The sequence below is a fragment of the Hyphobacterium sp. genome, assembly GCF_965228115.1.
Classification (GTDB): Bacteria; Pseudomonadota; Alphaproteobacteria; order Caulobacterales; family Maricaulaceae; genus Hyphobacterium.
The window spans coordinates 1,131,827-1,358,220 of record NZ_OZ245794.1; the positions used below are offsets into that span (position 1 = coordinate 1,131,827).

Annotated in this window: 231 protein-coding genes, 2 tRNA genes and 1 other RNA gene (2 of these 234 running past the window's edge); 84 read left to right on the forward strand and 150 right to left on the reverse strand. The window is 60.4% G+C overall.

Annotated features, from left to right (window positions below; all coding sequences use genetic code 11):
- Positions 1 to 836: the 3' end of a S9 family peptidase gene (locus ACO079_RS06170; protein ID WP_421792580.1), read on the forward strand. 1,132 nt of this gene lie to the left of the window's left edge; the window shows 836 of its 1,968 coding nt (coding positions 1,133-1,968); its start codon lies off the left edge, out of view; the stop codon is at positions 834 to 836.
- A 63-nt stretch (positions 837 to 899) separates the two neighbouring features.
- On the opposite strand, the gene ACO079_RS06175 is transcribed toward ACO079_RS06170, so the two are convergent.
- Both ACO079_RS06175 and ACO079_RS06180 read right to left on the reverse strand, forming a co-directional pair.
- Entirely contained in the window at positions 900 to 1,586 is a 687-nt protein-coding gene (locus tag ACO079_RS06175) for a hypothetical protein (RefSeq protein WP_421792581.1), read from the reverse strand.
- 92 nt (positions 1,587 to 1,678) lie between these two features.
- Complete coding sequence (locus tag ACO079_RS06180) at positions 1,679 to 2,767, reverse strand: glycoside hydrolase family 3 N-terminal domain-containing protein (protein ID WP_421792583.1); 1,089 nt, start codon at positions 2,765 to 2,767, stop codon at positions 1,679 to 1,681.
- A gap of 296 nt (positions 2,768 to 3,063) precedes the next feature.
- Between ACO079_RS06180 and ACO079_RS06185 the strand changes: the two genes are divergently transcribed.
- Together ACO079_RS06185 and ACO079_RS06190 are read left to right on the forward strand one after the other, a co-directional pair.
- On the forward strand, positions 3,064 to 4,020 hold the full coding sequence (locus tag ACO079_RS06185) for a hypothetical protein (protein WP_421792585.1): 957 nt from the start codon (positions 3,064 to 3,066) through the stop codon (positions 4,018 to 4,020).
- A gap of 97 nt (positions 4,021 to 4,117) precedes the next feature.
- Positions 4,118 to 4,252 (forward strand): hypothetical protein, encoded by a 135-nt coding sequence (locus ACO079_RS06190; protein WP_421792586.1) that lies wholly within the window; start codon positions 4,118 to 4,120, stop codon positions 4,250 to 4,252.
- A 143-nt stretch (positions 4,253 to 4,395) separates the two neighbouring features.
- On the opposite strand, the gene pgi is transcribed toward ACO079_RS06190, so the two are convergent.
- Positions 4,396 to 6,021: a glucose-6-phosphate isomerase gene (gene pgi / locus ACO079_RS06195; protein WP_421792588.1), complete on the reverse strand. Its 1,626-nt coding sequence runs from the start codon at positions 6,019 to 6,021 to the stop codon at positions 4,396 to 4,398.
- A 31-nt stretch (positions 6,022 to 6,052) separates the two neighbouring features.
- Between pgi and ACO079_RS06200 the strand changes: the two genes are divergently transcribed.
- Positions 6,053 to 6,514, forward strand: coding sequence for a hypothetical protein (locus ACO079_RS06200; protein WP_421792589.1), 462 nt, complete (start codon positions 6,053 to 6,055; stop codon positions 6,512 to 6,514).
- A 9-nt stretch (positions 6,515 to 6,523) separates the two neighbouring features.
- On the opposite strand, the gene ACO079_RS06205 is transcribed toward ACO079_RS06200, so the two are convergent.
- From ACO079_RS06205 to ACO079_RS06215, 3 genes are all read right to left on the reverse strand, one after another.
- Positions 6,524 to 8,614 carry a protein-disulfide reductase DsbD family protein gene (locus ACO079_RS06205; protein WP_421792590.1) on the reverse strand — a complete coding sequence of 697 codons (2,091 nt, stop codon included), beginning with the start codon at positions 8,612 to 8,614 and terminating at the stop codon, positions 6,524 to 6,526.
- Positions 8,615 to 8,711: 97 nt separating this feature from the next.
- A complete protein-coding gene (locus ACO079_RS06210) occupies positions 8,712 to 9,494 on the reverse strand; it encodes a SapC family protein (RefSeq protein ID WP_421792591.1) in 783 nt (260 codons plus the stop codon).
- A gap of 138 nt (positions 9,495 to 9,632) precedes the next feature.
- Entirely contained in the window at positions 9,633 to 11,825 is a 2,193-nt protein-coding gene (locus ACO079_RS06215; RefSeq protein WP_421792593.1) for a TonB-dependent receptor domain-containing protein, read from the reverse strand.
- A gap of 106 nt (positions 11,826 to 11,931) precedes the next feature.
- On the opposite strand from ACO079_RS06215, the gene ACO079_RS06220 reads away from it, so the two are divergent.
- On the forward strand, positions 11,932 to 12,369 hold the full coding sequence (locus tag ACO079_RS06220) for a transcriptional repressor (RefSeq protein WP_421792595.1): 438 nt from the start codon (positions 11,932 to 11,934) through the stop codon (positions 12,367 to 12,369).
- Positions 12,370 to 12,397: 28 nt separating this feature from the next.
- Positions 12,398 to 13,315, forward strand: coding sequence for a thioesterase family protein (locus ACO079_RS06225; RefSeq protein ID WP_421792597.1), 918 nt, complete (start codon positions 12,398 to 12,400; stop codon positions 13,313 to 13,315).
- Here ACO079_RS06225 and ACO079_RS06230 read toward each other — a convergent pair.
- Together ACO079_RS06230 and ACO079_RS06235 are read right to left on the reverse strand one after the other, a co-directional pair.
- A complete protein-coding gene (locus ACO079_RS06230) occupies positions 13,312 to 14,121 on the reverse strand; it encodes a tetratricopeptide repeat protein (protein ID WP_421792598.1) in 810 nt (269 codons plus the stop codon). The genes ACO079_RS06225 and ACO079_RS06230 overlap by 4 nt on opposite strands.
- Positions 14,122 to 14,157: 36 nt before the next feature.
- The gene (locus ACO079_RS06235; RefSeq protein WP_421792600.1) at positions 14,158 to 14,967 is read right to left on the reverse strand and encodes a hypothetical protein; all 810 of its coding nucleotides are present in this window, start codon (positions 14,965 to 14,967) and stop codon (positions 14,158 to 14,160) included.
- A 94-nt stretch (positions 14,968 to 15,061) separates the two neighbouring features.
- On the opposite strand from ACO079_RS06235, the gene ACO079_RS06240 reads away from it, so the two are divergent.
- Positions 15,062 to 16,243 (forward strand): FAD-dependent oxidoreductase, encoded by a 1,182-nt coding sequence (locus ACO079_RS06240; RefSeq protein WP_421792602.1) that lies wholly within the window; start codon positions 15,062 to 15,064, stop codon positions 16,241 to 16,243.
- On the opposite strand, the gene ACO079_RS06245 is transcribed toward ACO079_RS06240, so the two are convergent.
- The 5 genes from ACO079_RS06245 to ACO079_RS06265 all read right to left on the reverse strand — a co-directional run bounded on the left by ACO079_RS06245 (position 16,244) and on the right by ACO079_RS06265 (position 20,550).
- Positions 16,244 to 17,134, reverse strand: a complete 891-nt coding sequence (locus ACO079_RS06245; protein WP_421792604.1) for a LysR family transcriptional regulator — start codon at positions 17,132 to 17,134, stop codon at positions 16,244 to 16,246.
- Positions 17,135 to 17,143: 9 nt separating this feature from the next.
- Positions 17,144 to 17,980 (reverse strand): class I SAM-dependent methyltransferase, encoded by an 837-nt coding sequence (locus ACO079_RS06250; RefSeq protein ID WP_421792606.1) that lies wholly within the window; start codon positions 17,978 to 17,980, stop codon positions 17,144 to 17,146.
- 219 nt (positions 17,981 to 18,199) lie between these two features.
- The gene (locus ACO079_RS06255) at positions 18,200 to 19,135 is read right to left on the reverse strand and encodes a hypothetical protein (protein WP_421792608.1); all 936 of its coding nucleotides are present in this window, start codon (positions 19,133 to 19,135) and stop codon (positions 18,200 to 18,202) included.
- A 2-nt stretch (positions 19,136 to 19,137) separates the two neighbouring features.
- Complete coding sequence (locus ACO079_RS06260) at positions 19,138 to 19,908, reverse strand: LCCL domain-containing protein (protein ID WP_421792609.1); 771 nt, start codon at positions 19,906 to 19,908, stop codon at positions 19,138 to 19,140.
- 12 nt (positions 19,909 to 19,920) lie between these two features.
- A complete protein-coding gene (locus ACO079_RS06265; RefSeq protein WP_421792611.1) occupies positions 19,921 to 20,550 on the reverse strand; it encodes a hypothetical protein in 630 nt (209 codons plus the stop codon).
- 430 nt (positions 20,551 to 20,980) lie between these two features.
- Here ACO079_RS06265 and ACO079_RS06270 point away from each other — a divergent pair, with 430 nt between their 5' ends.
- Together ACO079_RS06270 and ACO079_RS06275 are read left to right on the forward strand one after the other, a co-directional pair.
- Complete coding sequence (locus ACO079_RS06270) at positions 20,981 to 21,724, forward strand: DUF4328 domain-containing protein (RefSeq protein WP_421792613.1); 744 nt, start codon at positions 20,981 to 20,983, stop codon at positions 21,722 to 21,724.
- A 671-nt stretch (positions 21,725 to 22,395) separates the two neighbouring features.
- The gene (locus ACO079_RS06275) at positions 22,396 to 22,842 is read left to right on the forward strand and encodes a DUF2141 domain-containing protein (protein WP_421792615.1); all 447 of its coding nucleotides are present in this window, start codon (positions 22,396 to 22,398) and stop codon (positions 22,840 to 22,842) included.
- A gap of 71 nt (positions 22,843 to 22,913) precedes the next feature.
- On the opposite strand, the gene ACO079_RS06280 is transcribed toward ACO079_RS06275, so the two are convergent.
- From ACO079_RS06280 to ACO079_RS06315, 8 genes are read right to left on the reverse strand one after another with little or no spacing between them, the layout of a single operon-like run.
- Positions 22,914 to 25,103, reverse strand: a complete 2,190-nt coding sequence (locus ACO079_RS06280) for a 3-hydroxyacyl-CoA dehydrogenase NAD-binding domain-containing protein (protein WP_421792616.1) — start codon at positions 25,101 to 25,103, stop codon at positions 22,914 to 22,916.
- Positions 25,104 to 25,106: 3 nt separating this feature from the next.
- The gene (locus tag ACO079_RS06285; RefSeq protein ID WP_421792618.1) at positions 25,107 to 25,382 is read right to left on the reverse strand and encodes a hypothetical protein; all 276 of its coding nucleotides are present in this window, start codon (positions 25,380 to 25,382) and stop codon (positions 25,107 to 25,109) included.
- Between the two features lie 6 nt (positions 25,383 to 25,388).
- Entirely contained in the window at positions 25,389 to 26,597 is a 1,209-nt protein-coding gene (locus ACO079_RS06290; RefSeq protein ID WP_421792619.1) for an acetyl-CoA C-acetyltransferase, read from the reverse strand.
- An 11-nt stretch (positions 26,598 to 26,608) separates the two neighbouring features.
- On the reverse strand, positions 26,609 to 27,073 hold the full coding sequence (locus tag ACO079_RS06295) for a PaaI family thioesterase (protein WP_421792621.1): 465 nt from the start codon (positions 27,071 to 27,073) through the stop codon (positions 26,609 to 26,611).
- Positions 27,073 to 27,441, reverse strand: a complete 369-nt coding sequence (locus ACO079_RS06300) for a hypothetical protein (protein ID WP_421792623.1) — start codon at positions 27,439 to 27,441, stop codon at positions 27,073 to 27,075. The genes ACO079_RS06295 and ACO079_RS06300 overlap by 1 nt, the downstream gene beginning before the upstream one ends.
- The gene (locus tag ACO079_RS06305; RefSeq protein ID WP_421792625.1) at positions 27,441 to 28,607 is read right to left on the reverse strand and encodes an acyl-CoA dehydrogenase family protein; all 1,167 of its coding nucleotides are present in this window, start codon (positions 28,605 to 28,607) and stop codon (positions 27,441 to 27,443) included. Before ACO079_RS06305 ends, ACO079_RS06300 begins: the two co-directional genes overlap by 1 nt.
- A complete protein-coding gene (locus ACO079_RS06310; protein WP_421792627.1) occupies positions 28,607 to 30,394 on the reverse strand; it encodes an acyl-CoA dehydrogenase C-terminal domain-containing protein in 1,788 nt (595 codons plus the stop codon). The genes ACO079_RS06305 and ACO079_RS06310 overlap by 1 nt, the downstream gene beginning before the upstream one ends.
- A 19-nt stretch (positions 30,395 to 30,413) precedes the next feature.
- Positions 30,414 to 30,902, reverse strand: coding sequence for a MerR family transcriptional regulator (locus ACO079_RS06315; protein WP_421792629.1), 489 nt, complete (start codon positions 30,900 to 30,902; stop codon positions 30,414 to 30,416).
- Positions 30,903 to 31,054: 152 nt separating this feature from the next.
- Between ACO079_RS06315 and ACO079_RS06320 the strand changes: the two genes are divergently transcribed.
- From ACO079_RS06320 to ACO079_RS06340, 5 genes are all read left to right on the forward strand, one after another.
- On the forward strand, positions 31,055 to 32,992 hold the full coding sequence (locus ACO079_RS06320; RefSeq protein ID WP_421792630.1) for a hypothetical protein: 1,938 nt from the start codon (positions 31,055 to 31,057) through the stop codon (positions 32,990 to 32,992).
- Positions 32,993 to 33,173: 181 nt separating this feature from the next.
- A complete protein-coding gene (locus tag ACO079_RS06325; RefSeq protein WP_421792632.1) occupies positions 33,174 to 36,377 on the forward strand; it encodes a peptidoglycan-binding protein in 3,204 nt (1,067 codons plus the stop codon).
- Positions 36,378 to 36,389: 12 nt separating this feature from the next.
- Positions 36,390 to 37,325: a sulfite exporter TauE/SafE family protein gene (locus ACO079_RS06330; RefSeq protein WP_421792633.1), complete on the forward strand. Its 936-nt coding sequence runs from the start codon at positions 36,390 to 36,392 to the stop codon at positions 37,323 to 37,325.
- The gene (locus ACO079_RS06335) at positions 37,322 to 38,119 is read left to right on the forward strand and encodes a TIGR02186 family protein (RefSeq protein WP_421792634.1); all 798 of its coding nucleotides are present in this window, start codon (positions 37,322 to 37,324) and stop codon (positions 38,117 to 38,119) included. Before ACO079_RS06330 ends, ACO079_RS06335 begins: the two co-directional genes overlap by 4 nt.
- Positions 38,120 to 38,125: 6 nt before the next feature.
- Positions 38,126 to 38,647 carry a DUF3429 domain-containing protein gene (locus ACO079_RS06340; RefSeq protein WP_421792635.1) on the forward strand — a complete coding sequence of 174 codons (522 nt, stop codon included), beginning with the start codon at positions 38,126 to 38,128 and terminating at the stop codon, positions 38,645 to 38,647.
- Here the strand turns inward: ACO079_RS06340 and pdeM are convergent, their stop codons facing one another.
- Both pdeM and ACO079_RS06350 read right to left on the reverse strand, forming a co-directional pair.
- Positions 38,648 to 39,343: a ligase-associated DNA damage response endonuclease PdeM gene (gene pdeM / locus ACO079_RS06345; RefSeq protein ID WP_421792637.1), complete on the reverse strand. Its 696-nt coding sequence runs from the start codon at positions 39,341 to 39,343 to the stop codon at positions 38,648 to 38,650.
- A complete protein-coding gene (locus ACO079_RS06350) occupies positions 39,336 to 41,888 on the reverse strand; it encodes a ligase-associated DNA damage response DEXH box helicase (protein ID WP_421792639.1) in 2,553 nt (850 codons plus the stop codon). Before ACO079_RS06350 ends, pdeM begins: the two co-directional genes overlap by 8 nt.
- A gap of 144 nt (positions 41,889 to 42,032) precedes the next feature.
- Here ACO079_RS06350 and ACO079_RS06355 point away from each other — a divergent pair, with 144 nt between their 5' ends.
- Complete coding sequence (locus ACO079_RS06355) at positions 42,033 to 42,983, forward strand: hypothetical protein (protein ID WP_421792641.1); 951 nt, start codon at positions 42,033 to 42,035, stop codon at positions 42,981 to 42,983.
- Here the strand turns inward: ACO079_RS06355 and ACO079_RS06360 are convergent.
- The gene (locus ACO079_RS06360) at positions 42,980 to 44,890 is read right to left on the reverse strand and encodes a peptidoglycan DD-metalloendopeptidase family protein (RefSeq protein ID WP_421792643.1); all 1,911 of its coding nucleotides are present in this window, start codon (positions 44,888 to 44,890) and stop codon (positions 42,980 to 42,982) included. The genes ACO079_RS06355 and ACO079_RS06360 overlap by 4 nt on opposite strands.
- Positions 44,891 to 45,062: 172 nt before the next feature.
- Between ACO079_RS06360 and ACO079_RS06365 the strand changes: the two genes are divergently transcribed.
- Complete coding sequence (locus ACO079_RS06365; RefSeq protein WP_421792645.1) at positions 45,063 to 46,337, forward strand: amidohydrolase family protein; 1,275 nt, start codon at positions 45,063 to 45,065, stop codon at positions 46,335 to 46,337.
- Here the strand turns inward: ACO079_RS06365 and ACO079_RS06370 are convergent.
- Positions 46,334 to 47,962: an AbgT family transporter gene (locus tag ACO079_RS06370; protein ID WP_421792647.1), complete on the reverse strand. Its 1,629-nt coding sequence runs from the start codon at positions 47,960 to 47,962 to the stop codon at positions 46,334 to 46,336. The two genes, ACO079_RS06365 and ACO079_RS06370, sit on opposite strands and share 4 nt — an antisense overlap.
- Before the next feature lie 137 nt (positions 47,963 to 48,099).
- On the opposite strand from ACO079_RS06370, the gene ACO079_RS06375 reads away from it, so the two are divergent.
- From ACO079_RS06375 to ACO079_RS06395, 5 genes are all read left to right on the forward strand, one after another.
- Complete coding sequence (locus tag ACO079_RS06375) at positions 48,100 to 48,930, forward strand: mechanosensitive ion channel family protein (RefSeq protein ID WP_421792648.1); 831 nt, start codon at positions 48,100 to 48,102, stop codon at positions 48,928 to 48,930.
- 39 nt (positions 48,931 to 48,969) lie between these two features.
- Positions 48,970 to 49,314, forward strand: coding sequence for a DUF6460 domain-containing protein (locus ACO079_RS06380; RefSeq protein WP_421792650.1), 345 nt, complete (start codon positions 48,970 to 48,972; stop codon positions 49,312 to 49,314).
- A 63-nt stretch (positions 49,315 to 49,377) separates the two neighbouring features.
- Positions 49,378 to 50,211, forward strand: coding sequence for a response regulator (locus ACO079_RS06385; protein WP_421792652.1), 834 nt, complete (start codon positions 49,378 to 49,380; stop codon positions 50,209 to 50,211).
- 52 nt (positions 50,212 to 50,263) lie between these two features.
- Complete coding sequence (locus tag ACO079_RS06390) at positions 50,264 to 50,758, forward strand: PaaI family thioesterase (RefSeq protein ID WP_421792654.1); 495 nt, start codon at positions 50,264 to 50,266, stop codon at positions 50,756 to 50,758.
- Positions 50,751 to 51,170 carry a PaaI family thioesterase gene (locus ACO079_RS06395; RefSeq protein WP_421792656.1) on the forward strand — a complete coding sequence of 140 codons (420 nt, stop codon included), beginning with the start codon at positions 50,751 to 50,753 and terminating at the stop codon, positions 51,168 to 51,170. Before ACO079_RS06390 ends, ACO079_RS06395 begins: the two co-directional genes overlap by 8 nt.
- A gap of 43 nt (positions 51,171 to 51,213) precedes the next feature.
- Here the strand turns inward: ACO079_RS06395 and ACO079_RS06400 are convergent, their stop codons facing one another.
- Positions 51,214 to 51,588, reverse strand: a complete 375-nt coding sequence (locus ACO079_RS06400) for an endonuclease domain-containing protein (RefSeq protein ID WP_421792658.1) — start codon at positions 51,586 to 51,588, stop codon at positions 51,214 to 51,216.
- 57 nt (positions 51,589 to 51,645) lie between these two features.
- Here ACO079_RS06400 and ACO079_RS06405 point away from each other — a divergent pair, with 57 nt between their 5' ends.
- On the forward strand, positions 51,646 to 52,074 hold the full coding sequence (locus ACO079_RS06405) for a thiol-disulfide oxidoreductase DCC family protein (RefSeq protein ID WP_421792660.1): 429 nt from the start codon (positions 51,646 to 51,648) through the stop codon (positions 52,072 to 52,074).
- Positions 52,055 to 52,195, forward strand: coding sequence for a DUF2256 domain-containing protein (locus tag ACO079_RS06410; RefSeq protein WP_421792662.1), 141 nt, complete (start codon positions 52,055 to 52,057; stop codon positions 52,193 to 52,195). Before ACO079_RS06405 ends, ACO079_RS06410 begins: the two co-directional genes overlap by 20 nt.
- On the opposite strand, the gene ACO079_RS06415 is transcribed toward ACO079_RS06410, so the two are convergent.
- Positions 52,192 to 53,097, reverse strand: coding sequence for a histone deacetylase (locus ACO079_RS06415; protein ID WP_421792664.1), 906 nt, complete (start codon positions 53,095 to 53,097; stop codon positions 52,192 to 52,194). The two genes, ACO079_RS06410 and ACO079_RS06415, sit on opposite strands and share 4 nt — an antisense overlap.
- Positions 53,098 to 53,100: 3 nt before the next feature.
- The gene (gene ahr / locus ACO079_RS06420; RefSeq protein ID WP_421792666.1) at positions 53,101 to 54,117 is read right to left on the reverse strand and encodes an NADPH-dependent aldehyde reductase Ahr; all 1,017 of its coding nucleotides are present in this window, start codon (positions 54,115 to 54,117) and stop codon (positions 53,101 to 53,103) included.
- 85 nt (positions 54,118 to 54,202) lie between these two features.
- On the opposite strand from ahr, the gene ACO079_RS06425 reads away from it, so the two are divergent.
- The 4 genes from ACO079_RS06425 (at position 54,203) to ACO079_RS06440 (ending at position 57,955) form a co-directional block, all read left to right on the forward strand.
- Positions 54,203 to 55,531, forward strand: a complete 1,329-nt coding sequence (locus tag ACO079_RS06425) for an MATE family efflux transporter (RefSeq protein WP_421792668.1) — start codon at positions 54,203 to 54,205, stop codon at positions 55,529 to 55,531.
- A 95-nt stretch (positions 55,532 to 55,626) separates the two neighbouring features.
- Entirely contained in the window at positions 55,627 to 57,210 is a 1,584-nt protein-coding gene (locus tag ACO079_RS06430; protein ID WP_421792670.1) for a lysine--tRNA ligase, read from the forward strand.
- A gap of 101 nt (positions 57,211 to 57,311) precedes the next feature.
- On the forward strand, positions 57,312 to 57,731 hold the full coding sequence (locus ACO079_RS06435; RefSeq protein WP_421792672.1) for a hypothetical protein: 420 nt from the start codon (positions 57,312 to 57,314) through the stop codon (positions 57,729 to 57,731).
- 2 nt (positions 57,732 to 57,733) lie between these two features.
- The gene (locus ACO079_RS06440; protein WP_421792674.1) at positions 57,734 to 57,955 is read left to right on the forward strand and encodes a helix-turn-helix transcriptional regulator; all 222 of its coding nucleotides are present in this window, start codon (positions 57,734 to 57,736) and stop codon (positions 57,953 to 57,955) included.
- Here the strand turns inward: ACO079_RS06440 and ACO079_RS06445 are convergent, their stop codons facing one another.
- Positions 57,956 to 58,315: a PRC-barrel domain-containing protein gene (locus ACO079_RS06445; protein ID WP_421792676.1), complete on the reverse strand. Its 360-nt coding sequence runs from the start codon at positions 58,313 to 58,315 to the stop codon at positions 57,956 to 57,958.
- A 192-nt stretch (positions 58,316 to 58,507) separates the two neighbouring features.
- On the reverse strand, positions 58,508 to 59,134 hold the full coding sequence (locus ACO079_RS06450; protein ID WP_421792921.1) for a S24 family peptidase: 627 nt from the start codon (positions 59,132 to 59,134) through the stop codon (positions 58,508 to 58,510).
- 121 nt (positions 59,135 to 59,255) lie between these two features.
- Here ACO079_RS06450 and ACO079_RS06455 point away from each other — a divergent pair, with 121 nt between their 5' ends.
- From ACO079_RS06455 to ACO079_RS06465, 3 genes are all read left to right on the forward strand, one after another.
- Positions 59,256 to 59,606: a DUF952 domain-containing protein gene (locus ACO079_RS06455; RefSeq protein ID WP_421792677.1), complete on the forward strand. Its 351-nt coding sequence runs from the start codon at positions 59,256 to 59,258 to the stop codon at positions 59,604 to 59,606.
- A complete protein-coding gene (locus ACO079_RS06460; protein WP_421792679.1) occupies positions 59,603 to 60,643 on the forward strand; it encodes a quinone-dependent dihydroorotate dehydrogenase in 1,041 nt (346 codons plus the stop codon). The genes ACO079_RS06455 and ACO079_RS06460 overlap by 4 nt, the downstream gene beginning before the upstream one ends.
- A gap of 161 nt (positions 60,644 to 60,804) precedes the next feature.
- A complete protein-coding gene (locus ACO079_RS06465; RefSeq protein WP_421792680.1) occupies positions 60,805 to 61,440 on the forward strand; it encodes a TetR/AcrR family transcriptional regulator in 636 nt (211 codons plus the stop codon).
- On the opposite strand, the gene ACO079_RS06470 is transcribed toward ACO079_RS06465, so the two are convergent.
- From ACO079_RS06470 to ACO079_RS06485, 4 genes are read right to left on the reverse strand one after another with little or no spacing between them, the layout of a single operon-like run.
- On the reverse strand, positions 61,437 to 61,631 hold the full coding sequence (locus ACO079_RS06470) for a helix-turn-helix transcriptional regulator (RefSeq protein WP_421792682.1): 195 nt from the start codon (positions 61,629 to 61,631) through the stop codon (positions 61,437 to 61,439). The genes ACO079_RS06465 and ACO079_RS06470 overlap by 4 nt on opposite strands.
- A complete protein-coding gene (locus ACO079_RS06475) occupies positions 61,628 to 62,062 on the reverse strand; it encodes a hypothetical protein (protein ID WP_421792684.1) in 435 nt (144 codons plus the stop codon). Before ACO079_RS06475 ends, ACO079_RS06470 begins: the two co-directional genes overlap by 4 nt.
- 3 nt (positions 62,063 to 62,065) lie before the next feature.
- Complete coding sequence (locus ACO079_RS06480) at positions 62,066 to 62,317, reverse strand: hypothetical protein (protein ID WP_421792685.1); 252 nt, start codon at positions 62,315 to 62,317, stop codon at positions 62,066 to 62,068.
- The gene (locus ACO079_RS06485) at positions 62,314 to 62,568 is read right to left on the reverse strand and encodes a hypothetical protein (RefSeq protein WP_421792686.1); all 255 of its coding nucleotides are present in this window, start codon (positions 62,566 to 62,568) and stop codon (positions 62,314 to 62,316) included. The genes ACO079_RS06480 and ACO079_RS06485 overlap by 4 nt, the downstream gene beginning before the upstream one ends.
- Before the next feature lie 211 nt (positions 62,569 to 62,779).
- Here ACO079_RS06485 and ACO079_RS06490 point away from each other — a divergent pair, with 211 nt between their 5' ends.
- The 8 genes from ACO079_RS06490 (at position 62,780) to ACO079_RS06525 (ending at position 70,930) form a co-directional block, all read left to right on the forward strand.
- A complete protein-coding gene (locus ACO079_RS06490) occupies positions 62,780 to 63,262 on the forward strand; it encodes a SixA phosphatase family protein (RefSeq protein WP_421792687.1) in 483 nt (160 codons plus the stop codon).
- A gap of 69 nt (positions 63,263 to 63,331) precedes the next feature.
- A complete protein-coding gene (locus ACO079_RS06495; protein ID WP_421792689.1) occupies positions 63,332 to 64,873 on the forward strand; it encodes a glycosyltransferase in 1,542 nt (513 codons plus the stop codon).
- Between the two features lie 227 nt (positions 64,874 to 65,100).
- The gene (locus ACO079_RS06500; protein ID WP_421792691.1) at positions 65,101 to 66,570 is read left to right on the forward strand and encodes an efflux RND transporter periplasmic adaptor subunit; all 1,470 of its coding nucleotides are present in this window, start codon (positions 65,101 to 65,103) and stop codon (positions 66,568 to 66,570) included.
- Positions 66,567 to 67,250, forward strand: a complete 684-nt coding sequence (locus tag ACO079_RS06505; protein WP_421792693.1) for an ABC transporter ATP-binding protein — start codon at positions 66,567 to 66,569, stop codon at positions 67,248 to 67,250. Before ACO079_RS06500 ends, ACO079_RS06505 begins: the two co-directional genes overlap by 4 nt.
- Positions 67,247 to 68,479 carry an ABC transporter permease gene (locus ACO079_RS06510; protein WP_421792694.1) on the forward strand — a complete coding sequence of 411 codons (1,233 nt, stop codon included), beginning with the start codon at positions 67,247 to 67,249 and terminating at the stop codon, positions 68,477 to 68,479. The genes ACO079_RS06505 and ACO079_RS06510 overlap by 4 nt, the downstream gene beginning before the upstream one ends.
- Positions 68,480 to 68,498: 19 nt before the next feature.
- Positions 68,499 to 69,203 (forward strand): DUF4197 domain-containing protein, encoded by a 705-nt coding sequence (locus tag ACO079_RS06515; RefSeq protein ID WP_421792695.1) that lies wholly within the window; start codon positions 68,499 to 68,501, stop codon positions 69,201 to 69,203.
- Between the two features lie 33 nt (positions 69,204 to 69,236).
- The gene (locus ACO079_RS06520) at positions 69,237 to 70,268 is read left to right on the forward strand and encodes an NAD-dependent epimerase/dehydratase family protein (RefSeq protein WP_421792696.1); all 1,032 of its coding nucleotides are present in this window, start codon (positions 69,237 to 69,239) and stop codon (positions 70,266 to 70,268) included.
- Between the two features lie 2 nt (positions 70,269 to 70,270).
- Positions 70,271 to 70,930 carry a 3'-5' exonuclease gene (locus tag ACO079_RS06525; RefSeq protein WP_421792697.1) on the forward strand — a complete coding sequence of 220 codons (660 nt, stop codon included), beginning with the start codon at positions 70,271 to 70,273 and terminating at the stop codon, positions 70,928 to 70,930.
- On the opposite strand, the gene ACO079_RS06530 is transcribed toward ACO079_RS06525, so the two are convergent.
- From ACO079_RS06530 to ACO079_RS06570, 9 genes are all read right to left on the reverse strand, one after another.
- A complete protein-coding gene (locus ACO079_RS06530; RefSeq protein ID WP_421792698.1) occupies positions 70,927 to 71,715 on the reverse strand; it encodes a sulfite exporter TauE/SafE family protein in 789 nt (262 codons plus the stop codon). The genes ACO079_RS06525 and ACO079_RS06530 overlap by 4 nt on opposite strands.
- A 28-nt stretch (positions 71,716 to 71,743) precedes the next feature.
- Entirely contained in the window at positions 71,744 to 72,628 is an 885-nt protein-coding gene (gene rfbA / locus ACO079_RS06535; protein ID WP_421792699.1) for a glucose-1-phosphate thymidylyltransferase RfbA, read from the reverse strand.
- Entirely contained in the window at positions 72,628 to 73,683 is a 1,056-nt protein-coding gene (rfbB, locus tag ACO079_RS06540; protein ID WP_421792701.1) for a dTDP-glucose 4,6-dehydratase, read from the reverse strand. The genes rfbA and rfbB overlap by 1 nt, the downstream gene beginning before the upstream one ends.
- A 138-nt stretch (positions 73,684 to 73,821) precedes the next feature.
- Entirely contained in the window at positions 73,822 to 75,921 is a 2,100-nt protein-coding gene (locus tag ACO079_RS06545) for a M13 family metallopeptidase (protein ID WP_421792703.1), read from the reverse strand.
- Positions 75,922 to 76,031: 110 nt separating this feature from the next.
- The gene (locus tag ACO079_RS06550) at positions 76,032 to 79,490 is read right to left on the reverse strand and encodes a S8 family peptidase (RefSeq protein ID WP_421792705.1); all 3,459 of its coding nucleotides are present in this window, start codon (positions 79,488 to 79,490) and stop codon (positions 76,032 to 76,034) included.
- 117 nt (positions 79,491 to 79,607) lie between these two features.
- A complete protein-coding gene (locus ACO079_RS06555; RefSeq protein ID WP_421792707.1) occupies positions 79,608 to 81,692 on the reverse strand; it encodes a M13 family metallopeptidase in 2,085 nt (694 codons plus the stop codon).
- 114 nt (positions 81,693 to 81,806) lie between these two features.
- A complete protein-coding gene (locus ACO079_RS06560) occupies positions 81,807 to 85,016 on the reverse strand; it encodes an efflux RND transporter permease subunit (protein ID WP_421792709.1) in 3,210 nt (1,069 codons plus the stop codon).
- Between the two features lie 27 nt (positions 85,017 to 85,043).
- Complete coding sequence (locus ACO079_RS06565) at positions 85,044 to 86,327, reverse strand: efflux RND transporter periplasmic adaptor subunit (protein WP_421792710.1); 1,284 nt, start codon at positions 86,325 to 86,327, stop codon at positions 85,044 to 85,046.
- A gap of 9 nt (positions 86,328 to 86,336) precedes the next feature.
- Entirely contained in the window at positions 86,337 to 87,725 is a 1,389-nt protein-coding gene (locus ACO079_RS06570) for an efflux transporter outer membrane subunit (RefSeq protein ID WP_421792711.1), read from the reverse strand.
- 245 nt (positions 87,726 to 87,970) lie between these two features.
- Here ACO079_RS06570 and ACO079_RS06575 point away from each other — a divergent pair, with 245 nt between their 5' ends.
- From ACO079_RS06575 to phoB, 6 genes are all read left to right on the forward strand, one after another.
- The gene (locus ACO079_RS06575; RefSeq protein ID WP_421792713.1) at positions 87,971 to 89,365 is read left to right on the forward strand and encodes an ATP-binding protein; all 1,395 of its coding nucleotides are present in this window, start codon (positions 87,971 to 87,973) and stop codon (positions 89,363 to 89,365) included.
- Between the two features lie 154 nt (positions 89,366 to 89,519).
- On the forward strand, positions 89,520 to 91,121 hold the full coding sequence (gene pstC / locus ACO079_RS06580; RefSeq protein ID WP_421792715.1) for a phosphate ABC transporter permease subunit PstC: 1,602 nt from the start codon (positions 89,520 to 89,522) through the stop codon (positions 91,119 to 91,121).
- On the forward strand, positions 91,114 to 92,850 hold the full coding sequence (pstA, locus tag ACO079_RS06585; RefSeq protein WP_421792717.1) for a phosphate ABC transporter permease PstA: 1,737 nt from the start codon (positions 91,114 to 91,116) through the stop codon (positions 92,848 to 92,850). The genes pstC and pstA overlap by 8 nt, the downstream gene beginning before the upstream one ends.
- Positions 92,844 to 93,665 carry a phosphate ABC transporter ATP-binding protein PstB gene (pstB, locus tag ACO079_RS06590; protein ID WP_421792718.1) on the forward strand — a complete coding sequence of 274 codons (822 nt, stop codon included), beginning with the start codon at positions 92,844 to 92,846 and terminating at the stop codon, positions 93,663 to 93,665. The genes pstA and pstB overlap by 7 nt, the downstream gene beginning before the upstream one ends.
- A 23-nt stretch (positions 93,666 to 93,688) precedes the next feature.
- Positions 93,689 to 94,390: a phosphate signaling complex protein PhoU gene (gene phoU, locus ACO079_RS06595; RefSeq protein WP_421792719.1), complete on the forward strand. Its 702-nt coding sequence runs from the start codon at positions 93,689 to 93,691 to the stop codon at positions 94,388 to 94,390.
- Positions 94,391 to 94,419: 29 nt separating this feature from the next.
- Positions 94,420 to 95,106, forward strand: coding sequence for a phosphate regulon transcriptional regulator PhoB (phoB, locus tag ACO079_RS06600; protein ID WP_421792721.1), 687 nt, complete (start codon positions 94,420 to 94,422; stop codon positions 95,104 to 95,106).
- 17 nt (positions 95,107 to 95,123) lie between these two features.
- On the opposite strand, the gene ACO079_RS06605 is transcribed toward phoB, so the two are convergent.
- The gene (locus tag ACO079_RS06605; protein ID WP_421792722.1) at positions 95,124 to 95,639 is read right to left on the reverse strand and encodes a GcrA family cell cycle regulator; all 516 of its coding nucleotides are present in this window, start codon (positions 95,637 to 95,639) and stop codon (positions 95,124 to 95,126) included.
- 211 nt (positions 95,640 to 95,850) lie between these two features.
- Between ACO079_RS06605 and ACO079_RS06610 the strand changes: the two genes are divergently transcribed.
- The 3 genes from ACO079_RS06610 to ACO079_RS06620 are packed head-to-tail and all read left to right on the forward strand — an operon-like array spanning position 95,851 to position 98,797.
- On the forward strand, positions 95,851 to 96,666 hold the full coding sequence (locus ACO079_RS06610; RefSeq protein ID WP_421792723.1) for an ABC transporter permease: 816 nt from the start codon (positions 95,851 to 95,853) through the stop codon (positions 96,664 to 96,666).
- A gap of 52 nt (positions 96,667 to 96,718) precedes the next feature.
- Positions 96,719 to 97,900: an aspartate aminotransferase family protein gene (locus ACO079_RS06615; RefSeq protein ID WP_421792724.1), complete on the forward strand. Its 1,182-nt coding sequence runs from the start codon at positions 96,719 to 96,721 to the stop codon at positions 97,898 to 97,900.
- A gap of 3 nt (positions 97,901 to 97,903) precedes the next feature.
- On the forward strand, positions 97,904 to 98,797 hold the full coding sequence (locus ACO079_RS06620) for an Hsp33 family molecular chaperone (RefSeq protein WP_421792725.1): 894 nt from the start codon (positions 97,904 to 97,906) through the stop codon (positions 98,795 to 98,797).
- A gap of 10 nt (positions 98,798 to 98,807) precedes the next feature.
- Here ACO079_RS06620 and ACO079_RS06625 read toward each other — a convergent pair whose 3' ends face one another.
- Both ACO079_RS06625 and apaG read right to left on the reverse strand, forming a co-directional pair.
- The gene (locus ACO079_RS06625) at positions 98,808 to 100,265 is read right to left on the reverse strand and encodes a TrkH family potassium uptake protein (protein ID WP_421792727.1); all 1,458 of its coding nucleotides are present in this window, start codon (positions 100,263 to 100,265) and stop codon (positions 98,808 to 98,810) included.
- An 18-nt stretch (positions 100,266 to 100,283) separates the two neighbouring features.
- Complete coding sequence (gene apaG / locus ACO079_RS06630) at positions 100,284 to 100,676, reverse strand: Co2+/Mg2+ efflux protein ApaG (RefSeq protein WP_421792922.1); 393 nt, start codon at positions 100,674 to 100,676, stop codon at positions 100,284 to 100,286.
- 130 nt (positions 100,677 to 100,806) lie between these two features.
- Between apaG and ACO079_RS06635 the strand changes: the two genes are divergently transcribed.
- Positions 100,807 to 101,814, forward strand: a complete 1,008-nt coding sequence (locus ACO079_RS06635) for a 2'-deoxycytidine 5'-triphosphate deaminase (protein WP_421792728.1) — start codon at positions 100,807 to 100,809, stop codon at positions 101,812 to 101,814.
- Between the two features lie 40 nt (positions 101,815 to 101,854).
- Positions 101,855 to 101,928: transfer RNA gene (locus tag ACO079_RS06640), tRNA-Gly, on the forward strand.
- Positions 101,929 to 101,945: 17 nt separating this feature from the next.
- Here the strand turns inward: ACO079_RS06640 and ACO079_RS06645 are convergent.
- Positions 101,946 to 102,932 (reverse strand): hypothetical protein, encoded by a 987-nt coding sequence (locus ACO079_RS06645; RefSeq protein WP_421792730.1) that lies wholly within the window; start codon positions 102,930 to 102,932, stop codon positions 101,946 to 101,948.
- Positions 102,933 to 103,105: 173 nt separating this feature from the next.
- On the opposite strand from ACO079_RS06645, the gene ACO079_RS06650 reads away from it, so the two are divergent.
- From ACO079_RS06650 to ACO079_RS06660, 3 genes are all read left to right on the forward strand, one after another.
- Positions 103,106 to 103,981, forward strand: coding sequence for a DUF1295 domain-containing protein (locus ACO079_RS06650; RefSeq protein ID WP_421792731.1), 876 nt, complete (start codon positions 103,106 to 103,108; stop codon positions 103,979 to 103,981).
- A 30-nt stretch (positions 103,982 to 104,011) separates the two neighbouring features.
- Positions 104,012 to 105,718 carry a solute:sodium symporter family transporter gene (locus ACO079_RS06655; RefSeq protein WP_421792732.1) on the forward strand — a complete coding sequence of 569 codons (1,707 nt, stop codon included), beginning with the start codon at positions 104,012 to 104,014 and terminating at the stop codon, positions 105,716 to 105,718.
- A 266-nt stretch (positions 105,719 to 105,984) separates the two neighbouring features.
- Positions 105,985 to 107,472 carry a WG repeat-containing protein gene (locus tag ACO079_RS06660; RefSeq protein ID WP_421792733.1) on the forward strand — a complete coding sequence of 496 codons (1,488 nt, stop codon included), beginning with the start codon at positions 105,985 to 105,987 and terminating at the stop codon, positions 107,470 to 107,472.
- Positions 107,473 to 107,712: 240 nt separating this feature from the next.
- Here the strand turns inward: ACO079_RS06660 and ACO079_RS06665 are convergent, their stop codons facing one another.
- Complete coding sequence (locus ACO079_RS06665; protein WP_421792734.1) at positions 107,713 to 108,066, reverse strand: hypothetical protein; 354 nt, start codon at positions 108,064 to 108,066, stop codon at positions 107,713 to 107,715.
- Between the two features lie 21 nt (positions 108,067 to 108,087).
- Between ACO079_RS06665 and ACO079_RS06670 the strand changes: the two genes are divergently transcribed.
- Positions 108,088 to 108,480: a thermonuclease family protein gene (locus ACO079_RS06670; protein ID WP_421792735.1), complete on the forward strand. Its 393-nt coding sequence runs from the start codon at positions 108,088 to 108,090 to the stop codon at positions 108,478 to 108,480.
- A gap of 2 nt (positions 108,481 to 108,482) precedes the next feature.
- Here ACO079_RS06670 and ACO079_RS06675 read toward each other — a convergent pair whose 3' ends face one another.
- From ACO079_RS06675 to ACO079_RS06900, 46 genes are all read right to left on the reverse strand, one after another.
- Positions 108,483 to 108,653 (reverse strand): hypothetical protein, encoded by a 171-nt coding sequence (locus tag ACO079_RS06675; protein WP_421792736.1) that lies wholly within the window; start codon positions 108,651 to 108,653, stop codon positions 108,483 to 108,485.
- A 61-nt stretch (positions 108,654 to 108,714) separates the two neighbouring features.
- Complete coding sequence (locus ACO079_RS06680; RefSeq protein WP_421792737.1) at positions 108,715 to 109,203, reverse strand: hypothetical protein; 489 nt, start codon at positions 109,201 to 109,203, stop codon at positions 108,715 to 108,717.
- A complete protein-coding gene (locus tag ACO079_RS06685) occupies positions 109,203 to 109,772 on the reverse strand; it encodes a TIGR02594 family protein (protein ID WP_421792738.1) in 570 nt (189 codons plus the stop codon). The genes ACO079_RS06680 and ACO079_RS06685 overlap by 1 nt, the downstream gene beginning before the upstream one ends.
- A 67-nt stretch (positions 109,773 to 109,839) precedes the next feature.
- Positions 109,840 to 110,259 carry a hypothetical protein gene (locus tag ACO079_RS06690; protein WP_421792739.1) on the reverse strand — a complete coding sequence of 140 codons (420 nt, stop codon included), beginning with the start codon at positions 110,257 to 110,259 and terminating at the stop codon, positions 109,840 to 109,842.
- The gene (locus tag ACO079_RS06695) at positions 110,256 to 110,654 is read right to left on the reverse strand and encodes a hypothetical protein (RefSeq protein WP_421792740.1); all 399 of its coding nucleotides are present in this window, start codon (positions 110,652 to 110,654) and stop codon (positions 110,256 to 110,258) included. Before ACO079_RS06695 ends, ACO079_RS06690 begins: the two co-directional genes overlap by 4 nt.
- Before the next feature lie 3 nt (positions 110,655 to 110,657).
- Positions 110,658 to 111,002, reverse strand: coding sequence for a hypothetical protein (locus ACO079_RS06700; protein ID WP_421792741.1), 345 nt, complete (start codon positions 111,000 to 111,002; stop codon positions 110,658 to 110,660).
- A 40-nt stretch (positions 111,003 to 111,042) separates the two neighbouring features.
- Complete coding sequence (locus ACO079_RS06705; protein WP_421792742.1) at positions 111,043 to 111,348, reverse strand: hypothetical protein; 306 nt, start codon at positions 111,346 to 111,348, stop codon at positions 111,043 to 111,045.
- A 21-nt stretch (positions 111,349 to 111,369) separates the two neighbouring features.
- The gene (gene gpJ / locus ACO079_RS06710) at positions 111,370 to 119,673 is read right to left on the reverse strand and encodes a TipJ family phage tail tip protein (RefSeq protein ID WP_421792743.1); all 8,304 of its coding nucleotides are present in this window, start codon (positions 119,671 to 119,673) and stop codon (positions 111,370 to 111,372) included.
- On the reverse strand, positions 119,660 to 120,100 hold the full coding sequence (locus tag ACO079_RS06715; protein ID WP_421792744.1) for an NlpC/P60 family protein: 441 nt from the start codon (positions 120,098 to 120,100) through the stop codon (positions 119,660 to 119,662). Before ACO079_RS06715 ends, gpJ begins: the two co-directional genes overlap by 14 nt.
- A gap of 3 nt (positions 120,101 to 120,103) precedes the next feature.
- A complete protein-coding gene (locus ACO079_RS06720; protein WP_421792745.1) occupies positions 120,104 to 120,604 on the reverse strand; it encodes a DUF1833 family protein in 501 nt (166 codons plus the stop codon).
- The gene (locus tag ACO079_RS06725; RefSeq protein WP_421792747.1) at positions 120,604 to 120,966 is read right to left on the reverse strand and encodes a hypothetical protein; all 363 of its coding nucleotides are present in this window, start codon (positions 120,964 to 120,966) and stop codon (positions 120,604 to 120,606) included. Before ACO079_RS06725 ends, ACO079_RS06720 begins: the two co-directional genes overlap by 1 nt.
- A gap of 3 nt (positions 120,967 to 120,969) precedes the next feature.
- Positions 120,970 to 123,468, reverse strand: a complete 2,499-nt coding sequence (locus tag ACO079_RS06730; RefSeq protein WP_421792749.1) for a hypothetical protein — start codon at positions 123,466 to 123,468, stop codon at positions 120,970 to 120,972.
- Positions 123,468 to 123,638 (reverse strand): hypothetical protein, encoded by a 171-nt coding sequence (locus ACO079_RS06735; RefSeq protein WP_421792751.1) that lies wholly within the window; start codon positions 123,636 to 123,638, stop codon positions 123,468 to 123,470. Before ACO079_RS06735 ends, ACO079_RS06730 begins: the two co-directional genes overlap by 1 nt.
- A 26-nt stretch (positions 123,639 to 123,664) precedes the next feature.
- Positions 123,665 to 124,303 (reverse strand): hypothetical protein, encoded by a 639-nt coding sequence (locus tag ACO079_RS06740; RefSeq protein WP_421792752.1) that lies wholly within the window; start codon positions 124,301 to 124,303, stop codon positions 123,665 to 123,667.
- A gap of 2 nt (positions 124,304 to 124,305) precedes the next feature.
- Complete coding sequence (locus tag ACO079_RS06745) at positions 124,306 to 125,292, reverse strand: phage tail tube protein (RefSeq protein WP_421792754.1); 987 nt, start codon at positions 125,290 to 125,292, stop codon at positions 124,306 to 124,308.
- Positions 125,293 to 125,323: 31 nt separating this feature from the next.
- On the reverse strand, positions 125,324 to 125,575 hold the full coding sequence (locus ACO079_RS06750; protein WP_421792755.1) for a hypothetical protein: 252 nt from the start codon (positions 125,573 to 125,575) through the stop codon (positions 125,324 to 125,326).
- Between the two features lie 11 nt (positions 125,576 to 125,586).
- Positions 125,587 to 126,063, reverse strand: a complete 477-nt coding sequence (locus tag ACO079_RS06755; RefSeq protein ID WP_421792756.1) for a hypothetical protein — start codon at positions 126,061 to 126,063, stop codon at positions 125,587 to 125,589.
- Positions 126,056 to 126,745 carry a DUF6441 family protein gene (locus ACO079_RS06760; protein WP_421792758.1) on the reverse strand — a complete coding sequence of 230 codons (690 nt, stop codon included), beginning with the start codon at positions 126,743 to 126,745 and terminating at the stop codon, positions 126,056 to 126,058. The genes ACO079_RS06755 and ACO079_RS06760 overlap by 8 nt, the downstream gene beginning before the upstream one ends.
- Positions 126,746 to 127,135 (reverse strand): head-tail joining protein, encoded by a 390-nt coding sequence (locus ACO079_RS06765; RefSeq protein WP_421792759.1) that lies wholly within the window; start codon positions 127,133 to 127,135, stop codon positions 126,746 to 126,748.
- Between the two features lie 35 nt (positions 127,136 to 127,170).
- Positions 127,171 to 127,572, reverse strand: a complete 402-nt coding sequence (locus tag ACO079_RS06770) for a hypothetical protein (protein ID WP_421792760.1) — start codon at positions 127,570 to 127,572, stop codon at positions 127,171 to 127,173.
- A gap of 82 nt (positions 127,573 to 127,654) precedes the next feature.
- Positions 127,655 to 128,677, reverse strand: a complete 1,023-nt coding sequence (locus ACO079_RS06775) for a major capsid protein (protein WP_421792761.1) — start codon at positions 128,675 to 128,677, stop codon at positions 127,655 to 127,657.
- Between the two features lie 42 nt (positions 128,678 to 128,719).
- Positions 128,720 to 129,100 (reverse strand): head decoration protein, encoded by a 381-nt coding sequence (locus tag ACO079_RS06780; protein ID WP_421792763.1) that lies wholly within the window; start codon positions 129,098 to 129,100, stop codon positions 128,720 to 128,722.
- Positions 129,101 to 129,139: 39 nt separating this feature from the next.
- Entirely contained in the window at positions 129,140 to 130,732 is a 1,593-nt protein-coding gene (locus tag ACO079_RS06785) for a S49 family peptidase (RefSeq protein WP_421792765.1), read from the reverse strand.
- 14 nt (positions 130,733 to 130,746) lie between these two features.
- Positions 130,747 to 132,366: a phage portal protein gene (locus tag ACO079_RS06790; RefSeq protein ID WP_421792767.1), complete on the reverse strand. Its 1,620-nt coding sequence runs from the start codon at positions 132,364 to 132,366 to the stop codon at positions 130,747 to 130,749.
- A 3-nt stretch (positions 132,367 to 132,369) separates the two neighbouring features.
- On the reverse strand, positions 132,370 to 132,570 hold the full coding sequence (gene gpW / locus ACO079_RS06795; protein WP_421792768.1) for a gpW family head-tail joining protein: 201 nt from the start codon (positions 132,568 to 132,570) through the stop codon (positions 132,370 to 132,372).
- Entirely contained in the window at positions 132,570 to 134,765 is a 2,196-nt protein-coding gene (locus ACO079_RS06800; RefSeq protein WP_421792770.1) for a terminase gpA endonuclease subunit, read from the reverse strand. Before ACO079_RS06800 ends, gpW begins: the two co-directional genes overlap by 1 nt.
- On the reverse strand, positions 134,765 to 135,454 hold the full coding sequence (locus ACO079_RS06805) for a hypothetical protein (RefSeq protein ID WP_421792771.1): 690 nt from the start codon (positions 135,452 to 135,454) through the stop codon (positions 134,765 to 134,767). Before ACO079_RS06805 ends, ACO079_RS06800 begins: the two co-directional genes overlap by 1 nt.
- A gap of 225 nt (positions 135,455 to 135,679) precedes the next feature.
- Entirely contained in the window at positions 135,680 to 136,687 is a 1,008-nt protein-coding gene (locus ACO079_RS06810) for a hypothetical protein (RefSeq protein ID WP_421792772.1), read from the reverse strand.
- On the reverse strand, positions 136,684 to 137,454 hold the full coding sequence (locus tag ACO079_RS06815; RefSeq protein WP_421792774.1) for a hypothetical protein: 771 nt from the start codon (positions 137,452 to 137,454) through the stop codon (positions 136,684 to 136,686). Before ACO079_RS06815 ends, ACO079_RS06810 begins: the two co-directional genes overlap by 4 nt.
- Complete coding sequence (locus tag ACO079_RS06820; protein ID WP_421792776.1) at positions 137,451 to 137,738, reverse strand: SANT/Myb-like DNA-binding domain-containing protein; 288 nt, start codon at positions 137,736 to 137,738, stop codon at positions 137,451 to 137,453. The genes ACO079_RS06815 and ACO079_RS06820 overlap by 4 nt, the downstream gene beginning before the upstream one ends.
- On the reverse strand, positions 137,731 to 138,045 hold the full coding sequence (locus tag ACO079_RS06825) for an SANT/Myb-like DNA-binding domain-containing protein (RefSeq protein ID WP_421792778.1): 315 nt from the start codon (positions 138,043 to 138,045) through the stop codon (positions 137,731 to 137,733). Before ACO079_RS06825 ends, ACO079_RS06820 begins: the two co-directional genes overlap by 8 nt.
- Positions 138,038 to 138,424, reverse strand: a complete 387-nt coding sequence (locus ACO079_RS06830; protein ID WP_421792780.1) for a hypothetical protein — start codon at positions 138,422 to 138,424, stop codon at positions 138,038 to 138,040. The genes ACO079_RS06825 and ACO079_RS06830 overlap by 8 nt, the downstream gene beginning before the upstream one ends.
- Positions 138,421 to 139,020 carry an MT-A70 family methyltransferase gene (locus tag ACO079_RS06835; RefSeq protein ID WP_421792781.1) on the reverse strand — a complete coding sequence of 200 codons (600 nt, stop codon included), beginning with the start codon at positions 139,018 to 139,020 and terminating at the stop codon, positions 138,421 to 138,423. Before ACO079_RS06835 ends, ACO079_RS06830 begins: the two co-directional genes overlap by 4 nt.
- On the reverse strand, positions 139,017 to 139,655 hold the full coding sequence (locus ACO079_RS06840) for a hypothetical protein (protein ID WP_421792782.1): 639 nt from the start codon (positions 139,653 to 139,655) through the stop codon (positions 139,017 to 139,019). Before ACO079_RS06840 ends, ACO079_RS06835 begins: the two co-directional genes overlap by 4 nt.
- On the reverse strand, positions 139,652 to 139,930 hold the full coding sequence (locus ACO079_RS06845; RefSeq protein WP_421792783.1) for a hypothetical protein: 279 nt from the start codon (positions 139,928 to 139,930) through the stop codon (positions 139,652 to 139,654). Before ACO079_RS06845 ends, ACO079_RS06840 begins: the two co-directional genes overlap by 4 nt.
- Positions 139,927 to 140,430, reverse strand: coding sequence for a hypothetical protein (locus tag ACO079_RS06850; protein WP_421792784.1), 504 nt, complete (start codon positions 140,428 to 140,430; stop codon positions 139,927 to 139,929). The genes ACO079_RS06845 and ACO079_RS06850 overlap by 4 nt, the downstream gene beginning before the upstream one ends.
- Entirely contained in the window at positions 140,427 to 140,624 is a 198-nt protein-coding gene (locus ACO079_RS06855; protein WP_421792785.1) for a hypothetical protein, read from the reverse strand. Before ACO079_RS06855 ends, ACO079_RS06850 begins: the two co-directional genes overlap by 4 nt.
- Positions 140,621 to 140,962 (reverse strand): hypothetical protein, encoded by a 342-nt coding sequence (locus ACO079_RS06860; protein WP_421792787.1) that lies wholly within the window; start codon positions 140,960 to 140,962, stop codon positions 140,621 to 140,623. The genes ACO079_RS06855 and ACO079_RS06860 overlap by 4 nt, the downstream gene beginning before the upstream one ends.
- Positions 140,959 to 141,135, reverse strand: a complete 177-nt coding sequence (locus ACO079_RS06865; RefSeq protein ID WP_421792788.1) for a hypothetical protein — start codon at positions 141,133 to 141,135, stop codon at positions 140,959 to 140,961. Before ACO079_RS06865 ends, ACO079_RS06860 begins: the two co-directional genes overlap by 4 nt.
- Before the next feature lies 1 nt (position 141,136).
- Positions 141,137 to 141,394 (reverse strand): hypothetical protein, encoded by a 258-nt coding sequence (locus ACO079_RS06870; RefSeq protein WP_421792790.1) that lies wholly within the window; start codon positions 141,392 to 141,394, stop codon positions 141,137 to 141,139.
- A 16-nt stretch (positions 141,395 to 141,410) separates the two neighbouring features.
- Positions 141,411 to 142,262, reverse strand: coding sequence for a DUF2303 family protein (locus tag ACO079_RS06875; RefSeq protein WP_421792792.1), 852 nt, complete (start codon positions 142,260 to 142,262; stop codon positions 141,411 to 141,413).
- 30 nt (positions 142,263 to 142,292) lie between these two features.
- Positions 142,293 to 142,637, reverse strand: a complete 345-nt coding sequence (locus tag ACO079_RS06880; RefSeq protein ID WP_421792793.1) for a hypothetical protein — start codon at positions 142,635 to 142,637, stop codon at positions 142,293 to 142,295.
- Entirely contained in the window at positions 142,624 to 143,013 is a 390-nt protein-coding gene (locus tag ACO079_RS06885; protein ID WP_421792795.1) for a hypothetical protein, read from the reverse strand. Before ACO079_RS06885 ends, ACO079_RS06880 begins: the two co-directional genes overlap by 14 nt.
- Positions 143,010 to 143,333 carry a hypothetical protein gene (locus ACO079_RS06890; RefSeq protein WP_421792797.1) on the reverse strand — a complete coding sequence of 108 codons (324 nt, stop codon included), beginning with the start codon at positions 143,331 to 143,333 and terminating at the stop codon, positions 143,010 to 143,012. Before ACO079_RS06890 ends, ACO079_RS06885 begins: the two co-directional genes overlap by 4 nt.
- Positions 143,334 to 143,337: 4 nt before the next feature.
- Complete coding sequence (locus ACO079_RS06895) at positions 143,338 to 143,697, reverse strand: hypothetical protein (protein WP_421792798.1); 360 nt, start codon at positions 143,695 to 143,697, stop codon at positions 143,338 to 143,340.
- A complete protein-coding gene (locus ACO079_RS06900) occupies positions 143,694 to 144,059 on the reverse strand; it encodes a hypothetical protein (RefSeq protein WP_421792800.1) in 366 nt (121 codons plus the stop codon). The genes ACO079_RS06895 and ACO079_RS06900 overlap by 4 nt, the downstream gene beginning before the upstream one ends.
- Before the next feature lie 218 nt (positions 144,060 to 144,277).
- On the opposite strand from ACO079_RS06900, the gene ACO079_RS06905 reads away from it, so the two are divergent.
- The 10 genes from ACO079_RS06905 (at position 144,278) to ACO079_RS06950 (ending at position 150,519) form a co-directional block, all read left to right on the forward strand.
- Positions 144,278 to 144,688, forward strand: coding sequence for a hypothetical protein (locus ACO079_RS06905; RefSeq protein ID WP_421792801.1), 411 nt, complete (start codon positions 144,278 to 144,280; stop codon positions 144,686 to 144,688).
- A gap of 173 nt (positions 144,689 to 144,861) precedes the next feature.
- Positions 144,862 to 145,089 (forward strand): hypothetical protein, encoded by a 228-nt coding sequence (locus ACO079_RS06910; protein ID WP_421792803.1) that lies wholly within the window; start codon positions 144,862 to 144,864, stop codon positions 145,087 to 145,089.
- A gap of 137 nt (positions 145,090 to 145,226) precedes the next feature.
- Entirely contained in the window at positions 145,227 to 145,541 is a 315-nt protein-coding gene (locus ACO079_RS06915) for a hypothetical protein (RefSeq protein WP_421792805.1), read from the forward strand.
- Complete coding sequence (locus ACO079_RS06920) at positions 145,538 to 147,517, forward strand: ParB/RepB/Spo0J family partition protein (protein ID WP_421792806.1); 1,980 nt, start codon at positions 145,538 to 145,540, stop codon at positions 147,515 to 147,517. Before ACO079_RS06915 ends, ACO079_RS06920 begins: the two co-directional genes overlap by 4 nt.
- Entirely contained in the window at positions 147,517 to 147,807 is a 291-nt protein-coding gene (locus ACO079_RS06925; protein ID WP_421792807.1) for a hypothetical protein, read from the forward strand. Before ACO079_RS06920 ends, ACO079_RS06925 begins: the two co-directional genes overlap by 1 nt.
- Entirely contained in the window at positions 147,804 to 148,172 is a 369-nt protein-coding gene (locus ACO079_RS06930) for a hypothetical protein (RefSeq protein WP_421792808.1), read from the forward strand. The genes ACO079_RS06925 and ACO079_RS06930 overlap by 4 nt, the downstream gene beginning before the upstream one ends.
- Entirely contained in the window at positions 148,172 to 148,558 is a 387-nt protein-coding gene (locus ACO079_RS06935; RefSeq protein WP_421792809.1) for a hypothetical protein, read from the forward strand. The genes ACO079_RS06930 and ACO079_RS06935 overlap by 1 nt, the downstream gene beginning before the upstream one ends.
- Positions 148,555 to 148,791: a hypothetical protein gene (locus ACO079_RS06940; protein ID WP_421792810.1), complete on the forward strand. Its 237-nt coding sequence runs from the start codon at positions 148,555 to 148,557 to the stop codon at positions 148,789 to 148,791. The genes ACO079_RS06935 and ACO079_RS06940 overlap by 4 nt, the downstream gene beginning before the upstream one ends.
- A complete protein-coding gene (locus ACO079_RS06945) occupies positions 148,792 to 149,250 on the forward strand; it encodes a hypothetical protein (protein ID WP_421792811.1) in 459 nt (152 codons plus the stop codon).
- A gap of 54 nt (positions 149,251 to 149,304) precedes the next feature.
- Positions 149,305 to 150,519 (forward strand): tyrosine-type recombinase/integrase, encoded by a 1,215-nt coding sequence (locus tag ACO079_RS06950; protein WP_421792812.1) that lies wholly within the window; start codon positions 149,305 to 149,307, stop codon positions 150,517 to 150,519.
- Between the two features lie 274 nt (positions 150,520 to 150,793).
- Here the strand turns inward: ACO079_RS06950 and ACO079_RS06955 are convergent.
- The 3 genes from ACO079_RS06955 to ACO079_RS06965 all read right to left on the reverse strand — a co-directional run bounded on the left by ACO079_RS06955 (position 150,794) and on the right by ACO079_RS06965 (position 154,308).
- Positions 150,794 to 150,870, reverse strand: a tRNA-Arg gene (locus ACO079_RS06955).
- Positions 150,871 to 151,069: 199 nt separating this feature from the next.
- Entirely contained in the window at positions 151,070 to 153,259 is a 2,190-nt protein-coding gene (locus tag ACO079_RS06960; protein ID WP_421792813.1) for a M12 family metallo-peptidase, read from the reverse strand.
- 65 nt (positions 153,260 to 153,324) lie between these two features.
- On the reverse strand, positions 153,325 to 154,308 hold the full coding sequence (locus ACO079_RS06965) for a P1 family peptidase (RefSeq protein WP_421792814.1): 984 nt from the start codon (positions 154,306 to 154,308) through the stop codon (positions 153,325 to 153,327).
- 65 nt (positions 154,309 to 154,373) lie between these two features.
- Between ACO079_RS06965 and ggt the strand changes: the two genes are divergently transcribed.
- On the forward strand, positions 154,374 to 156,119 hold the full coding sequence (ggt, locus tag ACO079_RS06970) for a gamma-glutamyltransferase (protein WP_421792815.1): 1,746 nt from the start codon (positions 154,374 to 154,376) through the stop codon (positions 156,117 to 156,119).
- A complete protein-coding gene (locus tag ACO079_RS06975; protein WP_421792816.1) occupies positions 156,116 to 156,559 on the forward strand; it encodes a hypothetical protein in 444 nt (147 codons plus the stop codon). The genes ggt and ACO079_RS06975 overlap by 4 nt, the downstream gene beginning before the upstream one ends.
- Here ACO079_RS06975 and ACO079_RS06980 read toward each other — a convergent pair.
- Entirely contained in the window at positions 156,537 to 157,991 is a 1,455-nt protein-coding gene (locus ACO079_RS06980; protein WP_421792817.1) for a sensor histidine kinase, read from the reverse strand. The genes ACO079_RS06975 and ACO079_RS06980 overlap by 23 nt on opposite strands.
- 131 nt (positions 157,992 to 158,122) lie before the next feature.
- Here ACO079_RS06980 and rpmH point away from each other — a divergent pair, with 131 nt between their 5' ends.
- Genes rpmH through ACO079_RS07025 form a run of 9 tightly spaced genes read left to right on the forward strand, consistent with a single transcriptional unit; the run spans position 158,123 to position 165,338 of the window.
- On the forward strand, positions 158,123 to 158,257 hold the full coding sequence (gene rpmH / locus ACO079_RS06985) for a 50S ribosomal protein L34 (protein ID WP_421792818.1): 135 nt from the start codon (positions 158,123 to 158,125) through the stop codon (positions 158,255 to 158,257).
- 26 nt (positions 158,258 to 158,283) lie between these two features.
- The gene (rnpA, locus tag ACO079_RS06990; protein ID WP_421792923.1) at positions 158,284 to 158,634 is read left to right on the forward strand and encodes a ribonuclease P protein component; all 351 of its coding nucleotides are present in this window, start codon (positions 158,284 to 158,286) and stop codon (positions 158,632 to 158,634) included.
- Between the two features lie 20 nt (positions 158,635 to 158,654).
- Positions 158,655 to 160,424 carry a membrane protein insertase YidC gene (gene yidC, locus ACO079_RS06995; protein ID WP_421792819.1) on the forward strand — a complete coding sequence of 590 codons (1,770 nt, stop codon included), beginning with the start codon at positions 158,655 to 158,657 and terminating at the stop codon, positions 160,422 to 160,424.
- A gap of 31 nt (positions 160,425 to 160,455) precedes the next feature.
- Complete coding sequence (gene yihA / locus ACO079_RS07000) at positions 160,456 to 161,058, forward strand: ribosome biogenesis GTP-binding protein YihA/YsxC (RefSeq protein ID WP_421792924.1); 603 nt, start codon at positions 160,456 to 160,458, stop codon at positions 161,056 to 161,058.
- Positions 161,059 to 161,067: 9 nt separating this feature from the next.
- Positions 161,068 to 162,096, forward strand: a complete 1,029-nt coding sequence (locus tag ACO079_RS07005; RefSeq protein ID WP_421792820.1) for a DUF1036 domain-containing protein — start codon at positions 161,068 to 161,070, stop codon at positions 162,094 to 162,096.
- Complete coding sequence (locus tag ACO079_RS07010; protein ID WP_421792821.1) at positions 162,093 to 162,803, forward strand: pyrimidine 5'-nucleotidase; 711 nt, start codon at positions 162,093 to 162,095, stop codon at positions 162,801 to 162,803. Before ACO079_RS07005 ends, ACO079_RS07010 begins: the two co-directional genes overlap by 4 nt.
- The gene (gene dapD, locus ACO079_RS07015) at positions 162,800 to 163,624 is read left to right on the forward strand and encodes a 2,3,4,5-tetrahydropyridine-2,6-dicarboxylate N-succinyltransferase (RefSeq protein WP_421792822.1); all 825 of its coding nucleotides are present in this window, start codon (positions 162,800 to 162,802) and stop codon (positions 163,622 to 163,624) included. Before ACO079_RS07010 ends, dapD begins: the two co-directional genes overlap by 4 nt.
- A 2-nt stretch (positions 163,625 to 163,626) precedes the next feature.
- Positions 163,627 to 164,769, forward strand: coding sequence for a succinyl-diaminopimelate desuccinylase (gene dapE, locus ACO079_RS07020; RefSeq protein WP_421792823.1), 1,143 nt, complete (start codon positions 163,627 to 163,629; stop codon positions 164,767 to 164,769).
- On the forward strand, positions 164,766 to 165,338 hold the full coding sequence (locus ACO079_RS07025) for a hypothetical protein (RefSeq protein WP_421792824.1): 573 nt from the start codon (positions 164,766 to 164,768) through the stop codon (positions 165,336 to 165,338). Before dapE ends, ACO079_RS07025 begins: the two co-directional genes overlap by 4 nt.
- On the opposite strand, the gene truA is transcribed toward ACO079_RS07025, so the two are convergent.
- From truA to def, 5 genes are all read right to left on the reverse strand, one after another.
- Positions 165,332 to 166,078 (reverse strand): tRNA pseudouridine(38-40) synthase TruA, encoded by a 747-nt coding sequence (gene truA / locus ACO079_RS07030; RefSeq protein ID WP_421792825.1) that lies wholly within the window; start codon positions 166,076 to 166,078, stop codon positions 165,332 to 165,334. The two genes, ACO079_RS07025 and truA, sit on opposite strands and share 7 nt — an antisense overlap.
- Entirely contained in the window at positions 166,078 to 167,010 is a 933-nt protein-coding gene (gene fmt / locus ACO079_RS07035) for a methionyl-tRNA formyltransferase (RefSeq protein WP_421792826.1), read from the reverse strand. Before fmt ends, truA begins: the two co-directional genes overlap by 1 nt.
- Before the next feature lie 57 nt (positions 167,011 to 167,067).
- Positions 167,068 to 167,658, reverse strand: a complete 591-nt coding sequence (locus ACO079_RS07040; protein WP_421792827.1) for a hypothetical protein — start codon at positions 167,656 to 167,658, stop codon at positions 167,068 to 167,070.
- Positions 167,659 to 167,929: 271 nt separating this feature from the next.
- Positions 167,930 to 168,460 (reverse strand): GNAT family N-acetyltransferase, encoded by a 531-nt coding sequence (locus ACO079_RS07045; protein WP_421792828.1) that lies wholly within the window; start codon positions 168,458 to 168,460, stop codon positions 167,930 to 167,932.
- On the reverse strand, positions 168,457 to 168,990 hold the full coding sequence (gene def / locus ACO079_RS07050) for a peptide deformylase (protein ID WP_421792829.1): 534 nt from the start codon (positions 168,988 to 168,990) through the stop codon (positions 168,457 to 168,459). The genes ACO079_RS07045 and def overlap by 4 nt, the downstream gene beginning before the upstream one ends.
- Positions 168,991 to 169,095: 105 nt before the next feature.
- Between def and ACO079_RS07055 the strand changes: the two genes are divergently transcribed.
- Together ACO079_RS07055 and ACO079_RS07060 are read left to right on the forward strand one after the other, a co-directional pair.
- Positions 169,096 to 170,199, forward strand: coding sequence for a DNA recombination protein RmuC (locus ACO079_RS07055; RefSeq protein WP_421792830.1), 1,104 nt, complete (start codon positions 169,096 to 169,098; stop codon positions 170,197 to 170,199).
- A gap of 54 nt (positions 170,200 to 170,253) precedes the next feature.
- Positions 170,254 to 171,375: a GNAT family N-acetyltransferase gene (locus ACO079_RS07060; RefSeq protein ID WP_421792831.1), complete on the forward strand. Its 1,122-nt coding sequence runs from the start codon at positions 170,254 to 170,256 to the stop codon at positions 171,373 to 171,375.
- On the opposite strand, the gene recR is transcribed toward ACO079_RS07060, so the two are convergent.
- The 9 genes from recR to ACO079_RS07105 form a co-directional block, all read right to left on the reverse strand.
- Positions 171,372 to 171,977 (reverse strand): recombination mediator RecR, encoded by a 606-nt coding sequence (gene recR / locus ACO079_RS07065; RefSeq protein WP_421792832.1) that lies wholly within the window; start codon positions 171,975 to 171,977, stop codon positions 171,372 to 171,374. The genes ACO079_RS07060 and recR overlap by 4 nt on opposite strands.
- Positions 171,978 to 171,983: 6 nt before the next feature.
- The gene (locus ACO079_RS07070; RefSeq protein ID WP_421792833.1) at positions 171,984 to 172,307 is read right to left on the reverse strand and encodes a YbaB/EbfC family nucleoid-associated protein; all 324 of its coding nucleotides are present in this window, start codon (positions 172,305 to 172,307) and stop codon (positions 171,984 to 171,986) included.
- Entirely contained in the window at positions 172,304 to 174,067 is a 1,764-nt protein-coding gene (locus ACO079_RS07075; RefSeq protein WP_421792834.1) for a DNA polymerase III subunit gamma/tau, read from the reverse strand. The genes ACO079_RS07070 and ACO079_RS07075 overlap by 4 nt, the downstream gene beginning before the upstream one ends.
- 30 nt (positions 174,068 to 174,097) lie before the next feature.
- Positions 174,098 to 174,195: signal recognition particle sRNA small type (gene ffs / locus ACO079_RS07080), an RNA gene on the reverse strand.
- A gap of 76 nt (positions 174,196 to 174,271) precedes the next feature.
- Positions 174,272 to 175,252: a D-Ala-D-Ala carboxypeptidase family metallohydrolase gene (locus ACO079_RS07085; RefSeq protein WP_421792835.1), complete on the reverse strand. Its 981-nt coding sequence runs from the start codon at positions 175,250 to 175,252 to the stop codon at positions 174,272 to 174,274.
- Positions 175,173 to 176,657 (reverse strand): L,D-transpeptidase family protein, encoded by a 1,485-nt coding sequence (locus ACO079_RS07090; RefSeq protein WP_421792836.1) that lies wholly within the window; start codon positions 176,655 to 176,657, stop codon positions 175,173 to 175,175. The genes ACO079_RS07085 and ACO079_RS07090 overlap by 80 nt, the downstream gene beginning before the upstream one ends.
- Before the next feature lie 172 nt (positions 176,658 to 176,829).
- Entirely contained in the window at positions 176,830 to 177,039 is a 210-nt protein-coding gene (locus tag ACO079_RS07095; RefSeq protein WP_421792837.1) for a hypothetical protein, read from the reverse strand.
- A gap of 45 nt (positions 177,040 to 177,084) precedes the next feature.
- Positions 177,085 to 177,864, reverse strand: coding sequence for a metallophosphoesterase family protein (locus ACO079_RS07100; RefSeq protein ID WP_421792838.1), 780 nt, complete (start codon positions 177,862 to 177,864; stop codon positions 177,085 to 177,087).
- The gene (locus tag ACO079_RS07105) at positions 177,861 to 178,715 is read right to left on the reverse strand and encodes a diacylglycerol/lipid kinase family protein (RefSeq protein WP_421792839.1); all 855 of its coding nucleotides are present in this window, start codon (positions 178,713 to 178,715) and stop codon (positions 177,861 to 177,863) included. The genes ACO079_RS07100 and ACO079_RS07105 overlap by 4 nt, the downstream gene beginning before the upstream one ends.
- An 89-nt stretch (positions 178,716 to 178,804) precedes the next feature.
- Here ACO079_RS07105 and nudC point away from each other — a divergent pair, with 89 nt between their 5' ends.
- Positions 178,805 to 179,695: an NAD(+) diphosphatase gene (gene nudC / locus ACO079_RS07110; protein WP_421792840.1), complete on the forward strand. Its 891-nt coding sequence runs from the start codon at positions 178,805 to 178,807 to the stop codon at positions 179,693 to 179,695.
- A 9-nt stretch (positions 179,696 to 179,704) separates the two neighbouring features.
- Here the strand turns inward: nudC and ACO079_RS07115 are convergent, their stop codons facing one another.
- On the reverse strand, positions 179,705 to 180,229 hold the full coding sequence (locus tag ACO079_RS07115) for a porin family protein (RefSeq protein ID WP_421792841.1): 525 nt from the start codon (positions 180,227 to 180,229) through the stop codon (positions 179,705 to 179,707).
- Between the two features lie 312 nt (positions 180,230 to 180,541).
- Here ACO079_RS07115 and ACO079_RS07120 point away from each other — a divergent pair, with 312 nt between their 5' ends.
- Positions 180,542 to 181,300 carry a c-type cytochrome gene (locus tag ACO079_RS07120; protein ID WP_421792842.1) on the forward strand — a complete coding sequence of 253 codons (759 nt, stop codon included), beginning with the start codon at positions 180,542 to 180,544 and terminating at the stop codon, positions 181,298 to 181,300.
- Here ACO079_RS07120 and ACO079_RS07125 read toward each other — a convergent pair.
- Together ACO079_RS07125 and ACO079_RS07130 are read right to left on the reverse strand one after the other, a co-directional pair.
- On the reverse strand, positions 181,297 to 182,169 hold the full coding sequence (locus ACO079_RS07125) for an NlpC/P60 family protein (RefSeq protein WP_421792843.1): 873 nt from the start codon (positions 182,167 to 182,169) through the stop codon (positions 181,297 to 181,299). The two genes, ACO079_RS07120 and ACO079_RS07125, sit on opposite strands and share 4 nt — an antisense overlap.
- Complete coding sequence (locus tag ACO079_RS07130) at positions 182,162 to 183,526, reverse strand: leucyl aminopeptidase family protein (RefSeq protein WP_421792925.1); 1,365 nt, start codon at positions 183,524 to 183,526, stop codon at positions 182,162 to 182,164. Before ACO079_RS07130 ends, ACO079_RS07125 begins: the two co-directional genes overlap by 8 nt.
- A 117-nt stretch (positions 183,527 to 183,643) precedes the next feature.
- Here ACO079_RS07130 and ACO079_RS07135 point away from each other — a divergent pair, with 117 nt between their 5' ends.
- A complete protein-coding gene (locus tag ACO079_RS07135; RefSeq protein ID WP_421792844.1) occupies positions 183,644 to 184,456 on the forward strand; it encodes a tetratricopeptide repeat protein in 813 nt (270 codons plus the stop codon).
- Here ACO079_RS07135 and ACO079_RS07140 read toward each other — a convergent pair.
- From ACO079_RS07140 to ACO079_RS07185, 10 genes are all read right to left on the reverse strand, one after another.
- On the reverse strand, positions 184,453 to 184,929 hold the full coding sequence (locus ACO079_RS07140) for a hypothetical protein (RefSeq protein WP_421792845.1): 477 nt from the start codon (positions 184,927 to 184,929) through the stop codon (positions 184,453 to 184,455). The two genes, ACO079_RS07135 and ACO079_RS07140, sit on opposite strands and share 4 nt — an antisense overlap.
- A gap of 90 nt (positions 184,930 to 185,019) precedes the next feature.
- Positions 185,020 to 185,997, reverse strand: coding sequence for a type II secretion system F family protein (locus ACO079_RS07145; protein ID WP_421792846.1), 978 nt, complete (start codon positions 185,995 to 185,997; stop codon positions 185,020 to 185,022).
- A gap of 9 nt (positions 185,998 to 186,006) precedes the next feature.
- Complete coding sequence (locus ACO079_RS07150; RefSeq protein ID WP_421792847.1) at positions 186,007 to 186,996, reverse strand: type II secretion system F family protein; 990 nt, start codon at positions 186,994 to 186,996, stop codon at positions 186,007 to 186,009.
- Between the two features lie 3 nt (positions 186,997 to 186,999).
- Positions 187,000 to 188,466: a CpaF family protein gene (locus ACO079_RS07155; protein WP_421792848.1), complete on the reverse strand. Its 1,467-nt coding sequence runs from the start codon at positions 188,464 to 188,466 to the stop codon at positions 187,000 to 187,002.
- Positions 188,467 to 188,475: 9 nt separating this feature from the next.
- Complete coding sequence (locus ACO079_RS07160) at positions 188,476 to 190,008, reverse strand: AAA family ATPase (protein WP_421792849.1); 1,533 nt, start codon at positions 190,006 to 190,008, stop codon at positions 188,476 to 188,478.
- Positions 190,009 to 190,018: 10 nt separating this feature from the next.
- On the reverse strand, positions 190,019 to 190,693 hold the full coding sequence (locus ACO079_RS07165) for a CpaD family pilus assembly protein (RefSeq protein ID WP_421792850.1): 675 nt from the start codon (positions 190,691 to 190,693) through the stop codon (positions 190,019 to 190,021).
- Between the two features lie 15 nt (positions 190,694 to 190,708).
- Entirely contained in the window at positions 190,709 to 192,160 is a 1,452-nt protein-coding gene (locus ACO079_RS07170; protein ID WP_421792851.1) for a type II and III secretion system protein family protein, read from the reverse strand.
- Positions 192,161 to 192,170: 10 nt separating this feature from the next.
- Entirely contained in the window at positions 192,171 to 193,019 is an 849-nt protein-coding gene (gene cpaB, locus ACO079_RS07175) for a Flp pilus assembly protein CpaB (protein WP_421792852.1), read from the reverse strand.
- A gap of 126 nt (positions 193,020 to 193,145) precedes the next feature.
- Entirely contained in the window at positions 193,146 to 193,649 is a 504-nt protein-coding gene (locus ACO079_RS07180; RefSeq protein WP_421792853.1) for an A24 family peptidase, read from the reverse strand.
- A gap of 138 nt (positions 193,650 to 193,787) precedes the next feature.
- Positions 193,788 to 193,946, reverse strand: coding sequence for a Flp family type IVb pilin (locus ACO079_RS07185; protein ID WP_421792854.1), 159 nt, complete (start codon positions 193,944 to 193,946; stop codon positions 193,788 to 193,790).
- A gap of 280 nt (positions 193,947 to 194,226) precedes the next feature.
- Between ACO079_RS07185 and ACO079_RS07190 the strand changes: the two genes are divergently transcribed.
- From ACO079_RS07190 to ACO079_RS07200, 3 genes are all read left to right on the forward strand, one after another.
- Positions 194,227 to 194,709 (forward strand): pilus assembly protein N-terminal domain-containing protein, encoded by a 483-nt coding sequence (locus ACO079_RS07190; protein ID WP_421792855.1) that lies wholly within the window; start codon positions 194,227 to 194,229, stop codon positions 194,707 to 194,709.
- 77 nt (positions 194,710 to 194,786) lie between these two features.
- Positions 194,787 to 195,314 (forward strand): TadE/TadG family type IV pilus assembly protein, encoded by a 528-nt coding sequence (locus tag ACO079_RS07195; protein WP_421792856.1) that lies wholly within the window; start codon positions 194,787 to 194,789, stop codon positions 195,312 to 195,314.
- On the forward strand, positions 195,307 to 195,843 hold the full coding sequence (locus ACO079_RS07200) for a TadE/TadG family type IV pilus assembly protein (RefSeq protein WP_421792857.1): 537 nt from the start codon (positions 195,307 to 195,309) through the stop codon (positions 195,841 to 195,843). The genes ACO079_RS07195 and ACO079_RS07200 overlap by 8 nt, the downstream gene beginning before the upstream one ends.
- On the opposite strand, the gene ACO079_RS07205 is transcribed toward ACO079_RS07200, so the two are convergent.
- From ACO079_RS07205 to putA, 8 genes are all read right to left on the reverse strand, one after another.
- Entirely contained in the window at positions 195,830 to 196,624 is a 795-nt protein-coding gene (locus ACO079_RS07205) for an aminotransferase class IV (RefSeq protein ID WP_421792858.1), read from the reverse strand. The two genes, ACO079_RS07200 and ACO079_RS07205, sit on opposite strands and share 14 nt — an antisense overlap.
- The gene (locus ACO079_RS07210) at positions 196,621 to 197,892 is read right to left on the reverse strand and encodes an anthranilate synthase component I family protein (protein ID WP_421792859.1); all 1,272 of its coding nucleotides are present in this window, start codon (positions 197,890 to 197,892) and stop codon (positions 196,621 to 196,623) included. Before ACO079_RS07210 ends, ACO079_RS07205 begins: the two co-directional genes overlap by 4 nt.
- Positions 197,889 to 198,653: a tyrosine-protein phosphatase gene (locus ACO079_RS07215; protein ID WP_421792860.1), complete on the reverse strand. Its 765-nt coding sequence runs from the start codon at positions 198,651 to 198,653 to the stop codon at positions 197,889 to 197,891. Before ACO079_RS07215 ends, ACO079_RS07210 begins: the two co-directional genes overlap by 4 nt.
- Before the next feature lie 39 nt (positions 198,654 to 198,692).
- A complete protein-coding gene (locus ACO079_RS07220) occupies positions 198,693 to 200,156 on the reverse strand; it encodes an AMP nucleosidase (protein WP_421792861.1) in 1,464 nt (487 codons plus the stop codon).
- A 44-nt stretch (positions 200,157 to 200,200) separates the two neighbouring features.
- Positions 200,201 to 201,238, reverse strand: coding sequence for a ribonucleotide-diphosphate reductase subunit beta (locus ACO079_RS07225; protein WP_421792862.1), 1,038 nt, complete (start codon positions 201,236 to 201,238; stop codon positions 200,201 to 200,203).
- A 135-nt stretch (positions 201,239 to 201,373) separates the two neighbouring features.
- Entirely contained in the window at positions 201,374 to 202,195 is an 822-nt protein-coding gene (locus tag ACO079_RS07230) for a lipid A-modifier LpxR family protein (protein ID WP_421792863.1), read from the reverse strand.
- A 205-nt stretch (positions 202,196 to 202,400) separates the two neighbouring features.
- Complete coding sequence (locus ACO079_RS07235) at positions 202,401 to 204,293, reverse strand: ribonucleoside-diphosphate reductase subunit alpha (RefSeq protein ID WP_421792864.1); 1,893 nt, start codon at positions 204,291 to 204,293, stop codon at positions 202,401 to 202,403.
- A 265-nt stretch (positions 204,294 to 204,558) separates the two neighbouring features.
- Entirely contained in the window at positions 204,559 to 207,678 is a 3,120-nt protein-coding gene (gene putA, locus ACO079_RS07240; protein WP_421792865.1) for a bifunctional proline dehydrogenase/L-glutamate gamma-semialdehyde dehydrogenase PutA, read from the reverse strand.
- Positions 207,679 to 207,868: 190 nt separating this feature from the next.
- On the opposite strand from putA, the gene ACO079_RS07245 reads away from it, so the two are divergent.
- The gene (locus ACO079_RS07245; protein WP_421792926.1) at positions 207,869 to 208,948 is read left to right on the forward strand and encodes a glycosyltransferase family 4 protein; all 1,080 of its coding nucleotides are present in this window, start codon (positions 207,869 to 207,871) and stop codon (positions 208,946 to 208,948) included.
- A gap of 56 nt (positions 208,949 to 209,004) precedes the next feature.
- The gene (locus ACO079_RS07250; protein WP_421792866.1) at positions 209,005 to 209,475 is read left to right on the forward strand and encodes a hypothetical protein; all 471 of its coding nucleotides are present in this window, start codon (positions 209,005 to 209,007) and stop codon (positions 209,473 to 209,475) included.
- Here the strand turns inward: ACO079_RS07250 and ACO079_RS07255 are convergent.
- The 17 genes from ACO079_RS07255 to ACO079_RS07335 all read right to left on the reverse strand — a co-directional run.
- Positions 209,472 to 210,509, reverse strand: coding sequence for a substrate-binding domain-containing protein (locus tag ACO079_RS07255; RefSeq protein ID WP_421792867.1), 1,038 nt, complete (start codon positions 210,507 to 210,509; stop codon positions 209,472 to 209,474). The genes ACO079_RS07250 and ACO079_RS07255 overlap by 4 nt on opposite strands.
- 34 nt (positions 210,510 to 210,543) lie before the next feature.
- Positions 210,544 to 212,601, reverse strand: coding sequence for a phosphonate ABC transporter, permease protein PhnE (gene phnE / locus ACO079_RS07260; RefSeq protein ID WP_421792868.1), 2,058 nt, complete (start codon positions 212,599 to 212,601; stop codon positions 210,544 to 210,546).
- The gene (phnC, locus tag ACO079_RS07265; RefSeq protein WP_421792869.1) at positions 212,598 to 213,398 is read right to left on the reverse strand and encodes a phosphonate ABC transporter ATP-binding protein; all 801 of its coding nucleotides are present in this window, start codon (positions 213,396 to 213,398) and stop codon (positions 212,598 to 212,600) included. Before phnC ends, phnE begins: the two co-directional genes overlap by 4 nt.
- Before the next feature lie 73 nt (positions 213,399 to 213,471).
- Positions 213,472 to 214,011, reverse strand: coding sequence for a hypothetical protein (locus ACO079_RS07270; protein ID WP_421792870.1), 540 nt, complete (start codon positions 214,009 to 214,011; stop codon positions 213,472 to 213,474).
- A complete protein-coding gene (gspN, locus tag ACO079_RS07275) occupies positions 214,011 to 214,736 on the reverse strand; it encodes a type II secretion system protein N (protein WP_421792871.1) in 726 nt (241 codons plus the stop codon). The genes ACO079_RS07270 and gspN overlap by 1 nt, the downstream gene beginning before the upstream one ends.
- Complete coding sequence (gene gspM, locus ACO079_RS07280) at positions 214,733 to 215,233, reverse strand: type II secretion system protein GspM (protein ID WP_421792872.1); 501 nt, start codon at positions 215,231 to 215,233, stop codon at positions 214,733 to 214,735. Before gspM ends, gspN begins: the two co-directional genes overlap by 4 nt.
- Positions 215,230 to 216,423: a type II secretion system protein GspL gene (gene gspL / locus ACO079_RS07285; RefSeq protein ID WP_421792873.1), complete on the reverse strand. Its 1,194-nt coding sequence runs from the start codon at positions 216,421 to 216,423 to the stop codon at positions 215,230 to 215,232. Before gspL ends, gspM begins: the two co-directional genes overlap by 4 nt.
- A complete protein-coding gene (gene gspK / locus ACO079_RS07290) occupies positions 216,420 to 217,403 on the reverse strand; it encodes a type II secretion system minor pseudopilin GspK (protein WP_421792874.1) in 984 nt (327 codons plus the stop codon). The genes gspL and gspK overlap by 4 nt, the downstream gene beginning before the upstream one ends.
- On the reverse strand, positions 217,400 to 218,053 hold the full coding sequence (gene gspJ / locus ACO079_RS07295; protein WP_421792875.1) for a type II secretion system minor pseudopilin GspJ: 654 nt from the start codon (positions 218,051 to 218,053) through the stop codon (positions 217,400 to 217,402). Before gspJ ends, gspK begins: the two co-directional genes overlap by 4 nt.
- Positions 218,053 to 218,412, reverse strand: a complete 360-nt coding sequence (gene gspI, locus ACO079_RS07300) for a type II secretion system minor pseudopilin GspI (protein ID WP_421792876.1) — start codon at positions 218,410 to 218,412, stop codon at positions 218,053 to 218,055. Before gspI ends, gspJ begins: the two co-directional genes overlap by 1 nt.
- Position 218,413: 1 nt before the next feature.
- Positions 218,414 to 218,908, reverse strand: a complete 495-nt coding sequence (locus tag ACO079_RS07305) for a pilus assembly FimT family protein (protein WP_421792877.1) — start codon at positions 218,906 to 218,908, stop codon at positions 218,414 to 218,416.
- A complete protein-coding gene (gspG, locus tag ACO079_RS07310; RefSeq protein WP_421792878.1) occupies positions 218,905 to 219,348 on the reverse strand; it encodes a type II secretion system major pseudopilin GspG in 444 nt (147 codons plus the stop codon). Before gspG ends, ACO079_RS07305 begins: the two co-directional genes overlap by 4 nt.
- A gap of 11 nt (positions 219,349 to 219,359) precedes the next feature.
- Entirely contained in the window at positions 219,360 to 220,586 is a 1,227-nt protein-coding gene (gspF, locus tag ACO079_RS07315; RefSeq protein ID WP_421792879.1) for a type II secretion system inner membrane protein GspF, read from the reverse strand.
- The gene (gene gspE / locus ACO079_RS07320) at positions 220,573 to 222,057 is read right to left on the reverse strand and encodes a type II secretion system ATPase GspE (RefSeq protein WP_421792880.1); all 1,485 of its coding nucleotides are present in this window, start codon (positions 222,055 to 222,057) and stop codon (positions 220,573 to 220,575) included. The genes gspF and gspE overlap by 14 nt, the downstream gene beginning before the upstream one ends.
- Positions 222,054 to 223,994 carry a type II secretion system secretin GspD gene (gene gspD / locus ACO079_RS07325; protein ID WP_421792881.1) on the reverse strand — a complete coding sequence of 647 codons (1,941 nt, stop codon included), beginning with the start codon at positions 223,992 to 223,994 and terminating at the stop codon, positions 222,054 to 222,056. The genes gspE and gspD overlap by 4 nt, the downstream gene beginning before the upstream one ends.
- Positions 223,991 to 224,749 (reverse strand): type II secretion system protein N, encoded by a 759-nt coding sequence (locus tag ACO079_RS07330; RefSeq protein WP_421792882.1) that lies wholly within the window; start codon positions 224,747 to 224,749, stop codon positions 223,991 to 223,993. Before ACO079_RS07330 ends, gspD begins: the two co-directional genes overlap by 4 nt.
- Before the next feature lie 197 nt (positions 224,750 to 224,946).
- A protein-coding gene (locus tag ACO079_RS07335; RefSeq protein ID WP_421792883.1) for a TonB-dependent receptor domain-containing protein crosses the window boundary here: on the reverse strand, positions 224,947 to 226,394 show its 3' portion. It continues 1,150 nt past the right edge of the window; 1,448 of the gene's 2,598 nt are visible here — the last part of the coding sequence; its start codon lies beyond the right edge, outside the window — the gene reads right to left on this strand; the stop codon is at positions 224,947 to 224,949.

Genomic DNA, 226,394 nt, shown 5'->3' on the forward strand with positions numbered 1-226,394 from the left:
ACACGCTGAATCCGGCGATTGATGAAAGCCATCTGGTGGCCGCCACCGTTGAACGGTTTGAGAGCTTCGACGGGCTGGAAATTCCAGGCATCATGTACCGCCCGCTACAGGCCAGCGCGGACAATCCTGTGCCTGCGCTTGTCTGGGTGCATGGCGGTCCCGGCGGGCAAAGCCGGATCGGGTATTCCGCCACCATTCAGCACCTGGTGAACCATGGTTATGCCGTCTACGCCGTGAATAATCGCGGCTCTTCGGGCTATGGCAAAACCTTCTTCCACATGGATGACCGCCAGCATGGCGAAGGCGATCTGAGTGACGTGGTTGCCGCAGGCGATTGGCTACGCTCGCTGGACTGGGTCAATGAAGATCAGGTCGGCGTGATTGGCGGTTCCTATGGCGGCTATATCACGGCGGCTGCCCTCACCTTCCATCCGGAAGCCTTTGAGGTCGGCATCAACATCTTTGGTGTCACCAACTGGGTCCGCACGCTGGAATCCATTCCGCCCTGGTGGGGAGCCTTCCGCGATGCGCTCTATGATGAGATGGGCGACCCGGCCACGGATGCCGAACGCCACCGCGCCATCTCCCCGCTCTTCCATGCCGAAAACATCATCCGGCCTATGCTCGTCGTGCAAGGCGCAAATGATCCGCGCGTTCTGCAGGTGGAAAGCGATGAGCTGGTTGAAGCCATCCGCGCCAATGGTGTGCCCGTGGAATACGTCCTCTTCCCCGATGAAGGTCATGGCTTTGCCCGCAAGGAAAACCGCATCACAGCGTCCAACGCCTATGTGACTTTCCTTGAAGAGCACCTTCGCGGAAACGCACCGGCAGAATAGCCGGGCGTCACCTAGCCCAACAAGAAGGGCGGCTCAAACGAGCCGCCCTTTTTCTTTGCGCAGTCAGCTGTCGGAGTCTGGCCGCTGGACGCGATCCGCGTAGGCTTCCACCCGGATCGAAAGCCCATCCACCGGCTCTACCCGTATGCGGGTAGAGCCGCCATAGCGCGTCAGCAGGCGGGGTTGGGCGATCACGCTTGCACCGCTTTCGTCATTTCTGACGATGTTGACGTCAATCTGGACATTATCGCTGGCGCAATGCGTTTCGCCATTGATTTCACAGGGCCGGGCCGCCACCGAAACCTCATAGAAAAACGACCCGCTTTCATCCTCTGAAGGGGCCAGGCGGAAAGCCTCCGGCCGGCCAAAATCCAGGTTGATCAGGGAGCCGACTTCCTGCTCGTTGTCCGGCGTTTCAATATTGATCTCGAACATCAGTTCAACATCGTCCGCGACCACCTCGGATGTTCCGAACAGCAAATAAGTGGAAGACAGCGCTGCGATAACGAGCGCACTCATACCGACAGCCGGTTTGCGAGCCATTTGAAGACCTTTCTGTATCAGGAAAGACACCGGTGCGCGCGAATGGCGCGCCGTGTAGGCCGACATGAACTCGCGCAAGGTTGCACTGGCGGAAACACTCCGAGACCGGCAAGCCGATAAAAAGGCTTGCTTGTCCTCATGCGACAAGCGGATTTCGATCGTCGTGGTTTTCTTCGGTTCGCGCTCGGGCATTGTCTCTTGCGCCATCTTGGCCTCCCGCAATTGTCACAGCTTTCCGGGACTATACCAAAGACAATCGTGTGGGGACTCCGCCCTTTCGTGCGGGGACGCAACCTGCCCTACCGCACATACCCTTCCAGCTGATCCAGGCGTGCCATGGACAGGTCAATCTGGGCTTCGGTGAGCTCACCGGCGGCGACCGCCTCCTCTACCCAGTCGGCGAAGCGTTGCGGAAGCTCAGGATCGGGCGCTGCGGAATTGGACATCATGACGATGTCATTGCCGGCCTGGATGGAGCGGATCACCGCGGTGCGTTGATCATAATTTTCGCGGATCGCCCCCATATCGAGATCATCGGTGATCAGCGCGCCCGTATAGCCCATGCGCCACCGCAAGAGATCGCCCAGAATTGGCGTGGAGAATGTGACCGGATCTCCTGCCGGATCGAGCCCTTCATGGGTGAGGTGTCCGCCCATGATGAGATGGGCATGATCGGTTTCAATCAGGCGTTCAAACGGGGCCAGCTCGGCCTCACTCCAGGTCTGGGTGATATCAACAAAGCCATAATGACTGTCGCCTGAGGAGGTGCCATGGCCGGGGAAATGCTTGATGGAACAGGCCGCGCCCGCCGCTTCAAACGCTTCGATAAACGCGCCTGCATAATCAGCAATGCGGACCCCGTCGGCACCATAGCCCCGTCCCCAGCGTCCAATGACGCCATTCTCGTCGTCCTGAAAATCCGCCACGGGGGCGAGGTTCAGGTTAAATCCGGCGGCCCGGAATTCCGCCGCAGCCGCAGCGTAAAGCGCGCGGGCCTCCTCAATCGTATTTTCTTCGGAGACCACAAAGGCGCGTGGAATGGCTGTATAGCCCAGATCGCTGGACAAGCGCTGAACCGCCCCGCCCTCCTGATCCACAGCCATCCAGGCATTGGGCGAGATTGACGAGAACAGCGAGGTCATGCCTTCCACGCCTTCGCGCGAGCGCACATTATGGCGAAGAAAGAGCACGCCGCCGATCCGGCTTTCGCGCAGATGGTCGGCCACAATCTGCGCGCCATCCGTATCAGTATTGTCGCCGATAAAGCCGAGCATCAGCATGCGGGCCGCTTTTTCGCGCAAGGTGTGCGGCGTTTGTGAAAAGCCCGGCGTAGCCTGAGCCGCCAGCCCGGTTGCCATCATGCCTTGAAGGAAAGTCCGCCGCTTCATCACCGTCTCCAGATAACGTGCCGCCATTAAACGGCACGTATTTCATCCTGCAAGCTTCACACCGGCATCATGAACAGTGCCTGTCCAATTCGTCACATGGCGGCGATTTGCCGGTAAGGCGGCGTTCGCCACGTTAGCCACGCCTTCATGAAAGGCCCCTTCCCGCGGCGGCGCGTGCTTCCCGAATTCCCCATGCGCCGCCGCATCCCCTCCATGATGACGAAAAATTCAGCTTGCGGCACAACTCGCGGTAAGGCGCGCCCTGCCAACTTCAGGTTACCAATTTGGAGGGACGCATGAAAAAACTACTCAGCCTTTCGGTCGCGGGCACCGCCCTGCTTGCCGCCGCCTGCTCCACCGCAGCCATGGCCAGCCAGGATGATGATGTCCGGATTGTGGTTCAGCAGGACGGTGAACAGACCCGGAATATTTTCATCCGCGGTATCGATGTTGATGTGAGCGACGGTGAAATCATCATCGATGGTGACTCCGTTGAAACCCTCGCGGACGGGCGCGTGATTATCCGCGGCGGCGACGTCGAGGTGTTCGCCTGGCACGGCGATAGCGACCAGAATTCCTATGTTTTCACTGATGACGGGCATCATTCCTTTGTGTTCACCGATGCGGATCACACGCTGCACCTGGCTGAAGTCGAAGCACAGATTGAACTCGAGCTCGACCGGCTCGAAGACATGCACATCATCATGGAAGAAATGCATGTTGATGGGCTGAGCGAAGCTATGGCGAGCCTTGAAAATGAACTCAGCGACCTGGAAAACCGGCGCGTTGTGATCGTCAATGGCGAACGCCGCGAGCTGACCGAGGAAGAACGCGAGGAGCTTCGCCGCGAGCTAGCCGAGGCGCGCGAAGACATGCGCTCTGCGATGATCGAAGTGCGCCGTGAGATGGCCGAAGGTAATGAAGATCGCAGTGAAGCGCGCCGCATCATGCGGATCGAGCTCCAGAATGCACGCGACGAAGTCCGGCGGGCCCATCGCGAAGCACGTGAAGCCCGGCGCGACGCGCGTGCCAACATCATCAATGAGGATGTGATGCAAGAATTACGATCCTCGGGTGTTAACCGCATCCGGATCGAAACCCGTGATGGCGAAGATCGCGTCTGGATTGATGGTGAGGAGCTGGAGGGCGATGCCCGGACAGAATGGCTCAACCGTCTTGAAATCGAACGATTGGAAGGCGGGCGCAGCAATCGCACGCTGGACCTCCATTTCGGCGAAGACCGCGAGGACTAGGCATATCAACCGGCGGCCGGTGGGAGGGCCGCCATCACGCAATCCGGGAAGGGGCACACCGAAGGCGTTCAGACGTCAATGAGAGGGAGCCCCAAAGATGCGATTGAAAACATTAATCACACTTGTGTTCATCAGCTTGTCAGCAGCCAGCGTGATCGCCTGCGCAAGCGTTCCGGAAGACCAGACCGCGACAACACAGCGCGACGGGAATGAACCACCGGAATTCTATTGAGCAAAAAAAGCGGGCCGGCGAAGCACCGGCCCGTAATTGTTTGGTCGATTGAGGCGTCTCCTCCCCGAAACGCCGAAGGACAAAACGGTCAGGTCCCGTCCTGTTCATTAATCTGCCGTCATATTCGGGGGACGTCAAGCACCTCAATCCCCCTGCCCACGGATCAGGCGTTTCGTGCGGGCGAGCAGCGCTGTGGTCGACGGGTCATGAGCACTGGTGCGGTCTGACGTCAGCTCGTCCTCGATACGCGCCGCCAGCTGCTTGCCCAGCTCAACACCAAACTGATCAAACGCATTGATTCCAAACAGTTTTGCCAGCGCATAGGTCTGGTGCTCATAATGCGCCAGCAAGGCCCCAAGACTGCGCGCGTCCAGCCGGTCTACCAGGATGAAAGTCGATCCACGCCCACCTTGCATCTCCATATGCGGAGCCAATGTATCTGCCTTATCGTCTGGCATGCCGCGGTCCGCGAGTTCCGCGCGCGCTTGGGCCGCAGAGCGTCCGGTCAGCAGTGCCTCGGCCTGCGCAATTGCGTTCGACATCAAGGCTGCGCGATGATCCGGCTGACCTCCTGAGGTAAAAGCGATCAGGTCGACGGGTATCGATTCGCGTCCCTGATGCAGCAATTGAAAATAGGCATGCTGCCCGTCCGGCCCCTCACCGCCCCAGACAACCGGCCCGGCGGCATCATCGATAGCGCGGCCTGTTTCATCGACGGATTTGCCAAGCGATTCCATCGACAATTGTTGCATCCAGGCCGGCAATAAGCGTAGATCCCGCGCGTAAGGCACGACGGCCCAGCTGGACCGGCACTTGATCCGCCGGTGCCAGAATTGCACGAGCGCCGCCAGCATGGGTGAATTCTTCCCGATCGGGGCTGAAAGCGCGTGATTATCCATCTCGCGGGCGCCGTCCAGCAGGGCCTGGAACGCGTCTTTCCCGATCGCGGCGACGACGCTCAGACTCACGCTGGACCAGAGCGAATATCGTCCACCAACCCAGTCCCACATTTCAAAAACCCGGTCAGCTGCGATGCCCTTTTGTGCGGCAAGTTCCGGGCGCGACGTTGCTGCCGCCAAATGCCCTGATGCCGCTTCACCCAGCGCTTCGTTTAGCCAGCCCATCGCGGCATTGAGATTCAGTGACGTTTCCGGTGTGCTGAACGACTTGGACACCACAAAGACAAGCGTTGTCGACGGGTTCAAGTCCAGAACGGCGCGTTGGAAGGCTGTGGGGTCTACGCTGGACAGAAAGCGGACTTCCGGCCCCCCGCCGAGCCCGGACAACGCATCATAGATCAGGCGCGGCCCGAGATCCGATCCGCCAATCCCGATATGAAGAATATGCGTGAACGTCTTTCCGCCGGGCGTTCTAACCTCACCGCTGCGAATACCCTCCGCAAAAGCATAAACCTTCTCCAGCTCGGCCGCCGCAGCCGCCCGGGCGACGCCGTCATTACCGGCCTGACGAAGCGCTATGTGCTGAGCGGCCCGTTCTTCTGTCTGGTTGACAATTTCACCGTTCGACAGGCGGTCAAACGCGCCCGGCAGATCAACAACCCTCGCCAGCTCCACTAGGGCGCCGAGCGAATGCTTTGAGATGTCCTGCTTCGCAAAGTCGAAATACAATCCGGCCGCCTCAAAAGACAGGGTGGCGACACGATCCGCTTCTTCGCTCAGAAATTGCCGTGCATCCTGGCCTTTGTCGGCCTTTTCCGCGGCGAGCACCGCTTCAACGGCTTGTTCATGCGTCATTGTCATGGTGTTCATTCCAGCAATCTTGAAGCCGCTCGGGCCTGCCATGTTGTCTGTTTCCGCCGCATTGCTGCTCTTGTCCAGCCTGCAGCCCTTCCACGGGGCCGCGCTAGCGGATCAGGCCGAACGTGTGAACACGCTCCTCGCTCCTCGGATCGCTGACGCGCAGAACCAGCCGGCGAGCACAGCCATGCAAGCAGACGCGGACGACCCCTTGCTGACAGGGCTTGGCGAGTTTTCGCGGCTGGCGATGCGGCTCTCCTTGCAAATGGAAGCCGAAGACGGCCCGGAAGATCTGCGCTGCATCTATCGCGGGATGGCGCAAGATGCGCTCAACCATCGCACAACCCTTGAGACGGCAACCTTTCAGGCAGAACAACTGACGGCCTATTCAGACATTCGCTATCTGATGGATCATGCCCGCCAGATCGGCCCGATCGCCGATCAGCCCGACATCGAACCCTTCACCGGCGTGGCCCCGGACTGCCCGCGTGGCCCTCTCCGTTAAGCCGCGGGATCAGCGCCGGCTCACCGTCTCGACTACCAGATTTGTACTCAAGAGTGGTGGCAGAATTTCTGGCTCGCTCGCGCCCGGCGCATAATAGACGTAGAGCGGAATTCCTGCCGCTCCATAGCCCTGAATAGCCGAGGCAATCCGGTCATCCCGATTGGTCCAGTCGGCAATCAGAACCACAACATCGTTTTCTTCAAAAGCGGTCAGAACTTGCTGCGAACCCAGCGTCATCTGCTTGTTGAACTGGCAGCTAACGCACCAGGCAGCGGTAAAATCGATAAAGACCGGGCGGCCTTCTGCAATCAGCATCTCGACGCGCTCCTGTGACCAGGGCTCCCCGGTATATTCGCCTGCCACCGTGCTGCGGGAGACGCCATAAACCGACACCACCAGCACCAGCGCGCCGGCGATTGCCGAAATCCGGGCCAGCAGCGCCGGATATTTGAGGGTCCAGACCAGGAAACCGAAGGCCAGGAAGGCGATCAGCAACATCAGGACAGCTTGCGGCCCGCCCTGAATGGCGAGCACCCAGGCCAGCCAGATCGCGGCACCAAACATCGGAAAAGCGAGGAATTGCTTGAACCGTTCCATCCAAGCACCGGGTTTGGGCAACCATCTCAGAAGACCGGGGAAGAAAGACAAGATCAGATAGGGCAGTGCCAGGCCGATCCCCAACATCAGGGAGACGAGCACCAGGACATAGCCGGGCTGGGAGAAAGCCAGTCCCAACGCTCCGGCGGCAAATGGTCCAATACATGGTGCGGCCACGACAACGGCGAGCAGTCCGGTCATGAAGGCCCCGGCTTCACCGCCGAGGTTTGACCATTGAGAACCAACCCCTTGCAGGCTGGTTCCAACTTCAAACAGGCCGACGAGATTCAGGCCGATCGCAAACATGATGAGCGCGAGGATCGCCACCGCAACCGGGTTTTGAAGCTGGAAACCCCAACCGATCGGATCTCCGAGGGCCTTGAAAAGCAACAAGACGCCAGCAAGCGCCAGAAAAGTGATCAATACGCCTGCGAGGAACAGCAAGCCATGACGGCGCAGTTCGCCGGGGTGAGAATGCGCCCGCTCGACAAATCCAAGCGCTTTGATCGACAGGACAGGGAAAACACAAGGCATCAGGTTGAGGATCAGCCCGCCAATGAGAGACAGGAAGAGCGTCACGGCAAGGCCGGAAAGCGTGACCGGCACGGAAGGTTCGGAGAAGGCGTCGGCGGGCACCTCGATCACCCTCTGTCCGGGCTCCGGAGTGATTTCGATTGCCCGCGTACGCCATGCTTCACCCGGATTGCGGATTTCATAGGTCAGGATCCCCTGCGGTGCCCAGGTCAGGCCCGATCGGGTTTCCGCCGTGGGCGTCAGCTTCAGCGCCAGCCCGTCTGTCCCGACAAATTCCGGCTGCACAGCGGCATGATCAATCACAGTGCTCGAGTAAGGGAAGAAAGCCGGATTGCGGATTTCACCGGCTTCCGGCTGAGCGACCGTCAACAGTAAGGCTTGCGCAAAGCGCGCAATGCCCGCTTGCACGTCGCTGGCGTCTGGAACGGCTTGCAAGCCCGTCGCAATGAGCGTGGCGCCGGCATCATCGGCGAAAGCTTCGCCGCTAACCGTCAGGAAAATATCCAGCTCGGCCGACTCCGGGATACAGACTTCCTCGCAAACCAGCCAGGTAACGTCCGCATCCAGCTCCAGAAAACGATCAGTGAAACCCTCTGATACTGTGATCGGAACCGGCAGAACCACCTGATCGCTATAGCCATAGTTCATCAACGGCCCAAAGGCATAAGCCGTCGGGGCAGGCCAGATGATGTCGCCCGCCGTCACGCCCTCAGGCAGTGTCCAGTCGATCTGGGTGGGTTCACCACTATCGCCGGGATTGCGCCAATAGGTGTGCCAGCCCGGCTCAATCTCCATGGCAAGGCCCACATAGAAGGTTTGGCCAGCCGTGACGGTGACATGGTCAGAAACCAGACGGGTATCGACCATCGCCTCCTGACCAAAGGCCGACATCCCCCCTGGCGTGGTTTGGGCGGACGCAGCAGATTGCGCGGCAATAAACGCGATGAGGCTCAATAAAAGACGGATCATGTCCCGGCACCTGTAGCAGACTTTCAGGGACATATATAAAAAGTGCGAGAGGGGGGTAGCCCTCTCGCACCTTTGTGAACAGCGTTTGACGCGGTCGTTACTGAGCTTTTTGGTTGTTTGCGGCTTGTTGGCGCAAGAAAGCCCGGTTCAAAATCCGATCCCAGCGGTTCAGTGAGATCAGGTGGCAATAGATCGCCGGAAGGTAACCGTCAGTCCGCAACTGCATGTAGGTTTCATCCGGCAGCGCATTCAGCTTTTGCTCCGAAATGCCCGAGTAATCGGCCACTTTTTGCGTTTGGCCGGTGTTCGGATCATTCAGCGTGACGTCTTTGTCTTCAAAGAGGTCCAGCTCGATCAGGCGATTGACAAAAGTTTCAGTCGTGCGAGCGTCCGCTTCGAAAGCGCTGACGAAATCAATCGATTGCTGCAGGGCTTCGGTCGGTTCGCCATTGGCGTCGAAAAACGGCATGTCGGCATTCTCGCCAATGCCGTCTGCTTCCATATCAATGCAAACCGTCGCCGGTTGATCGGGACCATTGGCGGCCGAAACAAACGGGTAGCGGCGCACGAAAGCCGGCAGCATGGCGTCTTTATCAAACTGGCCATCTTCGGTCACGAACAGGTTTTCACCGTTGCGCAGGCCCATCACCACGACCGGCATTTTTTTCTCGCCCAGGAAAATAACCGGGAAATGCCCGGCATAGAGCGGAAATTCGCCAACAATCGCGGGCACGAAATGCGTATCCGCCAGAAAGCCGAACGGCCGGGCGGGAGCGGACATGCCGTAATTGCGGTGTTTTTCCTTGTTCAGCGGTTCAGGCCGCTTGTACATCGGCACCTGACCGGTCAGTTGAGGGGGGGTGGCAGAAGCATCAGCCATGACTTCGTCCTCTAGATTGCAAGTTGCCGCGGTAAATAGCGAATAGATGCCGGTATCACAACGCGTGACCGCACAGGGAAAGTGAAAGACCGCCCGGCGAGCTGCCGGACGGTCTCAAGTGTGGCATTTGGAAGACGCCTAGAAGCCCACGCTGAGTGCGGCGCGGAAGTTCCGGCCAGGCAAAGGCAGCAGGTCCTTCAGGAAGCTGGTGTGAAGCCGGGCTTCTTCATCGGTGATGTTACGGGCTTCCAGGATCAAGCGGACATCGCGGCCCTCAACCGGGCGCACAACAAGCCGTGTATTCACCAGCGTGAAGCTGTCGGTCGGCAATTCGAAATTGGCGACCTCGTCCTGCTCGGCGGTCCAGGCGACTTCAAGATTGGCTGTGAACATGCCGCGTTCCGCTTCTACCAAGGCGCTGACACCCAGCGGCGGAATGCGCGGCAGATTACCACCGGAATCCAGCTCTCCGCGGACATATTCCGCGGTAAGTTCGCCGCGGAAAATCCAGTCTTCCACAGCGCCCAGCTCGCGGCCAACGCGTCCTTCAAAGCCCCACAGATTGGCGTCGGACTGAGCGTAGTTGAAGACCGGCAGCTCATCTTGTTCTCCACCGGTCGGGAACAGGCCAATGAAGCCGTCATAAGCGGCAAAGAAGACCGCGCCTTCTGCCGACCAGACGGAATCTTCCCACCGGGCCGTAAAGTCGAGCGAGGCCGCCCGCTCGGCATCCAGGTTGGCATTACCGACCTCGAATGCCTGAGTGGCCAGGTGCGGACCATTTGCGAACAGTTCAATATCTGTTGGCGCGCGCTCGGTCAGGGCACCGGTCACCGCCAGGAACAGTCCGTCCTGCGGGCGGGTGAACACTGCGCCTGAAAGGCTGAACGTGTCGAAGGAACGCGATTGCGTTGCCGTTTCGACTTCACGCGATTCAAACCGTGCGCCCCCTTCGACACCCCAATCGCCATTATCCAAGCGCTGGACGGTAAACAAGCCGACATCCCGGGTTTCGACTGGCTGGATATAGGCCTCGGCGCCTATGGCTGCGAAATCGCGGTTTGATGTCTGCAGGCCGAAAGCGCCTTCGACATCGCCGATGGGCCGGTGACGCAGCTCGACACGGCCTTCCCAGCTATCATTGGTAAACTCGGTGCCAACGCTACCGCCTTCCAATTCAACGTGGCGATAGTCACCGATCCCCAGGGAGAACCGGACCTGCTCGATGGGCGCACCGGCGAATTCGGCATTGCCCCGAACATCCCAGCGGTTCTGGGTCACCACCAGACGCGCGCTCTCTTCCTCGCCATGCTCGTCACCATGGTCATCATCGTCATGGTCGTCATCATCAAAGCCGATTGAAACGCCGAGATCATCATGGTCGTCATGATCATCATCGTCGTGATCTTCGTCTTCATGGCCATGCCCGTGTGAATGACCCGGCAGACCATACTCGCCGTCACTGGTCCGGTAGGCTACGCCGATAAAGCCCCAGTCACTGATAAAGGAGACGCCGGCTGAACCGCTCGAAAACTCGAGGTCGGAATCCGGAACGAAGCCGAAGGCCTCTTCCTCTTCCTCGTGATCATGATCGTCATCATCATGATCATCATCGTCAAAGGCGATGCTGACGCCGAGATCATCATGATCGTCATCGTCGTGATGGTCTTCTTCCATTGCGCGCTGCAGAGCGGACTCGGCATAGCCGGGAATTTCATAAACCTCGGAGGCCCGCTGAAGGCCTTCGACGTGGAAAACAAAATTACCCACCGAGAACCGCGAGCGGGCTGCAAACTGATGGCCGTCATCCACGCTTGTTGCGCCGACATAAAAACGGCTTTCAACACCATTTTCCGGGTGCGAGTCCGGGACACGTCCATCAATGATATTGACGACGCCGCCAACAGCCCCGCCACCATAGGCGATCGCTGCCGGTCCGCGTAGGATTTCGACTTGCTGGGCTTCCAGGGCTTCGGATGATACGGCGTGGTCCGGACTGGAAGAAGACGCATCCAGCGAGCCTATACCGTTGACCAGAATACGAACCCGTTCAGCTCCCTGGCCACGAATAACCGGTCGGCTGGAGGCCGGGCCGAAGAATGTGGTCGTGACGCCGGGCTCATGCGCGATGGTGTCGGCAATGGTTCCGGCAAGATTTTCCTCGATATGATCGGCATCGACCACATCGACAGAACCAACAACTTCATCAGCATATACGCCGATCGGCGAAGAAGTGACGACGATAGTATCGGCCACCTCATTTTGCTGTTGAGCAGCCGCAACTCCAGATGTCAGGGCGACCAGGCAAACGCCGTAACGCAAAGCACGCATTTTCATAAACTCCCGCTGGGTTGCGGACGTGATATTATAACATAACTAACATGATCAACCCTCGGGGCTCGCTTTTCTCAGTCTTTCTGGATTAATTAGTCGTCACATGACCCAACGTGATTCTGTTTCTTCCGCCCTCAGGCACGCCGATCAGCACTGCGCAGAGCGCGGTGCCCGCATGACGCCGCTTCGTCAAAATGTGCTGGCGCTTCTGGTAGAGGCCGGCGAGCCGGTGAAAGCCTATGACCTGCTCGACAAGATGCGGGCTTCGGACAAGTCGGCAAAACCGCCGACCGTCTACCGCTCGCTGGACTTCCTGATGGAGGTGGGTCTGGCGCACAAGGTGGAGGCGCTCAACGCCTATATTGCTTGCGCCCATTGTCATGATGATGGCGGCGCGGAACTGTATATTTGCCGCGACTGTGGCAACGTCACTGAAAAACACGGGGCACCTCAGCCGCAAAATGCCCCTGAAGGCTTTACGACAAGCCGGTCGGTGGTGGAGCATTATGGCGTTTGCAAAGATTGCCAGCCTGCTTCCTAGATTTCGGGCTGATTGACCGGGGGGCGGCATGATTGAGCTCTGGCGCGGATGCGCAAATGCCTGGGAATGTGACGAGCTGGGTCACCTCAATGTTCGTTTTTATCTGGCAAAATCGTGGGAGGCGGTTGCAGATCTGGCCGACCGCATCGGTATGCCACAGGCCTTTCAGCCTGGCACAACATCGACCCTCCGGCCCAAGGATATCCGGATCCGCTATCTGGCCGAGGCCCACCCCGGTGCGCCGCTCTATATTTCCGGAGGCGTGACCGCGATTGCGCGTCAGTCTGCGGAGATTGCGCTGCTCGTTCAACATTCAGCCAGCGGACGTATGGCGGCGGCCTTCACGCTTCGCCTCATGCATGCCGTCCCGGGAGAAGGCGGCGCATTCGACTGGCCTATCCGCATTCGCGAAGCCCTTGAACGCTACCGCATCGACCCTCCGGCAGAAGGCCAGCCACGCAGTATCGATATCGGCGCTCCGGCCAAACGCATCCACATCCAGAAAGCCGATGCCCTGGGCCTGACAGAAATCGGACGAGGCCGCATCCTGCCAGAAGATTGCGATGCGTTCGGGATGATGATGCCCGAGCATTTTCAGGGCAAGATATCCAATTCGGCGGCAAATTTTTCGGAAGCTTTTCCCGAACAGACCGCAGATCACGCAGACGGCGGCGGCCGGGTCGGCGGGGTGCTTCTGGAAGGCCGGATCTGCGCGCGCCGCTGGCCGCGAGTGGGCCAGGGCTATGTGGTGAGATCAGGGGTTCAGGATTTTAATGCCAATATTCGCCGCATCGTCCATTGGGTCTTCCGGGCGGATGGCAAACTGATGTGGTCCATGCAAGGCGTTGCAGCCATTATGGATTTGGAGGCCCGCAAAATCCTGAAGGCGGATGATGAAGCCCGGAAAAAGCTGACCGCGTCGGTAAAACCGGGACTGGTGATCTAGTTCGTCAGCCGCCGCGCGCGTGCCCTGGCGGCAACCGCTTCCCCATCGGTAGCCGCAATGCTGGCCGCCTGCTCGTAAAGCGCAATTGCAGCGGTGGTTTCGCCCAGCTGCTCTCGCGCCTGCGCCAAAGCCATAACGGCTGAAAACCGGCCCGGTTCAAAGGCGACAACGCGTTCAAGATGAATGATTGCCTGGTCGGCAGACCCGTTTTCCAGAAGGCAACCGCCATGTGCTGTGAGGGCTTCAAGGTCCCACGGATCGGCCTCAACAGCTTGGGCAGCCCGGGAGCATTCCCCACCCGCGGCAGAATTGGCAGTCACCAGTGCCGCCGGTACCGGCGCGGTTTCTGTATCAGACGCTCCCGCCTGGCTACGGGCCGGCTGCGCAGGCGTCGTTGCCGCGATGACGGGCTCGGCGGGATCAGATTCAGGCATAGCTGGGTTCAGCGCCCCGGCCTGCCATGTCAATAAAAGCCCGGTCTGCGTGGGTGTAATCTCGATTTCGCTGGCAGGTCCGGTCAGGCCGATGCGGATGCGGTAACCCATCTCCGTCATCTCGGCCGCCACAGAAGACACCACGTCATTTGGAACCGGTTCAATCCGCCGGGCAGGCCCGGTCGGCGCGTCCATATACAGCGTTAATTCCTGCCCGGATAATTCCATCTCGCGAAAATCCGGTGCCCGGTCGAACCCGACAAAGACCGCTGGCTGGCCCGGCGCAGACAGGTCCCTGACATCGCGGATATCCGCGAAGCCCGGTCCACACAGGACCGCTGCAATTCCCAAGGACAAGAGGCGCTGGCGCATACGTCAGAGAGGTGCGCCGCGCCGGTTAATGAATGCCTAACTGACAGGTGCGCGCGGCCCGGCGCAGGAATCATATCCAAAGGCACCGATCAACGTCCCTTCGGCCGTTCTTACGCTCTCATAAATGTAACAGGCATCACCCTGAGCCGGCATCTCCGAGCGAATAAAGATCGGGTCAGCTTCGCCCAGAATGACATCGACCGCGCTCAGGCTGCGAACCGCGTTGATCCGCCGGTCTTCAATCGTAACGCATTCCCAGCGATTTCCGTTATGGTCAGCCAGCCGGACCGCCGTTCCGCTTGCCGTTGAGTAGGCATAGGTCACATGCTCCGCCTGACTGCGCAGCTCTGTCACACAAAGATCGATCGCCGGCATCCAATCGTCCAGATAATTCGTCCACCGGTCGTTTGCCGCATTCTCTGAAGCGCATCCCCGGTATTGAACATCACCAATGACCATGGTCGCAAAATAGGTGTGATCCCCTGCAGCGCACGGCCCGGCCTGCAACATCACAAAGATATCCGCGCCGGCCTCGGTTGATCCGGTAAAGCGGCGGACACCGCCGTTCAGATACGGCTCTTCCATCGCGAGTTCGGCCGTTTGCTGGTCCCCACCCGCGTTTGACACAAAGTCCACGGCCACCTCGCCGCCTGAATTCGCATAGGTCATCTGGCCCGCCCAGCCGGCTTCGCCGACCAGCTCATAGCCAAAATGACTGTCAGGCAGATCGCTCGATCGCGCCGGTTCATAGTCAAATGTGGAGATCGCCAGGCTGTTTTCAGCACTGGTCGTTGCACAGGCCGCAAGACTGGCCGCTGCGGTCAGAACGATTAGTAAGCGGATCATTTTCATCCCCCGACATTTCCCCTTGGTTGGGCATATTGCCATGTCGTGCCAGAAAGTGCACGCGGTTTGAGGAATCGCGCGCGAGGGGTCCGGAATGAAAATCGCGATTGTCGGTTGCGGAATGGGCGGGATGAGCAGCGCGATCCAGCTGGCGCGCGATCGTCATCAGGTCACGATCTTCGAAGCTTTCGCCCAACCCAAGCCGCTGGGTGCCGGTCTCCTGTTACAGCCCACCGGGCTGGAAGCGCTGCAGAAACTGGGGCTGAGATCAAGAATAGAGGAAAAAGGCGCCGAGATTGACGGTCTTGTCGGCCGCCGCCCGGATGGCCGGCTGATCATGGATCTCCGCTATGCGTATGGCCGCACCGGCGATACCGGGATCGGAATTCACCGGGGCAGCCTGTTCAATGCGCTGTATGAGGCCGTACTCAAGGCTGGTGTCCACGTTGAAACCGGGCGCGAAGTCGAGGCGATCACCGATTTCGAGACCCCAGTGCTACAGTTCGCTGATGGCGACACATCGGACTCCTTCGACCTTGTCATCGTGTCCGACGGCGCGCACTCCCGGCTCAGGGCCCAGATTGATCCGGACGCTCATGCTCCGGAATATCCCTGGGGGGCCGTCTGGACGATCCTGCCGGACACAGATGGCCAATGGCATGAGGAGCGGTGGCTGGCCCAGGTCTATTCCGGCACCCGGATCATGATCGGTGTTCTGCCCGCCGGAGAAAATCCGCAACATCCCGAGGGGCCGCGCTGCATCAGTTTTTTCTGGTCGCTGGAAACCCGGAATGTCGAAACATGGCAGAACTCCGGACTGACGGCATTCCTCGATGAGGTCGAAACATTCTGGCCAGAGGCGCGAAACCTCTTGAACGATGTTTCATCGCTCGAGAATTTCGCACCGGCCGCCTATCGCGATGTTCGCTGCCGCCGATGGTCCAGGGGGCGGGTGATGCTGATCGGGGATGCGGCCCATGGCGCCAGCCCGCAACTGGGCCAGGGGGCGAATATGGCCATCTGCGATGGCGTGGAAATTGCCGCTGCTTTGAAAGATGAAACACCCAGCCAGGCTTTTGTCCGGTATGAGAAAGTCCGCCGCCCGGTTCTGCGATATTACACCTGGATGTCCTGGGCCCTGACGCCGGTTTTTCAGGGACATGCTGACTGGATTGGCGTGATCCGGGATTTGGTGTTCGGCTTTATGTGCCGGATGCCGGGGGTCCGAAATCTGATGGCCTGGACGCTGGTCGGCAGGGGCAGATGGTTCTGGTAGTTAGATCCCGTCCTTGAAGTGCGCTGCCAGATGATCGACGAAAAGACGCACCCGGTGAGCAAGATAGCGATTGGACGGAAACACAGCCCATAAATCCCGGTGGTCCGGTGACCAGTCGGGCAAGACCGGTACGACGCGTTTCGCCGCCAGCGCCTCTCGCGCCGCCCAGGCCGGGCCGCAGGTAATGCCTAATCCTTGCGCCGCCGCCTCAACTGCCGCGATAGCCCCGTTCAAGGTCACCCGCCCTGTAACTTTGACTTCCTCGGTTTGACCGTCCCGCTCGAATTTCCAGAGCTGGGGCGCGGGCTTGTTGCGGTCGATGATGCAGTCATGCTGGGTCAGATTACCCGGTGTTTCAGGCCGTCCGGCCGCAGCCAGATAGTCCGGCGATGCCACAACCGACATACAGGCGGGCGCCAACCGTTTGGCAATCAGACTGGAATCCGCCAGATGCCCGATCCGCACCGCCAGATCATAGCCTTCATCGACCAGATCCACCATGCGATCGGCAAGCGAAAGACGGACGTCCAGACCCGGCCACTGGCGCATGAAATCGGCGATCACGGGCATGAGAATATTGCCACCAAAATCGACTGGTGCAGACACACGTAAGGTACCAGCCGGCGCCGCGTTTTCCTCGGCAAAGCCTTCTTCAATGACCTCGAACTCAGCCAGCCAGGGTCGGATACGTTCCAGCAAGGCTTCCCCGGCATCGGTCAGCCTGACAGAACGCGTGGTGCGCTCCAGCAGCCGCGCCTGCAGGCGGGTTTCCAGCGCCGTAATCTGCTTGGAGGCCGCCCCCGGCGTAATGCCTTCACGGTCGGCGGCCCTGGTAAAGCTGCCCAGCTCGGCGACGGAAACAAAGAGGCGGAGAGTATCGATGCGGTCCATGGGTAAGCGTTAATCCCTTGGTTTCTGGCAGATGACTTCGACTACCATGGGCGTGGTCAGCAGGCTGGCAGGGTCTTTGGCGCGGTCATCGACCATGGCATGAAATTTCGCGGAGTCTTCAGCCGACAGAAAGCCAAGTTCAACCAGCCGGTCAATCCCGTCGGATTTTAGCCAGCCGACCGGCCATTCCCAGATCAATTCGCCGGGGCGTGTCGTGAAAACGTGCGGTGTCAGACCTGTGACTTTCCAACCCATATCAGCCGCGATTTCCGGAATCTGTTTTGCAATATTCGGTTCACCACCAAAAGCGCGCCAGCTGTTCTGGACCGCCGCGATAAAGCGATCCTGCACCGGATCGCCGGGATAAAAACCGAAAGTTTCATAATGGCCATATTCATGCGCGATGAAGACGCCGCCGGGTTTCAGAACTGCATCAAGCCGTTTCAACAGCTCTGCGGTGTTTGCCAGGAAGGACAGCACCCAGCGGGACCAGACAAAATCGACGCTGCCCGCCACCAGATTCAGATTGGCAAGATCAGTCTTCAGCGTTTCGATATTGGTCAGGCCGCGCGCTGCTGCGCCTTCATTCACGGCGTCAAGAAACAGGCCCGACTGATCAACCGCGATCACATGCCCCGTCGGGCCGACCAGCTGCGCGAGGTCAAAGCTGGCATGGCCAGGCCCACACCCCATATCCAGCACTGTCATGCCGGGAGCCAATCCCGCTCGGCGCCACCCGGCCAGAGCCGTTTCGCGCCAGATGGAATGCTGCTGGCCGAGCCGGCGGATTTCAGCTTCGCTGGCCCCGATAATGTAATCATCGTCTGGCAGCTGTGTCTGGCTCATGCCTGCTCCTTCCGAATGCCCGAAATAGCTCTAAAGTCAGCGCGGTTTGGATTGCCTGCACGGCGCCAATTAACAGTTTTGCTAATTCATCTTGCCGGGTATGGAGCCGTTGATTCCATAAATAAAGCAGCTTTGAAAGTCCGCAGACCGGCATATCCAGCAGGCGGGCAGCATGCGTAGCGTGATATCGGGACGCCCGGCTTCGGCGTAACGGATCAGCTAGCGCCGCCGGCGTTGATCGGGCCGCCGTCCATAACCGGCAGGATCGGCACCAGGACCGGTATCGGAGTTTGTGATCCCGGTTCGAATCCGCAGGCCATTATTGCCTCGTCCTTGGCCGGGCGGATCCCCGTAATAGCCTGCATCATTGTCTGTTGATCCACCGATACGGCCACGCACGCCGCGACCGGACGGGTCGTAAGGATCCGTATCGGAATAACCGGATCGGGGATTGGTTTGTGGGCTGCCAGGCGGCCGGGATCCGTCTGAATAATCGGAATCTGTAACCGGGAATGTACTGCCATATCCGCGCCGGTCACGCGTGTCGTGATCCGTCACGCCTGTATAGACTTGCCGCCCGCCGGGCGTTGTTCCCCGCCCTCTGCCAGCCGGGTCTGCATTCACGCCCTGATCAGCGTCTGTAATCCCTGTGCCACCGCCTCTTCCGTATCCAACCGGGTCGGCGGCCTGGCCGCCATCAGAATCCGTAACACCCGTATAGCGCTGACCACCTGGTCCCTGTCCGCCGCCACGGCCATTCCCGACAGGGTCCGCATTCGACCCTAAATCGCTATCGGTAATTCCTGTCGTGCCGCCGCCGCGCATGCCGTATCCGGCGGGGTCGGCAAAACTTCCGGAATCCGAATCCGTCAGGCCGGTCCGGTTTCGCCCCGGCGCCTGGCTTCGACCGCGTCCGGCTCCAACCGGGTCGGCATTTGGACCTCCATCAGCATCCGTTACGCCAGTATATGCCCGGCTGCCGGGCCCACCACGGCCGCCGCCTACAGGATCCGCATTGGCGCCCAAGTCAGAGTCTGTATAGCGGGTTTGCCAGGCCGACGCTCTGCCCTGAATGACCAGGACAGCACCGCCAGAGGCAAAACCGCCAGTGACGCGCCCCAGAAAAGATCGTCTGGATAACTTTCGCTTCGACATGATCAACGCTCCACAAATACGAAACGGTAGCTGCCGCCCCAACCGCCGTAATTGCTTGTTGTGACGCCGTTTCGCGGCGATCCGGTATAGCGTTCCTGACGGCCGAGGATCTGGATCCAAACAGACCCCCCAGCATCGGTCAGGAAACCGGCATGAACCGCTGCAGAGCAAATTCCGGAATCGTCCGTATAGATATCCGTGCCCCAAACGACGGCATGGCGGGTTGATCCGCGCGGAGGGCAGAAATAGGCGAAAACCTCATTGTTTCGTCCGCGGTGATTGCTGGCGCTCGCGCGCCAATTGATGTCCGTCGCATTGGGGTCACGCGTCGGCGGACGATCATTGCCGCCGCCATTATTTCCATTTGCCTGGCCGGGACAGGTACCGGTGTGCATGCACTCGCGAAGAAAATTTCTCACATTTCCGGGCAACCCGCCTTGCGTGGCTTCGACATTGATGACGATCAAGACACGCGGTGCGGCAGGGTTGGCGATGCGGTTGGTTTCATCATCGCCCAGACACGCGATCTGCACGTGAAGCGGTTGATTGGAGCTGCCCACGAGCCAGCCATCAAATTCACCGACTGTGATTGGAAGATTGAACTGTGCAACTGCGGCCGGTCCGGCCATCTGGGCGCGGCGAAAGCACTCCCCTTGCGAGATATTCACCCAGTTGAACTGGCCAGCCGGGAAAATATTCTGTGCGTGGGCTGCCGGCAGAGCGGCCATGGTAACCAGCCCGATTACTCCCATGATAAGACGTTGCAAATTCATATTGTCCCCCTCTCAGCAAAAGACTTCGGCGGTTTCGAGCAAGCCGGTCAGTCCCGCTTCTGTCGCAGTCATCCCGTTGAACGCCGTCCGCAATTCGACCGCCGCTGGTTGTAGTCCTGCAAGCGCTTGGGAATACGCCGGACGATCTTGCGCTGCGAAAGCCTGGCGCGCGAGGTTCAGGTAGTAATTGAACTGTTGGTTGGCGTTCGAGAACCGATAGACATATCCCGCATACCGCTCTGTTAGCGTATCCATCTGAACCCGCATGGCCTGGCATTCTGCAGACTGGGAAGGCCCTACGGGTTGTTGAGGGTTGGTACCCCGGCCGCATCCGACCGGATCATATTGCGCACCGGTATCGGCATCCGTGGCACCCGAACAGGTACGCCCTTGTGCCTGTCGGCCGCAACCGATCGGGTCGTAATTCGCCCCGGTATCGGAGTCGGTATACCCGGAACATGCCTGGTTTGTTTGCCGGCCAGCGCTCCGTCCGTAGCCGGGATAATCATAGCCAGCCCCGGTATCAGCGTCGGTAACGCCGGTATAGGTCTGCGCGCCCGCTCGGGAGGTTCCGAATGCGAGCGCTGTTCCACCTGTCACACTGGTAAAAAAGGAACGTCGGGTAATCCTGCTTTTGACCATGCCTTCCCCCCTGTAAACTGACCCAAAGGTTAAGCATATCACGAACAAGTACATATTTGCGAATACTCGATAAGTCACATAAAAATAAGATATTTTTCGAAATATACATGAATACCTTTAATTGTATGTGGTGTTGTCACGCAAACAATTCATGCAAATGAATGCCGGTATAGAAGAGTATGGCCAAACACACCAACCACTCGCCTTTTATTTGTACGAAGTAAGCGGCGAGCGGTGGCGCGGGGGATTTGCCGGTGAAGGCCGTTACCCGATTGTCTTTTTCATCCCGTCGCTGCTTCGGCTTGCCGGGTATGCACAGGCGACAGAGACAAAGGCCAGGATAATTGTTTGGTGGACGCAGCGAAGAATCTTCCTAGGTCTGGGAATTGAGCAGGTTCTATTCGCGCATTTTTTGCTTTCGGGGGGCGGCATGGATCGAGATCAATCAAGCCCAGTCGAGGCGGGTGCTGCGCCGGCGCCGGAAAATGATCTCCGCCCGATCAAAAAAATCTGGGCATTTTTTAAATGGATGCTGCTGGGATATGCGGTGTTCAGCGCCTTGTTGACGCTGTCGCAGATTCACCTCCACGTCTACATTCTGCGCCTGTTCGAAGGCGATGCCAGTCAGCTTTCTGAAGCTGAAGGTATTTTCATCGGCCTGCATCAGGGCATCCTTGCTCTTTTGATGCTGCTCTTCCTTTTGCTGTGCATTGTCGGCTATGCGCGTTTCTTTCAGCGTTCCATGCACAATGCCCGGCAGATCGAGCCCGGGACTAACACCGTCGCGCCGGTCGGGATGTGGCTGTGGTTTGCTGTGCCGATTGCCAATCTCTGGTTCCCATTCCAGGGCGTCCGAAAGGTCTGGGAAATATTGCGGTCAAATGCCGGAGAGCCGACCAGCCATCCGCCAACATTCGCGCTTTGGTGGATTTTCTGGATCCTCTCCAATCTCGTGTCGAATATTGCCTTGCGGCTGCCGGGCGGAGCCTGGGACTTCGAGCTGACGGCGTTCAATTATCAGGACTTGTTGACGGTCAACTGGCTCGATATCGCCAGCGGGATTATGGCGGTCATTTCGTCCATCGCGCTTTACCGGATTGCCTCAACGCTGGCGCGCCTTCAGATAGAGTTCGAGCACGGCGGATCGAAGAAGCTGGAAGAGATATTCGAATAGGTAGGCCGTTGAAAGGCACGCCAGAAAGCCAACGCTAAAAAAAGAGCGCCCCAAATGCACCAACCGCCCGTCTCTTTCTTCGCACGAAGAAAGCGGCGAGCGGCGGCGCGGGGGGATCTGCCGGTGAAGGCCTTTCCCCTTTGCAAACTTCAGTCCGTTCTTTCTCCGGATTGCTCCGTTTCCAGCGGTGCTGAAGCTGTCTTTTTGAAGCGTTTGACCGCCTCTCAAGACCCATCCAGTTGCTTCGACACGGCTTGCGCCGGCGCTGCTTCTGGTGGACCGGTTTCCGTTGGCTCTCCGTTTCCGGCGGGCCCCGGTGTGTCCCGATGACTGAAGTAAAGCAAAGGCCTCTTTTGCGGTCAACGAATCACCGGACGGTTTTTGTGGATAAAAAGCTGCTTTTTGGGGATAAGTCGCATAAGCGCTATTTTTCAATTATTTAAAATTGGACCTATTGATCATTTTTGTTTCAACGGCGGTTTGCGGCGGTCGGCCTGCCTCCAGGAAGCGGTTTCCATTCGCGATGCGCGAGCGGTCAAGTGAAACGGTTCACGGATAATCGAGCGCGTCTTGCGAATTCGCGCTAGCATGCTTTTCAAACCTTGCGCATCCAGATCGAGCCAGCTTGATGCCTGGTGACGTTGAAATCTGATCTGAAGAAGGAACCCGCCATGTCCCCGCTTGCCATCGTTATGTCCATTCTTTCCGGCCTCTTTATGTCGCCATCTGATTCCGAGGGAGGCGCCATTATCCGGGACGTAAGCAGTCTGGAAATCGTCTTTACCGGTTTGCGCGCAGAAGAAGGTCAAGTCCGCGTCGGCCTTTATGGCGATCAATCCAGCTGGGATGGCAGAGACGCCATTGATGGAGGCCTCATCAATGTCGACGGATTGGAGGTACGCATTCGTTTCGACGATCTTGCGCCCGGAACCTATGGCGTCATGGCCTATCACGACCGCGATGGAAATGGGGAGCTGAACACCGGCCTGTTTGGTATTCCCAGCGAACCGTTTGCCTTCTCGAATGACGCCCGCGGGCGTATGGGCCCGGCCAGCTGGGAGGATGCTGCTTTTGAAATCACAAGCGGCGAGAACCAGCACGCTATTCGGTTGCGCTAGGTATCGTCTGCTGGAAGAAAAAGGCCGGACGCGTACGCCCGGCCTTTCCAATTTCAAGGAAGCGAGGAAGTCTAGGCCGCCTGCTTTTCCCCGCCGAAACGGCCGTAGAATGTCTCACCCTTGGCGGCCATATCACGCAGGAGGTCAGGCACTTTGAACGGATCGCCGAAGGCTTCAGCCATCTGATCGGCCTTCTCGACGAACGCCTTGGCGCCAATCGTATCGATGAAGGACAGAACCCCGCCGGTATAGGGCGCAAAGCCCCAGGCCAGGATGGAGCCCACATCGGCTTCACGCGGATCTTTCACCACGCCCTCTTCCATGCAGCGGGCCGCTTCAATGGCCTGCGCATAGAGGATGCGGTCTTTCACTTCTTGAACATCCGGCTGGATGGATTTCAGACCGTCGACCGCGAACTGGCCCAGCTCCGGCCACAGGCTCTTAGAGCGATCCTCGCCATAATCATAAAAGCCCTTGCCGGTTTTCCGGCCATAACGGCCGGCCTCATACATGGCGGTGATGATCGGATCGGACTTGCCCGCGACATAGGCATCGCCGAGGTCTTTCTTGGTCTGCTCCTGGATTTTCCAGGCCAGATCAATGGCCGTCATGTCCATCAATTCCATCGCGCCCATCGGCATGCCCGCCATGCGGGTGCCGTTTTCGATCAGCGCCGGAGCATAGCCTTCCGACAACATGGCCAGACCCTGCTCGCCAAAGCGCATCACACAGCGATTGCAATAGAAACCGCGCGTATCGGACACCACAATCGGCGTCTTCTTGATCTTGGTGACGAAATCAACGGCGCGGGAGATGGACCGGTCACCGGAATTATCGCCGACGATGACTTCCACCAGCATCATCTTCTCAACCGGTGAGAAGAAGTGGATGCCGCAGAAATTCTCCGGCCGCGAAGAGGCTTCTGACAGAGAGGTGATCGGAATGGTCGAGGTATTCGAGCCGAAGATGGCGTCTTCCGGCATGTGTTCCTCGGCCATTTTTGTAATTTTATGCTTCAGCTCGGAATTTTCGAACACGGCTTCGACCACTAGTTCGACATCTTTCAGCATCGAATAATCGGTCGTCGGCGTGATCAGAGCAGCCAGCGCATCGGCCTTTTCCTGAGAAAGCTTGCCGCGCGATACACCCTTGGCGAAATGATCGACCGCGTGCTGCTTGCCCTTGTCGGCACCTTCTTGATTAACATCGATGAGCACGACTTCCAGACCGGCCTGAGCCGAAACAGTCGCGATGCCCGCGCCCATAAAGCCTGCGCCAATGACCGCGATCTTTTTCAGGTCTTCGCGCTGGGTCCCCGCCGGGCGCGCGCCGCCCTTGTCTAGTGCCTGTTTGGACAGGAAAATGGAGCGGATCATGTTGCGGCTTTCCGGGCGCATCAACAGCTTGGTAAAATACCGGCTTTCAATGCGCAGACCGGCATCAATCGGGACCTGCAGGCCTTCATAGACGCACGACAGGATGTAACGCTGGGCCGGATAATTACCGTAGGTTTCCTTGCGCAGCATCGGGCTGGCCGCGCCAAACACCTGCATGCCGCCCGGCGTGTAAACCGCGCCACCCGGAATTTTAAACTTGTCCTGATCCCAGGGCTGTTTTGCGCTCATCGGATCGGCCTTCACCAGCTCTTTGGCCTTGGCGACAATCTCGGCCACCGGCGCAATCTCGTGCACCACGCCCTGCTCCTTGGCTTTGTTGGCGTCGAATTGCTTGCCCTGCAACATGATTGGCGCGGCATTCATCACACCGACCAGACGCGGCAGGCGCTGCGTGCCGCCACCGCCCGGCAGAACGCCGACCATGGCTTCCGGCAGGCCCAGCTTGGCGCCGGTATCCGTTGCCATGACGCGGTAATGGCAGGCCAAAGTGACTTCAAATCCGCCGCCCAGCGCCAGGCCATTGATAGCCGCCGCAATCGGCTTGCCGCAGGTTTCCAGCTGGCGCAGCTGGTCATTCAGGCGGAAGGCAATGTCGAACAGTTTCTGCTTGGCTTCGTCTTCCGGCAGGCCTTCAAGGTCCGCCATGCCGCCACCCAGCTCGGTCAGGTCCGCCCCGGCGCAAAACGCCTTCTTGCCGGATGTGATGACCGCGCCCTTGATGGCGTCGTCGCTCGAGATTTTCTCGACCAGCTCGCCCAGCTCGGCCATCACGCCAGCGGATAAGACATTCATCGAGACATTGGGGCTGTCGAACGTGATCAGCGCAATGCCGTCAGCGTCGAGGTCAAATTTGAAATGGTTCATGGATCAGTCTCCATTGTCGGACGTCTCATCGTCCGAATTCTGTGATTTCTTTTTCTTTTCGTCCGCGAGCATGGCGGTGCCGAAGGCGAGCGAGAACGAGATGCCAAGCGCAATGCCGATAGGCAGCCAGATCGCCAGCTGGTCGAGCGCGACGCCAAGCGCTACGCCCATCCCCATGCCGACGGCCAGACCCAGTGGCAGCCCTTTGACCAGGGCGCTTTCTTCCTTAGCGCCCCCGGTCTTGGGTTCGCTTTCGGTGTCGCGTTCGTCGTCCGCCATCTGGGATTACACCCGCTCGATAATGGTCGCCGTGCCCATGCCGCCGCCAACACACAGCGTGGCAAGGCCGGTAGATTGACCGGTGCGCTCCAACTCATCCAGTAGCGTGCCGAGGATCATCGCGCCGGTTGCGCCCAGCGGGTGGCCCATGGCAATCGCGCCGCCATTGACGTTCGTCTTGTCGTGCGGAATGCCCATATCGTCCATGAAGCGCAGAACGACCGAAGCAAAGGCCTCATTCATCTCGTAGAGATCAATGTCGCTGGCATTCATTCCGGCCTTGGCCAGCGCCTTCTTGGCGGACGGCGCCGGGCCGGTCAGCATGATGGTTGGTTCAGAGCCGATTGACGCCATGGCCTTGATCCGCGCGCGCGGCTTCAGGCCCAGCTTCTCGCCCATCTCTTTGGACCCCACCAAGATGGCGGCTGCACCATCGACGATGCCGGAGGAATTGCCCGCATGGTGGACGAAGTTGATCTTCTCCACTTGCGGATATTTCTGGATTGCGACCGCATCAAAACCGACAAAAGCCGACAGGTCTTTAAAGGCCGGGTTCAGGGACGCGAGCGATTGCATATCCGTTTGCGGACGCATCAGCTCGTCATGGTCCAGCTGGGTCAGGCCGAGCTGGTTTTTCACCGGCACGACAGAGTTTTTAAAGCGGCCCTCTTCCCAGGCCTTGCCCGCGCGTTTCTGGCTTTCCACGGCATAGGCATCAACATCATCGCGCGAATATCCGCCCAGCGTGGCGATCAGGTCTGCGCCCACACCCTGCGGGACGAAATAATTATCGAACGCCATTTCCGGGTCGGCGACCATGGCGCCCCCATCCGAGCCCATCGGCACGCGGCTCATGGCTTCCACGCCGCCGCCAATCGCCATGTCGGCTTCACCGGACATGACTTTCGCGGCTGCCATATTGGTAGCTTCAAGCCCCGACGCGCAGAAGCGGTTGATCTGAACGCCAGCGGTTTCTTGCGAATACCCGGCATTGATGACGGCCGCACGAGCAATATCCGCGCCCTGCTCACCCACCGGGGAAACACAGCCCAGCACCACATCATCGACATTATCGGTGTCGAGATTGTTGCGGTCGCGCACCGCTTCCAGCGCCTGTGTAGCCAGCTGCAGAGCGGTGATCTCGTGCAGGGAACCGTTTTTCTTGCCCTTGCCGCGCGGGGTGCGCACAGCGTCGTAAATATATGCGTCTGCCATCTAGGATCTCCTTAGGCGTCAGTCTGGGAAGACGGTTGATCCGCCTTCTCCGCAAAGGGGTTGGAAACAATCATCGAACTGCAGGTCGCGCGGGCGCAAAGCCGTCCCCGCGCGTCAAAAAGCTTGCCTTCAACATAGGCCACCTGCCGGCCCAGCTGGGTCACAATCGCCTCCACCTCGATCCGCCCCGGACGCACCGGGCGCAGATAATGCGTGTGAAGGTCGATTGTGGTTGCGTATTTCTTGCCGCGACTCTTCACCAGAATGGCCGGGCCCATCACATCATCCAGCATAGCCGCCAGAAACCCGCCCTGAACCAGACCGGCCGGATTGGTAAACTCCAGCTTGCCGTCAAAGGCGACGCGAAGGCGGCCCGCTTCCGAATCGGCCTCCACCAGCGTCCATCCAAGCGTCCTGGCGGCCTCGGGCGCATTCTTCGCTGTGAAGAAGGCCTTGGGATCAAAGGCAACGCTCATCAGTCAGCCTCGCAGCGCCAAGCGATAGGGCTGTGCCCTTCCGGTGAACCCATTATTCCGTCCTGAACGCGCAGTACGGTTACAACGCGCTCATCTCCCGCGCACTGAAATCCAACCCGGAAGCCGCCCGTGTGCGGATCGCGGGTCAGATAGTCGATAGGACAGAAATCGCCATCGGCCTCAGTGAAGCCTTCATGCGTCACCGTCGCGGTCTGTTCACACGCAACGGCATAACCCCACTCACCCGCCATACAGCGATCGAATTGCTCTTCGATCGTGCCTTCGTCCGACCAGCCACACCCATCGTCGAAGGTGGCCGGCTCATCAGCGGCGAATAGCGCCAGCGAAGTGAGGAGAACTGCCAGCATTAAAGCGTCCGTGCGATCAGGAGCTTCATAATCTCATTCGTGCCGCCATAGATGCGCTGCACGCGGCTGTCCCGCCACATCCGGGCGACCGGATATTCATTCATGAAGCCATAGCCGCCATGCAGCTGCACGCATTCGTCGATCAATTTGCACTGAAGGTCGGAGACCCAGTATTTCGCCATCGAAGCTGTGGCCGCATCCAGCTGGCCCTTGATCAAAAGGTCCGAGCAATGCTGGGTGAAGACCTCGGCGATGGTCGCCTCGGTTTTCATCTCGGCCAGCTTGAACTGGGTGTTCTGGAATTTCAGGATCGGGCGGCCGAACGCTTCGCGCTCTTTGACGTAGCGGATGGTCTCATCCAGCGCGCGCTTCATCATGCCCACGCCCTGCACCGCAATCTGCAAGCGTTCCTGCGGCAGCTGCTCCATCAGCTGGATGAAACCCTTGCCCTCTTCCGGGCCAATCAGTGCATCGGCTGGCACCCACATATCGTCAAAGAAAAGCTCGGCGGTGTCCTGACCTTTCAGGCCCACCTTGTCGAGCAAACGCCCGCGGCGGAAGCCTTCCAGGCCATCGGTTTCAACCATGAACAGCGAGGTGCCATGCGCGCCAGCGTCCGGGTCGGTTTTGGCCACTACGATGATGAAATTAGCCGTGCCGCCATTGGTGATGAAGGTCTTGGATCCGTTGATGCGGTATCCATTGCCATCCTTCTTGGCGGTCGTCTTGATGCCCTGAAGGTCAGAACCGGCCGCCGGTTCGGACATGGCAATCGCGCCGACATATTCGCCCGAGAGCATTTTCGGCAGAATGCGCTTCTTCTGATCCTCGCTGGAATAATGCCAGACATAAGGCGCCACGATGGAATTGTGCAGCGACGCGCCCCAACCATCAACGCCGAGCTCGGACACCGCCATGTGGAAGACATAATCATGGCGCCAGTCACCGCCCGCGCCACCATATTCTTCCGGACAGGCCGGACAGAGAATTCCCGCTTCACCGGCCTTGTTCCAGACCTCGCGGTCGACCATGCCCTCTTTTTCCCAGCGCTCGCCATGCGGCAGGCATTCCTTCTCCACAAAACCGCGCACGGCTTCATAGAAAATATTGACGTCTTCCTGATCCAGCCATTCCGGCTTTTTGACGTTGAGGGGATCCGCGAGCATTAAAAGGCCTCCGCTTCGAGCGCCATCATCGAAGCCGCACCGGCTTTGACTTTGGCAAGGTGCATACCGCCTTCCGGGACCCAACGATCCAGGAAATAGCGGCCGGTTTTCAACTTGTTGGAATAGAAGGGATCGCTCTCACCCTCGGTGATCGCAGCATCCGCGCTCAGCGCCATCAGCCCCCACATATAAGTGAGGCAGGTCAGGCCGAAGAGCTGTAGATAGTCATGGCTGGACGCGCCGGCATTGTTGAAGTCTTTCAGACCATTCTCGACCAGCCAGTCGGTTGCTTCTTTCAGCTGCGCCTTGGTGTGCGCCACTGCGTCGATGAAGGGCTGGGTGTTTTCATTGCCGGCGGTTGCGGCGAATGCATCCAGCTCGGCCATGAAGGTGTTGATCGGGCGCATGCCATTCATGGCCAGCTTGCGGCCGACCAGATCGAGCGCCTGAATGCCGTTCGTGCCTTCATAGATCAGTGTGATCCGCGCATCGCGCAGGAACTGGCTCATCCCCCACTCTTCGGTATAGCCGGATCCGCCAAAGACCTGCAGACCGGTCGAGACAGAATCAAAGCCTTTGTCCGTCAGATAGGCTTTCACGATCGGGGTAAGCAGCGACATGTAATCGCCGGACTTTTCCCGCTGGCCGGCATCGTCGGATTTTTCTTCCAGATCGCCGTGCAAGGCCGTCCAGGAGACCAGGCAGCGCGAAGCTTCAACGAAAGCCTTCTGGTCCATCAGCATGCGCCGGACATCCGGGTGCACAATGATGGGATCCGCCGGGCCATCCGGGTTCTGCGGCCCGGTCAGCGAGCGGCCCTGCAGGCGATCTTTCGCAAACGCTAGCGAGTTCTGATACGCCACCTCGCCCAGCGCCAGACCTTGCAGGCCCACGCCCAGGCGCGCCTCATTCATCATGACGAACATGATTTTAAGGCCTTTGTTTTCTTCACCGACAAGCCAGCCCTTCGCCTCGTCATAATTCATGACGCAGGTCGAATTGCCATGAATGCCCATCTTCTCTTCCAGGCCACCGCATTCCAGCGAGTTACGCTCACCCGGATTGCCGTTTTCATCGAGAATGAATTTCGGCACGACGAAGAGGGAGATGCCCTTCACGCCTTCCGGTGCGCCTTCAATGCGCGCCAGCACGAGGTGGATGATGTTATCCGCCATGTCGTGCTCACCGGAAGAAATCCAGATTTTCTGACCGGAAATCTTGTAGCTGCCATCACCATTCGGAACGGCCTTGGTGCGCAACAGACCCAGATCCGTTCCGCAATGCGGCTCGGTGAGGTTCATCGTGCCAGTCCATTCACCGGAGATCATTTTCGGCAGATAGGTTTGCTTTTGCTCTTCCGAGCCCCCGGCCAGCAACGCGCGGACATTGCCGCCGGTCAGCCCCGGATACATGCCAAACGCCATGTTGGCGGCTGACGTCATTTCCGCTGTGGCGAGACCCAGTATTTGCGGCAAGCCCTGCCCGCCATATTCCTGCGGCTGAGACAGGCCCATCCACCCGGCTTCAGCAAACTGCTTGTAGGCGTCCTTGAAACCCGTTGGCGTCGTCACTGACCCATCGTCATTGCGGACGCAGCCTTCGGTATCGCCCACACGGTTCAGCGGTGCGAGCACTTGTTCGGATACCTTGGCGGCTTCTTCCAGAATGGCATCCGTGGTTTCCGCATCGGCATCGGAAAATCCCGGCAGGTTACCGTATTTGGCGACGTTCAGGACTTTGTGCAGAACGAATTGATAATCCCGTGTCGGGGCAGTGTAGACGGGCATGGGTAGAGCTCCCTCTAGGTCAGGCTTGGGTTTCGTGTGAATCCGGTTCCGGCGACGCGCCGGTCCAGACATTCATGCGGGCGGTTGCCAGCGCTTCAAACGCGCGGGCCCGATGTTTAATCTCTTCGGAAGGTTCGCGATTAGCGAGACGGTCCTCGAGCCAGGTCCGGCCTGCGTTCAATTCTTCAATTGCAGCGTCGATATCCTCGCGCTGATCATGCAGCGCTTCGATGCGCGCGCTAAATCGGCTGAGCACGGCGTTGATAGAAGCCGGCGTTTGCGCGGTGATCGCTTCCAGATCGAGCATCTCGCGGATCTCATCCAGGGAAAACCCGACGCGCTTGCCGCGCAGGATCACAACCAGGCGCGCACGATCCGCCTCGGCATAGACGCGGCTGGCACCGCGGCGTCCGGGGTTGAGCAGGCCTTTTTGTTCGTAAAAACGCAGCGTGCGGGCGGTTACGCCGAATTCTGCCGCCAGATCGCGGATGGAATATTCTGCCGTCATCACGCGCACCTCCCCAATGCAGGCGTGAATGTGACTCACTCTTACGCGAACGTCAACGTCAACTATGTGACATTTTCTAACCGTTTGAGACTGTTGACCGATTGCGCGGTCCGGGTTTGTGTCTTCCGCAACAACGTCAATCTGGATGTGCCATGAACCGCGCCCTCGCCGCCCTTCTTCTTGTTTCGATCTCGCTGCCTGCCTGGGCGCAAGAGGCCGAGGAGACACCGCCCCAAACGCCGGACGATGAATTGTCTGATTTCCTGGATTCGCTGCGGCTCGATTGCGAGGGCGAGGAATGCGACAGAGACAACGCACCGCCGCCTTCTGACGAAGAGGCTGAAGCGGAGGATGCAGCTGAAACGGTCGAGCAGGCTGAAACGCAGGCAACCGCGCAAGCCGAGCCCGACGAAACACCCGCTCTTGAAGATGACGCATCTCCCGCACCAGCGGCCCCGGCGGATACCGCGGCGTCCACCCTGTCTCCCGCGACCCCTCTGCTAGACAGCACAGCGTATCTCGAGGCGCGCGGCGACAATCTCAGCGAGGTGCTCGAGCTGGTCTGGTCCATCGACGTCATCAGCCCATCCGGTGAACCCCTAGGGGAAAGCCGGACGAGGCGGTTATTCATGGCGCCGGATTTCGTACGCGATGAAAGCAGCGCTGAAACCCATCTCTATGACTTCTTCGCAGGCCGTCATCTGCAAATCGACGCAGAGGCCGGTACTTACCGGAATCTGGCGTTCGAAGCGGATGTCCGCCGGCGGCTCGACACCTATCTCGGCCTTTCACGCCAGGGCACGCTGGATATTATTCCGCTTGGACCGGACACAGGATTTGAGCGTTTCTGGCTGGAAGCTGCCATGGGATTGCGCCGCGCTCCCGTTGACCTGGACTATACCTACGCAGATGCCACGCTGAGTGTGCACCGCGACGGTGACGGAGAAATTCTGAGTGCGCGCTTTGAAGTGCCAGACCTGCCGGAAGCAAATGAAAGCGATCCGCAGGACAACCCTCTGGAAGACAGCTCTGAAACCACTCCGGACGTGGACGGGATTACGCTTGCGGATGCGGCCAGCCCGGTCGATCTCGAGAATGGCGAGTCGGTCGTTTTTGATCCGACAAGAGGGGCCGCACCCATAACGCTGGATTTCGATTCCGGCGCCAATCCCGTCGATTATCCCGACAGCTTGCCCGCCACACAGGCGCAGGCGGAATTGTTCCGCCGCTGGATGCGCCATGCGCTCCCCATCCATCCCGACGCCCTTTCGCGATTGCGCGGCGCGCCGTCCATTCCCGTAGAGTTTTCGTATTTTGTAGTAAGCCCTGAAAGCCCGGAAGGTCGGCTGGAAGTCTGGACGCTGGTGTCCAGCGATGTGCGTGAGCCCGGCTTCCGTCTGGAACCGGATCTGGCCGTGACACCGCCCGGGCCCGACCTTCTGAGTGACATCATTTTGCCAGCCGCCGTTGAAGCCAGCACTGCTCGCCCGCCAACAGAGGGCGTGATGATGGACATCATTGCGGATTTCCGCGCGCGCCGCGATTTCGCCCGCGCCTACCTCACGGCGTTCCAGGAGATCAGCCATAAGGGTCCCTGCCCGCCGCCCGGCCCGAACAGCCAGCGGCCCATTTGCGACGAAACCGCCGCGATCATTGCGTCCGGTTTGGGCAATTCAGCGTTTGAGACCGTATTTGGCGCCGTCAATCTGATTGGTGGCGGATCCGGCGAGCGCATACTTGAGGCGCTGGAACCCTATCTGGCGGAAGAAACGCTGGCCGGGGCCGCAGCGCGGACGATTGTTGCAAACGAGCTACTGGCCTGGGCATCCCGGGACCCGGAGGGCGCACCTGAAGATGTGGACCCCTACCGGTTGATAGCAGAAGCCATCGCGATCGACCCCTATGCGCTGGCCAATTATCGCTACTTTGGGAATGCGATGCTGACCTTGAGGAACCCGGTATCGGCCTGGGCTGCGTTTGATGCCGCACGTTCGGTTCCCCACTCCGCGCCGTCGCCCTTTATTGCGCAACTTGATGATCTCGACCGCCGGCTGCGAACTCTTGCGCCTGAATTCTTCCTGCCCCGTTAACACGTCTTTACCGGGGATTAACCGAAACCGCCGTCATTAACGAAATGAAGTGATCTGATGGCGGACGCGGGTTCAGACGGCGATTGGCTGTGGAAATACCACATCTAGTAGGCTGTCATCCGGTTTACACAATATTAACTGGCGAGCTAGCGTTGGGCATCGAACAGGAGTGCGATTCGTCATGCCCTCGGGGGGACCCTGGAGCGTCAAAGGAATAGATCCTCGCGCCCGCGCTCGTGCCAAAACGGCAGCGCGCGCTGAAGGTATGACGCTGGGCGAATGGTTGAACCGCGTCATTCTGGATGACGGCCCCGATGACGACGGCAACCTGAATTGGGAGAATCATCTCTCTAATTATCCCGGCTTTTCCCGGCGCGACACAGAAGGCGATGCCTTGCTGCGGGGCATGGTCGAACGCCTGACACAGCGGGTCGAAACCACCGAACGCCAATCCGCTGACGTTCTCAATGATGTGGATCGCTCTTTGACCGAGCTGGCTGAGCGGTTCGAAAACACCGACACGAATGTGCGACAGGAACAGGCGCGCACCCAGCAGGTCGCCGAAGCCGCCCGAAAGGCCGCCGAAGCGCTCGCCCTGCGCGTGAAGCGGATTGAGGACGCAGGCGGCAACGCCGATCAGACGACACTGCAAGCTTTCGAAAATGCTTTTGGAAAGCTGGCCGCACGGGTCTACCGCAATGAGACCGATGGCAACCGGGCAAGCGAGGTCATGCAGTCGGCACTGGATGAATTCGGCCAGGCCACGGAACAAGCCACGCTTTCACTTCAAAAGCGCATCGAGGCGATCGAAGCCGGGCAGTCGCAGCTTGGCGACGCGTTACGGCAATCCGGTCATCGCAATCAGACCGCCGGGCGCGCGCTTACCGGTCTGCATGATGCCGCCGATCGCTTGCGCCGCCGGGTGGAAGAATCCGAGCGCCTGACCCACGATGTCGCCAACACGTTCGAACAATCCGTTGCCCGGATCGACAGCCGGTTGCGCTCGCTGGAATCGCGCCCGCTCTCAGCGGGCAATGCCGATATCGACCGCCGCTTCGACACCCTGTCAAACGAGTTGGCCAGCGTGGTGGCGGACACCCGCTCCAAGATCGCCCGCGAACTGGAAGGGGTGGCCTCCGAAAGCCGCGTGGATCGGCTGGAACGCTCTTTAAAATCAGCCGAGCAACGCATCGCTGCCGCGGAAAGCGCGCATTCAGAAAGCCTCAGCCGGATCGGGCTTGAAATCACCCAGCTCGCCCGGGCGCTTGATGATCGCATCACCAAAAGCGAACAGAAAGCCGAAGCGCTGCACATTGGCGACAAGGCGGAGCGCGAAATGGAGCGCCGCTTTGATAGCCTGCGGACCGAACAGCGCGAGGCGGTCGAGCGATTGGGTCAATCCCTCGGCGAGCGCGTAGAGCAATCTGAAGCCCGTGCCGCAAGCGCGATTGAAACTGCGACCCAGTCCATGTCCGAAGCGGTCGGGCGTCTGGAAGAACAACAGGCGGCCAAAACGCAGGAAAGCGATCTGGAAGCGCGTTTGCGTCAATCAGAAGAACGCACCGCCAAGCGTATCGAAGACGCCATTGCCGGAATTTCCGAGCGGCTGGAAGAAGCCCGTTCGGAAACCACCGAAAGCCTGACACCCGTCCAGCGGGCCATGAATGCGCTCGCCGACCGGTTGGAGGCCATCGAGAAGCGCGCCGAGCCGAGCCCGGAGCCCGCCGCTCCGCAACGGTCAGCGCCAGGCTTTACCGAGCCGGATTTCGACACACCCTTGGCACCGCCTCCAGATGCGGAAACGCCGCCGGGTTTTGATGATGACGAAGTGGATGATCCCTTCATCATCTCCGAGGCTCCGCGCGCGCCTGCCCCGGCACCGGCAGAGATAGAAGATGACTTTCTCGCCGATCCGCAAGCGGATCCTGTGGGGCGTGCGGATCCCGGCATGATCCTGCAGCCCATGGATCCCGTCGACGAGCCGGCTCCGCGTCCTCGGCCACAACAGCGGGCCCGGCCCGAACAACCGGCGCGCAAAGCGCCATTAGGCGCGACCGCAGACGCTGATTTCCTTGCGGCGGCCCGCAGCCGGACGCGCGGCGATCGCGCCGTCAGCTTTGATCCTTATGCCGAGGAAACCAGCTCCAACTCATCGAATGGCCGGACGATCATGATCGCCGCCAGCGTGCTCGGTTTCATCGCTATCGCGTCGGCCGCAACCATGCTGCTGTTCGATAGCTTTAACCGCGAGCCGGCAAGCGCCGCCGAAGCGCTATCCGCCGATGTGCTGGGAGAGCCGTCGAGCCGGCCGGCCTCTGCTGCGACCACGCAGGCGGTCGAGGAAACCCCGCCACCGGTGCAAAGCGAACCGGAAAACGGCAGCACCGAAGCGGGCGCAACCGGTGAACAGGCCGCCGTATCCGACGCACCTTTGCAGACCAGTGAACCGCCGGCGGCTGAACCGGAAACCGCGGCTGCGGCCACACCGCCTCCTGATGCGGCACGCGAGATTGATCTCAATTCGGGTGCATCCCCCCAAACCGTCAGCGCGGCGGATGTCCCGCAAACGGTGACGCTTTCTACGCCAACCTTGCAGGAAGCGGCCTCCGATGGCGATCCCGTAGCCCGCTATCTTCTGGGTGAAGAGCGGTTGAGCGCGGGCAATGTCCCGGCTGCGGCAGCCCTCATACGCCGGGCCGCAGAACAGAATGTGCCCGCCGCGCAATTCCGCTATGCCCGCATGCTGGATCGCGGCATGGGGATGGACGCCGATCCGGCCACGGCGCGCCAATGGTATCTTCGTGCCGCCCAGGCAGGACATCGCCGGGCGATGCACAATCTGGCCTCGATGTATGCGACCGGTCATGGCGGCGAAGCGAATATCGAGGAGGCCGCCCGCTGGTTTGAAGAAGCCGCGCTGCGCGGTCTGACAGATTCACAATTCAATCTGGCCATTCTTTTCCAGCAGGGCCAGGGACGTCCGCAAAGCCCGGGTGATGCCTATGCCTGGTTCTCTATTGCTGCAGGCAATGGCGATCGCGGCGCGGCCCAGCAAGCAGCGGCTTTGTCATCGACGCTGGATGCAGGCGTGCGCGCCCAGGCTGATGCGATTATTGCCAGCTTCCAGCCGCGCAACTTTGATCCTGAGGTCAATGGGGAGTATGAACGCGCCTGGGGCCAATCCGTAACGCTCGAAACCGCCATGATCGCGTCTGCTCAAAGTTCACTCAACCGCCTCGGCTATGATGCCGGACCGGCGGATGGTCAGTGGGGGCCGCGCACCGAGGCAGCCGTGCGCGCGTATCAATCGGAGATTGGGGTTCCAGCAACGGGCGTGCTTGATGCCGCCCTGGCCGGGCGCCTGGAAAACGCCCGCGCCGGCTAGGGGCGCGGGGCGATGCAGATCTACCTGCCGATCGCCGAAATTTCGGTCAACATTTTCCTCCTGCTCGGGCTCGGCCTGGGCGTTGGCTTCCTGTCCGGCATGTTCGGCGTGGGCGGCGGCTTTCTGATGACGCCGCTTTTGATCTTTATCGGCATTCCGCCCGCCGTGGCTGTGTCAACCGAAGCCAATCAGATCGTCGCTTCTTCGGCGTCCGGCGCGCTGGCGCACTGGCGGCGCAAAACGCTCGACATCAAGATGGGGCTATACCTCCTGCTGGGAGGGGCCTCGGGCTCTGTCTTCGGGGTCCAGCTTTTCGCCTTCTTGCGAAGTCTCGGTCAGATCGATCTCATCATCTCGCTCTGCTATGTCGGGTTTCTCGGCATTATTGGCGGGCTGATGTTTATCGAAAGCGTCGGTGCCGTCCGCCGCCGCAATCGCTCTGCTCACTCCGCCCAACCGGTCACGCGCCGCCGCAAGCGGCGCATGATCGACCGCCTGCCCTTCAAGACGCGCTTTCCGGCATCGGGCCTTTATCTGTCAGTCATTCCGCCCATTGTGATCGGCTTTTTCGTTGGCACGCTGGCGGCCATCATGGGTGTGGGCGGTGGTTTCATCATGGTCCCGGCCATGATTTACATTCTGCGCATGCCGACCAATGTCGTCGTTGGCACCTCGCTCTTCCAAATCCTGTTCGTCACCGCGCTGACCACCTTCCTTCAAGCCGCCCAGAACCAGACGGTTGATATCGTCCTCGCCTTGCTGCTGATCGTCGGCGGCGTAATCGGCGCCCAGCTGGGGGTGCGCGCTGGCCGCCGGGTGAAGGCCGAGGAATTGCGCATCGCGCTCGCGCTCATGGTGCTGGCCGTTTGTGCCAAGCTGGGCTGGGATCTGGTGGCGACCCCCTCTGACTTCTTCGCCATTCTGCCCGCCAGAGGAGAAGGCCATTGATCGCCGCCCTCCTCGCCAGCTTCGCCCTGCAGGGCCAACCGGCACTGGATACCCAGCCGGAACAGCAGCCGCGGGTCGTCGCTGCGCTCAGCACCGAAGTGGTGGAAATCCGTTCTGATTTTGCCGGGGCGGAGATCATCCTCTTTGGCGCGGTCACCAACATGGCCGAGGACGATGATCTGGTCGTCGTGGTGCGGGGGCCGGAAACCGATCTGCGCGTTATGCGCAAGGAGCGCACCTTTGGCATCTGGATCAATCGTGCGCCGGTACGGTTTGAAGATGTGCCGAGCTATTATTCCGTCGCCTCAACCCGGCCCTTGCAAGATGTTGGGGCATTCTCGGCCTTGAGACGCGATGGCATCGGCCTTGAACATTTGCGCCTGACCGCGCCTGAAACCGAGCGCACGGAAATTCGCCTCGGCGTGGAAGTCACAGTCAGCGAGATCGGCGAAAGCATCATCGAGTATCGCGAAGCAATAGGCCGCAACCGCGCCCGCGATGGCCTGTTCGCGGAAACCGCGAGTGGCGTTCAGATGCTCGAAGGCGGGCTCTTCCGCGCCAATGTCGCCTTGCCACCCGCCACGCCGGTGGGCGACTACACGGCGGACGTTTATCTCTTCCGGGATGGCGTGCCGGTGGCCTCGGGCGCCGTGGCACTGGATGTACGCAAGGCCGGTATGGAGCGCGTCATTTATAACTTTGCTCACGACTATGGCTGGCTATATGGGCTGGTATCAGTAGCGCTCGCCCTCCTCTTTGGATGGGGCGCAGCGGCCATCTTCAACAGGAGATAGTCCGACATGAGCCAGCGCCCGATCCTGCCTTACGTGCTTGGCATCGCCGGGCTGATTCCGTTTGTGTTTTTGGGTGGAACAATTCTTTTCGCAAATATCATGTGCGATCCCTATGAGGGTCGACGCTATTTCAGTGTTCCTGGCGGGCTAGCTCCGTTTCTTATTGGATATGCAGTCGTGATTTTATCCTTCCTAGGAGGGACACGCTGGGGTGCAGAAATCCAAAGAGCGCCGCAAAAACCGGATGCGGCAATCCTTTGCCTGTCAATGCTTCCCCCACTTATCGGGTGGGCCACATTGCCCATAACGATGATTCAGTTGCGGTTGGATTATATACTGTTCACACTCGCCTGCGCCTTGTTGGTTCAAGGCGCTTGGGATGTCTTTGCGGTGCGCAAGGGTCGGCTGCCGTCCTGGTATGCGAACTTGCGAATTATCCTGACTCTGGTGGCTGTTATCAGCCTGCTGGTGCCAGGCCACGTTCATCTCATTATCAATGATTTTGTGTATTGCGCCGCTCGTCGCTAATTAACCACCGACCCGCTTTGCCGGGATGGGATAGACCGCTTCGCGGCCCAGCACCCAGGCATCGGGGCATCGCCCAAAGACGCTTTTGATCGCGTCATCCCGCACCGATAACCCGCCCGCATAAGCGCCGAAGGCGGGCAGGATCATGCGCGCGCCATTGGTGGCAAAACAGCGCAAGCGCCGTCCCCTTCCCAGCACTTTCGCGGCAGGGTGAAGGTGGCCACAAATCTCCCCCGGCGCCTCGCCCTTGGCAGGTTCATGGCGCAGCGCCAGACCGCCAATCATCATTTCAGGTCGGGTCACACCGCCAAACCGCGCAGGCGGTTCCGGATCGTGATTGCCTTCAATCCAGATCCATTCCGAAACCGACTTCACGAGGCCGGATAAAAGGTCGGCATCATCCTCATGTATGCGATTGTCCGCCCCCAGATCATGGAAGCTGTCGCCCAGCGCGATCACGGTTTCGGGCTGATGCGCCTCAATCGCCTGCGCCAACCGCGACAGAGTCTTGCGGGTGTCATAGGGCGGCAGAAGCTGCCCGCCTGCGGCATAGGCCGAACCTTTCTCAAAATGGAGGTCCGCTACCAGCAGAGCCGAAAACTCCGGCACGAACAGCGCACCGGTCAGGTGCGGCACGACGGCAACGCCATTGACAGTGCAGGCCAGTTCTTCGGTTTTTCGCGCGGGCTCAGCCATCGCCCATCATCTCCGCAATCAGTTCTTCGGAGGCATCCGCGAGGATGCTTTCCTGCGCTTCGCCGTAAACCGGTTCGCGCCCGATTTCGAGCATAACCGGCACAGCCAGCGGCGATACCCGCGGCAGATCAATGCTGTGGATATGTCCTTTCACGCGCTTCAGCGCTTCACCCAGCCGCCGGATATCCAACAAGCCCGTCGCCGCATCACGCCAGGCAGCCTGCAACAGAATATGATCGGGCTGGTGTTCGCGCAAAACGTCGTAAATCAGATCGGCCGAGAAAGTGACCTGACGGCTGGTCTTCTCATGACCCGGAAGGCGCCGTTCGATCAAACCGGAAATAATCGCGCAATTCTTGAAGGTCCGCTTCATCAGCGGGCTTTCGGCCAGCCACGCATCCAGATCATCGCCCAGCATGTCTTCAGAAAACAGTGCGTCCATATCCACGCCAGCTAGATCGCGCAGCCCCCAGACCGCCAACGCATACTCATTCGCCACAAAGCCGGTGGGCCGCATACGCAGGCGCTCCAAGCGCCGTGTCAGCAACATGCCCAGCGATTGGTGCGCCAGCCGCCCTTCGAACGGATAACAGACGAGGTAGAACTTCCCATGCTTGGGAAAGGTCTCGACCAGTAAATCATCCGGCTGTGGCAGGCGCGATTTTTCCTTTTGCAGGCTCAGCCAGTCCTGCACCTGTTCCGGTAGGACTGACCACTGCGACGGATCATGCGCGATCTCTCGCACCCGCTTGGCGAGATAAGTCGATAAGGGGAATTTCCCGCCCTGATAGGACGGCACTTTCGGTTCCGGATCGGCGGATCGCGTGACCAGCGCGGCATTCTCGGCGATGCCCTGAAATTCCAGAATTTGCCCGGCAAAAACGAAGGTATCGCCGGGTGTGAGTTGTTCGATGAACCACTCTTCCACTTCGCCTAAAGGACGTCCCCGGCGGCGCATGGTTTGTCTCCCCCTGCTTGCGGAGGGAGTGTCCCGGAGGGACGAGGGGGGCTGGCCCCCTCCGCCCGCTTCGCGGCCACCTCCCCCGTGAACGGGGGAGGACAAAACGATTGGCAACATCTCGGCCTCAATGATCGTGCCGACATTCATGCGGTGTCGCTGCGCCACACGCGGATTGCGCGCCTGCCAGAGGCCGTCGCGATTTTTGATAAGCCGCCGGAAGCGCTCATAATTATCCAGCGCATAGCCGCCCGTGGAACAGAACTGAAGGACCTGATCGAACTCATTGCGGGTCAGCGTTGAATAGGGCGCCGCGGCCGTCACTTCCGCATAAAGATCATCCGCCTTCACCGCCTCGCCACAGGCCCGGCCGGTCATGTGCTGGGCCAGCACATCCAGCGCGCCAGCCCGCAATGGCTCACCATCCAACACGCCCTCAGCGACAGCCGCCCGTGCCGCTTCACATTCCAGATGTTCAAACCGGTTGGTCGGCGCCAGCAGTGCCCGCGAGGGTTCATCCAGCCGGTGATTGGATCGGCCCAGGCGCTGGATCAGCCGCGCCGAGCCTTTCGGAGCCCCCATCTGGATCACCAGATCGACATCCCCCCAGTCGATGCCGAGATCGAGGGTAGAGGTGCAGACAACCGCTTTCAGCTTGCCCGCCGCCATTGCGGCTTCCACCTTGCGGCGCTGTTCCACCGCCAGCGAGCCATGATGGAGGGCAATCGCCAGCGCGTCATCATTGAAGCGCCAGAGCTCCTGAAAAGTGTGTTCGGCCTGGCTACGCGTGTTCACAAAGATCAGCGAGAGACGCGCCTGTTTGATCGCCTCATAAACCTCGGCCATGGCATGGCGGCCGGAATGGCCGGACCAGGGAATGCGCTCCTTGCTGGCCAGAATATCGATCTGCGGCTTGGGGCCTTCACTGCCGCGGACAATCCGGGCGAACCGCCCCTCACCGCTTTGCGGGGTCAGCCAGCGCGCCAACCCGCCTTCGTCCGACACCGTCGCGGAGAGGCCCGCCCGCCGAGCGTCCGGGGCCCATTCGGCCAGGGTCGCCAGTCCGAGGGATAACAGATCACCCCGCTTTTGTGTGGCCATGGCGTGGATTTCATCAATGATGATGCGTTTGAGATCAGCAAACCAGGCGCGCGCATTCGGTGAGGCGCAGAACAGCGCCAGCTGTTCCGGTGTCGTCAGCAGAATGTCCGGCGGCTTGTCGCGCTGTCGCTGACGCCTGGCAGGCGGCGTATCGCCGGTTCGGGTTTCGATCCGGATATCCAGTCCCATCTCGTCGACCGGCATCATCAGATTGCGCGCGACATCTACGGAAAGCGCCTTTAGCGGCGAGATATAAAGCGTGTGCAACTTGTGAGCCCGGTTCGGACCCTTTTCGCCCACATCCGCCAGATCGATCAGGCTGGGTAAAAACCCGCCCAGCGTCTTTCCGCCCCCGGTCGGAGCGATCAGCAAAGCATCCTCTCCCGCCTGGGCAGCCTCGATCATCTCCAGCTGATGCGCGCGCGCCTGCCAGCCCCGGTTGGCAAACCAGTTTGCAAATCGCTCGGGCAACAAGGCATCGCTCATGGCGATAAATCTAGCGCCCACCAATCAAAGCAACAGGCCGCACATCAGATGGGGGACGCGGGAAAAGCTGTTCCCCCTGCGTTTCAGCGTCCTGTCTGCTAGAAAGACCGGGCTCGGGGGAGCGCAGATGTGTGAGGGACAGTCATGGCACATGCGGCCATCGAGCGCTTTGAAGCGCTGCAATCCGCTTTTTTTGCGGCCACCAAACGATCCGAACGGGCTCAGGCCCGGTTCGCAGCTATGGCCGGGCTCTCGGTCGAGGATGATCCAGAAACACTTGTGAGACGCACTCTGCGGGAGCGCGAGGCGATCAACGCCGCACGCTCGAAAATGCGCGCGCCGTCATCCTCGCTGCGTCTGGTCTATGGTGCCGCTCTGGCAGCGGCGAGACGCGATGGCGGCGGACTGGTCAAACTCATGGAAGCGCTCGAAACCGAGCGCAAACGCCGGGGTGGCCGCCGTCTTTATGCCGCCGGTTCCCGAGCGGCCCTGGTTATGCTGTGTGCGGGAGGTAATTTCTCCCAAACGGGCATGTATTTCGACATTCTCGAAGCGATTGCTGCGCCCTGGTGGCGGCGCAAAGCGGCAGATGAGGAAACCTTCGCGGCGCTGATGGCCGCCACAGGCGAAACGCCTGAGACGGCGCTCGAACGGCTGGAACGCGCGGATGCCGCGCTGAACGCCGCAGGTGCCCCCAAACGCATCTGCAACGACGCCCGCTTCCTCGTGGCGGTCACGGACCCGCAGATCGATGATTTCACATCGGCCTGGACCGCCCTCAACATAGCTGTGCAACAGCGCCGCGGCCTGCGCCAGAGGGCGGGATGGACCAGCCTCGCCATGCTGGCGGCCCAGGTGGAAGACGGTTCCGATGCGGGCGATGCCTTGCTGATGGCCGATGAGTTCATCGGCAATATGCGGCCGCGCGTTCACGGCATGACAAGAGGCCGTTTGGCCGTGCGGCTGGCCGCGACCATGACCGGCTTGAAAACGCCGGGGGCAGCAGCCGCCGATTATGCGGCTATCCTGGCCACGCAAGCCGCCGTCATCGCCGCCACGTCCGCGTCGGCAGCGGCTGTTGTGGCAGCGACCTAATCTGTCCGCACTGCCACACTGGTTGAACCGCGTGTCACACCCTCGCTATCGGTCGCTGTCAGCCGAATCCGGTTGGCAGCAGGCGAAAACGCAACCGCCTCGCCCAGCCCGCGGGCAAAAACCGCAAAACTGGCGGTTTCATTCGACGCGAAGGTCCGCGTGAGACTTTCGGCAGGCGCAGCCAGACAGGCTCCCGTCGCCGGATCCGTTTCGCAAAGGCGTAAACGCAGCGAGTTCGCCAGACCTGTCCCGGACGGCCTTACGGTCAACTCACCTTCCGCACCAACATTGGACACCGCGGTCGCAAATGCCGAACCCGCGCTGGAATCGGCCAGCCGCAAAATGCCATCAGAGCTTGGCGTGACCGCAATCGCGATCAGATCAGGTGTCGGCGTTGGTTCGAAAGACAAGACCAGCGTATTGATACCCGAGCGGATATCTGCTGCATCGATAAAGTCGCATTTGAAGCGGAAACCGAGATCCAGCGCGGTAGAGACGGCCTCGGCGCGCGGCGTGACTTCAAGAATAAAACTTCGCGATGAGCCCGGCGCGATGTCGAAAACAGCGTTTCGATCGCCCGTCACGGCGTTGGTAGCCGGATCTGTCTCACGATAGTTAAACCCGGCTGCCAGTGGCGCAGCTGGCGCTATCCAGCACCCGCGCGCCGCTGCACTGCTTGGGTTCAGCACGGTTGCGAAAACGGTGGCCGGTTGTCCGGAAGTCACGGATCTGCTGGAAGGAAGGACAGCCGTTACAATCCGCCCGGTATCATCCGGTAATTCGCCGACATAAAAGGCACTTTCACGAACCTCGTTGCCATGTTCCGCCCGGATCACCCAGCCGCCTGTCTGTGCATCCTCAGGCATTTGATAGACGGCCAGATATTCCTCGCGGACAGCGAAGGCCGGTTGAGGCTCGAAATCCTGACTTGAGACCTCATTTCCGGAAGGGTCGCGCAGCGACAGGCGTGCCGTGGTCCCGGCCTGGGTATCGCTTGCATAGAGCCCCATATACATGCGCGCGCCCGGCAGGATGACGTCACGAATGTTGGGGATTTCGGAGTCGCAAAACGAGGGCGGAATCACCGGCGCCGCATCATGCGCAAAAACCGCCGTGATCCGCGTATCAATGTAGTCGGGCTGATGCTGCCAAAGGGTTGTCGCTTCGCCGCAAGTGCCGGCATAGGCATCAACAACGAAATCAGGAATATCCGGATGGCGCAGTTCGAAATGAAGATGCGGCGCTCCGGAAAGGCCCGAACTTCCGACCTCACCCAGATATTCGCCCGCTTCGACCCGCTGGCCAATCGGTTTCTCTGTCAGCGTTCCTCTGGAAAGATGCCAGTAATAAGCGGTGACGCCATCATCCTGAAGGACCGTAACAAAATTAGCCGCTGGACTGGCATGCAGGCCCAGGCAATTCCGGTCGGCCGCCCCATCGCCGCGATTGATGATCACTCCCGGCGCAGCTGCGATCACTTCGCCCCAGCCTTCTGTCATCGAATGACCGCGAAACGCTGCGAGCGAGATATCGATACCGGCATGATTATAGCCGGTGATCGTATCGTAGGTTCGCGTGCCGCAGGACCAGTCTTGCAATTGTCCAGCAGTGGCCAGATTCCGATCAACGAAGTTCGACATCAGGTGGACCTGGTATATTTCGGCATTCGCCGAAGCCCGCACAGGAAAAACCAGTCGATCAAAACTCGCTCGAAGCTGTTCGGGGTCCTGCAATTGCGGGCGCTCCAGGCCCAGTTTTTCCATGTTGATGGCGATCTGCCGGTCAATTTCTGCGTAATTGATGGGGGGATGAAGAGCCCCCGGCCTTGGCCGTGGATCCAGGGTCTGACTGTAAGCCGGTGCCATGACCGCCAGCAGGCCGGCGCAGACAAGACTGCGAAAAAACATGATCAATCTCCCCCTCATACCGTGACCCGTTCCATCAGCTGCGACAAGGGCCGTGACGTTAAAAATCCCGTGATCCCGAACATCGTCCCTCGGGATTGAATCGTGTTTATTCCCCCTCGCCGCTTGGGGTTTTTGCCCCAGTTTTAATCGTTTCAACGAAAAGGAAAAAACCATGCGGTCGATTGTTTCAAGTTTGCTGGCGGCCACCGCGATTGCGGGAGCAGCGGGCGCCGAGATCACCCATTATGTCAACGGTCATGTCTGGAACGGGTCAGGTTTCGAGACACGTACCCTCGCCGTGGAGGACGGACATTTCATTGATGTGTCCGGCACCCCTGACAGCGTGATTGATCTGGAAGGCGGATATGTCGTTCCAGCCTATGCAAATGCGCATCATCATATCACAAATCCAAACGATGCTGGCGGCTGGCAGTTTCTGGAACAGGGCGTGTTTTATGTCTGGAATCCCAATCTTCTGGGACGCGCCAGTTCTGATGGCGCACGCGAATACTATGCCCGCCGCGACACCTATGATGTGCGCACATCCTATGGCGGGATTACCGAGCCTGGGGGTCACCCGGAACCGCTCTACACGGTGACACTCCGGGAGTTTGTCTATCCGAACATCCCGATCGAGGACTTTCTTGGTGACGCGTTTCACTATGGCCGGACGCCAGCACAAATTGATGCCGCACTGGATTTGCTGGCCGAACAACAGGCCGACTTTGTCAAAACCTACCTCTTGTATTCGCAGGAATATGAAACCCGGCGCGATGATGACAGCTATGGCGCCGAGCGTGGCCTGAACCCGGACAACTATGCCTATCTGATCGAAGCGGCCCATGCGCGCGGCCTTCCTGTCGCGGTCCATGTTGAGACGGGGCATGATTTTGAAGTGGCGGCCCGCGCCGGCGTTGACATGTTCGCGCATATACCGGGTCATGCCGCTCAGACAGAAGTCGAGGAGATCGAAATCCGCCGCATCAGCCCGGAAGCCGCGGCCCTTGCCGCAGAAGCCGGCAGTCTGGCGGTTCCGACATTCTGGCTGGCGCGGTCGGTTTACTCCTACAACCAGGTTCAAAACCCGGACGAAGCGGCCCCGGAAGAAATCCGCCAGCAAATGTACCAGCTACAAGCTGACAATCTGCGAACTTTGCAGGATGCCGGCGTGCCAATCCTCACGGGCACGGATGCCGGATACGGCATTTTCGATGAAATCGAACACATGTACGGCACCGGCGGCATGACCAATGCCGAGGCCCTGACCGCTGTGTTCCAGACCGGCGCCTATCTGTTCCCGGACCGGCGGATCGGCTGTTTCGAAACCGGATGCGAAGCCGATTTTCTGTCGCTGAACGCGGATCCGTCGCAGGACCTCACGGCCCTGCGCCAGATCAGCCTCCGCATCAAGGCGGGTGAGCGCCTGGAAGCGCCCGCCGCAGACTAGCTGCCGGCCAGGGGTGCCACGTATTCAACGCTGGCACCCGGCCCCAGCGGCCAACCCAGATAGACCCAGCCCAGCATCATCAGGAAGCCGACGATCATCATCAACACCGAATACGGCACCATGATCGCTGTCAGGCTGCCTAGACCGAAGCCAGACACCCAGCGGCGCGCAAAGACAAGGATCAGCGGGAAATAGACCATCAGCGGCGTGATGATATTGGTCGCAGAATCGCCAACCCGGTAGGCTGCCGTTGTCGCTTCAGGCGACACGCCCAGAAGCATGAACATGGGCACGAAGACCGGTGCCAACAGCGCCCATTTCGCACTGGCTGATCCCACGAACAAATTGATGAACCCGGTCAATAGCACCAACAACGCCAGCACGAGCGGCAAGGGCAGGCCGGAGGATTCAATCACGCCCGCGCCTGTGACAGCGGTGATCAGGCCCAGATTCGACCAGCCGAACATCGCCACGAAATGTGCTGCGGCGAACGCCAGAACCAGATAGTAGGCCATATCGCCCATCGCCTTGGACATCATGTCGACAAGGTCTCGATGGTTTTTAATGGTCCCGGCAGCGGCTCCATAAGCCGTGCCTGCTGCGAGGAACAGAATGAAAAATCCCGCGACCAGCGAATTGAAGAACGGCGATAATCCTGTCACCGCATCGGCAGCCCCTTCATTAAACAGCGGAGTGCCCGGCCCCAATGTCAGGAAGGCCCAAACCACCGCAACCGCCAGAACGGCAAGGCCAGCCCAGAGTAAGCCCTTCTTCTGCCCATCGGTTAGCGGTGCGTTTGGATCATCGTCCTCTCCCGCTGCGCCAGGCGCTGCGCCGCCCGTCCAGGGGCCAAGCCGCGGCTCGATAACGCGGTCGGTCACATACCAGATGATCGGAAGATAAAGGACCAGAAGACCGATGATGAAATAGGTGTTCCCGGCAATATTCACCTCATAGCCGGGGTTGATGAGGTCCACACCGGCCTGGGTAATCCCGAACAGAAGTGCATCCAGCTGGCCCGGCGCGATATTGGCCGAGAAGCCACCAGACACCCCGGCAAAGCCGGCGGCGATACCGGCAATCGGGTGACGGCCCGCCGCAGCAAACAGGACACCCGCCAGCGGAATCAACACCACATATCCCGCGTCGGCAGCGTGGTTGCCGATCATGGCGATCAGCGCCACCACCGGCGTCAGCAGAAATTTCGGCGCGTTGCGGACACCGGCCCGCATGGCGGTTCCGAACAGTCCGGCACGTTCCGCCACACCCGCTCCCAGCATCACAACCAGCACATAACCTAGCGGGTGGAAGTGTGTGAAGGTCGTGGGCATTTGCGTCAGGAGCTGTTGAAGATTGGCCGGGTTCAACAAGCTGGCTACTGAAATGATCCCGTCTTCCCCGATCCCGAACCGGGCACGGCCAGATTCGCCCAGGCCGGCTAGCACCTCGGCATTAAGCTGAACCGATGTGCCGACAAAAGCCAACACAACGCTGATTACGATCAGCGCGAGGATCAGATAAAAGAAGATGAAAACCGGATCGGGCAGCGCATTTCCCGTCCGTTCTATCCAGCCGAGAATCCCCTTTTGGGCTTCCGGGTGTTCGGGTGTTGTATCCGCCGCCATGTCTCTCCCCTGATTTTCAGACGGTTAAGGGTTAACAGGGCTTTCGGGAATCGCAAGCGGGGCTGGAACTGGCTTGCACCTTCGAAAAGTCATGATAATCAGACCTGCAACAGGGGTAATAACGGGGAGGCTTGGCCATGGACCAGTTGCTCGGCGACAATCAGGAATTCATCAATCAGATTACGGAAATCGTCATGAATGGTGGCGTCAACGTGCTGTTGGCTCTGCTGATCCTGATCATCGGTTACATGGTGGCAGGTGCCGTCAAACGCACGGTCATCCGGATTTCCCAACAAAACCCCCGGATCGACGATACGCTGGCGAATTTTTTCGCCTCTATCGCGCGCTATGCCATCCTGTTGGTGGTTTTCATCGCGGTTCTGAACCGCTTCGGCGTTGAAACGACCTCACTGGTCGCGGCCATCGGTGCGGCGGCCTTTGCGGTCGGCCTCGCCCTGCAAGGCACGCTGTCGAATGTCGCCTCCGGCGTCATGCTGGTTTTCTTCCGGCCCTATTCCCTGGGTGATTTCGTCGAGGTCGCAGGCGTGTCCGGCACGGTGAAGGACATCAACCTCTTCACAACCGAGCTTGCCACGCCGGACAACAAAACCATCATTGTTCCAAATGGTCAGGCCTGGGGCGATGTCATCACCAACTACACCGTCAAGCCGACCCGGCGTGTCGATTTCACCTTCTCGATTTCCTATGACGACGACATCGACAAGGCGATGGATGTTGTCCGCGCCCATTTCGACGCCGATGATCGTGTCCATAAGGAACCGGAATTTTTTATTGGCGTGAAAGCCCATGGCGAATCCTCAATCGATCTGACCGCCCGGGCCTGGGCCGATACGTCCGATTATTGGGGGGTCTATTTTGATGCCATGAAAGGCGTGAAGGAAGCCTTCGACAAGAATGATATCGAAATCCCCTACCCACACGCTGTGGAAATTTCAAAGGACGCTTAGCGCCACATTCGCGCCCTATTCGCTTGCGAGTTTCACCGCATGACACAGTCACAGAATACCTCGTCAAAGACGACCGACGCCGGGCCGCCGCCTGAACGGAAAACGCGGATTCAGCGTCTGTTATCGATAACGCCGGGCGATCTTTTGCGCGTGGCATTGATTTCCGTAATCGTCGGTCTTGTGCTGGCGGCCTTCCGCGTTGATCCACGCCGCTTATGGGTCGATTTTTTCGGAACGATCGGCGAGGCTTGGTCTGAATTCCTCAGTATATCTGTAGATTTGGTCCGCTGGTCCTTTGAGTACCTCTTGCTCGGCGCAGTGCTCGTCGTGCCGATCTGGATCGTCATCCACATCGTTCGCTCATTAGGGAAGCGTTCACCCTAATCCCTGGTTTTGCTCGATAGTTCCGGAGCGCTGTCTTAAGGATAACGCGCTTTGGAGGGGTGTATGGGCGCAGCCACAGCCATCGATACATTTGCTCACTGGTCGTCGACCGGTGACACGTGGCGTGACCGCCCGGTGCTGGTCTATGAAACGGGGGCGCTGATGCGCCGCCTCATCGCCGGCTCACTCAAAAACGCCGGAGCCCGGAACATTATCATCGCGACAAATCGCAAAGAGGCCCATGCGGCGATCGAAGCCGATCTACCGGGCATGGTGCTGGCCGACTGGGAAGGCGGTCAAACCGATCACCGCAGCGGGCTATCCCTGGTGCGCGATATTCGCGGCAGCGATAACCCGGCTTACAGGGATGTGCCCATCGTCCTGACCAGCCAGCACGCTACCCGGACCGATGTCGAACGCGCCCGCGATAGCGGGATCAGCGAATTTCTTCGCAAACCATTGTCGGTCAAAAACCTTCTGACGCGGGTTGAAACTGCGGCCATGCCGCGCCGTTTTGTCAAAGAAACACGCTTTTCCGGACCGGACCGCCGCCGTCGTCCGCGCAATGAAAACGCCCACCGCCAACCCAATTTCAAACGCCAGCGTGATGTCGAGGACGGGTTGATTGATGCCCTCTCGGCGGCCCGCAATGCGTGCTATGCGCTGGCTGTTGAAGTCGCCCGTGATGGCTGCCCGCATGCGCGCCGGGTGTCGGTGTCACTCAAACGCTATCTGACAGCGGTCAATGAATTCGGCCCGTCAGAAAACGAGATCGTGGAAATGCACCGCGCGGCTCTGGTTCAGTTGGAACAGTCCCGTTCGGCGAATGCGCAAGTCCAGCTTGCCGTGGTCAACGGGCTGGAAGAAGTGGTGCGTATGCGGCTTTTGAAAGCCTAGCGTCCCGCGCCTTTCCCGCCTATGTCTGGGATCCGTATTTTAGGACACAGGCATGTCTGAATCCCTTCAGGAACTCCTCAACCGGCTTGCGCCGCTGATTGTGGATGGGTCACCCCATGCTCAGGCCCTGGGCCTTGCGCTGGATGGCCTCGGCCCGGGCCGGGCGACAATGCGCGCGCCCTATCGCGAAGATCTGATCGGTGATCCGGAAACCGGCGTCCTGCATGGGGGTGTGGTCACTGCCCTGCTCGATCATGCCTGCGGCGTGGCCGCTTTCTCCGGCCTCGGCGCCAAGGAAACACCCGCCACGCTGGATCTTCGGATCGACTACATGCGACCGGCGGAACCGGGCAATGACATTATCGCGGAAGCGGAATGTATCCGCGCGCATGGCCTCATCGCCTTTGTCCGGGCCACCGCTCATGACGGCGATGAAAGCGATCCGGTGGCGATGGCGTCTGCCGCTTTCATGGTGACGCGTCCGTCCAAGGAAGCCGCCGAAAAAGCACGGAAAATCATTGAGACCGGGGAGATGATCCGTGAGTGAGCAATTGATCCAGGACCTCCTGGAAGTGCCCTATGTGGCCAAATTCGGTATCAAATTCGAACGCAAGGGCGATGAGTTGACCGGTGTCCTCCCGTATGAAGAACACCTCGTCGGAAACCCGCTCGTGCCGGCCCTGCATGGCGGCGCCGTTGGTGCGTTTATGGAAGTCGTCGGCTCCGGCGCGCTTTTAGCGCAACAAAAGCTCATCCGCCTTCCCAAACCGATTGATGTGGCGGTGGATTACCTTCGCCCGGCGCGTCCCGTCGATGTTTATGCCCGTGCCCTGATTGGCCGGTCAGGCTCGCGAGTGGCGAATGTGCGTGTCGAGGCCTGGCAAGGCCGCCGCGAAGCGCCGGTTGCGACGCTTCATGGCCACTTCCTGATCAAGCCGGAACCGGTAACAACTAGTTAGCATTCCCTCGCCCCTTTTAAGGGGAGAGGGAAGAGAAAGCGGATCATTGATCCGGTTTCGAGGGTGAGGGGTTCATTTCCAGAAAGCGGATGGCCTCAAGAATGCTCTCTGCTACGCCGTCCAAATTGGTCAGAATGTCGTGGTTCCAGAACCGCAAAACACGCCAGCCTTTACTTTCCAACCAAGCCGTGCGTTCATCATCATAACTTTTCTGATCGGCGTGTTGGCCGCCATCAGCTTCGATGATCAGTTTTAATTCCAGACAGGCGAAGTCAGCGATAAAGGGGCCGACCGGAAGCTGCCGCTTGAATTTCCGACCGGCCAGATTTCGATTGCGCAGCAAGTACCAGAGCTTGCCTTCAGCATCTGTCTGATCGCGCCTTAATTTGCGGGCCTTATCGCGGTGGGGATGTCTCACCCCCTCACCCTACCCTCTCCCCCTCAAGAGGGGAGAGGGAAATTTGATGGATGCCGCATGAGCCAGCTCGCCGCAGGTCATCCTGCCGCATTTGCCGGAGCGACCGCGCGCCCTAACTTTCGGGTCATGAAAAACGATCCAGTCACCGCCTATTATGACGGGCTTTGCCCTTTTTGCGTTCATGAGATGAAAGTCTATGAGCGCCGGGGCCAGGGCAATGTCATCCTGCACGATGTGAATGGCGATATCCCGGAAGATGTCGACCGCAAGGCGGCATTGGATGCGCTCTGGGTCCGCAAGGCGGATGGCACACTGGTGACCGGTTGGGATGCTTTCATTGCCATCTGGGAACGCAGCCCCGGTTTTGAATGGCTGGCGGCGATCAGCCGCCCGCCGGTCATCAAGTGGCCGCTGGATAAAATTTATCGCTTGCTGGCCCCTTACCGGCCGCGCCGGAAATGTGCCGATGGCGCGTGCGAAATCTAAAGCCGATCTGCCCAGCAAAGTCTGCGTAACCTGTGGCCGCCCATTTACCTGGCGCAAGAAATGGGAACGCGATTGGGAGAATGTGAAATACTGCTCAAAGCGGTGTGCGGGCGCGCGCTAAACTGCCTTTACCACTTCACCAAACGCCAGCGCATGGCGCTTCGCCAGCGCCGTAACATCCCGCGAATAGCCACCGCCCATGACGACGCAAAGCGGCACGCCCGCGCTTTTGACGGTGTCGATCACATAGGCTTCGCGTTTGGCGAGACCTTCATCAGACAAGTCTAAGAGCCCCAGCCGGTCCTCGCGATGCGGGTCCACCCCCGCATTGAAGAAAACGAGATCCGGTTTTTCCTGCTCCAATAGTCCCGGCAGGGTGTCGGCCAGCGTGCGCAGATAAGCCTCGTCGCCCGTGCCTTCTTCCAGACCGATATCAAGATCGCTCGGCACTTTGCGGCGCGGCCAGTTTTTCTCGCAATGCAGGGAGAAGGTGAACGCACGCGGCTCGTTCGCGAAAATCTTTGCCGTGCCATCGCCCTGATGCACATCCAGATCCACGATCAGAATTTTCGAAACCGAGCCTTCATCCAGCAAAAGCCGCCCGGCCACGCCGACATCATTGAACACGCAGAAACCCGCCCCGCCTTCGGGCATGGCATGGTGAGAGCCACCCGCCAGATTGCCCGCCACGCCATGTTCCAGCGCGAGGCGCGCGGCCAGCACGGTGCCGGCCACAGACGATCGCGTGCGGTGTTCTATAAATTTGGTGACTTTAAAGCCGATCTTGCGCTGTGTCGCCTCATCCAGCGTCTGGCTTAAAACGCCCGCCACATAGGCGGGATTATGCGCCAGCGTCAGCCAGTTTTCCGGCGCCATCATGGGCTGGTGATAATCTTCCATCGAGGTCACCACGCCCTCGCGCACCAGCGCCTCGGCGACGGCGCGATACTTTCCCATGGGAAAGCGATGCGTCGCGGGCACGTCTGCCGCGACGTAAAGCGGATGAAACACAAGCGGCGTCAAAGCCTAGAAATCGTTTTCCAGAACAAAGCGATAGCGCACATCGCCTTTCTTCAACCGGTCGATGGCTTCGTTGATCCTGGACATGGGCAGATGCTCGGTCTGGGCGGTAATGTCATGACGCGCGCAGAATTCCAGCATGGTCGCAATCGTGGCGGGCGCCCCGACAGACGAGCCCGTTACGCTGCGCTGATTATCCATCAACATGCCGGCCGCGACGGGCATTGGCTCCATCACCGCGCCCACCATGTGCAGCTTTCCACGCGGCGCGAGGGCCGAGATATAGCGCGACCATTTCAGCGGCACATTCACGGTTGAGAGCACCATGTCATAGCGGCCTTTTTCAGCCTTCAGCGCGTCTTCATCGCGGCTGTTGACGATGCGGTGTGCACCCATGGCACGGGCTTCTTCGGCCTTGGCTCCGGTGGAGGTAAAGGCGGTGACTTCACAGCCCCAGGCTTTCAAGAATTTCACTGCCAAGTGGCCCAGCCCGCCAATGCCGATCACGCCCACCTTGTCGGTCGGCTTGATATTGTTCTGAACAATCGGATTGAACACGGTAATGCCGCCACAAAACAACGGCCCGGCTTTGTCCGCATCCACACCGTCCGGCAGCTTGACGGCCCAGGCGGCTTGGGCGCGCACCTTGTCGGCAAATCCGCCATACCGGCCTTGATGGGCCGCCGCCACGCCCTTGGCATCCCCGCACATATTGTGATCGCCACTCATGCAGGGATGGCAGGTCAGGCAGGAATGCGCATACCAGCCCACGCCCACCCGGTCGCCCGCTTTCAGATGCGTAACCGCAGACCCAACGCTTTCCACCACGCCGACCACTTCATGGCCGGGCACCAGCGGGTATTGCGAAACGAACCACTCATTATCGATCAGCGACACGTCGGAATGACACAGCCCACAGCTTTCCACGGCGATTTCGACCTCATCCGCCGGAAGCGGACCGGGATCATACTCATACCGCTCCAGCGCTGCGCCCTGTTCTTTTGCCGCCCATGCCTGGATCATCTGGGTCACTCCCCGCAAACTATTGTGATCAGCATATAGGCAAGTCGCGATTGCGTCCCACCTTTCGCGCGGCTAACCCGCAGCGATGGATCCTGCCACCCTCTCCCGCAAGGATGTCTTGCTGCGCGCCTGGCCGTTGGTTTTCGCCAATGCAGCGATACCACTGGCCGGCGTGGTTGATACCTTCGTCCTGGGTATTGCCGGGGATGAAACCGATCTCGGCGGGGTGGCGCTGGGGGCGGCCCTCTTCTCCATCGTCTATTGGAGTTTCTATTTCCTGCGCATGGGCACAACCGGCCTGACCTCCCAGGCCGATGGCGCGGGCGATGAAGACGAGGTGCAGCGCTCGCTGGTGCGCGCCATGGTGCTGGGGCTGGCGATCGGCGCGGTGATCATGGTCGCGCAATATCCGATTGGTGCGTTCGGCTTTTTCATCCTGCAGGGCGGAGAGGCCGTCGAGACCAATGGCGCGCATTACTTCTATGCACGCTCCTGGGGGGCGATCGGGGCGTTTGGGGTGTTTGCCATTACCGGCTGGCTGATCGGGCTGGGCCGGTCGACCGAAACCCTGATCATTCATGGCGTCATCAGCGCGGTGAATATCATCCTGGATATCTGGTTTGTCATGGGATTGGGCTTTGCTGCTGGCGGCGTTGGCGCGGCCACCGCGATTGCGGAATGGTCCGGCTTCGCGCTCGGGCTGTTCTTCGTGGTGCGCGTCATCGCAGGCCGGGGCGGTTGGCGGCCAAACGTCATGAACCGCACCGCCCTTCTGGAACCCGCCGCCTTGCGCAAAATGGTGGACATCAATCTCAACCTGATGATCCGCACCTGGGCGATGAATATCGGTTTCACCTGGTTTGCCAATGCAGGCGCTCGCCAGAGCGATGCTGTACTGGCGGGCAATCATGTCCTCTTGCAGGTGATCACCATCACCGCCTTCGTGCTCGACGCGTTTGCCTTTGTGTCGGAAACCGAAGCCGGGCGCGCGGTGGGACAGAACTCCGTGCCGCGCTTGCGGCGGGCTCTGATCCTTACCTCCGAACAGGCGCTGGTCGCAGGAGCGATCTTTGCGGCCGTGCTGCTGGCCTGGGGGGATGAAGCGCTGACCCTGGTCATTGGCGATGAAGATGCGCGGCAAGCCGCCATCGACTTTTTGCCCTATTGCGCCTTTGCACCGCTGATTGGCGCTATGGCGTGGATTTTCGACGGCATTTTCATTGGCGCGACCAGAGGCGCCATGCTGCGCAATTCCGCGATTGCCGCCGTCATAATCTACCTGGCCGCCGATTTTCTCCTCTCGCCCTGGCTGGGCAATCAGGGCGTCTGGATCGCCTTCCTGATTTATTATGCCGCTCGCGCCCTGACCCTCGCCGTCCAATATCCGGCGCTCGAACGGCGTCTGGCGGAATAATAGGCAACGCGGCGTTCGAACCGTCCCCTTGCCGGAACGGCCCATCAGCGCTAAGTCGCGCGGTCTATTTTTCCTTGTCTAAGAAAGCCTGCTCCATGTCCCTGTCTGCCCAAGCCGCCAACGCCAAAGCCTGGCCGTTCGAGCTCGCGCGGCAGATCCTCAAAAGGGTGGAAAAGTCCGGCAAGGATGAGGTGATTTTTGAGACCGGTTATGGCCCGTCCGGCCTGCCGCATATGGGCACGTTCGGAGAGGTCGCCCGCACCTCGATGGTGCGCCATGCCTTCCGCGTGCTGACCGATGATAAAATCCCGACGCGGCTGATCTGTTTTTCCGACGATATGGACGGGATGCGCAAGGTTCCCGCCAACGTGCCGCAACAGGACTTGCTGCAGCAATACTTACAAAAGCCGCTGACCGATGTGCCGGACCCGTTCGGCACGCATGAAGGCTTTGCCCAGCACAATAATGCGCGCCTGCGCGCCTTCCTCGACGGATTCGGGTTCGACTACGATTTTTATTCCGCGACCGAACAATACCGGTCCGGCGCGTTTGACGAGGTGCTCCTTCGCGCTCTGGAAAAATACGATGACATCATGAAAGTCATGCTGCCCACCCTGGGCGCAGAACGGCAGGCGACCTATTCGCCCTTCCTGCCGATCTCGCCCAAGACGGGCCATGTACTTTATGTGCCGATGAAAGCGACCAATCCTGCCGACGGCACCATCACCTTCACCGATGAGGATGGCGAGGATGTCACGCTTCCCGTGACTGGCGGGAATGTGAAACTGCAATGGAAGCCGGATTTCGGCATGCGGTGGGCGGCGCTGGGCGTGGATTTTGAAATGTTCGGCAAGGACCATCAGGCCAATGCGCCGATCTATTCGCGCATCTGCCGGATCCTGGGCGTCGAGCCGCCGGTGCAGTTTGTCTATGAGCTTTTCCTGGATGAGCAGGGCGAGAAAATCTCCAAGTCGAAGGGCAATGGCCTGTCGGTGGAAGAGTGGCTGCGTTATGGCACGCAGGAAAGCCTGTCGCTTTATAATTTCACCAAGCCCCGCACCGCCAAACGGCTTTATTTCGATGTCATCCCCAAGGCGGTGGATGAATATTATCAACATCTGGCGGCCTATCAGACGCAGGACGAAGCCAAGCGGCTGGAGAACCCGGTCTGGCATATTCATGACGGCCAACCGCCAGCGGAAGGCACGCCGGTCAGCTTTGCGATGTTGTTGAATCTGGCGTCGGTCGCCGGGGCGCATGACAAGGCAACACTGTGGGCCTTCCTTTCGAATTATGCGCCGGAAGCGACACCGGAAACTGACCCCGCGCTGGACGGTCTGGCAGAGCGCGCTGTGGCTTATTACGAGGACTTCGTGGCGCCCTCGAAAGTCTATCGCGAGGCCAGTGAGGTCGAGCGCGCCGCCATGCTGGATCTGATTGCGCGTTTGAAAGCTCTGGACCCGGCGGAAAAGGACGCCGAACTGATCCAGACCGAGGTCTATGCCGCCGGCAAGGAACAGCCCTTTGACAATCTGCGTGACTGGTTCAAAGGCCTCTATGAAGTCCTTCTGGGCCAGAGCCAGGGGCCGCGCTTTGGCGGTTTTGTGGCCATCTATGGCATCCCGGAAACCATTGCCCTGATTGAGAAGGGGCTGGCTGGGGAAATGGTGGCAGAATAGCCCTGCCTCTCACTTGTGTTTATAATGTTTGACATTCGGTCGATGATTTTTTACATCCTGTCATGTCAATAATTACTAACATGAGGTCGATGAGGTTTGACATGAGTTTCAGAGAGAAGAGCACCTGGGTGCTGCTGGCCGTAACGGTCATCGTCTACGGTCTTTACTTCGCCAACACGATAGGTGGAGCGCTGGCCAATGGTGTGCCGGAGGTGGCGGACAATGTACGCCTGTTCGGGGCTGTCGTGTTGATGGTCATCCTGTCCATCATCGCGCATATCGTGATCGCAATCCTGTCTCCCAAGGATGCTGATACGGCTGATGAACGCGACCGTCTGATTGAACTGCGCGGCGATCAGTACGGCGGATTCGTTATGGCGGTTGCCCTGTTTTCTACGCTGGGTCTGGCATTGGCAGGCGCGTCGGTATTCTGGATTGCCCATGCTGCGCTGGCCGGTCTTGTTGTCTCAGAGCTGGTGAAGTCGGTGTCCAAGCTGATCGATTACCGCCGGGGGGTGTAGTCATGGGTAAACCCACACGCATCACCAACCGGCTGCGCGAATTGCGCTTTCACTCAAAGGAGATGACGCAAGCCGAACTGGCCAAACGGGTCGGCGTGACCCGTCAGACCATTATCGCGATTGAGCAGGGGAAATATTCCCCGTCTCTGGAAGTGGCCTTCCAGATTGCAAATGTGTTCAAAGTGCCACTGGAAGAGGCCTTCCAGTATCCAGAGTCTGATTGATCAGGCGGCTGCCGGGCGATAATCGCCAAAATGCTCGTTCAGCATGCGTCGCAAGCGCGGGTCGGCATCGTTGACCGCATCCGGGGTCGGGAAAGCCGGAGCGGTGCGCAGCGTTTCGATCGGAACATTCAGCACACAGCGGTCATAGGCCGGATCAAAGGTCAGCGCTTCCCACGGCACAGCGTAGTAGCGTTCGCCCAGCTCGCTGGGTTGGTCCAGCACGACAACGGCGTGCATGACGCGGCCGGTGGCAACGCCGACGACAACATCGTCCATCATACCCAGCTTGCGGCCGGACGGGCTGACAACGGGAATCCCATGCAGGGCAGTGGCGGAAGAGATACGGGGGAGGATAGACATGGCCGAACTCCTTTCTAGAGTGGCAAATCAATCAAGCGCCACGGCCAGACCCAAACGCCGGGGACCTGATTTGAGCCTTGGCGCAAGTCTCTAACGCCAGTGATTCGACGACTTTTCAGTGACAGCGACGTGTCCCGAATGTGACGATTTGGCCGTGATCGTTAATGCATACGCCACACTAGATGTGGTGGATCACTGGCTGGCCCATACAATTCTTGCCATCCAGGCAATGTCGGAGGCCTTAAGCGTCCGGCCCGGATAGTCCGGGTTCAATGAGGCCAATTCGATGCCATCGCCGGAGATCCTGACCAATTCTTTGGCCAGAACCTCTCCGGCCGTCGTGCGCACGACTACCCGGTCGCCCTTGCGCGGTGTTTCACCGGGAGCCACCACAACGCGATCGCCATCGCGATAGACCGGCGCCATGGAGTCACCGGAGATTTGCAGCGCATAGGCATGGGCATCAGAGACGCCGGGGAAAGTCACTTCCTCCCACCCTTGACCGACAGGGAAGCCTGCATCGTCGAAAAACCCGGCATCGCCCGCCTGCGCGAGGCCAATCAGCGGGACCGACCGGGTTTGCGCGCTACCGGCTGCCAGGGCTGCAAACTCCTCAAAGCCAATCCGCGTCGCGGTCAGCGCCTTGGCGATGCTTTCGGTCGAGGGCCAGCGGGGACGTGAGCCATCCGCGCTGGTGCGCTTGGAGAGGTTGAATGTGGTCGGGTCCATACCGGCTTTTTTTGCCAATCCAGAAGCCGTCAAGCCGGACCTGGCCGCCAGAAGGTCAACACCCTTCCAGATTTGATTATGGGTCAGCATGGTGTTTATTCCGCTCAAGCTGAGTCGCTCCTTACTACAGGAATATATTCCTTGACCACAACTATAAATAGAATACCAGCCGGAATATTTTCCGCAAGCCGCCAAACACCGGGAGTCTGCGATGAATGATCCGATCTACAAATTGATTGACCCCCGCGACTGGGCGAAAGCGATGGCCGCGGGTGTTTTCAAGGGCGCAGGCGTTGATCTGGAAGATGGCTACATCCATTTCTCCACCGCCGTTCAACTGCCGGAAACGCTGGAAAAATGGTTTGCAGATTTTGACCGGCTGGCCTTGATCGAAATCGACGCCGATCATTTTGGATCCGAGCTGAAATGGGAAAAATCGCGGGGCGGCGATCTCTTTCCGCACCTCTATGATGAATTGCCCATGGTGGCCGTTCGAACCGTGCGCCTGTTGCGCAAGGGCGATGAAGGTGGCTGGCTTTTGCCGGAGGATTTATCGACGTGAGCGACCTCGGCAAGCTTGGCACCAAGGCGCTGCACGCCTTCCCGCCGGAATTGGCACATACGCTGAGCTTGAAAGCGTTGAAGTCCGGCCTGGTGCCTGTGCCAACAATCGTGCCTGATCCAATCCTTCAGACCTCACTGGCAGGGCTGGGCCTGCCCAACCCGGTAGGGCTGGCGGCAGGCTATGACAAGAATGGCGAGGTGATTGATCCGCTGTTGAAGCTCGGTTTCGGCTTTGTCGAATGCGGGGCAGTCACACCGCGGCCCCAGGCGGGCAATCCCAAGCCGCGGGTTTTCCGCCTGTCGCAAGACGAGGCCGTCATCAACCGGATGGGATTCAACAATGCGGGCTTGGTGGCGTTGAAAGAGCGCTTGTCATCGCGCCTGGGAAAACCCGGCGTGGTCGGTGTCAATCTGGGGGCCAACAAGGATTCCACCGACCGCACTGAAGATTACGTCACCTCGTTGACCGCGCTGGACGGGCTCGCGGATTTCTTCACCATCAATATTTCCTCGCCGAACACGCCGGGCCTACGCGCCCTGCAATCCAAGGAAGCGCTCGATGATCTGTTGGCGCGGGTGATGGCGGCCAAGGGCGCAGCCCCGGTCTTCCTGAAAGTCGCGCCGGATTTGAAGGATGAAGATCTGGCCGACATCGCCGCCAGCGCGGTCGAAAACAAAATTGATGCCTTGATCGTGTCCAACACGACCATCGAGCGCCCGGAAAGCCTCAAAAGTGCGGATCGCGCCGAAGCCGGTGGATTATCAGGCCGACCCCTGTTTGACGCCTCCACCTCGGTTCTGCGCGCATTTGCGAAAACACTGAACGGCGCGGTTCCGCTTATCGGGGTCGGCGGTATCGAAAATGCCGAAACGGCCTACGCGAAAATACGCGCCGGGGCGTCTGTCGTTCAGCTTTATTCAGCGCTGGTCTATGAAGGCCCTGGCCTGATTTCGCGGATCAATCAGGGTCTGGCTCTGTGCCTCAAGACGGATGGGTTCAGCAAGCTGGGCGATGCCGTTGGCGCAGATCTCTAGGGCGCCTGCCTCGCTGGGCTAAATGGTGCCTGACCACCTCGCCAGCCCTGCCCTGGCCAGTCATCCGTCCGTTAAACCAACTCCCGTGTGTTGATAGATTTTCACAGCCTATGTATTCAACTCACTTGTAACTGACTGACTGGTCAGTTATATGTAGAGCCATGAACACACATGCCAACCTTCCCCCCGCCCGCCGCCGACCGGAAGACCGTCCGGACGAGATTCTCACCGCCGCGATGGAGGTCTTCACCGAAAAAGGCTTTGCCGCTGCCCGCGTGGAAGACATCGCCAAGCGTGCCGGCCTCTCCAAAGGCGCGGTCTATCTCTATTTCGAGAGCAAGGATGCCATGCTGAAGGCGCTGGTGGAACAATCCGCCGGCGCCATCGTCAATGCCGCCACCGCCTTTACCGAGATCAGCGCCGGCGATGACCCCGAGAAAGCCTATCGCGCTATTTTGAAAATGGCGTTGGTCTCACTCACCGATCGGGAAGTTTCGGCAGCCACGCGCCTTGTGATGACGGAAGCCGGGCGGTCGCCCGAAATCGCCGCTTACTATCGCCAACGCGTGATCGAGACAGGCCGTAGCGCGGTGACCGCTCTCATCGACGCGGGTGTGAAAGCCGGCGTATTCCGCGATGTCGATCGCGACTCCGCCGTGCTCACCTTTATTGGTCCAGCCATTAAGCAGATGATGTTGAATTCAATCTTTCAGCGCGAAACCGATCCTGATTTCGATGCGGAGAAGATGGCGGATGCCATCGCGGACATTATCCTGAACGGGCTGAAGCCGCGCTAGCCTTCACCATCGAATATCTCTTCGATCTTCAGTTCAAACAGGCGCGCGATTTTAAACGCCAGCGGCAGAGACGGATCATACTTGCCATTCTCGATCGAGATGATCGTCTGGCGCGAGACACCCAGCGCATCGCCCAGCGCCTGCTGGCTCAATCCGCGTTCGCCGCGAAGCTCTCGGACCCGGTTCTTCATTCGTAGCGCCGTTTCACAATGTGCAAGGCGATGTAATAGAAGACCAAGCCCAGCGGCACGGCCATCGTGGTGACCAACGCCGTCAGATCGCCTGGAAGCGCGTCGGCGCTCCATAATTGCAGATTCATACCGAGGATCGTCATCAGCGTGACGACGGCGCCAAAGCCAAGCGCCAGTGCAGTGACATGAATGCGCTGTTGCAACTCGTCCAGTTGGCGCATCAGCACGTAAAATTCGTACAAAAGGAATAAAAGCGCGAAGAGGCCCGCATAGCCTGCGATGAGGGCAATCGTCGGGTTTCCACCCGCTTCCGCGTAAATCTGCGAACCCAGATAGAGCGGCAAAAACAGAAATCCGCTGATCAGCGAGCGCCAGACATAACGGCGGCGCGCCTGCGGCGGGGCCGAGCTGGCTTCCGGCATCAGATCCATGGATCAAACTCCTTCGATTTTTGGTGCGGGCCGCCGACGGTAAAGCCCCAACAGGGTGATACCTGCTGCGATAGCCGCGAGCGTGATCACAAGGCGGACCGGAAAGTTTAACAAGGCGGGCAGTTCCATCAGAAGATGAACCAGCCCGTTGACGGCGTAGGCAGATCCGCCGGCAGCCAGAATCGTCACGATCAACCCCATAAGTGTCGCCTTTCTCTGGCTACCGGCGGGCGGACAGGTCGTGCCGCCACTCATGCCTGGTCCTCTGTGGCGGCCTGACCGGTCAGGCGGCGCCATAGCCGCTTGCGGTTGGCAAACGCTGTCCAACCGCCAATCACTGCCAGCGACCAGAACAGGACTTCCGTTGCGATCGCAGCAATTGTGACCGCCACCGTGAAGGCAGCAATCGAGTCCGTAGACATGTAGGTGATGACCACACCGGCCCAGGCCCCAACGGTGGCCAGACCGGCCAGCACGAGAACGAGTTTGCGGATAAATGACGTCATGAGGAGATTCCTTCTTCGTTTATTTTCAATCGACCTTCAGGGGTTTGAGCCCCCGTTTTGTTAAGTGACCTTTACAGGTATAATGATAGGGACCCTTTACGTCAAGCACCCTTTACCATCGAACAGGTTTTTGCTGACCAGCCGCGCCGGAGGCTGGCGTTTTTGTCGGTCAGGCGGCAAACTCGCCGTCCGTAAATTACCGGGAAATGCCATGCCGAGATTAGTCCTTGTCCGCCACGCCAAAGCCGTTGACCGGATGGATGCGGATGATGACTTTGAACGCGGCCTGACACCACGCGGGCGCGAGGACGCCCGGACATCCGGCGACACATTGAAAGCAGCGGGTATCACCGTTGATCTGGCGCTGGTCTCGCCCTCGCAACGTACGCTTCAAACCTGGATGGCGATGCGCGAGGCTGTTGGAAATCCGGCGTTTGAGGACCCGATGGCGCTTTACCATGCCTCCCCTGACATGCTCATCCGCGCCGCTCGCGAAGCGCTTCGCCGGTCTGATGCCGTCATGCTGGTGGGACATAATCCCGGAATTGGCGCCCTTGCGCACAATCTGGCCGATCGGGCGGGACGGCTGCACAAGATGCCGGATGGCTACCCGACCTCTGCGGTAACGGTCTTTACCTGTGATCCCGAATTCGACGATGTCTCGCTGGATTTGATCATAAATCCAAAAGATTGAGTGGCGCCCCGATTCGCCACGTCAGGTTTTAACTGCTAAAGTTATCCACAACGAACATCGGGGTGGACGATGGATGGGCAGGGCTGGCCGCGCAGTGCGCAGGCCGGGCGAGATATGCGCGCGGTTGAGCGGTTGGCACCGCACCGCATCGCCGAGGTCTGGACAGATCAGGCCGCCAATGGGCTTTTTCGGAAACATCCGGAATTTTCAGCGAGGACGGGCATTACGCCCGGGCAGAAACTGGCCGCCATGACGCTGACTTTGCTCGCCTTCAGCACGATTGCCTTGTTCCCGGCGTCTGGCTGGACGGGACTGCAGCTCGCATTTGCGCTCGGTTTTTCAGCGCTGATCGCCTTGCGACTGACAGCGGCGGCATGCCCTCCCCGCTGGAATGAGGGGCCAAAACTCGATGATGATGAATTGCCGATCATCACAATCCTCGCCCCGGTCTATCAGGAAGCCAGCGTGCTGGACCAGCTGACGCAGGCGCTTGCCGCAATCGACTATCCGGTTTCGCGCCTCGACATCAAAATCATCATGGAAGCCGATGACCGCGAGACGATCAAGGCAGCCCGCCATTGCGTGTTCGACAGCCGGTTTGAACTGGTCATCGTTCCACCCGGTCTGCCGCGCACCAAGCCCCGTGCGCTGAATTATGGCCTTCATTTTGCTCGCGGCGATATCGTTACCGTTTACGATGCCGAGGATGTCCCTCATCCCGGACAATTACGGGCGGCGGCGGCGGCGTTTGCAGCGGGCGATACGGCCTTGGGCTGCGTTCAGGCACCTCTCAATTGGTATAACCACGACCGGAACTGGCTGACCCGGCAATTTGCACTGGAATATGCCATCCAGTTTCACGCCATTTTACCCCTTCTGGCACGGCTGGGCTTGCCCTTGCCGCTCGGCGGCACGAGCAATCACTTCCGGCGTGAGGCGCTTGAGGCCGCCGGCGGGTGGGACGCCTATAACGTCACCGAAGATGCTGATCTCGGATTTCGACTGGCCCGGCTGGGCTATCGCAGCGATGTTATAAGCCTGCCGACCATGGAGGAGGCCCCGGAAAATCTGGGGCCCTGGATCCGCCAGCGATCCCGTTGGCTGAAGGGCTATCTGCAATCCCTCGCCGTTCAATTGCGCCAACCCCGACACCTGCCATTGCGGGCAATGATCAGCCTGTCCCTTACACTCGGCGCAGCCGTGATCTCCGCTTTCCTGCACGGACCCGCCATCATGTTGTTTCTGGGCCTGTTAATCATGGGGAACACAGCCAGCCTGCCGGCGGCCGGGCTTCTGGCTTGTGGCTATGCCGCATCAGCCCTGTGCGCCGCTGTTGCCATCCGGCGGGCTGGTCTTGAAACGCGTGCGGCAGATCTGGCCCGTATGCCGCTTTATTGGCCGCTCCAGGCGGTTGCGATGTTAAGAGCACTTCGCGAATTGCGCGACCGCCCCTATTTCTGGGCCAAGACCGAACACGGATTTACAAAGGCGCCGCAACCGGCATGTCCCTTACCCTCACCCTCATCCTGCAAACCGTCTCTCTCGCAGCTTTTGCCCTCTGCGCCTGGCGGTCAAGCAAGGATCCGGACCCGGCAAAAGGTCCGCGCCTGATCCCCTGGACGCTGCTGGCGATTACGCTGGGATTCTGGAACCTGCTGGTGCTGGCTCATCTGGTTTCATTCATCGGGATCGAGACCGGCGGCCGGTTCAACAGCCGGCTAGGCCTGTAAAGACCGGTCCGGCTTACCATCTCGTCACTTGATTTGCCGCTCAACTGCGTCACTTTCGACGGCGGAAGGCGCACGGCACGTTAGCCATGTGAGATCGGGGCTTATCGCATGAATAGATACTGGATCGCAGGTGGCGTCGGAGCCGTCATTCTGGCGGCGGCTGCCTGGTATTTCATGGGCGCTGCAGAACCTGAAGGCGAGTTGGTCATTGAGAGCGAGGCCGCCGAGATCGCGGATATCCGCCGCTCGGTTGCCGCGACCGGCTCTGTGCGCGCGCGCGTTACCGTCGAAGTCGGCTCCCAGCTCTCCGGACAGATTGCCGAGTTGAATGTCGACTTCAACTCGCCCGTGTCCGAAGGCGATGTGATCGCCCGCATTGATCCGCAAAGCTTCGAGACCCGCGTGCGGGAAGCGGAAGCTGCTGTTGCCACGGCACAGGCGCAGGTCTCCCTGCAACAAGCCGGCCTGCAGCGCGTAAATGCCAATCTGCGCGTGTCCGAAGAAGAATTTGAACGGGTGGAGAACCTGCTGGAACGCGGCATTGCCAGCACCGCGGCCTTCGAAGCGGCTGAGGCGGCACTGGAATCCGCACGGTCAGAACGCGCCGTGGCGCAAGCGCAAATTCAAAATGCCCGCGCCACCTTGCAACAACGCGAAGCCACCTTGTCCGGAGCCCGCATTGATCTGGAGCGCACCATCATTCGCGCGCCCATCGACGGGGTCGTGATTAATCGCGAAGTCGATATCGGCCAGACTGTGGCCGCCAGCCTGTCGGCCCCCGTGCTGTTCACCATCGCGCAGGACCTCTCCGTCATTCAGATCGACGCCCAGGTCGACGAAAGCGATATTGGTCAGATCCGCGAAGGCCAGCAGGCGACCTTCTCGGTCGATGCCTTTCCAGGCCGTAATTACGAAGGCCGCGTCGATCAGGTGCGTCTGGCCGCCACAAATGAAGCCAATGTGGTGACCTATACGGTGGTCATCACCGCCGAAAATCCGGGCCAGCGGCTGTTGCCCGGCATGACCGCCAACCTGGATATCGTCACCGGCGAACGTGAAGGCGTGCTGTCCGTGCCCAATTCCGCACTTCGTTTCCGCCCGTCAGGCACGCTGGAAGCGCGCGCGCGTCCGGCAGAAGCGCCAGAGCAGGGCCGCCGGGGTGGCGGACAACGCGGCGGTGGTGGAGGAGGCGGCATGCTCGACCGGCTCGCTGAACAGCTGGAGATGACCGACAGCCAGCGCGAAGATGCCCAACGGGCCATCCGCTCGGCTTTCATGGAAATGCGTCAGCAGATGCAGGCCGGGGGCGGCCGGCCGGATCGCTCGGCCATGAACCAGCTCTTTGCCAATGCGTTGCGCGATGTGCTGACGCCCGAACAAATGGCCCGCTTCCGCGAAATTCAGGCCGAAAACGCCGAAACCCGCACCGCCAGCGTCTGGGTGGAGGACGCGGACGGCTATCTGGAAGAGCGCCGCCTGCGCGTGGGCGTCGATGATGGCCGGCGTACCGAAGTGGTTGGCGGCCAGCTGGAAGAAGGCGAAGCGGTGATCACGCGTGCGCGGATGTCTGGCGGATGAGCCAACCGCTCATTCACTGCCGGGATGTCGCCCGCATCTATGAGATGGGGGACAACAAGGTCCACGCCTTGAAGGGTGTGTCGACCGACATTCACGCCGGTGAATATGTCGCCATTATGGGGCCGTCCGGGTCTGGCAAGTCGACCTTCATGAATTTGATCGGAGCGCTCGACCGGCCCACTTCGGGCACGCTTGAAATCGATGGCGAGCAACTGGATCGCATGCGGGCCGACCAGCTCGCGGCTTTCCGCGGTCGCCGCGTCGGGTTTGTGTTTCAGCAGTTCAACCTGTTGCCGCGCACCAGCGCGACGGAAAATGCGGCTCTGCCCCTGGTCTATTCCGGTATTCCGGCCAGAGAACGCATGGAACGCGCCGAGCGCCGTTTGACCCAGGTGGGCCTCGGCGAACGCATGGACCATCATCCCAGCCAGCTTTCCGGCGGTCAGCAACAGCGTGTCGCAATCGCAAGGGCGCTTGTGAATGACCCCGCCATTTTGTTGGCAGATGAACCCACAGGGGCGCTCGACAGCCAGACATCCGAAGAAATTCTGGCGATTTTCGATCAGTTGAACCGCGAGGGTATGACCGTCATTCTGGTGACGCACGAATTGGAAGTCGCCGAACACGCCAAACGGCAGATCATTTTCCGGGATGGCGAGATTGTAGAGGACCGCTCATGAACTTGCTCGCTGCAATCCGCGTTGCGCTCACCGCGCTGCGGGTAAATCTCTTGCGGTCCGCGCTGGCCATGCTCGGTGTCATCATCGGCGTGGCTGCTGTCATCGTCATGGTCTCGGTCACCGATGGCGCCAAGCAGGCGATGGAAGAGCGCATTGCGTCTTTCGGAGCCAACTTGCTGATCATCCGGCCCGGCTCGTCGGCCTTCGGTGGACGCCGGGGCGGTGCCGGTACCGCGACGTTCATGAACGATGCGGACGTAGCCGCAATCCGGGACGAGATTGACGGTATCGCGGCTGTTTCCGGTGAAATGAGCGGGAATGCCACCTTTGTGGTTGAGGGCAATAACTGGTCAACCCGGATCCAGGGCGTTCATGCGGAATATTTTGAAACGCGTGACTGGTTCGCCGAAACCGGACGCGAATTCTATCCCGACGAAGTCCGCTCGGGTGCCCGTGTGCTGATCATTGGTCAAACACTGGCCCGCGAACTGTTTGGCGCATCCGACCCGATCGGTCAGATCGTGCGCGTTGGAACCACGCAGATGGAAGTCATCGGCGTGATGTCCGCCAAGGGCCAGTCCAGTTGGGGACAGGATCAGGATGACACGGCGTTCGCGCCCATCTCCACGGTTCGTGACCGTATTCTGGGCTGGAATCTGGGTGTCCGTGACCCGGTTTTCACCATCTATGCTGAAATCGACGGGTCGGCAGACGCAGAGCTCGTCACGGCTGATATCGAAGATCTCATGCGCATCCGCCGCGAAATTCAGCCTGGCGCGGAAGATGATTTCAACGTCCGAAATCTGGGTGAATTCATTCGCGCCCGAAACGAAACGGAAGACCAGCTCGGCCTGTTACTGGCGGCGGCAGCCGCGATCTCACTCCTGGTCGGCGGCATAGGGATCATGAACATCATGCTGGTCTCGACGACAGAGCGCACGCGGGAAATTGGCTTGCGGCTGGCCGTCGGTGCCAAGCGCGGCGACATCCGAAATCAGTTCCTGATCGAAAGCGTTGTGCTCTGTTTTGCGGGTGGGCTGATCGGTCTCGGTATCGGAATCGGGGCCGCCGCCTACATGGATTCGCTGGATGAATTTCCGATCTCTATCGAACCGGTCGTGGCCCTGATTGCTATAGGGGCCTCTGCTTTTGTCGGCATTTTCTTCGGGTTTTACCCCGCCCATCGCGCTTCCAGACTTGATCCCATCGAGGCGTTGCGCTTCGAATAGGGCCTCTAGGGAGGCAAACATGATCCATAGACGGGCTTTTCTGGCTTCCGCACTCGCGGTTTTCGCAGTGCCAGGGGCCGCTCATACGCAAGGTACGAACAGCACCATTCGCCACATGCTAGTCACCGCAACCCGCGCCGCGACCCAACGCCTGGGCCGGTTCGACGGGTTTTTCGGGGACGGGCTGGTTCGTATCCCGCTTCCTGGCCTGCTGGGTTCGACGCAACAAAGGCTGGAGCCATTGGGATTGGCAGGTCCGCTGGACGATCTGCAGCTGCGCATGAACCGGTCGGCTGAAAGCGTCATGCCGGCGGCGCGTGACCTGGTGATTTCCGCCATCCGGTCTTTGACCATCTCGGACGGGCTTTCGATTTTGCGCGGCGGGGATACCGCTGCCACCGCCTATCTCCGATCCCGGACAGAGACCTCGCTTGGCGGACTTTTGCGGCCTCCCATGGAAGAGACGCTCACAGACTCCGGGGCCTATGGCGTGCTGGATCAAGCCGCGGGCTTGATAGATCAGCGCAGCGGCATTGGCCGCTTCTTCGGTGGCAACCGGACCGCGCGGTCATCCGCTTCGGACTATCGCGAGCAGGTGACCGATTTTGCCGTTGAAAAGGCGCTGGATGGCGTCTTTTACTATGTCGGCGAAGAAGAACGCAGCTTCCGGGCCAACCCGACGCGGCGGGCTGAGGACGTGCTGCGCGGACTATTCGGACAATAACAGCCTGCCTGACAGGCCTAGAGGGGGAGTGAAATGGCGAAAGTTTTGGTCACCGGAATTAGCGGGTTCATCGCCAAACATGTGGCTTTGCAACTATTGCAGGGCGGGCATGAAGTTGTTGGAACGGTCCGTGATACGGCCAAGTCCGATCCTGTAAAGGAAACGCTCGTCCGCCATGGCGCGGATCACAACAAGATCAGCTTTGTCGAAGCCGATCTGACGGGTGATGATGGTTGGGCGGAAGCTGTCGCGGGTTGCGATTATGTCCAGCACCTCGCCTCGCCCTTTCCGATGGAGCAACCCCGCGACCGGGAGGCTCTGGTTCCGGCAGCGAAAGAGGGCGTTCTGCGCGTCACAAATGCAGCTCTGGACGCGGGCGTGAAGCGGATTGTCGTGACCTCTTCACTCGCAGCCGTGATGTATCACCCAAAGTTCAAGGGGAATTTCACCGCCGGGCCGGAAGACTGGACGGACCCGGAATGGAAAGCCATCTCCCCCTATATCGTCTCGAAGACACGCGCAGAGCTTGCGCTGTGGGAGCTGCTCGATCAACGCGAGGCCCGTGACAAGGCAACGGTGATCAATCCGGGTCTGGTGCTGGGACCTGCGCTGGATGAGCGGATTGGCACCTCCTTGTCGGTCGTCGAGCTTTTGTTGAAGGCGGCCTATCCAGCTTCCCCGCCGATCTGTTTCCCAACGGTCGATGTGCGCGATCTGGCCGCATTACATGTGGCCGCCATGGAGTCGCCCAACACAGCAGGGCTGCGTCTGCTGGCGGCGGCTGACACGTTATCCATGCAAGAAACCGCATTGGTATTGCGCGACGCCTTTCCGGCCTTTGCCAAGAAAATCCCGACTGGCGAATTGCCGGCATGGCTGGTGCGCTTCATGGCCAATTTCGACCGCTCGCTCCGGTCGGTGACCTCTGACCTCGGCCGCCGCCGGAACGCGAACACCGCCTATGTGACCGAGAAAACCGGAATTGCTTTCCGGCCTGCTCGGGAAGCGGTGATTGCGGCCGCCGAATCGCTTATTGAGTTTGGCGTAGTCGAACCACCGAGCTGACCATGATCCAACGCTTTGCCCTGTCTTTTCTTGTTTTTATTGGCCTTGCGGCGCCCGCCGCGGCGCAATTCGCCTGGCCGACAGAAGCCCCGGAAAACTGGGCCCTGGCCATTGTGGATGTTGAGACCACGGGCCTGGATCCCGCCTATAATGAAATGATCGATCTGGGCGCGATCTATACCGATCTGGACGGGAATGAGATCGGCCGGTTCTTCATCCGCATGAACCCGGATCACCCTGACCGCGCCAGCGAAGGCGCACGCGGCGTCAACGGCTATGACGAAGCACGCTGGCAGGAGCTGGGCGCGGTTTCCGAAGAAGAGGCAGTTGCAGCCTTCCTCGCCTTCCATGAAGACATGTCGGGCGAGCGAACAATTATTTTCACGGCCTACAACGCCTATTTCGATCGCAGCTTCCTGGACGCACTGTTGCAGGAACACGGCTCCAGCTTCCGTGATCTTTACACCTATTATGTGCTGGACCTTCCCTCTGTCGCCTGGGGCCATGGTCTCCGTCATTTGCGCAGTTCCGGCAATGCGGTAGCCATAGGGCTGGAACCGGAAACGGACGACCCCCTATTGCACACGGGCGAGACCGGGTCACAGTTTAATCTGGAGCTTTATCGCGCCATTCTGGCGGCGCAGGCCGAGACCGCGAACTAACCGGCCTGAGCCGCATTGAACAGCGTCCGCAATCCATCAATGGCGACCATCACGCCAACCGAAATCACGATGCCAGAAAAAACATAGTTCAGGGCCCGCTTGCGCTTCGCTAGCGCTTTGGACGCCCAGGTCCCGCATATACCGCCAATGGCGCCGCCGAGAATAAAGAGAATCGCGACACGCCAGACGACCAGGTCTGACAGGGCGTAGCTGGCTGCAGTCGCCGATCCGAAAGCGGTCACAGACACAAGCGACGAGCCAATCGCATTCAAGAGCGGCATCGCCGTTGCCACGATCAGACCGGGGACGATCAGAAACCCGCCACCTATACCGAAAAACCCGGACAGTCCGCCGACCATCAGGCCTGACCCCGCCAGCTTCGGGGCCAGCCGCCATGTCAGCCGGACATCACCATCTCCGCCCGAGCGGGGCCGCAACATCAATAGCCCCACCACAATCATCAAAAGGCCGAACAGGCCCAGCAGCAATTCCCCGTCGACGCGCTTTCCGGCGGCCGCGCCGACGAATGCGCCCGCCACGCCGGCCGCTGCAAACACCAGCGCACACTGCCATTTCACATTCCCGGCGCGGGCATGCGTCATGAGGTTGAAGAGTGCACTGACAGCGACCGCCAGCGCGCCGGTTCCGATCGCCAGATGCGGGCTGCCAATCCGCACCACATAAACCAGCAGCGGTACAGCAAGGATGGACCCACCCCCACCGATCAATCCGAGAATGAAGCCCACAAGGCTGCCCGAAAATACCGAGAGCAGGTCTTGCAGCATGATTGGCGCTCCTGTCCCCGGCCCGCGATTATCCCGCGCGGTCCAGCAAGTCTTTCAGATATTTCTGATATTCGGTTTTCGGACTGTCATCGACGAGGTCTTCCAACCCCGCCCGGTCAATAAAGCCCATGCGGAAGGCAATCTCTTCCGGGCAAGCCACTTTCAGCCCGGTCCGTTCTTCAACCACTTTGATGAACTGGCCAGCTTCAAACAGGTCGGCATGGGTCCCGCCATCCAGCCAGGCCACGCCCCGGCCAATCGTTTTCACATGAAGATCGCCCCGCTCCATATAGGCGCGGTTGACGTCCGTGATTTCCAATTCGCCACGCGCCGAGGGTTTGAGGTTCCAGGCAATGTCCAACACGTCGGGATCATAAAAATAAATTCCGGGCACCGCGAAATTCGACTTCGGTTTCTGCGGCTTTTCTTCCAGGGAAATGGCTTTGCCATCCGGGCCAAGCTCGACCACACCGAAGGCGCTGGGGTCTGCGACTTCATAACCGAATATCGTCGCGCCCTTGTCCAGCCTTGCCGCCTCCTGGATACGATGAGACAGGCCGTCACCATAAAAAATATTGTCCCCGAGTATGAGGGCGACATGCCGGTTTTGAAGCTCGTTCGCCGCAACACGAAATCCTTCGGCGATGCCGCCCGGCTTGTCTTGCGCCACATAGGTAAAATCGAGACCCCAACGCTTGCCGTCGCCCAAAAGCGCCTGGATTTGCGGTATCGAGTCCGGATTTGAAACAATCACGAACTCCCGGATCCCACCCAGCATCAGGGTTGTTAGCGGATAATAGATCATCGGCTTGTCGAACACCGGCAGGAGGTGCTTGTTGACCGAATGCGTCAGCGGATAAAGGCGGCTGCCCGTGCCGCCGGCCAGAATGAGGCCCTTCCATTTTGCCGGCATCAGGCGTCTCCTTCGCTGCGGCTCAGACCCAGCCGCGCGATTTCAGCCGGATCGCGCGATAACCATTCCGGATGGGTCAAATACCAATCGAGTGTCTGCGACAAGCCTTCATCCAAGGTTACCGCCGCCGCCCAGCTCAGCTCCGACTTTGCGCGGGCCGCATTCACCGCATAGCGCAGATCATGACCCGGCCGGTCTGTCACGAAACGGATCTGGTCCGCATAAGGCGCTGTGCCGGGACGTTTCTGATCCAGCAATCCACAAATATCCCGGACCAGATCAATATTGGTACGTTCCGCATCGCCGCCGAAATTGTATTTCCGGCCCGCGCGTCCTGTGGCCATAGCGGCAATCAAGCCCGCAACATGGTCTTCGACATAAAGCCAGTCCCGGATGTTCTCGCCCGTGCCATAGACAGGGATGTCCGCGCCCGACAAAGCCGTCCGGATGACCGTCGGGATCAGTTTCTCCGGATGCTGGAACGGTCCGTAATTGTTGGAGCAATTCGTGATAACCGCCGGCAGACCATAGGTTTCGGCCCAGGCGCGCACCAGATGGTCGGCACCGGCTTTTGAGGCCGCATACGGGCTGTTCGGCGCATACGGCGTATCCTCACGGAAAGCGACATCCGTCATTGCGAGCGTGCCATAAACTTCGTCTGTGGAAACGTGAAGGAAGCGAAACGCATCTGCCGCCTCACCCGGCAAACTCCGCCAGTATTCCAGCGCACAATCCAGCAGGATGGACGTTCCAACCAGATTTGTCTGGATAAACACGCCCGGCCCGTCAATTGACCGGTCGACATGGCTCTCGGCTGCCAGGTGAAAAACCTGTTGAGGTTTGAAGGTCTTGAACGCGTCGCTAATGGCCGCTCGGTCCGTGATATCGGCCTTGAGAAAGGAATAGTTATTCGCCCGGCTGACTTCGGCAACGGTGCGGGCGTCGCCCGCATAGGTCATGGCGTCCAGATTGACGACTTCATGACCGTCAGCAACCAGCCGGCGCACCAACGCCGAACCGATAAATCCGCACCCGCCTGTGACCAATACCCGCATAAATCCCCGCTTTCATCCCGCCCCCTCGCAGAAAACAGCGCAGCGCCAGAAAGGCAACCGGAAACATCAGGTTAGCGCCAAAGAAAAAGGCCCGGCACTGGGCCGGGCCTGTTCCATTATTATTTGCAGCTCTGAAGCCTACCAGATGCTCACACGGCGTTCCGGCGGCAGGTAGAGCGCATCGTCCTCGGTCACGCTAAAGGCATCATACCAGGCGTCCATGTTCCGGACGACGCCATTGGTGCGGTACTGGTTCGGGCTGTGCACACCTGACAGCAGGCGGTTGCGCATCGAGTCCTCGGTGCGGATCCCGCGCCAGACCTGTGCCCAGGCCATGAAGAAGCGCTGCTCGGGCGTGAAGCCGTCAATCACTTCGCCACCGCCATGATCCTCGAGATACATGCGATAGGCGTGAAGCGCGATGGACAGGCCACCGAGATCACCGATGTTTTCACCCATGGTCTGATTGCCGCGCACGCACTCGCCCTCGATCGGACAGAACGCATTGTATTGCTCTTCCAGAACCGAGGTCCGGGATTCAAATTCACCACGGGCGAACTCGGTCCACCAGTTGCGTTGCAGGCCGGTGCCATCAGAACGGCTGCCCTGGTCGTCAAATCCATGGCCCATTTCATGACCAATGACGCCGCCAATGGCGCCAAAGTTCACCGCCGCATCTGCATACGGATCGAAGAAGGGGGCCTGAAGGATGGCCGCCGGGAAAACGATTTCGTTACGCTGCGGGCTGTAATAGGCATTCACCGTTTGCGGGCTCATGAACCAGGCCCAGGACCGGATCGGACCGCCAAGGCGGGACCGGCTGTCGTTGCGGCCCCAATCGCGCACGGCATTGGCATTCGCGATCAGCTGACCCGGCTCCATGTCAATCGTGGAATAGTCGCGCCACTGGGTTGGATAACCAATTTTCGGAATGAACGCTTCGAGCTTGGCGAAGGCTTCAACCCGGGTCTCGTCATCCATCCAGGGTAAAGTATCCAGACGATCAGCGAACGCCCGGCGCAGATATTCCACAAGCTCGGTCATCTGGTCGCGATAATCCGGCGGGAAGTATTGCTCTACATAAACCTGACCGATCAACTCGCCCAACCGGCCATTGACGAATTGCACGGCGCGCAGCTGGCGCTCGCGCTGTTCTTCCGTGCCATTCAACCGGGTGCCATAGAAGGCGAAGGACGCTTCATCATAAGCCGCCGGCAGCATGGAGGTGTGGTTGTCGATGAAATGGAAGGCCAGATAGGAGCGCAGGGTCTCAACCGGCGTTTCCGAGAAGAGCTGAGCCAGCCCCTGCACCGCCGTATTGGTGTTGACGATGATCTCTTCCTGACCGGCAACATCCTCCTCTTCGAGGAAGGCGCGCCAGTTAAAGCCCGGCGCATAATCAATCAGCTCGTCGACGGTCTGAAGATCATAATTGGCGATCCGGTCACGCCGCTGTGCGCGCGTCCAGTGAATCTCGGCGATCGCCGTTTCCAGAGCCAGAATGTCTTCGGCGCGTGGGCGGCCATTCTCGATGCCCGCGCGGTCAAACACGCCGGTAATGTAGTCGACATAAGCAGCCCGATGGCCCGGGAAGGGCTCGTCATCGCGCAGGTAAAAATCACGGGTCGGCAGGCCCAGACCGGTCTGGCCGGTCGAGATGACATAGCGTGTCGGGTCACCCGGATCGATGGTCACGCCAAGCGAGAACATGGTCATATGCGACGGGCGGCCAAACCAGCGTGCGATATCATCATGCGTCGTCGAGGCCAGAATACCGTCAATTTCGGCTTGAAGCGGCGACAGGCCGAGCTCCTCGATCCGGTCGGTATTCATATAGTCATTATACAGGGTGCCGATCTGGTATTCGGCAGTGCCCGGCTCGGCCTCCATGGCGGCCGCTGTGAGAATGATGTCCTCAATCCGCTCTTCGGTTTGCAGGAACAGCTCGGTAAACGCATTCATGCTGGAAAAACCAGCCGGCAGCTCTGCCGTCTCGAGCCAGCCTTCATTCACATAACGGAAAAAGTCGTCGCCCGGATCAATATCTGCGGCAACGTGTTGCGTCTCGACGCCCCAGCTGCCAAGCGCTGGCTCTCCGCCTTCAGCGGCTTCCGAGGCCACATCAGTGGACGCGGTTTCGGTCTCGGCCGGTGTTTCCGCCTCTTCTGCCGCGTCACGCGGGCTACACGCGGCGACAAGCGCAACACAGGTCGATGCCAGAAGGATTTTTCTGATCACAATAAAGCTCCCCACAGTGGTTCTGCCCCGTTAACTAGCGGTAACTTGGCCAAGCACAACTGAAATAACTGTCATATTATCCGGGCTGCGGCGTTCCGGGCTCGCATTGATTATTGAACAGTCCGGACCGCAACGCTGGTCCCGCCGAGGATATTGCCGTCCAATGCGGGAGCAACAGATGGTGCGCTTGTATCTGCCGGACCGAACAGGACATTGACCCGGTTTTGCCTCGCAGCGAGTGGAATCGGCTCCGTGCCAACCCCGACAATCACGGTGAAGGTTCGCACCTCGTTTGCGCCAAACGGTACGAACGCCGTGGTGGCAGGCTGGGACAGGCACGCGCCTGTCGCAGGGTTGGATTGACAGATCGCGGCTTCCAGCGCTGTGCCCGGTATGGTCGGGCTGCCGGCTGTTGCCGCTATCAAGCGCGCAGGACCAAGATTGATCACGGCCACACTAAAGCGTTGAATGCCGCTTTGCGGCACCGAGACAATCCCGTCATTGCTGATCGTGCTGGAAATCGCGAGCAGATCATTGTTCGGAAAATTATCTGCGGTGATCAGCAGGCTTCCGACATTCAGCGCAGTCCGTTCGCTTCCGGGGGCATCTGCACGAGGCCGCAGATTGTCACAGACAAAGACCGGGCGAACCGTGAAGTCGGCGATAGGCGTTGAAGGCCGCACCCCGAAAACGAAAGATTGCGAGCCACCCGGCGCGATGTCGACCGGCGTATTGGGCTGGCCTGTGGCGGCATTGGTCGCCGGATTCGTGGTTTGATAGGTGAAGGATCCGGCAAATCCCGGTGGCGATTCAAGCCGGCAGTTCCGGGCGGTTTCACTCGCGCTTGCTGGAATAATGATCGTTGCAAAGGCTGTCACCAGCTCGCCAATCCGTCCGGTTCGGACCGAAGGCAGGACCGCCGAATTGGGCCGGATATTCACTGCAGAGTCCATTGACCAGTTCAGCCGGAAACTGCCCCGTGCATCGGAGACACCATCCACGACAATCCGGTAAGTCTGACCCGCGCTGGCATCGAAACTAATGGGTCCGCCAACGGCACTGGCGACGGCATCCTCGTCCGAATTATAGGCCGCCACGATAGTTGCGAAACTGGCAGCCGCGGCGTCGAACCAGACCGTCCCGTCGGCAGGCGCAGTCCAGCTGAACCAGAGCGAAGCCCCGCCGGCCGTCCCGGCGTGTGGCGGTTCCCCGTCTTCAAAAGACGCAAGATTATTGGCCCCTGATACCATTCCGGACCGGCCGGAAATCACCTGGGCCGACTCAAAATCATCATTCGGTGGGGGCGCGATCGAAGAGAAGGTCAACTGCGCAGCGCCTGTGCTGCCATCTGCGCCCGCGATTGCGACGTAATAGGTCGTCCCGGCAACCGCCTGCACCTGGACCGCCGCGAAGCTATCCATGGCCTCGAAATCATCATTCGACGCGATTTCGGTCAGGCTGCCCACCGAGCTGCCGGTATAAACCCCCACCACAGGATCAATCCCTGCGATACTATTGACCTGAAACACGACAGCCCCGGTCCAGGGCGCTGTCCAGCGGTACCAGACAGACCCCGATGCCCCGTTCCCCGCATGAGCAGGCTCGCCTGCCTCCCGCGTGGCGCCTACTGTCTGGGTGCGGGCAATGGATGGAAAATTGAGCGCCAGGGCGTTGGCGAAATTGTCATTCGGCGGTGTTGGAATAACATCCATCGAGACCGCCATGGAGGGCGTGGAGACACCCGCGTCAGATGTGATCGAGTACACGGTTCGATAAACACCCGCTTGCAGGCCGGTGGCGTCGGTTCTGACGATGAGATCGCTGGTCTGGCCCACGCCGGTCGTTCCGCCAATTGAATTGGCCGGGCCACTGACGCCGCCATCAGATGACAGCCCCGCACCAAATTGCAGCCAGCCATCCTCGGCATTCGCATTCCAGTTCACGGGTGCCGCGCCGGTATTCAGCAGATTGTGAATCGAAATGAGCCCGCTCAGGGGCTCGGTCAGCGACACCGTTGAATCCGAAGACGCAACCGGAGTGATGCTGAAAGTTTCCGGATTGTTCGACAAGAGAGGCTGCAAAGCAGCATTCGCCGCGTCGACCCGGATACTGGGAGCCTGAAACCCTGATCTCTGCGAAGTGATGGTCACGCCGGTCGCCTCAAGCGCGTTTTCAAGCTGGTCAACGGATAGCGTTGGGTAGGCAGCGCGCAACAGGGCAAACGCTCCCGCGACATGCGGCGTCGCCATAGACGTGCCATCATAGGAAATGGTCCGGCCCGGGCCGGAATCGTTCAGGGTTGGATAGGCAGAGGTAATCGCTGTGCCCGGTGCCAGCATATCGACCTGATAACCGGAATTGGAAAACAGTGAGAGCGTTTCAAACGCCGGGCTCGTCGGATTGGCGGACGGCTGAGCCACCGATCCTACTGTAATGGCATCCGTGATGCAGGACGGCGACCCGATTTCGTCAGGATAGGCGTTATTCCCGCTGGCGATAATCGTCGCGATACCGGCCGCCCGGAGTTGCCGGATGATCGCCGTCTGGGGTTCGTTATCACAAGCGAACTGATAACGCCCGCCGCCCAGACTCATATTGATCGCAGCCAGATTCAATTCATTACGATTGGTATAAAGCCACTCAAGCGCACGAACCTGATCCCCATCAAAAGAGGTCAGGCATAATTCCGACTGCCCGCCACAGGCTTCTGCATTCACACCCAGGTGGAAGACCTGAACCGCGACCAGTCCCGCAGCAGGAGCGACTCCCCGCAAAGTGGTGCCGGGTTGGTTCGGATCCTGGAAATCGCCACCGAGCACGATCCCGGCGACATGCGTGCCATGGGCACAGTCATCCGATCCGATAAACGGGTTTTCTTCTGCGAGCAGGCAATTGTCGCCCGCTGACGGCGTGGTCGTATCAACCAGCTCGCCATTGGGGCAAAGCCCCAGATTTCCTGCGGGCGGCATCGTCCCGTGATTGGTATCGCGGTATCCCGAAAAACAGGCTGAGCCCACAATCCGGTTGGCAAACATGGGGTGTTCGAGATCAACACCGCTATCAAGCACCGCGACCGACACGCCCGCGCCTGTCAGGCCGGAGGTGTGCAGATTTGTGGCGCCAATATAGTCGACAGATGTGCCCAGATAGGGCCGGCTCAGCCGGTCCGGCTGAATGCGGTGGACAGCGGGGTCTGCGGCCAGCGCTCTGATTTCGGCCGGCGTCAGATACATCGCGGCCATCGGCGAGTAATCATACTCATGGATCAAGGCCGAGGCCTCGATCACCAAAGGGTCTTCTGCCAGCGTGGCAGCGGAAACGCCAAGCGCCCGCGCAATGATATTGTCCCGCGCGCTATCCATGGCTGCAATTGAGTCCACGGACTCCAGATTACCGGCGCTATCAAACGCCAGAGGTGGAATATCGAAAAACACAATGACCCGTTGGCGGGCATCGCCGTCCAATAAGGGTTGGAGATCAGCCGCGATCGTACCGCTTTGTGCCTTGGCAGACGGCGTACTCACCCAAATGCCGACCAAAATCAGCGCCATAACAAAACGCATAATCATTTAAGTCCCCCCGGATCTGTCGGGCAAACCCTAGCCTCGTTGCGCCACTTAAGACAATAAAAACAAAGGCCGGCCCCCCGAAGAGACCGGCCTTTTTTCTACACGAGGTGCGTCAGGCTACCAGATACGCACGCGTTCTTCCGGCGGCAGGTAGAGGAGATCATCCTCCTGCACGTCAAACGCGGTATACCAGGCGTCCAGATTGCGGACGACACCATTGGTCCGGTATTGCGAGGGGCTATGAGGGCCGGTCACAAGACGCTGCCGCAGATTGTCTTCGCGATATAGCCGGCGCCAGACCTGAGCCCAGGCCAGGAAGAAGCGCTGATCGCCGGTAAAGCCGTCTATAACCGGCGCACCTTCTTCGCCATAGGTGGCGGCGACATAGCGCTGATAGGCCGAATAGGCCATCTGAACGCCGCCCAGATCGCCAATGTTCTCACCCATCGACAGCGCGCCATTCACGCAGGCATCTTCCAGCGGGCAATATGTGTCATACTGCGCACCCAGAACGCTGGAGCGCTCCAGGAAGGCGTTATTTGTGTCTTCCGACCACCAGTTGCGGATACGGCCGACTTCATCGAACTCGCGGCCTTGATCGTCAAAACCATGACCGATTTCATGACCGATCACCGCGCCGATCGCCCCGTAATTGATGGCGGCATCGGCCTCAGGATCAAAGAACGGAGCCTGCAGGATGCCCGCTGGGAAAGTGATCTGGTTCATCAGCGGATTGTAGGATGCATTGACCGTTTGCGGCGGATATGGCCAGGCGCCGCGATCAACCGGACCGGCCAGATCTTCGACCTGCTGGTTCCAGTTGAATTCGGTGATCCGTTGCAGATTGCCGTACAGATCATCGCTATCGATTTCCAGCGCACTGTAATCGGTCCACTCATCGGGATAACCGATCCGCGGTTCGAACGTGGAGAGCTTAAGCAAGGCCTGCTCGCGCGTCTCTTCATCCATCCAGGCAAGGTTTTGAAGACGCTCTTCAAAAGCGGCCGTCAGATTGCCAACCAGCGCCTCCATCTGATCGCGGGATTCCGGCGGGAAGTGACGGTCAACATAGACCTGACCCACAGCCTCACCCAACACGCCGCCAACCAGATTCACGCCGCGCAGATCACGCGGACGCTGCTCTTCGGTGCCGTTCAGTGTTTGACCGAAAAAGGCGAAACTGGCCTCGTCAAATTCCAGCGGCAAGGCATTGGTGTTGCTGTTCAGCGCGTGAAACGTCATGTAGTCACGCAGCGTTTCAACCGGCGTTTCGGCAAAAATCGTCCCACTGCCTTCGATCGCGCTGGGTTGAGCGACCAGATAGGTCGCAACACCGTCAATCCCTAGCGCGGCCATGCCGGATTCGAAATTGAACTGAGGCGCGAGCGCGGACATTTCCGCCAGCGGCATGGGGTTATAGATCGCCTGGATGTTCCGGCTTTGCGCATTGGTCCAGTGAACCTCTGCCAGCCGTGTTTCCAATGCCATGATGTCGGCAGCCGCCGTCGCGCCGCCTTCCAGGCCTGCGAGCTCAAAAATCTGCTCGATATAGGCCACATAGGCCTCCCGGTATTCATCATACCGTTCGCCTTCATTCAGATAGAAGTCCCGGTTGGGCATGCCCAGACCGCCCTGCCCGACAAATACGGTGTAGCGCGTCGTGTCCGCCGGATCAGGAATGATGCCAACGCCGAACATCGCTTGATGATGCAAGGTGGCAAACAGCTCGGCAAAACCATCATGGCTTTCGACCGCGTTGATTTCATCCAGCAGGGGCTGAACCGGGGCCAGGCCGCGCTCGTTTAGAAGGTCGGTGTTCATCCAGCTGGCATAAAGATCTCCAACCTGTTGTTCGACCGAGCCATCTTCACCGCCGGCCTCGGCTAGGTCGGTGATAATGTTCTGGACGTCCTGTTCGGCTTCCAGCGCCAGTTCGGTGAACATGCCATAATTGGACAGGTCAGACGGGATCTCGGTGATATCCAGCCAGGTCCCATTGGCATAACGGAAGAAATCATCGCCCGGTTCGAAGCTGGTATCCATCCCCTCGAGGTCAAAGCCCCAGGCGCCGATATCCGCAGAGGCCATTTCGGTCTCGCTGGTGACAGCGGCATCCGCCTCTTCATTGGCAGTTTCTTCTGCGGGCTGACCGCAGGCTGCCAGAAGCGCAAGGCAGGCGCCGCTCAAAAGCAGTTTTTTCATCATCTTCCCCATTAAGGCCGGCCCTCCGCCGGCGAATTGAATGTAGCTGTGTTCTAGCCGTTAGACCGGCAGCTGGCCAAGCGGTCTTAGCCGCTCGGCCAGCCAGTCCGGTGCTTATTCGGCCGGCTGGATGGTGCCGACATCGGTTTCCGGCGCCCCATCCTTGGTCTCGTGATAGGTCGAGCCAATGCCGGGCTGTTTCTCGCCGGTCCACAGACCTTTGACACCGCGTTTGATGTCCACACCGATGGCATACATGGCCGGTACCAGCAGCAAGGTGAGGAACAAGGCAAAGGTGATCGCAAAGCCCAGCGACACGACCATCGGCTTCAGGAACTGGGCCTGGGTCGAGGTCTCCGCCATCATCGGCAAAATACCGAGGAAGGTGGTCACCGAGGTCAGGATGATCGGCCGGAAGCGTTGCACACCGGAGTCCACCAGCGCCTGGAAGGCCCCGACCCCGTTTTTCCGCAACCGGTTCACAAAGTCCACGAGGACGAGGTTGTCGTTAATCACAACGCCCGCAGCTGCACCCACCCCGAACCAGGAGAAGAGAGCAAACGGCATCCCGAAGATCATATGACCGAACACCGCACCGGCAAAGGCAAACGGAATGGCGATCAGGATCAGCAGGGGCTGAGCATAGGAGCGGAACGCAACGGCCAGCAGGATGTAGATGCCTCCAAGCACCAGGATCACCAGACGGGTCAGTTCCGCCATGAATTCACGCTGGCCTTCAGCCTGACCGAATTCCTCGCGGCTGACACCCGGGTGACGGGATTCCCATTCCTCCCAGAAGCCGGCATTCATGCTGTCTTCGATTTCTCCGCGCGCGGTCGGATCCGTCAGCTCGGCGCTGACCGTAATGGTCCGCATGCGGTCGCGGCGGTTGATCCGGTTCAGACCCGGTGCAAACTCGACCTCGGCCACCGCAGAGAGCGGCACTTCACGGCCATCAGACGTCCGGATCCGCAGATTTTGCAGCGTATCCAGCGAGCGGCGGGCTTCTTCCGGCAGGCGGACCATGACGCGCACATCCTGGCCATCCCGCGGAAGACGCATTACCTCTTCGCCGAAGAAGGCCTGACGCACCTGGCGTGTCACATCGGCCAACGTCACACCCAGGGCCTGAGCATCCGGCCGCAGCGTGAACTGCAGCTCTTCTGCCGAGGACTGGAGATTGTCGACGACATCATAAAGCGTGTCATAGGACCGCAGCTGATCTTTCAGATCGGTTGCTGCAGCGCGCAGCGCGTCCAGATCCTGGCCGGAAATCGCGAAGCGGAGGCCGGCACCGCCATCATTGATGGTGGTATCCAGGCGTACCTCTTCGGCATCCGGGATCGGACCCAGATAGTCACGGATCGTCTGCGCCACATCCCGTGTGGAGATCCCACCGGGACGCTCTTCAGGTTGTGCAAGTGTAATCCAGGCGCGCACCCGGCCGTCAGTGGCCAGCGTTGAGCGGCTCTCGATCATATCGATCTCACCCGGGAATTCCTCTCGATAGTGAAGCAGCGCCTCTTCTTCAGCGTGCTCCAGCTGCAGGCGGACCTGTTCGGTACGCTGCCAGGCCGTGCCTTCGGCCAGCTGGATATTGACCTGGATTGTGTCGTTCTCGATCTCCGGCATGAAGACAGTTCCGACGCGGTTTGTGGCCTGCAAGGTGATGGCCAGGGCAAACAGGCCGATGAAGAAAAGCAGGGTGGAATAACGGCGCTGGATCGCGAATACGACCACATGCCGGTATATGTGGCGCGCAAACCAGATCATCGAGTCTGCAATCGCCCGCTGGAACTTCAGCAGTCCACCAAACGGACCATCCATCTTTTGAGGTTTCAGATGCGACAGGTGAGCTGGAAGGATCAGAAGCGATTCAATCAGCGAGAAGGTCAGTGCGGCAATCACGACCAGCGAGATCTGCCGGGTAAACTGCACTTCCGGACCCGAGAGCATCATCCACGGGGCAAACATGAGGATGGTGGTGATAACGGCGAAGACCACCGGTTTGACTACCATCTGCGTGCCCATCACAGCCGCCGTCAGACCGGTCTCCCCTCGTTCCACCCTGTTGTGGATATTCTCACCGACAATAATGGCGTCATCCACCACGATCCCGATCACAATCAGGAAGGCAAATAGCGAGAGCATGTTCAGCGTCACGCCGAACATGGGCAGCATCAGGAAGGCGCCGAGGAAGGCTGTGCCGATGCCGATGGTCACCCAGAAGGCCACTATCGGACGCAGGAACAGGATCAGCGTCAAAAGCACCAGCGCCATACCGAAGGTCGCGCTGTTGAAGATGGTCGACATCCGGCCCTCATAGAGCTCGGAAGAATCCCACCACAGTGACAGCGTTACGCCCTCAGGCAGGGTCGCCTGGCGGCGCGCGATATAGTCTTCCACACCGTCAGAAACATCGACCACATCCATGCCTGGACTCGTCAAGACGACCACCAGTGCCATGGGCTCGCCATTATACGTGCCAACCAGGTTGAAATCGACGAACCCGTCCGTGACGTCCGCAATATCGCTGATCCGGATGGTTCCACCGTCCGACGTCTGGCGGACAATGATATTGTTGAAGTCTTCAGCTGAATCACCCAGCTGACGGGCTGTCAGGCTGACATCACCGATTTCGGTCCGGACCTGACCCGCCGAGGCGTTCAGAGACGAGCTGCGCAGCGCGCGTGCCACTTCGTCGAAAGACAGATTGTACTGGCGCAGTGCGCGTTCGTCGACCTCAATGGCGACTTCCTCGCCGAGCGTGGCCCAGACATTCACCAATGACACGCCTGGCACCTGGGCGGCGACTTCGTCCCGCACCTCGCGGGCAATGCGTTGTAAATCCCGCCGCGGCACATCGCCATGCACCGCGAAGCCGACAACCTGATCCTCATTTCGCCATTGGCTGATGATGGGCCGGAACGCCGAGGGCGGCAGGTTGTTGACCGAATTGACCTGCTGTTCGATCTCATTGATGAAGGTGCGCATATCAACGGTGCGCGTACCTTCGATATTGATCCAGGCATTGCCTTCGCGGGCCGTTGAGGTGATGCGTTCGATCCCGTCAACCGAAGAAACGGCCTCTTCGATCCTGACGACGATCTGTTCTTCCATCTCTTGTGGCGAAGCACCCGGCCAGGCGATCGAAACCGTCGCGCCCGAGAAACTGGCGGTGGGGAACACCTCGCGGGTCATCGATAGATATCCTAGGATACCGCCAACAATCGCGACCAGCATCAACAGGTTGGCCGCCACACCATTGGCCGCCCACCAGGCAATGATACCATTGTGTTCGTTTTCGTTCATCGGGTCTGTCATGACCGTCTCCTCGCCTTTTGACCGCGATTAACCCGCGGAGCTTGCCAGCCGGGCTTCCTCGCCCTGACCTTCCGCGTCGTCTTCATCGGCTTCGTCATCGTCCGAGTTCAGGACCGCGGACCGGGCATCAATGATCTCACCATCCGGACCGATCGTACGGATACGCATGCCATTGCTTGCGGCCCGTACCGGGCTGGTGATCGCCATATCGTCGGCTGACACACCTCCGGAAACTATCAATTGTTCGGGATTGGATGTGATCACACTTACGTTACGGATGCTCAGCGTGCCGCCCAGTTCCGCCACATAGACGGTATCCTCGCCGCGCAGCGCCGAACGGGGCATCACATAGGCGCCGTCCACGACGCGGCCTTCGATTGCCGCATCAACAAACAGGCCCACCGGAAGCGGCGAACCACCTGCTTCAGCCGCAGCACCATAGGGGTCGTCGATTTCGGCGATCCCGTAGAGCACACGCGTCTGGCTATCGATCGCACTGTCGGTGCGGACCAGCTCGGCCTCCCATTCGCGATACTGGCCAGCCAGCGTCGCTGACACACGGACCCGCGGACCCGGATTGTCTTCCGTTGCCTGGAATGCGACAGGAATATTGAGCATGGAAAGCTCATTATCCGTCAGGGGCAGACGGATCTGCACGGCATCCGTTGAAAACACCTGACCCAGCTGGGTGCCCGGCGAAACGAATTGACCCAGATCAGCGAGACGCGACCGGACCCGTCCTGCAAATGGCGCGGACACGCGCGTACGTGCCAGATTGAGTTGTGCTTCCTGCAACTGGGCATTCGCGGCAGCCAGGGAGGCCCGGGCCTGCGCCAGTTGCGGTTCGCGCAAGGTCAGGGACGACGCTTCGCCCTGTCCCAGCTCTTGCCACTCGCTGGCAGCAAGATCAGATTCTGCTTGCTCGCGAACGAGAGCCTGTTGGGCCTGCGCGACCTGCGCCTGGGCCCGCGTCACAGCGAGCCGGTAATCCGCGTCTTCAATCTGGATCAGGGTTTCACCGGCATCAAAGAACCCGCCCTCGATGAAGTTCGGATTTACATAGACAATGCGCCCGGAAACCTGCGGCACCAGATTGATCTGGGTGATGGGCCGAACCTCGCCTTGCGTGGACACGCTCAGCTGAACATTGGTGTTCTCGACCTGCGCGGCAAACACGGCAACAGGCGCCGGCTCAGCGCTTACCCGTTCGGGTCGTGGCGCTGTCATCACCATCACGGTGATCAACGCAATAAAACCGAGAATAACGAATATCGGCAGGAACAGCAGAATGCGGCCAGTGGTCTTACTCATAACAGTCTCCTATCCCTCCAGGGTCCGCAGATCGGGTGCGTCAAATGCACCACCGATTGCGAGGTAAATATCCACACGATTGGTTGCCCGCTCCCGGCGGGCGCTGATGAACTGGCCTTCTGCAGCTATTCTACGGGCCTGTGCGTCTAGCAGTTCAAAAACAGTTGCAAGCCCGGACCCGTATTGGCGGATCACAAGCTCCTCAGCGGCGGCGGCCTGTTCAAAAGCGTCTTGCAGCGCCTCGACTCGCAGCGCGAGAATTTGATCGGCGTAAATGGCATCTTCGGCCTCCCGCCAGGCGGCCAGAACCGTCCCGGCATAGGTCCGGAGCTGGGCTTCTGCCGCGGCTGCAGCGCGATCACGCTCCGCACGCAGCGCGCCACCATTGAAGATCGGCGCGGTCAGCGAACCGACCAGGGTCGCCACATAGGTATCCAGATCAAAGATATCGCCGGCATCCGGTCCACCCGTGCCCAGCGATCCGGAAAGCGAGAGCCCCGGCAACAGCGCATCACGTGCGATCTCCGCTTGCAGACCAGCTGCTTGAAGGCGCGCTTCTGCTGCGCGCAAATCCGGACGGCGGGTTAGCAATTCAGCGGGCGCACCGATACCGGCCAGCTCCCCGAATTCCGGCAGATCAGCTTCATGATTGACCTGTCCGGCAGGATAGCGGCCCAGAAGGATTTCAAGCGTTCGCGCCGCGGCCGCTTCGGCCTGCAGACGCGATGCCAGAACCGCTTCGCTCGACGCCAAAGCTGACCGGAAGGTACGCACATCCGAGGAGCGCGATACGCCGGCTTCAAACCGGCGTTCGATCAGGCCCAGGGAACGCTCCTTGGTTTCCACATCCCGTTCCGCCAGCTCTCTTTGAAGCCGCGACTCGATCAGACGGAACCATGCGCGCGAAACCTGACCAGCGATCGAAAGGCGGGCCGACTCATAATCAGCGTCAGTCGCTTCGAGCTCCAGAAGGCCGGCATTGGCGCGATTGGCCAGACGGCCCCACAGATCGGCCTCCCAGGAAACGCCAAGGCCAGCGGAGTAGCTCGTAGAGCCACCGGCATCCGTTTCGCGTTGCGTCACACCCAGATCGGCATTCACATTCGGCAGACGGCCCGCATTGGCGGCGCGGGCGCTTGCGCGCGCGGCGCGGATGCGCGCCTCAGCCGCCAGAAGGCTCGGATTTTCGATAACCGCTTCGTCGATCAGCTGCACCAGCCGTTGATCGCCGAAAGTGGAAACCCAGTCATTTATCGCGCTTGGGTCAATGCCTTCACCAGACGCCCAAATCACGGGCGAAGCGGGCGCTGCTTCCTGTGCAGAAAGGACCTGACCGGTTGATGCACAGGACGCGAGGACCATGGCCGTTGCGCTGAGGAGGAGTGTTCTTTTGATCATCTTGCACTCTTGATGCCAGCAGGGGCGGGATTGGATGCACCCTATTCTGCGCTTTTCGAATGTCAACAAATTTTTATCGAAAAACGCTAAATGTTTACTGACGATCATGAAAAACCTCACGAATATCAGTATACTGCTACGGTGAAAAAGGGCATTCCACGCCCGGTCCATCCCTTCCCGAGGCAGTTGATTGACAGCGGAATTCGGGCCTTATGAGCCTCAATGCAGCTCAGGGCGAGTGAATTTTGAGCAATGATTGGCCCAGCGAACAGGACCGGCGCCGCTTGCGGCGGCGGGATACCTTTGCCCTGACGCTGATTGCCGTGGTTGTTTTGGTCATCCTGTCGATGACCGGCGTGATTACGCTTTGGGTCATGCTGTCCACAGCGATGGCGATCGCAGCGCTATCCTTCATTTATTATCTCGTCATCAGCACAGGCGAGCCGCCGCTGCCTGCCGCCGAACCGGTTGGCGACACCTCACAAGAACCGGAGGAGCGGCCGCTTTCACCGGCGAGACAAATCCTCGAACACCTTCCTTTTCCGGTTCTTCTGGTGGGACCGGGCGGGCGTATAGAACGTGCCAACCCGGCCGCACATGAGTTTCTGGGCCTGGGGACAGAGTCAGGCCTGCTCTCGGCCTCTCTTCGCCAGCCACGCGTTCTGGAGGCCGTCAGCAGTGCTCTTCAGGGCGAGCGCGGCCGCGTCGTAGAATATTCGACCTTCGCCCCAATAGAGAGTCATGTCCGGGTCCATGTCATTCCGCTGAAGGCGGAGGAAGACCCCGCCTTTCCCTGGCGGGCCTTACTGATTCTTGCCGATGAGACATCCAGCAAGCGGGCCGAACGGATGCGCGGTGATTTCCTGGCCAATGCCAGCCACGAATTGCGGACACCGCTCGCATCGCTCGCCGGCTTTATCGAAACGCTCAAGGGACATGCCCGCGAGGACATCGAGGCCCGCGACCGCTTTCTGACCATCATGCAGGATCAAACCGAGCGCATGCGCCGCCTGATCAATGACCTGCTCTCGCTCAGCCGGGTCGAGATGGACGAGCATGTCCCGCCCAGCGATACGGCGGATTTCTCGGCCATGGTCCAGGACACGATCGATTCCATGACGCCGCAGGCGCATGACAAGGGCATCCAGGTCGAGTTTGAAGGCGATCCCGCAGCGCCCGTGATCGGCCAGCGCGACCAATTGTTCGAAATCGCGCAAAACCTGATTGAAAACGCGTTGAAATACTCCCCGACGGGCACCCGCATTCTCTGTCAGATCAATGCCGATGTCAGCCGCGATGAAATCGAGCGGCTGACCAACACGATGGGCGAAAGCGCTGGCCGCCTTTCGATCTCAAACCCGCCAGGCTCGACAGGACAACGGTTTGCCCTGCTGCGGGTGCGGGATGCCGGTAAGGGCATTGAGCGGCGGCAACTGCCCCGCCTGTCAGAACGTTTTTATCGCGTCGACGGACAGAAAAGTGGTCCCAAGGAAGGCACCGGTCTGGGGCTGGCCATCGTAAAGCATATTGTTAGCCGCCACCGCGGCGGCTTCTATGTTGAAAGCCAGCCGGGTGAGGGTTCGGTCTTTTCCGTCTCCATCCCGGTGAGCCTCGCTGACGCCCCCGCTGCAGAGGCTTGAGCGTTCCAAATCCCGGGACGCGGCGACACCACGCCGCCGGCGTCATCAAACTGTTATGAAATTGACATAACCGCGCCGTGAACCGGCTGCTAAGGGACGCGGAATCGTTGCCGGAGATTCCGGCATTACCTGTTTTCTTGCGCGCAAGGTCCCAATGCCGGTCAATGCCCTCCTTTTGTTGATGATGCTGGTGCTGATCTCACTAGCCTTCTATCTCGGGCGAACCCGCGCTTTCAGCCTTCTGAACGGAACGGCAAAACCGCTTCATTCATTGCCGAATTATCACGGCTATTATGTGGCTTTGTGGACCGGCATTCCGGCCCTGCTGCTAATGACGGCGCTCGCCGTCTTTGGTCCGGGATTAACCAAGGGCATTGTCGAAAACCGGCTGCAACAAGAAGCCGCGCCGCTGATCGCTGAATACGAGACAAGGTTAAGCGAAGATACCGCTGCGCAGAACGCGCGGCAGACACTCGCAACATCTGATAGTCCAGACGCGCTGAGCCAGGCCCGTGCAGCACTGGATGATCGTAGAGCGGCGCAAACCGCTGGCGTTCTTGAGGACGCACGCGAGAACGGTGCGGATGCGTTAGAGCTGGCCGGTTTCACCTTCAGCCGCCTGCCGCCGGAACGCCGGGGCCTGTTTATCAACGATGCGCGCGCCCTCGCCTTCAACGGCCAGGCCAGCCAGATCACACCGGAGCTGGAGGCCGCCGCAGCCGCCTTCCGGCCCGTGGATCGAACCATCAGGTTTGGCGGTGCGCTCGCGGCGTTATTACTGGCACTTGGCGGGCTGATCTACGCCCGCCGCAGAGTGCGAGCCGAATTCCGGGCCCGCAATCAGGTCGAGACCGCCATTCTAGGTTTCCTCGTGGTCTGTTCCGGTATCGCCATCCTGACCACGATTGGCATCATCGGTTCGCTATTGTTCGAATCCTTGCGCTTTTTCGAGGCCATCAATTGGCGGCTGGACCAGTTTCTGTTCGGCACGCAATGGAGTCCGCAAATCGCGATCCGCGCCGAGCAGATCGGTCAATCCGGTGCCTTCGGTGCGGTGCCGCTTTTTGCCGGCACCTTCATGATTACGATCATCGCCATGCTGGTGGCCGGCCCGATTGGCCTGTTTGCCGCCATCTACCTGTCTGAATATGCCAGCATCCGGACGCGCCGGATCGTCAAACCGGTCATGGAAATTCTCGCGGGCATTCCCACGGTGGTTTATGGCTTCTTTGCCCTGTTGACGGTCGGACCGTTCATCCGCGCAGCGGCCCAGGCAGTGGGGTTCGAAGACGCTGTGACCCAATCGGCCCTGTCGGCGGGTCTGGTCATGGGCGTTATGATCATTCCCTTTGTGTCATCCCTTTCCGATGATGTGATCAATGCCGTGCCGCAATCCCTGCGCGATGGCGCCTATGCGATGGGGGCCACAAAGTCGGAAACGGTCAAACAGGTCATTCTTCCTGCCGCCCTGCCCGGCATTGTCGGCGCATTTCTGTTGGCGATCAGCCGCGCGGTCGGGGAGACGATGATCGTGGTCATGGCGGCCGGTCAGGGGGCAAACCTGACGGCCAACCCGCTCGAATCGGTCACGACCATTACGGTGCAGATCGTCATGTTGTTAACGGGAGATCAGGAGTTCGACAGCGCCAAGACCCTGTCGGCATTCGCGCTGGGCCTCGTCCTGTTCATCTTCACACTGGGACTGAACATCATCGCGCTGCGCGTGGTGCAAAGATACCGGGAAAAATATGAGTAGCGCGACCGATATCCAGACCGCCGTCAAGGCGCGCCTGGCCAAGCGCTATCGCGCCGAGGCCCGGTTCCGCCTGTTCGGTCAGCTCGCGATCTTTGCGGCTATTACTGTCCTGGTTTTGCTGCTGAGCTCGATCATCCTGCAATCGATTCCAGCTTTTCGGGCCTATGAATTGACCTTGCCGGTGACGCTAACGGAATCGCGCATTGATCCCGCCGGCGATCGCAGCGAAGCGTCCTTACGCCGCGGCGGCTACAATGGCGCAATACAGGACGCGTTGCGCGCCGAGTTTCCCGAACTCGAGAACCGCGGCGATTTGCGCGAATTATTCGGCCTCTACACACCGCTCAATTCGGCCACCTTGTTAAACAACGTGCTTCGCGATCCCAGTCAGATCGGCCAGACAATCGATTTTACCTTTCCCATTTCGGACGATGCCGACCTTTATCTCAAAGGTCTGACAACAAATACGACATTGTTGGTTCCGGGGCTGGAAGCGACGCCATCGGCAACCACGGGCAACATCCGGATTTTCTCCGGCGAGGCTGTGTTCGAGCCAATCGTTTCAGACATCAGAACACAGCTTCAGACCCAGATTGCCGAGCTGGAAGACCGGGCCCGGCGTTACGAAACTCGCGCAGCAAACTCCGCGGTGCCAGACGCGGTTGAAAGCCTGAGCCGGGAAGCCCGGAGCGCGCGCGATCAGGCCGCTGCGCTTCGCAACCTGGCCGCTGCGGAAGCAGAAACGGTCAACATGTCCGCAGAATTGCCCAGCCAGCTGGTGCGTATCAATGGCGGCATCGTCCAGATCCAGCGCATTACCAATTCCGGGCGCACTGCTGAAGGTCGCGTTCTCGTTGCACTGAACGATACGGCATCGTCTCGTGACTGGGCGATCTGGACGCTCGAGACGCCGCAAGCCGAGCGCCGCATATCCGATGCACAAATTGCCTGGGCTGAAACCCTGCGGGAGCGCGGCCGGGTCGAGGCCGGTTTCAATACCTATCTCTTCACCAATGCAGACTCACGTGAACCGGAACGCGCTGGCGTGCTGGGCGCTATGATCGGCTCTGCCCTGACCATGCTGGTGACGATGTTCCTAGCCGTTCCAATCGGGGTCGCGACCGCTGTCTATCTGGAAGAATTTGCGCCCAAAAACCGACTGACCGGCTTCATCGAGGTCAATATCAACAATCTCGCTGCGGTCCCGTCCATTGTCTTTGGATTGTTGGGTCTGGCGATCTTCATCACGCTGTTCGGCATGCCCCGTTCCGCGCCGCTGGTGGGCGGCATGGTGCTGGCCCTGATGACCCTGCCGACGGTGATCATCTCGTCGCGCGCAGCCCTGAAAGCGGTCCCACCCTCTATCCGCGAAGCGGCGCTCGGCGTCGGCGCTTCGCGCTTGCAGACAGTAACGCATCATGTGCTGCCATTGGCCGCTCCGGGCATCCTGACCGGATCGATTATCGGCCTGGCGCAGGCCCTCGGCGAAACCGCGCCGCTTTTGATGATCGGCATGGTGGCGTTCGTCGCAGACACGCCGAGCCTGTCGCTCGACGGCTTGGTTGAGCCGGCAACGGTCATGCCGGTGCAGATCTTCTTGTGGTCGGATGGTGCCGAGCGCGCGTTTGAACCCCGGACCGCCGCCGCGATTCTGGTGCTGCTGGCCTTGATGATTGTGTTTAACGCCGTCGCCGTATTCCTGCGGCGCCGGTTCGAACGGAGATGGTAGCCATGGTTGATGCTGTTGAGCGCCGACCCACCGTCTATCACGAAGCCGTCTCCGGGATCGAAAGCAAGGTCTCGCTAAAGAACGTCAATGTTCACTATGGCCCAAAGCAAGCGATCCGCGATGTCGCCATGGAGATTCCGGGCAAATCGGTGACGGCCTTTATCGGCCCGTCCGGCTGCGGCAAGTCCACCATCCTGCGGTCGATCAACCGGATGAATGAAACCATCGATATCGCCCGCACCACCGGATCTGTGCGGATTGATGGAGAAGAGGTCAATTCACGCTCTGTGGACCCGGTCGTTTTGCGCGCGCGGGTCGGCATGGTCTTCCAGAAACCCAACCCGTTTCCCAAGTCGATTTATGATAATGTCGCGTATGGACCGCGGATCCATGGGCTCGCCTCGGCCAAGAGTGATCTCGACGATATTGTCGAGCTGAGCCTGCGCAAAGCCGGCCTTTGGGACGAGGTTGCCGACCGGCTGGACCAGCCGGGGACAGGCCTGTCCGGCGGTCAGCAACAGCGGCTGGTGATCGCCCGCGCCATTGCGGTGAGCCCGGAAATCATCCTGATGGACGAACCCTGCTCGGCGCTGGATCCGATTGCGACGGCCAAGATCGAGGAACTAATCGATGAATTGCGGGAAAACTACTGCATCGTGATCGTGACCCACTCCATGGCCCAGGCCGCGCGGGTTTCGCAGATGACCGCATTTTTTCATCTCGGCGATCTGGTCGAGTACGGGCCAACCGAAGAGATTTTCACCAATCCGCGCGACAGCCGGACCCAGGATTACATTACAGGCCGGTTTGGCTAATCGTATGAAAGAAAAAGAATAAAATGAACGGCTCCCTTCCCTCTCATATTGTTCGCGCTTATTCGGACGAACTCAACGCGCTCTCTGACGAGATCGCGCGCATGGGCGGCCTTTGCGAAAGCCAGGTCGCAGACTGCATTACCGCCGTCAGCCGGCGCGATCCGCAACTGGCCGACGCCGTTGTCGCTGGCGACTTGCAGGTCGATGAGTCTGAAACGGCAGTTGAAAAGCGCGTCATCCGCATGTTGGCGCTTCGCCAGCCAATGGCGTCAGACTTGCGCGCAACGATTGCCGCCTATCGCATTGCCGGCGACTTGGAACGCATCGGAGATCTGGCCAAGAACATCGCCCGCCGGACCCATGAACTGAACAAGGCCCAGCCACTGGAACTCACCCGCAGCGCCGAACGGATGGGCCGCTTGGTCGTAACCAACCTTCATCGCGCGCTGGACGCCTTCTCGGCAGGATCGTCAGAAGAGAGCATTGCGGTGTGCCGCGCCGATGAAGAAGTCGATGAACATTATAACAGCCTGTTCCGCGAATTGCTGACCTTCATGATCGAGGATCCCTCCACGATTACCGCCAGCGCGCACTTGCTGTTTGTTGCAAAGAATCTTGAACGCATTGGCGATCACACCACCAATATCGCCGAAATGATCCACTACCTGGTCACCGGCAATGAGCTTCGGCGCGAAATGCGCCGCGAGCCAACGGAAGCCGGATAGAGCCCTGACAACAGCATTGGGAGACGGAAATGGACCCGCATATTCTTGTTGTTGAAGACGAAGACGCGCTTTCGACACTGCTTCAATACAATCTGGAGAAGGAAGGCTACCAGGTCTCCGTTGCCGGAGACGGCGAAGAAGCCCTGATGCTGGCCGAAGAATCCACGCCGGATCTGGTGCTCGTCGACTGGATGCTACCCAAACTGTCCGGAATTGAAGTCTGCCGCCGGCTCCGCAACCGTTCGGAAACACGCAACGTGCCGATCATCATGCTGACCGCGAGGGGCGAAGAAGCCGACCGCATCCGCGGACTTGATACCGGCGCGGATGATTACGTCGTCAAGCCGTTTTCCATGACCGAGCTGTTTGCGCGTATCCGGGCTGTGATGCGGCGCATCCGCCCCGGCCTGACGGAAGACAAGGTCTCGCACGGCGATATCGTGATCGACCGAGTGGCCCAACGCGTGCGCCGGAATGGCCAGGAGATCCACCTTGGTCCGACCGAATTCCGCTTGCTGGACTACCTCATCCAGCACCCGGGCCGGGTCTTCTCGCGTGAGCAATTGCTGGACGCGGTCTGGGGGTCAGATGTCTATGTGGAAGTGCGGACCGTCGACGTTCACATCGGACGTCTGCGCAAGGCGCTGAACACCCATGGTGACGGCGATCCGATCCGCACCGTCAGGTCTGCAGGTTACTCGCTGGACGCGCAGTAGGCCCGAAGCTTTATTTCCTAGAAATTCACCCGGCGGGTGGCCTGAAGCGCATCGAGCGCAGCCTTGGCATCCGTGGTTTTACGCTTGCGCTTTTGCTGCGGTTGATAGGCGATCTGCGCGTGCGCTTCGCAATAGGCTTCGCCGGCCTTGGTGCGCCGCCCGCAGAACCGGAAATCACCCGATGCCGGGTCGCCAATCGGCCATTTGCACATGGAATCCTTCAACGTCAGAACCGTGGCAAATTCTCCATTGGGAAGCGGCTCCGGATCCAGCACTTTGACCGGCTCTGGCGCTGGCTTGCGCTGGACGGGTGCCTTCGCCTTGGCCGGTGACGCCACGCGCGGCTTCGGTGTCCGGGCCGGGCGGCTGGCAGGACGCGACGGCGTCGCACGGCCGGACAGGCCCAGGCGGTGGACCTTCCCGATCACCGCATTGCGCGTCACACCGCCAATCTTTTTTGCGATCTGACTGGCCGAATGGCCCTCTGCCCAAAGCTTTTTCAGAAGTTCGACGCGATCATCTGTCCAGGCCATTTTTCGCTCCACTCTGGCTCTGCGGCATACTATCCACAGTAGTCACCCTGTGGAAAACCGCAATATCTTGTGTGTTTCACGAGATACAGTAGCCATAAGCGAACCTGCCACAAGATACCGGCACTGATTCGCCTGTGGAAAGCTGATTCGGGTGCAGTTGACCGGCGTCGGCGGGCTCGCAGGGCAAGGCAGGGCGTGCTAGGGGCAGGATATGAATGAACCGATTTCCGACCGCGCCTTCTCGCCTCCCCGGCGATTTGGCGCGCTGAACACGCTGGGTCTCTGGACGCTTTACCGCAAGGAAGTTCAACGCTTCTGGAAGGTGATGTTCCAGACCGTGTTTGCGCCTGTCGTTACTACGCTGTTGTTCTTCGCCGTCATCAATCTCGCCTTTGGAGACCGGCGCGGAGATATTGGCGGCATTCCCTTTTCGGACTTTCTGGCACCCGGTCTCATCCTGATGGGACTGCTGCAAAACGCGTTCGCAAACTCGTCCTCGTCAATCCTGGTGTCGAAAGTCCAGGGCAATTCAGTCGATTTCCTGATGCCGCCCCTGTCTGCGTTGGAATTGATGATCGCCTTTATCGCAGGCGCCGTGACGCGGGGCGTTGTGGTCGCCATCGCCACAGCAGCCGTCATGGCGTTCTTCGTTGATCTGACGCCGGATCATATATGGGCGATTGTCTTCTATGCCCTGATGGGCGCCATGCTGCTCGGAATGATCGGTCTGATTGGCGGGGTATGGGCCGAAAAATTCGACCATGTCGCCGTGATCACCAACTTTATCATCACCCCCCTCACCTTCCTCTCCGGAACCTTCTATTCCATCTCCGTGCTGCCGGAGCCCTTCTTTACGCTCAGCCATTTCAATCCGTTTTTCTACATGATTGATGGCTTCCGCTACGGCTTCACCGGTCATGCCGACGGTAGCATCCTGATCGGCGCGATTGTGCTGATCGCCCTGAATCTGGTGATGCTGGCTGCGTCCTATGCGGTGCTACGCTCAGGCTGGCGCTTGAAGAGTTAGAGTGACCGGCCTACGAGGGCTTGCAGGGATAATTTAAGAGGGAGATGCCGCTATGGCCGCACCGTTGATGAGCACCTATGCCCCACCGGATCTGGTGTTTGAGCGTGGCGAAGGCGTAAGGCTCTATACCGGCGACAACAAAGCCTATCTCGACTTCATCTCCGGCATTGCGGTGAATGCGTTGGGCCATGGCCACCCGAAAGCTGTCGCGGCCCTGAAGGCGCAAGCCGACAAGCTGTGGCACTTGTCCAACATGTTCAAAGTGCCGGGCCAGGTCGAACTGGCCAAGAAATACACCGAGACGAGTTTTGCGGACCGCGTCTTCTTCACCAATTCCGGCGCCGAGGCCGTCGAAGCCTCGCTGAAAGCCGCGCGGCGTTATTTCTACGACAAGGGCGAGCCGCACCGCTATCGCGTGATCACCTTCACAGGCGCTTTCCATGGCCGCACCTATGGTGCGATCAATGCCGGTGGCAACCCGGCCTATCTGAAAGGCTTCGGCCCGCGGATGGAGGGATTCGACCAGATCGAATTCGGCGATCATGAAGCCACGAAGGCCGCCATCACGGAAGAGACAGCCGCCATCCTGGTGGAACCCGTTCAGGGTGAGGGCGGCGTGCGCGCCCTGCCCGATGTCTGTCTGCGCGGCCTTCGGGAATTGTGCGACGAACACGGCCTGCTCCTCATTTATGATGAGGTCCAATGCGGCGCCGGCCGGACCGGCAAGATGTGGGCGCATGAATGGGCCGAGACCGCCCAGCCGGACATCATGGCTGTCGCCAAGGGCGTAGGCGGTGGATTTCCCATGGGCGCCTGTCTGACAACTGAAGCTGTAGGCAAGGGCATGGTCGTTGGCACGCATGGTTCGACTTTTGGCGGAAACCCGCTGGCCATGGCTGTTGGTAATGTCGTTTTTGACGAGCTGAACGCGCCGGGCTTTTTCGATAAGGTCAATCAGGTTTCCAACTTCATGCACCAGCAGCTGGCCGGTCTGGCCGACCGGCATGAGGGTATTGTCGAGGAAGTCCGCGGCAAGGGCCTGTTGATGGGCTTGAAATTGCGCGAAGGCATTGTGAACAAGGCTGTTGCCGGAGAGGCGCGAGATCGAGGCCTTTTGATTGGTGCGGCTGGCGATAATGTTGCCCGCATGGCTCCGCCCCTCATCATCACCGAAGATGACGCCAGCGAGGCGATCGGTATTCTCGATGATGCGCTGACAGCGGCTGGCAAATAAACCATGTCCGACCCGCTGGGTGAAACCGACGACATTGTCGCGGCCTTTCAGGTTGATGGTCACGCCGCGCGCGGACGCATTGCGCGGATGGGCGCAGCGCTGGAGGATATTGTCTCCGCCCATGACCATCCCCCGGCCGTCAAACGCCTTGTGGGGGAAGCGGTTCTGCTGGCCGCACTGGTCGGCGATTCCCTGAAATTCGAAGGACGGTTGATCATCCAGGCTAATGGCAGCGGCCCGGTCAGTTTTGTGGTGGCCGAATGGCAATCGACCGGCGGGGTGCGCGGTTTTGCGCAATACAAGGGTGATCCGGTCTCAAACGATGCCGGTGTGCCGCAATTGCTGGGCGAAGGCTCTTTTGCCATGACCATTGATCCGGGCGAGAAGATGGAGCGCTATCAGGGCGTTGTTGCCCTCGAAGGCGGCACGCTGGCGCATTGTGCCGAGAAATATTTCGAGCAATCCGAGCAAACCCCCACGCGCATCAAGCTGGCTGTCGGAGAAAATCTGCAAGCAGGTGGCACTTCGGTCTGGCGTGGCGGCGGGGCCGTCTTGCAGCAGGTGGCCAGCGATGACTATCGCGGCGATGCCTTAGCAGACTGGGATCATTGCCGGGCGCTGTTTGAGACGATTGCCGATGATGAGCTGATCGACCCGGATATCTCCGCAGCCACCTTGATTTATCGCCTGTTCCACGAGGATGGCGCGCGCCTGTTTGAGCCGCGGCGGCTGACCAAGCATTGCCCCTGCAATCGCGAACGCCTGCTGGATATTCTTTCACGTTTTTCCGCTGAAGATCAGGCTGATATGGAAAAGGACGGGCAGATCGGCATGACCTGCGAGTACTGCAACCGCTTGTTCGAATTTACGCCGGACGATGTGAAAGCCGCCTCCTGATCGCGCGGTCTTATGACTGCCAGAAGCGCGGTGTCAGCAAGATAAGGACGGTGAGAACCTCCAGACGTCCGATCAGCATATTCATCGCCATCACCCATTTTGCGGCATCCGGCAGAGGCTGAAACGTGCCCGAAGGGCCAATGATATCGCCAAGGCCCGGCCCGACATTGCCCAGCGTCGCCGCCGCGCCGGACAGGGCGGTGGTGGTGTCCAGCCCGATGGCGGCCAGCAAAACAGCGGAGACCGTAAAGACCGCGACAAAGGCAAACAGAAAGCCCAGAACCGAATAGACGGTTTCCGGCGGGACAGGCCGTCCACCATAGCGCAGCGGCGTAATGGCGCGCGGGTGCGTCAGGGTGATAATGTGTTGCCGGATGGCCAGCAGCGCGATTTGGTAGCGGAAAATCTTTACCGAACAGGTGGTCGATCCGGCACAGCCGCCGGAAAACATCAACACGAAAAAAGCCGCCACCGCCGGTGCGCCCCAGGCGCCAAAATCGGTCGTCGCATAACCGGTGCCGGTCACAATGGATATGGTGTTGAAAGCCGCCAACCGGATGCCGGATTCCGGATCATGGAGCCCGGTGGCGATGACAAAGGTCGACATGGCGAGAATGGCGATTCCGATGACAAGAAAAAAGCCCTGCACTTGCGGATCCCGGAAAACCGCCAGCGGCCGACCCCGCACCATCACCAGATAGACCGCGAACGGCAAGGCCGCCGCCAGCATGAACACCATCGCCACATAATCCGAGCCGCCTTCGAGGAAGGCCCCGATCGAAGCGTCGCGCGTGGAGTATCCGCCTGTGGCCAGCGTGGTCATGGCATGCGCAATGGCATCGAAGCCATTCATGCCAGTGGCGTTGTAGCCAATGGCACACGCAAGGGTCAGCGCCAGATAGATCAGCGAGATCGCACTCGCGATCTGTGCGGCATTCGGCAGTACCTTCTCGCTGGAGGCATCAGACGATTCCAGCTTGAAGAGCTGCATCCCGCCGACGCCCAGCAGCGGCCAGATCGCCATGGCGGTGACGATAATCCCGATCCCGCCGATCCATTGCAGGATGGCTCGCCACATCAGGAAGCCCGGCGGACGGGTATCGAGCTCCGTCACCACAGTTGCTCCCGTGGTGGTGAGACCGGAAATCGCTTCAAACAGGGCATCGGTCCAGGACAGGTCATGCCCGCCATACCGCATCGGCAGCGCTGCGAGCAGCGCGAGAACGAGCCACGAGCCAGCCGTCACCAGAAACGCAGCCCGCGTCGTCAGGTCTTTTTTTTCGGTATTGACGGCCAGGGCAATCGCCAGACCGATAAATCCACCCGCAGCGGCCGACCAGAAAAAAGCTGACGCGCTGGCCATTTCACCGGCATTATAATCGATCAACGCAGGGATCAGCATGGCCGCCGACAGGCTGGCCGCCATGATACCCAGAACGAACAGAACGGACCGGACCGACGTGCTCATTCAGCGCGGTCTAGCCGATTAATGAACGCTTGTCCGGTCATAAGGGCTGTCGAGTGAAAAAGCCGGAATGCGCGCATCGAACCGGCCGCCATTTTCGCGCGACATCTCATAGCTGCCGCACATGAAGCCCGAGGGCGTTTCCAGGGGCGCCCCAGAGGTATAGGTGAAACACTCGCCCGGCTTCAGAACCGGTTGCTCGCCAACCACGCCGGGGCCACGCACGACGTCCACCTTGCCTTTGGAATCGGTAATCGACCAGTGCCGCGAAATCAGTTGCACGGTCGTTTCACCGGTATTTTCAATTTCCACAGTGTAGGCCCAGACATAGCGCGCCTGCGACGGCTCGGATTGATCGTCGAGAAAGTCCGGCTTCACGCGGACCAGCACGCCATCGGTTTCGCACTCATACATGGCCGCACCTGCGCATATCCTGCGAAGGGCCATGATCACCGCAAACGCCGGTTTGCTCAAGTCCCGCCATCCGCGCTTTTCCGCTGCGCCAAATTCGCCTAACCAAGAGTACCGCAATCCGCAGGCTGACATGACCGCACACGGTATCCTTCCTGATCATGAAATCGCGGCCCTCACGGCCGGCGGGGCGATTCATGCGCAGACAGCGCTGGCGGATGGGCAAATCCAGCCCGCCAGCCTGGACCTGCGCCTGGGCCAGACGGCCTATCGCTTGCGCGCCAGCTTCCTGCCGGGGGCGGCCCGTGAAGTGGACGACGTCCTTAAATCCGGCCTGGTCATGCATCAACTCGACCTCAGCGGTGGCGCGGTGCTTGAGACCGGCTGTGTCTATCTTGTGCCTCTGATAGAAGCACTCAGCCTGCCTGCAGATATCAGCGCCGCGATGAACCCGAAAAGCTCGACCGGGCGGATTGATGTCTTCACCCGCGTGATCGCCGATCGTGCGACGGCTTTTGATGCCGCCCCGGCGGGCTATGAAGGCCCGCTCTATGTCGAGATTTCCCCGCGCACCTTTTCGATCCTCGCGCGGCCGGGCGACCGTCTGGTCCAGGCCCGGTTCCGCCGCGGTGCACGGCAAGCCACGCGTGAAGTCACCGTCTCGGTCGATCTGGCAGGCTTTGACGGCGTCAATGGTTATCGCGCCCGCCGCCATGCCGGCCTGATCGATCTGGCCAGGATTGGCGGTCATGATCCACGCGATTACTGGGAGCCGGTTTCCCTGCGCAACGGCCAGATGGTGCTGGATCCCGGTGAATTCTACATTCTCGCGTCACGGGAACCGGTGATCATCCCCTTGAACGAAGCTGCTGAAATGGCACCGATCGCCCCGGAAATCGGCGAGTTCCGCGCGCATTATGCCGGCTTTTTCGATCCCGGCTTTGGCGTCACCGAAGCGGGCGGCGATGGCGGTCGCGCTGTCCTGGAAGTGCGCGGCCGGGACGTGCCCTTCATCCTCGAACATGGCCAGCCGGCAGCCCGCCTGGTTTATGAACCCATGACCGCCCCGCCGGACACCCCCTATGGCTTAGTCGCCTCGAACTATCAGGCCCAGGGCCTCAAACTGGCGAAGTATTTCTAGCTTGCGCCGCCACGCCGGTTTTCTAATCTCAAGAACAGTTGCGGGTGTAGCTCAATGGTAGAGCAGGAGCTTCCCAAGCTTAAGACGAGGGTTCGATTCCCTTCACCCGCTCCAATCCCCAACCAACAAGATCAGCGGTTAAACGGGTTCGCCTCTGTCCGCGTGAAGGTCTGGCGCATCACTTCGGTCCACGCGCCGTCAATCTCTTCTTCGGTGACACTGATATAGCCCGCCGGTGAAATGTTCAGCATGCGGCTACGGAAAGTGCGCGTGGTGCCATCCGGGGCGATATAATGCTCCTCGCGGAAATGGATGCCGTTTTCGACGGCGTCACCGCCGCCAGCCGAAGACCCGCCTATCGAATTGAAATAATCAAACAGGATCTCATCGTTCTCGCGGTCAAAATGATAGATCGTCTCGCCCGTATAATCCGGCGGTCCCGGTACAATATGGAGATCGCGCACAAAACGCCCGAACACAGGCGCATAGCAATGCGTATCCGAGCGCCCATCGTCCAGCCGGGTCTGCCAGCAGGCATTCAACAAGGGCTCAAACACATCGGTGACCCCGCCTGCAAGGATATCCGGAAACGCCATTTCTTCGCGCAAGGTCTCGAGGCGCTCAGCCGGTTGCCGGGTGAAAACCCGCTCGGGCTCTGTATTCCAGCCGCCATAATCCTCGCCCAGATATTGCTGGCGGACCAGGCTGGCTTGATCGCCAGTGACCGCCCCCCAATGATAGCGCAGAAATAACTCGCCCGACCCGTCGCGATAGCCATTCTGGACAAAGTGTCCGTCTTCAATGGCGCCATCTGCGTAAATGGCATGACCATTCATGGTGAGCATCAGCGTGTGGACTTTCTCGTTCGCCGCATCCCAGAACCAGATGGATTCATTGTAGAACATGCCATGTGGGCCAGGATTTTGCCGCAAAACGCGAACGGCATGGTTTTCCATGCGTTCAAAGCAATAGACCTCATCAGCATATTGCCCCTCCTGCTGGTTGGCCCAGCAAGCCCCGAGATAATCCGCCATGGCTTCGGTAATCGGCGAGTCCGCCTGTGCCGCGCTGGTCATGCCTGCGGTCATTAGCGCCAGACTTAAAACTGCGTGTCTCATCGTGTTCCCCGTTATTTCCCCTGTCCTGAATTAAACAGTGCGGCGGGATGCGCGCGGCGTCCATCTTTTTTCCTCGGCCCCATCGGGCCAGCCCGCGCTGCGAAGTTGATTTCAACGGCCCACCGCTCCAGTCTCTGCGTCAGCAAGCTGCTCGGGGCGAAAGGACGCACAAGATGAAAAGCGCAAAAGCCATTATCGTGGCCCTGATTATCGCCGCGATTGGCCTCGGCATTCTGGCACTCGCCGGATGGGGGGATACGCGCTCGGGCGGGCTGCCGGTGATGCTGGCCGCGGGCCTGATCGCCTTTGGCCTCAACTGGCTGGTTTTCATCCCTTCGGCCATCGCAAAAACTGAAAAATTCTACGATCTCACCGGCTCTCTGACCTATATGTCCGTCATGGCATTTGCCGTGTTGCAAAGCGCCCCGGTGGACTGGCGCGCGCTTTTGGTGGCCGGCTGTGTGGTGATCTGGTCGATGCGATTGGGCATCTTCCTGTTTGCCCGGATCAGCGAGGATAAAGCCGACCAGCGCTTTAACGAGATCAAGCAAAATCCGGCACGCTTTTTTGTCACCTGGACATTGCAGGGCCTCTGGGTCTCGCTCACCGCCGCGTGTGCGCTGATGGTGATCACCACACAAACGCCGCAACCGGTTGATCTCTTCCTGATCATCGGCCTGGCGATGTGGGTGGCCGGATTTGCCATTGAGGTGATTGCCGACAATCAAAAACGGGCTTTCAAGCGCGATCCCGCCAATGACGGCCAGTTTATCCAGACTGGCTTGTGGGCCTGGTCGCGGCATCCGAATTATTTCGGGGAGATATTGTTATGGATCGGTATTGCCGTAACGGCGTTGCCGGTGCTCGCGGGCCCGCAATGGGTGGTGCTGATCTCACCGGTCTTCGTCATCCTGTTGCTGACCCGCGTCAGCGGTATCCCCTTGCTGGAAAAAGCCGCCGACGTCCGCTGGGGCGATAATGCCGCCTACCAGGCGTATAAAGCGCGTACGCCGGTGCTGTTGATGAAGCCGCCATCCAGGGCGAGCTAACCAAGTAACGGTCTGGCGGCAGGAGGACAGGTGACCAGCACACAGATCATCATGACGCTGGCCAGCTGCGTGGCCTTTATGGCGCTGGTCGCGTGGTGGTCCTACCTGCAAACCAAGGGCGAGCCGCGCTCCAAAGAGGGGTATTTCCTCGCGGGCCGGCATCTCGGCGGGCTATTCATTGCGGGCTCGCTCTTGCTAACCAATCTGTCCGCCGAACAACTCATCGGGCTCAACGGCTCGGCCTATGGCTTTGACATGTCCAGCATGGCCTGGGAGGTGACGGCTGCTGTCGCCACCGTCGCCATGGCGCTGATCTTCCTGCCGAAATACCTGCGCAGCGCCTTTACTACCCTGCCGGAATTTCTCGCCAGCCGGTTTGATGAAGACGTCCAGCGGCTATCAGTGATCCTGTTTTTGCTCGGCTATGGATTGGTGACCATACCGTCCATTCTCTATTCTGGCTCGATCGCGGTCATCCGCCTGTTCGACATCCCGATGCTCTTCAATATCGGCCAGTTTGAAGCCTTGGTTGTCACTGTCTTGGTGATCGGCATTGCCGGTGCGCTTTATGCCGTTTTTGGCGGCCTGAAAGCCGTCGCGGTGTCAGATACGCTGAACGGGGTGGGCCTTTTGATCGTTGGGGCGCTCGTGCCCATTCTGGGACTCATCGCGCTTGGCGGCGGGAACTTCCTGTCGGGCCTGAACACGCTGGTGACCACAAATCCGGAAAAGCTGAATGCGATTGGAGGAGCAGATTCCCCCATTCCCTTTGGCACGATCTTCACCGGCATGATTTTCGCCAACCTGTTTTACTGGTGCGCCAATCAATATGTGATTCAGCGCACGCTGGCCGCCCGCAATCTGGCCGAGGGTCAAAAAGGCGTGCTGCTCTCCGGCTTTTTTAAAATCCTCGTCCCGCTTTTCATGATGATCCCCGGCGTTATCGCCTTCCATCTCTATGGACCGGGCCTCGCCAGCATAGATCAGGCTTATCCCGCGCTGATCCGTGATGTCTTTCCGCTGTGGATGATGGGCTTCTTCCTCGCCGTCCTGTTTGGCGCAGTATTCTCGTCCTTCAACTCACTCCTGAACAGCGCTGCCACCATGTTCACGCTGGACATTTACAGCCCCAGCCGGAAAACCCCGCTCAGCGATCATCAGGCCGTCCGCATCGCCATGATTGCGAGCGTGGTGATTGCGTTGTTTTCGTTTTGCGTGGCGCCTCTTTTATGGTTTGCACCCGAGGGCCTGTGGCAGATCATCCGGATCTTCACCGGCTTTTATAACATCCCGATCGTCGCCATCGTGATGGTCGGCCTGTTTGCCCGGCGCACCCCGGCGATTGCCGCCAAAATCGTGATCGTGTTCCACGTCATCACGTATGGCCTGTTACAATTTGTCTTTTCAGAACAGGTTACCCTGCACTTCCTGCATCTCTATGCGATCCTGTTCGCCATCGAAGTCGCGATCATGTTGATCGCCGGACGCATCGCGCCGCGGCCTGAGCCCTGGACTTTGAAAGATCGGTCACAGATCGACATGACGCCCTGGCGCTTTGCCCGGCCGGTCGCGTTTACGCTGTTGTCGATGGTGGTGGCGCTTTACCTGATCTTCTCACCCATTGGCTTGGCCAGTGAAAAAATCAGCGCAAGTTTCCTCGCGGCGATGTGCGCATTGGGCCTCATCAATCTAGCGGCCTGGTGGCTGATGACGCGGAAGAGCCGCGGGCAGGTGTGATTGGAAAATAATGGCGCACCGGGGAAGATTCGAACTCCCGACCCCCAGATTCGTAGTTATGCTTTCAATAAGCTAATTCAGACGGTTGCGTGTAAACTGAGGCTCTTATGGAGCCAATATTTTCAATTGGTTGCTTGTGGGCTGTAAACTGCGTGCGAAGCTGCACTGCTATCCATGACCATCAATGGCGCGGTGAAAAAAGGCGCTCTATTGATTCACTAACTGATCTAATCCACTTTCCACAGTGGTCAGAGGACATACTCATCATGATCAATCGATTGACGATTTTTGGATTTGCTTCTGTTTTCCTGTTTGCCTGCTCGCAACAGCAATCTGCAACGGACACGCCAACTGTTTCATCGCCGCCTTTATCGCAAATGCTCTACCCGTTTTGCGAAGCCAGATACCGCTGTGGTTATTTGGATGCCGATGGAAATGTCGCAATCCCGGCTCAGTTTGAGAGCGCATCCGGTTTTGAAAGCAATGGTCTCGCCCGTGTGTATCAGCCCAGTGGCTATGGCGTGATAAATTTGTCCGGCGAAATGGTCATCCCCGCTGAGTATGACAGGTTTGGGCCATTTGCAGACAATGGATTAGCTACTGTCCGACAGAACGAACGCTCAGGTTTTATCAACGAGAATGGCGAAATAATGATTTCTGCGATTTATCAGGATGCAGAAACTTTTCGTAGCAACGGCCTTGCTGCCGTCAAACAAAATGGCCTTTGGGGATTCATAAATGAATCAGGAGAGGTCGTTATTCCCGCTCTCTATGAAGAAATATTCTATAACGATGAAAGCAGTCTGATTGGCGTTCGGGAGAATGGCCGATGGGGCTTTATAAATGAAGCCGGTGAAACGATAATTTCACACCGTTACGAGCAAGTCTGGCCATTTTCAAATAATGGCCTTGCTCCTGTCCAACAAAATGGCCGAGTCGGCTTTGTAAATGAAGTCGGAGAAATGGTTATCCCTGCTCGCTATGACTGGGCGGGACGATTTTCAAACAATGGACTCGCAATCGTAGAGCAAAATGACCTCCGCGGATTCATCAACGAATCCGGCGAATTGGTCATTCCATTGCGTTACGGTAGGGCCAACAGATTCGCCGACAATGGCCTTGCCGCAGTTGAACAAGGTGGCCGCTGGGGTTTCATAAATGAATCTGGAGAAATGGTGATTGCGGCACAGTATGAATCTGTTGGGTATCGATTTGCTGACAACGGTCTGGTCCGCGTAGAACAAGATGATCGCCATGGCTTCATCAATGAAATTGGTGTGATGGTAATTCCTGCTCGTTTTGCTTTCCCAAGCAATCGCGACACATTCATCTCGCTTCCCTTTGGCGCACAGGAATACCCCGCACTTCCCGATGGAACATTGTTGGGGATAACGCTGGCCGACGTGGAGGCCCAAAGCAGGCAATATCGACAACAAAACTCACTCCCACCATCTTCGAATCCGCAGCAACGACAGTGTTCCGCCTATACGTCGTTCATTTTTCAGGGCTTCGGTTTGGAGATTGCCGAGGACTTGACGGTGCGTGGCCCATCTAGTGTTGCCACATATAGTAGCACGGGAACCAACGCTGAAGCTACCGCCACATCGGGCACTTGTGTCGGTGGACGCTATACTTATTCAGTTACAAGCCGATATCGGAATGAATCGAGAATGCGCTCTGGATCATTTACGGTTCCAAACACTGCCAGCCAATGCAATATCGACGTGAGGTACGGGAACGTGAACTGCTGGTGATCATTAAGGCAAATATGCAGAGTCAAAACGACTCCAACCCAGCTCTTAGTTGGAACAACTTTAATAGAGCGAAAGCCGTTGACGAACATCAAGTTGGGGAATGGCGCACCGGGGAAGATTCGAACTCCCGACCCCCAGATTCGTAGATCGAGGGGCCACCTAATTAAATCAATGACTTATCTATAGCGCGGGATCAATACGGGATCAATCACCCCGGCGAACGCCGTTCGCCAGGCCGAACTATTCGGCCGCCTCGAGCAATGCCAGCATGTCCATCGCGCGATAAAAGACCGGCCCGACATCGAGGATGGATTGCCCCAGCTCGGCCGCCTCGGGATCAATCTCGAAAAGCCGTTCCACGCTAATACCCTGGCTGGATGCGCGGGCGCGCAGCAAGTCCTCGATCTCGCCCATCCGCCCGAGCAGATCATCCATCGTGTCCAGAAACCGATCGCAATCTTCCGCCCTGTCACCGCGGGCGAGCTCACGCTCGCAAGCCGGGATCCGCAATTCGGTGAGCCGGGCGGTGGCGCGCAGCGCCTCGGGATCCGGCTCGGTGAACTGCAAAAGAAGAAGGGCGAAGAGCTCAATCATGGCCGGACAATGCAACCGACCGTGCTAGGTTGTAAAGCCAAGGAGCCAAACCGCATGAAGATTGTCCTCACCCTCGCCGCCATTGCCCTCATCCAGATCCAGGACTGGCGGGTTATCGATGGAGACACGATCGAGCTGGCCGGTGAGCGGATCCGCATCCTCGATATCGACACCCCCGAGACCTTTAGATCCCAGTGCGATGCCGAGCAGCAGCTGGGTGAGCTGGCCGCCGCGCGCCTGGCGGCGCTGCTGCAGGGGCGCGAGATACGCCTCGAGCGCCAGGGCGAGGACCGCTATGGCCGCACCCTGGCGCACGTCTATGTCGATGAGAGAAGTGTCGGCGAGATCTTGATCGCCGAAGGCTATGCCGTCCGCTACGATCGGCGGCGGCACGATTGGTGCGGGCCAGGCTAGATCTAGTCGAGCCGGGACTTGTCCTCGAGACACACCGCGCCGCGCGCCAGATCTGCGCGCTCCCAGCCTGCGCGGCCCCAGGCAATCACGCCCTGGACATAGGTGAGGAAGAGCGCCATCGCGCTGGCTTCCTCCTGGTTGGCAGCCGCTACGATCGTGGCCGCATCCGGCATGCCGGGCTCACCTTCGGCTGGGGCGCAGATTCTGGGATCCACCGCCACCGGCTCGGGCTGTTCAATCGGGGGCGGCGGCCGCTCCGATAGCAAGGCGCAGCTCGCCAGCATCAATGAGCTCGCGCACAGGGCAATTATTCGCATCATATCTAACCTCGTTTTGTGAGAAGAGATTGCCGATCGCCAGGGCGGAAGAGCGCGCCTCTTCGACGCGCAACTGCCAATACTCTTCCTGGGCGGCAAACGCCTCGCGAGATTGCTCACGCTCGGCTTCCCGGTTGGCTTCTGATTCCCGATAGCTCCGCTCCCAGCCATCGCGGGCGGTCTCGGCTTCTCGGCGGGCGGTGGTCTGTTCGGTGAGATCTTCCTTGAGCGTCTCAAGCCGCGCCCCGGCACCCCCGGCAAAGATCTGCAGCGGGCCGACCTTTAACGGCGGCAACAGGTGCCAGACAACCGCCCCCAGAACACCCGCCGCAATCCAGGGCAGGAACGGCCGCAAGGCCGCAGCGCCGCCCCTCAACGCCGAGAGCACCAGCGTGGCGGCCGCCATCACTGCTCATTCTCCGACACCGCCCCGCCGACATCGAGCCGGATCCGCCGACAGTTGGGCGGCTGGCCGATGGTGTAGAGATTGCGCGCAGCAAGCAGGCGCTGCTTGGAGATCCGCGTCACGTTCACAGCATCGGACTGGTTACCGCCCAGGACGTGATAGTGCTCGCGGTCCTCGCCGACATAGAGCCCGACATGACCGGAAGATCCGGCCGGATTGCCGCGCCAGAAGACCAGCACATCGCCGAGCTTCGGCTCGCCCTCAACCCGGTTGCCCCAATCCAGCCAGCCGCGAGCCGAGAGCAGATCGCCCTGGACAGGTTTCTTGGCACGATGGGCGACAATGCCCATAAAGAGACCGCACCAGGGGATGCTGTCATCTTCATACCAGGAGCCGATCCAATTGAGCCCCGGCGCTTGGGCCAGCTCATCGGCCCAGGCCAAGATCACCGGGTTGTCGCGGGCACCTGGCGCTTCCAGCGTGCCATAAAGTTTCAACGCCTCGAGCAGCATGCGTGGCGCAGGCTCGTGCGCCAGGAACTCATAGGCATTGGGGAGCGCATAAGACATGGCTCTTCCTTTCGTTTTCAGTTTTCAATGAGGTGGCCGACAAACTGGGTTTGTCGGCCGGAGCCAACTAGCCCGGAGAACTGGGCGGGCCGGTCGGCTCATCCGGGTCACCAGGCGGCGGAGCCGGAGGTGAAGGGGGTGTTGGGTTGGGCGGCCGGATTCCCGGCAGGCGGATGTTGGCGCGGATCCATTGCCAGGCCCCGGCCGGATCCTTCGCGGCACGATCGGCCGTCTCGAGCGCAAAGAGGATGAGCTGCTCGCCCAACAAGGTGGCAAAGGCCGTGGCCGCCAAGATCCAGCCCAGGGACAGATCAAAGCCATCAGCAATGAAACCGCCCGCAATGCCGATTAAAGGGGCCGTCACAAAGGTTGAAAGCATAGCCAAGAGGCCGCGCTTGGATCTGCGGAAAAGGCCCGCAACCAGGCCAAGGAAAACAGAGACCACAACGATCGACTCGATCTGCTCTGGCCAGCGGATATTATTCATGGACGCCTCCAAAGGTTACAGCGAGCCAGCACGTATCGGACCTCTGCGAGATCCAGCAGCCGGTCGAGAAACAGGTGAACAAAGCCCCAGAGCGAAAGACTGCCGACCGTTAGAAACTGGCCGAGATAGGAATGCTCGGTGCCGGTGAGAAGGGCAGACGGTTTGGCCGCCAGCAGCCGGACCATTTCAGATCCGTAGATAAAGACGTGAAGGAACGCCATGCCAACCGAGAAGGTCAGGAGGGCATAAGCAACGGAATCAAGCCGGGCACAACGCGCATCGCGCGCGCTGAAATGCGGCCAGACATCGCGGTGGCGATGCACGGTAAGCAGCCCCGTGACGAAGGCCCAGGCCGCCGCCAGCAGAGCTGCCACCGATAGAGTGAGCGCCAACATGGACTAGCCGGTTGGTGGCTCGAGGAGATCCTGGACCGCGCCCATGACCTCCATGCCGAAGACCTTGTGCAGCCGCGTGCGCACAAGCTCGATCTCTTCGGCCTTGAGATCTTGCTTGCCGCCCGCAACGATGCGCTGCGCCAGGCGATAGCGTTTCATCTTCGCCTCTTCGGTGTCGGTCTTGTCATCGCCAGGGATCTCGGTGCGCAGCGTGATGATGCAGGCATTGCTCAAGGTGAGATCCTTGGTGTTTTCACGTTGCGTGACGGGATCCCGGCCGGTGCCATCGGGCACCTGGACGGGCTTGCCTTCAAGGTCGGTGATGATGGTGTCCAGATCGATCTTCATGGTTTTCAGTCCTCAATGAGAGTGGATAGGAGAGCCCTGCTTAGGAGCTCGTGGATTTGCTGCTGGTCTTGGCCGCAGCAGCTTCGGCCTCCTCCGCCAGGCGGATGGCATCGATCAAGAGATCCCGCTCGGTCTTGAGCTCATTGCGGGCCTCAACGAATTTGTTGCGCATACCGGACATGCGGGCGGTCAGGCCGGGGTGGCGGTATTGCACCGGCACGTCCGGCAGCTTCTCGATCTCGCTGTCCAGATGGGTGATGGCCGCTTCACAGTCGGCCAGGTCGAGCTTCAAGCTCTCAGATTGAAGGGTATGCCCGACATAGCGGGCATATTGATTGGTGCTCATTTGAGTGCTCCGGTTGGGTGGTTAATGCAGGGACGCGCCTGCCTCTTGCGCGGTTAAGCGCTTATTCAGCTCCTCGATGAGGACGGCCTTGATCTCGGCATCCTCTAGCAAGCGCTGAATCCATTGGCCGGAAGAGAGATTTTCCTCCGGCGAGAACTTGTCTTCATTGGGCATGGAAGGCAGGTGGCCCTTATCCTTCCAGTGCCTGGCGTAACCCTCGAGCGTGAGCGGGTCATACTCGGTGCCCAGGCGCGCCATGAATTTGCGCATCGGATCGTGACGCCGCGGCACCAGGATGCCGCTCTCGAGGATCCGGTCAGGCACCCGCGAATCCCATTTGGCCACATCGATCGCTTTGGTGTTGGCGTGCTCGAGGACATAGCAGGAGAGCAGCGCGTCATCGTCATAGACATTCTGCGCATTGATCGAGCCATCGCCCTTCCAGCTGCCGGTCGGTGCGCCGACCAGGAGGGCCTTGTGCATCTTCACGCCGCTGGCGGCCGTATTCATCACCAGCACACCGCCGCGCGAGAAGTTGGCATTGCCGTCATAGGCCACGGTGAGGAAGGTCTGGAAGGCCGTGCCATTGAAGAGGTTGATCTGGAAACTGCCCGCATCCTGCTGGATGTAGACATCCGCATCACTGCCTTCGCCTTCCAGGATCAAGCGGCCGCCCGTGGTCGAGACGGTAGACGCATGAAGCGTGAGCGATCCATCGGCATCCTTGAAGGTGCCCAGGCGGTTATTATTGACCAGGACGCGGACCTCACCGGCATAGATGTCCACGCCACTGTCATTGTCACGCGCGCCCCAAAGCGCATTGGCGATCACATAGCCGGACGGGATTGAGAGATTATAGGCCCCGCTGAAGGCCAGCTGGGTGGTGGTCCATTCGGCGCGCAGGGATCCGCCGACATAGTGCCGCTGGGCGCTGGCCGCGACCTGGAAGCTATTGGTGCCCGCATCATTGTTGGAGACCAGCTGCGCCGCACCCCGGCCGGAGAAGTAAGCATTGGTGGTATCACTGCCCGTAACGCCCGCGATCGCCAGATATTTCCCATCGGGATAGACCAGGCCGACATATTGCGAGGACCAATCACCCAGATCAAAACTGCCATTCACGCTGGAAATGCGCGCGCCATCATCGAGCGTGGAAACGCGGCCGAGGCCATTGTGATAGAGGGTCGCATCGCCGTCCTCATTGGCGGTGAGCACCATCTTCGAGCCGGTCTGCTGCCAGATCCGCAGCTGGTCGATCGAGGCGGCATCGAGGATCCAGTTGGTAGAGCCGCCCGAATATCCCTGCAGCACGAGCTCACCGCCCTCGAGGCCAACTGCGCCAAGCGTCAATGGCCGCCCAACCAGAGTTACGCCAGTATCGCGCAGCTGCAACGCGATCGCTGCCGAGCCGTCATAAAGGTTGAGCCCATCGCTGCGCAGCTGGATCCGGTTTTCACCGGCCGAGCGGATGAAGCTGTCATGGATCTCAAAGTCCAGCGGGTTGCCATTCCAGATCGAGACCGAGCCAACCTCGAAACTGGCAACCGAATTGCCCCCCTCGATGACCATGATCCGGGTGCCATTATGCTCGAGGCGGCTGGCGGTATCATTGCTGAAGCGATAGGCCGAGGCATGGACGCCATCCGACGCCAGCCGGACCTGGGCGGCATCATAGTCAATCTTGAAAACCCAGTTGGATCCGGTTGGCGATGCGCCGGGCACCCACTCAAAGTCGCTATCGCCCCGGATGCCCTCATACCAGTTATAGGAATTGCCCCGAAAATAGCCGACATAAGCGCCGCCGACTGGCCCCTGGATTTTCGCAACCAGGGAACTCACCGCATCCTCGACATGCAAGCGGAAGGGTGAATCCGCCACGTCCGGCCCAACATATAGCGAGCCATCGCTGACAATGTTGCCGTCTACATGGACGCCGGACGCATTGACCGTGAGCACAAGCGCACCATCGCCATAGAGCAGCTGCTGGGTGTCTGACAGAAGGATCGATGTCTTGGCGGCCGTGACATTCTGGAAGACAAATTGCGAGGCCCCGGCCTGGGCATACATCGCCCAGTCATGGTATCCGCTCGCGCCCTGGAAGTAGGCCTTGCCACCGAAGGATCCGATCCGGCCAAAGCGCAGCGCATCGGCCGTGGTCCAGGCGATCGCGGCCGACTGATAGCGCAGATAGACCCGGTTATCGTCCGTTGTGATGACGGTGCCATTTGCCTCAGTGACGGTGAAGTCTCCGGTGACCGCCACCCCATTGGGATCCAGATCCAGGACCGTGACCAGCGGCGAGCCGACCTGCAGGAAGATCGGCCGGGAATTGCTCTCGCTCTGGATGAAGAAGCCAGAATCCGACTTCTGCAGGCGCACATTCCAGCCCGATGTGATGAGGCCCGGATCGATAAGGATCCGCGAGATGTGGCCGCCCGTTGGGTTGGTGTTGGAGACCGCCAGGCCACCGCTGGCAAAGTATCCGGCCGGATCCACCGGGTTGAGACCGAGCGCGGCCGTGCCATCATTCTCCACCCGCATGAAGCGCGTGACATTGGTGCCGGTTGGATTGGCCGTGCCGGAATCATGCGCGGCCGTGGCGCTCTTGCGGGTGATGACATAGCTGTCACCGTCCGCATAGGGCGTGCCCGCATACCACTCGGTATCCCCGCCCTCATCGTGCATGAAGACACCCAGGCCGCAATAATGGTTTGAATTGCTCGCGATCAAGACCAGCTCGGCATTGGTCGCACCGGATCCCCCGCCGCGGATCTGGACGCGCGCGGGATAGGCCGTCGAGTTGACGATCCGGCCGACTTCCAGACCATTGAAGCTGGTGCGCGCCACCGGCTCATTATTGTAGTAAGCCCAGAGCGCATTATCGCGGATGATGAGCAGCCCGATCTCGGCCGTGTTCACATTCTGGATGGCCAGCTGGTTGACGTTAGGCAGCGGCGCCAGCACCCAGTCATCATATCCAAGCGTGCCCTGGAAATAAGCCTTGCCCGGCCCGAGCGCGGTGCGGGTGAAGCGCAGCGCATCGGCCGTGGTCTGGGCAATGGTCTCGCCCTGATATTTCAGCATCACCCGGTTGTCATCGGTTTCCAGAACAACGCCTGCAGGCATGGTTACGGTGAGATGACCGTCCCCGGCCAGGCGCAGCCGCTCGATGGAATGCGTCCGCAGGACAAGCGGACCCTCCCCGATATTGGAAATATAGAAGGGGCCGGTGTAATCCGGCGAGACGCCGATGCGCGCGCCCAGATAGGCCGAGCCGGACGCATAGAGAATTGACTGGAGGTATTGGCCGTTGGCTGAATACATCGCCATCTGGGCATTGCCCGCGGCGTTGTAATTCGTGACGATCATCCGGGCATAGGGCGAGGCCAGATTGGCATCAAATTGCAGCGTATCACTCGACAGATAGGCGCGCCCCTGGCCGCCAAGATAGGTTATCAGGCGATGGGTGCCGGGCGTGTCGCCATCAAGCTGCATGGTGGCGGTCGAGCTGCCGTCCTCATTCTGCAGGCGCAGGCTGGGATAGAAGGGCGCAACCACGGTGATGCCCGCATAATTGTTGTTATTGCCGATCACCATCAAGGTCCGGTTGGCCGAGTTGGTGCCGGTCGGATTAACATTGGGATAAGGGCTGGTGATGTGCTTGATCGTGGCAGCCGAATTGCCAAAGACCAGCGGCGAGGAGCCAACCGTCAGATGGGTGTGAACGCGCGCGCCGGAGGTGAGGACTTCGAGCTGGTGCGCCCCGGCCGCATCCGCCAGGACGGTTGAGCCACCCTCATTGATAAAGACCCGGCCAACCGCCGCACCATCGAGGAGCACCTGGTCCCCATTGTCATAGACCGCATGCCGGATAACCCCATCGGGATCCTCGAGCGCATAATCACGCTCATAGACCCGCGGCCGCCAGTAACCGGCCGCCTGGTCGGTGGCCACTTCCAGAGCCAGGGATCCGCCCGTCGCCGCATCCTTGGCGGCAACCTTCCGCTCCCAATAGCCAACCTCATTGCTCGCCCCGTCATTGACGATGTGAGCGACAATGCCCTGGTGGAAGTTTTCGGCCGGGATGGCGCAATGCGCGAAGCCGGACGTGGCCCCCAGATGGACGCCCCGATCGACATCCTTGAAGGCCGCAGAGATCGCCCCCGCCAGCACGTTGTCGGCGGCGATCTGGTTGCGGCGGCCGCCATCATAGATGAGCGTTGAGGTGCCCGCATAGGTCAGCGGGATCGTCTCCGCGCCCAGGAAGTTATTGGCCACCGTGTTCATCTTGGTGCGGATATCGTCACCCAGATCGATGGCGCGGAAGTCTACTGCATCGAAGAGCGCGTCATGAGATCCGCGGACAATGTGATTGCCTGCGATCGAGCCCTGGGCAATGCGCAGGAATTTGACACCAAATTCGAGCACGGCCATGTGCACGCCATTGATGTTTACCCAGGGCTCGGCAAAGCCGGTGGCCGCGATCGCCTCAACACCAAAGCGCGTGGAAGCCGCCGAGCCACCGCGCACCGAGATGCCCTCGGCATGCCCCTGGATCTGCACGAGGCCTTCGGCAAAATGCGAGTGGCTATCGCGGACATAGTTTTCCAGGCAGAAGCTGGTCGCATCGGTGGTGCGGAACCGGGCCAGCACCCCGGCATAGTATCCATGGGTGCCGTCGCCATAGCTCTCAACCCCGACATGGCGACACTCTTCCATCGAGGCATAAGATGTGTTGAGCGCATCCCAGCAGAAGGTCCACCAGCCTCCGGTGCCGGACGCGCCACGGAATTCGCAGTCCTCGATGCGCACGCGGGTCTCATTGGCAAAGCCGCCAGAATTAGGAAGGTTGGTGAAGAAGCACGGATCCGATGCCGGTGCGGCCGTTTCAAAGCTGATACCCTCCGCCCGGAACGCCGAATAAGGCGAGAGCGGAATGAAAGTAAAACCAACCTGGGCCGGATCTGCAGACAGGAAGCGCCAGACCACTTGCTGCGGGCCAGGCGCAATAATCTCGAGCCCTTCCTGCGGGATCACAATGTTGCGCTCAACACCCATGACCATCCCGGCCGGGATCACCGCACGGCCATTGGTGGCGGCCGCGGCCGCCAGCCAGGCTTCGATCTTGTCGGCCTCGGGAGATCCATCGCCCAATATGCCCCAATCGACCGCCAGCTCGCTCTCGGCAAAGACCGGGTTGGTGGTATGCGGCCCGGCCTCAACCCAGTCGGAGGAAACGCCGCGCGCCGTCATGAAGCGCGCGCGGACATAATACTCGGTCTCGGGCAACACACTGCGCACTTCCAGGCGCGGATTGCCGCTATCGGTAGAGCCCGCCGCTGACCAGGTGACGCGATCATCGCTCGAGAGCTCAACCTCCATCGAGACAATGTCGCGTTGGGTGTTGGGGTCGGCCGTTATCAGAAGCGCCGGGAAACCGGAATAGCCGACCTGATAGCTCGTTTCGGCCAGGACAAGATTGACCGGCTCGGGCACATCATTGCTGGCCACCACGCCGAGCTCATAAACCGGCTCGCCCTTGCGGCCGCGGCCATCTTCGGCCGTGATCTGCAGGTCATAGCTCTGGCCGGGGATGCCATGCGGGAAGGCGGCAATGCGCTCATCCGCCTGAAGGAAGCCGACCGATTCATAGGCCGGATCCGCCGCGCCGGAGGGCGTGCGCCGCATGCCCAGGTTAAAGCGCGTGACCCGCTCCTCGGTGCCCTCTGGCAGATCGAAGCGCACATAGATGGCTTCCCAGACCGCATTGACATCGGTGACGATGGGCTGCGGCGGGACCGGCCGGTAAGGCAGGGTGATGACGGTCTGGTGCGCCGGGACCGCGCCCTGGTCGGCCACATGACGGCCGGGCTTCTCGACCACCACTTCCACCGTGGCACCGAAGCGGCCTTTCTTGCGGACATTCTTGACCAGGACCGAAAGCGTCTCGAGACCGGTTTCTCCAAAGGCCACCAGATCGCCGGCCTGCGGCGCATCGGCCGGAAGCGTAGCAGCGGCCGGGCGGAGCTCATCGGCCGCACCCGGCACGGTCTGCAGCGCCAGGCTGGAAGAGACCCTTGGCTGGCCTTCCGCGGGCGTGCCAGCGACATAGCGCCAGACAATGCCATAGCTCTTGCCCGCCTCCATGAAGAGGTTGCCCTCGATCGGATCCCCCGGCTCATCCAGGATGATGGCCTCGACATTGCCCCCGCCATCGAGGCGCACCTCCTTCACGCGGCCGCCGCCCAGGCCGACCAGGTTCACATCATGCTGCAGCCGGGCCATGTGGCCCGGCTTCAGTCCGGCGATCGCCTCGAGCGGGTAATCGAAAGTGTAGCTCTCATTGAGCAGCTGGGCGGTGTAGAGCCAATACCGACCATGCTTCCAGATGAGCTCGGCATCATCAATGCCCTCGAGCGGGAAGGTCTCGATCTTGGTGGCCGCCACCGTGCCAACCGGCCCGCCGCCCGCCTCACCTTCGGCCGAGAAGCCATCGGCATAGACAAGACGCTCATCATCCTGCCAGCCCTCATCCTTGTTTTTGAAGCGGATCCGCAGGGCATGGACTTCCGGCATGAACGTCTTGACCGCCCGGAAGCCTGCCACATTGCGCGGCGTGAAGAGCCAGCGCTCCTCGCCCGACTTGTCATAGTCGGAAATGACCGAGATCTTGTTGCCCAGCTTGATCGGACGGCCCCGGCCGACCCGGCAGATCGTCTTGGCGGCATCGCCGCGGGTCATGGTCCGGTCCATCACCCAGGAGACTTTCCAGCCCGCCGCGTGACAGCGGCGATGGAACTCGGCCAGGCCGGGCCAGTCCATCGCGGAATCCGGCCGGGGATTAACCGCCATCGGCCCGCGATAGTTGAAGACAAGATTGTCGGCCGGATTGTCGATGCGCCGCTCTTCATTCCAGTCCGCGGCCGTCACCGTCGAGAGATCATAGAGCGGATCATCCACGATCGCCTGGCGCAGCGCCGGGCCAACCCGGTAGTTGAGCCCATTGAGCTCATCGATGACGCCATTGAGCTGGTCGGTGGCGCGGATCCGCACAGCCAGCGTGGCCAGCTCATTGAGCGGGGCGGCCGACTTTGGCGTGATGGATCTCAGGATCTCCCAGTGGCAATCGTCCCGAATCTCGGGCGACTCGATATCCGCATTGGCCCGGCGCACCCGCACTTCATACTGGCCAACCGGCACCGCCCAACGAATCTCGCGGCGGATCGGCTTGCCCGGCTCTGCGCCCGTAAAGGTGACCACGCCGCCCGGCGTGCCAACCGGCAGATTGTCCCGCCAGTCGGCGATGTCATAACCATCATCCCAGAAGTCATAGCGCGTGGTGTTGCCGGGGATGCCGGAATTGGCTCCTGGCGCGTTGGGCCGGGCATTCTCCCAGGCCAGATCGCCAACCCGGCGATATTCCACATCGACCCGGCAGATCGCATCGGAGAAAGAGCCGTCATCATTGACCCGCCCCAGGCCTTCGCGGAAGCCCAGAATGATCGAGATCTCCGATGTGTCGGCATCGGTGGTGCGTTGATCCCATGCGCCCCAGACCAGCTTGGATCCGATCTGGGCCTGGCGCGTGACATTGGAGTAAAGCGTGAGCGGCGGATCGGTCGGCCGAGTGCGCTTTTCAATCTCAACGCCCTCGAAGTTTTCGATCGGCGTGTCACCGATCTTGATGTCCTCGAAGTCCAGCGGCATCGGGCCAAGCGCAAATAGCATGCGCACATAGATCTGGTCACCGACCAGCTCCTGGATTGGCACGCCCAGATAGTCGGGATAGAAACGATGCGCACCAAAAACCACCGGCACCGTGCCATAGCGGCGCACGCCATTGCGCGCGCCCTCGATCGAGTAGGTTTGCGACACCTGGCCAGGGTTGAAATTGGCCCCGCTCACAGCGGGCGGGATGAGCGCATTGATAAGCAGACCGCCGACCACCAGGATGGTGGAGCCCGCCGCATAGGCAAACAGGCTTGAGGCGATCGCACCGCCCGCGCCACCGGTCACCCAGGTTGCCAGCGCCACCACGGCGATCTGCAGGATGGACCGGATGATCTTGTCACCGTCGCCCGCAGGCTGGACATAGGCATTGACCAGCGCGCCCTCGGCCAGCTCGGTCTTGGCCCAGAGCTCGGCCGGAACCTCAACCCCGTCAATGTGCACCACCAGGTGCGCCCGCAAAACCGGATCCGGCTCGTGCCGCGTGAGCGCCTCTTCCAGCGTTTCACCGGCCGGAGCCGTGCACCGCTTGAGCCCTTCATCGGAGAAGGGATGGTTGGCCAGGAAGATCTCCGGCCGACGCTTATCTTGGGACATAGATGCCCTCTACTTTTTTGAGATCCCAGACACCATCACCAAGCGTGGCAACGTGGGTGGATTGGGTTTTGGTCACATGCAGGAAAGTGCGATCGCCCAGCGAGAGGCCGACATGGACCGGCAGGTCATCGACCTTGAGCAAAAGGACCGCGCCCATGATCGGCGCTTCGATCTTCTGCCACTCGCCCCGATACTCGCGCAGCAGCTGCGCCTGCAGCTTGAACTTCTCCCGGCGCGGCAAGGCATCGGCGCGGGCCGAATAGAGATCGCTGCGGTCTGGCGAGAGGAAGCCGAAGTGCCTGTCATGGCAGAAGCGGATCATGCCCCAGCAATCCCAGCCCGGATCCGGCGCACGGCCGCGCCAGAGATAGGGCACGCCGAGATAGTCCACATGCCAGCCCTTCTCGGGCGTTTGAGCGAACGCCATGACCTAGTAGATCCCCGGCGCAACAGCTGGGTTATAGATCCACGCGCAGGCGGGCTCGCCATCATCATCGCGGAAGGCAATGTTGAGCAGGATCTGCTGGCGGCCCCAATCGGCCACAACCAGCTCGAACTCATCGAAGGAGCGCTCGACCACATTGGGGTTATGCGCCAGCACAATCTCGACCGTCACCGTGGCGGGCGTATCAATCGAGCGCAGCGCGTAGATGTAGCGCCGGTCAACATTGTCCAGCGAGATCTGCGATCGCGGCTTGGCGTCCTCACCCTCATCCGGCTCGGTATATTCAAACGCCCAGGCCTTATAGGTGCCATCGGCGCGCACCAGATCCTGATAGTCATTGACAACCCGGATCGGGCTTTCCAGATCGGGATGCTCGGCCGCGATCGCGGCCAGGGCGGGATGATCGATCTTGACGCAGACCAGATAGACCGCCTTGGTGTCCTGGGCAAACGCCTCGCGGATGAACTCCTGACTAGGGCCGGGCATCAGGGCAAGATCTCAATGGCCAGAGTGACATCCACGCGGCCCGCTGGCCCCGGCACGCCCTGGGGCGGCGTGCCGCCAATGAGCTTCGCCGTGACCGGGTCACCGGTCAGCGGGTGATTCAAGCCGGTAAAGCTCAACGCGCCATCGCCAAGCGTGTCGCCGAAGAAGGGCAGAAAATCATCCTCATACTGGGCCAGCGTCCAGCGGAAGGTCGCGTTGTAACCCTCGGGCGCAGCGCGATGCGTCCGGCGATTGCGGGCCGGGCCGGTATCCGTCTGGGTGCGGATCACATTATTCTTGCCGCGATGCCGCACGCTATTGCGGAGCGGCACGCCGGGAAGGGTTGCAGGCCAGACAGCCATGATCTACCTCAAAGCCGGTTGGCGGCTGGCCCCGAAAGCCACCGCGAAGTCATCGTCAAATTCACCATCCTGGATCCAGCTCTTGACGGCTTGCTTGAGCCAGAGCTCAAGCGTGGCCGTTCCGTCCGACGAACGGCGTTCGCGGGCTTCAACTTCCTGGCCGGTCTCATTCTTGATCGAGACATTGAGGCCCAGCTCGGTTGGCGGGGCCGCAGCGGGCACCAGCTGGCTGGATGGCGCGGACGCGGCCGCACTTGTGGCCGCCGCACTGGATGCAGTCGGGATAAAGCCAGAGCTCCAACCGAAGGAAGATTGAGACGCGCTGGCCGCGGCCGTGGTCGAGGATGCGCCTGGAATGATCGCCCCGATCGTGCCGGAGATGATCTGGCGGATAAACGCGCCAAAGCCTTGCGAGCTATCCGCGGCAAGCGTCTGCTGGCGGATGATGTCGGCCAGGACCTGCAGCGCCACGCGGCCGAGATCTTCCCAGGTCTCGATCTGCTTGTTGAGCACCCGGTCCAGGAGCTCGGTCTCGAAGCGCAGCTCCGATGTGCGATCGGCGGCCTCGCGCTGCATCTCGGCATAGCGCTCGAGATATTCCGCCGCCAGATCCGCATCGAGCCCGGCCGTGCGCACAGCTTCGGCCACGCGCTCTTCCTCGGCCGCCAGGCGCTGGTCAAGCGTCATCATCTCCCGGCGCACATCTGCGGCCGTCTGGAAGGCCGGATCTGCGGCCTGATAGACCTCGGTGGCGGCCGCCACGGCGCGCGTGTGCACTTCCTGGGTGATCTTGTTGCGCGCCAGCAGCGCATCGAGCTCGGCCAGATTGGCTTGATAACGCTCGAGCGGTGTCTGGACCGACTCGGTGATCTGGGCCGCGCGGCGGGTTTCCGCATTGGAAGATTGCAAGCGCTGCTCATAGGCCGCCAACAGGGCCTCGGCCTCTTCGCGTTCCAACGCTCCGCGCTCGACCATCTCACCAAGCTCGCGCTCGCGGATGGCCAGCAGGCCGGTGAAGTCCCCCAGCTCGGCGCGGGCGCGGGCCGCCTGCAGCTCGGCTTGCTCTTGCTCGCGCACCGCAGCCGCATCGTGATGGCGCGCGCGCATCGAGGCCTCGAGCCGGGCCAGCTCTTCATCGCTCTGGATGATCCCGGCTTCTCGCGCCTCGCGCAGCATAGCCAGGGACGCGGCCAGCTGCTCGGCCGATGTGGCCGCGCCTGCGCGGACTTCGGTGACGTGCTGCTGCAGCTCGATCATGCGCTGCAGATCTTCGCCGTCCTCACCCTCACCTTCGCCCTCATCTTCCTCGCGCAGGGCCGCAATGCGGCGGCGGGCACCGGCCAGATCATCCAGCAGGCTGGCAGCAAAGACGCGGGACTCTTCGGTCAACCGGCCGAGCCAATCGGTCTCGAGGCCGGAGAACATAGCCGACAAGCGCTCGCCTTGTTCACCCCCACCAACGGCCGAGCTCACCGCATGCTGCAGCGAGCGGCGGGTCTGCAGATAAGGATCTCCCGAATAGAGCCGATCGGCGACACCTTGAAGGCCTGCAGCCGCTTCGAGATCATCGGTGGTGAAGAAGTCGGTGGCCGCATCGGAGACATCGCGGATCCAACGCGCCACATCGGCCAGGAGCTCGGCGGTCTCAACCAGGACCGGCGCGAGCTCGATGAAGGCCTGCTTGAGATTAAGATCGATGACGCGGGCGGCCACCGTCATGCGCGTCTCCATCTCCTCCGACCGGCGCAATATGTCTTCATCGACCACCAGGCCCATTTCGCGGGCGTCATCGATGAAGCTCTCAATGCCATCCTCGAGATCGGCCAGCATGCGGGCAACTTCAAAACCGCTTTCGCCGAAGGCGGCCGTGGCGAGAAGGTTGCGCTCGGTCTGGGTTTCGGCTTCCTGCAGCGCCTGGGCATAACGGCTCAAGCGCTCATCGGAACTATCCAGCAGGGAGATCTCGCGCAGGAGCTCGGGATGAGTGGCGCGGAGCATCTCGACCATCTCGCCGCGGCCGGTGGCCGCCCTGGACGAATTGCGGGCAAAGGTCGAGAGCGCGGTGTTGAGGCGCTCGAGCGGGACGCTCTCCTGGCGCGCCAATTCCTGCAGCCCCTGGAAGAAGTCCGTCGAGAAGCCCAGATCATCCGACCGCTTGGCGATCGCATCAAACTCGCGCACCGCCCCGCGGGCAATGCGCAGCGCCGCCGCCAGAGCCACCGTCAACGCGCCGACCGCCGCGGCTCCGGCCAGGAACTGGACCGACATGCCCTGCACGGCCGAACCCAGGATCGGGATCCGGCTCGCCGTCGATTGAAGCTCGCCCTTGAGCCCCTTCGCGGCATTATCGATCAGCTTGAGACCGCGCGAGCCTTTGCGGCCTGCGCGCTCAATCTGGTCGGCCGCCCGGTTGGCCTCCCGGCCCATACCGCGCAGCGCATCAATCAGCTCCTCCTTGCCCTTCGCAGACAGGCGCAGGCGGAGCTCATTATTGCGAGCCATCACTTATCCTTGGAGTGCTTCTCGATCTGCGCCTTCACAGCGCCGGACTCGATTTGTCGGATGAGATAGAGAAGGAAGGGCCGGTCCAGATCCTCTTCATGGATCCGCGCCAGGGCTTCATTCATTTCAATGCCGGTCAGCTGGCCATTCATTCCGGCGCGCTTCCACACACCACCGTCCAGGCAGACCCGCCAGGCTACTTCTCCTTCCCGCGTTTGCGGGCTGTTTTCGATGAGCGGGCAGAACTTCGGCCGCGCGAAGCGGCCTTCCCTTGAGATGGGCTGCCCTTGCGCGCACGGCTCTTTGAGCTCGATGCAGTTGGCACAGAATCCCCCGCCAGCGCCGAAGTGCCAGTGCGCGCGCTGGCGGAGTCTTTTCCCTCCGATCTCTGATAGACCGGCGTGGCCAGCGCCTTCTCGATGAAGCGCTGCGCCAGGGAGACCCGCACCGTGCCGGGGATCCGCTCAAGAAAGAGCAGACCGGCCGCACGGCGGGTGATGGGATTGTCCTCGGCCGGTGACCCGTCCTCGAGATCAAAGCCGCCCCATTCCACGCCCGCGATCATGACCAGCTCCACCGCGAAGAGCACGCTACCCGTGCCGACCGTCACGTTGAGATCTGCCAGATCAAAGAGCGTGGAAGCCTCGGCCGCTTCCATTCCATATTCGGCCAGCAGATCCTGCTGCTTGACCATCTCGCGAGCAGCCGCTTCCGCCAGGCGGATGGCCGTCTCTTCTTCATCCACCCCAATGGGGCGGCAACGCACCCAGACACCCAGCCCGAGCTCGAGCTTTTCAGGTTGCCGGATGCGCTTGCCAGTTTGTAACCGCGACATGGTTAGGCCGTGACTGCGGTGATATCGAGCTGGTTTTTCAACGTCACAACCAGGGCGGCCTCGGCCGCAGTCTGGTGCGATGTGAACTCGCCCGCATATTCGATCGCCGCGCCATTGGAGACCTCATCGACAATCTTGGGGCCAAAGCAGCGCTTGTAATCGAGGGTGAGGCTCTGGGTGGCCGACTTCTGCCATTCCGCCTCGACGCGGAAGGGCGTGGTCTCATCCTGCCACTTATCCGCGATCGTGTCGGCTCCCGCGCCGGACTGAAGCCGGAAGCGCGGAGATCCACCGGACTCGCGATCGCCCGGATCCATCTGGCCGATGAGCGGCGAGTTATCCGCCAGGGCCACAGGCTGGAAGCCATTGCCGAAGGTGAAGTTGCCGCCGACATGCTTGCCCGCCTGGACACCATCAATGCGCATGATGCCGACCGAGCCCGCCGCTTTGGCGCGGGCGGGCACGGCGGTCTGGCCAACCGTTGAGAGCGCGGCGAGCATGGAAATGTCACGCGCCAGGACATTGACCTGGAAGGTGCGGTAGCCATCGGCCTTGTCAGTGCCGAAGGTGAAGCCATTCACCGCCAGACCGGTGACATGCTTGATCCGGTCAGCTCTCACCTGCAGATCCAGCGTGCCGAAGGGCAGGTCAGCTGCGCCCGACTTGAAGACGTGGGTGAAATTGCCACCCCCCTCATCAGTGGTGACAGGCGCACCAAAGCCCAGATAGAGCCACCAGAGCATCTGGTTGAAGTCCATCGGCACGGTGAGCTGGCCTGCCACGGTCGGCAGACCTGGCCCCGGATCTGTCATGTCGCCCGTATTATGACGGGCACCGCCCAGCTCGCGATCGGTGGCGAGCTGGTTAGTCCGGCGCAGGTTTTCGTCATAGAAGTGGAGCTCATCGCCATTGACGGCGTTGGGCGTGGTGAAGTCGGCCTGGATGCCGAGATACATCCTTGAGGCGGCTCCGCGAGGCGTGCTGGTCATGTCGCTATCCTTTCTAGGGGTCTATGCGGGGTCAGGCCGTCTCGCCAGCGATGGCGAGATCTTCCTGGGTGGCCTTGCGGGCCTTCTTGTCGGCGATCGCAGCTTCGGCTGCGGCCGGATCCAGCCGGACAATCTGCCCGACATTCTTGCCGCCCAGACCGGCTTCCTGGACCACGAGCGCGAGGGGCGCTTCATCCTTTGCCGGTGCAGCGGGTGCGGGCTTTGCCGCAGCCTTCGAGGGAGCGGCCGCCTTCGCGCCGCCCTTGGTGGTTTTGGTGGCCATAAGCGGCTCTCCTATCCGATTGCAGTTGGTGCGGTGAGCAGCAGGCGCACGGGCACATAGCAGGCCTTGATGCGCGGGGTGCCGCTCAATGTGATATCCCGGCGAACCGGCCCCAGGATCTCGATGTCGTCTACAAGGCCGCCGAGTGTCCGGTCCGCAGTCAGGGCGGCGGCAATCTCTTCCAGTCCGGTGTCGAAAACAGTTTCGCGCTCAAGATCATCCTTGCGCTCAACCAGCCATTCCAGGCGCACATTCTGCCAGAATTCGGTCTGGCGCTCTGCTACACCCCCGGCTTCCTCGCCGATAATGTCGGGATCATCATCCACCTGGTTGAGCCAGACACCGGCATTGATAACGCCGCCGCCATTCTTGAAGGCTTTGATGAGCGCGGCATTGCGCTCGGGCGGCGGAAGGGCTGTGTCGGCCTCGCCCGCTTTCGCAGTCAGGACCGCCAGCAGGCCGCGATAGGCGGCTTCTACCTTAGTCACCGTTCACGCTCCTTAGCTCTGCGGCCACATGCTTGGCGATGAGCTCTGGGAAGCTCCGCTCGATCTGGTTGGTGCCAGGGCGCAGATCGATCGATTGGCGCACATGAACCTGCGGCAAAAGCCAGAAGAGCGGCACATCGGCCGTGCCTTGGCGAAAGCCACCCGACTTCAAGCGCTGGCGGCCGCCACGGCCGACCCGGCCGGACTTGGCGGCGATCGATGCGGAACGGGCCACAGCCATCGCAGGGCGTGACTGGTTGCCAGGAATGATCTCGACATTTTCCTTGCCAACCCGGCCCAGGATGGACTCGACCAGGCTCTGGCCATTCTTCGGCGCAGGCCGATCGGCCGGGCTGTCAGGGATCGGCACCCAGAGATTCAACGCATCCTTCGATCGGATGATCTCCCCCTTGCTCTGGGTGGCGAAGATCTTTTCCGCCGACTCGCCCTTGGGATGGATCACCACGGCCGGATTGTCGGCCAGCTTGCCGCGGCCCTTTGGATAAACAGTAAAGCCCCAGGCCATGCCAACCGGGCCGAGCTCCTTGGACGCATCACGGCGCACCTTGACGCCGAGCTCGCCAAGCTCCTCGAGGCCAAAGCGCTGGCCGCGCTGCACCGCCTCGATGTTGTCATCTTCCCACTGCTGCAGATTGCCTTGAAGGGCCATGGCCAATTCCATCTAGGCCGCCCCATCCGGTTGCGAGACGTAGCAGGTCCAGATCCTGCGATGGTTATCCAGCAGCATGGGCTCTTCATCGATCTCGAAGATCACGTCATGCAATTCATGCGTGGCATCATTGATCTTGAAGCCACCGGTCTCGGCCGGGTTGGCCGCACCGGCATCGCGCAGCTCGCGCACGCGGACCTCGATGATGGTCCTTGTGGTCAGCAAGCCCGCTTGTGAGAACTCATCCTGCCCGCGCGCCTCATCGCGCGTGGAAAGGATGATGCGGCACGGCACGCCATCGACATCTGGATCCTGGCCTGGGCCATAGAAGACCGCGGCCACCGAGCCGATGCCGCGCGTGAAAAGCGCGGCATGCAGCCGATCGATGAGATCTAATGCCATGTCAGGCGCGCCGTGCCGGCGTCATGAAGGGCCGGCTAACCGGCTTCCTTGCGCAACGCTTCAAGCGCTGCATCAAAGAGCGGCTCCTGGTCGGCCTTGTTAAAGTCAACGACCTTGCCCTTGAAGTCCTTCCAGGCGCGGAACACGACCGCACCGAAAGGCACAGTCGGAGCGCCTTCGCCATCGGACAGGGCGACCGGCGCATCCAGGTCACCGTCAACTTCAAGCGACTTCGGCAAGCCGTGCGCTTCATTGCGGGACGGCTCGGCATCACTGCCATCCGCCTTGACCTCGACAATATCGCCATTGGCAATGTGCGAGCGCACCTCGGCTTCATCGGCCGTGAACGGGTCATCAGCCGCGGTGAACTCTTCTTGATTGCCCGGCTTCCCGCGCGTGAAAGTGCCGCGCACAACGCGGCATTGGATCTTAGCCATTGGATTGTCCTCTCAAACTGGCTCAGCAAAAAGGGCCGCCCGAGAGCAGCCCCTTTTGCATCTGGTGTATTTCCGGGTGCGGTTAGATGGTGGCCCGGAAAGAGTGGTTAACGCGGGTCGGCACCACGAGCGGAGCCGATTGCGTCATGGCAACGCGCGCGGACGGGTCTTTCTCATTCCAGACCTTGGGCGCGTATTCGAGGGGCAGAAGGCCCAGCTCGGCATCCAGGATCGCACCATGCGCCTGGATACCTTCCAGATTCGGCGATGAGATAATCACCGTCCGGTCTGGCAAGAGCTGGGTCTCAACACCGGCTTCGGTTTCATAGTAGTCCTGATAGACCCAGAAACGCATGTCGCCGATCTCGCCTGCAAAGCGCGCTTCGGAGATCGGGACGATCGGCCCCGTCTCGGCCTTGCTTTCGCTGCCGCGGCGCGTGTCGAGAACGTCCTTCACATCGGCATTCTTGCGGAACACCGACCAGGCCACCGGATCCATGATGACATCCAGCGCCGGGATCCCCGACTTGCGTTGGGTAAGGCCCGACCAATTCTCGAGCTGGGTGAGCGGCTCGACACCGGCATCACCCCATTGCGAGCCGCCACCCAGGGTGACGGTCAGCGCCGCATCGCGGCCGAAGTCAACCGTGACTGCGGGGTAGTCCTCGCCCTCGACGGTCACCTGGCCATTGAGCAGAGCATTGGCCGCCATCCATTCCTTGCGGCGGAGGATGGAAGAGCGCTGCTCATCGAGCGTATCCATGGTCAAGGCCTCGAGCCGCTCGGCGGCCGACATCTCGCCCATGTATTGCTCACCCGCACGGCGGCGCTGCGCGCGAGCCGGGTTGATCGTATCCTTCGGCTTCACATAGGCGGGCGCGAAGGATTTGGTCTGATAACCACCCGTGCGCACCGGACGGCCCGGCACTTTGGGTGACACGAAAGGCGCGAGCTTTCGCCCACGCGAGATAACGTCGAAGTCGATCCGCTCGGAATCAAACTCGACAATTTCCGGGAAGAACGTGTCCAGCAGGAAGGTGCCGGGACGTTGGATAGTCTCGACAGCCCCATAAAGCTGGCGCGTGTCTGCATTGGAAAGAGGCATGATGATCTCCTGATATCTGCCAGAGGGTTAAGCCAGTGACGGCTAAGACTGCAGCGCCAGGGCGGTGCGAACGAAGAGCGGCGTGCCCTCAAAGTCGGCATTCACCGTGTCGGCATCATGGTTGCCAGCATAGGTGAGCTTGCCGCCATCGAAGAGACCCGAGACAAAGATCGGGACGTTATCGACATCAGCCGCGGTGGCATCGACATCGACCGCGAGGATGGCGGCGGCGGTTTGGGAACCGTCAACCGCAGCCTCATCGGATGCGATGAATTTGCCGGTAGCGGTCACCTTGCCCAGCACGGTGCCCGCCACGAGAGCGCCAGCACCGCTGGCGATCGTCTTGGATTCGGCCAGGACGGGATAACCGGCCAGCGCGAACTCATTGTTGACCTCAGAGAAGGTCTCATTACCCGCAATCATGGGAATTTCCTTTCGTTTTGCGGTGGTCAGATTGGCCGGTTAGGCCGCATCTTTGCGAAGGCGGCCCTTGCCATAGGCTTTGGTGAAAGCCCCCATGGCCTGGTCGATGTCGCCATCACCCGTGCCGGAACCCTGCCCCGTGCCGGAGCTGGCCTTCACGCGCGGATCCGGGACACCGCTCATGCGGCTGCCCGTTTCCTTGCCCGCCTTACCCAGCAGGCGCTTGGCCGTCTTGACGGTCATGCCCGGCTCGGTAGCGAGCTCACCGGCCAGCTTCGGCCGGGATTTGGCCTCGGGAAGCGCCAGGATCGCGCGAGCGGTTTTCGCATCGACCGTGCCATCCTCTTCTTCCTCTTCGGCCTCGGTTTCTTCTTCCTCGGTCGCGGCCGCAGGAGTTTCCTCCTCCTCTTCCTCAACCTCGGTTTCCTCATCGGTCTGGTCTTCGCCAACGATGAGCTCGATGGCGGCGAGTTTGCGCTTGGCTTCCTCGTCACCCTTGGCCGCCGCAGCCTGTAGTGCGGCGATAGCGTTTGCGTCCATTGCGGATGCTCCCTTGCTGGTGGATGCCGCGGTCGCCGCCGCAGCTTCGGTATCCGGCGCAGCGGCCGGAGGTGTAGCCGTGCCGGGGACGGTGCCCCGCACGGATTCGGCCAAGGCAGCCAGGGCGGCTGTCTCGTGCTGAATTTCATCGATCAAGCCGAGGCGCAGCGCAGAGCGGCCGCCATCGGATTCATCATCGGAAGAGAAGCAGCGCGCCTTGAGCGCAATTATCTGCTCCTCGCTAAGGTCGGGCCGGGTGGCGGCCACATGGCGGATGAAGAGCTTGGCAGCGCGCGTGACGCGCGCCTGCAGATCTTCGCGGGCTTGCTCTGGCAGGTCCTCCCACCAGGCCCCGGCCGTCTTGCCTTCCGGGTATTCGATCGGCGTCACCTTGAGGCCGTGCGCATCCAGCCAGCCCTTCTCGCTGAAATGGACCACAACCGCGCCGATGGATCCGACCTCGCCCTCGACCATCGAGACGATGTGATCGCAAGCCGAGGCGATCGCATAGGCCGCCGAGAAGGCAGATGGCGCGGCAAAAGCCCAGATCGGCTTGCCGCCATGACGGGCCGAGCCCGCCTCGATCTCCTCGACCAGGGCGAAGAGGCCATCGATCAAGCCACCCGGCGAATCGATGCGCAGGAAGATCCCCGCCACGCGCTGGTCGGCACGCGCCGCGCGGATGGCCGCACCGATGCGGTCATAAGACCAGAGCCGGGAGCCCCAGCCCCAACCCGTGCGATCCCAGAGCGCGCCCTGGATCTCGATGATGGCGACATTGCCCTCGAGGAAGTAGCCATCCTCCTCCTGGAACTCGGCATCGGGCGCGCAAGGCGGCCCGGCATAGGCCAGGACCTCAGCCTCATCGGTTTCGGTTGACGAACGGCGTTCGCCGCCTTCTTCCGGGCCAGCCAGGCCGGGGAGCTGGTTGACGATCGGCAAACGGGAAACGCCCCGCGCCAGAGATCCCAGAAGGCCAGGGCGGTCTTCCGGGAACTCTTCGCGGAGGGAAGAGAGGAGCGCAGGGGCCGCAGTCGGCGCAATGAGCACCGGCCGCCCGGCGATCTGCGCCAAGCGTTGAGCAAGTGGCATGAGGGGTGTCCTTCCTATCGGGTGCCGCCGAGGCGGGCTTCTTCATCAACCGGCGCTTCCAGAGCGGCGGCCTTTTCCGGGTTGCGCGCAGGCAGGCCGAGCTCTTCGGCATAGGCCTCCTCACGCGCACGCTGCTCGAAATTGTCCCGCCAGTCCGCACCACGCTTGGCGGTCTGCTGCTCATGGGTGGAGAGGTTGGCATCGATCTCCGCTTCATCGGCCTGGACGCCTTTGAGCGGATCCACATGCTCACGGCCGGGACCGGTCCAGGAGCAAGCGAGATAGGCGGTTGGATCCTCCTCGAAGGAGGGCGCACCAAGGGGCTCGGTGATATAACCGCGATCGAAGGCCTCATCCATCACCGCAAAATAGAGCGGGTCGGCAACATCGTTTTCGAACTCCGCGCCATCGACCACGACATGCCGCCAGACAGAATTGTAGGCGGTGCGGGCGGAGGAGTAGGTGACGCCTTCCCAGTTTTGTGCGAGCTCGGGATAGGCATCGCCAAGGGCAGCGGCGGTCTGCTGGAAGGCCAGCTTGACAAACTCGGGCGCGGGGCCGGTGTCGCGCGAGGCGTTTTCCATGACGATCTCATCGCCCGGCATCATCACCGGCACGCGCACATCGCCGATCTTCACCGGATTGCTTTCGTAAAAATCGACGCGCAGATCCTGCCAGCTCGAACCGCCATCGGCGAGCTCGGCCGGTGACGCCAGGCGCTCGGCCAGGGCGGCCGGATCAAAGCCGGACTTGATGAAGGTGCCGATGATTGAGCCGAGGATGGCCTGCTGGACTTCGGCCTCCCAATATCGATCGGTCATGCGAAAGAGTTTGAGGACCGGCGCGAACGGTGTGACACCGCGGGCCTGGCCAGGGCGATCGGCCGACATGCCATGCAGCACGATCGGGCGGCCATAATCCATGGCCCGCGGGATGGTCTCCCATTCCGGTGCACCGCGCAAAAGGCCATAATCATTGGGATGGCCGTTGAGGATGTCATAGGCGATCGGCTCATCATAGTCGGTGTCAAAGTGCACGCCCTGGCGGCGGGCGGGCGTGTCCTGGGCCTTGTCGCGATTGCAGAGCCGGTCGGTGTCAACGATCTGCAGACAGGTCTCAAAATAGCCATTGTCCCGCCGCTTGCGCAGCACGGCCAGATTCTCGCCATCGACCTTGCGCTGCTTCCACAGCAAGCGGAAAAGCCCGCCCGCCTTCATCTTGCGCGTGGCATCACAACGGCGGTGGATGTCATTGGCCCAGGTGCGCCACCACATCTCCATCTCAAGACCGAGGCGCACCGATTCCTCGAAGCTGATCCCCAGCTTGCGCCAGTCCGGCTTGGCGCGCAGTGACCAGCCCGAGCCGATGCCGCGCGCAACGGAATTGTCAACGCCCGCACGGGCAATGGGTGAGTTGCGGTAGAGATCCCGCACCCGCGCGGTGAGCCGGTCCCGCGCCCAACGGGCCTCGGCATCGGCCGAGCGCAGGGTCGGATTCCAGCTTTTCAGCGAGGCCCCATCGGTGTCGGCTCCGGCAAACGCGCTGGCGTTGGCCATCAAGGCGGCCTGGCGCTGGATGAGCTGGCCGGTGCCGACCGGGATCTCCTTGCCATTTTTGTCGAGCAGCTTGGCCATGGCTTAAAAGCTCACCGGGATGGCGCGGGGGCGGGATCCGCCCGTGGTCCGCGCCAGGCTGGCGACATAGCGCTCGAGCTTGTCCTGGTCGGTCTTGGCATATTTCACCGTGCCCTCATCGGTGGTGATCTCGACCTCTTGCTGGCCGGTCATCAATTTGTGCAAAGCGTCACGCGCTTCGGCGAGCTTTTCGGCATCGGTCATCACTCGGCTCCTGTCTCACCGCGGTTGAGTTTCGCCTGGCGCTCAAGCCAGGACGGCTTGCTCTTTTTCGGCGATGGATTGGCGGGGGCTGGCTTGGTTGGCTTGATCGCTTCGGCGGTCTTGCCCTGGGCATCCCAGAGCGCATCGAACGGCAAAGCAGCAGCCAGGGTTGGATCCTTGGCGCGGGAGGCCATGAGCTGCCGCCACCCGGCTTCATTCAATCGGTCAACGCCATAATTCCAGGCCATGGCGCGCGCCCCAACGGCGATGTCGAGCTGCTCATTGGCCTGGTGTTCCGGCTTGTCCCATACGGGCTGGTTTTTGAACATGCGCCGAGGGTTGAGATGCTCGGCGGTGATTTGCTTGAAGAAGCCCAGATCGCAACCGGCATGGAACTCCAACGCCCCTGCCTGCAGCTCACCGGGACCATCGGGCGATCGCTCGACCAGGCCCTGCTTCAAGCCGAAATAGATCCGCTTTTTCAAACCGTATTGGCCAAGCGGGTAGAGATCGGCGCGCGCCAGCACCTTATTCTGGAACTTGGCCGCCATCTTCTTGGGCGTGCCGAGCTCCGGCGCATCTGGATCTCCGGTGCCTTTCGTGGCCAGGACGCCCGGCCGACCCGAGCAGAAGAGATAGACGTAAGGGCTTTTGTATCCGGCATCGACGCCCCAACGATCGAAGCGGAGCGGCACGGTGCGCGGACCTTCATAGGTGCGCTCGAGGATCTGGGCCATCTCCGACCAGGTCTTGGCGTTTTCAGGATCTCCATCAATGACGCCATGATCGATAAGCCGACCGCGGGCACCAGGGATGAAGCCGGGGTTAGGCCCCCAAGCGTAGACGCCCCACTCGAGCCGGTTGCCCTGGACATCGGTGAAGCCGGTCAGGATGCAGGCCCAGTCCGGGATCCGGCCGCGCTCGAGACCGGCATTAACCCAGGCCTCGTGCAACTTCTCCTCATCGGGCGCATCGCCGCGGACCTCATAGGGCTGGCCCAGAAACTGCTGATAGAAGGGCTTGAGCTTTGAAGGATCCGACTGGGTCTTCTCATACTCTTCCCAGAGCTTGGTCCAGGAGCCGAGCGTCGAGTAGGCCTGCCAGACATCGAAGCTGGGGTGGCGTCCTTCCGTGTCCCGGCCGCCCTTGGCCTCCGGCCCAAAGGCGCGCACCAGGCTTTCCGGGCTCACCCAATGGATGAGATCGGCATCGAAGATGACCAGTGGCGGGGCTGGGTTGTCAGGGTTTTCCGCGCCGGGCTCGGCATCTGGATCCGGGTTGGGTGAGTGGAAGCACGGCACGAAGACGGCCTCCGCCACCATCGCCTTCTTGTATTGCTCGCGCACTTTGTGGCCGCACTCGGGGCACTCGAAGTAAGGCCCGTCCGCGTCGGCATTCATCTGGTCAAATTCCCAACGATGCCAATGGCGGCCCGCGCCATACTCCTCATTGGGGCACTTCACATAGAGCTTGCGGTGGTCACCCTCTTCCACCGCTTCGGTGATCGCGCAATCGCCCTTCATGCCGGGCGTCGAGATCAAGATCTCCTTGCCATCATCCCCCTGGGCCAGCATCCGGGCACGCGCCTGGGTGACGGGATCCCCGCGATTGCCGACATCGGCGTCATACTCGGTGATCTCCTCGAGGAGGATGAAGCCAACCGGCAGACCCTGCAGACCCTTCGAGCTCGAGGCGGTGGTCAGCTGGATAAAGCCATCCCCGCGCAAGCGCTTGAAGGCTCCGGTCGAGCCGTCCTCCGATCGCGACCGCGTCCCGACAATGTGCTTTTGCAGCTCCGGTGTGGCCTCGACGGTGGTGTTGAACTTCACCTTGTTCCACTTCTGGAACTCTTCCTGCGAAGGCAGGACCACAAGCGTCGAGCGCGGATCCGTGCACGCCATGTGGAAGATGGCGTTGGCTCCGAACTCCGACTTGGCGATCTGGGCCGAGCCGCGGATCCTCACCGACCGGCTGGGGTGATCGAGCCCGCAGACATCCATGATCTCTCGACCGTAGGGCGTGCGGGCATTGCGCCACTTGCCGACAAAACGCGAGCCGGATTCCGACCCAAGAAAGCGATACTTCTCCGCCCAGTCGGAGACGGTGATCTCCTCGGGCGGCTCAAACGCGGCCGCATAGGCCGCCATGGCCACGGCCGCGCCATTGGCCAGGCTCTCAAAAGCCGGTGACAGCATCAGCCCTTGGCCGCCGCCTTGAAGGTCTGCATCGCGTCGGTATCCGACCGGGCAATCTCGATGAGCCGCTCAAGCCGGGCCACCGCATCTTCACTGGCTTCGCCATCTCCCAGCTGACCGGCGAAGCGCTTGAGCTCCTCCGACTGGATCTCGCGCGTCCGGCGCGCGAACTGCTTTAGCGCCACGCGCACCGCAGCGGCATCGGCCGCGGTGAGCTTGAGATCCACCGCCAGCTGCTCGGCCACATCGCGCGCCTCGTGCTCCGACTGGCGGGCCGTGCGGCCAGCGATCATCGCCATCCCGGCCTCGACCTCGGCACGCTCGACCACCAGGCCCAGCTTGTCCGCGAGCTCGAGCTCGGCGAGCGCCGCCTTGGCATTGCGCTCGCGGCGGCGGCCTTCCAGATCCTCGATCTTGCCAGCAGCATCGGCCGCGGCGTCCGGCTTCGCCTGGATCTCCTTGCCGGACTTGGCGGCGCGATCGTCATTGGCCATGCGGTGCTGCTGGACTTCCTCGAAGTTAACCAGCTTCGCGCCCCGCGCGCCCTTGCCCTTCACCAGCGATGGATAGTCGGCCACATAGCGTGACAGGCCCGACCGGGTGATCTCATCCCCGCTCTTGGTCAACCTGTCTGCGCATACCTGCAAACTCACCAGATCTGCTGGCTGCGCGCTCTTGCGCTTGGCCATGAAACTCCACTGACCCGTGCGACCCGTGCGACCCGTGAGGCAAATGAAAACCCGAGAAACTAGAAAACTTCCGCGGCTTCGCCTTCACCGTATAGCAACTCCTTCCAGGAAGGACCCGCTCGGCCGGATTGATCGCATGAAAAAGGCCGCTTCCGGGGTGCCCGGTGCGGCCTAGACAGAATCACTGATTACGAGACTGATTCCATAATCGTCATCCCCGCCCAGTCAACCCCCCTCCTGGCCGAGCCCATAGAATGAGCGGAGCGCCTCGGCCGCCGCGACCAGCTCGGTGCCTGCGCTGGCACGCTTTTGCTTGTCGTCTTTGTAGAGCTGGGCGGTGCCAGGCGCGCCCTCGAGCGAGCCTTCGGTCACCATAAAATACTCAACGATCCGGCGCTGCCCGGCCTGCAGGCGCACATTGGCATCTTCCCATCTCCGATAGGCCTGGGCCTTGGTGAGCGAGATGTCGCCGGATCCCGCACCCGAGCCATCCACGCGCACGTCCCATGACTGGACCATGGCCGACCGGGCCGTGCCCCAGGCGAGATCATCCCGCCACCGGCCGAGCGCCTCGCATTGCCCCTGGGTGAGCAGCCCGGCCTTGCGCAGGCGGCGCACCGTGTCCGGCAGGTCCGCGCCCAGCATGAGCGCACCGCCCTCGAGGCGCTTGAGGATCCCCCGCTTGCCGATCTGCTCTGGCAGTGCGCCATCGCGGTCCTGGACTTCACCGCGGCCGGAGGCCTTCTCGATCGAGCGCTCATGCGCCGCCACCAGATCCTCACCCTCGCCCAGGAATTCCACCGTGGCCGCCAGGCCAAGCGTCACCGCCTCATTGATCGAGGCCTCGCGCAGCTTGTTGAGCTCATCCTTGAAGCTCTGGATCTTGGCGCTTGCATCGCGCAGCACGCCCCGGTCCCGGCGCAGCTCGGCCGTGCGCTTCTTCCATCGAGCCATGCCCTGCTGGGCCTTGGCCAGCGCCACATCATCCTCACCGGCCTGGGCATTGGCCAGCGAGATCCGCTTGGAGGCCCAGACCTTGGCATGGCGCACCCGAGCCGCCTTGAGCTTCTGCAAATTCTTCGAGATGCCGGTCAGCGCCCGCGTGGCCTCGATCGCCCTGGCCCCGTAGAATTTATCCAAGAAGGTGAGATGCCGCTCGGCCTTCGTGATGGCCTCATCTGCCATCATCGAGGCTGGCCCGGCCTGGACGGGATGGCGCAGATCCCTGCTCACAGCGCAAACTCCCGCACATCATCCTCGGCACTGATAGCCGCCAGGCCCTGGCCTTTGAGCCACTCACCGCACCGGGCAAAGACATCATCGCGATAATGTCCATCGGGAGCGACCACCAGCTGGCCCTCACACTTCAACCGGGCCAGCCTCGAGGCGAAGATCTCTTGGCCAAACTCATCGCGCATCGCTTTGCGCACCACCGCCCAGTCAACAGGCTCGAGCTCACGCGCAGAGCGCGAGCCCTCTCCCGGCTCGCGCGCGCGCGTTGGATCATAGAAAAGGAGGGAAGGGATTGGGTGACTCCTAGAGTCACCCTCCTGGGTGGTCCCCGCGCCACCTTGACGCCCTGAATTGTCACCCCGAATCGCCCCAGGGGGGTGGCAATCTGCCACCCCTCCCCCGCGCGCCATTTGCCGCTTCTGGCGGCGCGCCCGGCGCATCTCCTTCACCTTGGCCTGGGCGGCTTCAAATCGCGCCAGGTTGAGCTGGTATTCATTGGTGCCATACGGCCCGCCGCCGACCGAGATCTTGCGCACCGCCCAATCGTTAGAGCTGGCCCCGATCGCCGCCTCGGCCTGGTCGGTCATGCGCTTGATGACGCGCTTGATGTGCCGCGTATCCTTGCGTGCTTCTTCGGCGATCGTGTCATAACCGACCGCCGCATAGCCATCCTCATTGGCATAGTTGGCGATGGCCAGCAGGATGGCATACTCGGTGTCTTTATAGAGGCAGCTCTCAATCACCGGAGCCAGCGCCTGGATGCTCATGCCCGGCCTCCCTCACGCTGCAGCCGCTCCCAACCGGCACGCATGATCCGGCCGAAGGCGAGGTCCCGCTTGTCATGCTCCCGCACCCGGCCCGCAGCCGGATTGGAGACCTCCCGCGCCATTCCCTTGGCATAGCCCAGCTGCATCTGGCTGGCCTGCGCCTTGATGCCCTCGATCGGCCGATTCGGCAGATGCCGCGCGATCGCCTCAAAACTCAGCCCGCGCTCACGGCCCTTGCGCAGGATCAACAGCTCTTCTGCGGTCCAGTCAGGAGGCTTACCCATGGCGCGCCTCCTGCTTGCCTGCCTCGCCTCTCATCGCGTGCCAGGCCGCCCGCATCACCCGGCCCAGCCGGAGATCGGCCGGATCCGGCCCGCCGCTGGATCGAGGCCGCACCACGCGCCGCGGAGGAGAGACCGGCGCGCGGTAGATCTGGCGCGTATCCAGCCCCATCACCGCGCTCTTTGTCTTCACAGCGAACGGCGTTCGCCGGGGCAATCGGGCGGCGATATCCTCAAACGGAAGCCCAGCCTCGCGGCCCTCGACCAGGATGGCAATCTCCTCCACACTCCACGCCGGTCCCTTACCCATGGCGCGTCTCCTCTCGTGCCCAGCCATCACCAAGCAGCTTGACCTCATGCGTCTTTGGCCACCGGATCCAAAGCGACCAGGACGGGCCATTGAGTAAGTGATCGATGCGATGAACGGTCTCGGGATATACAAAGCCGAAGAAGCCAGGGCCGCAGACCCGCAGCTCTTCCAGGCCCCGCTTCCCGTAAAGCTCTTCGATATAGCCGCCCCGCAGAACGATGCGGAAGGCGCGCGCCGGGTGGCTATGAAAACAGCCCTCCATGTCGGCCGCGACAAACTTGTGGAGATCCACGCGCCACCCGCTAAAGCGGAATAGGTTGCGGATCCACATGACCACGGTGCCATCGAAATGGCCGCGCCATTCGTGCCAGAACGTCATGCGTCCCTCCTGTTGAACTTGTCGGCCTGGTTGCCCCAGAAGGACCAAAGCGGATGCAGATCCGACCGGCGCGCGAAGAGCTCGAGATAGGGGCCGCGCCAATAGTCCTCGGCCCATTCATGAAACCCGTCCGGCTTGCGCGAGTGCTCCCGCCGCGGTGCGCAGAGAAGATCGCCATCACCGGCAATGAGGTTGGGGCAGGAATTGCCGGGAAGCGCCGGTCGTCCGCGCAGCCCGATCATGATGGACTCGGCCGTAGAGCCAACCACATAGCCGGTCCCGCGCTTGAACCTCTTCCCGTCCCGCGTCTGCTTGCCCCAGTGCGCCATCGCGCCATAGCGAAAGCCCCAGGCGCGCATCACCGTCTGGGCGTGCTCAAGCAGGGGCGAGGAAAACCACAAGAGCAGAACCGAATCCCGCTTGGCCAGATCCGCCACCGGCAAAGCGCAGATCTCATCCAGCTCCATCGTGTCATACTGCGCCTGCGGCGATCGGCCCTCACCCTCCGGCGTGCGGGTTTCAAAATGCCAGGGCGGATCGGCTGCAATGACCCCGAAATGCCAGGCAGGCAGATCTCCGAAAGGCCAGCCTCTCATGCCCGGCCCTCCGGCTCGGCCTCGAAGGCCTGCTGCGCTTTGGCCGCCCGCGAGATGAAGTCATAATCCGACGCCACGGCCGCGCGGGTCGCCTCGGCTACCGCCTTGACCAGCGGATCGTCCCGGTCCTCCGGCGCACCGCCTTCCAGCCAGGCTGCCATGGCCCGCAGATATTCGGCCAGCACGGTATAATCGACGCACAATCGCGCGCCCTCGATCGCCCCCTGCAGCATCATCACCTGCATGCCCGCATGGCCATTGCCTGGGCCAGAGCGCGCATCCTCGATGAGCAGCTGCTTGCCGCCCATCACCGAGAAGGACCTCGCTCGGCTCAAAAGGATCCGGGCCATCGCTTCTTCATCGGCCGGATCTTCCGGCGCAACTTCGGTGAGGGGCTTGGGCTGCACAAATTCGGCGAAGGCCTGATAGAGCGCCGAGATGGCATAGTGCTTATCGAACGGCATCACCCCATAATCGCCGAGGATGCAGCGCGTCGTCACCCCGCGCATCTTCTCCTCCCCCGGCACCGGCCGGGCGATCAACAGGATGGGCACTTCTCCCTCATCCAGCAGCGGCTTGATCTTGGCAAAGGCCTTGCGGCGGCGCTCATGCTCCATGCGTTCACTGGCTTTCATGAGCGCGCCTCCCACATGGTGACCAGCACATCGAAGACGATCACCCCGGCGATCTGCGCCGCCATCGTGGTCAACGCCACAGATCCAAACAGCGCCAGCGTGGCCCAGAAGAAGGCCCAGCCTGCCTCGGCCCAGCCTGCGCCCAGAATGTGCTCACCGCAGCGCTGGAGGCTCGACCAGGCCCAGGTGAAGAATTGGCGCGCCAGCACCACCAGGCAGAGCAGCAACAGCCCCTCATCCAGCGTTGGCAGCGTGTAAGTCAGGAAGGAGCTCATGACGCCGCCCCCCAGATGCCCGCCAGCAAGGCAATGCAGAAGGCCAGGGCCAGCAGCGCAGCATCCCGTTGTCGGCGCAGCCATTTGATGCGGCGCTCATAGCGGGCGCGATTATGGAAAAGCGGAACGATCTGCGAGTGCTTGACGCGATCATCCTGCGGCGGATGCACCCAGATCTTCTCGCGGCGGCGGGCTTCCTCCGGCGAGACCACCCAGGGCACTTCGCCCGGCGTAGCCTCGGGCCAGAGCCCATGACAGTCGAGCACCACGCGCTTCCAGCGCTTGGTCTCCTCATCATCCTCGGCCGAGATCACCGGCATCACATCGCCAGCGCGCCAGACCGTCTCATCGCCGACCTTGAGCCATTCCAGCTTGCCGACCGGTTGATCCGCCACCCGGTAGCCAGGCGGCTCATAAAACTTGTTCTCGACAAAGACCGAGCTGGTCATGTTCAACGTCTCGCCAGGCGGCACGATCGGAATCCCCTTCGCGGCGCTCATGACTGCGGCCCCTGCGTGGCATCCGCGAACCGGGACAAAGCCTCGGCGGCCCTCTCACCAACCCGGCACCGCTCAACCAGGGCGGCGCGCTCCACATCGGTGCTTCCACCTTGCTTGCGATAAGTATGGCCGAGCGCATTGAGCGCGCGCTTGCGGCGCGCCAGCTTGCGGTGCGGAAAGTTGGCCCGCTTCATGACGCCGCCACGGCTTGCCGCGCCTCCCAGGCCATGCGCCTCGCCTGCTTGCGGCTGGCACCGGCCGCCATGAAGGCATCGCGGGCTTCGCGGACCTCACGCTGGCGACGGCGGCGCGTGGCGGCCCGGCCGTCCGGCTTCTCGATCATCCAGCGGCGCTGCTCCTTGACCATGTCACGCCGGGGCGCAGCTGGCACCTTCTTCCGGCCCGCCTTGCGGCGGGGCTTGGATTTGCGCGGCATCTCCTCGATCGTGTCGAGGCCGACCCTCATGGCAAGAGAAGCCGCCGAAGCCATCATGCCGATCATGCCAACGGCGGCCAGCGGGCGGTCCCTCATGCCATCCTCCCCTTGTGAGAGTGGCCGGTCGGCGTGCCGCCGCCGATCGATTTGGACACCGGGCCAGTGGCTTTGCGTTCCCCGGCCAGCTGCTGGGCTTGTTTCCGGCCGTGGCGATCGGCCGGGTGCTGGCCGCGTGCCCAATCGGTGCGGGCTATCTCGTGCTTGCTCATGTCAGTCCTCCTCATGGAAAAGCCCGGCCCGCGGATCCGCGCAGCCGAGAGATTTGAAATGGGAATAAAGAGCGGGCGCGCGGGCAAACGCCGTTCGCCGGGCGCAAACCGCCCAAAGGATGAGACTGCCCGCCCCGACGCCTCCCAGAGCCAGGGCAGGCAGCCATCCAAGGCCAGAAGATGCCACGATGAATCCCGTCACAAGGCCGAAGGAGAAGGCCCAGATCACGGTCACAGCGATCCATCGAGACGCGCGCATCTACCTGGCCCCCGGATTAGAGGCGTCCGTAGAAGACAGGCGCGCCCGTCTCCTCGAACAGACTTGTGGCGATCTCCCGGAAGTGCGCGATGCGCAGATATTCCACGCGCTTCCACTCAAAGCCGAAATAGATGCCATCGGATTCCGCGCGCCAGCGGAGGAGGCATTCCAGCTCGATCGGCGGCTCACCCTGGTAAAGCGGGATGGACAGGGTGAATTTGGTCGGCACGGTGACCGAGCCCTTCTCCTTGGTCTCGCTTTCATAGGAGAAGGTGCGGTCGCCATTCTCCAACCGGGTCGAGGATTTGTAGCCGGTGGACTTCACCGCCTCGAGATCGCGCGCCACGTCCAGGATCTCACCGGATTCCGGGTGGACGATATCGACCGAGTTTTCCTCGAGGAAACGGGCGAAATGCGCCTGCTTCATCAACTCGCCCTCGGCCTTATCCCATCGGGTGAACTCTTCGGACGGGCGCAGCACAAAAGCGGCCCGGTGATCGGCATAATTCGCGAGGGTTTCTAACGATTCCAGATCGCCATCGGTCGAGTGGTGATAGTCCAGCACCGCCAGGATAGTGTGCTGGTCAAAGTCCGCGATGAGGACGCTATCGGCCGACTTGAAGCGCTTGACATATTCCGCCATCGACTCGCGCTCATCGAGCGTGATGCGCTGCTCGATACGGTTGGGCAGCCAGTGCTCATCGGCTACCTCTTCGAGGGTGAAATTGTCCGGCACAAAGGCATAGCGGCGGCCATCGCGGGCCTCGAGCGTGCGATCGGCGTGATAGGCCCCCGAGAGCACGCTCTCGAGCAGCCTTTGCGAGTTGGTCTCGGCCACAGGGCCGGTGTCTTCGGTATCGGTGGTCATGTTTTGCCTTTCCTTGGCGTTGGTGAGCGGTTAGCCGCCCTTGCGTTCGCGCTGCAGGGCGATCTCGTCCTCGAGATCCGTCTGGTTGGGATCTCGGCGGGTGAGACGGTTTTCATCGGTGAGGAAGAAGAGGCTGGTGCCGACCGGCGCGGCGGGCTTGGTCACCTTCACAACCGGCGAGCATTCCAGCTGGCCAGCCTTGTTGAAGGAGAAGGGAAACTCGATCACGAGCTTGCCCTTGCCCCCGGTTGCGGCCATCGCCTCCATCAGCTCATCCATCTTTTCAGCCGCATCGCCGACCAGACGGCCGCGCCGGAAATTCTGGAAGAACTCAAGGAAGCCCAGCTCCCCGGTCTCGGGTTTATTCATGCCCATTTGTGTCTCCTTGATTGAACAGATCGCCAGACTGCGGGCCGCCTGGCGCAGAGGATTGAAGCGCCTCAAGATCGGTGAGCGCGCGGGTGAAAGGGACGCGCTTGGCGGCCCGGTAAAAGTCGATGAGATCGCCCTCTGCATGGCAGGAGCGGCACTTGAAGGTCCGGCCGGATTCAGAGATCCGCGCGCCATTGGAGAGCCCGCAGGACGGGCACTCGCAGATCTGGCCAACCGGGCTGGCAGGCTCAGGCGTGTAGTCCAGCAGATCGGCGAGCTCGCCGATCGTGATGAGATCCTTTACCGCCCGCGCGCGGTCACTATTCGAGACCGCAGCGGCCGTGCGTTTTGGCGCGGCATTCATCGGCAGGCGGCTCATACCCAGCTCTCCCGATCGGCCTTGTTCATCATGTGGAGCTCAAAGCTCGCCAGCGCCTGGGTGATATTGCTCACCGCCGAGGGCATCGGGCTCAGGCGCGAGCCCTCTCCGGCCGTGGTCAGATCTCCCCCTCCGGCAATGAAGCCATCGATCACATCGAGCGCCTCGATCACCGCGGCCACTTCCACCGCGCACTTCTCACCGCGCACCGCGATGCGGGTTTCCCCGAGCGCCTGGATCTGGCCAGTCTTGGTGAGCAGCACTTCCTGGGTAAAGCGCGAGCCACCCCATTTGATCTCGCAGAAACGTGACCGCGCCATCGCCCTACTCCCTGTCACCGACCGGGAGCCCGGCCTTGGCCATCTCATGATCGCGCTGGCGCGCCTCGCGATGCTCGCGCTCAAGCAACAGGTCTTCGCGCGCCAGATCGCAAACCGCCTGGGCGGCGGAGGAAACGGTGGAGAAAAAGCGGCGGCGCTCGACCGGGTGAATCCGCGCCGCCCATCGTCTGGCCGCCTTGACCAGGACCTTGAAGAGATCCGGGTCGGGCGTGGCCGCCGCATTCGGGGCCTGGGCAATCGCCTCCTCCACTGCCAGACGCGCTTTGACGGCGGCCTGGCCGTCATCGCGCAGCACGGCATCGCGGATGCGATCTGCCACGCGATGCCAGGACGCGGCACTCATGCGGCCACCCCATTGAGTTTGGCGCGCTTCTTTCTGGGCTTGCGAGGTGGCGCGGCGTGAGCAGAGAAGAAGGCCTCAAGCCCTGCATCCTCGCGACATCGCTGATTCACCGCATCGATGGCATGGCGCACCGTGGATTCATCGCGCTCAAACGCTTCGCCGACCAACTGCACCAGGGCGCGGACGCTGGTGTCTTTGGCGGTCATCTTTGAGAGCCGCACGAAGACCAGAGCCATGGCCAGCTGGCGGGCCTCAGCGACAGGCTTGGGGCCACGCCCCTTTTCCATCACCACATCGCGGTGGAGACGGGCATGATCGGCGACCAGGGGGACAAGCTCCGCGACAATCCCCTCGACGCTCACTTGCGTTGTGCGGGGTTTCTCGCTACTTATCCCGCATGAACCTTGCGGGATTTGTCCTGTTTCTTGTTCTTTCATGGCCGAATCGTCCCTTGGATGGGGAGAGAATAGCCAGAAGGTGCGGGATAACAAGCCTCTTATCCCGTTTTGTAAGGGATTGGAGATAAATGCCGGGGCATTTCCCGCATAACGTCTTAGAATTTGACCGGCATGTTGCGCGCATGTCAGGGGCGATTCTCATTGAGAGGCTGGATCAACAGCTCGGCGATCTCGGTTTAACCGACCGGGAAGCCTCCTTGCGCGCCACCGGCACGCCGGATCTCATCCGCGATCTGCGGCGCTCCAAGTCACAGCAGATGCGCACCGGCAATCTCACCAAGCTGGCCAGCGCGCTCGAAGTAGATGCCGCTTGGCTAACAGGCGAACAGAATGAGCGCCGCCGCATAACCGCGGCCAACCAACCACCCCAGGCCCAGGCCTCTATCTCCCTCACCGACACCGAGATGGAATTGCTCTCGCTCTATCGCGCCATGCCCGACCAGCAGGATCATGTGCTGGCCGTTATCCGCGCACTTTATGGGGTTAATCAGCAAGCCGCCGCCGATGATCGCGGCCGCCGCAAGGTTAGCTAGACCAATCTACTATAGATGGGAACTTGAACACCCTTCGCCTTAGCGTTGGGACGATTTTCCTTCCGCACTCCGATCAATTTGGGTAACCTTATCCACGGGCCAGGGCTGTCAAACTATCCTGCGCTGCCGGACTATGCCGGTGGCGCATTTTTTAACTCTAAGCGGGTGGAGCCGTGGCCGAAATTGAAGACCCTCCCATAACACTAATACTCAAAAGGCATCCTGCGCAGTGCTGCCTCATCCTGAAAGTCATCGGGCCGGGCGACTTGGAGCAGGAACGCATGGTCGATATTTCCGATTTAAAGACCCGCGCCGCGCTCGCCACCCTGCTGGGCGGCACCCCGGAAGTGCTTGAATTAGGCCAGCTTGTGCTGCCCTCTTCCCGCATTTCCTGCGAATAGCGTTCACATTCTCGCGCTAATCCCGCACGGGATGATGCGGGATATTCGGGATAAGAGCTTGCTTATCCCGCACAATCATGCTTCTTTCCCCGCGACGAACGCCGTTCGTCGGTCTGAAAATTGGGAAAGGCGCACGCATGACAAGCACACCACACACCAATCCAGCGCTGCGGGGCACGCCCCGCAAAAGCGCGGAGATTATTCGCTTCACCCCGCCGCCGCGCTCGATCGCATCGAGCTTTGAGCGCCCGGCTGCGCCTCAGTGGTTCTATGGTGACCGGGTCATCGGCCATATCCGCGGCCGCGAGTTTCGCGGGCACGTCCAATTCATCTCACGCGGCACGGCGGAGCCTCGCATCGGCGTGCGCGTGTTCGACGGGCCGGAGCAAGGCGTCCTCAAAATCATCGACAGCCGCGACCTGGTCGCACATCTCGGGAGCTTCATCCAATGAGCCAACTCATCTCAAAACTCATGGCGCTGGACATCACCACCGCCGATCTGGGTCTCATCCAGCAACTCATCAATCAAGCCGAAGAAGGCGCAACCAAACCGGCCTGGGCCACGGCCGGTGTTGCGCTTGATCGCGATGCCTCCAATCTGCGCCGCGCCGCCAAGCGGCTTGAGGAGGCCGGGCTCATCACCATCGAGCCGCTGACCATCTCCACCCAGGCCCGCGAGCTCTTCACCCAGGTCGAGGGCCTGCCCAGCATTGCCCGCGAGAAGATCCACCCCTCACCGCTCAACCCGCGCAAGCACTTCAATGAGGATTCACTTGCCCAGCTGGCGGCATCCATCAAGGACAAGGGCGTCAAGCAGCCCATCCTGGTCCGGCCGCACCGCGACAAGGCGGGCGAGTTTGAGATCGTGGCCGGTGAGCGGCGCTGGCGCGCAGCAGGCATTGCTGGGCTCGCCGAGATCCCGGCCCTCATCGAGGACGTGGATGATGCCGAGCTGGTCACCCTGGCCATCATCGAGAACCGAGACCGCCAGGACGTGCACCCGCTGGAAGAAGCCGAGGGCTATGCCACCGTCTTACGCCTGCGCGAAGCGGAAGGCGATGCCGACCAGGTCACCGCAGAGCTGGCCCAGCAGGCCGGATACAAGGACCGGCGCATCGTCCAGAAGCGCATCAAGCTGGCGCGCGAGCTCTCACCCAAAGCCAAGGAGGCCTTCCTGCGCGGAGAGATGAGCCTTGCCATCGCCCAGGTCCTTTGCCCCTTCCCGCATGACACCCAGGATGAAGCGCTCGAGCCGATCGCAAAGGGCTGGGGGCAATGGCGCACCGCCGAGGGCGTCAAGACCCTGCTGACCCAGGAGATCGGACTGCCCGCCAGCCGGGCCGCGTTTGATCCCAAGGAATACTCCGGCAAGACCCTCATCGATGAAGAGGGTGAAACCATCTACACCGATCGCGCGAAGGTGGAGAAACTCCAACGCGCCGCCCTGAAAACCGGCTTGACCCAGCTGGTCGAGGACGGTTGGGCCTTCGCCGAGATCCTCAAAGAGCGCTGGAATTGGCCTTCCCATGTCTCGCGTGTTGACGATGACACCGCCAAGCCGGGCGGCAAGATCGGCGTCCTACTTTATTTCAATGAGGACGATCTGGGCATTGAGCAGATTTTCTGCCGCAAGATTGCCAGCCCGGCCAAGGCCAAGAAGGACGCCGCCGACAAGCCGACCGGCCCGCAGGAGTATGAGCGCCGCCACTGGCGCGCCGCGCGGGTGAACAAAACCCAACGCCTGCAGGCGGCAATCTTCGCCCAGCCCGACAACTTCGCCAAGGCCATGGCCGTGCTGGGCGTGATCCCGCGCAAGAGCTGGCACCAGGACCACCAGATCTCACAATGGATGGAGGGCCGGGTGCGCAATGGTGAGGACAAAAACGTCCCGCACTTTGCCACTTTGGCCGCCGAGATCCGCAAGACCTCGGGCGAGGACAACGCCCCGGCCGGGTTTGCGATCTCCAAAGGTGAGGACGATTATGACCTTGTCACCATCACCGATGAGGCCAAGGCGCTGACCACCCTGCTGGCGGCGAAGAATATCTCCGCCATTTTCCGCGCGGCGATCGCCGCCCAGTGCGGATCCTGGCCGGACTACATGCCCGATCCGGGCGATGGCGGCACGGTGCGCGCCATTGCCAAGCGGGTAGAAGGCGATCTGCCCGGCTTCGAGATGTCGGCCGACTATCTCAAGCTCTTCTCCATTGACCAGATGCGCCGCCTGGCGGCCGCCTGCATCCATGAGAAAGCCGCCGCCGAGATGCCCGCCAAGAAGGCCAAGGCCATCGAGTTTGTCCTCACCCATGCCGATCGCAAGCTGGACTGGACACCACCGGAGATGAAATTCGCCACGCCGGATGCGGTGATGAAGGGCGTGGCCAAGCAGCTGGCCGAGCCTGCGCCCAAGAAGAAGGAGGCCGCGTGATGGACCGGCCAGACCTGAAACCGACCGCCGATTGGGCGAGAAAATATGCCGACTTTCTCGAGACGTTGACGCCGCAGATTGAGGCCATGCACGTCAAAGTCGGGGATGCCTCTGCCGATATGATGTCTGCAGCCAACGCACACCAGCTGAACATCGCCGCCCTGCGGGAGTTTGCCGAGATGTCGGAAACCCAGGACAAGCAAGACGCGGCTGCAGCGCTGGATCTTTTGGTGGATGAGCTGGTCATCACATCGATCCAGCGAGACGACGCATTGCGGAGGGCCGGATGATGCTGGACCAACTGCTCACCCGGATCTCGGCCGCACCGGACGGATCCACCCCCTTTGTGCAAACCGATAAGGGCCTGGTCTTCAATGGCCAGCTGGGGCGGCCGATCGATTATGGCCACTACTTTGATGATGAGCGCGGCTATCGGGTCTTCTTCGGCTTCCGCGATTCACCCGCGAAGAACACCTGGAAGCCCGCCGACCTCAAGCGATGGGCCGAAGGTCTCGCGCCGGTCACCGATGAGGACCGCGCCCTGGTCGATATCTGCCTCTGCCAGGCCATCCAGTGCGAGATGCTCAACCAGTATTGGGAAACCCTGGGCAAGCCCCAGGGCGGCATCCCGATGGAAGAAGGAGGGCGCTGCTAATGGCCAAAGTATCCGCCCAACAGATTGCCGAGATTTGCGAGATGCGCGAGCGCGGCCTGACCTTTGGCCAGATCGCCCTGAAAACCGGGATCCACAAGGAGACCGTCAACTGGCACTGCACCCGCAATGCTGCAGACCCTCCTGGGGCGCGGCCGCTGGCCGAGGATATTGTTGGCCCGGCCGTGATGAAGCGCGGCGACCATATCGTCCGGCGCTTCACCCCCGATGAGGACCGGCAGATCCTGGCGATGCGCCAGCGCGGCATGCGCCCCGCCGACATTGCCCGCAAGATTGAGCGCAAGCCGCACTCGGTGGCCGGGCGATTGATAACCCTGGCCCGCAAGGAGCAGCGCCGGGAAAGCGCCGCCCAGGGAGGCACGCCATGAGCGCCCTGGCCGCCGCCAATGACCATGAGGTTGCCCTGCCGGAGGGCGTCGAGCCGGATCCCTGGCTCGGCCGCAAGCAGATCGAGAAGGCCTTCGGCTTGACCGAGAAGCAGGTCCGGCACCTGCGCGAGATCAAGGAATGCCCGATCCGCAATGTGAAGGGGTTGGGCATCGGTGCCCGCCAGTCGGAGCTCGAGGCCTATCTTGAAGGCGATCGGGCGAAGGAGAAGTAGATGGCCGACACAACGCAAAGCCAGGAGCCCTGGATCTATGAAGGCCTGCGCATCCACCGCGATGGCAAACCCTTCGCCCAGTTTCGACAGGCCGAGACAGGCAACACAGCCACCTTCGGCTGGAAGGAGCGCACCTTCTCCGGCGCGCTGGTCGGCCGGATCTATGACATCGACACCGAGCGCAAAGACGATGACCGCATCTCGGTGATCTGGCCGAACTGGCGCACCGCCGACAGCAGGCCGCTCGAGGATGAAGAAGCTCGCACCGCTCTGGCCATGGCCGACCAGGCCAGCCGCACATCACTGCGCGCCATGAAGGCGGCCGAGAAGATGGCCAAGGAAGATCGGCTGGGCCGGGAGCTGGTGGAGATCCGCAAGGCCTATTCGCGCCTGCGCACCCCGATGCAGCGCCGCGCCTTCCAGCTGGCGCTCCTCGATCTACTGGACAAGAGCTTCTAGCCGACTCGACAATTCCTAAGCGGGGGCGTTTGATACCGGCCGGGAGGATGGCCCATGGCCTTCATAAGAAAAAACAAGCTCAAGCCCATCGATGGAAAACAGCAGACCAGCTGGACCGTTCACTGGCGACCCGTTCCTAACGGGCAATTCAAGAAGAAAACATTTCGCCGACAAGCGCTGGCCAAGGAGTATCTGGCCAAGCTCGAGCTCAAGCTCACCGGCCAGGGCGATCGCAGCGTCACCGTCATGGAAGGCGCACTCACCTATCTCAAAGTCTGCCAGGAGCTGGTGCGCGAAGATGAGATGCGCCCCCTCACCCTCGAGGAGAAGGAAGGCCACATCAACAATCACCTGGCCGACACCGAGCTGGCGGGCACGCCGATGCCCGATGTCGATGTGCCGCTCATCAATCGCTTCTTGAAGGATCTGCGGGAGAAGGGATGCTCACTCAAGCTGGTGCGCAAGATCCTGGGCACGGTGAGACTGATCTGGAAGCAGGCCGTGCGTGATGGCACCCTCGAGCCCGGCCACGCCAACATTGCCGAGCTCGCCGCGGATCCAACCGCGAAGCGCGGCCGCGGCCGACGCGCCGCTCCGGCCGAAGTCCCGCCGATCGATCACGTTAAGCGCGCCATTGCCCAGGCCGCCGAGCAGACCGCCCAGGATGGTGGGCTGGCCCACGCCCTGGTGCGCACCATCGTCAATGCCGGTCTGCGCACCTGCGAGATCCGCGCCCTCAAGACCGACTGCCTGGAACTCGGCGAGCATCCGACCATCCGGGTGGCGCGCTCGGCCGACCGGCGCAACCAGATCTTCGAGGAGCCCAAGTCAAGCGCGGGCTTTCGATCCATCCCCATCTCGGCCGAGACCGCCCAAGCGCTGCGGATCTGGATGATGGCGCGGCCTGCCTCCCGTCTGGACCTGGTCTTCCCAGGGCCACGCGGCGAAGTCTGGCGCTATGAGCACTTGAAGAAGAAAGTCTGGACCGGCGTGATGATCGCCGCGGGCCTGGCCGACAGCGAGATCAAGACCCGGATCCGCGATGGCAAGGAAGAGCGGTGGACCTATTGGACACCCTGGCACACCCCTCACCGCTTCCGCCATGTGGCCGCCTCGGCGTGGATTGCATCCAAGGCCGAGCCTAAATGGATCCAGGAGAAGATGGGCCACGCCAGCCTGCAGATGACGATGGACCTTTATGGCCATCTCTGGCCCTCAACCGATCTCGACCAACGCATTGCCAACCAGGCAGGCGCGCTCTTCGACTAACTCACCGCTCTCAACACTTTTGTGGACTCGGCCGGAGCTTTCCAAAATTTCGGCCGTTTTTTGGATTCGCGCCCGAGGAGAAGCGGAACAAAACACGCCCAAAAAAGTATCAAAAAAGTATCAGTAGCGGAAAGGAGTCTGCGGGAATCTACCGGAAACCATGGGAAAATAAGGGCTTAGCCAAACCCGCTAAAATCGGCCCGAATCCACCCTAGAACAAAGCCAGACCTCCGCCTAAGCGCTTGTTATTATAGCGATAATACAAGAGGAGAAATGGCGCACCGGGGAAGATTCGAACTCCCGACCCCCAGATTCGTAGTCTGGTGCTCTATCCAGCTGAGCTACCGGTGCTGACCCTTGTGCGGGGCCAGGCCCCGTCAGGAAGGCGCGGAACCTAGCCGCGCGGTTTTCATAAGGCAAGGCGGTTTTTGCGGTGAATCCGGTGCGAATTCAGCAACAGATTTGGCTCCGCCGCCCGGTGCCCGCACCGGACGGTCAGACCGCCCGATGCAGGGACAAGAGCCCACAGCAGAAGAGGCCCGGCCTGACCCTATTGCGTCCGGACCGCTACGCTGGTGGCGCCGCGCGCCACTCCGCCTTCGGTAAACCGCACAAAGACCCGATTGCGGGCCGGATCATTGGCAATGGCCGCCCCGGTTCCGCGGACGAACACGCCGAACGTGGCCGTGCCATTGGCCCCGACATTGACCTGAGCCGTCGCCGCGCGCGCCTGCGTACAGGCCCCGGTATTCGGATCCGTCGGGCAAACCTCGATATTCTGGATGGCGAGATTTCGCGTGCCGGTATCAGCAGCCACGTCAATCGTGCCTGCCGCGCCGACATTTGAGATCGCCACTGCAAACACGCCGACCCGGTTTCCTGTGGTCGGCACGTTGACGCGTCCGGGATCGCCGGACGTTGCCAGCGCGATAATGTCCGGCACCGCCGTCGCCGAGGACGTGAAGGTCAGCGTGTTGAGGCCAAGAATGAACTCGGATGACCGGCGGTTGGTGCAGAAAGCCTCGATAAAGAGGTTGGTTTCATCATTCGCCGAAGCCTGGCCGAGGCCGACATTATCGTTGAAATCGCCTGCGCTGGTCACAGAGAAGACGAAGTTCTGAACTCCGCCTGCCGGTATATCAATCGGCGTATTGGCCGTCCCGGTCAGGGCATTGGCCGCTGTCGTTGTTTGATAGGAGAACTGGCCCGCCGTTGCTCCGCCCAGCCGCAAGCGGCACTGCGTTGCGGTGGACTGGCTTACCGCCGGATTGATCAGCGTTGCAAAGGCCGTGGCAGGCGTGCCGTTTTGAACCGAGCGTGTGATGGGCAGGACCGAAGACACAACGCGTGGCGCTTCAGCCTGGAAGGCGACGATATCAAGGCTCTCCTCGCGCGCCGCCCGGGCATTGTCTGCCGGGTCCTGATTATCCATGGAAGGCGCTGAAAAATCACCGCCGGGTGCTGCGATCCCGCAGGCCACTCCGCCGGGACACAGGTTTAGCGCGGGGTTCGAGAAATAGGCAATTTCCTGCTCATTCCCGATGGTGCGCGACGCGCCTTGCGGACAGGTCGAGGCGGACTGCGGATTCTGTGGATTGGTGGGATAGGCCATAATGGTCAGGAATTCGCAATCCACCCGGTGGCCATTGGCGTAGTTGCGCACGCCCGTGCCCACGCCGGAATCCTCCACATTATGGGCAAAGCCCATATTGTGGCCGATCTCATGCGCGAAGGTGATGTCGGAACAAAACCCATCCCCGCCTGCCTGAAACCAGTCCCCAGACACCGAAAATCCGCGATTCGCCCAGCTGGCATTGATGTCGCCGGCATTCTGGCCACCGCCTTCCAGCGATCCCAGCAAGCTGGCAATGCCGCATCCGCCATGACCGTTTTGCGTGCGCTGCAGCACGGCCACCAGATCGGCCCCGTGCGTGGTCCGGACAGCGCGTTGTGCCGACAGGTCCTGGGTAATCGTCGGCGCTTCATTGTCTGTCACGCCGGAAATATTGGCCAGCGTCTGGGCCTGATCAGCATTGTCATCGGTCAGATTGACCACGTCGTGAAAGACAAGGCGCGCGCGAAGACCGGTATCGCTATCGATCAGCGCTTGATCCAGCACGGCCATCAAATGTTGCACCCGCCCGCCAGAGGCCATGCCCCAAAGCGCAGAAAAGCTCTGCGAATAGTAGACGGCAATATCGATGGTCCCGTTCGACCCGACCGGCACCATTTCAGCAATCGGTATCGAGGCCATCGGAGGCAAGGGCGACGCCGGATTGTTGAAATACTCCGGAGACGGCGGGGTATAAATTACGGTGTCATTCACCCGGTACCGCGTCGAGAGATCCGGCACACGGATAATTTCCTGATGGCCGTTAAGCGACACAACCTGCCAGAGACCGTCCGGTGTCGAAATGCGCCCGAAGACCTCGCCATTGGTTTCGGTCAGCAAAACCCGGCTGGCGATGGACTGGCCTTCCAGCCGGCCCGCCCAGACGCGCCCTCCCATTTCCTGATATCGGATCTCGTCCAGCTCGGCGGTATAGCCCGGCCCGAAATTCAGACCGATCGTCTCACCCGGTTGCATCTCCATAACGTCATTGGACAGGCCGTCAAAGACGATGCGGTCGCGGTCCCCGCCATCCGCCGACAGCGTCTGGACATTGGTGAACATGTCCTGCGCCAGTGCCCCGCCAGCCAATACAGTTGTCAGCGCTAAAGCTGTTGAAAACAGTCGCATAATTTCCCCCGAATTAGTTCCCTGGACCGACGCTAGCGGAGGAATTGCTGTCTGGCGAGAAAAAACTAGCGCTGGCCCGCCGCGTGCACGCCCCTGGCGATCGCCCTGGCCAGACAATCGGCTGCCATCGACCCAATGCGCGCCAGGGTGAAAGCCACCGGTTCTGCCAGCTTTTTTCGGCCCGTTGAAAGTGCAAACACGGTATCCCCGTCAAGCGGTGTAAAAACCGGGCGGATGGCCCTTGCAAAACCGGCGGACGCCATTTGCGCAACCCGTTTGGCATCGGCCGAGCTTAACATCGCATCGGTTGCTACCGCGGCAATGGTCGTATTGGCCCCGGCCGCCGGATTGAACTTCGCTTCGCCCCAGTCCTCCGGATCAAATTTGGTCTTCGCGGGCATCGGAATACCGCCAAATTCGCCATCGATTTCATACGGCGCGGCCCAAAAGGCCCCGGTGCCCGGTATCCTGACCGAACCAAAGCAATTCACCGCCACGATGGCACCAACAGTATAGCCATCCTCGGTAACCACGCTGGCGGTGCCAATCCCGCCCGGCAGGCTGCCCGCCATGGCGCCCGTCCCGGCCCCGGCCTTTCCTTCGGTGACATCCAGCGACACCGACGTCACCGCCTTCCGGCCCAGCGCCGCATAGGGCGGGGTGTCTCCCCAGCTCTTGTTTCCACCATTGGCCAGATCATAGAGGATCGCCGCAGGCACGACCGGTGAAACCGGAATATCCGGATTGGGAAATAATTCGAACCCGCGCCGCGCCGCGCCCAGCTCTGCCGCCACACCATCGGCGGCTGCCAACCCGTAAGACGACCCGCCCGACAAAACCACGGCATCGGCCGCATCGACCAGAGTTTCAGGTTGCAGCGCGTCAGTCTCGCGTGTTCCCGGCCCGCCCCCGCGCACATCAGCGGCGCATACAGCGCGTTCATCCGGCAGGATCACCGTTACGCCCGTTGCTATATCCTTATCCTGTGACTGCCCGACCTTCAGGCCCGGTACATCTGTGATCGCATTCCTTTGTCCGGGCTTTGCCATATCCGGGCCTTCCGCTTCGCAGTGCGCGCGGTATGGTGCCATCGAAACGAGGGGGAGCAAGGGTGTTGAACCGTTATCTTATTCTCAGCGTCGGCCTGTTGGCGCTGGCCGCCTGTTCACAGACGACGCCGGATCTGGATGTCACCTTGCCGGACGAACGCGGGCCGGAAACCGTCGAACTGCCGGACGTGGCCCTGCCCGACGAACGCGGCCCGGAAATCATGCCCGGCCCCGCCATGGTGTCGGCCGCCAATCCTCACGCTGTCGAGGCCGGGCTGGAAGCCCTGCGCAATGGCGGAAATGCGATTGATGCGGCGATCGCCATCCAGACCACGCTGACGCTGGTGGAGCCGCAATCCAGCGGCATCGGCGGCGGCGCTTTCATGCTCTATTTCGATCATGCGACCGGCGAGACCATTGTTTACGACGGGCGCGAGCGCGCGCCCGCCTCAACCACGCCAGAACACTGGCTTGATGAAGCTGGCGAGCCGATCGGCTTTCTCAATGCCTGGACATCGGGTCTGGCGGTCGGCGTACCCGGCGTCATCGCCATGTTCGCCGAGGCGCATGAGGATCACGGCCAGCTCGACTGGGCGGACAACTTTGCCTTCGCCGCAGACCTCGCCGAAGCCGGGTTTGAAATAAGCCCGCGGATGCAGGGTTTTATGGGCCGCGTGGCGGAATTTCACGACGTCTCAGCTTTCCCGGAGATGCGGGCATACTTTTATGATGAGGACGGCGAGGCATGGCCCGTTGGCCACCTCCTGGTCAATGAAGACTATGCGGCCAGCCTGCGCATGATCGGCGAAGACTGGCGGAATTTTTACGAAGGCGCGCTGGCGGAAGAAATCATCGCCGCGGTCAATTCCGGCCCCAATCCCGGCAATATGACGCTGGAGGATCTGGCCGGTTATCGCGCCAGCGTGCGCCAGCCGCTCTGCCGTCATTATCGCGCATGGGAAATCTGTTCGGCCCCGCCGCCGTCTTCGGGCGGCATTTCCGTCAACCAGATCATGGGGATGCTGGAACCCTTTGATATGAGCGCAACCGGGCCGGACACGCTGGAAGGCTGGCGCCGCTATATCGAGGCCAGCCGCCTGGCTTATGCCGATCGCGACGTGTTCATCGCCGACACTGACTATGTCGACGTGCCAGCCGAGGCTTTGTTGTCAGAGGAATATATCGCAGCGCGCGCGGCCCTGATTGATAGAGACACGCCATTGACCGGCATTGAAGCGGGCGAGCCCGATGCACCTGGAACCACGCATTTCGTGGTCGTCGATCATGACGGCAATGTCGTTTCCATGACGGCCAGTGTGGAATTTCTGTTTGGGTCCAACCGAATGGCCGGTGGATTTTTCCTCAACAACCAGCTGACGGATTTTAATCGCGACCCCTATGACGCGGCGGGCAATCTGACGGCCAACGCGCCCGATAGCGGCAAGCGCCCCCGCTCTTCCATGTCGCCCACCATCGTGTTTGACGAAGACGGCACATTTGTGCTCGCCACGGGCTCACCGGGTGGCACCTCCATCATCGCCTATGTTGCAAAGACACTGGTCGGCATGCTCGATTGGGGGCTGACCCCGCAGGAAGCGATCGAGCTGCCTAACGTGGTCGCACGCGGAGATACGGTGCGTCTGGAAGAAACATTCCCGGAGGACATCGCGGCAGAACTGTCAGCTATGGGCTTTACGCTGGATGCCAACCGATCGGAAAACTCAGGCCTTCATATTGTCAGGCGGCTGGGGGATGGCACGCTGATCGGCGGCGCCGATCCGAGACGCGAAGGGATTGTGGGGGAGCCTTGAAGTTCCTGCGAAGTCAGCGGCAAACTAACTTCATTATCCCGGCAACAGTTAGCCGGTCTGACGCATTCCTTTCGCGAGTCATCGAAACGGTGAGACCGTCGGCGCGACTTATATCATTTTCGCAGGCTCACATTTTTGACCCGACTGAAGACGATCCAGAGAATGCCGAGATCGTTTTTTCTACCCAGACTGTTTCATCAGTAGGTATTCTTGTTTCAGTTGGTTTGGCTGTCTCGATGGCTGGGCCTTTGGCGATCATCCTTGATCTCGCAATGGTCGCCAGCGTCCATATCATTGTTTTCTTTGCTTCAATCGGCCTAGCAGTTTTTGTGTTCGCAATCTGGAGTCTAATCCTGATGTTTGTTCGCCGGGAGCACGAACAGCTGATTGCGAGGGCTTCAGAAATGCTTGAAGAGTTTACTCCCCCACCGGAAGCGTAACCGCGAACACCGTCCCGTCCTCGCCGGTGCGGACCAGCACCACATCGCCTCCATGGGCGCGGGCAAGTTCGCGCGCCGTGGTCAGGCCCAGGCCGGTGCCTTCGCGGCGGGTCGAGGAGGTGAAGGGCTGGAACAGGTTTTCCTGCGCCTTGGCGGGCAGGCCCGGTCCGGCATCCGCAACCTGGATCGACACAAACCCATCGGCAGGCTCGGCGCTAACGGCAAGCCGGACCATACCGCCTGCCGCCGTCATCGCCTGCAGCGCATTGCGGAACAGGTTGAGGAAAATGCGGTGAACATGATCCGGATCAGCTTCCAGTGCCACGTCCTCACCGATCTCATTGATCCAGTCCCCTTCGCCGCTGGAATCCGTCGCCATGGCATCAGCAGCGGCTTCGTCCAGCGCCACCCTCAGATTCAATCGCATGGTTTGCGGCGGGCTTTCCTCGGCGCGGCCATATTGCAGCGTCGCTTCGGTCAGGCGGATGCCGCGGCCGACAGCGCGGACCATGCGGGCCCCCATCTTGCGAACGCGCTCATCTTCAAACGAAACCAGCCGGTCGGACACCAGCTGAGCGGCCGCCAGCACATTGCGCAAATCATGATTGATCTTCGAGACCGCCGCGCCCAGTGCCGCCAGCCGCTCGCGTTGCTTCATGGAAGAGCGCACATCTTCCTGCATCTCGGCGAGCGCGCGCTGCGCCACACCGATCTCATCGCGGCGGGCTTGCGGTGTGATACTGCTGGCCGGGTTTAAAGGGTCGCGCTGAAACCGCGCCATGGCGGCGGCCAGACGCCGCATTGGCCGGACAAAGGCATAGAGCAGCGTCACATACAATAATATCCCGGTGACAATCGCGATGAAGAAGGACAACTGGAAAAGCGTTGCGGAATAGGCGATCAGATCCTCCCGCATGGCCGTCTCCGGGACGATGACATCGATGATGTCGTCCGGGCGCGGCGCCGGGTTGGCGATGATCCTGAGATACCGTTCTTCGCGCACCATGAAAGTCTGCGCTGCCGCTGAAATCCGCGCCGGCCAGCTTTCATTGCGCAAATCCGCTTCGATCAGCGGCGCATCGATCGGCCCGCCATAAAGCACCAGCTCATTGCGGCCTTCTGTCACGCGGGCAACCGCCACAGCATCCGAGGCTTCCAGAAGCTCGCTCACCTCCATCTCGCCAAGCGTCCCGCCCGCGGCCACATCTGCCGCCAGCGCCGCGATAAATGCGGTTTCGGCCTGTTCGGATAGCCAATTGGTCCGGAACTGCGCGGCCAGCGGCAAAAAGATCAGCAATTGCGCCAGCATCACGAAGACCAGGGTGAACAGCAAAAGCCGTCCCGGCAGGCTCTCGAAAATAGCCCGGCAGGCACCGATCACAGCCAGTTGGAGACGCTGCGTCGCTGGGGGGGAAAGCGGCGTTTCGTTCATAACCCTCGTTTATAACCGCGATAGCCCACGAAATGCCGCTGAACAAGCAAGGGATCAGCCCTTGACGCCCTTATCACGCTCGCATATGAACCGCGCCTCTTGAGATTTGCCCATGTAATGGAGCGCGTGACGTGAAACGTACATTCCAACCGTCCAATCTGGTCCGCAAGCGTCGGCACGGATTCCGCGCGCGCATGGCGACCAAAGCCGGCCGTCAGGTTCTGGCCCGCCGCCGCGCCAAAGGCCGCAAGCGGCTGTCTGCCTGATCTCTGAAAAAGAGACCCGCGTGAAGATGTCCCGCCTGCGCGTCAGGCGGGATTTTCTGTATGTGGCGCAAGGCAAAAAGGCCGTCCGTCCAGGCGTTGTTGTCCAGATGCGCTCGGGCCGCTGCCCCGAAGGCCAAGTCCGGGCCGGCTTTACAGCAACAAAGAAGATTGGCGGCGCTGTTTTCCGCAATCGCGCCCGGCGGCGGCTGAAAGAAGCGGTGCGGCTGCTATTGCCCCTCCACGGCGTGGCCGGGAATGACTATGTGTTCATTGCCCGTGCCGCCACACCGGGGCGGGACTGGGCGCGCCTGCTTGACGACGTCAAATCGGCGCTGCAAACCCTCGCCAGCCCGGCTGCGGGCAATGACAGGCAATAAAGCGGATCGGGACCCCCGAAATGGGCGACACTCGTAATATCATTCTGGCAGTGGTCATCTCGGCCGCCATTCTCATCCCCTACCAGATCTTCGTGATCAGCCCGATGCAGGAGCGCCAGCGCGCCGAGCAGGTGGCGGCACAGTCTGAAATGGTTGAAACCGAGCTGGCGCAAGCCGCTGCTGAGTCCAATGAAGCGGCCACAGTGAACGAGGTGGTCGATCAACGGATCGAAATTGCCAGTGAAGCGCTCGCCGGCTCGCTCTCGCTCACGGGTACGCGCATCGATGATCTGCGGCTCAATCGCTACGACACGGAAGTGGATGATCCCTCGCCGGTCGAATTCCTCGTTCCGCGCGGTCAGGAGCATGCCTTTTATGCGCAAGATGGCTGGCAGGCCCTTGGTGACGGGCCCAGCGACGCGCCCGGCTTCAATGCCAACTGGACGCTGGTTTCCGGCGACCGCCTGACCCCCGACACACCGATTGTCCTGGAATTTCGCGGAAATGACGGGCTGGTCTTCCAGCGCACCATCTCCCTCGATGCCGATTACATGTTCACCTATTCGGATGTGATTCAAAACACATCCAGCGAAACCGCCAGCCTGTCGCGCTATGCGCGGGTGCGCCGCGATGGTGAGCCCCCGGCTCCCTGGGCGCCCTTCTTCATTCTGCATGAAGGCCCGATCGGGGTGGTAGGCACCACGCTGATTGATGACAAATACCGCTCGATGGACCCGGGCGACGAGACATCCGAATCCGGCACTGGCGGCTGGATGGGCATCACCGACAAGTACTGGATGGCTGCGGTTATTCCCGACCAATCCATGGAAATCACCGGCGAATACAGCCTGATCGGCCGTCAGGGGCCCGATACCTATCAATCGGGCTATGTCACCCAACCGCTGGAACTTGGTCCGGGCGAAACGCTAGAGACTTCAGCGCGGATTTTTGCAGGCGCCAAGCGGGTCGACCTTCTTCAGACCTATGAGAGCGAGCTGGGCATTTCACGCTTCGACATGGCCGTGGACTGGGGCATGTTCTGGTTCCTCACCCGCCCCTATTTCTGGCTCTTGCACCTTCTGTCGGGTTATCTCGGCGGCATCGGCTTTGCTATTCTGGCGGTCACGGTTCTGGTGAAACTGCTCTTCTTCCCGCTCGCAAACCGCGCCTATGTCTCGATGGCGAAGATGAAAAACCTGCAGCCGAAAATGCAGGAAATCCGCGAGCGCTATGAAGATGACAAGCAACGCCAGCAACAGGAAATTGTCGCGCTCTATCAGCGGGAGAAAGTCAATCCTCTGGCCGGGTGTTTGCCGATCCTGTTCCAGATCCCGGTCTTCTATGCGCTCTATAAAACCCTGTTTGTGACGCTGGAAATGCGCCATCAGCCCTTCCCCGGCTGGATTCAGGACTTGTCCGCGCCTGATCCGACCAGCATGTGGAATCTGTTCGGCTTGTTACCGTATGACCCGTCCGGATTGCCCATCCTGGGCGGTGTTCTGGCGATCGGTGCCTGGCCGATCCTGATGGGTATCACCATGTATTTACAGCAGTCGCTGAATCCGCCGCCGCCGGACAAGATGCAACAGCGTATCTTTGCCTTCCTGCCCTTCGTCTTCACCATCATCCTGGCCCCGTTCGCAGCGGGTCTGGTGATCTACTGGGCGTGGAACAACTTCCTTTCCATCCTGCAGCAATATGTGATCATGCGCCGTCAGGGTGTGGAAACGCGGCTGGATACCTTCATCAAGAAGCTGCGTAATCGCGGCGGAGAAGCCAGCTCTGACTAAGGACCCGGACACGCCCGGCGCCGGGCGCGCCCTGTTTGCCCAATCCTGCGACTTTATCAAAGGCGCTGTTGATCTGGGCGGCCTGCCGCCGCCGGATCTGCCGGAAGTCGCGTTTTGGGGACGCTCAAATGTCGGCAAGTCCAGCCTGATCAATGCGCTGACCAATCAAAAACAACTGGCGCGCGCGTCCGGCGAGCCGGGCCGGACGCGGGAATTGAATTTCTTTGATCTGGCGGGCGTCATCCGCCTTGTGGATTTGCCGGGCTATGGATTTGCCAAAGCGCCGAAGAAAGTCGCCGAGGTCTGGACCCGGCTGACCGAAGCCTTTCTGAAAGGCCGGCCCAATTTAAAGCGCGTCTTCTTGCTGATTGATGCGCGCCACGGGCTCAAAGCCGCCGACAAGGTGATGATGGACGGCCTGGACGAAGCGGCCGTTGTTTATCAGATCGTGTTGACCAAATCCGACAAGATAAAGCCCGGCCAGGTCGAACGGATGAAAACTGAAACGCTGGAGGCTCTGGCCAAGCGCCCGGCCGCTTTCCCGGAGATCATTGCGACCTCCTCCTCAAAAAAAACCGGGCTTGATGACCTTCGTAATGTCATTGCCGCATTTATACCCGAGTTCTCCGCTTAGATGTCCGCCATGATGCTTCGCCTTGCTTTCATCCTGTTGATTGTCCTGCCCGCCGCCCCGGCGCGGGCGATTGATGTCTGCAATGAAACCAGCTTCATCGTCGAAGTCGCGTTGGGCTGGATCACGGAAGATCGCGACATCGCGGTTGAGGGCTGGACGCGTGTGCGCCCGGGGGAATGCGTCGAACCCGGCCCGGTCATTGATCCGGAAAGCGATAATCCGCTTTTGTTTTACGCGCGCTCGACCTCTGCCTATCTGGGCGGTGTGCGCGAATGGGGCGGTCAACTGGATTTGTGCGTCGGCGCGTCAGACTTTGCCGTGGAGGGCGTGGATGACTGCGAATCCCTGGGGCTGGATCGGCGCGGATTTGATATTTTGCGCGGCGATCATCGCCTTCGCTCGGTCCTGATCGAGCCGGCAGATTTCGGCACACGCGCCCAGGAGGCAGGAACCCAGCGCCTGTTGCGGGATGCCGGCTATGACATCCGGACCGTGGATGGTCTGGCAGGACGCCGCACAACCCGCGCGATTTCCGCCTTTGTTCAGGCAACCGGCCTGCCACGCACCCCGCCGCGTCCCGAGCTAATCGACGCGCTTGAAGCGGCCGCCATTCAACGCAATGCAGACGCCGGCCTGATCGTTTGCAACGAAACAGTTGGACGCATTGCCATCGCTCTTGGCCGGCAGCGCGGCGAAATCTGGGAGGCACGCGGCTGGTGGCGGCTGGATGCCGGAGGGTGTGCCCGGGTGATTGCCGAGCATCTGGATGAAGCCAATGCCTGGATCTATGCCGAACAGACCGGCGAAACGCGCGGGCGATTACAAGGCGGAACGGAAGCCTTTTGCTTTGCCCCGTCGCGTTTTGTCGCCGAAGGCCGGGAGGAATGCGCTGGACGTGGCTATGCGCAGGGCTATTTCCGGCAGATCCCGGAACCGGTCGAAGGCACCAGCCGTCTGGCCCTTTCGATCGCGGATTTCCGCCTGCCAGCGGAGACGGCCGAGCCCGGGCCAGCAGCCGAAGAGACGCCTGAAGAATGAGCCAGCCCCCCGCCAATCCCGATCTGTCCCATGTCGCCACATGGGTCTTTGATCTCGACAACACGCTTTATCCCTCTGATGCCGCCGTCATGTCGCAGGTCGACAAGAAAATGACGGAATACGTGGCCCGGACGCTTAATCTGGACCTGGTGGCCGCGCGCAAGCTGCAGAAGGATTACTGGCGCGAATATGGCACGACGTTAAACGGGTTGATGGCCAATGGTCAGGTGCCGGATGGCCGCGCCTTCCTGGATTTCGTGCACGATATAGATCTCAGCGTCGTTGATCCCGACCCCGAACTGGCCCGCCACATCAAGGCCCTGCCGGGGCGCCGCTTCGTTTATACAAACGGGTCCATGAAGCACGCCGAGAATATCTGCGACCGGTTGGGAATTTCCGACTGCTTCCACGACATGTTTGACGTGGAAGCCGCAGACTTTCAGCCCAAACCGCACCGCTCCGGCTTTGAGCGCTTTGTGAACCGGTTCGATGTTCAGGCGCCCGAAAGCGCTTTCTTTGAAGACTCGATCCGAAATTTGAAGACCGCTCATGAGCTGGGCTGGACAACCATTCTGATCCGCGCCCGTCCCGGACCGCGGGATGAAGAAAGCGCCGGGCCGGGAGAACATCCCGATCATGTACATTTCGCAGCAGATTGCCTGAAAACCTTCCTGTCCACCGCCAAGACCGCGAGCCAAGCCGCATGACCCCTTCTGCCCTCGCCAGCCTGATCGATACCGCCTGGGACAACCGGAATGAAGACGGTGCCTTGAATGCCGAGGTGGCGGATGCGGTCGCTCAGTCGCTGGCCCTTCTGGATTCCGGAAAGGCGCGCGTGGCCGAAAAGTCCGGTGAGGATTGGGTCGTCAATCAATGGCTGAAAAAAGCCGTGCTCCTGTCCTTCCGCCTGAATCCAATGGCCTCGATCAGCGGCGGCATTGCCGGATCAAAATGGTGGGACAAGGTGCCCTCCAAATTCGAGGGCTGGGGCGAGAATGAATTCAGAACCGCTGGTTTCCGGGCCGTGCCGCCCTGCGCCGTGCGACGCGGCGCGTATATCGCTCCGGGGGCTGTTCTGATGCCGTCCTTTGTCAATATCGGCGCCTATGTCGGCGAAGGGACCATGGTCGATACCTGGGCCAGCGTCGGCTCCTGCGCGCAGATCGGAAAGAACGTCCACTTGTCCGGCGGCGCGGGCATTGGCGGCGTGTTGGAGCCCTTGCAGGCCAATCCGACCATCATTGAAGATAATGTCTTCGTTGGCGCGCGCTCGGAAGTCGTGGAAGGCGTGATCGTTCGCGAAGGGGCTGTGCTGGCTATGGGCGTCTTCATTTCCGGCTCCACCAAGATCGTCGATCGCGCGACCGGCAAGATCACCTATGGCGAGGTTCCGCCCTACGCCGTCATCGCGCCCGGCACCCTGCCTGATCCGAAAGGTGGCCCGTCGCTGGCCTGCGCCGTGATTGTCAAAACCGTCGATGAACGCACCCGTGCCAAAACCGGCATCAACGAATTGTTGCGGGATTAGGCGTGGCGAACCCCCTCCCCCTCGCTCAGGCGCTTATCAAAGCACCGTCCGTCACGCCGCTCGATGAGGGGGCGCTAGACGTGATGCAAGGCGCGCTGGAAAAGCTGGGCTTCACCGCCAAGCGCTATCCTTTTGAAGAGGTGGACAATCTCTATGCACGTCTGGGCAGGGAGGGTCCCGTGCTTGGCTTTGCCGGTCATGTCGATGTCGTCCCGCCCGGCGACATCGACGCCTGGACCAACAAGCCGTTCGACGCGCGCATTGAAGACGGCGTGCTCTGGGGGCGCGGCGCGTCTGACATGAAGGGCGCGCTGGCAGCTATGGTGGCCGCGGTAGAGCGCGTGAAATCCGCGCATGACATTCCCGGATCGATCGTCTTCCTGATCACCGGTGATGAAGAAGGCCCGGCCATCAACGGCACCAAGCGCCTGATGGAGGCGGTACATGAAGCCGGCGAGCGTTTTGATCATGTATTGGTCGGCGAGCCCACCAATCCGCATCGCATGGGTGAGACCATCAAGGTAGGACGCCGGGGCAGTCTGAATGGCGTGATCCGCGTTATCGGACGCCAGGGCCATGTCGCCTATCCCGAACGCGCGGAAAATCCGGTCCCAAAACTGGTGGAACTCGTCAACGCGCTGCTGGCGCGAAACCTGGATGATGGCGCGCCGCACTTTCAGGCAAGCAATCTGGAATTTACGTCCATCGATGTCGGCAATGAGCCGCACAATGTGATACCGGCGGAAGCCCGCGCGAAATTCAATATCCGCTTTAATACCGCCCACAAGGGCGAGGAGCTGAAACGCTGGATCGAGGACGAGGCCAAATCCATCGGACTGGGCTTTGAAGGCGAGATCAGGCTTGATCTCAAAGTCACTGGCGAGGCCTTCCTCTCTACCCCTGATCATTTCACGCACCAGCTGGTCGCCGCCGTCGAAGCCGAAACCGGACGCACCCCGGCGCTGACCACGGGCGGCGGCACATCGGATGCCCGCTTCATCAAGGACTATGCCCAGGTGGCCGAATTTGGCCTGGTCGGCGCGACCATGCACCAGGTCGATGAACGCGTGGATACCGCCGATATTGAGACGCTGACCCGCATCTATGCCCGGCTGATCCGGTCCTATTTCGGATTGAGCGAATGATCCGGCTTTTTGCTGAGACATGGCTGGGGCTAAAGGCGACCCTCAACGTATTCAGCCTGCGCGAAGGGTGGGAAAATCAGCTGAATGTTTCCGCTACGGGCTTCGTCCGGAGTTTTGGCGCAGCGCTAATCTCGCTGCCCTTGCTCGTCTTCATCATTTTCGGCTTCGAGCGCTTTTATGTGGAAGCGATAACGGACTATGAGTCCACGCTGACGCTGAGTCAGATCGCCCTGCAATTTGTACAAACCTGGCTCGTTTTCCCCGTCATTGCCTACATTCTGACCCGCCTGACCGGGACCGGGCCGCGATTTGTTCCCTGGGTCGTGTTGCACAACTGGTCGGTCGTGTTCCTGTTATTGCTCCTGGGATTTTTGATCAGCCTTTATCTGGCCGGGCTTTCGAGCATTGCCAGCACCGGTTTTTCGATCGCCTTTATCTATGAAGGCATCCGCTATTATCTGTATTTCCGGGTCGCGCAGGTCACGCTGGGCTTGCCGCTCCTATGGACGATTCCCATGGCCGCCATCCCCATCGTCGCAAACCGCGCGCTGGCCATGCTGATTTACTGACCGGGATAGTCCACCCGCTCCAGATAAAGCCCGGACGCCGGCGCGACCGGACCGCAGGCAGCACGATCGCGCACTTTTAGGGCCTGAACCAGATCGCTTTCCGTCCACTTGCCCCGGCCAACTTCCACCAGTGAGCCGGTGATCGAACGCACCTGCCGATGCAGGAAGGAGAGCGCTGAACAGGTCAACTCCACCTCATCGGCAACGCGGCGCACACTGATCGTATCGAGCGTTTTGATCGGGGAATCCGCCTGACATTGCGCATCGCGGAAGGTCGAAAAATCATGTTGCCCCACCAGGCGCTGAGCCGCGGCATGCATGGCTTCGGCGTCCAGTTTTTGTGGAATGCGCCAGACCTTGCCCTTATCCAGCGTCAGCGGCGGTCGCCGGTCCAGCATACGATAGATGTAATGCCGTTTGGTCGCAGAAAAGCGGGCGTGAAAATCCTCACCCACCTCCTCGCAATCGAGCACCGCGATCAGATCCGGTTTCAGATGCTGATTCAATGCATCGCGGACGGTATCCGTGCGCAGATCCTTATCCAGATCCACATGCGCCACCTGCCCCAGCGCATGCACGCCGCTATCCGTGCGTCCTGCGCCGATGACATCGACGGGTGAGCCATTCAGCTCGGCCGCCGCGCGCTGCAGACTGCCCTGCACGCTGGGGCCGTGATCCTGCCACTGCCAGCCCATAAAGGCGGTGCCGTCATATTCAATCGTCAGCTTGTAGCGCGGCATCAGGCCAGCACCGTGCCTGCCGCCAGCGCATTGCCGCGCAGAAACTCCTCGGCGTCCATCGCCGCCTTGCCTTCGCGCTGGAGTCTCGAAAGGCGCACCGCCTTGTCTCCGCAGGCAATCAGCAAGCCATCATCCAGCGCGGTTCCGGGCGTGCCTTCACCGTCTTCGACCTTGGCGAGATGGACTTTCACGCGCACCGGGCCCTTCGCCGTTTCCAGCTCGAACCAGGCCCCGGGAAAGGGCGAAAGCCCCCTTATCTGATTGGCCACCACGTCCGCCGGTTTTGACCAGTCGATGCGCGATTCTTCCGTCGTGATCTTCTTCGCATAGGTCGCGCCGTCTTCATCCTGCGCAACGGCTTCCAGCGAGCCCCGCTCCAGCGCCGCCAGCGCGCGCGGCCACATCTGTGCCCCGGTCGCCATCAGCCGGTCATGCAGGCTGCCTGCAGTATCAAACGGGAAGATGCGCACCGTCTCGGACAAGAGGATCGGACCCGTATCGAGCCCGGCCTCCATCTGCATGATCTGAACGCCGGTGATCTCATCGCCGGCCATGATGGCGCGCTGAATGGGTGCCGCCCCGCGCCAGCGCGGCAGCAAGGACGCATGCAGGTTCAGACAACCAAACTCCGGCGCATCGAGCGCCGCTTGCGGCAGGATTTGGCCATAGGCGACGACCGCCGCCACATCCAAATTCAGCGCGGCAAACTCGGCCAGCACGTCCGCATCGCGGAATCTCTCCGGCGTGGAGACCTCCAGCCCCAGCGTTTCGGCCAGCTCATGCACCGGCGTTTTGCGCTCTTCCTTGCCCCGGCCCCGGCGGCGCGGCGGCTGGGTATAGACCCGCACGATTTCATGACCGGCCGCAGCAATCTCGGCCAGCGAGGCGGCGGCAAAATCGGGCGTTCCCATAAAGGCAAGGCGAAGCGTCATGGCCGCGTTTGAGCCAATCGCGCGCGCAAGATCAAGTCCCGTCTGCGCTGGGACGGCCTACTCGTCCTCAAATCCCCAAGGCGCGGACGGTGGTGTGACCGGCGCGGAAAGATCAAACACGGCCCGGAACGTCCGGTTGGGCCGGTCCAGCCCATAGGTGAACGTCTCGCCCTCCAACGCCATCAGCCAGGTGTTTTGCGCAGAATCCGGAATATTCTCGCGCACAAAGAGATCGCGGCTGAACTCGTCGGCAGGAAACTCGATGCGAATCGCCGTGACCGTCGAGCTGTCCCCGCCATATTGCGTCAGCACATCGTCCGACCCGTCCTCATGACGGTGATCATGCTTCAAGCGAAACCCGTCCTCGGTGCGCGTCACCACCCAGGTCCGCGAGCGGTCCTCACCGACATGAAGCGGAATACGGATTTCATCGTCCGAGCATTCCCGCACATGCATGGTCAGAGTCTGACCCGCCCAATCCGCATCACGCGGATCCTCACTGGTCACCGACCCCTCAAACGCCTGCCCGCAATAAGCAGAGATGGCGTCGAACAGGGTGGTTTCAGCCTGGGTCTCGCCTGATGGCGAACAGGCGCTAATCCCTAGCGCCGCCACACTGGATAGAATAACCGCTTTACCCCAGCTCATACCAATTCCCCTGTCCTCGTTCTTGGTGCACGCCTCTGCCCGGATGGCGGCGCGCCTGCTAGTCACCTTATCCCTATAGCGGCTGCTCTCAAGGGGCCACGCCGGCTCCAATTCACCCTCCCTTGAACTGACTGCTCAATCCCACCGAAAAGCAGTGTGTTAACACATTAAAACGCAAAGCATCATGGGAAAAAGGGCAGGATTGGAGGGGTGACTCAGCAGAATGACGGCCGGACCGCCGTTCATGAGCGGAGCAATGAAGTGACCGGCATCAACCCGCCACCCGCTTTTCCCATACGCCCCGCCGCAATTCCATCACCCAGCACAAATCGTCGTCAAACCAGCGCTCACCCACATCGGCAAAGCCGAGACGCCGGTAAAAACGGATGGCTTTTTCGTTTTTCAGAAGCGGGTCGATGAGAATATTAGTGACCTCCGGCGCGGCAAAGCAGCGCGCGATGGCCTGTTCCATCATCCGGGTGCCATAGCCGCAGCCGAGATCCGCTTCCTCGCCAATCCAGATATCGATGGCGCGCTGATGGGGCTCGCATTCGCCCCAATAATGGGTTTCTTCCAAATGGGGGTCGATGATCTGCACCACGCCAATAGCGCGGCCGTCCACTTCGCCGATCAACACCTCGAACCAGTCGACATCGAGATTGACCAGTTTCGCCCAGTCTTCTTTCTCATCCTCGGGAAGCGGCTTGTCCGGATCAAACCCGGTGCACCATTTAACGTGGGGTTTTTCGTCCCAAGCCTCCAACAAAGCAACATCATCCAGCGTTGCTTTGCGCAGGATCACGCCGCGTCGTCCTGCTCGCGCTGTTTGACGAATTTCTTCACCTTCTGCACCGCGCGCTGACGCTTCAGCCGTGACAGATGGTCGATAAAGAGCACGCCTTCGAGGTGATCCATCTCGTGCTGGATACACACCGCAAACATCCCTTCGGCAATCTCGGTGCGCGGCTTGCCATCATAATCGAGATAATCGATCTGGATGCGGTCCGGGCGCTCGACCTCATCGAAATAGGACGGCACCGACAGGCAGCCTTCTTCATACGGAAGCGTATTCTCGGATGGGTCTGACAAAACCGGATTGACGAAATAACGCGGATTGCGCTTTCCGTCTTCCTTGCCCCAATCGAGGTCCATCACGATGACGCGCTTGGGCACGCCGATCTGCACCGCTGCCAGGCCGATCCCGTCCGCCGCATACATGGAATCGAGCATGTCATCCATGAGGTTGCGGACGTCTTCATCCACCCCGTCCACAGGTTTAGACACCTGTTTCAGGATCGGATTGGGAACGGTGAGGATCTCTTTAACGGCCATAGCGCCCTAGGTATGCGAAGCAGCGCCGGGCTTCAAGAGTGAACCGGGCGCATCAGGCGCGCGAATCAGCGATAATCGGGTTTAGTGAGATCGTCTGGACGCGGAATGCTGGAAAATCTGGATCAGAACACCATTCTTATCGCTGCGGGAGGCCTGGTGCTGGCGGTGCTGGCGGGCATTGGCCTGTCGGCCTTATTCCTGCGCAAGCCCAGGACCGATGACGGCATGGTGACAGCGCTTGCTGATCTTGCGCGCGCCAATGCCGAGCTGCAAGGCCGACTGTCCCAGATTGCCAATGACCAACAGGCTGGGCGCGCGGAACTTCAAAAATCCATGAATGAGCGATTGGATGCCGTGACCAAGCGAGTTGGTGATAGTCTTGGCGAGCAGACCCAGCGCACGGCGCAATCACTGCAAACGCTGAATGAGCGGCTCGCCCTCATTGATGCGGCTCAGAAAAACATCTCCGAACTTTCTGGTGAAGTGACGGGGCTCAAGCAAATCCTGTCCAACAATCAAGCTCGCGGCGCATTTGGAGAGATGCAAATCGAGGAGATAATCAGCGACATCTTACCTGCTAACGCGTTCAAGTTTCAAACGGCTCTTTCAAATGGAAGTATTCCGGATGCATTGGTTTCTATGCCGAAAGCGCCAGGACCCGTTCCGGTGGATTCGAAGTTCACATTGCCATCATACCGCAATTACATTGATTCAAATGACCCCGATTCAAAGAAAACTGCGGCACGAGCGTTCAAGGCAGACATAAAAAAACACATCAACGATATCAGCGATAAATACCTGATCGCAGGCGAAACTGCCGATTTGGCGTTAATGTTCGTTCCTTCAGAGGCTGTTTACGCGACTATTCACGTAGACTTCGCAGACCTAATAGACTTCGCGCGGAAGAAGCGCGTTTTCTTGGTTTCTCCGACGACTCTTATGGCGATGTTAACCGCGATCCGGGCCGTGATGCGTGACGCAGAAATGCACAAACAGGCTGCTGAAATCCAGAAAGTCGTTGGTCTGATGCTTGATGATGTCAAATTGCTCGACAAGCGCGTGGGCAATCTAAGAACGCGCTTCGTTCAGGCTAATGAAGATATCAACGACATTGAGACATCTACACGTAGAATTACATCGCGAGGCCAACGCGTTCGCGAGGTCGAGTTCGATGAGACCGATCTGAAATCGATCGAACCCCCCAATTAACCAAAACCGGCCCTTTTCTTGCATTCCCGTCAGAGACGAAGCGGGAGTGGCTTGATGCGCGTAAAAAGCGTTTCGATACGGGACCTGAATGAGGCCGATTTCGCCAATTGGCGCGCCTGGGCGTGCCAGGATGGTCAGCTAGTCAGCCCTTACCTTCTGCCGGGGTTCGCTGAGGCCGTTGACCAGGTCCGCAGCGATGTGCGTGTCGCTGTTATTGAACAGGACGAAGAAGCCATCGGTTACTTCGCCTTTCATGCGCCGCACCGCTTTGGCATCCGCCCCGTCGGCGCGCCCATGTCAGATTATCAGGGCATTGTGGCCCGGCCCGGCGCGCAAATTTGCGTGGACGAGTTTCTGACCCAGCTGGGCGCCGGCTTTATGGCGTATGACAATTGGTGGGATGGCACCACCTGCCCGATCAAGGGCGCGCGCGAACGCGATGGCAGCGTGGTTGTGGATATCGCCGACGGGCCGGAGGCCTATTTCGCGGAACGCAAAGCCGCCCACAAATCCCAGTTCAAAAAAACCGAGCGCCGCTTCCGGAATGCCGAGCGGGATTTCGGCGCGGTCCGCCTCGTGACCGGCGATCCGGACGGTGAGCTTTTCGCCACCCTGGCCGCCTGGAAAACCGCGCAATATGACGCCACTGGCAAACTGGACGTCTTCGGCATCTCCTGGGCACGGCAGCTTCTGGAAAACCTGAATGCGCTAAGCGATCCCGCCTTCCGCGGGGAGATGTATGCGCTTTACTTCGGCGATGAGCTGGCGGCGGTGGAATTCGGCCTGCGCGCAGGCGAGACCTATCATTCCTGGTTCCCGGCCTATGAGGATCGCTTCTCCAAGGTCTCGCCGGGCCTGTTACTCTTGCACGAGATTTTCAAAGCCGCGCCAGATCAGGGGATCACCCGCGTTGATCTCGGCAAGGGCGGGGCGCATTACAAAACCTTTTACGCCTCATACGAAGTGCCGCTGGATACCGGCCGCGTTATCGCGCCCAGCTTTGCAGCTCTCGGCTTGCGCACCTGGGATCTGGCGGAAGCTTGCGCCAGCGTTCTACCTGGCAAGTTGAGCGAACTGCCGGTACGCGCCCGCCGCCGCTGGTCTCAAGTCAGCGCATTTGAACCGGAGCTGGGTCCGCGCTTGAAAACATTTGCAAAGGGGTTTCGCGCTGCCTAGGCCGGGCGCCGGGATTTGAACGCCGCTGTCAGCGTTCCATCATCAAGATAATCCAGCTCACCCCCGACCGGCACGCCGCGTGCGAGGCTGGTGATGGACACATCCAGCCCGTCCAGACGGTCCGCCAGATAGTGCGCCGTGGTCTGGCCATCGACCGTCGCATTCAGTGCCAGAACGATTTCCTTGATCTCCGGCTTGGCCGCGCGGTCCAGTAGCTTGCCGATATTCAGATCTTCCGGCCGCACGCCATCCAGCGGAGAGAGCACACCGCCCAGCACATGATAGCGGCCCTTAAAGGCCGCGGCGCGTTCCAGCGCCCAGATATCGCCGACGGTTTCGACCACACAGATGGTCGTCGGTTCGCGCCCCGGCGCGGTACAGATGGAGCACGGGTCCGAAACATCCAGATTGCCGCAAATCGAACAGGCCGTGATTTTGTCCGCCGCATCCGACAGGGCCTCGGCCATGGGCCGCATCAACGCATCCTGTTTTTTAAGCAGGTGCAGCGCCGCGCGCCGCGCCGAGCGCGGGCCCAGCCCCGGCAATTTTGCCAACAATTGGATCAGGCGCTCAATTTCCGGACCGGCAGAAGACGTTGCCACTTGTCGCTACCCCGGAAACGAAAAACCGGGCGGCAGCGGCATGCCACCGGCGGCGTCTTTCATGACCCGCGCCTGCACTTCCTCGGTTTTCCGCTTGGCATCGTTATGAGCGGCCATAATGAGGTCCTCTATGACCTCCTTTTCGCTGGCGACCAGAATGCTGGGGTCCAGCTCGATCTGTTTCATTTCGCCCTTGGCTGACAAGGTGACGCGAACCAGCCCCGCTCCCGATTCACCGGTGACTTCTTCGGCCTCAAGCTGTTCCTGCGCCTCCTGCATGCGCTTTTGCAGTTCCTGCGCCTGCTTCATCAGTCCCATCAGGTCTTTCATGATGATCTCTCTGCGTTTTCCATCGGTTCGTCAGACTCTTCCGGTGGTTCCGGCTTTCTGACTTCAATAATTTCTGCACCTGGAAAGAGTTCCAGCGCACGGGCCACAACCGGATCACGGGCGATGCGCTCGACATATTCCCGCTCCTCGCGCTTCTGGCGTTCACGGATTGTCTCGCCGCCGCGGGAATCATGGGTGGGCAGAACCGCCCAGGTTTCGCCTGTCCGGTCCTGCAACCATTTTGCCAGACGCTGCGCCAGATCCGGCGGGGAATGTTCCGCCGGTTCAAACACGATCTTGCCGGGCTTGAACGACACGGGCCGGACATAGCGGATGAGGTCAGACCGCAGCTTCGCGTCCGCCCGATCACGCATCATATCGTGAACCTCGTCCAGCGATGTTGGGGCATCGCCTGTTACCGGTGCAGAGGCAGGGGCAAGCTCCGCCTCGACTGGTTCCGCACGGGCTGTCGGCGCGGGCCCGGCGGCTGGCGCAGATATTGGCTCAGGCTTTGGGGCGGAAGGCGCGGCCTCCTGCTCGCCGCGCATCAGTTTGGCTGCATCTTCCGGTGAAGGCAGAGACGCCGCGGAACCCAGCCGCAACAGCGTCATCTCGGCAGCCGTTAGCGGATCAGGCGAGCGTTGCACGTCCTCCAGCCCAACCAGCAGAATTTTCCAGAGCCGGGTCAGCTGCGCAATGGAAAGAGTATCGGCCAGCGCAGCCAACCGTTCAATCGTTTCCTTGGCTTCGGCGATATCAGCCTCAGGACCCGCGGCTTTCACCCGCGTGATGGCGTGAACAAAATCGAGGCAATCGCGCGTGATGATGGCGGGATCACCGCCGGAATCATAAAGCTCGGCGATCTCGGACAGCGCCTTGGCGTGATCTCCTGCCAATGCGGCTTCCAGCAGGTCCAGCACCCGTGCCCGGTCAGCCAGACCCAGCATGTCGCGAATGTCCAGCGCTGTAACGGGACCGTCAGAGCCTTCGCCCTGCACAATCGCCTGATCCAGCAAGGACAAGGCATCCCGCACAGACCCTTCGGCTGCGCGCGCAATCAGTGCCAGCCCATCGGCGTTGACATTGGCGCCTTCTTTTTCGCAGATATTGGCCAAATGCGCGGCCAGAACATCGCGGTCTACGCGCTTCAGGTCAAAGCGCTGACAGCGTGACAACACCGTAACCGGGACTTTGCGGATTTCGGTTGTCGCGAAGATGAATTTTACATGCGGCGGCGGTTCTTCCAGCGTTTTGAGAAGCGCGTTGAAGGCCGAATTCGACAGCATGTGCACTTCGTCGATCACGTAGACTTTGTAGCGCGCCGACACGGGCGCATAGCGCACGCCTTCGAGAATTTCCCGGATATCGCCCACGCCTGTGCGCGAGGCGGCATCCATCTCCATGATATCGACATGGCTGCCCTTCTGGATGGCATCGCAGTGCTCTCCGGGGGGGTCCAGCATAATGGAGGGCGCATCAGCCTGTTCCGTGCGGTAATTCAAGGCGCGCGCAATCAGCCGCGCTGTCGTGGTTTTCCCCACGCCGCGCACACCCGTCAGCATATAAGCATGGGCAATCCGGCCGGATTTGAACGCATTAGTGAGGGTTTTCACCATCGCGTCCTGGCCGATCAAATCTTCAAATCGAATAGGCCGGTATTTGCGCGCCAGCACCTGATAGCCGGCATCTTCCTCTGGAAGGTCGAGCCCCAGAGACGGCCCCGGATCGGTGTCCGTCATCTGTTCGGGCGCGTCGTCCATGGCCTCTTTTCTGGGCTGATTCCGGATAAAAGTGGAAGATCGGACAGCGACCCGGAGCAAAACTCGTTACGGCTGCTTCCTTCCGGACCTGACCGGGTTGGCGAGGCGTCCGTCCGCGCCGATCTTCCACCCCCAATATCGGTTTTTGGACTTACGAAAGCAAGGGATGGGTAACAGCAGAGCGGGTCTGATGTCGCTTTTTTGCTACTGGCTGCCCGATGATCTTCCCCAGCGCGCATTCCACCCGCGCTCGTCAACATGAACAAACGGCCCATGAGCCGAGTTTGAGCCGTATTCGCCTAAGCCTCCCGAGAAGTTTGCAAAGCGCGGCTCTTCCAGCAGACCATCGATTAACTCGTACAGAGCGCCAGCATCTCGGCGGTCATGAACGCCATCACCATTGAGATCGTCCATGATTCCGTCGCCATCCTCATCAATGTAGATATCGGCTGCACCACCATAGACATGACGGGAATACCGCCCATTTCCGATAGCTGCGTTATAGGAAGGCGTGCGATAGCCGCTCATCACGACAAATCCGTCTGTTTCCCAGCCGTGCTCATTCACTTCAGCCAGAAGCCATTCGAGTTTTAGCAGCAGGCGCGGATTGACGATGGCATAACGGGTGGGGCCTCCGTCCTGTTTGCACAAGAACTGACCGAGTGTGAAATGCGGTGAAATTGGTAGGTCGCGCAGTTCGGGTGGCACACCGATAAACCCCTGCGGCGGTAGGTAGGCATCGTGTCCCCGGAAAGGCGTTTGTGGGTAATCGCCTATCGCATAGCCATTCAGAGCGCCATCTTCGACGTCCTCGACAGGATGAAGCACGAAGACGTTCAGGCGCATCACATCGCCGGTTGAGCTCGACATCTCGATCACGTGGTGCCCGGGCTCATCAGGTGCGAGCCAGCGGGCATTGCCCGAAGCCTCGCTCGTGAACCCACTCGCTGAAGCAAACCGCACATCCGAAGACGATCTCAGATCCACGGTTGCTCCCGGTAACGCCATAATCGAGAATACCGAATAGTCGGTCTCGATATCGCCATTGATCTGCAGCGAAAACCCGATCCGGCCATCATCAAATCCGGATGGCTGTACTCGCGCGCTAGTCGAAACAGGCGTATCGGTCGCCAGGGCCGGCGCCGGAGCGAGGCTCAGCCCCAATCCCAGAAGGAGCGGTTTCATCAACAAGCTGCGGCGCATCTAATGCCTCAATTATTCTATGGTCTTTTTCATATAAGTCGTGAACCATGCGCACGGAACCATCTGCATCAAGAAAAGCCGTAAAGTATAGAAAATGAACGTGAATATCGGCGCTCATATCTATCCTTGTCTCGTCCCCAGTCTCAATGATGGCCGGAATTTCGGGCCGGTCTGGATCAGCGACGCCATATTGTATCGCCCAGCCAGCCAGCTCGCGCGCGTCTTCAACCCTGACACAGCCGGATGAAAAAGCGCGAGGCATTTCCTCAAAGCGATGCCGGCCTGGCGTATCGTGCAGAAAAGTGCTGTGTGGATTGGGAAATATGAATTTGACTTCTCCCAGGGCATTAAGCGGTCCAGGCGCTTGACGAAGGCGATAGGGAAAGTCGCTCGCATTAACGTCGGACCAGTCAATTATTGATCCATCAACAACCTCGTTCTGCCGGTCAAGGATTTGAAAGCCCAAGCGGGCTACTGCATCGGGATCACGCTGAAACAGAGGCAACTCGTCTCTAACTGCCAGCGAGTGCGGCGTTTCCCACCACGGATTTACAATCAAGTGGGTCAACGAGGCGGTCAAGACCGGCGTCGGCCTGGAACGTCGCCCCACAATCACATTATGACGTCTTATCACCTGCCCGGATTCGACCACAATCAGCGAAAAGTCGGGGACGTTGACGCTGATATGCACATCGCCAAGATCCTCAGGCATCCAGCGCAACCGTTCCAGATTGGCTCGCAGCACCGCAATCCGATCAGACGGCGTTCGGTTAAGCCAGGCAAGCGTCTCGCTGCCAATCAACCCATCTGGCTCCAGCCGCGCATCGTATTGAATACGTTGGATAGTGGTCTGCATTTCTTCGTCGAAAGCAGGTACGATTCTCACATCATCCAGAGACACAGATTCATCGGACAGAGTAACAGCTGGCGAGAATGGCGGCAGTACTCCCATCTGGATCAGGCGGGCACGGACCTGACGAACACGTTCGCCATCATCACCTACAGCAAGAGGGGCTTCGGTTGGCGAAAGCGTTGGCCAATCTGCTTCCGCTGCGGACCGCCACCGGAAAAGCTCTAACCTGAGCGCTGCATACTGCTCGCTTCGCGGTGCCAGCAGTTCGAGCCAGGTAAACGCATCCCCGCTTTGCAGCGCCCAGTTCATGATCGTGTTGATATCGGCTTGACGGGGTGAATACGGCCAATCTGGATCAATGCTGAGTGGATCAATTCGACCCCGTAACAAATCGTTCGCATAGGCGCGAAATGCCTGCTCGGCCAAGGCGTCAACTTCAGGTGAACTGACTCTCGCCTCCGCCTGCCTCAACTGGTCGAGACCATAATCGGTTCCGCGTAACCCATGCGATTCTGCGCTTTCAAGCGCAAGCACGAGGCTTTCTAGCGTACCGGTCTGATCTGGACCGGTCCAGGCAGGTGTTTGAGGACTTGCCTGTGGCGCAAAGAGGCACAGGCAAGACAAGGCGAACAGAACTCGGATCATCTGCTCAGCTTAGCGCAGATCTTCCTTGCCGGCTCCGCGCAAATTGCCGCCCCGAATGTTTTCAACCGGCGGCAGAGCGAAGAAACATCTCATGCACGTCCAGCGCTTCGATAAGGTCGAGGTCCCCATTCGAATCGATCAACAAGTCGCGCCAATATCCCGCCACCTTCGCCTGTGTTTCCAGCCAATCGCGCGTCGCGATTTCTATGGCAGCTGGCGACGACGATGACGCGTTTGCATTCACCCCTGCGACCCGAATTTCGGCTGACATCAAATACCTCTTTTAAAAGTACGGTGTATTGATAATAATTCTCATTTACAATTTTCTGTCAAGGCGCGAGGTGTCTGTTTTTTCAAACCGGCCTTCGCTGGCGACATATCGCGTCCAGTCAAATGACGCCGCTTCAGCCTCGATCACATTAAATCCGGCAGGCTCGTCCCGTGTGCGAGAGGAAAACGCGGTCGCCGCGCCGACAAACCAGCTCCTCCGCCCCTGTATGTCCAGCGGGCAGGCAAAAGATTGATGCAAGTGGCCGGTCAAAATCAGATCGGCAGCGGACGCGATCGGTTTTGCAAACTTGTCCGCCCTGAGGGTCCGAGCGCGGCCACGCTGCGCCAGGGGTGAGACGATGGGATGATGGGCCGTCAGCACTTTTGTCGCCGCTTCGCTCGCATCCAAAGCCGCGAGCGGGTCCGTCAGCTTCTTTTCTGAAACCACGCCAAGGGACCAATCCAACCGCAATTGCGTGCCACGCGAGGAGTTGAAGCTTTCAATCTGAACCGCTTCGGACCACCACCGGTCATCGGCGTGCTCGCCAATGGCTTTCTGAAGACGCCGCCAGGGCCGCGTCAGGCGGGCCCCGATGTTCAATAGCGGTGTGTCATGGTTTCCCGGGGTCAAAACTGTGGGGCATTTGATCGCCTCAAGAAACTCGGCCGCCTGAGCGAACTCGCGCTTCGAGCCGGTCTGGGTGAGGTCGCCTGCAACCACCACGACGTCTGCTGACAGGGCTCCCAGCCCGTCAATAAAGTCCGCCACCAGACGCGCATCTTCGTCGCCAAAGTGGAGATCAGCAATGTGAACAAGGCGGGTCATGTTACAATGACGTTGAGGCTGTGCTGTCCAAATTCAAGGGAGACAGGCGATGTCATCCATTGCGGCTCGCCATCCAGAATGACCGGAATCCGCCGCCGGGAGGTTACGCGCACCCGGTGGGCAGACTGGCTCCAGAGAGCGCCTGAGGCCTCTTGATTGCCACCCGCAAATTCCGCCAGCCCGGCGGCAAGCTCGGCGACATTGCGGGCATTACCACCTGTCAATTGCAGGCCATCCCTGGCCGCGTCGGGTTTCGGGCATTGCGCATAAATCGCCCTCGCCTTTATTGCGGGCGCGTCATCCAGCTGCACGCGCATGGAGCGGGTAAAAACAGAATGCAATCCGGCCCGCGCCAGCCGGGCATATCTCCGGAAGCGACCAAACACGCCTTTCTCGCGGACCTCTTCGCGCACTTGCACCGCTGCAGGCGAAAACCCGATCGCCGCCGCGACGGCAAAGATCTGATCATTGGCCGAGCCCAGCTTCAGTGACCGGGTTTGGCCTTTGCGGCCCCGGTCCAGCACCGCGTCCAGATCCAGGTCGCGATGAAGTTGGCGCGCCAGAAGATTCGCCGTTCCACACGGCAGAACGAGAACGGGTTGTTCGATTTGTTTTTGAGCCAGTGAGTTCAAGACCGACATGATTGTGCCGTCCCCGCCAGCAATGGCCACTACAGAGTCTGCCGGAACATCCAATTGCTCGAGCTCGTCGGTTTCGCTCGACAGGTCCAATTCGGTGTCAATCACCCAGCCCGCCGCGTGAAGGCTTTCCCGTAAATCCTCCAATGTCAGACCGCGCTGAAACGCCCCGGACCGCGTATTGTGAACAAGAATGAGCGCTGTCTTCGACAAGCTGTCGTCCTGACTCTAGTGTTGATCAACGGGATGAAACCAAATGCCCCTGCGCCATACCATGCAAGCCGCGACATAAGGAAGACGACATGCCGGATCGGTCGCCTTTGGCCTTTTGTGGATCGGATCTCGACCGCCTCGAAGATTTGCGGCGGGATGAAGACGCGCTGGCGCGATTGGAACTCCATCCGGATGCCTTGGCCATCCTGTTTCAAAAGGCCAATCCGGCCTTGTCTGATAGCCGGCTGTTCCGCCTGTCGTTTGCCGCGGCCAATGCCCTGCCGCAATCCGGACCGCCCATGCTGCTAGGTCTTGAAGGCGAAGCCCCGCTTTATGCGATTGATCTGGCGCTCGATGCCGCACCGCCGGAAGGCGCAAAGATCACAGACACCCGCATGGCCGCCATGCAGCTATCGATCAATGAAACCGGCATACTCGCCCAGGCCCGTGCCTTGATAGAATGGCGGCGCAAGCATCGCTTCTGTTCAAACTGCGGGGCTGAAACCATCCAGATCGAAGCGGGTCGAAAACGAAGCTGCCCGGCCTGTGGTACCGAGCATTTCCCGCGCGTTGATCCGGTTGTGATCATGTTGGCGGTCAAGGATGACTGGTGCCTTTTGGGCCGCCAGGAAGGCTGGCCGCCGCGCATGTGGTCGGCACTGGCCGGGTTCATGGAACCCGGCGAGACGATTGCGCAGGGCGCGGCGCGGGAAGTGATCGAGGAATCAGGCATTCAATGCAACCCGGCCACGGCAGAGATCATTGACAACCAGCCCTGGCCGTTTGCTTCCTCCCTGATGATCGGACTGATTTTGGAAGCGGTGACTGTGGACATTCAGGTCGACAAGCACGAGATCGAGGACGCGCGCTGGTTCTCAAAAGACGAGGTGCGCGCCATGATATCTGGCACGCACCCCGAAGCGGATATTCCGCCGAAAATCGCCATCGCGCGGCGGTTACTGGAAGTCTGGTCCAGCTAGCCGGCCGGCTTACCGGCCGCCAAAGCGGCGGACATAATGCAGCCCGAAGACATCGCCATCGCCGCCATCAAAGTCGTGGCGTGTATAGTCAAAGCGGAACCCGTTATGGTCGTCGACGAAAAACTCGGCGCCGACACCATAGGCAAACCCATCCGCATCATCTGACAAGGAGAAGCCCGGCACGGACGCTTCCACCTCTGCGGTGGTGTAGCCGATGCGGGCCAGCAGATTGAAATTCGGGGCCAGCGGCGCGCGCGCCACACCGAACAGGCTGGCGGCATAATTCAGCTCGACATCAATCGGCGTGGCCAGCACCGTTACCGTGTCATCGGCAATACCGATATCAACCTGGCCTTCGACGCCAAGATAATTGGTGAATTCATAGCCACCGCGCAGGGTGATCGCGCCAACGGACGCGCCATCCAGATCGACGTGAGAATATCCGGCACCGACAGTAAAATCGCCTTCGCCGGCGAAAGAAGAAGCCGCCGCAGCCAGGGCCAGGGCGGAAGCAGAAGCAAGTGTGCGCAACATTTTAAAAAGACCTTTCGTTGGGGGGACTAAGGTTATGAAAACACGGCTCCATAAGAGCCGCTGGCATTGACATGTGAATGGAGGCCCTCGAGCACAACCACCCAACCTCAACTTTCACAGCGTTTTCCGCTGCACATGAATGCCTGCTGAATGCAGGCTTAAATTCCCGAAATACGCAAGCGAGGAGAAAGCGCGACACTGCGCCACTGGACGCCCCCCGTCAGGCCCGCTAAATCAGCGACAACATGAGGCAGTTGATTGGCCGCACAGTGCGTGCCAAACAGCGCGCGAAACGAACCCTTGGGGGCCTAAATGGGCGATCTCTTCTGGAATAAAGTAGCGGCCGTAGCGATCAGTATGGTTCTGCTGGTCATGGTTATTGGCGTTGTTGGCGACATCGTTTTCTCTGAAGACGATCATGGCGAGAGCGCGGATCTCGCTTATCCGATTGATCTGGCCGAAGTCCTGGGTGGCAGCACTTCCAGCGCGCCGGTCGAAGAAGAAGCGCTGGATCTGGGCACCTTGCTGGCCGCAGCCGATGCCTCGGCCGGTGAGCGTCTGTTCCGCCGCTGTGTGTCGTGCCACAATGCAGCACCGGATGCGGGCAATCTGCAGGGACCCAATATGTGGGAAGTGGTTGGCCGTGACATCGGGGCCTATCCGGGCTTCAGCTATTCTTCTGTAATGGCCGAATTCCCGGGCGAATGGACCTATGAAAACCTGGACGCTTTCATTGCAAGCCCGCGCGGCTATATGAATGGCACAGCCATGGCATTCGCCGGTATTCGCGATGAAGCCGACCGCGCCGACCTGCTGGCCTATCTGGGCACGCTATCAAGCAATCCGGTGGCCTTTCCGGCGCCTGCTGTTGCCGATGTGGTAGAGGCAGCGGGCGACATGATCGAAGACGCAGCCGCCGTGATCGAAGCGGCTCCGGATACTCTGGAAGCAGAAGCCGTCGAAGCGGCTGACCAGGCCGCTGACATGGTCGACGAGCAGCTCGACGCGCTTGAAGACGCCGTTACAGAAGGCGATTCCGGTGACGAACCTCAGGACGAGGACGGCAACTAAGCCGGTTCGTAATCCGTCAGTCTGACAACGGAGGTCGCTGGCAAGCCGCTGGCGACCGCCCGTCTTTCTGTCTCGGCAACCGGTTCGATTTTGGTTTCCATAAAGGTCGCATTGGCGTGAATGAGATCAGTCTCGCTCACCATGATGCCAACATGCCCCTTCCAGAAAACGATATCGCCGCGCTGGCGCGGTGCCTCAACACCCATATTTGTCCAGCGCTCGGCAAATTCACCTTCCTGAACGGCTGAATCCCGGAAAACCCGAATCCCGGCGGCTTCCAGCGACGTCTGGACAAGCCCGGAACAATCCAGCCCCAGGCTCTCCTTGCCGCCCCAGAGATAGGGAGCGCCCTCAAACCGTTCGGCAATCGCGACAAAATCCGGTGCGGCATGATCCAACGGCACCAGATGCCCTTCAAACACCCAGCCATGGTGACCAGCGCGGATAAACCGGCCTTGCTTTTCGCCAGATGCGATTTTGGCATTCATCGAGAGCAGGCAGTGCGGCGCCGATTTCAGATCCGGTTCTGAAAACAGATAGGTTCGCAGGGCAGAAACCCGGTGGGTAACCGCATCAACAGGCTGTGAGAGCGCCGCCATATCGACATAGCCGACATAGCCATCATGGCGCGAATAGCCCCAGGCCCAACCGTCACGCTCCTCAAGCGCGGCAAAGACCTCGCCGAACAAGAGCTGCTGGTCCATCTCCGCATCATCCTGCGGCGCGCGCCGGATGGACGTAACACCCGCCGTGGTTTGCATATCAACAGGGTCTACAAAGCGCTCGGCATCGACCTGCCCTTCAAGGTGCGCCGCCGCGATGTCGGGCCGGGCCGGTACGATGCGGGGATGGTTGCGGTAATCAGCCATAGAGCGTCTTCAAGGCCTCCCAGGCGGCACGGGATCCCAGCATTTCTCCGCCCACCGGGCGGCCGGGACGGTCCTTGGGGTTCCAAGCAAAGATGTCGAAATGGCACCAGCGTCTCCCGCCGGTGAACCGGCGCAGGAAGAGCGCAGCCGTGATCGAACCGGCAAATCCGCCATCGCCTGTATTCTTGAGGTCAGAAATCGGGCCATCCAGTTGCTTGTCATACCCCTCCCAGAGCGGCATCCGCCACAAGGGATCGGCGACCATTGCGCCGCCTGCGTTAAGCGCATCTGCCAGTTTTTCATCATCGGTATAGAAGGGGGCCAGCTCCGGACCGAGCGCAATCCGGGCGGCCCCGGTCAGCGTGGCAAAATCCAGGATCAGATCCGGCTCGTCCTCAACCGCCTTGGTCAAGGCGTCGCCAAGGACAAGCCGCCCTTCGGCATCCGTATTATCAATCTCGACCGTCAGCCCGGCGCGCGAGGTGAGAATATCGCCGGGCCGGAAGGCATTGCCGCTGATCGCGTTTTCAGCTGCGGCAATCAGCACGTGAAGCCGCACCGGCAGCTTGGCATCCATGACCAGCCGCGCCAGCGCCAGCGTATTCGCCGCCCCGCCCATATCTTTCTTCATAAGCCGCATGCCGGCCGCCGGTTTGATATCCAGCCCGCCGGAATCAAAGGTGATCCCCTTCCCCACCAGCGCCAGACGCGGATGTTTCGGATCACCCCATTCCAGCTCGATCAGGCGCGGTGCACTCTGGGCAGCCCGGCCTACAGCGTGGATCATGCCATAGCGCTCTTTCAGAAGATCATCCCCGATAACCGCCGTACAGATGCCGCCAAATTCTTTCGCCAGCTTTTCGGTTTCTTCCTGCAGGGCAGCCGGGTCCATATCACCGGCAGGCGTATTCACCAGATCGCGTGCCAGCCAGATCGACCGGACAACCCGGTCCGCCTCTGCGGCATCCGCGCCTTCAACGGGGCACAGCCTGGCCGGTTTGCGGTTAGCTTTTTTATAGCGCGTGAATTGATAGGCCCCGGCTCCGAAGGCGACCATGGCCATCGTCGGATCAATCTCGCCGAGATCGCCTGAGAGCGTCCAGTCGCCTTCCGGGAGGGTCTTGGCGGCATCGCCGAACGCAAACGCATCACTGGCATTGCCCAAACCGATCAGCGCATCCACGCCGCTGCCGACAGGCAAAAGGATAATCTGGCCCGCCTCACCCTTGAATTCATTTGCAGCGGCCACCGCCTTGCCCTGCGCTGTCACCGGCTCCGGAAGGGAAGAACACAGGCTGGCCGGCACCGCCAGCAGGGTGCGCGCCTTGGACGTTTTCTTCGGGAAAATCGTACTCATCCGGCCAACCTCATCAAAATCCGCCATGTCCAAACAAACCGGCCCAATGGATTAACGCAATCTTGACCGGCGCAGCGAACAGTAATGCGCGGATAAGACCGGTAAAGGACTTCGCCCATGCGGACCCTGACAAAACTCATAGCGATGGCCGCTGCCGCTGCGACGCTGAGCGCTTGCGCGACAGGCCGAACCGAGCAGGAACAGGCCATGGCTGATGACCTGATCCAGCGGGCCTCAATTGTGCCTGCCAGCCAGGCCGAACGCCAAGCCATCCGCAGCCAGGACATGCTGACCCAGGCCGCTTTCTGGGCCGAGGCACACGAACTAAATCCCGCAGATCTGGAAGCCGCGACGGAGCTTTCGCGCGTACTGCGCCGCATCGGTCAGAGCCAGCGGGCCGCAGAAGTCGCGCGCCAGGCCATGGCGCTGCATCCCCAGGATATGGATCTGCAGCTGGCCTATGGCACAGCTCTGACCGAATCCGGGCATGGCCCGCGCGCGATCGAGTCGCTGACACGGGTGTCCATGGCGCGGCCCGACGACTGGCGGGTGATGAATATTCTCGGTGTCGCCTATGAACAGGCGGGGCTTCGCGCCCAATCCCGCGAAAAATATCAGGCCGCCCTGATGATTTCGCCTGGCGAACCGTCTGTCTTGTCAAACCTCGCCCTGTCCTACGCCTTCGACGGTCAGGCCGAACAAGCCGAACGCATTTTGCGTGAAGCGATGATCCGTCCAAATGCAGAGGCCACCGTGCGCCAGAATCTGGCTCTGGTGATCGCCCTGCAGGGCCGGTTCGAGGAAGCCGAAGCCATGGCCCGGGTCGATGTCAGCCCGCAAACGGCAGAAGCCAATATGTCCTATGTCCGCGCCATGCTGACCACAGGGCGGCGTTGGGACGCGATCAGCGATTCCTCGGGTATGCGCTAGACCGGCACTTCGCTGGACCCCATCCCCGACGGGAAGGGGGGTGGCGAAACGTCTTCCACCGGTTTTTCAACGCGTTTCAGCGGGAAATGCTTCTTCAGTTCCGGATTGACCAGCGTGGTATCAAACCGGAAATCCTCGGCATGATCGCGCAGAGCCGCCGGTGCGCGGCCATCGCGCGAATGCTCGATGGCGCGGTACAGCGCAAACAGGCGCAAATACCCTTTGTCATCGCCCGAGAGGCTGGTGTCATTGAGCCGCTGGAACACTTTCACCAGCTGGTTGAGACCAGTCTTGCGCTTTCCATTGGCCAATTCGAGCAACGATCCAACCAAAGCAACCTTCCATCCGGTTTCAGCAAAATCGATCCGTTTGGGAACAGCGGTCAGCTCGGTCCTGGCCTTGCCGGTATCACCACGCGCCAAGGCGGCCAGCGCCGCCTCACTTGCGCGGCTGGCAATCGCATTGGATTCCAAACGGGAAGTCTTTGTCCGCAGTCCCAGCATCACGCCGTTGTAGCGGCATGAAATCCGCTTGGCGAGAGCTCACGCCCGAAAAGCGAGTGATTACATCGCCTGGTAGCGCATGATGGCCGGGCCGAGGATCACGACGAACAGCACCGGCAAGAAGAAAACGATCATCGGCACGGTCAGCTTGGCGGGCAGAGCCGCGGCTTTTTTCTCGGCGTTGGCCAGGCGCATATCGCGGTTTTCCTTGGCCATGACGCGTAAGGCCTGGCCGAGTGGCGTTCCATACCGTTCGGCTTGAATGAGCGCAGTCGCAACCGCCTTCACACCGGGATGATTGGTCCGCTTGGCGAGATTTTCATACGCTGAACGCCGGTCTTGCAGGTAAGACAATTCAGCGGTGGTCAGCGAGAGTTCCTCGGCCAGCTCTATCGATTGCGCGCCCACTTCCTGAGAAACTTTCTGAAAGGCGGCTTCAATCGACATGCCCGCTTCCACACAGATGAGCAGCAAGTCCAGCCCGTCGGGGAAAGCCTGCATGATGGATTGCTGACGCTTGGAAGCGGCATTTGTGAGATAGAGATTGGGCGCGTAATAACCCGCCATGCCCAGACCCGCAGCAACACACCAGCGCGTGATCGTCGGCAAGCCAAAATCATTGACGAAAAAGACGTAAAACGCCGCGGCCGCAAACAACAAGATCGGGGCGGCCAGTCTGAAGAAATAGAAGGTCATCACCGGGCCATTGCCCCGGAAACCCGCCTGTTGAAGCTTGTCTTTCAGATCCGGATCTTCAAACAGCTTTTGAAGATTGAGGCCTTGCACAACAGAAGTGGCGAGGCCCTTGCTTTCCTTGCCGCGCAGCTTGGAGGCATGGGCTTCTTCCATCGCTTCCCGCGATTTGCGGCGCAGTTCTTCCTTACGGTTCTGAACGCCCTTGATCCGCTTATCCAGCTTGTTCTGACCCATCATGGGCGAGGTCAGCGTCACCACGGTGGCGAACACGGCAATGGCCGCAATCGCGGACCAGATGAATTGCGGGTTGGTGACCAGCTCGGCGATATCTTCAAAGCCCATCGCCGCCCCCTAATGTTTGAAGTTAATCATGCCGCGCATCATCAGGATGCCGAGCCCCATCCACATGGCACCGCCGAGCAGCATCAGCTGGCCTTTCGGCTCAACGAACATGGCGGTCATGTAGGATGGCGTGGTGAAATATACGATCGCCAGAACACCCGGCGGCAGCGCACCGATGATCATGGCCGAGGCTTTGGCTTCAGACGATAGCGCGCCGATCTTTTCGCGCATCATTTTCCGCGACCGCAGAACGGCAGAGAGATTGCCCAGCGCTTCCGCCAGATTACCACCGGTCTTGGCCTGAATGGTCAGCACGGTAGAAAAGAAGTTGAGCTCAGGCAGCGGCATGCGCTCAACCATTTTCTTGGTACCGTCTTCAAGCGAGACACCGACCGCCTGGGCTTCGACCAGCTTGGCGAACTCTGGTCCGACCGGGTCGGGCGCTTCGCGTGCGATCACCTTGATGCACTCATTCAAGGGCAGGCCGGACTTGATGCCGCGCACGATGATGTCGAGCGCATTGGCAAACTCGGCCGTGAACTTTTTCTGGCGGCCGGCGCGGCGCATGGAAAGGAACCAGCGCGGCAGGCCCAGACCCGCCGCAATCGCGAGCCCGCCCGAGATCAGGAAACTTTGCCCGGTCATGAACGCACCGAGGAAGCCAAGGATGGCCAATACGCCCGACGCAATCCAGAAGGTCTGGACTGAAAAGGTGAAACCGGCCTGCGCAATCCGCGACTTCAGCGTCAGCGACTTTTTCTTGGCGCTTTTTTGCTTGTCCTCAATTTCCTTGAGGGACTCTGCGACCTGTTTCTTGCGATTCTGGCTGCTATCGGCTTCGGCCTTGCGCGGTTTGCGTCCGCCGCTCGCGGACATGACGGCTTTCTTGCGCGCCGATTTCTGGCCATCGCTCAGGGCACCGGCCACGACCCAGCCAACGCCGCCAACCGCGAAAAACGCTGCGACCGCCGCAAATAAAAGAGGAAGTTGACCATTCATGGCCTAGCCCTCCGCCGCATCCAGGGCTGCGGCCAGGTCACGCTCAAGCCCATAATAGCGCGCACGATCCCAGAAGCGCGGGCGCGCAATGCCGGTCGATTTATGAGCACCGGTGATCTTCCCATCGGCATCCTCGCCCTCAATCTCGTAGAGGAAAAGGTCCTGGGTGATGATGACGTCGCCCTCCATGCCCATTACCTCGGTGATGTGGGTGATTTTCCGCGAGCCATCGCGCATCCGCGCGGCCTGCACGACAATATCAATCGAGCCTGCAATCATTTCGCGAATGGTTTTGGAGGGCAGATTATAGCCGCCCATCGTGATCATCGATTCAATCCGCGACAGGCCTTCACGCGGGCTATTGGCGTGCAGCGTACCCATCGAACCATCGTGACCGGTATTCATGGCCTGTAAGAGGTCGAAGGCTTCCGGGCCACGCACCTCACCCACAATGATGCGTTCCGGACGCATCCGCAGGCAGTTCTTCACGAGGTCGCGCATGGTAACCTCGCCAGAGCCCTCCAGGTTTTTCGGGCGGGTTTCCAAACGCACCACATGCGGCTGTTGCAGCTGAAGTTCGGCGGCATCTTCGCAGGTGATGATGCGCTCTTCTTCGCTGATAAAGCCGGTCATACAATTGAGCAGCGTCGTCTTACCGGAACCGGTTCCGCCCGAGATAAGCACGTTACACCGCGAGGCCCCGATGATTTCGAGAACTTTCGCGCCTTCCGGCGAGATGGACCCGAAATCCACCAGATTCGACATGCGCAGCTTGTCTTTTTTAAATTTCCGGATGGTCAGCGTCGGCCCATCCAGCGCCAGCGGCGGCGCAATCACGTTCACACGAGAGCCGTCCGCGAGACGCGCGTCACAGATCGGGCTGGCTTCATCAACCCGGCGGCCCACCTGGCTCACAATCCGCTGACAGATATTCATAAGCTGACCATTATCCCGGAAGCGGATATTGGTCTTTTCAACCCGGCCCGAGACTTCGATGAACACATCGCCCGCGCCATTGACCATGATGTCGGCGATATCATCGCGCGCCAGCAAAGGCTCCAACGGGCCATAGCCCAGCACGTCATTACAGATGTCCTGCAGCAGGCGTTCCTGCTCGGCAATCGACATCGCGACATTCTTGATCGAGATGATTTCGGTGACGATGTCGCGGATCTCTTCGGCTGCCGTTTCATTGTCCAGCTGCGCCAGCGCGCCGAGATCGATCGTATCGATCAGCGCGTTGAAGATTGTGGTTTTGATGGCGTAATATTCGTCCGTACGCTGGCTGTCTGCCGTGGTTGCAACGGGTTTTACCTTCGGCGCCGGCTTGGGCATGTTCGCCGGCTTGCCTGCCGGTTTTTCTGCCGGTTTCGGCTTTGGTTTTTCGGCAGCAGCAGGCGCAGGCGAAGCCGGCGCAGGGGCCGGCTTCGGATCTGGTCTGGTTGCAACAGCGTCGCGCTTACCGAACATGACGTCTCATCACTTTCCGAACAGACCTCCAAAAAGGCCTTTCTTCTTCGGCGCCGCGACGCGGCCCGAAATCATCTCCGCAAGATGTGAAAAGCCTTCCGCCGCTTTTGATTTGGGATCGACCTCGGCGATCATCTGACCGTCATTCGCTGCCTTGCCGAACAGTTGCGGCTCGAACGGCAACACCAGGGAGGGCTGAACGCCCAGAGCCTCGGCAAAATCCTTCACCGGAATCTCCGGACGCTTGGCAATGCCCGCCATGTTGACGACAACCTTCGGCGGCTCGTCATTCGGACGCGAAGCGTGCACCAGATCAAACAGGTTTTTGGCATTGCGCAGCGAGGCCAGTTCCGGTGTCACCGTCACAACGACCTGATCCGCGCTGAGAATGGTCTGCTTCACCCAAGGCGACCAGGTGTGCGGCAGATCGAGTGTGATAAACGGCGCCGCCCGGCGCACCGTGTCGATTACGGTGTCATAGGCGTCCGGGCCAAAATCCCAGTCTTTATCCAGAGTTGCTGGCGCAGAGAACAGCGACAACCGGTCGGTACAGCGCACCAGAAGCCTATCCAGCAGGGCTTCATCCAGACGATCCGGATCAGCCAGCGCATCACCCAGCGTCTGTGCCGGGTCCTGATTGAAATCGAGACCGGCCGTGCCGAAGGACAAATCCATATCCACCAACACACAGTCCGACATCGTGCTTTCAGAAATGCACCAGGCCGTATTGTGCGCCACAGTCGAAGCGCCAACGCCGCCTTTCGCGCCAATAAAGGCAATCGTCTTCCCTGCAAAGGGCGCTTCAGGATCCAGATAGAGGTTGGAAACCGTCTTGATCAGATGCAGCGGAGACATGGGCGGGACGAGATATTCGCTCACCCCGCGCTTCATCAGCTCGCGATAGAGGGAGATATCATTGGCCGCGCCAATAATGATGACTTTCGTGTCCGGATCGCAAACCCCGGCAAGCTCTTCCAGCTGGTCAAACAGGCCCTGCCCGCGCATCCCGCTTTCAATGATCAGAAGGTCAGGCGTGGACTGGCTGCCAAAGCGTTCAATGGCCGCAGGGAGCCCGCCGAGTTCAACCTCGACATGGGCACGCGACAAGCGCCGGTCATTGGCCGCATTATGGACCAGCGCACCGCTTTCAGGACGTTCGCAGAAGGCATGAATGGTGATCCGCGGAATGGGTTGATCGGGCAAATCATCATCAATCTCGCCCATCAGAGGGTCGGAAAGCGCGCCGATGTCATATTCACCGAAATTGACCTCTTCGGGCCCCTGTGGGGCCTCGGGCGCTGGCGGGTCATCCCATTCGCTGTAGGCATCGGCCTGAGGTTCCGGGTTCGCTGGGGCCTCTCCAGCAGGCTTACGCGATCCAAACGCCCGGGCCGGTTCAGCCGGCGTTTCAAAACCGCTTTGATCGCCGAATTCTTCAAAGCCGTCATCGCCATCGCTTAGCAGGCGGCGTTCGACCTCGGTGGGATCGAGAAACTCGTCCTCGTCGAGGAAATCATCATCATATGATTGAGGTTCAGCCATAGGGTCAGCCTTAATCCACCGCCGAGGAAACGGCGCCGCTTTCATCGTCCCGGCGTTGCGTGCCCGTCGGTTCGCCGCGGCGATAGGTGTCGAGTACGGTCTGACGGCGGGCACTGTCGGGTGCACCGGAATCCGTCGGTCCTTCAAGATGATAGGGATCGCCGATCATGGCGGCGCGGTTTTGTGCCATGAAACAGCCGAATCCGGCATAGGCCTGATTATTCCGCTCCCGCGCCAGGTCATCCCACTGTCGTCCAACGCACTCGGCCGGCATCTCGGCCGCATAATGCCGGTAGCTGACGATCACCGGCGCATTGCCCATGCCGGTGGCGTCATACGGGCCTTCTTCAGTGTAACGCGCGGAAACACCTTGCGAATCCAGGAAGGTCCGCAGCTCGGAAAGCGCGCCCTGCGCCGCGCCGTCATGGCTGCCTCCATGCGGATAGGACAGCACGATCGGGCCATGACCGTTGGATTTGTAATGGTCTACAAAGGCACTGAACTGGCCGAGCTGTGACCAGACCAGCCCGTTGGCCTGATGATCGACCAACAGGTCAATCCGGGCGGTTGTTTCAACCGGCCGGGCTTCTGGAAAGCCCAGCACATTCGACTGCGCCGGATAGCTGGCGCATGCGGCCAGCAAAAGTGCCGGCAGAAGAAGGATGGCGCGTGTCATCTGTTTCATTTCGCTCTTTCCCCCTCAATCCAGCAGGAAGCCGATCGGGCCATTCCAGGACCGGCCTTCCGTGCGGGCACCGGGTACGGCATAGGCGCGGTTGATATTTCCCAGGAACAGGGTCTCCAGCTCGCTGACCGTGCGGAAGCCATCGGCAGGCGTGGACACTTCGCTCTGATTGACCGGATCGACCAGGTAAGGCGTCACCAGAACGACCAGCTCGGTTTCCTGATTTTCAAAGTCACGGCTGCGGAACAGCGCGCCCAGCACGGGCAGGTTTTGCACGCCCGGCACGCCATCGAGATTCTGACGGGTTTCTTCCTGGATTAGGCCGGCCAGCACGAGGCTGCCGCCAGAGGGCAATTCAACGGTCGTCTCGGCGCGATTGACGTTCAGGCCCGGAATGCTCAGCCCGGGCACACGGCCAATGACATTGCCCTGATCGTCTGTCACTTCCTGAGCGCCCAGCTCCAGCGACCCCTGATTGGTCAGCTCCGAAATTTCCGTCGAGATACGCAGGGAAATCCGGCCTTCCGAAAGGACCACCGGTGTAAAGCCCAGCCCGACGCCGAACTGCTTGTATTCAACGATGATATTGCCGTCGCGGTCACGACCGACCGGCACCGGGAATTCACCCCCGGCCAGGAAGTTCGCGGCTTCACCGGAAATTGCGGTGAGGTTTGGTTCTGCCAGCGTGCGTACCAGACCGACGCGCTCCAGCGCCTGGATCAACGCACCGGCGCTGGAGATATCGCCACCGCCCTGTGCGGTATAGGTCAGATTGGTGTTCAGACCGCTAAGGGCCCGGCCAACAAGGGAAAATTCCTGTTCGGTCGCCACATTAAAGGCGACATCATCAATCTGTCCGGCGGCCGAAAGATTGATCCCCAGCTGGCGGACGATCGTGCGCTGCATTTCAACAATGCGCACCGACAGCATGACCTGCTCGCGGCCTTCAATGGCCAGCATGGACAGCACGTTTTCCGGATCCTCCGTCCAGCGCTGCGCCAGTCGGAGCGCGGTATCGGCTTCTGCGGCGCTGCGCACCGAGCCCGACAGCACGATATGATCATTCATGGCTTCGGCATTAACCCGGCCATCGGGCAGGAAGCGATCCAGCGCCTCTTGCAAGGCGCGCATGTCGCGTTCAACCCGGATATCCAGGTCCAGGATCAGATTACCATCCGCATCAAAGAAGAACGCATTGGTCTGGCCGATCGCCTGACCCAGAAGATAAGCCCGGGTTGGCGTGCGGATCACCGCATCGGCCACTTCCGGATTGGTCACCAGAACATCAGCCGCATCCACTGGCAGATGGATGATGGCAGCCTTGCTTAAAGGCAGGTCCAGCACTTCTGACTGCGGGCCGGTGCCGGTCTGCGTGATGTAAACCTGCATGGTCGTCGAGCCGGACTGCGCCGCCGCGATAGAGGCGGGCGCGATCAGCATCAGGGAAAGGATGAGGGCGCGAACCATGGGCGGCCTCCTAATTGTCTACCGGCACGACACGTGCCTGGCCGTAGCGGTAGACCACGACCTGGCCTTCCTCATTGCCGAAACTTTCGGGCAATTCCGGCAAGGCGGGCTCGGGCCGCGGATCGGTACGGGTGGAAACAAGGCGCGGGCCACCTTCGGCATCCGAAAGGCTGCGCAATGTCAGAAAAATCTCGCCCATCTGGGCCGCCAGAGCGAGCGCAGTCGCCTGTTCCGGCGTCACTTCCAGTGTCGCGGTATCGCCGACGACGACGCTTTCCTGCTCGTCTTCACCACCAAACACCTGATCGATGGCGAGCACGCGCACATTTTCAACGACCGTCTCGGCAACGCTGAAACGGCGGCGCGAATTGCCTTCGGATTCAGCTTCATAGGCGACAATCACATCCACCCGGTCACCCGGAAGGATAAATCCGCCCGCGCCTGTTTCCGCCGAGATGGGAACTGCATGGGCGCGCATGCCCGGTGTGAGCACAGCCGACATGAAGCCTGCTTCGCCTGCCTGTAACAGAAAGCGCGGCAGGATGGGCTCTCCTTCACCGATTTCATTGCGCACGACAGCGCCTGCATATTCTTCGGCAGCTTCCGGCGAACGGCTGCGCAAAATCTGCGAGGGGCTCACTGCATCTTCCGGCCAGGCCTGCCAATAGAGGTCGCTGGCGGCGACGCGCGAGCCCACGGCGAGGTCGCGGCGCGCGGCGAGAACATCAACCGTCACAGCTTCAACTATTTGCGGCTCAACCGGCGCTGGCGTGCTGGACGAGGAGCGGTAGACGAAGAACGCCGCCGCCGCCGCAGCGAGCAGCGCAGCCATCAAAACTATGATCCGGGCAGCATTCATGGACGCGAATCCCCTCAAGGTTAGGCGCCCATCTGACCCCTAAATTCCAAAAGGGGCGTTAAGATACAAATGTGATTGCAACCTATTGGGAAGATTTCTTCACACGCCGCTTTTTGCGCAATCTTATCAAAGGCTCGCCAGCGCGAAGAGTTGTGAAGATGGCAGCGTCCACATCGCGCCTGCGGCCAATGCAATCCCATAAGGGGCTGGCGCGCCCTCTGCCAGCAGCGTTCCCGTCAGCCAGCGTTGCGGCAGGCCGGTGGCCGGCGCCGCGCGGCGCAACATGATCAGCGCGACCGCCAGCACGCCGCCCATGAGGGCTGATTTGGCCAGGAAGATCAGCGCATCCGGAAAACCGAACCAGAGCGCCGCCGCGGCGATGAGCTTGGCATCCCCGCCCCCGATCCAACCCGGTGCGAACAAGGCCATCCCGATCAGCAGCGCAACAACACCCACCCCGACATGAATGCCAAATTCCATCCAGCCGAGGCCGAGAAGGCCCGCGGCCAGCGGAAAGGTCAGCGCCATGGCGCCGACCAGCCAGTTCGGGATGGTAAAACTCATCGCGTCCTTGGCAGCCGCCAGGACCATAAAGAACACAAAGACCAAAAGAAGAAACTGACCCGCCACCGTCCGGCTCCATTTGCTTTTTTATGTGTCTAGCCAAACAGGCTTAATTTTCGGTTGGCGCAAAATACATCTCGCCAAAAGCAAAAGGGGCCGCCCTTTCGGGCAGCCCCTGATGTCGTTTGCAAACGTGTCGCGCTATTAGATAGCGTCGGCAACCGTCTGCATGTTGTCACGAACGCCGGTACCCAGAGCGGTCACAGCGCCGATGATGACAACGGCGATCAGAGCAGCGATCAGGCCATATTCGATAGCCGTTGCGCCAGATTCGTCTTTGAAGAAACGATTTACAAATTGCATGGGTCTACTCCCGTGTTTGCTAGCCACACATCCACTTCAAGGAGGCTATGTTGTCCCGACCTCTCTTGTCGTGTGTCAGCATAAAACCACGGAAGGCTTTCAAACTGGTGAATACTCATGCTTAATTATGTATGAATAAAAATCAGTGCGATCTATAGTTAACAGCGGGTGAATATTTAAAGTGTAACTTGAATATGATCCTCTACCATCTCTGTTTAGAAAGTCTTCACGCGCCTGCGCTCCAATGGCCTCTCTATATATAACGTCTCCGGAGCCGCCCATGCGTAGCGCCCTGACCGCCCTTCTCCTGATAACCACCGGGCCTGCCATGGCTGCGGCCGACCAGATGCTGGAAGTCGAACATGCGGATGTCGTGCGTTTGCCCGCCTCGGCCTACACCGTAATTGTCGGAAATCCGGCGATTGCTGATGCCGTCATCCATGACCGCCGCACCCTGATTGTCACCGGCCGGCTGTTTGGCCGGACAAATATCATCGCGCTCGATCGCGCAGGCCGCGTCATCTATGCGGAAGACTTTGTGGTCGGCCCCTCGACGCAAGGCCAGCTGGTGATGCACCGCGGAACCGCGCGCACGACCATGACCTGCACACCCGATTGTGGCCCCAGCCCGTCGGTCGGCGATGATCCGGATACGTTTGATGCGCTGACCGGTCAGCAATCCACGCGGATCGGGATTGCAGGAGAGGCCGCCGCCATTTCCGAAGCCTCCCAGGATGCCCGCAATCTGGAAGGTGGCGAATAAGCCTCCCATTAACCACAGATTTTCACCCGGTTTTAAACCGCGCGCGCGTATACGCGTGGGAGAACTTCGGGTGAAACATGCGCAAAACTGGCTTTTTCCGATCTTTCCGCAAGAATAGCGACGGCGCGACCGCCGTCGAATTCGCGTTGATCGCCGGTCCGTTTTTCTTTTTCCTGATGGCGCTGATCGAGGTCGCCGCGGTGTTTTTCGCGGAAACCGTGATTGAAAACGCTGTGCTGGAAAGTGCCCGTCTGATCCGGACCGGCCAGCTGCAGGGTGGAGGCGGTGATGCCGCCACCTTCCGTGATGAGGTCTGCACCCGGATCGACGTGATCGCCGATTGCGACAGCATGGTGTTTGAAGTCGCGGTCTTTGAAGACTTCGACAACATCAACCCGACCCCGCCGATTGCCGAAGACGGCTCGCTCAATGGCGGTAATATGGGGTTTGACCCCGGTGATGCGGGCGACATTGTGCTGGTTCGCGTCTATTACGCCTATCCGCTGATCCTGCCGAACATGTTCGGCGCGGTGTCGAACCTGCCGAAAAATCAACGCCTGATCATGTCCGCAACGGTGTTCCGCAACGAGCCCTTCGATGATTAGAGCGCTGGGACATCTCACCCGCCGCCTGCGGCGCGAGGAAGACGGTGTTTCGGCGGTCGAGTTCGCGCTGATCGCGCCGGTCATGGTGCTTTTATATCTCGGCATGATGGAAATCTCGCTCGCTCTCTCCGTCGACCGGAAGGTCACCAATGCCGCCAGCGCCTTGGCGGATCTGGTCGCGCAGGATGATGTCATCACGGACGATGAAATGACCGACATCCTGAATGCGGGATCTGCCATCATCCAGCCATTTGATGCCGAGGAGTTTTCCGTCCGCATTACCAGCGTCTCCATGTCGCTAACCGGCGAGGTCGAAGTCGACTGGAGCGATGCCCGCGGCATGACCGCGCGCGCAGAAGGATCCGAGCCGGCCCTTCCCGGCGGCATTCTCTCGCCTGGCCGGTCGGTTATCTGGGTGGAGGTGGCCTATGCCTATGAGGCACCGTTCGAGGAAATCACCGGTAATTTCGACATCACCGAAGAATTCTTCCTGCGCCCGCGGCAGTCCCTGATCGTCAGCCGCGAATAGCGGAACGTAGCGCCTCGAGCATTGGCGATCGCGGCATCAGGCCGTGCTCTGGCAGATAGGCCGGCACCACACCCATCACGCTATTGGTCAGGAAGACGTGGCCGGCCGCCTGCAGATCGCTGAGCTGATAACTGCCCTCTGAAACCGGCAGACCCAACTCTGCCGCCGCGGCCATTACCCGTTCGCGCATCACCCCCGGCCGGATCGCACACGCCATGGAAGGCGTGTAAATCCGCCCATCGGCAATCCAGAACACATTCGCGCAATCAGCGCCGGACACATGCCCGTCCACGGTTAATAAGAGCGCCATATCCGCGCCCGCAGCAACCGCCTCCCGCCGTGCAGCGGTGTTTTCGGCATAGCTCAGCGTTTTATGCCGCGCGGTGAGACTGCCCGGCAGGCGGCGAAGTTGCGAGACCTGCAAAGAAATCTGATGCGGCGGCGGTGAGGCCAGGGAAAGATGAAGCAGCGTGACCGGTTCAGGGTCGGCAATCACGCCAAGTCCGCGCGGCCCTGGCCCGCGCAAGACCGTCACCCGGCCCGGTCCGTCATGTCGGGACACGGCGTCGGATATAGCGGTCCAGTCCGGGTCCGGCAGATCAAAAGCTGCACAAGCCGCCGCCAGCCGCTCGGAATGCGCCTTGATCCAAGCAATCTCGCCCTCAGCAATGCGGAAGGTTTCAAAGACGCCATCGCCCAAGAGCAGGCCCCGGTCCATTGGATCCAGATCGCCCGCACGAAACGGCCGGTACCGGCCCTGATCCAGCGTTAACACCGTCATGGACCCGACAGCGCTGCTTTCAGCGCGCTCAACTTGTGCAGGGTTTCTTCGTATTCGGCTTCCGGTTCGGACTCGATCGTGATCGCCCCGCCCGAGCGTGCCGTCACCAGCCAGTCCGTATCCGTCCGGGAGAGGGAAAGCGTGCGGATCATCACATTCAGATCCATGGCCTGACCGCCCTCCCCGATCCAGCCCAGCGCCCCACAATAGGCGCGGCGGTCTTCCTGCTCGGCCTCCGCGATCAGCTCCATGGCGCGGATCTTCGGCGCTCCTGTGATGGAACCGGGCGGAAAGGCCGCGCAAATGAGGTCCAGCGCATCCATGCCGTCTTTCAGCTCGCCTGTAACCGCCGACACCAGATGATGCACATTGGCATAACTCTGCACTTCATTCAGGCGCGGAACTTTGACACTGCCGGGCTTGCAGACGCGCGACAGGTCATGCCGGACAAGATCGACAATCATCAAATTCTCTGCCCGGTCCTTCACGCTGCCTGACAGCGCTTCAGCCTCTGCGGCATCTTCCAGAGCATCCGCCCGGCGCGGGCGCGTGCCCTTGATCGGACGGCTTTCGGCCAGGCCATGCTCCAGCCGCAAGAACCGCTCCGGGGAGTTGGTGATGTCAATGTGAAAGTCGCGGAACCGGAACCAGGCCGCATGCGGCGCATCGCTTTGCCGGATCAGGCGCAGAAACACCGACCAGGGATCGCCGTCCAGCCGTCCCCGGAAGGCCTGGCTGAGATTGGCTTGATAGATGTCTCCCGCGCGAATGTGGTCGGTCAGCCGGGTGCACGCCTCAACATATTCTTCCCGCGTCCAACGCGGAGACACCGAACCGCACGCCGGCTTGGCCGGCGGATTGCCAATATGGAGCCCGGTTTTCAGCCGCTCGATGCCCTCCTGGCTGCCGGTCACGTCCAATTGCTGTTTGATAGGGTCAAACACGGCCCAAGCGGGATAAACGCCCAGCTCAATCAAGGGCGTGCCGCGTCGGGGCCCGCAAATCCGCGATTCCAGAGCCGATCCAAATTCATAGGTAAAAAGACCGGCGAGTTGATAACCTTCCGCCAGCGCGGCCCGGCAACGCGCCAGAAAAGCGGGCAGATCATCCCCGGCCCCGTAGACCAGTTCATCGATTGGCAGCGCATATAGCCGGGACAGCGAGGATGCCCCGCCATGCAGCAAGACCGCACCGGGCTGAATCCGGTAAGGCGCAAAGGCGCGCTCGGGCTCTATCCAGTCAAGGGTTTCGGTGATCAGCGCGCTCACCCGGCGATCAGATTGGTGCGGACGGCAGCGATTTCATCATCGCTCAGACCCAGCACGTCCCGGGCATAGCGCTCTGCCGAGCCGATTTCCTGGAACGCGACATCCAGAAATTCCTCATCCACGCCCAGAAAGACCTTCATCACGTCTTCCTTGACGTCCCGGCCAAACATATCCTTCAGGCGCTTTTGCACGACCGGGATCAGCGTGTCGTAATCGACCGCCGTATTCGTCATCAGATAATCATCATAGATGTCGTCCTTGCCGACATCTGCGAGCGATAAGGCCAGCGCACAGAAAATACCGGTGCGGTCCTTTCCGGCGGCGCAATGCACAACGAAACCTTCATCCGCGCCGTGTGTGGCGAGTTCGCGCAATCCGGCTGCAAAAACTTCCTGATTGCCCTTTTCATTGGGCAGCCTTTGATAGGCCGACCGCATGAAACCGGTGACGCCTTCCCGACTGAGATCGCCCTCGCGCAAGAACTGCAGGTGCGGAGGTTCGGCATGGCCAGCGACATCCGATTGAAGGATGCGCAACCCCTCGCCCCAGCTGGAGGGTTCGTTCTCGCGCTCACGCGGACGGCGCAAATCCGCCACAACCGAAATATTCAGATCCGCCAGCCGGGACTTATCGGCCTCGGTCGCATTATGAAAATGTCCGGAGCGGAAGAGATTGGCCCGCACTTTTGCGCCATCACAGGCGGCATATTCGCCAAAATGGCGAAAGTTGCGAATGCCCTCGAATTCCAGAACCCGGCTCATGCGCGTCCTGCTAGCGGAGAGGGGCAAAAAGGGCAAGCCTTACCTGAAGGGCGGCTCGTCAAAACTGCGCAGCTTGCGGGAATGCAAGGCTTCCGCATCATCACGGCGCAAGATCTCCACCGTCTCGATACCCGCCATCAGGTGTTCGGACACCGAGCGCTGATAGAAGAGATTGGCCGCTCCGGGCAGTTTCAACTCGCCATGCAGCGGCTTGTCGGAGACGCAGAGCAGCGTTCCATACGGCACCCGAAGTCGAAATCCATTGGCCGCAATGGTGGCCGATTCCATATCCACAGCGATGGCCCGCGACTGGTTGATGCGCCGCGCTTCGGCGTGATAGCGCAGCTCCCAATTCCGGTCGGCATAGGTGGCAACGGTTCCTGTACGCAAACGGCGTTTCAGGTCTTCTCCGCGATCCCCCGTCACTTCACGGACCGCATCGGCGAGGGCGATCTGAATCTCGGCGATGGCCGGCACCGGAATTTCCAGCGGCAAATCGCGATCCAGCACGCGGTCATAGCGTAAGTAAGCGTGCGCCAGAACATAATCGCCCAGACGCTGGGAATGGCGCAGACCCCCGCAGTGACCGATCATCAACCAGCATTGCGGGCGCAAGACCGCCAGATGATCGGTAATGGTTTTCGCATTCGACGGGCCAACGCCGATATTGACCAGCGTAATCCCCCGCCCGCCCGGCGCTTTCAGGTGATAGGCCGGCATTTGAAAGCGCCGCCAAGGCGCGGCTTCTACGGCTGCGCGGGCATTGGGCGTCGAGGCATCGACCTCGACAAAACCCGCCGCCGAAAAGCTCCCATACTCATTGTCTTCCTTCAGCTGGCCGATCGCCCAGGCCACGAAGGCATCCACATAGCGATGATAATTGGTGAACAGGATAAATTGCTGGAAATCCTCATGCGGACTGCCGGTATAATGCTTTAGCCGCTGCAGCGAATAATCCACGCGCGGCGCATCAAACAGGGTCAGCGGCCGCGGCGCGCCCGGTTCCGGGCTGCGTTCGCCATTGGGCAGCGCATCATCAATATTGGCCAGATCCGCATAAGGGAAATTCCGCACCAGATCGGCGACCGAGGCCGCATCCAGATCCAGATCATCGGCCCCGTCCAGCACAGTGGAAAACGCGATCTCGGTTTCTGAGAGCCCGGTTTCAATGGTGATGTCGTAATCGGCCTGCAATAGGCCTAATTGCTCAATCAGGTAACCCTTAAACAATTCGGGTTGGGTGATCGACTGGGTGTAGAGGCCAGGTTCGGAAAACTTGCCGAAGGCCCGGCTGACCGGCGGCGGCGAGCCTTCCGGCTCATAGCGCACCCGCAATTCCGGATAGGAAAAGGCACCTGCCGCGCGCGCTTTCGGGTCTGGCGAAATCCCGTCATCCAGATAGGCCCGCAAAGCATTGCGAAGATTGTCGACTGAGGTTTGATGGAGGTCGGCTAGCCGCTGGGCGGCCTCCTCCGGTGTTTTGGCAATATCAAAGGTTTTCATGGCCAGCTAATGCCGGAAATGGTGCCGATGGGCAAGACGTTTGCCTACTCCGCCGGAAGTCCATTCGCCGATTTTTGCGTTTGCCACTTGTCGAAGTTGGACCAGACACCTTCATCGCCATGCCATTCGCCCTTGGTCGCGCCTTTGGAATATTCCGTCGCGCGCGCCTCGAAGAAATTGGCATGTTCCACCCCGTTGAGGATTTCCGTTAGCCAGGGCAGCGGGTGTTTGTCGACGCCATAGATCGGCTCCAACTTTAACTGTCTTAGACGCCAGTCAGCGATATAGCGGATATAGCGCTTGATATCGTCCGGCGTCATGCCTTCCACCTCACCGGCCTCGAAGGCCAGTTCAATGAACTTGTCTTCCAGCTTCACCGTGGTCTCACAGCACTCCGTGATTTTATCCTTCACCTGCTGGGTCAGCGCGCCGGTTTCTTCGGCAAAGGTGTGGAACATTTTCATCATGCCTTCGCAGTGCAGCGATTCATCGCGCACCGACCAGGAAACGATCTGGCCCATCCCCTTCATCTTGTTGAAACGCGGGAAGTTCATCAGCATCGCAAAGGACGCAAACAGCTGCAGGCCTTCGGTGAAGCCGCCAAACACGGCCATGGAGGTAAGGATGTCCTCCTCCGACTCAACGCCGAACTGGCCGAGGAAGTCGTGTTTGGCCGCCATCTCCTGGTATTCCATGAAGGCCGAAAATTCTGAATCCGGCATGCCGATGGTTTCCAGGAGCAGCGCATAGGCTGCGATGTGAACCGTTTCCATATTGGAGAAGGACGCCAGCATCATGCGCACTTCAACTGGTTTGAAGAGCGGCATGTAGTTTTCCATGTAATTCGCACCGACCTCGACATCTGACTGGGTGAAGAAGCGGAAAATCTGCGTCAGCAGATTGCGTTCCTTGTCGGTCAGCTTGGTCGCCCAGTCCTTGCAGTCCTCGCCCAGCGGAACCTCTTCCGGCAGCCAATGGACCTGTTGCTGGGTTTTCCAGAATTCATACGCCCACGGATAGCGGAAGGGCTTGTAGGAATGGCTCGGCGTCAACAGGCCTGGCTTGGAAACATCTATGGACATGGACAACCCCGGAAAATCAGCATTTGCGACTCAAACAAAGGCGAACCGCAATAACTACATATTGGGGTTAATCGGGACTAAAGGTCCAGACCTTGTGTCCCCACTCTTCACAAGAAACTGCGCTTTTGTGGATAACTACCAGCGCCGGCTGAGAGAAAACGCGGCGAAATCATCAGCCGCATCATAATCATCAATGCCGATACGGGCGCTGCGTTCGCGCCGGACATAGGCAAAGGACAAATCATTATCGCCCAGCCGCATGGCCACACCGGCCTGGGCATCGCCCACGACGGCGTAGGGCTCCATCGTCATGGCGCCGCGCATATTCCAGCCTTGCGCCGGATCATACAAAAGCGCCCGGCGTTCAGCGCCAGCAAAGAAATACCAGGCCGGCCGTTCGGCATCTGCTTGCAAATAGCGGCCAATGCGCACTTCGGCACCGGCCCCGGCCCCGGACCCTTCCGGGCCAAAGCTGAGACCCGCGCGCGGTTCCAGCGAGAGATCCAGCCCGTCAGCGCCACCGGGCGCGTCAAACCGGGTCACATAATCCACCGCAACCGAGGACCGGGTCTCCATGCCCGGACGCACAATTGCCGAATCAATCCGCGAGTTTTCGTCAAACAGGCGATTGGCGCGGGTCAGAACACCCGGATCAGCGACCCGCACTTCAATGCGCGAATATTCGTCCAGCTGGCTGATGCTGGTGGACGAAAAACTGAAGGCCGACAGAGACGCGTTGTCATCGCCGCGCTGATCCAGAACGCCGGACGCCACAAGCGAGGCATCCCGGTCATAGCTCAGCGTTGATTCGCTGTTCTCCGCGGATATGAAAGGCGCCAGGATCACCTGATCGACATCGAAGCGCACAGGCGTGTCAGCTTGCTGTGCCGCCAAGGGCGCAGCGAGCAAGGCCAGCATCAATGCGACCCCTCCTGCCTGTTTCAAGCGCGTACTCATCATGCACTCCAGTCTGCGCGTCCGTTCATTAACGTAGCATGAGCCTGTCATTCGCGAGTTAAAAAACGGCGGAAAGAGGGCATTCCTTCGCATCAGGGTTAACAAATTTCTGCCCCTGTTGTGTGAAACCCACATGCTGCAGCGCAGCAAAAAGGGCGACTCAATGGCCGCCCTTTCCCTAATCGATTTTTCCGATTCCTGAACGCTACTGGCAAGCCAGGCACTCCTCGTAATCGGTTTTTGCGGCAGCCGCCATGGACTTCTCGGCATCGGTTTTGTCTTCCGAACCCGCATAAGAGGCCCGCTGAACCGATTTCGACCGGCAATAATAGAGCGATTTCACGCCCTTCTCCCAGGCCGTCCAGTGCAGCATGTGCAAATCCCACTTATCGACATCGCCTGGCAGGAAGATGTTCAGGGACTGCGACTGGCACACATAGGGCGTGCGGTCGGCGGCATGTTCAATGACCCAACGCTGATCCAGCTCAAAAGCGGTCTTGAACAGATCCTTCTCATTCTGATCCAGGCAATCGAGATGCTGGACCGAGCCTTCATGCTCGAGAATGGAAGCCCAGACATCGTCTGTGTCCTGGCCTTTTTCCGCCAGAACCTTCTTCAATTGCGGATTCTTCACCGCGAAGGAACCGGACAAGGTCTTGTGGACATAGAAATTGGCCGGGATCGGCTCGATACCCGCTGATGTTCCGCCGCAAATGATCGAAATCGACGCCGTCGGCGCGATGGCCAGCTTGTGCGAGAACCGGGCTTTCACACCGGCTTCTTCCGCATCCGGGCAGGCGCCGCGTTCTTCCGCCAGCTTCACCGAGGCTTTGTCGGCTTCCTGACGGATATGCTTGAACATCTTCAGATTCCAGGACTTGGCCATCGGAGATTCAAACGGGGCATTCATTTTCTGCAGGAAGGAATGAAAGCCCATCAGCCCCAGACCGACCGACCGTTCCCGCATGGCCGAATAGGTGGCCCGGTCCATTTCCGTGGGCGCGCGGTCGATGAAGTCATCCAGAACATTATCGAGGAAACGGAAAATATCCTCGATGAAGCGCGGATCATCCTTCCATTCCAGATACTTTTCAGCATTCAGCGAAGACAGACAGCACACGGCTGTGCGCTCGCGGCCATGCTTGTCGACACCGGTCGGTAACATGATCTCGGCGCACAAATTTGACTGGCGCACCTTCAGGTTTTGTTTCTTCTGATGCGCAGGCAGGGCCCGGTTCACCGTGTCGGAGAAGACGATGTAGGGCTCACCGGTTTGCAGGCGCAGATCCAGAATTTTCTGCCAGATCTTGCGGGCCGATACCGAGCGCACAACATCGCCGGTCCGCGGTGACTTCAGCTCGTACTCGTCATCATTCTTCACCGCTTCCATGAACGCATCGGTGACATTGAGGCCGTGATGGAGGTTCAAACTCTTGCGGTTGAAATCACCGGACGGTTTGCGGATTTCAAGGAACTCCTCGATCTCCGGATGATGGACATCCAGATAGACCGCCGCAGACCCGCGCCGCAATGACCCCTGAGAGATCGCCAGCGTCAGCGAATCCATGACCCGGATGAAGGGAATAATGCCTGAGGTCTGACCATTCTGGCCAATTTTTTCACCAATGGACCGGACCTCACCCCAATAGGTGCCGATACCGCCGCCATTCGAGGCCAGCCAGACATTCTCATTCCAGGTGCCGACAATGTCGTTGAGTGAATCGCCGACCGTATTCAGGAAACAGGAAATGGGCAGGCCCCGCGTTGCTCCCCCATTGGAGAGCACAGGCGTCGCCGGCATGAACCACAGATTCGAGATGTAATCATAAAGGCGCTGGGCGTGATCGCTGTCATCGGCGTAGGCCTTCGCAACGCGCGCGAACATGTCCTGATAAGACTCACCCGGTAGCAAATACCGGTCGACCAAAGTCTTCTTGCCAAAGTCCGTCAACAGATCATCGCGCGACGGATCCGTCACCACGGATTTGACCAGTTTCAGGTCTGGTTTCGGCGCGCGCGGCTTGCCCGGACGCACAGTCTCTTTCGTCGGGCTGGCAGTCTCTGTTTTGCTCAAAGCGGCAGCGTCATAAGGCGTCATTTTTAACTCGTCTCCCCCAGGACATCAGAGCGCAGCTATCCTGTTGCGCGGAACACGTGCGTTCGCGCCGCCCCTTAATTCATCCCATGATGGTGTGTCTGCTGTTCCAACCGACGCAACATATAGTGCTCAAACCCGACGTGCGGGTCAACACGGATAATGGTCCGAAACCGGATTTTTTGGTTAACGAACAGCTAATGCCCTGTGGTGACTGGCAAACTCCAGTAACTCTTTTTTCAGTGGGGTTATTCCGCCCCCTGAAAGGTCAAAGACTTAGCAATTCCGGATCGCCGCCCTGAGCCGAAACGTTAACGGTGATTGTCCGCTCTGCGGCGAATCTGGTCAGGTAATTCGGCCCGCCGGCTTTCGGTCCGGTACCCGAAAGCCCCTCGCCTCCGAAAGGCTGCACGCCCACCACAGCCCCGATAATATTGCGGTTAATATAGACATTGCCCACCGGCACAGCGTCCATGATGTCCTCATGAAACTTGCCCAGCCGCGAATGAATGCCCAGCGTCAGCCCATAGCCCTTGGCGGCCAGCTGGGCCGCCAGCTTGCCGACATCCTTGCGCTTGTAGCGCATGACGTGGAGAATCGGTCCGAACACTTCACGCTCGATCAAATCGAGCGAATCAATCTCGACCAGAGCCGGGCGGAAGAAGAACCCATCATCAAAATCCGGATCAGATTCCGCCTGGTTCAGAACTTTCGCATTCACCCGCATGCGCGTCATGTGCTGATCGAGAATGCCTTTGGCTTCTTCATCGATCACCGGTCCGACATCGGTAAAGGGATCCGCCGGGTCTCCCACGGCCAGCGCATCCATCGCGCCGATCAAACCATCAATGAAATGATCCGCCGTTTCTTCCGGCAGGAATAACAGACGCAAAGCCGAACATCGCTGACCGGCGGAAGAAAAAGCCGAGATCACCGCGTCATCGATCACCTGTTCGCGCAAGGCCGAAGTGTCCACGAACATGCCATTCAGACCTCCGGTTTCCGCGATGAAAGGCACGATCGGCCCCTCTTTCTCCGAAAGCGCCCGGTTGATAATCCGCGCCACCTCCGTGGAACCGGTAAAACAGACACCGGACGTCCGCGGATCATTGACCAGCGCGGCCCCGGCCATCCCGTCACCGGTAATCAGATGCAGCACGTCTTTGGGCAGGCCGGACTTCTGGAACAGTTTCACGGCCTCCACAGCAATCAACGGGGTCTGTTCTGCCGGCTTGGCCAGAACCGTATTCCCGGCCGCCAGGGCTGCCGCCAGTTGACCCGTGAAGATCGCCAGCGGGAAATTCCACGGACTGATGCAAACAAATGTACCGCGCCCGCGAAGTTCGAGATGATTTGTCTCGCCGGCCGGGCCGGGCAGGCGCTCGGGCCCGGCAAAGCGCTTTTCAGCCTCTGCAGCGTAATAGCGGCAGAAATCGACCGCCTCGCGAACTTCCGCGACGCCGTCCAGCAGCGTCTTGCCGCCCTCACGCGCCATAATCGCGATCAGCCGGTCCATATCCGCTTCCAGCGCATCACCCATGGCGCGCAGAATTTTCCCGCGCTTGGCTCCGCCCAACTCGTCCCAGTCGCGAAAAGCCGCCCGCGCCGCTTCAAAAGCGGTGTCGATCTGCTCGTCATTTGCCGTACTGACTTTCGCGATGACGACGTGCTGATTGACCGGGCTGGCCTCATTAAAGGCGTCCGTCTTGATCAGCTTGCCTGAAATCAGCGGCCCCGCAGACAGGGGCATCTGCTTGTTAAACTCGGCCTGGGCATTCGCCAGACGCTCGCGTACGGCGACCTGGCTAAGATCGACCCCGGCGGAATTGGCGCGGCTTTCTCCGAAAAGATCCACCGGCAGCGGAATTTTCGGGTGACGGTCAATCGTATCCGCCCCTTCAAAAGGACCGGACGCGACATTTTCAGCTGGCACATCCTTATCGAGGAAGGAATGCACGAAAGACGTGTTCGCCCCGTTTTCCAGCAAGCGCCGCACCAGATAGGGCAGCAGGTCTTCATGCTCGCCGACCGGCGCGTAAATCCGCACGGCGCGCTTTCCGAAGGCGGCATCGGCCGCGGCGTAAAGCGGCGCGCCCATGCCGTGCAGGCGCTGGAATTCATAACTGTCCACGCCCGCCTTCTCGGCCAGCCGGCGCACGGCGCACAGCGTAAAGGCATTGTGCGTCGCAAACTGGCTGTAGATCGCGTCCGGCGCGGTCAGCATTTTTCTCGCGCAAGCGAGATAATGCAGGTCCGTCGCGGGCTTGGTCGTCCAGACCGGGAAGTCCGGCCAGCCAAACTGATGTCCGAATTTGATCTCGGTGTCCCAATACGCGCCCTTCACCAGCCGGACGAGGAATTTGCGGCCTGTTTCGCGGCCCAGCGTGATCAGGTTTTCAATCACCGCTTCACAGCGTTTCTGATAGGCTTGGATCGCAAGTCCCAACCCGTTCCAACCCGCCAGAGAGGGCTCACGCGCCAGGCGTTCGAAAATTTTCAGGGAAATGACCAGACGGTCGGATTCCTCGGCATCCAGGCAAAGACCGATATCCGCCGCCTTGGCTGCTTCGGCCTGTTCCAGAACCAGCGGGTAAAGCTCTTCAAAGACCAGCGATTCCTTGATCGCCAGATAGCGCGGATGCAGCGCCGATAGTTTTACCGAAATGCCGTCGACCGATTCAATCGGACCCTCGCTGCGCTGGGCACCGACCTCTGCGATCGCATCAAGGTAGCGATTGTGATAGCGCTCCGCGTCCTTATAGGTCCGCGCGCCTTCGCCCAGCATATCGAAGGAGTGCAGCGCCCCTTCGGTTTTGTGCCCGCGCTTGATGGCAGACTTGATCGTGCGGCCCAGCACGAATTGCTCGCCCATGATTTTCATGGCCTGCATGGTCGCGGCGCGAATCACCGGCTCACCCATTTTCTGGGTCAGGCGTTTCATATAGACGCCGGGATTGCGCTTGGCTTCGCGGTCCACATCCATCAAGGAACCGGTCAGCATCAGCCCCAGCGTAGAGGCATTGACCAGCCAGTGATCGGATTTGCCGATATGGCCGCCCCATTCCCCGGAACTGATCCGCTCAGCGATCAAATCATCCACGGTTTCAGAATCCGGCACCCGCAGCAGGGCTTCAGCCAGACACATCAAGGCCAGCCCTTCCTTGTTGGAGAGGCCGAACTCCTGCAGGAAGCTTTCCATCAGGCCAGCATTTTTTGTCGAGGCGCGCGCGCGCTCCACCAGATCAATGGCCTCTTTACGGGTGGCCTCGCGATCGGCATCATCAAATCCGATTTTGCCAGTCAGGGCTTTGGCGGCTGCGGATTCATCAGCAAATTTTAATTTGTCGATGCCGTCCCAATCGATACGGATCGCGGCGGTATCAGGCATGCGTTTGCTCCAGTGAAGCTGAAAAGGTGGCGTGGTTTGATCATGCCCTAATCGCGCTGGCAAGGGGCTGAAACGTCGCTTCGCCCTGTGCGCGTTTTGCGTTAAGGAAACGCCCATGACGGATATAGATGACGATATCGATCTCGACGAGGCGGATGACGCCGAATTCGGCGACAAGCCCAAACGTATCATGCTGGTGACTGACGCCTGGGAACCCCAGGTCAACGGTGTGGTCCGCACGCTGACCCGCACAGTCGAGGAATGCCGCGCCATGGGCCATGAGGTGGAGGTCATTCATCCCGGCCTGGGCTATAAAACCATGCCGCTGCCGACTTATCCGGAGATCCAGCTCGCGTTTGGCGCCCGCAAGGATATCGAGCGCCGCTTCAAGGATTTTGAGCCCGAAGCCATCCATATCTCCACCGAAGGCCCGCTGGGTCAGGCGGCCCGTGCGGTCTGCCTGAAATGGAAGCTGCCCTTCACGACCAGCTATCACACCAAGTTTCCCGAATATGTGAATGCGCGCTTTCCGTTTATCCCGCTCTCGGCGGGCTATGCCTTCATGCGCCGTTTCCATAATTCCGGTGGCCGCTTGATGGTGGCGACGCCCTCCATGCGCGATGATCTCGCTGAACGCGGCTTTAAAAACATCACGCCCTGGGCGCGCGGTGTGGATACCGAGCTCTTCCACCCCAATAAGCGCGGCATTGATGGCGGGGTTTATCCTGGCATTGAAGGTCCAATCTGGGTCTATGTCGGCCGTGTGGCAGTTGAAAAGAACATCGAGGCTTTCCTCGAATGTGACCTACCCGGCACCAAAATCGTCATCGGACCGGGTCCGCAACTGGATCAATTGCGCAAGCAATATCCTGAGATCCAATTCCTCGGGCCCAAATATGGTGACGAGCTGGCGCAGTACTTTGCCGATGCGGATGTCTTCGTCTTCCCCAGCCTGACCGACACCTTCGGCCTGGTGATCCTGGAATCCATGGCAACCGGCACGCCGGTCGCGGCTTTTCCTGCCCCGGGCCCGAAAGATCTGATCCCCGGCACCGGCGCGGGCGCGGTGTCCGAGGATTTGCGCGAAGCCTGTCTGGAAGCGCTGAAAATGGATCGCGACCGTTGCCGCGAATATGCGGAAGACTTTTCCTGGAAATCCTGCGCAGAGGAATTCGTGCAGAATCTAAAGCCGCAGCCAAAGCCGGAGGGCCGAAAATTCTGGCGCCGCCTGCGCCGGCTGGGTCGCAAGGAACGCAAACCGCTTTTTTAGAGTGAGGCGACGAGAGGCCGCATTGTTTCGCCAAGATCCGGCGAAATACTGCGGCTATGAGCCAATCGCGTCTTCTCACCCAGACCAGCATATCCGCCGGCCCGGCCTACGGTTTATTTGTTCTGCATTGCACGGGTGGCGTTGCACTCGTCAGCACCATGGTATCGGGATTCAATGTTGGCGTCGGATTCTTTTTGGGTGCTAGCTATCTGATCACCACCGCCATTTGCGGGCTGGTCGTTTTCCTTCCCGTGCTTTTGTTCTGGAAAGGCCGGACGCAACGCTTTTCCCTGGCCTTCGGGTCTGCCGGATTGCTTGCCGGCTTCATTCCAAGCATTCTAGTCTTTGCGCCGACGGCCATGATGGGCGGCGGCGGTTTTGCGGCCGGCGTGCTCGGCTCCCTGCCCTTTGCGCTCCTCAATGGCGCCATCGGCCTGTTTGCCGGATTGATGTCACGATACTGGTTGCGCAAACGCCTGCGCGACAGCCTGCATGACAGCGCCGCGCTCGCGGATATCTATGCCTAATACCCGTTCGGGGCTTCGGTCATCACCGCCATCGTATTTACCCGCTCGACCAGTTCCGCGCGGCGGGCTTCCGGCAGCGGGATGAGGCCGCGATCGGTAAGATAGCCAAACTCGCCCCAGGCATCATCAGACGAAAATTCCTGCAAATATTCCTGAATGCCCGGCACCACGCCGACATGCTGGGCCTTGGCGTAGACATACATGGAGCGCGAAATCGGATATTCGCCAGAGGCAATATTGCCAAACGTCGGCGCGACACCATCGACGCGCGCGGCATTAATCCGGTCGCCATTCTGCGCCAGGAAGGAATAGCCAAAGACGCCATAGGCGGTGGGTGTGTTGACCAGCGTCTGGACGATGGAATTATCATTCTCACCGGCATCGACCCAACCCCCGTCCTCGCGGATGCGCGCCATAGCCTCTTCAGGAATTTCACAACCGGTTTCCGCTGAAATCTCTTCTGCTCCCGCTTCCAGTCCCAACTCAACAAAGGCATCCCTTGTGCCCGATGTCGGCGGCGGACCAAAGACCTCGATCCGCAGCTCCGGCAAGGACGCCTCGATCTCCGACCAGCTTTCATAGGGGTTCGGCACCATATTGCAGACAGCATCCGGCACAGAATAGGCCAGCGCCAGCCAGAGCTGGCCGCGGGAAATATCCAGCTCCGGACCAACGGACGTATTCGCCATCACTATGCCGTCAAAGCCGATCGGCAGTTCGACGATCTCGCGCACGCCATTGGCCTGGCACATCTCGTACTCCGAGGCGAACATGCGGCGCGACGCCCCGGTGACATCCGGTGTTGTCAATCCGACCGCCGAGCAAAAGAGCTGAAATCCGCTGCCCGTGCCTGTGGCCTCGACGACTGGCGTGCGAAAATTGGTCCGCGCCCCGAAGCTTTCCGCCACCGCCGTTGTGAAGGGAAAGACCGTCGAAGATCCCACCACGCGCACGACGTTCCGGGGCCCGGAAAGATCAGAGCACGCAGCAAGGATAAAGGCTGCCGAAACAGCCAGCAGGGCAGAACGCTTCATCGAGATCCTCTTGGACGGCGAATTCGTCGAGCGTCTATACCAGCCGCTTACGCAAGACTTGTGACAGCATGTCGACCAGCGTCACCGCGATGATGATGATGCCGATAATGACCGCCGTCTTGCCGTATTCGAACGAGCGGATGTTCTCGATCAGGACCTGACCGATACCGCCCGCGCCGATGAGGCCCAGAATGGTCGCCGAGCGCGTATTCGATTCAAACCGGTAAAGCGCATAGGAGGCCCACAGCGGAATGACCTGCGGCACCACCGCCCAGGTCACTTCGTTCATTGGACCCGCCCCGGTGGCGCGCACGCCTTCAACCGGGCCTTCATCGATGGATTCCACCGCTTCGGAGAACAGCTTGCCGAGCACGCCGGCGGTATGGAAGGCCAGCGCCAGCACACCGGCAAACGGGCCAAGACCCACTGCGGCCACGAAGACGGCCGCAACGACCAACTCGTTAATCGCGCGCAGGCCATCCATCAAAATCCGTACCGGACGCCGAATCCAGAAGGGCGCAATATTGGACGCGCCCAGCAGGCCCAGGGGGATGGCAAGAATAATCGCCACGAACGTGCCCCAGAGGGCGATCTGGATGGTGACGACAATCTGTTCGAGATAGTTCTGCCATTCCGAGAAATCAGGCCGGGCAAAGCCGGCAAGATATTCGCCCATCCGGTCGGCATTTGCGCCCAGCAGCGGAAATTTGAAGACTTCGGCAGGCCAGAAACTCCACACCAACAGCCCCATCATGCCGCCCCAGATCAGCGCATCGATCAGCCGATCTGTCGGCAGACGTTCTGGTGCATATTGCGGCGGGCGGCTGGCAAAGAAGAAAAGTCCGAACACGGCCAGCCCGACAACCAGGCCAACCATCGCCCGTGCCAATGCCGGGTTTTCATCGTTATCGCCCCGTGCCGCAGCTTGAACGGATTGCGGCGGCGGCGTGCCCTGATCGCGCAGGAAGGTGTCGACCAGATCGCTCACCGCGTCCTGATTGCTTTCCGGATCGGCCAGCATCTCCACGCGCGCCGACTCGATCTGCAGCGAGACTTGCTGGGTTGCGATTTCGCGTTCCTGAAGCGCCACATCCGCCAGCTCGGCTTCTACGGATGCTAACTCCTCGCGCAGCTCGGTCAGCTGTTCCTCGCGCAAAACTTCATTGAGTGCCGGGTCGGCCTCAACGGTCGCAATCGCGGACAAGGCTTGTGCTTGCCGGTCGATCAGTTCCAAACGCCGGATGGGAAGAAAGTGATCATTTGTAGCCGGCAGGAAGCCACCCATTTCCAGCTCACGCAGAATGCCTTGTTCGCGCGCGCGCTGTTCGGCATCGCCGCGCCAGCCATATGTGAGGAAAAACTCCTGGATCCGCGCGCGCACTTCGGCAGGCAAGTCCGTGCGCCACATGATCGGATCCGTCTGGATCAGCGGCGAGCGCCAGATAATGCGCACATCTTCCAGCACGTCCGGACGCGTCCGCTCAAGACGCTCGATATTCGTGGTGTTGTTGGTGGCCGCATCCAGCTGTTCGTTCGCCACGGTCAGCAGGTTGGATTCATGGCTGGCACGCGTGACCTGATTGAAACAGGCTTGCGGATCTATCCCGCGCGGCGAGAAAATATACGCATTCGGCACCAGCGTACCGGAGGTCGACAACGGATCGCCAAAACCGAAATTCACGGTCCCGTCGCAGACCAGTAAGTCCTCAATCGTCTGCAAGGGGCTGTTGGACGGAACAATGACAATCGAGCGATAGCCCAGCTGTCCATCGGGGTAGATAAACTTCGCAAAGACTTCCGCATTGGCGCGCCGGGCCGCTTCCAGACCCGACCGGTTTGTCAGCCAGGCCAGTTGCACCTGACCGGCGCGCATGGCTTCGACCACGCCCGTATAGTCACCGGCAGACCGCAGGATGACCTCATAGCCGGTATCGCGGGACATATCCTCGACAAAGGGTTCCCACAAGGCGAGCACATTTTCTGATTGTTCGGTCGCCACGACGCCAAAGACGATGGACACATCATCATCCTGCGCCGGAGCCGCAGCGGCCAGCCCGAGAAAGGCCAGCAGAGTCAGGAGCCGGGCCATCATGCGCTCACTCCTTCATCATCCATGACATCGGAATATTCATCGCCATAAATCTCGATCAGGTGATCCCGGTCGAGGCCCTCAATCGGCCCATCATAGATCACCTCGCCATTCTTCAACGCGACGGCGCGCTGGCAGTATTTCAGCGCGTAATCGACCTGGTGGAGCGTGACCACGACCGTAATTTTGTCCTCACGGTTCAGCTCGGCCAGCAGGCGCATCACATTGCGCGCTGAAACCGGGTCCAGCGAGGCAATCGGCTCGTCCGCGAAAATCGCCTCGGCACCCTGCACCATGGCGCGGGCAATGGCGCCACGCTGTTGCTGACCGCCGGACAGGTTGGCCGCGCGATTGCCGGCATATTGCGCGATGCCGACACGCTCGAGCGATTCCATCGCCTTTTTGCGGTCTGCCGTGGAATAGCGTCCCAGAACACCTTTCCAGCTGGGCATGCGGCCCAGCGCGCCTATCAAGACATTGGAATAAAGGCTGATCCGCTTGACCAGATTGAACTGCTGGAAAATGAAGCCGACCTTGGCGCGCGCCTTGCGGACACCGCTGGAGAGCTTGCCTTTCTGCTGGACCAGGTCGCCGAAAATCCGCACCGGACCCGAACTGGGATCCGCCACCTGCAATCCAGCGCCGACGCGCAGCAGGGTCGATTTGCCGGATCCGGACGGGCCGATCAGCGCGACCATCTCGCCGCGTTCGACGGTCAGGGACACATTCTTCAAAGCTTCGGTGGTGCCGAAGGTCATATTGGTGTTTTCGGCGGTCAGGGCCGGGGCCGTTTCAGACATGGATCAACCTGGCTTTACGGATAGGATGGAAGTGTCTTTGCGGGATGGATGCGACAGTTTTGTGAAACCGCGCTCAGTGGCCTGCAGATTCCGGTTGGCAAGAAATGAGGCCGACGAGCGGGCGGACAATCTGCGTGCCATCCGACTGCGCGATTCGCAAGAGCGCGCGGGAGATGACAGCCTCGCCGTCGCGAAGGCCGGAAATTTCGCCCTCCAGGCGGATCGTGCCGGTTGCAAATCCGTATTCCCGCCGGATCCGGTCGCCGGGACGATAGGCAAAGGGCCGTGCTCCGGTATTCAATTCATCGACACCGCTTCCCGTCCAGTAGCGCGCCAGACCCCGGCTTTCGTTTTCAAACAGACGCAAGGCGTTCGGTTCGGCCCGGTCCCAGAAAAACGCGCCGCATTCGCCAGGCAATAATTCCTGAGGCGGCAATCCCGCAGCAATGCCGTCAACCGGCACGGCCTCATCCTGAACCGCACGCTGAGCAATCGCGGCGACGGATGAGCCCGGCGCTTCGGTGATCCCCTCGTCCTGGCTGGCGCAGGCCGGCAGAAAACCCGTGATTGCGATACCCACCCAAATCAACAACCCGGTTCGAATTCCCGCCATCACAACTGACCTTCCCCGCGTGCCCGCCAAACTTCGCCATCTTGCACGAAGCCGAGCGAAGAAAAAACCGCGGTCAGGCTGGCATCCTGAATGTCTGCCTCCGCCTGCCAGCGCCACAGGCCGGATGGGGCCAGCGAAACCAGAATGGTCAAATCAAAAGCGTCGCTGTCTCCGGAGAGCGCAGCCTCCAGCACACCATGATTGCAGCTCAGCGGCCCGGACAGCATCGGCGCGGCCACACCATAATGGCCCGCCAGCCCGATCAGCGCCGAGGTGCGAACCTCGCCGTCCACCTCTTGGCACCCGGCTTCATTCATGGACAGATGCGCGATGTTGAAGCTGACCGTTTCTTCGGGGCTGATCGCGGGCAGGGTCAATCCCAGCCCACCAAGGGAAGTCGTCAAACGCGCCGACTCAACACCACTGGTGCCAAATCCGGCGAAGACTTGTCCCTCTCCGCGTGCATTGACGTCGGACACGGTCCAGTCAAACACGGCCTTGCCGGTCAGCAGGGAAACAGGCCGCAAACCCAGATCGATCCGTTCAAAGGCCGCCGGACCAAAGCGCGCGCCATAAACCCGGCCATACCAGATCTGACCGTAGGTCGTCGCGGAAGGTCCGAACGCATTGCCGGACAGGGTGTGCGCAAAGGAGAGCGGCATCAGCGCAATCAAGCCAATGATCACAAAGACCACACCAATCAGACCAAGGCGGAGAAGACTCATCCGCCACTCCGTTCCAGCACGATCTGAGCGCTTGCGAGGCCCGGACCTTCGCGGTCAATGGTTGCACGGATCGCGACAATCGCATGCCGCCGTTCCAGATCGGCCAGCCACTCCATCAGCCGGGCAGCATCTGCACTTTCCGTCCAGACATTCAATCGGCCTTCATCATCCGGCACCATGCGGGACAAGGGCAAATTCATCGCAGCAGCACGTTCAGACACAATCGTCCGCAAAGGACGGTCATCGGCGGCGGCGCGCGTTTCCTCAGAGATTTCCAAAGCCTGATAGCGGGCGACGCCAACACTCAGTTCGCGATAGCGCTCCACGCTGTCGACATAGGCGGAGCGAGCTTCGGTACGGAAACTTATCAGCGGCGACGCCACGCCATACCAGGCGATCAAGCCCATCAGGATTACCGCCAACCCGCCCAGCAGGTATTGCTCGCGCGCGCTGCGTTCTGCCCAGGCAGCACGGAGGGGCTCGAATAACGCGCTCATGACAGCCTCACCGCAAATTCACCGGAGAGCACACCGCCGGCCTGCCGCACACCGCCATCTTCCAGCACCACGCCCAGCTCCGCGGCCGCCTGATTGAGCGCTTCAAAATCGCCGAAATCTCCATAGCGGGCAGACACATTCAGCACATTCAGCGCCCGATCATAGCGCAGCGATTGCACCTCGACGCTGTCTACCTGCCGGGTCAGCTCCGCGACCGCCGTCGCCAGCACGAGAAAATCCGACCCGCCGGTTCCGCCCGCTGCCGCGATCTGTTGGCGCAATTGCGCTTCCGGATTGACCACACGCAAATCGGGAAATGTTTCGGCGAACAGCGCTGTACCCGCGTCATCAATCGCGTCGCGTTGCAGATTATAATAAATGCCCTCGCCCGCCATCACGATACCGGACAGGATCAGCGCGATACACGCAATCACCGCCGTGCGCCGGAAGGGCAGGAACGCCGCGAGCCAGTTCGACGACGTTGATGCGGTGCCTGCGAAAGTCGGCAATCGGTCCAGCAATGGGTCGGGCAGGGTCGTGACTTTCACCGGCAAATCATAAGCCGCGAACCGGCGGGGCTGCGGCGTGGGCACACCGACAATCTCTGTCCAGTCGATATTGTCAGACACCGCCAGCGTCTCCGGCTTTTCAAGCCCCAGGGCCGCCGGCAAGGTCTCGGCCAGCAGATCATTTTCGACCCGCAGGATCGGTTGGTCCGCCTGGGGCCGGCACAAGACCAGATCGCTCTGATCGCCAAAGACGATCAAATCTTCCGCTTCATCTATCGCCGCAAATCCATCCGGTACAAACCAGGTTTTGCGCACGCCGAGCTCATTTCCCAGCGCCGACCAGGTTTCGGCGAGGTCCGCACGCACCGCATAGACCCAGCGCTTGCTGTCGGGATCGGCCGAGCCGACCACAACGCGCGTGTCTTCCACCGGCGCGGCCAGCTCATCCTCGATCAGGAAAGGCGCAGCCTGGGCCGCTTCACGCGCCGAGCGCGCCGCCAGCGTGACTTTGGAAACGTAAACATCGCTGCCGGGCAGGACGATAAACAGCCGGTCAATCGGAGTTTCAAATTCCGGTGTTGCCCCCTCGCCTGAGCGTTTCCGGCGCGCATTCTCGACCAGCACCCATTGGGGGGTGATGTCCGGATCAGCGGACGCGCGGATGACAAGATCGCGGCTCACGAAAACACCCCGAAGCGTTGGTGATGGCGGATTAGCCGCTGACCGCCCTGCAGTTCAACCGACTCGGTCAGGCGATAACGCATTTCGCCTTGCTGCACCTCAACGAAAATCTCGAAATAGCTGGTGCGGAGGCCGACATGCGGACGGTGTTCAAATTCCAGTTCCAGCGCCGCAAGGAGCGGGTCGCTCCAGAACAGTTCGACATCGTCAAAACCTATCGTCGGGCGGCGCGAAATGATCAGAGCCGCGTCAGAAACCGACAGGCGATTGTCCAGGAAGGCTGCCAGCAAAGCCGCCTGATCCGTGCGGAGTGTGTTCAGGTTCAAAGGCGGCTGGTCTACGCTCGGCAGTGCACAGACATGAGGGCGCAACACTTCATAGATCAGCCGGTTCATCGCCGGCAAAGCCAGCAATTCCTCGCGCTCGACAAACAGGCTATTGGCCGCACGATGTGGAATGGCGCGCTCGGCATAGTGCAGGTCTTCCGCCCCGCCCGGGCCGGGCTGGGTGTCGCTATCAATCCAGTCGACGGCTTGAGCGACGATCGCCTGCGCCTCACCGGAGGGAATGTTCAACGCGCGCATCAACGATTCGAAACGCTCAGCGGCAACATCATCTGCGATCACCACACCGGCGCTGACCTGAACCAGGCTGTTGAGATTAAAGCAGTTTTGCCCGTCGCGGACTTCACCGGAAAGGAAGCCATTCTCAATCTCGAAACTGCGCGCACCCTGCGCCCAGGCATCATTGGGCCGCATCGGCTCTCCCGGTTGCGGCAGCGATCGCACCAGAGCGCTTTCGGCAAAATCCCGCGCGCCCAGCGCATACCAATAGGCTTGATCTCGGTCCGCCAGATGGCCACTGCGCGCAATGCCGAAGGTCAGGGATTGCGACAGGCCCACCGCCACCGCCGCCACCACCGCCGTGATCAAGAGCGCGGTGATCAGCGCCGTGCCCTGTTTGTCAGACCACCGGCTCATGACGGGAACTCCGGCGTCAGCAGCAGGAATTCCAGCTCGCGCTCATCCTGAAGCCTGGCGGTCAGACGCACCGCACGCGGGAGTGGCCAGGTTTGACCCTCCGCCCGGCCTGAGGCCAAGGCTGTCACCCAGCTATTCCCGGCCAGGAACCCGGCCTCCAGCTCGTCCAGCCCTTCCAACAGAACAAATTCCTGAGCCGGGGTTTCCGCAAACCGGTCGGGATAGGCCCAGCTGCGCCGGATCAACAGGTCATCGGCGCGCACATACTCCACATATTGCAGCGTGCCCCGCGGGCTGAGATCGCCCGGATTGGGCCGCCCGGCGCGCGTAAACGCTACCAGCACGGTTTCACCCGACCGCGCCGTGGGGCTCGCCACGCCGCTGGTCGATCCGGCAAATCCCGGACCGCCGATGCGCCCGTCCAGCTGCCGCGGCGCGCGATTGACCAGCTGACCAAAATCCTCGCGCATCAGGATGCGCGCGCGATCGATCATCTCGGCGCGTTCACTGCTGGCCATATTAAGATCGCGCGCAGTCAGCGAGGTGTTCAACAGGCCGGTCGCAATCGCGCCGACAATCGCGAACAAAAACACCGAGACCAGAACCTCGATCAGGCTGAAACCGTTCCGATTATCTATGCTTTGGCCCATCAGCTCGCCCGCCGGAAGGTGAGGAGGGAATGGGTTCGGCCACTGGCTTCTTCAGTGATCAACAGCTCAACCCGCAACAGACCGGGATCGGGGGTCGGGATAACGCTCAGCGTCCAGTCATACGCCCGCCCGGCCAGTTGATACTCGCCACTATCGGCGGACAGACGCCGCCCGGATTGGTCTATCAACTCGGCATTGAGGACGTTTTCCGCCGCCAGCGCGGTCAGGCTGCGGCTTTCAATGATCTGTGCACCGCGCGTGGATTGCTGGGTTGCAGTCAGCAAGGCCATGCCGGAGATCGCCAGCACAGACAGCGCGACCAGCATCTCGATCAGAGTAAATCCTTCGCGGCTCGCCATCTCAACGCGCCTCTTCCAGACGAACGCCATCGCGCGTGCCGGTGAGAATGCGCCAGTGCGCGTCATTGGAGCGGATATAAAAACGGGCGAGATCATTCGCCCCGGTCGGATCAAACCAGTAATCCGGCACAATCAACTCGCCATCTTCATCTGTACGACGATCAGAGCCTGCCGCTTGCAGTGACACGCCGTCCGCAAAGCGGCGCTCGGGCAAGGCGCGTTGATCGGCCATCCGGCCCCAGGCGTCATTGCGGAAGTTGAGAAACTCATAGCCATCGCGGCGCACGCGCACGCCGATAATTTCGCCCGACGTCACGGCCAGCGTTTCCGCCCGCGCCAGATCGAGCTGCATCTGTTCAGCGGCTGCGCGTGCGGGATCAGGCGCCGGCCGCAGGGTGAGATAGACCACCCCGGTCATCAACGCGATGATTGCCAGAACGACGAGAATCTCGACCAGCGAGAACCCGGCGCGGCGGGAGGCAGGCGATGAGATCAACCCTGCCAGTTTCCAATGTCCGCATCGAGGCCTTCACCCCCGGCGCGGCCATCCTGGCCCAGCGTGAAAATGTCGAACTCGCCATTCTCGCCCGGATAGAGATATTGATACGGGTTGCCCCACGGGTCTTCCGGCAATCGGCGGATATAACCGTTCGAGGGAAAACGCGCGGCTTGTGCGGTGTCCGATGGGCCATTGACCAGAGCTTCCAGACCATCCTCGGTCGAGGGGTAGGACAGCATTTCCAGGCGATAAAGCTCGACCGCCTGTTCAAGCGTACGGATGTCGGCGGTGGCTTTTTCAACCATGGCGCGGTCCTGACTGGGCAGCACATTGATCACGACAATGGTGGCTAGCAGGCCGAGAATGACCAGCACGACCATCAACTCGAGCAACGAGAAGCCCGCCTTCTTCGATCGTTTTTGTGGCTTCGGTGTCATGATTGCCTCTCCTATCCGAGTGCAAGCGTATTCAGGCGCAGGATCGGCAACAGGATCGACAAAATGATCCCGGTCACGATGGCGCCCATAATGATGATGATGGCCGGTTCCAGAAGGTTCAGCGCCATGGAGGTGCGCCCATCCACATCCTGTTCCAACTGAAGGGCGGCGCGCTCAAACATATCGCCCAGCGCGCCAGAGCGTTCGCCCGCCGCGACCATGTGAACCAACAGGCCGGGGAACCAGTCCTGACGCCGCAAGGCTTCCGACAGGCCGGTGCCGGTCTCCACATTTTTAACAACATCTTCAATAGCCAGCGCAAAGGCCCGGTTTCCGGCCGCGCGGCCCGCAGCCCGCAAAGCATCCGGCAAGACCGCGCCAGATTGAATAAGGATGGCCACGGTGCGGGCAAACCGCGCGGCTTCCATATCCCGCGACCAACCGCCCATCAGCGGCAGTCGCCGCATCAGCCGATCGCACTGAAGCTTCGCCGCGTCGCTCCGAAGCGCGACAGTGCCAAGAAGCACCATCGCGGCGAGCGCGACGAGCAAATAAAGCCCATAGGCTTGCAGAAAGCCGGACAACCCGATGAGAATTTGCGTCGGCAGCGGTAGAGACACACCCGTCCCGTCAAACTGCTCGGCAATGCGCGGCACGATGAACACCAACAGCGCGCAGACGACGAAAATGGCCGTGACCGCCAGAGCCGCCGGATAGACGAGAGCCGCCTGGATATTCCGGCGCACGACATCGGCTTTTTCCAGATAATCCGCGAGCCGGTTCAGCACGCGCGCCAAACCGCCCGCACTTTCCCCCGCCGAAATCATGGCGCGGTAGACTGCCGGGAAGGAAGCGGGGTGATCGCTGAGGCTTTCTGCGAGACGCGACCCTTCCTGTACGCGAGAACGGACAGACGACAGAACGCGCCGCAGCGCTGGTTTCTCCGCTTGTTGGGAAAGCAAGCCTAGCGCTTCTTCGACCGGAATGCCGGCTTCCACCAGGCTGGCAAACTGGCGGGTGAACACCATCAGATCGCGTCGCGACAATCCGCGTGCCGGTAAGAGCGAAGCAGACGCACCGGGGCGGGAGGCCGCCTTTTCATCGGCCCGACCGACTTTCAGCGGCGCAAGGTTGCGCCGACGCAATTCGCGGCGGGCGGCGACTTCTGAATCCGCATTGAGAAAGCCCTTGGCGCGCTTTCCCGCGGTATCCAGCGCGGTGTACTCAAACGCCGGCATGGCGCTCGGTCTCCTCACGGCTGACGCGCAACACTTCGGCCAGCGTGGTTTCGCCATTCAAGGCAGCGGACAAACCATCCTCGAACAGCGTCTTGCGGTTTTTGAAGGCGTGATCGGCGAGCGCTTTTTCCGGCGCATTCTCATGAATGAGCCCGCGCAGGCCCTCATCGACAGACACGATCTCATAAATCCCGACCCGGCCGGAATAGCCCAGCCCCTTACAGGCCGGACAGCCCTTGGCGCGATAGAGATTAACCGGCCCCATCTTGTTGACATTTATCGCCGCGCGTTCAGCCGCCGTTGCCGGGTAATCTTCCTTGCAATTATTGCACAGCCGCCGGACCAGGCGCTGCGCCACAATGGTGGAAACGGTGGAGGACAGAAGGAAGCTTTCCACGCCCATATCGCGCAGGCGGGCAATCGCCGCGACCGCAGAATTGGTATGCACGGTCGATAACACCAGATGCCCGGTCAGGCTGGCCTGAACCGCAATCTCGGCAGTTTCGGTGTCGCGGATCTCCCCGACCATCACCACATCCGGGTCCTGTCGCAAAATCGCGCGCAAGCCTGCAGCGAACGTCATGCCAACCTTGGCGTTCACCTGCGTCTGGCCAACGCCATCGAGCGCATATTCCACAGGGTCTTCGACGGTCAGGATATTGCGCGAACTGTCATTCAACATGTTCAGCGCGGCATAGAGCGTCGTCGTTTTACCAGCCCCGGTCGGACCGGTGACGAGGATGATGCCATTGGGCTGAGCCAGCGCTTTTCTGATTGCGGAATGATTGGCCGCGCTCATGCCCAGCTCATCAAGCGTGAAGCGGGCTTGATCCTTATCCAGAAGGCGCAGAACAACCCGTTCGCCAAAGCGAGACGGCAAGGTTGCGACGCGGACATCCACGCCTTTCCCGCCAAGTGTCAGCGACAGGCGGCCATCCTGCGGTACGCGTTTTTCGGCAATATCCAGCCGCGACATCACTTTGATGCGCGACACCAGCGGCGAGGCGAGCGCCGGCGCAAGGCTGGCGCGTTCAGACAACACGCCATCAATCCGGTAGCGCACAGACACCCTATCCTCATAAGGCTCGACATGGATATCCGATGCCGAGGTCCGGATCGCTTCGGCGATCAGCCCATTGATCAGGCGGATAATTGGGGCATCAGACGCGGAATCCAGGAGGTCCGCTGTCGGTGGAATATCATCAATAATGCTGGAGAGGCTCTCACCTTCGGCCTGATCGCTTAGCTGACCGGCTTCAGCGTCGGAGAAGGCGTAGATCTCGGACAAGGCCCGATCAAATTGCGGGGCTTCGACTTCCTCAACCGGAAACACGCGGCCTACCGCGCGCCGGGCTTCCAGCAGCGCCAGACGGTCGCCGCCGCGCTTGATCAGAAAGGCCGGGGCCTCGCCCGGCCGGAACAACACACCGCGCGATTTGGCAAAGCCATAGGTGAGCCGGGCGGGGTTCATCCCTCTTCCTCAAGTGCGGTACCGGACAGAAGATCGGCAATCGCATCCAGATCATTCACGCCCGGGCGGACATCTCCGCGGCGTTCCCGGATCCGGCCATAAGAGCGGCCCGTGGCATCGCGCATATCCACCTCGTCGCGGATAATGGTCGGGCGGATAAACACCATCAGATTGCGTTGGATGACGGATTCCCCTTCGGAGCGGAACAGACGGCCCACACCGGGCATCCGGCCCAGCACCGGCACACCGCTGGCGGTGATCTGCTGGTCCTGTTCGATCAACCCGCCCAGCACGATGATTTCGCCATCATCGGCCAGAACCGTGGTCGAGATTTCGCGCTGATTGGTGATTAACTCGTCGGATGATGCACTCACCGTCCCCGCCACGCTGGAAACTTCCTGACGAATAGAGAGCCGGATCGTATCGCCCTCATTGATCTGCGGGGTGACTTCCAGTCGCACACCGACATCCTGACGCTGGATGGTGCGGAAGGGGTTCACGTTATTGGCCCCCAAAGCTTCGCCGGTCGTGATCGGGATCTGCTGGCCGACCAGGATGTAGGCCTCTTCATTATCCAGCGTCATCAATTGCGGGGTGGAGAGCACGTTGGAATTCTGGTCTTCCTCGACCGCATTCAGGACCAGACCGAACAGATTGCCGTTGGCATCTTCACCGCCAAACCCAGCGGTAATGCCGCTCGCGCCCAGAAGGGAGGAGAGCGCCAACGAGCGCAGATTGGTGTTCGTCAGCCCACCGTCCTGACTGCCATCATCAATCTCGGCGATCGCGCCCGTCAGGGCGAGAATATTCGGATTGGCCCGGTTAAAGCGGCTCATGATCAGGGGCGCATCGCCATCATCATCTCCGGCCAGAAGGAATTGCACGCCCAGTTCTTCGGCGGCGGTGTCGGAGATCTCCACGATAATCGCTTCCACCAGAACCTGAGGCCGGCGGATATCCAGCTGGCGCACCACCTGTTCGATCTGGCGCTGGGCATCTGCGGGCGCATTGATGATCAGTGAGTTAGTCGGCGCGTGATGGGAGATCGAGATCGGACCTCCCCCGGGGCTGTCCCTGCCCGGCGCCAGCGAGGCGGCGACATCGTCCAGTATCGGCAGAATGGTCTCGCCATCGGTATGGCTGAGATAGATGACGCGATAATCCTGATTGCTTTCGGACACCGCATCGATCTGACGGGCCAGGCGGATCATTTCATTGACTTGCTCGTCTGCGCCGCGCAGCAAGAGCGAGTTGGAAGACGCCACCGGCACAATCGTCACGCCATATCGCCGGCTTTCCTCGCCCGAACGCGTGCTGGTCCGCGCCGACTCCAGGATTCGGGCCATATCGGCAGCCGACACATTCTCCAGCGCAACGATCTCGAAAATGGAATTGTCCAGGTCGAGATTGCGCAACACATCCCGTGCGCGCTGAACATTGCTGGCAAAATCAACAATGACGATGGCATTGCCCGACGCGATGGCATTCACCACGCCCTGGGCGCTGGTTAGCGGACGCAATAAATCTTCCGCATCCTGCGCGCTGGTGTGTTCCAGCCGGATGACGGAGGTCACAAACTGATCACCAGCCGCCAGGCCAACCCCGCCGGTGCGGGCGCCTTCTGTCTCCGGCACAATCTGAAAGGCACCGCTGGAGCTTCGGATCACGGCATAGCCCTGAACCCGCATGACCGAGAGGAAAACCTCGAAGACTTCCTCTTCGGTCAACGCGGCCTGGGAAGTGACATTCACCGTGCCGCGCACTTCGGAATCCACGATGAAGGTATAGCCGGTCAGGATGGAGACATCGTCGATAAAGGCGCGGATATCCGCATTGACGAAGTTCAGCGTACTTTCCTGAAAGGAAGCCGCCGGAGCAACGGGCAAGGCAGCAATAACAGCCGCAGCAAGCGCAAGGCGAAGGTGTTTCAAGATCATTGGGGAATATCCAGCATGATCCGTTCACCCTCACGGCGCACGGTCATTTGAACAGAGTTGGCGGTTTGAAGGCGGGTCAGGATGCGGCGTGCCGCTTCAACATCCTGAGGAATATTTCGGCCATTGATGGCGAGAATGACATCGCCGCGTTCCAGGCCCAGCGCGCGGGCCGCGGCGCTATCATTGCTGACACGGAAGCCATTGAGTTCGCCGCTATCAAAATTCGGCTGCAGACCCAGCTGCCCGATCAGGGCTTGCGGATCGCTGACCGGTTGCAGGCCAGATGCGCCCGAACTGCCAGCCGCGCCTTCGCGCAGGAAAAGCACTTCGCGCACGCCGCCGCGATCGATCACAATCCGGTCAGCATGGACCTCCGCCAGAGAGGCTACTTCGGTAATGAACTGTCCGACGGCATAACTGCGCTGGCCGTTTGCCCCGGCCTCGATAATGGCAGAACCGGATTCCGGCGTTTCGCCCATGCGAACGCCAAACAAGCGCAGGCTCAGCTGGGTTTCCGGGAGGGATTGGATATCCGCCGTGCTGGCCGCCGAAGCCGTTCCGGAAAACAGGGTCTCGAAGCTTGTGTCCGTCGGGGTCAGCCGCGCTTCGCGGACGCTGGAAACCGTTTCGGGTTCGTCAAAGGTGAAGGGCTCGCTGAAGGCACCATACATCAAGAACCAGAAGCCGCGGGCGATCACAAATGCCAGCACAGCCAGAGCCATGATCTCGGCCAATGCCACGAGACTTGGCGGCACGACGCGGGGCGTCCTGCCTGGGTTTCGGCTAACTGTCTGCATCCGCCATCCACGGCCTGATTATCGAGTCCGAATTCGCTGGTCAGACCCGCCCAGACCGAGCGTTTACGCCAGTTGTTTTCAGGCTTTGCGTCAGTTTTGTTTCCAATATGTGACGGCCCGCCAGAAACTGACGGGCCGCCGCAAAATTCACCCGTCTAGAAGCGGGCCGTCAGGCTCGCCGAGAGCGAGGTCCCGCGTTCATATGAATTGAATTGCGTCACGCCGATATTCGGGTTCCGCTGGAATTCAATATGGTCCTCATTCAGGAGGTTGCGGGCGCTAACCCCGAAGGTGAGATCCCGGCCAGCGAACTGGAAATCCCGGCGATAGGTCAGGTCCAGCTGATAGCCCGGATCTTCCAGAACATCGGGAAGCTCCGCACCCGGCTGGGTCAGACCGCGCTGAAGCACGCGCTCATCCACCCAGTTGAGCAACAGGGTCAATTGCTCATTATCGCTTTCCCAGCCGATCTGGGCGTTGGCGATATGCTCCGGCGTGCCCTGGAGCACAGATCCGTCCAGACCGAACACCGAGGCCGGACGCGCCGTGCTGGTGATCGGGTCAAACACGGTATCATTGGCATCCGCCTGCACTTCGCTATCAGTATAGGTGTAGTTCACCGAGAACCTGAAATCGCGGTCTGCGAAGAAGTCAGCAAACGGGCCGTTTTCCACCGGAATGGTGAAATAGCGCCGGAATTCCAGCTCCAGACCCTGCACGACCGCTTCCGGCGAATTGATGAAGGTGGTTTCAAACACGAAGGTCGAGGTCGAGAACTGAACTTCCTCGATCGGGTTTTCCAGCCGCTTGTAGAATACCGCCCCGGTGATGAACTGATCCCGGCCCATATAGTATTCCAGACGGGCATCGAAATTCTGAAGCCGGGAGTCCACAAGACCTGAGTTACCGCGATAGATGCGTTCTGATTCCGGATCAAAGAAGGACGACCTTGCCAGTTCCCGGAATTGAGGACGGGCAATCGTTTCCGAATAGCCGGCCCGCATTTGCAGATCATCAGCAAAGTTCCACGTCACCGTCAGGGCCGGAAGCACATAGTCTTCCGTGATCGCCGCCCGCGCGCCTTGCGTGCCAAAGCGGTCAAAGGTCTGGACATTGGTGTCGCCCTGCTCGGCCCGCACCCCGACCGTGGCCCGAATGTAGTTGGTGATGTCGAAATCGGCCTGCGCATAAAAGGCATCCACATCCAGATTTGCCGCATAGGAGTCGTTCGGCGTGGTCACTTCCAGCAGAACAAAGCGGTTCGGATCGATATTGTCCGGTCCGAACAGGAAGTCCGGACGGGCCACCTGCACGTCCGCCGGCAGGGAGTTGCCGCCCGCAAAGCGGAAAGCCAGGAAGTCATAATCCCGTTCGGTCCGTGCGGTATCGAAACCCGCCATCAGGACCAGCTCCCGCGATTCCGGCAGTTGGAATGTGCGCTGAACATCGATCCCGAAATGCGTCAGATCATCGGTCAGCTCCGAAAAACGGATCGAATAGTTATTGGCTTCGAGATAGGCAGGAACGCCTGTGACCGGGTCCGGGAAACGGCGCAAGGACCGTTCATAGGGCGCATCCCGGGTCGCCTGAGCGATAGAGCCCC

Coding starts and splice junctions, on each gene's coding strand:
- ACO079_RS06175 (WP_421792581.1), bottom strand. CDS start 1,586: ATGGCGCAAGAGACAATGCCCGAGCGCGAACCGAAGAAAACCACGACG.
- ACO079_RS06180 (WP_421792583.1), bottom strand. CDS start 2,767: ATGAAGCGGCGGACTTTCCTTCAAGGCATGATGGCAACCGGGCTGGCG.
- ACO079_RS06185 (WP_421792585.1), top strand. CDS start 3,064: ATGAAAAAACTACTCAGCCTTTCGGTCGCGGGCACCGCCCTGCTTGCC.
- ACO079_RS06190 (WP_421792586.1), top strand. CDS start 4,118: ATGCGATTGAAAACATTAATCACACTTGTGTTCATCAGCTTGTCAGCA.
- pgi (WP_421792588.1), bottom strand. CDS start 6,021: ATGAACACCATGACAATGACGCATGAACAAGCCGTTGAAGCGGTGCTC.
- ACO079_RS06200 (WP_421792589.1), top strand. CDS start 6,053: ATGTTGTCTGTTTCCGCCGCATTGCTGCTCTTGTCCAGCCTGCAGCCC.
- ACO079_RS06205 (WP_421792590.1), bottom strand. CDS start 8,614: ATGATCCGTCTTTTATTGAGCCTCATCGCGTTTATTGCCGCGCAATCT.
- ACO079_RS06210 (WP_421792591.1), bottom strand. CDS start 9,494: ATGGCTGATGCTTCTGCCACCCCCCCTCAACTGACCGGTCAGGTGCCG.
- ACO079_RS06215 (WP_421792593.1), bottom strand. CDS start 11,825: ATGCGTGCTTTGCGTTACGGCGTTTGCCTGGTCGCCCTGACATCTGGA.
- ACO079_RS06220 (WP_421792595.1), top strand. CDS start 11,932: ATGACCCAACGTGATTCTGTTTCTTCCGCCCTCAGGCACGCCGATCAG.
- ACO079_RS06225 (WP_421792597.1), top strand. CDS start 12,398: ATGATTGAGCTCTGGCGCGGATGCGCAAATGCCTGGGAATGTGACGAG.
- ACO079_RS06230 (WP_421792598.1), bottom strand. CDS start 14,121: ATGCGCCAGCGCCTCTTGTCCTTGGGAATTGCAGCGGTCCTGTGTGGA.
- ACO079_RS06235 (WP_421792600.1), bottom strand. CDS start 14,967: ATGATCCGCTTACTAATCGTTCTGACCGCAGCGGCCAGTCTTGCGGCC.
- ACO079_RS06240 (WP_421792602.1), top strand. CDS start 15,062: ATGAAAATCGCGATTGTCGGTTGCGGAATGGGCGGGATGAGCAGCGCG.
- ACO079_RS06245 (WP_421792604.1), bottom strand. CDS start 17,134: ATGGACCGCATCGATACTCTCCGCCTCTTTGTTTCCGTCGCCGAGCTG.
- ACO079_RS06250 (WP_421792606.1), bottom strand. CDS start 17,980: ATGAGCCAGACACAGCTGCCAGACGATGATTACATTATCGGGGCCAGC.
- ACO079_RS06255 (WP_421792608.1), bottom strand. CDS start 19,135: ATGTCGAAGCGAAAGTTATCCAGACGATCTTTTCTGGGGCGCGTCACT.
- ACO079_RS06260 (WP_421792609.1), bottom strand. CDS start 19,908: ATGAATTTGCAACGTCTTATCATGGGAGTAATCGGGCTGGTTACCATG.
- ACO079_RS06265 (WP_421792611.1), bottom strand. CDS start 20,550: ATGGTCAAAAGCAGGATTACCCGACGTTCCTTTTTTACCAGTGTGACA.
- ACO079_RS06270 (WP_421792613.1), top strand. CDS start 20,981: ATGGATCGAGATCAATCAAGCCCAGTCGAGGCGGGTGCTGCGCCGGCG.
- ACO079_RS06275 (WP_421792615.1), top strand. CDS start 22,396: ATGTCCCCGCTTGCCATCGTTATGTCCATTCTTTCCGGCCTCTTTATG.
- ACO079_RS06280 (WP_421792616.1), bottom strand. CDS start 25,103: ATGAACCATTTCAAATTTGACCTCGACGCTGACGGCATTGCGCTGATC.
- ACO079_RS06285 (WP_421792618.1), bottom strand. CDS start 25,382: ATGGCGGACGACGAACGCGACACCGAAAGCGAACCCAAGACCGGGGGC.
- ACO079_RS06290 (WP_421792619.1), bottom strand. CDS start 26,597: ATGGCAGACGCATATATTTACGACGCTGTGCGCACCCCGCGCGGCAAG.
- ACO079_RS06295 (WP_421792621.1), bottom strand. CDS start 27,073: ATGAGCGTTGCCTTTGATCCCAAGGCCTTCTTCACAGCGAAGAATGCG.
- ACO079_RS06300 (WP_421792623.1), bottom strand. CDS start 27,441: ATGCTGGCAGTTCTCCTCACTTCGCTGGCGCTATTCGCCGCTGATGAG.
- ACO079_RS06305 (WP_421792625.1), bottom strand. CDS start 28,607: ATGCTCGCGGATCCCCTCAACGTCAAAAAGCCGGAATGGCTGGATCAG.
- ACO079_RS06310 (WP_421792627.1), bottom strand. CDS start 30,394: ATGCCCGTCTACACTGCCCCGACACGGGATTATCAATTCGTTCTGCAC.
- ACO079_RS06315 (WP_421792629.1), bottom strand. CDS start 30,902: ATGACGGCAGAATATTCCATCCGCGATCTGGCGGCAGAATTCGGCGTA.
- ACO079_RS06320 (WP_421792630.1), top strand. CDS start 31,055: ATGAACCGCGCCCTCGCCGCCCTTCTTCTTGTTTCGATCTCGCTGCCT.
- ACO079_RS06325 (WP_421792632.1), top strand. CDS start 33,174: ATGCCCTCGGGGGGACCCTGGAGCGTCAAAGGAATAGATCCTCGCGCC.
- ACO079_RS06330 (WP_421792633.1), top strand. CDS start 36,390: ATGCAGATCTACCTGCCGATCGCCGAAATTTCGGTCAACATTTTCCTC.
- ACO079_RS06340 (WP_421792635.1), top strand. CDS start 38,126: ATGAGCCAGCGCCCGATCCTGCCTTACGTGCTTGGCATCGCCGGGCTG.
- pdeM (WP_421792637.1), bottom strand. CDS start 39,343: ATGGCTGAGCCCGCGCGAAAAACCGAAGAACTGGCCTGCACTGTCAAT.
- ACO079_RS06350 (WP_421792639.1), bottom strand. CDS start 41,888: ATGAGCGATGCCTTGTTGCCCGAGCGATTTGCAAACTGGTTTGCCAAC.
- ACO079_RS06355 (WP_421792641.1), top strand. CDS start 42,033: ATGGCACATGCGGCCATCGAGCGCTTTGAAGCGCTGCAATCCGCTTTT.
- ACO079_RS06360 (WP_421792643.1), bottom strand. CDS start 44,890: ATGTTTTTTCGCAGTCTTGTCTGCGCCGGCCTGCTGGCGGTCATGGCA.
- ACO079_RS06365 (WP_421792645.1), top strand. CDS start 45,063: ATGCGGTCGATTGTTTCAAGTTTGCTGGCGGCCACCGCGATTGCGGGA.
- ACO079_RS06370 (WP_421792647.1), bottom strand. CDS start 47,962: ATGGCGGCGGATACAACACCCGAACACCCGGAAGCCCAAAAGGGGATT.
- ACO079_RS06375 (WP_421792648.1), top strand. CDS start 48,100: ATGGACCAGTTGCTCGGCGACAATCAGGAATTCATCAATCAGATTACG.
- ACO079_RS06380 (WP_421792650.1), top strand. CDS start 48,970: ATGACACAGTCACAGAATACCTCGTCAAAGACGACCGACGCCGGGCCG.
- ACO079_RS06385 (WP_421792652.1), top strand. CDS start 49,378: ATGGGCGCAGCCACAGCCATCGATACATTTGCTCACTGGTCGTCGACC.
- ACO079_RS06390 (WP_421792654.1), top strand. CDS start 50,264: ATGTCTGAATCCCTTCAGGAACTCCTCAACCGGCTTGCGCCGCTGATT.
- ACO079_RS06405 (WP_421792660.1), top strand. CDS start 51,646: ATGAGCCAGCTCGCCGCAGGTCATCCTGCCGCATTTGCCGGAGCGACC.
- ACO079_RS06410 (WP_421792662.1), top strand. CDS start 52,055: ATGGCGCGTGCGAAATCTAAAGCCGATCTGCCCAGCAAAGTCTGCGTA.
- ahr (WP_421792666.1), bottom strand. CDS start 54,117: ATGATCCAGGCATGGGCGGCAAAAGAACAGGGCGCAGCGCTGGAGCGG.
- ACO079_RS06425 (WP_421792668.1), top strand. CDS start 54,203: ATGGATCCTGCCACCCTCTCCCGCAAGGATGTCTTGCTGCGCGCCTGG.
- ACO079_RS06430 (WP_421792670.1), top strand. CDS start 55,627: ATGTCCCTGTCTGCCCAAGCCGCCAACGCCAAAGCCTGGCCGTTCGAG.
- ACO079_RS06435 (WP_421792672.1), top strand. CDS start 57,312: ATGAGTTTCAGAGAGAAGAGCACCTGGGTGCTGCTGGCCGTAACGGTC.
- ACO079_RS06440 (WP_421792674.1), top strand. CDS start 57,734: ATGGGTAAACCCACACGCATCACCAACCGGCTGCGCGAATTGCGCTTT.
- ACO079_RS06445 (WP_421792676.1), bottom strand. CDS start 58,315: ATGTCTATCCTCCCCCGTATCTCTTCCGCCACTGCCCTGCATGGGATT.
- ACO079_RS06450 (WP_421792921.1), bottom strand. CDS start 59,134: ATGCTGACCCATAATCAAATCTGGAAGGGTGTTGACCTTCTGGCGGCC.
- ACO079_RS06455 (WP_421792677.1), top strand. CDS start 59,256: ATGAATGATCCGATCTACAAATTGATTGACCCCCGCGACTGGGCGAAA.
- ACO079_RS06465 (WP_421792680.1), top strand. CDS start 60,805: ATGAACACACATGCCAACCTTCCCCCCGCCCGCCGCCGACCGGAAGAC.
- ACO079_RS06470 (WP_421792682.1), bottom strand. CDS start 61,631: ATGAAGAACCGGGTCCGAGAGCTTCGCGGCGAACGCGGATTGAGCCAG.
- ACO079_RS06475 (WP_421792684.1), bottom strand. CDS start 62,062: ATGGATCTGATGCCGGAAGCCAGCTCGGCCCCGCCGCAGGCGCGCCGC.
- ACO079_RS06480 (WP_421792685.1), bottom strand. CDS start 62,317: ATGAGTGGCGGCACGACCTGTCCGCCCGCCGGTAGCCAGAGAAAGGCG.
- ACO079_RS06485 (WP_421792686.1), bottom strand. CDS start 62,568: ATGACGTCATTTATCCGCAAACTCGTTCTCGTGCTGGCCGGTCTGGCC.
- ACO079_RS06490 (WP_421792687.1), top strand. CDS start 62,780: ATGCCGAGATTAGTCCTTGTCCGCCACGCCAAAGCCGTTGACCGGATG.
- ACO079_RS06495 (WP_421792689.1), top strand. CDS start 63,332: ATGGATGGGCAGGGCTGGCCGCGCAGTGCGCAGGCCGGGCGAGATATG.
- ACO079_RS06500 (WP_421792691.1), top strand. CDS start 65,101: ATGAATAGATACTGGATCGCAGGTGGCGTCGGAGCCGTCATTCTGGCG.
- ACO079_RS06505 (WP_421792693.1), top strand. CDS start 66,567: ATGAGCCAACCGCTCATTCACTGCCGGGATGTCGCCCGCATCTATGAG.
- ACO079_RS06510 (WP_421792694.1), top strand. CDS start 67,247: ATGAACTTGCTCGCTGCAATCCGCGTTGCGCTCACCGCGCTGCGGGTA.
- ACO079_RS06515 (WP_421792695.1), top strand. CDS start 68,499: ATGATCCATAGACGGGCTTTTCTGGCTTCCGCACTCGCGGTTTTCGCA.
- ACO079_RS06520 (WP_421792696.1), top strand. CDS start 69,237: ATGGCGAAAGTTTTGGTCACCGGAATTAGCGGGTTCATCGCCAAACAT.
- ACO079_RS06525 (WP_421792697.1), top strand. CDS start 70,271: ATGATCCAACGCTTTGCCCTGTCTTTTCTTGTTTTTATTGGCCTTGCG.
- ACO079_RS06530 (WP_421792698.1), bottom strand. CDS start 71,715: ATGCTGCAAGACCTGCTCTCGGTATTTTCGGGCAGCCTTGTGGGCTTC.
- rfbA (WP_421792699.1), bottom strand. CDS start 72,628: ATGCCGGCAAAATGGAAGGGCCTCATTCTGGCCGGCGGCACGGGCAGC.
- rfbB (WP_421792701.1), bottom strand. CDS start 73,683: ATGCGGGTATTGGTCACAGGCGGGTGCGGATTTATCGGTTCGGCGTTG.
- ACO079_RS06550 (WP_421792705.1), bottom strand. CDS start 79,490: ATGATTATGCGTTTTGTTATGGCGCTGATTTTGGTCGGCATTTGGGTG.
- ACO079_RS06555 (WP_421792707.1), bottom strand. CDS start 81,692: ATGAAAAAACTGCTTTTGAGCGGCGCCTGCCTTGCGCTTCTGGCAGCC.
- ACO079_RS06560 (WP_421792709.1), bottom strand. CDS start 85,016: ATGACAGACCCGATGAACGAAAACGAACACAATGGTATCATTGCCTGG.
- ACO079_RS06565 (WP_421792710.1), bottom strand. CDS start 86,327: ATGAGTAAGACCACTGGCCGCATTCTGCTGTTCCTGCCGATATTCGTT.
- ACO079_RS06570 (WP_421792711.1), bottom strand. CDS start 87,725: ATGATCAAAAGAACACTCCTCCTCAGCGCAACGGCCATGGTCCTCGCG.
- pstC (WP_421792715.1), top strand. CDS start 89,520: ATGCCGGTCAATGCCCTCCTTTTGTTGATGATGCTGGTGCTGATCTCA.
- pstA (WP_421792717.1), top strand. CDS start 91,114: ATGAGTAGCGCGACCGATATCCAGACCGCCGTCAAGGCGCGCCTGGCC.
- pstB (WP_421792718.1), top strand. CDS start 92,844: ATGGTAGCCATGGTTGATGCTGTTGAGCGCCGACCCACCGTCTATCAC.
- phoU (WP_421792719.1), top strand. CDS start 93,689: ATGAACGGCTCCCTTCCCTCTCATATTGTTCGCGCTTATTCGGACGAA.
- phoB (WP_421792721.1), top strand. CDS start 94,420: ATGGACCCGCATATTCTTGTTGTTGAAGACGAAGACGCGCTTTCGACA.
- ACO079_RS06605 (WP_421792722.1), bottom strand. CDS start 95,639: ATGGCCTGGACAGATGATCGCGTCGAACTTCTGAAAAAGCTTTGGGCA.
- ACO079_RS06610 (WP_421792723.1), top strand. CDS start 95,851: ATGAATGAACCGATTTCCGACCGCGCCTTCTCGCCTCCCCGGCGATTT.
- ACO079_RS06615 (WP_421792724.1), top strand. CDS start 96,719: ATGGCCGCACCGTTGATGAGCACCTATGCCCCACCGGATCTGGTGTTT.
- ACO079_RS06620 (WP_421792725.1), top strand. CDS start 97,904: ATGTCCGACCCGCTGGGTGAAACCGACGACATTGTCGCGGCCTTTCAG.
- ACO079_RS06625 (WP_421792727.1), bottom strand. CDS start 100,265: ATGAGCACGTCGGTCCGGTCCGTTCTGTTCGTTCTGGGTATCATGGCG.
- apaG (WP_421792922.1), bottom strand. CDS start 100,676: ATGTATGAGTGCGAAACCGATGGCGTGCTGGTCCGCGTGAAGCCGGAC.
- ACO079_RS06635 (WP_421792728.1), top strand. CDS start 100,807: ATGACCGCACACGGTATCCTTCCTGATCATGAAATCGCGGCCCTCACG.
- ACO079_RS06645 (WP_421792730.1), bottom strand. CDS start 102,932: ATGAGACACGCAGTTTTAAGTCTGGCGCTAATGACCGCAGGCATGACC.
- ACO079_RS06650 (WP_421792731.1), top strand. CDS start 103,106: ATGAAAAGCGCAAAAGCCATTATCGTGGCCCTGATTATCGCCGCGATT.
- ACO079_RS06660 (WP_421792733.1), top strand. CDS start 105,985: ATGATCAATCGATTGACGATTTTTGGATTTGCTTCTGTTTTCCTGTTT.
- ACO079_RS06665 (WP_421792734.1), bottom strand. CDS start 108,066: ATGATTGAGCTCTTCGCCCTTCTTCTTTTGCAGTTCACCGAGCCGGAT.
- ACO079_RS06675 (WP_421792736.1), bottom strand. CDS start 108,653: ATGCCGGATGCGGCCACGATCGTAGCGGCTGCCAACCAGGAGGAAGCC.
- ACO079_RS06680 (WP_421792737.1), bottom strand. CDS start 109,203: ATGGCGGCCGCCACGCTGGTGCTCTCGGCGTTGAGGGGCGGCGCTGCG.
- ACO079_RS06685 (WP_421792738.1), bottom strand. CDS start 109,772: ATGTCTTATGCGCTCCCCAATGCCTATGAGTTCCTGGCGCACGAGCCT.
- ACO079_RS06690 (WP_421792739.1), bottom strand. CDS start 110,259: ATGAATAATATCCGCTGGCCAGAGCAGATCGAGTCGATCGTTGTGGTC.
- ACO079_RS06695 (WP_421792740.1), bottom strand. CDS start 110,654: ATGTTGGCGCTCACTCTATCGGTGGCAGCTCTGCTGGCGGCGGCCTGG.
- ACO079_RS06700 (WP_421792741.1), bottom strand. CDS start 111,002: ATGAAGATCGATCTGGACACCATCATCACCGACCTTGAAGGCAAGCCC.
- ACO079_RS06705 (WP_421792742.1), bottom strand. CDS start 111,348: ATGAGCACCAATCAATATGCCCGCTATGTCGGGCATACCCTTCAATCT.
- gpJ (WP_421792743.1), bottom strand. CDS start 119,673: ATGTCCCAAGATAAGCGTCGGCCGGAGATCTTCCTGGCCAACCATCCC.
- ACO079_RS06715 (WP_421792744.1), bottom strand. CDS start 120,100: ATGGCGTTCGCTCAAACGCCCGAGAAGGGCTGGCATGTGGACTATCTC.
- ACO079_RS06720 (WP_421792745.1), bottom strand. CDS start 120,604: ATGCCCGGCCCTAGTCAGGAGTTCATCCGCGAGGCGTTTGCCCAGGAC.
- ACO079_RS06725 (WP_421792747.1), bottom strand. CDS start 120,966: ATGGCTGTCTGGCCTGCAACCCTTCCCGGCGTGCCGCTCCGCAATAGC.
- ACO079_RS06730 (WP_421792749.1), bottom strand. CDS start 123,468: ATGGCTCGCAATAATGAGCTCCGCCTGCGCCTGTCTGCGAAGGGCAAG.
- ACO079_RS06740 (WP_421792752.1), bottom strand. CDS start 124,303: ATGTCGCGGTTACAAACTGGCAAGCGCATCCGGCAACCTGAAAAGCTC.
- ACO079_RS06745 (WP_421792754.1), bottom strand. CDS start 125,292: ATGACCAGCACGCCTCGCGGAGCCGCCTCAAGGATGTATCTCGGCATC.
- ACO079_RS06750 (WP_421792755.1), bottom strand. CDS start 125,575: ATGGCCACCAAAACCACCAAGGGCGGCGCGAAGGCGGCCGCTCCCTCG.
- ACO079_RS06760 (WP_421792758.1), bottom strand. CDS start 126,745: ATGGAATTGGCCATGGCCCTTCAAGGCAATCTGCAGCAGTGGGAAGAT.
- ACO079_RS06765 (WP_421792759.1), bottom strand. CDS start 127,135: ATGGCATTAGATCTCATCGATCGGCTGCATGCCGCGCTTTTCACGCGC.
- ACO079_RS06770 (WP_421792760.1), bottom strand. CDS start 127,572: ATGGCTAAGATCCAATGCCGCGTTGTGCGCGGCACTTTCACGCGCGGG.
- ACO079_RS06775 (WP_421792761.1), bottom strand. CDS start 128,677: ATGCCTCTTTCCAATGCAGACACGCGCCAGCTTTATGGGGCTGTCGAG.
- ACO079_RS06780 (WP_421792763.1), bottom strand. CDS start 129,100: ATGATTGCGGGTAATGAGACCTTCTCTGAGGTCAACAATGAGTTCGCG.
- ACO079_RS06785 (WP_421792765.1), bottom strand. CDS start 130,732: ATGCCACTTGCTCAACGCTTGGCGCAGATCGCCGGGCGGCCGGTGCTC.
- ACO079_RS06790 (WP_421792767.1), bottom strand. CDS start 132,366: ATGGCCAAGCTGCTCGACAAAAATGGCAAGGAGATCCCGGTCGGCACC.
- gpW (WP_421792768.1), bottom strand. CDS start 132,570: ATGACCGATGCCGAAAAGCTCGCCGAAGCGCGTGACGCTTTGCACAAA.
- ACO079_RS06800 (WP_421792770.1), bottom strand. CDS start 134,765: ATGCTGTCACCGGCTTTTGAGAGCCTGGCCAATGGCGCGGCCGTGGCC.
- ACO079_RS06805 (WP_421792771.1), bottom strand. CDS start 135,454: ATGGCCAAGCGCAAGAGCGCGCAGCCAGCAGATCTGGTGAGTTTGCAG.
- ACO079_RS06815 (WP_421792774.1), bottom strand. CDS start 137,454: ATGAGCATCCAGGCGCTGGCTCCGGTGATTGAGAGCTGCCTCTATAAA.
- ACO079_RS06820 (WP_421792776.1), bottom strand. CDS start 137,738: ATGGGTAAGCCTCCTGACTGGACCGCAGAAGAGCTGTTGATCCTGCGC.
- ACO079_RS06825 (WP_421792778.1), bottom strand. CDS start 138,045: ATGGGTAAGGGACCGGCGTGGAGTGTGGAGGAGATTGCCATCCTGGTC.
- ACO079_RS06830 (WP_421792780.1), bottom strand. CDS start 138,424: ATGACGTTCTGGCACGAATGGCGCGGCCATTTCGATGGCACCGTGGTC.
- ACO079_RS06835 (WP_421792781.1), bottom strand. CDS start 139,020: ATGAGAGGCTGGCCTTTCGGAGATCTGCCTGCCTGGCATTTCGGGGTC.
- ACO079_RS06840 (WP_421792782.1), bottom strand. CDS start 139,655: ATGAAAGCCAGTGAACGCATGGAGCATGAGCGCCGCCGCAAGGCCTTT.
- ACO079_RS06845 (WP_421792783.1), bottom strand. CDS start 139,930: ATGAGCTCCTTCCTGACTTACACGCTGCCAACGCTGGATGAGGGGCTG.
- ACO079_RS06850 (WP_421792784.1), bottom strand. CDS start 140,430: ATGAGCGCCGCGAAGGGGATTCCGATCGTGCCGCCTGGCGAGACGTTG.
- ACO079_RS06855 (WP_421792785.1), bottom strand. CDS start 140,624: ATGAAGCGGGCCAACTTTCCGCACCGCAAGCTGGCGCGCCGCAAGCGC.
- ACO079_RS06860 (WP_421792787.1), bottom strand. CDS start 140,962: ATGAGGGACCGCCCGCTGGCCGCCGTTGGCATGATCGGCATGATGGCT.
- ACO079_RS06865 (WP_421792788.1), bottom strand. CDS start 141,135: ATGAGCAAGCACGAGATAGCCCGCACCGATTGGGCACGCGGCCAGCAC.
- ACO079_RS06870 (WP_421792790.1), bottom strand. CDS start 141,394: ATGCGCGCGTCTCGATGGATCGCTGTGACCGTGATCTGGGCCTTCTCC.
- ACO079_RS06875 (WP_421792792.1), bottom strand. CDS start 142,262: ATGACCACCGATACCGAAGACACCGGCCCTGTGGCCGAGACCAACTCG.
- ACO079_RS06880 (WP_421792793.1), bottom strand. CDS start 142,637: ATGGGCATGAATAAACCCGAGACCGGGGAGCTGGGCTTCCTTGAGTTC.
- ACO079_RS06885 (WP_421792795.1), bottom strand. CDS start 143,013: ATGAGCCGCCTGCCGATGAATGCCGCGCCAAAACGCACGGCCGCTGCG.
- ACO079_RS06890 (WP_421792797.1), bottom strand. CDS start 143,333: ATGGCGCGGTCACGTTTCTGCGAGATCAAATGGGGTGGCTCGCGCTTT.
- ACO079_RS06895 (WP_421792798.1), bottom strand. CDS start 143,697: ATGAGTGCCGCGTCCTGGCATCGCGTGGCAGATCGCATCCGCGATGCC.
- ACO079_RS06905 (WP_421792801.1), top strand. CDS start 144,278: ATGTCAGGGGCGATTCTCATTGAGAGGCTGGATCAACAGCTCGGCGAT.
- ACO079_RS06915 (WP_421792805.1), top strand. CDS start 145,227: ATGACAAGCACACCACACACCAATCCAGCGCTGCGGGGCACGCCCCGC.
- ACO079_RS06920 (WP_421792806.1), top strand. CDS start 145,538: ATGAGCCAACTCATCTCAAAACTCATGGCGCTGGACATCACCACCGCC.
- ACO079_RS06925 (WP_421792807.1), top strand. CDS start 147,517: ATGGACCGGCCAGACCTGAAACCGACCGCCGATTGGGCGAGAAAATAT.
- ACO079_RS06930 (WP_421792808.1), top strand. CDS start 147,804: ATGATGCTGGACCAACTGCTCACCCGGATCTCGGCCGCACCGGACGGA.
- ACO079_RS06935 (WP_421792809.1), top strand. CDS start 148,172: ATGGCCAAAGTATCCGCCCAACAGATTGCCGAGATTTGCGAGATGCGC.
- ACO079_RS06940 (WP_421792810.1), top strand. CDS start 148,555: ATGAGCGCCCTGGCCGCCGCCAATGACCATGAGGTTGCCCTGCCGGAG.
- ACO079_RS06945 (WP_421792811.1), top strand. CDS start 148,792: ATGGCCGACACAACGCAAAGCCAGGAGCCCTGGATCTATGAAGGCCTG.
- ACO079_RS06950 (WP_421792812.1), top strand. CDS start 149,305: ATGGCCTTCATAAGAAAAAACAAGCTCAAGCCCATCGATGGAAAACAG.
- ACO079_RS06960 (WP_421792813.1), bottom strand. CDS start 153,259: ATGCGACTGTTTTCAACAGCTTTAGCGCTGACAACTGTATTGGCTGGC.
- ACO079_RS06965 (WP_421792814.1), bottom strand. CDS start 154,308: ATGGCAAAGCCCGGACAAAGGAATGCGATCACAGATGTACCGGGCCTG.
- ACO079_RS06980 (WP_421792817.1), bottom strand. CDS start 157,991: ATGAACGAAACGCCGCTTTCCCCCCCAGCGACGCAGCGTCTCCAACTG.
- rnpA (WP_421792923.1), top strand. CDS start 158,284: ATGTCCCGCCTGCGCGTCAGGCGGGATTTTCTGTATGTGGCGCAAGGC.
- yidC (WP_421792819.1), top strand. CDS start 158,655: ATGGGCGACACTCGTAATATCATTCTGGCAGTGGTCATCTCGGCCGCC.
- ACO079_RS07005 (WP_421792820.1), top strand. CDS start 161,068: ATGATGCTTCGCCTTGCTTTCATCCTGTTGATTGTCCTGCCCGCCGCC.
- ACO079_RS07010 (WP_421792821.1), top strand. CDS start 162,093: ATGAGCCAGCCCCCCGCCAATCCCGATCTGTCCCATGTCGCCACATGG.
- dapD (WP_421792822.1), top strand. CDS start 162,800: ATGACCCCTTCTGCCCTCGCCAGCCTGATCGATACCGCCTGGGACAAC.
- ACO079_RS07025 (WP_421792824.1), top strand. CDS start 164,766: ATGATCCGGCTTTTTGCTGAGACATGGCTGGGGCTAAAGGCGACCCTC.
- truA (WP_421792825.1), bottom strand. CDS start 166,078: ATGCCGCGCTACAAGCTGACGATTGAATATGACGGCACCGCCTTTATG.
- fmt (WP_421792826.1), bottom strand. CDS start 167,010: ATGACGCTTCGCCTTGCCTTTATGGGAACGCCCGATTTTGCCGCCGCC.
- ACO079_RS07040 (WP_421792827.1), bottom strand. CDS start 167,658: ATGAGCTGGGGTAAAGCGGTTATTCTATCCAGTGTGGCGGCGCTAGGG.
- def (WP_421792829.1), bottom strand. CDS start 168,990: ATGGCCGTTAAAGAGATCCTCACCGTTCCCAATCCGATCCTGAAACAG.
- ACO079_RS07055 (WP_421792830.1), top strand. CDS start 169,096: ATGCTGGAAAATCTGGATCAGAACACCATTCTTATCGCTGCGGGAGGC.
- ACO079_RS07060 (WP_421792831.1), top strand. CDS start 170,254: ATGCGCGTAAAAAGCGTTTCGATACGGGACCTGAATGAGGCCGATTTC.
- ACO079_RS07070 (WP_421792833.1), bottom strand. CDS start 172,307: ATGAAAGACCTGATGGGACTGATGAAGCAGGCGCAGGAACTGCAAAAG.
- ACO079_RS07075 (WP_421792834.1), bottom strand. CDS start 174,067: ATGGACGACGCGCCCGAACAGATGACGGACACCGATCCGGGGCCGTCT.
- ACO079_RS07085 (WP_421792835.1), bottom strand. CDS start 175,252: ATGAAACCGCTCCTTCTGGGATTGGGGCTGAGCCTCGCTCCGGCGCCG.
- ACO079_RS07095 (WP_421792837.1), bottom strand. CDS start 177,039: ATGTCAGCCGAAATTCGGGTCGCAGGGGTGAATGCAAACGCGTCATCG.
- ACO079_RS07100 (WP_421792838.1), bottom strand. CDS start 177,864: ATGACCCGCCTTGTTCACATTGCTGATCTCCACTTTGGCGACGAAGAT.
- nudC (WP_421792840.1), top strand. CDS start 178,805: ATGCCGGATCGGTCGCCTTTGGCCTTTTGTGGATCGGATCTCGACCGC.
- ACO079_RS07115 (WP_421792841.1), bottom strand. CDS start 180,229: ATGTTGCGCACACTTGCTTCTGCTTCCGCCCTGGCCCTGGCTGCGGCG.
- ACO079_RS07120 (WP_421792842.1), top strand. CDS start 180,542: ATGGGCGATCTCTTCTGGAATAAAGTAGCGGCCGTAGCGATCAGTATG.
- ACO079_RS07125 (WP_421792843.1), bottom strand. CDS start 182,169: ATGGCTGATTACCGCAACCATCCCCGCATCGTACCGGCCCGGCCCGAC.
- ACO079_RS07130 (WP_421792925.1), bottom strand. CDS start 183,526: ATGAGTACGATTTTCCCGAAGAAAACGTCCAAGGCGCGCACCCTGCTG.
- ACO079_RS07135 (WP_421792844.1), top strand. CDS start 183,644: ATGCGGACCCTGACAAAACTCATAGCGATGGCCGCTGCCGCTGCGACG.
- ACO079_RS07145 (WP_421792846.1), bottom strand. CDS start 185,997: ATGGGCTTTGAAGATATCGCCGAGCTGGTCACCAACCCGCAATTCATC.
- ACO079_RS07150 (WP_421792847.1), bottom strand. CDS start 186,996: ATGAATGGTCAACTTCCTCTTTTATTTGCGGCGGTCGCAGCGTTTTTC.
- ACO079_RS07155 (WP_421792848.1), bottom strand. CDS start 188,466: ATGTTCGGTAAGCGCGACGCTGTTGCAACCAGACCAGATCCGAAGCCG.
- ACO079_RS07160 (WP_421792849.1), bottom strand. CDS start 190,008: ATGGCTGAACCTCAATCATATGATGATGATTTCCTCGACGAGGACGAG.
- ACO079_RS07165 (WP_421792850.1), bottom strand. CDS start 190,693: ATGAAACAGATGACACGCGCCATCCTTCTTCTGCCGGCACTTTTGCTG.
- ACO079_RS07170 (WP_421792851.1), bottom strand. CDS start 192,160: ATGGTTCGCGCCCTCATCCTTTCCCTGATGCTGATCGCGCCCGCCTCT.
- cpaB (WP_421792852.1), bottom strand. CDS start 193,019: ATGAATGCTGCCCGGATCATAGTTTTGATGGCTGCGCTGCTCGCTGCG.
- ACO079_RS07185 (WP_421792854.1), bottom strand. CDS start 193,946: ATGCAATTTGTAAATCGTTTCTTCAAAGACGAATCTGGCGCAACGGCT.
- ACO079_RS07190 (WP_421792855.1), top strand. CDS start 194,227: ATGCGTAGCGCCCTGACCGCCCTTCTCCTGATAACCACCGGGCCTGCC.
- ACO079_RS07195 (WP_421792856.1), top strand. CDS start 194,787: ATGCGCAAAACTGGCTTTTTCCGATCTTTCCGCAAGAATAGCGACGGC.
- ACO079_RS07200 (WP_421792857.1), top strand. CDS start 195,307: ATGATTAGAGCGCTGGGACATCTCACCCGCCGCCTGCGGCGCGAGGAA.
- ACO079_RS07205 (WP_421792858.1), bottom strand. CDS start 196,624: ATGACGGTGTTAACGCTGGATCAGGGCCGGTACCGGCCGTTTCGTGCG.
- ACO079_RS07215 (WP_421792860.1), bottom strand. CDS start 198,653: ATGAGCCGGGTTCTGGAATTCGAGGGCATTCGCAACTTTCGCCATTTT.
- ACO079_RS07220 (WP_421792861.1), bottom strand. CDS start 200,156: ATGAAAACCTTTGATATTGCCAAAACACCGGAGGAGGCCGCCCAGCGG.
- ACO079_RS07225 (WP_421792862.1), bottom strand. CDS start 201,238: ATGTCCATAGATGTTTCCAAGCCAGGCCTGTTGACGCCGAGCCATTCC.
- ACO079_RS07230 (WP_421792863.1), bottom strand. CDS start 202,195: ATGAGTACGCGCTTGAAACAGGCAGGAGGGGTCGCATTGATGCTGGCC.
- ACO079_RS07235 (WP_421792864.1), bottom strand. CDS start 204,293: ATGACGCCTTATGACGCTGCCGCTTTGAGCAAAACAGAGACTGCCAGC.
- putA (WP_421792865.1), bottom strand. CDS start 207,678: ATGCCTGATACCGCCGCGATCCGTATCGATTGGGACGGCATCGACAAA.
- ACO079_RS07245 (WP_421792926.1), top strand. CDS start 207,869: ATGCTGGTGACTGACGCCTGGGAACCCCAGGTCAACGGTGTGGTCCGC.
- ACO079_RS07250 (WP_421792866.1), top strand. CDS start 209,005: ATGAGCCAATCGCGTCTTCTCACCCAGACCAGCATATCCGCCGGCCCG.
- ACO079_RS07255 (WP_421792867.1), bottom strand. CDS start 210,509: ATGAAGCGTTCTGCCCTGCTGGCTGTTTCGGCAGCCTTTATCCTTGCT.
- phnE (WP_421792868.1), bottom strand. CDS start 212,601: ATGATGGCCCGGCTCCTGACTCTGCTGGCCTTTCTCGGGCTGGCCGCT.
- phnC (WP_421792869.1), bottom strand. CDS start 213,398: ATGTCTGAAACGGCCCCGGCCCTGACCGCCGAAAACACCAATATGACC.
- ACO079_RS07270 (WP_421792870.1), bottom strand. CDS start 214,011: ATGGCGGGAATTCGAACCGGGTTGTTGATTTGGGTGGGTATCGCAATC.
- gspN (WP_421792871.1), bottom strand. CDS start 214,736: ATGAGTCTTCTCCGCCTTGGTCTGATTGGTGTGGTCTTTGTGATCATT.
- gspM (WP_421792872.1), bottom strand. CDS start 215,233: ATGAGCGCGTTATTCGAGCCCCTCCGTGCTGCCTGGGCAGAACGCAGC.
- gspK (WP_421792874.1), bottom strand. CDS start 217,403: ATGAGCCGGTGGTCTGACAAACAGGGCACGGCGCTGATCACCGCGCTC.
- gspJ (WP_421792875.1), bottom strand. CDS start 218,053: ATGGGCCAAAGCATAGATAATCGGAACGGTTTCAGCCTGATCGAGGTT.
- gspI (WP_421792876.1), bottom strand. CDS start 218,412: ATGGCGAGCCGCGAAGGATTTACTCTGATCGAGATGCTGGTCGCGCTG.
- gspG (WP_421792878.1), bottom strand. CDS start 219,348: ATGACACCGAAGCCACAAAAACGATCGAAGAAGGCGGGCTTCTCGTTG.
- gspF (WP_421792879.1), bottom strand. CDS start 220,586: ATGCCGGCGTTTGAGTACACCGCGCTGGATACCGCGGGAAAGCGCGCC.
- gspE (WP_421792880.1), bottom strand. CDS start 222,057: ATGAACCCCGCCCGGCTCACCTATGGCTTTGCCAAATCGCGCGGTGTG.
- gspD (WP_421792881.1), bottom strand. CDS start 223,994: ATGATCTTGAAACACCTTCGCCTTGCGCTTGCTGCGGCTGTTATTGCT.